The sequence below is a fragment of the Kitasatospora sp. NPDC096204 genome, assembly GCF_044763205.1.
In the GTDB taxonomy this organism is placed as follows: Bacteria; Actinomycetota; Actinomycetes; order Streptomycetales; family Streptomycetaceae; genus Kitasatospora.
Map to the genome: position 1 here is coordinate 1 of NZ_JBIWFT010000009.1, position 227,492 is coordinate 227,492.

Genomic DNA, 227,492 nt, shown 5'->3' on the forward strand with positions numbered 1-227,492 from the left:
CCACGAACGGCAGCCGCCTGATAGCCACACCCAGCACCCCTGGGTGGTCCAACCCTACGAATGACCAGACCAACCCGGCTCAGAAGGTAGAGCCGTCTGAGCGCTCACCTCCGGCGGGAACCCACCGTGGGAGGCGACTACCCGAGGAAGGTGCCGATCCGCTCCCGCAGCGACGGGGCGTCCAGGCCGTAGGCGGCCAGGTGCTCCTCGATCGAGCCGTAGTGCCGGTGCTCCTCGCGCGGCACGCCCAGACCCAGCACCCGGTGCGGGCGGTCGGCGAGCGCCGCGTGCGCCTCGCCGGCGGAGGTGCCCTCCAGGTACGGCTCGACCAGCACCACGTCCGCCCGGTCGCCGAGCGCCGCACGCAGCCCGGCGGCGTCGAAAGGGCGCACCGTCGCCGCGTACAGCACGGAGACGTCCAGGCCCTCGGTGGCCGCGAGCACCGCGTCCAGCATCGGCCCGACGGCGAGCACCGCGCCGCGCGAGCCCGTCCGGACGGTGGTGAAGCGGCCCGGTTCGACCGGCAGCGCGGCCGCGTTCTGCTGCACCGAGAGCCGGACGTACACGTTGCGGTCGCCGTCCGCGTAGGCGTGGCGCAGCAGTTGCTCGGCCTCGTCCGGGTGGCCGGGGACGTGGACCGTCCAGCCCGGCAGGGTGTCCAGCAGGGCGACGTCCCCCGGGGACATGTGGGTGCGGCCGCCGGCCGGCCAGTCGTACGAGCCCGCCGCGCTCACCAGCACGGCGCCGACGCCCTGGTGGACGAGGTCCAGCTTGACCTGTTCGAAGGGCCGCTCGATCAGGAAGCTGGCGAAGGTGTGGGCGATCGGGCGCATCCCGGTGAGCGCCAGGCCGCCGGCCGCGCTCACCAGCAGCTGCTCGCGGATGCCCACGTTGACCACCCGGTCGGGGTGGAGTTCCTGGGCCGGGGCGAAGGCGGCCGCCGTGATGTCGGCGAGCACCAGGGCCAGCCGGGGGTCCTCGTCCAGCAGGCGGGTGGTCACGGCCACGAAGCGGTCGCGCATGGTGTCCATCGGTGAAGGTCCTTTCGTCGCCGGGAGGTCGGCGGTGCTCGGCGTGCTCAGGAGTGCTCGGGGTGCCCAGGAGTGCTCTGGGTGCTCAGGAGCGCTCGGGGTGCCCAGGAGTGCTCGGGGTGCTCAGGAGAACTTGGGCTCGACCCGGGCGACCACCACGTGCGGGCGGCCCGGGTGCTCGGCGATGTAGGCGCGGTACAGCGCCTCGTGGTCGCGGCCGTCCACCGTCGCGGTCGACCAGCCCTCGGCCGCGAACCGCTGGGCGATGCCGCCCCGCCAGCCGTGGGTGGCGGAGGAGTTGTCGATCACCACCACGTGCAGCCGCTCCAGCCCGTAGGCCCCGGCGAAGGCCACCGCCTCGGCGTTGGAGCCCTCGTCGAACTCCGCGTCACCGACCAGCACCCAGACCGCCGGGTCGGTCAGGCCCTGGGCCCGCAGCCCGAGCGCGGTGCCGACGGCCAGCGGCAGACCGTGGCCGAGCGACCCGGAGGCGATCTCCACGCCGGGGACCAGCGTGCGGTCCGGGTGGTGGCCGAGCGGCGAGTCGTAGCCGCCGAAGCTCGGCAGCACCTGCGGGTCGAGGAAGCCCTTGGCCGCCAGCACGGCGTAGTACGCCATCGGGCCGTGGCCCTTGGAGAGCAGGAAGCGGTCACGGTCCTGCGCGTCGGCGGTCTCCGGGGCCACCCGCAGCACCCGGTCGTAGAGCACCCAGAGCGCGTCCAGGGTGGAGGTGGCGGCGGGGCCGTGCTTCTCGTCGCCGGTCATCAGGCTCATCAGGGCGGGCAGGTCCTCGAAACGGGTACCGGTCCCGGCCTCGGCCGTCGCGTTCGTCGTCATGCCCCCGATCGTGCAACTTAAAGCCGACTTGAGGTCAAACGGCTAGAGTGGATCCCCGTGACCGCCCGACCCGAAGCCCGCCCCGAAGCCCGCCCCGAAGCCCGCCACGCCCCCGGCCCGCACCACAGCGACCTGCTCACGATCGGCCAACTCGCCCGGCGCAGCGGCCTCGCCCCCTCCGCGCTGCGCTACTACGAGAGCCTCGGCCTGATCCACGCCACCCGCACCACCGGCGGCCAGCGCCGCTACACCCGCGGCACGCTGCGCCGGATCGCCTTCGTCCGCGCCGCCCAGCGGGTCGGCCTCTCGCTGGACGAGGCGAAGGTCGCCCTCGACCGCCTCCCCGACCGCCCGGCCCCCAGCCGCGCCGAGTGGGACCGGGTGGCCGAGTCCTGGCAGAGCCGGATCGACGAGCAGATCGCCGAACTGCGGCGGCTCAAGGAGAAGCTCACCGGCTGCATCGGCTGCGGGTGCCTCTCGCTGTCGCGCTGCGCCCTCTACAACGCCGCGGACCGCGCGGGCGAGGCCGGGCCCGGCGCCCGCTACCTGCTCACCCGCGACCCGTCCACCCCGGAGCCGGTCTCCCCGGACGCCGACGCCTGCGGCAGCCGCCGGGACGTGGACCGCAGCCCGGCGGCGAGGGACGGGGCCACGGACCAGCGCTGACGGACCGGCGCTGACGGACCGGCGCCGCGGAATCCCGTTGCGCCGAGGCCGCCCGCCTGCCTAGCGTGCTGCCCATGCCGCCCCTGCTGCCCCCGGTGCTGACGGACGAGGAGTGGGACGCGGTCGTCCCCGACGAGACGGTGATGCGCCCCGGCGCCGAGGCGCTCTGCGCCCGGCTGGGCGTCGGGGGTCTGCCCCTGGAACGCTTCGCGGAGGGCTCCGTCCCGGTGTACGCGGTCGGCGACGCGCTCGTGCTCAAGCTGTTCCCGGCCGCCGGCGCCCAGGACGGCATCGTCGAGGAGCGGGTGCTCACCCGGCTGGACGGCGCACTGCCGATCCCCACCCCGTCCGTCCACCGGGCCGGCGAGGACGCCAACGGCTGGCGCTACGTGCTGATGTCCCGGCTGCCCGGCGAGGGCCTCGCCCCGGCCTGGCCGCGCATCCCGCAGCCCGACCGGGAGCGGATCGCCCGCGACTGCGGCGAGGCGCTCGCCGCCCTGCACGCCCTCGACCCCGGACCGCTCGCCGACACCCTCGGGCCCGGTGACTGGCCGGCCTTCCTGGCGCGCCAGCGGGCGGGCGCGGTGGCCCGCCAGCGCGAGCGCGGACTGGCCGAGGAGTGGCTGGAGCAGATCCCGGACTTCCTCGCCGCCGCCCCGCTCCCCACGGCTTCCCCCGGGCGCGCCCTGCTGCACACCGAGTTCATGCGCGAGCACCTGCTCACCGACCCGGCCGACGGCTGGCGCCTGACCGGCCTGCTCGACTTCGAGCCCGCGATGATCGGCGACCCGGCCTACGACCTGGTCGCCGTCGGCCTGTTCACCACCCGGGCAGACCCGCGGCTGCTCGGACACCTGCTGGACGCCTACGGGCGCCGCGTCGATCCCCGCCTGCTGATGGCGTACACGCTGCTCCACGTGTACAGCAACCTGCCGTGGTACCTGCGGGAGTTGAAGCCCTCGGCGCGGACCCTGGACGCCCTCGCCGAGGAGTGGTTCGGGGTCCAGGTCCGCTAGGGCCTGCCAGAGCCGGTCAGGGCAGGTCAGGGCCGCGGGTCGGTGCGCAGCAGGCTGTACCGCACGACGTCGCGCCACTCGCCGCCGCGGAAGGTCACCGCGCGCTGCACACCCTCCCTGGTGAAGCCGAGCTTCTCCAGGACGCGCTGCTCGGCCAGGTTGCCGGCCTCGGTGTCCGCCTCCAGCCGCATCACCGGCGAGTGCGCGAACAGGTAGTCCACCAGCAGCCGTTGGGCCCGGGTGCCGATCCCGCGCCCGCGCACCTGGGGCCGCAGCTGCACGCCGATGCTCCAGTACGGGGCGGACGGCCGCACCCCGCTCCGGTTGGCGGCGACGAAGCCGCCGAACCCGCCCCCGACGACGACCGCCAGCATCCACTGCCGGTCGTCCAGCAGCCCGCCCTCCGCCCACTGGCGGCGGAACCGCTGCGGGTCCCGCCAGCCGTACCACTGGAACTCCCCCAGGGCTTCCGGGTCGTTCACCATCTCCTCGATCACGGCCAGGTCCGCCTCGGCGATCGGGCGCAGGGACACCGGCTCATCGGATCTCTCGTCACTCATGCAGGCGCCAACGCGGGTCCGTTCGTGACGGTTCCTCGATTCCGCGAGAAATTCCGGGCGGATGTCCGAGGGCCCGCGATCCACTGCACCGGAGGGCCTTCTACCGCGCCCGGCCCGTCCTTCACCGCGCCCGCCTTCACCCGGCGATCGAGCGCGCGAGCCGGAATCCCACGTCGTCGATCCGCAGCGTCGGGTGGCTGCGGCGGCGGACGGAGGCGCGGCAGCTCCAGTGCTCGTCGAACCAGCCGCCGCCGCGCAGCACGCGGTAACCGCCGTACACCTCGGGGTCGTAGCGGTCCCAGCACCACTCCCAGACGTTGCCGAGCAGGTCGTACAGCCCGTAGGCGTTCGGGCGCAGTCCGCCCACCTCGTGCGGCCGTTCGCCCGAGTTGCCGCGGTGCCAGGCGATCTCGTCCAGCTGGCCGTAGCGCGGGCCGTCCGTGCCGGCGCGGCAGGCGTGCTCCCATTCGGCCTCGGTGGGCAGCCGGTAGCCGTCGGCGGCGCGGTCCCAGGAGACCTCCTCGCCGTCCACCGCGTAGGCGGGTACGAGGCCTTCGCGGTGGGAGAGTTCGTTGCAGTGGCGGACGGCGTCGAGCCAGGAGACACTGTGCGCGGGGCGGTGGTCGCCGGTCTCGCCCTCGTACTGCTCGCGGGTCACCGGGCAGGCCGCCAGCCGGTACGAGGCCACGTCGACGGCCCAACTGCGCTGGGTGCGGCGGTCGGAGAGGGTGACCCGGCCGGCCGGAACGGTGATCATCCGCCGGTTCCGGGCCGTTGCGGCCGGGGGTGGTTCCCGTCCGGCTTCCAGTCCCGGTCCAGCAGCCCGAGCACCACCTGGTCCACGAACTCGCCCATCACCCAGACCGCGGAGCGCAGCACGCCCTCGCGGACGAAGCCGTTGCGCTCGGCGGAGCGCAGCATCCCGGCGTTGTCCGCCAGCGTCTCGATCTGCAGCCGGTGCAGGCCGCGCACGACGAAGCCGTAGTGGCAGAGCACCGCGACCACGTCGGTGCCGTAGCCCTTGCCGCGGCAGGAGGGCAGCATTCCGAGGCCGATGTGCGCGGACCGGTGGTGGGTGTCGATGCCCCACAGCGTCGCGGTGCCGACCAGCGCGCCGCCGTCCAACTCCACGACGGAGAAGGGGACGTGGGTCGGTACGGTGTCGTCCACCACGAGCCGGCGGTCCTTCGAGCCGGGCGAGATCGGCCGCCACGGGGCGCCCTCGGACCGCGTGGAGGTGACCACGTCGTCGAAGAGTTCGGTCCGCAGGACCGGGATGTCTTCCTCGTGCCGGGCCCTGAGCCCGACCTTGCGTCCCCTGAGCATACGAGTTTCCTATCCGACCGGGCCGTGGGGCGGCAATCCGATTACCCTCTCGGGGTCCGTCACTCAGGCCATCGCGAGACCGGCGAGGTAGCCCCAGCCGGTCACCGTGATCGCCGTGGCCGCCCAGGCGACCGTGACCGCCCGTTGACCGCTCTCGCGGCCCTTGGCCCGCTGGAAGCCGGCGATCAGTGCGGCGATCGCGGTGACCGGCAGGGCGAGGAAGGCGAGGTAGAGCAGCCAGCCCCAGCCCGGCACGGCCACCGCGAACAGGAGACCGAGGACCCCCGGCGGAGCCGACACCGCCGCCACCGTCATCCCGGCGGCCGCACAGGCGATCCGGAAACGGTCCCGGCGGCGGAAGAACGACGGCACGGCGCAGACCGCGACACACAACAGCGCAGGCAGGTAGAACACCGGCGCCGACGTCCCGCGACCCGCCGCCATGGCGGGCATCGGCAGCAGGAACGCCACGATCCCCAGCCCGGTCAGCCACCGGGCGCTCACCGGCACCGCCACCATGCTTCCCCCCGCGCACACCGGTCCGTTCGAATGCGCGCGAACCTAGCACACGGGCGGCGCGGGCCGTCACGGTCCCACCGGGGCCACATCGGCGTCATGTCCGGCCCCCGTGCACCGATTCGACCGGTCCCGCGCACCCTTCGACTCCTCGCCCGGAATGTTCCCGGAGGAATTTCCCGAGCACTCCCCGGGGCGCCTCTCCCCGCCCCGCGGAAAGGGCCCCTCCCGGCTCCGGGCGGGGGCGCCGCCACCCGCCGGCCCCGACCCCGGACACCCGTCCCGGCCTGGCCACCGGCAGCCCCAACAGTCGCCCGTGCGGCGGTCCTTGAGCCCCGCGCGCCCGTCCGGCGAACCACCTAGGCTCGGCCGCATGAACCGTACGATCCGCACCACCGAGGACGTCCTCGCGCTCCTCGACGGCCTCTTCCCGCCGGCCGAACCGTTCTGGGACCGGTTCTACGCGGACCGCTCCGCCGGGCGCCCGTTCTTCGCTCCCAAGCCGGACGAGAACCTGGCCCACCACCTCGACCGCGGGCTGCTCGCCCCCGGCCGGGCGCTGGACCTCGGCTGCGGCAACGGGCGCAACGCGATCCACCTGGCCTCCCTCGGCTTCGAGGTGGACGCCGTCGACCTCTCCGCCACCGCCATCGCCTGGGCCGAGGAACGCGCCCGCGAGGCGGGCCTCGGCAACGACACCGGCACCGGCACAGGCACAGGCACGGGCACGGGCACGGGCACGGGCACCGGCCTGAGGTTCCACCGGGCGAGCATCTTCGAGGCCGAACTCCCGCACGCCCGCTACGACCTGGTCTACGACTCCGGCTGCCTGCACCACCTCCCGCCGCACCGCCGGGTCAGCTACCTGGCCCTGCTGGACCGGGTCCTGGCGCCGGGCGGGCACTTCGCCCTCACCGCCTTCGCGGCCGGCGCGATGGGGTCCGAGCGGCCCGACGAGGAGCTCTACCGGCTCGGCGCGCTGGAGGGCGGCCTGGCCTACTCCCCGGACGAACTCCGCTCGCTGTTCCGAGGGTTCACCCCGCTGGAGATCCGCCCGATGGCCGCCCAGGGGCCCGACTCGGCGCTGTTCGGCGTGCCTTTCCTCCTCACAGCGCTCTTCCAGCGAACCGTCAGCCTCTAACCGGCCTCTCATCCGCCGCGCCTAGCCTCCGGCCGTATGAACGTCTCCCTGCTCGACGGCTGGTTCCCGTGGACGGTCCGGGCCACGACCCTCGCGCTGCTCCTGGTCACCGCGAGCCGGCGGGACCTGCCGTGGCTGCGCAGGCGGGGGCCGCTCGCGCTCGGGACGGCGTCGGCCCTCACCGGGGTCGCCGCCTTCGCCGTGCCGGCGCTGAGCGGGATCACCGACCCGATCCCGCTCGGGGTGTGGCTGTGGGGCGGGGTGGCCGTCGCGGCGCTGTGCGTGCTCGGGTTCGGCTGGCGCGGCGCGCGGTGGTGGCGGCGGGCGCTGGTGGCGCCGACCGTGCTGCTGGCGCTGTTCTCCGCGGCGAACAGCCTGAACATCGCCACCGGCTACTACCCGACCCTGGGCGACGCGATCGGCGAGCTCGGCGGACAGCCGCTACCGGACCAGATCACCCTGGCCGAGCTCGGGTCGATCCACGGCAGGAGCGGCACCGGCCGCATCGTCCAGGTCGACGTACCGGACACCGCCAGCGGCTTCGCCCACCGCCAGGAGCTGGTCTACCTGCCGCCCGCCTGGTTCCGCAGCCGGTCCCGGCCCAAGCTGCCGGTGCTGGAGATGATCGGCGGCGAGTTCGCGGCGCCGGACAACTGGATCCGCTCCGGCGACGCCGTCAAGACCGCCGACGCCTTCGCCGCCAAGCACAACGGCTTCGCGCCGATCCTGGTCTTCGTGGACGCCACCGGCGGCTTCCGGGTGGACACCGAGTGCGTCGACGGCCCGCACGGCCACGCCGAGAGCCACCTGCTGAGGGACGTCCCGCCGTTCGTCCAGAAGACCTTCAACGCCGCCACCGACCCGCACAGGTGGGGCGTGGCCGGCTGGTCGATGGGTGGCACCTGCGCGTTCGACCTCACCGTCGAGCACCCGGACGTCTTCACCCACTTCGGCGACTTCTCCGGCGACAAGGGCCCCTACATCGGCGACCGGGACCACACCGTCCAGGAGCTGTACGGCGGCGACGCGGCGGCCTGGGCCGCCCACGACCCGCTGACCGTGCTCGCCCAACACCCCCGCTACCAGGGCGTGTCCGGCTACTTCGCCCAGGGCGACGAGGAGCACGGCCAGATCGAGTCCGCCAGGGCCCTGGACGCGGCGGCCAGGAAGGACGGCATCAGGACGGTGAACGTGGTCGGCTCCGGCAAGCACACCTGGCAGACCGGTTCCGCCTCCTTCGCCCGGGCCCTCCCCTGGCTCGCCCAGCAGCTCGGCGTCCCCGGCGCCCGCGGGTAGCGTCCCGCGCCCCGGCCGCCGACCCCGTGTCCCGGCCGCCGTACCGCGCCACCCCTGCCGTCAGTCCCGCTCCCGCCCCACCGCCGCCTCGTACGCCAGCAGCGTGTCCACCACCAGGCGCCGCTGCGCCGCACCGAGCGGTCCGAGGGCCGTGCGCCAGGCGGCGGCCCCGGGGGCGAGCCAGGCCTCGATGGCGGGCAGCCGGTCGGGGGCGATCGCGACGATGCGCCGCCGCCGGTCGGCCTCGTCCTCCCGCCGCTCGAGGACGCCCTGCCGGCTGAGGTCCCCGACCATCAGGCTGACCGTGGTGGGGGCGACCTCCAGCCGGGTGGCGAGCTCGTTGACGCCCATCGGCCCGTCCAGCAGCAGGCAGGCCAGCAGGGAGAGGTGCCGGGGCGCCAGGGCGAGGCCGCTGAGCGCTTCGGGGACGGGGATCCGCTTGGCCCGTCCGACCAGCCGGGGCATCAGCAGCAGCATCGACCGCACGGCGTCGTCGAGCCCCTCCCCGCCCGTCGCCGCCGCGTTCCGCGGTTCTCCCTCGGGCGTTGACATCGCCCACCTCTCCCCAGTTATCTTTGACATCAAAGCTGTTTTACGTGCAAAGCGAACTCGTCAGCCCATGGTACGAACCGAGCCGAACGGAGCTCCACCATGCCGCACCTGAGCCTGCACATCCGCGAGGAGTCCCTCACCCCCGACGTCGAGCCGACGCTCATCGCCGGCCTCACCGACGCCGTCACCTCGGTCTTCGGCGAGCAGTTCCGCCCCCGGGTCGCGGTCGAGCTGATCGGGGTCCCGCAGCGCCGCCGGGGCATCGGCGGAGTGCCGACCGACGAGGCCGCCCCCGTGGTCACGCTGAGCATGCGGGAGGCGGCGTACCACCTGCCGCAGTTCCCGGACGCGCCCGCCCGGCTGGTCGCGGCGGCGGCCGGGGCGATCGCCGCCGTGTTCGGCGAGGCCGTCGGCCGGCAGACCGTGGTCACCCTCGACGGCGTTCCGGCGGGCCGCTCCGGCATCGGCGGCCTGGTCGCCTGACCAGGCCGGACGCGTCCCCGGCCGGGGCCCGCGCCACCCCGGCCGGGCCCTTCGCGCGGGGCGGTCACCCGCCCCGAGGGCCGCCCCAAGCCCCGCCCACGGCTCCCGCCGCATCCGATCACACCCACCACACAGGCCCAATCAGCACCATCGACCACAAAAGGGAATCCGGGCGTCCGGCCCGGAACCCGGCTTTGCGACCGACGGTCCGTTGGCATAGGTTTTCGATCGCCGTCGATGCGCATCGGCCCTGACCACCCCTCAATCCCGGGGCGGAGGGCGGGGCAAGGAGCCAGGCGGCCCCGATCACAGGGGGAGGAGCCGCCATGCCGCACGCCCGTGACCACGGGTCGACCGGGCGGCGAGGACGGACGGACGGCGCCGCGCACCAGCGGCCCACGGCCGGCGCGTGCCCGACCCCGACCAATGCCACCGGACATCCGAGGAACCGTCAGTTGCGCACCACCAGAGTCGTCACCGCCACCGCCGCTGCCCTCTTCTGCCTGGGCGCGCTCAGCGCCTGCGGGCCGGACAACGGCCAGGACGGCGGCACGATCGCCGCCCCGGCCGGGGCCACCACCCCCGCCACCAACCCCACCAAGCCCACCGGAAGCGACAAGGGCATCCCGGACAAGGCCTGGATGGACACCAAGAGCATCCCGATGGACGAGAGTTACCACTACACGCCGCTGGCGGCCAACGCCAAGCCGGTCTCCGGCGCCACCCAGTTCAAGGGCATGGAGCTGTGCCACGCCGCGATCGCCAAGGACGACGAGGTGCTGTTCACCGGCACCGCCGCCGCGAAGTCCGAGGTCGGCTTCGGCGGGGACCGCTGGGCGGCCCAGCAGACCCTGCTGTTCCACGGTGACCCGACCCACAGCAGCGGCGCCAAGCAGTCCACCAACCTGGCCCAGGCCCGCCTGACGGAGGCGGTCAAGTCCTGTGCCAAGACCGCGCCCGGCGCCACCGTGAAGGTCGACAGCGCCCCGGAGGCGCCCTACTTCGCGGCCGTCCTGACCGTCCCGCAGGCCGACGGCGGCACCGTCACGCTGCACGAGTACGTGGTCAGCGACGGCGGCGTGGTCAGCGAGCTGGCCGTCTGGGCCACCACCAAGGCCGGCGCCCAGCCGAAGGACGCCTGGAAGGCGCCCGAGGACAAGTACGTCGGCAGCGGCATGGCCGCGCCGATGTGCGAGGCCCTCCCTGGCTGCGACGGGCGCTGACCCCCGGCGGGCACCCGCCCGCACGGCAGGGCGGAACCGCACGGCACAGCGGAACCGCACAGCACGGAAGGCCGCCCGGCCCGTCCGCCCCCTGGGGACCGGACGGGCCGGGCGGCCCCTTCACGTCCGCTCCCGGGGCGCCGGCCTCACAGCCCCAGGACGCCGAGGGCGGTGGTCCAGTCGTTCGCGATCGCCGCGCGGGCGTCGTCGAGGCCGACCCGGCCGCCGCAGACCGCGTTCTTGAGCTTGGTCTCGACGGAGTCCTTGCTCTGCGCCGGCTGGCTGCCGTAGCGCGGCTCGGGCCACAGGTTGGCCGGGTCGCGCGGGGCTCCGCCGAGCTCCAGCGGCACGAGGTGGTCCTCCTCGTAGTCCGCCGTGCTGGTGTCCGCGTAGCCGTACGCCGCTATCTGCTGCACCTTCAGCGCATTGGTGTAGCTGGTCGACGGGCGGACGGTGGCGGTCCAGCCGGAGACGCAGATGGTCTGCCCGATGGTCGCCTGGGTGACGTCCGGGTTGTACGCGCCGGGGGTGCAGTACGGGTCGGGCAGCGGCAGGTACGCCTGCGAGCAGCTCGCCGCGAGCGCACGGGACCCGACGGTGGCCGCCGGGGCCGGGGCGGCGGCCCGCGCGGTGCCGGCGGCGAGCCCGGCGGCGGCGAGGGCGGCCGTCGAGGCGACGACGGTGAGACGGTGACGGAGCATCATGGGGGGAAGCACTCCTGGGCCGGCCCGACCCTTCGCCGGGCGACTGTGCTCATGACAGCACCTCGCGGCCGACCACCGTCAGGCCCGGGGCGTGAACGCCTGGTGCCCGAGTCTCCACAACCGACCGCCCCCGCCCCCGGTCAGCCCCGGAGCACCGCCAGCTCGATCTCCCGGCCGGACCCGTCGCCGGGCACCGGCAACGCCACGCCGGAGGGCTCGAAGCCGGCCTTGCGGTACATCGCCTCGGCCCGGGGGTTGTCCTCGTGGACGAACAGCCGCACCCGCTCGATCCTCGGCTCGGTGAGCGACCACGCCCAGTCCTGGACGGCCCGGATCAGGTCCCGCGCCAGCCCGGTGCCGCGCGCCTCCGGCCGGACGTAGACCCCGACCACGTGCACCTGGTCGACCTCGATGACGTCGCCTTCCAGGGCCCCGTCCCCGCCGCGCCGCTCGACCACCCCGGTCATGGAGCCGAGCAGGCGCCCGTCCCGGGTCTGCGCGACGAGCTGCGCCACGTCCGGGCTGGTCGCGGCCCGGGTCACGCGGTCCTGCCAGAACTCGTCGGGCTTGGTGACGGCCAGCTCGTACGTCTCCAGGAAGGCCACGGCCGCGACCGGGTCCTGCAGCGCTTCCAGGCGGAGGTCCCTGAGCGACTGCCACTCCTCGGCCCGCACCCGTCTGATGATGATTCCGGTACTCATCGCGTGATCATTTCATCGGGGCCGATGCCGCTCGCAACCGAATTCGGCGCCGCCGACCGGTCCCGACCGCCCCGGGATCCCTCCAGCAGTCGCACCAGCAGCGCCGCCGGGCCCTCCGGCAGACTGCCGTGGACGAGTTCGGTGCGGTGCGCCAGCCGGGGCACCGCGATCGGCGCGGACCCGACCCCGGGCGCCCGCGCGAGCACCGGCTCGGGCAGCAGGGTGAGCCCGTGCCCGGCCGCCACCAGCGCGAGCAGTCCGTGCAGGTCGGTGCCCCGGTAGCGGACGGCGGGCCGGAAGCCGTCGACGCCCGCGGCCGCGCGCAGCCGGGCCGCCGTCGGGGTGAGGTCGGGCGCGTCCAGCCAGCGGGCGGCGGAGAGGTCGGCGAGCGCGAGGCCGCGGTGGCCGGCCAGCGGGTGGCCGACGGGCAGGGCGACGGCGACCGGCCGCTCGGCCACCGCGACGGTGCGCAGCGGGCCGACGTCGGGCAGCGCCAGCGGGTCACTGGGCGCGGCCAGTCCGTCGATCAGGGCGAGGTCGACCTCTCCGGTGGCGACCTGGGCGGGCAGCGCGTCCTGGGCGAGCACCCGGACCACCGGCTCCACCCCGGGATGGACCCGGCGCACCTCGCCGAGCGCGCGCCCCAGGGTCGCCCCGACCGCCAGCGGGGTGGCCCCGATCACCAGCCGGGCGCCCGGTGCGCCCGCCAGGCGCGCTACGTCGGCGCGCGCCGCTTCCAGCCGGACCAGCAGCGGCGCGGCGTGTTCCAGCAGCCGCCGTCCGGCGCCGGTCGGCCCGACCGGACGGCGGAGCAGCAGCGCCGCCCCGAGGTCCGCCTCCAGCGCGGCGATCTGCTGGGAGACCGCGGACTGGGTGTAGCCGAGCTCCCGCGCGGCCTCCGAGAAGGAGGCCAGGCGGGCGACGGTCACGAAGGTGCGCAGCTGCTGCGGGTCCACGGCGGCCATCAACCGATCTGATCGAAGCTTAAGAAATCATCGTTGGCACTGATCTCGGGTGCGGGGTCAGGATAGCCCCATGACCTACCTGACCCCGCGGGTCGCCCTGGTCGGCGACCGCTCTCCCGCCGTCCGCTCGCACGCCCGGATCCCGGGCCTGCTGGACGCCCTCGCCGAGCACGACCACCTCGTCCTGGACGCCTACTGGATCCCGACCGGGGACGCCGCCGCGCCCGGCGCCCTGGCCGGCTTCGACGCGGTCTGGCTGCTGCCCGGCAGCCCGTATCGCAGCGAGGCGGGCGCGCTGGCCGCCGTCCGGACCGCCCGCGAGCGCGGCATCCCCTTCCTCGGCACCTGCGCCGGGTTCCAGCACGCGGTGCTGGAGTACGCCCGGAACGTCTGCGGCCTGACGGACTCCGTCCACGGCGAGGCGCACCCGGACGCCGAACAGCAGGTGATCGCGCCGCTGGCCTGCTCGCTGGTCGGCCACGAAGGGTCCGTCACGGTCACCCCCGGGAGCCTCGCCGAGCGGGTCCTCGGCGCCACCCGCACCCTGGAGCGCTACCACTGCGCGTACGGCCTCGACGGCGCCTACCTGGACCGGCTGTCCGCGCACGGCCTGCGGTTCAGCGGCGCGGACGGGTCGGGCGAGGCGCGCATCCTGGAGCTGCCCGGCCACCCGTTCTTCCTGGCCTCGCTGTTCCAGCCGGAACTGTCCGGCGACGGCACCCGGGCGCACCCCATGATCCGCGCCCTGGCCGGCGCCGCCGTGGCGCACGCGGACGCGGGCGCGGGCGCGGGCGCCCCGGCCACGACGGCCTGACCCCGGCCCGGAGCGGCCGGCCTCCTCGCCACAACGGCCCGCGCCCAGCCGGGCCCGAGCCGCACCCCGGGACGGCCCGGAGCGGCCCGGGCGCGCCTCACATCGGCAGCGAGCGCAGCCGTACCGGGCCCTCCGGCCATCCGGCCCCGGCGGCCAGCGGCGCCCACATGGTGCGCAGCGGCATCTCCGCCAGCCGTCCCTCCGGCTGTTCCACCGTCACCCCCCGCACCACCTCCCGGAACCCGAGCCCCCGGTAGAACGCGGACAGCGGCGGGCGGCAGAACAGCAGCGCGTACCGGTGGCCGAGGGTGCGCGCGTGGTCGAGGGCGGCCCCGACCACGGCCTGCGCGAGGCCACCGTTCCGCCGGTCGGGGGCGACGCAGACCCCGCCGACGCCCATCACCGTCAGGTCGGTGCCGCCCGCGGTGAGCGGCAGCGGGACCAGCCCGGTGTGGGCGACGAGCCGGCCGTCCGCGGCCCGGATGCCGAAGTGGATCTCCTTGGGCCGGAAGGTCAGCCCGGTGTACGCGACGCCGTACGGGTCGTCGCCGGGGCCGAGGACCTCCTCCTGCTCGGCGCGGCCGTACCGCGCGAGCCGTTCGACCACCGGCGCCCCGGCGAGGGCCGGCTCGGGCGAGAAACGATCATCCATCCCGCCATGCTCCCCTCCGGTCAGGGCCTTTCACCAGTCCCTTCCCGGCCACTCGGTCCGACGACCGTCCCGGCGCCGCGCCGGTGTGGAAGCATGCCCCTCATGCAGCAGCCCACCGACCGGCCGGCCACCGGCGAGTCGGCCACCGGGCCGTCAGGCGCCGGCTTGTCAGGCGTCGGTCCGTCAGGCGTCGGTCCACCGGGCGAGGACCTCGCCGCGCCGCTGCCCGGCCCGCCGCCGCACCTGCCCCGCCCGGTCCGGGCGCTCGCGCCGACCGCCCTGGTGCTGCTGCTCCTCGTCCCGCTCGCCGCCGGCGACCCGGACTTCGGCCCGACCGCCTCACCGGAGACCAACGCGGGCCTGATCGCGGTCGGCGCGCTCGCCCTGGCCCTGCGCCGCCGCCACCCGGCCGCGGTCACCGTGGCCACCCTGGTGAGCGGCCAACTCCCGCTGGCCGTCGCGCTCTACGGGCTGGCCGCGCGGCGCGGCCGCACCGTGCCGGTGTCCGTCCTGGCGGCGCTGGCCCTGCTGCGGCTGCTCGTGCCGTTCGACCTCGGGGACGTCGGCAACCCGTCCGAACTCGCCAACCTGGTCGAGGACCCTCTGGTCTTCGGCGCCGTGCCGCTCACCCTCGGGCTGACCGCGCACCAGCGTGCCCGCACCGTCCGCGTGCTGGCCGAACGCAACCGACTGCTCGGCGAGCGCAACCGGCTGCTGGAGGAGGCCCGCCGGCACGCCGAGGAGCGCGCGGTGGCCGCCGAACGCGCCAGGCTCGCCCGGGAGATGCACGACGTGGTGTCCAACCGGGTCTCGCTGATCGCCCTGCACGCGGGCGCCGGGCAGGTCGCCCTGGCCGAGGACCCGGCCGCCGTCCGGGAGACGCTCGGCCTGATCCGCGCCCTCGGCCTCCAGGCGCTCACCGAACTGCGCGCCCTGCTCGGCGTGTTGACCACCCCGGCCGCGCAGGTGCCGCCGTCGCTGCACGGGCTGCCCGCCCTGGTCGAGGAGTCCCGGCAGGCCGGGCTGGCGGTCGGGCTGACCGTCAGCGGCCCGGCCGAGGGCCTGCCCGACCCGGGGCCCGCCGTGCAGTACGCGGCCTACCGGATCGTGCAGGAGGCGCTGACCAACGCCCACAAACACGCCCCGGCCGCCGAGGTGGCCGTCACCGTCGAGGTCGCACCGGACGGGCTGAGCCTGGCCGTGGTCAACTCCCCCGCCGCCGGCCCTCCGGAGATCGGCGCCGCCGGAGCCACCGACGGGCGGGCCGAGCACCCCGAACTGCCCTCCGGCGGCCACGGCCTGCGCGGCATGCACACCCGGGCCGGGGACCTCGGCGGCACCCTGCACGCCGGGCCGACCCCGGAGGGCGGCTTCGCCGTCCGGGCCCGGCTGCCGCTCGACACCGCCCGAACCGCCCGAACCGCCCGAACCGCCGCACCGAACCCCGCCGTCGAACCCCGGCCCCCGTATCCGCGGCCCGTATCCGCGGGCCCGGCCCTCAGCCGAAGCCCGGGCTCAGGCCGCCGCGCGCCGGGCCAGCTCCGCCCAGACCTCGTCCACCCGCGCCTCCAGCTCCGCCAGGCCGGCGCTGTTGTCGATCACCAGGTCCGCGATCGCCAGCCGGTCGTCCCGGGAGGCCTGCGCGGCCATCCGGGCCCGGGCCTCCTCCTCGGCCATCCCGCGCAGCCGCACCAGCCGGTCCACCCGCACCTCGTCGGCCGCGTCCACCACCGCGACCAGGTCGTACAGCGGCGCCAGGCCGTTCTCGGCCAGCAGCGGCACATCGTGCACCACGACCGCGTCCGGCGCGGCCGCCGCCTCCAGCTCGGCGGCGCGGTCCCGCACCAGCGGGTGGACGATCGCGTTGAGCGCCTTCAGCCGCTCCGGGTCGGCGAACACGACCGCCCCGAGCGCGGGACGGTCCAGTGCGCCGTCCTCGCGCAGCACCTGCGGTCCGAACTCGGCGACCACGGCCGCCAGACCGTCCGTCCCGGGGGCGACCACCTCGCGGGCGATCACGTCGGAGTCCACGATCACCGCGCCGCGCGCGGCGAACAGCCGGGACACCTCGCTCTTGCCCGCGCCGATGCCGCCCGTCAGTCCGATCTTCAGCATGGCGTCAGGCTACCGGCGCGGTGCCGGGCCCGTCAGCACGGGCCACCCCCGGAGCCCCCTCAGTCCAGCTCCAGGCTCTCGCCCTCCCCCAGCACCGTCAGCTCCGCCCCCGTCCCCGGCCCCTGCGGCCCGACCAGCCGGGTCTGCACGGCGAACCCGATCGGGCTGAGCACCGCCTCGTGCACCGGCACCGCCCGGCGCGGGCCGGCCTCCCTGACGTAGTCGATCACCTCGGAGGCCTTGCTCCACGGCGCCGCGAGCGGCAGCAGCAGCGTCTCCACGGCGTGCGGCGGCACGGTGAACGCGTCGCCGGGGTGGAACAGCCGGCCGTCGAAGAGGAAGCCGATGTTGTGCACCCGCGGGATGTCCGGGTGGATCACCGCGTGCCACTCGCCGTGCACCGAGACGCCGAGCCCGCCGATCTCGAAGGCGTCGCCCTCGCCGACCACGGTGACCCGCCGCGCCACGCCGTCCAGCTGTGCGGCGACGGCCCGGTTGGTCCACACCCGCAGCGCCGGGTCGGCCTCCAGCGCGGCGCGCAGCCCGGGCTCCTCGAAGTGGTCCATGTGCTCGTGGGTGATCAGGACGGCGTCCGCGCCGGCCAGCGCGGCGGCGGAGTCGGTGAACGCCCCGGGATCGACGACGACGGTGGTGTCGCCGTGCTCGACGCGTACGCAGGCATGTCCGAACTTGGTGATTCGCATGCGGGAACCATACAGCAAAGCTGTACAGCGATGCTGTAGATATTCCCGGTAGACTCATCCCATGAGCAGCGAAGCCCCGCACCCGCACCCGCACCCGCACCCGCACCCGGACGCCCTGGAACTCGCCGCCGATCTGCGCGCCGCTCTCGGCAGCCTGGTCCGCTCCCTGCGCGACGGCGACGAGCTGCCGCAGAACCAGGCCGGCGTCCTCGGCCTGCTGGTCCGCGACGGGCGCACCTGCACGGTCGCCGAGCTCGCCGCGCTCCAGCGGGTCCGCCACCAGTCGATGGCCCGCACCGTCGCGCTGATGACCGAGGCCGGACTGGTCACCCAGCAGCCCCACCCCACCGACGGCCGCAAGCTGCTGATCACCGCCACCGAGGCCGGCCGCACCGCCCTGTTCGACCAGCGCGCCCGCCGCGAGCACCGGATCGCCACCGCCATCGAGGCGCGGCTCACCCCCGAGGAGCAGCACCGGCTGCGCGCGGCGGTCGACCTGCTACGCCGACTGGGCTGAGCCCACCAGGTCCTTGCCCGCCGGGCCTTCTCCCACCGGGCCTTCTCCCACCGGCTCCGTCACCGGTCGCGGCGCCGGGACCGCAGCCGCCGGCCGGATCTCCGGCAGGTCGACGTGCTCGCTCAGCCCGAACCGCCGGTGCAGTCGCCGCAGCGGAGCGGGCGCCCACCAGTTGAACTCGCCGAACAGGCTCATCGCGGCGGGCACCAGCAGGCAGCGCACCAGGGTGGCGTCCACCGCGACGGCGACGGCCAGCGCGATGCCCATCTGCTTGACCATCAGCATGTCCCCGAGCGCGAACCCGGCGAAGACGATCACCATCAGCAGCGCCGCCGAGGTGATGATCCGACCGCTGCGCTGCACGCCCAGCTCCACCGCCCGGACGCAGTCGTGCCCGCGCAGGGTCAGCTCCCTGATCCGGGAGAGCAGGAACACCTCGTAGTCCATCGACAGCCCGAAGGCGAAGGCGAAGACCAGCACCGGGATGAAGGTCTCCAGCCCGCCGGTCGGGCTGAACCCGAGCAGCCCGCTGAACCAGCCGTCCTGGAACACCAGGGTGAGCGCGCCGAGCGAGGCACCCAGCGAGAGCAGGTTCATCAGCAGCGCCTTGACCGGCATCACCACCGATCCCGTCATCAGGAACAGCAGCACCAGGGTGCCGACCGCCACCAGGCCCAGCGCCCACGGCCCGCGTGAGAGCAGCTCGTCCTGGAAGTCCACCACCGAGGCCGCGCCGCCGGTGACGTAGGTGGTCAGCCCGCCGCGGTCGGCCCGCAGCTCCTCCACCACCTGCTTGGCCTGTGCGCCCTGGGGGTCCCCGTGCACCAGCACGTCGATCGTGGAGACCGTGTCGCCCACCGGCGACACCGCTCGCACCCCGCTCACCCCGGGCAGCTTGGCGATCACGTCGTCCGCGTACGCCTGGGCCACCGACGCCCCGCCCTCGACCACCACCGTGATCGGCGCGGCCGAGACCTGCGGGAAGCGCTGGTCGATCGTCTCGGCGACCTGCCGCCCGGCCGAGGAGGCGGGCAGCACCGCGGCGCCGGAGTTGCGCATGTCGGCATGGAGGAACGGCACCCCGGCCGCCATCAGCAGCGCGACGGAGGCGAGCGTGACCGCCACCGCCCGCTTGCGCACCCGGCGCACGGTCCGACTGAAGAACCCCTCGTCCGCGACGGGCGCGGTGGGCGTCTTGATCCGCGCGCCGGCGAAGCCGAGCAGCGCGGGGATCAGGGTGAGCGCCGCGGCGACGGCGATCACCACCACGCTCACTCCGGCCGCCGCGACCGCGCCGAGCACCGGGCTGGTGAAGACGAACAGGCCGGAGAGCGCGACGGCCACGGTCAGCCCGGAGAAGGCCACGGTGCGTCCGGCAGTCGCCGCGGTCCGCTCCACGGCGGCGGCGATGCCCGCGCCGTGGCCGCGTTCCTCGCGGAAACGATTCACCATGAGCAGCGCGTAGTCGATCGAGAGGCCGAGCCCCAGCACCGTGGCGATCGGCAGCACGCTGGTGTCGATGTCCATGATCCGGCTGAAACCGAACATGGCCAGCAGCGCGCCGCCCACCGAGGCGACCGCCCCGATCACCGGCAGCGAGGCCGCCGCCAGCCCGCCGAAGACCAGCACCATGACGATCAGCGTGAGCGGCAGCGTCACCAGCTCACCGAACCGGGTGTCCTTCTCGGTCTGCTGCTTGACCTCCTGCTGGAGCACCAGGTCCCCGCCGACCGTGACGTGGGCGCCGCCCACTCCGTCCAGCGCGGCCAGCCGCGCGGTGACGGCGTCGGTCTGGGCGGTGCTCGCGGTGTCGGCCATCCGTACGGTGACCAGGCTCGCCGTCCCGTCGGCGGAGCTCAGCGCGGCCGCCTCCGGGCCGGTGCCGTACGCGTCGAGCGAGGAGGAGACCCCGGGCAGGGCGGCGATCTCGGCGGTGGCCCGCTCCACGGCGGCCTTCACCGCCGGATCGCCCACCGGCCTGCCGTCCACCACGGCGGTCACGGTGCCCTTGGCCGGGTCGGCCGCGGCGACCACCGCGCTCCCCCGGTCGGCCTCGGCACTGGCGGAGGACGCCCCGGCCACCGAGCCCTCGAAGACCCGGCCCCCGATCAGGACGCCGACCACCAGGACGACGGCCCACAGGCCGAGTACCCAGCGACGGTGACGGAAGCAGAACCGGCCGATGGCCGCGAGCCGGCCGCCGACCACGGCAGTGGAGGCGACGGAGGAGGTATTGCGCATGAGAAGCCTTTCGGGCAGCTCCCCTCAATCTAGGTGGAACCCGAACCAAGGCCTATAGACGGGCAATGAGCCTCATCTCACACTTTTCTTCACATCAGCTTCACATAAGTCAAATCAATATAAGTCATCGCGAAAAACGAAATGGGCCCCACCCGGAAATTCCGGGTGGGGCCCACCGTCTAGCTATCGGCTAGCGGGAAGCGAGAGCCTCAGCTCTGGCCACCGGCCAGCTTCTCGCGCAGGGCGGCCAGGGCCTCGTCGGAGGCCAGGGCGCCCGAGCCCTCGTCGCTGCTGGACGAGTAGGAGCCACCGGCGGCAGCGGCGACGGCGTCGCCACCCTCCTCGGCAGCCTGGGCGTCGGCCTCGCGGCTCTTGATGACCTGGGCCTGGTGCTGCTCGAAGCGGGCCTGCGCCTCGGCGTACTGGCGCTCCCACTCCTCGCGCTGCTTCTCGAAGCCGGGCAGCCAGTCGTTCGCCTCGGGGTCGAAGCCCTCCGGGTAGATGTAGTTGCCCTGGTCGTCGTACGAGGCGGCCATGCCGTACAGGGTCGGGTCGAACTCGACCTCGGCCGGGTTGGCACCCAGGGCCTCGTTGGCCTGCTTGAGCGACAGGCTGATGCGACGACGCTCGAGGTCGATGTCGATGACCTTGACGAAGATCTCGTCGCCGACCTGGACGACCTGCTCCGGGATCTCGACGTGGCGCTCGGCCAGCTCGGAGATGTGGACCAGACCCTCGATGCCCTCGTCCACGCGGACGAACGCACCGAACGGAACCAGCTTGGTGACCTTACCCGGAACGACCTGGCCGATCTGGTGGGTACGGGCGAACTGCTGCCACGGGTCCTCCTGGGTCGCCTTCAGCGACAGGGAGACGCGCTCGCGGTCCATGTCAACGTCGAGAACCTCGACGGTGACCTCCTGGCCGACCTCGACAACCTCGGACGGGTGGTCGATGTGCTTCCAGGACAGCTCGGAGACGTGAACCAGGCCGTCGACGCCACCCAGGTCCACGAAGGCACCGAAGTTGACGATCGAGGAGACGACGCCGGAGCGCACCTGGCCCTTCTGCAGGGTGGTGAGGAAGGTCTGGCGGACCTCGCTCTGGGTCTGCTCCAGCCAGGCACGGCGGGACAGGACCACGTTGTTGCGGTTCTTGTCCAGCTCGATGATCTTGGCCTCGAGCTCCTTGCCCACGTAGGGCTGGAGGTCACGGACACGACGCATCTCGACGAGCGAGGCCGGGAGGAAGCCACGGAGGCCGATGTCGAGGATGAGACCACCCTTGACGACCTCGATGACGGTACCGGTGACGATGCCGTCCTCTTCCTTGATCTTCTCGATCGTGCCCCAGGCACGCTCGTACTGAGCGCGCTTCTTGGACAGGATGAGACGACCCTCCTTGTCCTCCTTCTGGAGAACCAGGGCCTCGATGTTGTCACCGACGGCGACGACCTCGTGCGGGTCAACGTCGTGCTTGATCGAGAGCTCGCGGGACGGGATGACGCCCTCGGTCTTGTAACCGATGTCGAGGAGGACCTCGTCACGGTCGACCTTCACGATGACGCCCTCGACGATGTCGCCATCGTTGAAGTACTTGATGGTCTCGTCGATCGCGGCGAGGAACGCCTCCGCGTCGCCGATGTCGTTGACCGCGACCTGCGGGGTGGTGCTGAGGGAGGAGTCGGTGGGGCTCGTCATTAGGAAAAGGGCTCCGGTACGGACATGAAAGTCGTAGGTAATGCCACGCGGAGGGCCTGTATCGCTCCCACCGAAAGCCGGACAGCCAAGAACACGGCACACCGGGGCTCCCGTACAACGAGAAACCGGCGTCCGTCTTGCGACCGTGGGGTCTTCGACAGATGCGAGCGCGACCTGCTCCGTCCGAGGCGCGCAGGCCCGCAGCGCAACTTGTAGCATACGGGGACGGCCAGGCACGGTCAATGCCGAAGGACGGCAAGACGGTGGAGCCCGGTACGGATCAGGCCATATCCTCCGAATGCGCGCCTCGCGGCGGCGCCCGAAGGGGCCCTGTCCCCGGATGCCACCGCCAGGATCCGGACCCTCACGGGCCGGTTCGCGGCAGCGGCGCTTCCGCATTTCCATACCCTACGCGATGGGCATTGTCACCGTGGCCACCACCCCCCAGTCAGACCTGCACGATCTTGACGCCTCCCCCGCTCGGGTCGAGGAGGAGGACGGCGACGAGGCCACCCGCCGGGAGGCCGGCACCGGGGAGAGCAGCCGGGCCAGCCGGCACTGGTGGGACCGCAACGCCGACGAGTACCAGGACGAGCACGGCGAGTTCCTCGGCGACGACCGCTTCACCTGGTGCCCCGAGGGCCTGGACGAGGCCGACGCCCACCTGCTCGGCGAGGTGGCCGGCCGGGACGTCCTGGAGATCGGCGCCGGCGCCGCCCAGTGCTCCCGCTGGCTGGCCGCCCAGGGAGCCCGACCGGTCGCCCTCGACATCTCCTACCGCCAGCTCCAGCACTCCCGCCGGATCGACCTCGGCCGCGGCACCACACCCGTCGCGGTCGTCCAGGCCGACGCCGCCGTGCTGCCCTTCGCCGACGCGTCCTTCGACCTCGTCTGCTCCGCCTACGGCGCCGTCCCGTTCAGCGCCGACACCGCCGCCCTGATGCGCGAGGTGCACCGGGTGCTGCGGCCCGGCGGGCGCTGGGTGTTCTCGGTGACCCACCCGATCCGCTGGGCCTTCCCCGACGAGCCGGGCGTCGAGGGCCTCACCGCGATGTCCTCCTATTTCGACCGCACCCCGTACGTCGAACAGGACGAGCAGGGCCGCGCCACCTACGTCGAGCACCACCGCACCATCGGCGACCGGGTCCGCGAACTCGTCACCGCCGGCTTCCGCCTGGTGGACCTGGTCGAGCCCGAGTGGCCGGCCGGCCTGGAGCAGGAGTGGGGCGGCTGGTCCCCGCTGCGCGGGCGGCTGATCCCCGGCACGGCGATCTTCGTCACCGAGCGGGGCTGAGTGCCCTGATGAACCCGGCCTGGCGCGACCTGCCCGTCCGCACCGCCCTGCCCGCCCTGCTCGGCGCGCTGGACGAGCACGGCACCGCCGTCCTCGCCGCACCGCCCGGCACCGGCAAGACGACACTGGTGCCGCTCGCCCTGGCGGGGCTGCTCTCCTCCGAGGGCCCGGTACGGCGGGTACTGGTCGCCGAACCGCGCCGGCTCGCCGTACGGGCCGCCGCCCGGCGGATGGCCTGGCTGCTCGGCGAGACCGTCGGCGGCCGGGTCGGGTACACCGTGCGCGGCGACCGCCGGGTCGGGCCGGAGACGGTCGTCGAGGTGGTCACCACCGGAGTGCTGCTGCAGCGGCTCCAGCGCGACCAGGAACTCCCCGGCGTGGACGTGGTCGTGCTGGACGAGTGCCACGAACGGCACCTGGACGCCGACACCGCGCTCGCCTTCCTGCTCGACGTCCGGGCGGCGCTGCGGCCCGAACTCCGGCTGGTCTGCGCCTCGGCCACCTCCGACACCCAGGCCTGGGCCGAACTCCTCGGCGGCGCACCCGTGGTGGAGGCGCACGGCGTCTCCCACCCGGTCTCTGTGCTCTGGGCACCGCCACCGCGCGCCGTCCGGCCCGCCCACGGCACCCGGGTCGACCCGGCGCTGCTCGACCACGTCGCCTCGGTGGTGCGGCGGGCCCTCGCCGAGCAGGACGGGGACGTGCTCTGCTTCCTGCCCGGCGTCGGCGAGATCGCCCGGGTGGCCGGGGCACTGGGCGGCGTGGGCCTCGACGTCCTGCAACTCCACGGCCGCGCCCCGCAGACCGTCCAGGACGCGGCCCTCTCCCGTGGGGAGAGCCGCCGGGTCGTGCTGGCCACCGCCGTCGCCGAGTCCTCGCTCACCGTGCCCGGCGTACGGGTCGTCGTGGACGCCGGGCTCGCCCGCGAGCCGCGCACCGACCACGCCCGCGGCCTCGCCGGGCTCGTCACCGTCCGGGCCTCCCTCGCCGCCGCGCGCCAGCGGGCCGGCCGTGCGGGGCGCGAGGCGCCCGGCACCGTGTACCGCTGCTGGAACGAGGCCGAGGACGCCCTCGCGGCGCGCTTCCCCACCCCGGAGATCGCGCTCGCGGACCTCACGTCGTTCGCTCTCCAGGCCGCCTGCTGGGGAGACCCGGACGCCACCGGCCTCGCCCTGCCCGACGCGCCCCCGGCGGGGGCGATGGCCGCCGCCCGGCAGACCCTCCAGGCACTGGGCGCGGTCTCCTCCGACGGGCGGGCGACGAAGCGCGGCATGCGCCTCGCCCGCACGGGGCTGCACCCCCGGCTGGGCCGCGCCCTGGTCGACGGGGCGGCGGCGGTCGGGGCTCGGCGGGCGGCCGAAGTGGTCGCGTTGCTGTCGGAGGAACCGCCGCGGGCCCTGGGGGACGACCTCGGCGCGGTGTGGCGGGCTGTCCGCTCCTCCCGGGATCCCTACGCGGGCCGCTGGCGCGACGAAGTCCGCCGCCTGCTGCGCGCCACCTCCGACGAGCCCGCCACCGACCTGCCCGACTCGACGGCCGCCGGGCTGGTCGTCGCCCTCGCCTTCCCCGAGCGGATCGCCCGCGCCCGGGTCGAGCGGCCCGCGCCGGGCGAGCGCAGCCCGTACCTGATGGCGAGCGGGACCGCCGCCGAACTCGCCCCGGGCACGGCACTCGGCGCGCTGCCCTGGCTCGCCGTCGCGGTCGCCGACCGCCCGGCCGGCTCGCACTCCGCACGGGTGCTGCACGCTGCGGCACTGGACGAGGACACCGCGCTGGCCGCCGGAGCGGCGCTGGTCACCGCACGCGAGGAGGTCCACTGGGACAGCCGGCGAGGCGAGGTCGTCTCCCGCCGGGTCGAGTCACTGGGCGCCATCGAACTCGCCGAGAAGCCCCTCAACCGCCCTGACCCTTCGCTTGTCCGCGCCGCCCTCCTCGAAGGCCTGGCCCGCGAGGGCGTCAGCACGCTCCTCACGTTCCCGTCCAACCTCCGCGAGCGCCTGGCCTTCCTCCACACCGCCATCGGGGAACCCTGGCCCGACGTCTCTGATTCCGCCCTTCTCGAACGCGCCGACGAGTGGCTGGAACCCGAACTCTCCCGCGCCCGCCGCCGATCCGACCTCGCCAGGATCGACACGACGTCCGCCCTCCAGCGCCTGCTGCCGTGGGCCACCGGCGAGGCGGGCCGCCTGGACGAACTCGCCCCCGAGCGCATCACCGTGCCGTCCGGCTCGAAGATACGCGTCGACTACACCACCGAACGCCCGGTGCTGGCCGTCAAGTTGCAGGAACTCTTCGGCTGGAAAGCTGCCCCGGCGCTGGCCGGAGGACGCGTCCCGCTGACCATCCACCTGCTCTCCCCCGCCGGCCGCCCCGCCGCCGTCACCGGTGATCTGGAGTCCTTCTGGCGCGAGGGCTACCGAGCCGTCCGAGCGGATCTCAGGGGCCGCTACCCCCGCCACCCCTGGCCCGAAGACCCGACCACGGCGGAACCCACCCGCCGCACCAACGCCCGGAAGTAGCCGGCGCGACAACCCGCTTGGCGGACCACGGCAACCGCTGCTACCTTTCCGGAGGCCGTGTGAGAGAACAAGGAGGTGGTACCCGTGAACGCAGTATCGACATGGGTGCTCCCCTCCGGGGTCACGGTCGGGCGATAGGTCGTCGTCCGGGAGCGCCATCTCTGAGCACTCCCGAAAGGCACGACCATGCACTTCACTTCTGAGCAGCGTTTCGACGACGGTGTCGTCGAGCGCGAGTTCACTCTCGGCGAGATCCCCGGCATCCTGTGGACGCCCGCGTCCGCCTCCGCGTCCGCGCCGGTACCGCTGATCCTGATCTGTCCCCCGCCGCTCGGACTGGGCAAGATGTACCCCCGGCTGGCGGGTCGGGCCCGGTACTACGCGGCGGAGTACGGCTTCGCCTCGGCCACCATCGAACTTCCCGGGAGCGGCGACCGTCCCCGCTGGGCCGCCGCCGACCAGGCCCGCGCCGACCTGCGCCGAGCCATGGAGGCGGGGGAGCCGGTCAGCGGCGAGATCATCGACGCCCTGATCCTCCCGCTGGTTGAGAAGTCCGTCCCGGAATGGCAGGCAGCGCTCGACGACCTCCTCGCGCTGCCCGAGATCGCCGGCCCGGTCGGGTACGAGGGGGGAATCATCTCCATCGGCGTCCGGCTGGCGGTGGTCGAGCCGCGCATCGCGGCCGCCGGCCTCTTCGCCGGAAGTCTCGTGCCCGCCGCCATCTTCGAGGATGCCCGGCAGGTCACCATCCCGCTGCAGGTCCTGCTGCAGTGGGACGACGAGGGGAACCCCCGGCAGGCAGCCCTGGACCTGTTCGACGCCTTCGGCTCCAAGGAGAAGACCCTGCACGCCAACATGGGCGGACACACCGGCGTCCCGCAGTACGAGGTCGACGCCGGGGCCCGCTTCTTCGCCCGGCACCTGAAGTGAGTCCGGGCCGTCAGGCCGGCGGCAGGCGGTAAGGGCGCCGCCTACCGAGGACCAGCCCAGCGCTCTACACCGTGGGCCCCTGCCAAACTGGCAGGGGCCCACGGTGCCCACGCGTTCGGGCCGCTGCACCGGCGAACGGTGGACTTCGGCGCCGGCCGGGAGTTCCCGATCGTCGACTACATCGACCTCAAGCTGGGCTCGGGCACTCCGTGGCGCCCGAGCCCGGCCGAGGAACGTCAGTGCGCCGCGGCCTCCCAGTTGGGGCCGACGCCGACGGAGACGTCCAGCGGGGCGCGCAGCGGGTAGGCACCCGCCATCTGCTCGCGGACGACGGCCTCGACCTGCTCGCGCTCGCCGGGGGCCAGCTCCAGCACGATTTCGTCGTGCACCTGGAGCAGCATCCGGGAGGTGAGGCCGGCGGCGCGCAGCGCCTCATCCACCCGGAGCATGGCGATCTTGACGATGTCGGCGGCCGAGCCCTGGATCGGGGCGTTGAGGGCCATCCGCTCGGCCATCTCACGGCGCTGGCGGTTGTCACTGTTGAGGTCGGGCAGGTAGCGGCGGCGGCCGAGCAGGGTCTCGGTGTAGCCGGTGGCGCGGGCCTCGTCGACGACCCGGCGCAGATAGTCCCGCACGCCGCCGAAGCGCTCGAAGTAGGTGTCCATCAGGCCCTGGGCCTCGGCCGGCTTGATGCCGAGCTGCTGCGAGAGCCCGTACGCGGACAGCCCGTACGCCAGGCCGTAGGACATCGCCTTGATCTTGCGGCGCATCTCGGCGTCCACCGCGGCGCGCGGCACCTCGAAGACCTGGGAGGCGACGGTGTTGTGGAGGTCCTCGCCGGAGGCGAAGGCCTCGATCAGCGCCTCGTCCTCGGACAGGTGCGCCATGATCCGCAGTTCGATCTGCGAGTAGTCGGCGGTGAGCAGCGACTCGTAGCCCTGGCCGACGACGAAGGCGCGGCGGATCGCCCGTCCCTCCTCGGTGCGGACGGGGATGTTCTGCAGGTTCGGGTCCTGCGAGGAGAGCCGGCCGGTGGCGGCGACCATCTGGTTGAAGGTGGTGTGGATCCGGCCCTTGGGCGAGACGGTCTTGAGCAGGCCCTCGACGGTGGTGCGCAGCTTGGCCTGGTCGCGGTGGCGCAGCAGGATGACCGGCAGCTCGTTGTCGGTCTGGGTGGCCAGCCAGGTGAGCGCGTCGGCGTCGGTGGTGTAGCCGGTCTTGATCTTCTTGGTCTTGGGGAGCGCGAGCTCGCCGAAGAGGATCTCCTGGAGCTGCTTGGGCGAGCCGAGGTTGAACTCGTGCCCGGCGGCGGCGTGCGCCTCCTCCACCACGCGCTGGATCTCGGCGGCGAACTGGGCCTCCAGGCCGGTGAGCCACTCGCGGTCGGCGGCGATGCCGTAGCGCTCCATGCGGGCCAGCAGGGCGGCGATGGGCAGTTCCATGTCGTGCATCAGCCCGGCGGCGCCGACCTCGGCGAGGCGGGTGTCGAAGAGCGCGGCGAGGTCGAGCACGGCGCGGGCCTGGAGCATCAGCGACTGGGCGTGCGCCGTCGGGTCCTCCTCCGGTGCGTCGAAGGCGAGTTGGCCGCTCTCGGTGGCGGGGGCCGGGGTGAGCGAGCGGGCCAGGTACTCCTCGGCGAGCACCTCGAGGGTGAAGGTGCGGCGGCCGGGCTTCTCCAGGTAGGCGGCGAGCGCGGTGTCGGCGACGACGCCCTCGATCGTCCAGCCGCGCTCGGCGAAGGCGCGCATGACCTGCTTGGCGATGTGCAGGGCCTTGGGGGCGGTGGCGTCGGCGAGCCAGGCGGCGAAGGCCCGCTCGTCCTCCTCGGCGAGCAGCGCCGGGTCGAACCAGGCGGCCGTCTCCCCGGTGGCGAGGGCGACTTCGGTGACCTCGCCGGCGCCGAGCGCCCACTGGTAGACGGCGGCGAGCGCGACGGTGGTCTTGCCGTCGGCGGCGTGCTCGGCGAGCCAGGCGGCGAGGGTGCCCGGGTCGGTGAGGAGTTCGCCGTCGACCTCGACGCCAGGGGCGAGTTCGGCTTCCGCCGAGTCCTCGCCGGCGGACGGGTCGATGCCGTAGACGCGGTCGCGGAAGTTGGCGTTGCGGAACTCCAGCGACTCCATCAGGGTGCCGACGGCGTCCCGGTCGAACGGCTTGCGGTCCAGCTCGGCGACGCCGAGCGGGAGTTCGACGTCGCGGACCAGCTCGGTGAGCACCCGGTTGCGCTTGACCGAGTCGAGGTGGTCGCGCAGCTTCTCGCCGATCTTGCCCTTCACCTCGTCGGCGCGGGTGACGAGTTCGTCGAAGGAGCCGAACTGGTTGACCCACTTGGCGGCGGTCTTCTCGCCGACGCCGGGGATGCCGGGCAGGTTGTCGGACGGGTCCCCGCGCAGCGCGGCGAGGTCCGGGTACTGGCGCGGGGTGACGCCGTACTTCTCGGTGACCTTCTCCGGGGTGAAGCGGGTGAGTTCGGAGACGCCCTTGGTCGGGTAGAGCACGGTGACGTGGTCGGTGACCAGCTGCAGCGAGTCGCGGTCGCCGGTGACGATGTCGACGTCGAAGCCGGCCGCCTCGGCGGCGGTGGCCAGGGTGGCGATGATGTCGTCGGCCTCGAAGCCCTCGACCGTCAGCCGGGGGATGTTCATGGCGTCGAGCAGTTCGCCGATCAGGCCGACCTGGCTGCGGAACTCGTCAGGGGTCTTGGCGCGGTTGGCCTTGTAGTCGGGGAACTCGACGGAGCGGAAGGTCTGCCGGGAGACGTCGAAGGCGACGGCGAGGTGGGTGGGCCGTTCGTCGCGGACGGTGTTGGCGAGCATCGAGGCGAAGCCGTAGACCGCGTTGGTGGGCTGGCCGGTGGAGGTGTTGAAGTTCTCCACGGGCAGGGCGTAGAAGGCCCGGTAGGCCATCGAGTGCCCGTCGAGCAGCATCAGCCGGGGCCGCGGGCCGGCCCCGCCGCCACCCGTCGCGCCCTTGTCCGTACTCTGCGTAGCCACGTCAACGTCCGTTCCTGCCGATTCCACTACCGGCCACCGATCCTATGGCCCGGCACCGACAAAAAGGGCGCCGCGCCGGTCCGGCCGCAGCTGCTACCTACGAGTAGGACGGTCGTACGATCACAGGCGGCACACGCCCGAACATCCCCGACGATCCCCGAACATCCCCGACGTCCCCCGGGCGACACCCGGCACCCCCGAGCAACCCCGGCACTCCCCGAGCGGCCCCGACATCCCCCAGCGACAGGAGCACCCCATGACCGACACCGCCCCCGACACCGCCCCCGACACGGCCCCCGACACCGAGCCCGTCCTGAACGTCCCGCAGGACGTGCTGGACCACTTCGCCAAGCTCGGCGTGAGCCCGCAGACCTTCTCCGGCGGCCACCTCGGCGAGAAGATGGGCATCCGGATCGTCGAGGCCTCCCCCGACCGCGTGGTCGGCACCATGCCAGTGGAGGGCAACCAGCAGCCGTACGGGCTGCTGCACGGCGGCGCGTCGGCGGCGCTGGCCGAGACGCTGGGCTCGATCGGGGCGATGCTGCACGCCGGCCCCGGCCGGTACGCGGTCGGCGTGGACCTCAACGCCACCCACCACCGCTCGGCCACCTCCGGGCTGGTGACCGGGGTGGCGACCGCCGTGTTCAAGGGCCGCACCGCCGCCACGTACGAGATCGCGATCACCGACGACACCGGCCGGCGGATCACCAGCTGCCGACTGACCTGCATGCTGCGCGACCTCTGACCGGCCGCGCCCGAAAGCTCCCGACAACGTCCGTACGACGTCGGCGAGTTCACTCCGGGCAACATCAAGTCCCTTTTCCGCCCCCTTGTTTGACCATCCGCCGGCCTGGGCAGGCGTTGATCTGGACAAGGGGGCGTTCGCATGTCCGGGCGCGGTGGGCGCGGATCCCGCACCTGTAACGCTGCGTAACAAGTAGGAAATCCGATCAATTGCCGGTTCCGGGGCTTTCAGTCGCCCCGGAGCGACTCGGCCGAGCCCTTCTTGTCCGTAATACGGACGCTCAAGGTCGGAAGCAGGGCATCGGACACGAGCGTCCGATAGTCGACGCTGCCAGCTGCAACCCGCATTTCTGGGCCTTACATCGCCCTAGCAGCGCGTAAACGCCCACCATCGCGGGATCGATCGAGCCGGAACGACCACATCGTGAGACACATACTCCGTGTGCTCATAACAAGAGAATCACAGCCTGCTCCCAGCACTGCCCGAGCCGCCCAACGGCATCTAGAGTCACGGCCAGTCACCGCGCCATTCGATTGGGCCAGGCCCTCCGCGCACTCCGGCTCCCGCCACTCCGGCGCGGGCGCCTCCCGAACCGAAGGGGACCCTCGTGCGTCATCGTTCAGCAGTTGTCGTGAGCATTGCCGTGATCGGCGCCCTCAGCCTCAGTGCCTGCGGCTCCCGCGGAGAGAAGAGCAGCGGCAACGGCGGCGGCGACTCCGCCTCCACCACCGTCGTGATCGGGGTCGACGCCCCGCTCACCGGCGACCTCTCCGCCCTCGGCCTCGGCATCCGCAACTCCGTCGACCTCGCGATCAAGAAGGCCAACGAGGCCAACGAGGTCCCCGGCGTCAAGTTCGAGATCAAGGCGCTGGACGACACCGGCAAGCCCGCCCCCGGCCAGCAGAACGCCACCCAGCTGGTCGGTGACTCCAAGGTCCTCGGCGTCGTCGGCCCGCTCAACTCCAGTGTGGCGCAGTCGATGCAGCAGATCTTCGACGACAAGAACCTGGTCGAGGTCTCCCCCGCCAACACCGGCGTCGCCCTCAGCCAGGGCGAGAAGTGGGCCAGCGGCGAGAAGAAGCGCCCCTTCAAGTCCTACTTCCGCACCGCCACCACCGACGCCGTCCAGGGCCCGTTCGCCGCCCAGTTCCTCTACAACGACGCCAAGAAGACCAAGGTCTTCCTCATCGACGACCAGAAGACCTACGGTGCCGGCCTGGCCGGCACCTTCAAGGGCGAGTTCACCAAGCTCGGCGGCACCCTCGTCGGCGAGGAGCACGTCAACCCCGACGACCGCGACTTCGCCGCCATCGTCACCAAGGTCAAGAGCTCCGGCGCCGAAGCCGTCTACTACGGCGGCGAGTACCCCGCGGCCGGCCCGCTCTCCCTCCAGCTCAAGGAGGCCGGCGTCACCATCCCGCTGATGGGCGGCGACGGCATCCAGAGCGCCGACTTCATCAAGCTCAACCCCAAGAGCCAGGGCGACTACGCCACCGCCGTCGGCCTGCCCGTCGAAAGCCTCGACACCGCCAAGAAGTTCATCGCCGACTACAAGACCGCCGGCTACAAGGACGCCTACGAGACCTACGGCGGCTACTCCTACGACAGCGCCTGGGCCATCATCCAGGGCGTCAAGGCCGCGAAGGCCGCCGGCAAGACCCTCACCCGCGAGACCGTCCGCGACGCCGTCCAGAACGTCACCTTCGACGGCGTCACCGGCAAGGTCTCCTTCGACGAGTTCGGCGACACCACCAACAAGCAGCTCACCGTCTACACCGTCAAGGACGGCAAGTGGGCCGTGGAGAAGTCCGGCACCTTCAAGGGCTGACGCAGGCCCGCACAGGCCGACGCGGGCCCACCCGGACCGGACACCGGCCCACTCGGGCCGACACGGGACGGAGCAGCCTGACGCACCGTCATCACCCGCACCGCCAGCGCCACTTCACCACCACCGCGCGCGGGGGCGCCACCAGTGCCCCCGCGCGCACCCACATCCACCACCCACGCGGACAACCCCCGAACGCACTACGGAGGCCCAGCGGTGCACGACCTACCGCAGCAGCTGGCCAACGGCCTGATCCTCGGCGCCCTCTACGGGCTCGTCGCGATCGGCTACACGATGGTCTACGGCATCGTCCAGCTCATCAACTTCGCCCACGGCGAGATCGTCATGGTCGGCGGCTTCGGCGCCCTGACCGCCTACCTCGCCCTCCCCGGCGGCACCACCCTGTGGCTGGCCCTGCCGCTCATGCTGATCGCCGGCATCCTGGTCTCCACCCTCACCGCCGTCGCCGCCGAGCGCTTCGCCTACCGCCCCCTGCGCAACGCCCCCCGGCTCGCCCCGCTGATCACCGCGATCGGGCTGTCCATCTTCCTCCAGCAACTCGTCTTCTCCTTCTACCCGGACGCCAAGAAGGCCCGCGTCTTCCCCAAGCTCCCCGGCGACCCCTTCAGCCTCGGCTCCGTCACCATCCAGCGCAGCGACCTCTTCCTGATCATCGCCGCCCCGCTGTGCATGCTCGCCCTCGGCTGGTTCGTCACCCGCACCCGCTCCGGACGCGCCATGCAGGCCACCAGCCAGGACCCGGACACCGCCAAGCTGATGGGCATCGACACCGACCGCATCATCGTCATGGCCTTCGCCATCGGCGCCGCGTTCGCCGCCGTCGCCGCCGTCGCCTACGGACTGCGCAGCGGCCAGGTCGACTTCCGGATGGGCTTCATCCTCGGCCTCAAGGCCTTCACCGCCGCCGTCCTCGGCGGCATCGGCAACATCTACGGCGCCATGCTCGGCGGCCTCGCCCTCGGCCTCGCCGAAGCCCTCGCCACCGGCTACATCCAGCACCTGCCCGGCATGCACCTCTTCGGAGGCGGCGCCTGGAAGGACGTCTGGGCGTTCGTTCTCCTCATCCTCGTACTCCTGATCAGGCCCCAGGGCCTGCTCGGCGAGCGCGTCGCGGACAGGGCGTGACCACCATGACCACCACCCACACCGAAACCACCCCGGTCATCCCGCTGCCCACCCGCGCCGCCGCTGCCGCCACCGGACTCGGCGCCCTCGCCACCACGGCCTCCGCCGCCATGTCCTGGACCTGGACCCCCGACTTCCCCGGCGACCTCACCTACTACGGCTCCCCCGCCGGACTCCAGTGGCTCGCCCTCGCCGCCGGCCTCCTCACCCTCGTCCTTCTGCTCGCCTGCCAGGGCGTCCCCGGCCTGCGCTGGGCCGCCCCCACCCGCAGCAACAACGCCGTCCTGTACGCCGCCACCGGCGCCCTCGCCGTCGCCGTCTACGCGGTGTCCGCCATCTCCGCCGAGCTCGGCGGCCTCGCCAACCTCGAACCCGGCGGCTGGGTACTCGCCGCGGGCGGCCTGATCGGCGTCCTCGGCGCCCTCGGCCTGCCCCTCGACCGCCGCACCGCCGTCCCGCTGCGGATCCTCGACAAGCGCCTCTTCCTGCTCGTCCCGATCGCCCCCGCCGCCTGGTTCGGCGCCCACGCCGTCCCCACGGACCAGCCCGTCGCCCCCGTCCTCACCGCCCTGACCGGCGGCCTCGCCATCGCGGCCGGCGTCGTCCTGCTGCTCCAGCTCGGCCACCTCGCCAACAGCGGACTGCGCCTCGGCCGGGCCGAGCGCCCCCTGGCCGCGCCGCGCGCCCTCCCCTCCTGGATCGAGGTGCTGCTGATCGTCCTCGCCTTCGGGCTCGGACTGTTCGCCATCACCTTCGGCATCGACACCGAGTACGGCGAACTCTTCACCTGCTACCTGCTGTTCGTCGCCCTCGCCGTTCCCGCCCTCACCAGGTCCGGCCTGATCGCCCGGCTGCGCGCGCTGACCGTCAAGCACCGCCCCGTCACCACCGGCGCCGCCTTCGCCGCCGCCGCCAGCTTCCCGTTCACCCAGACCAGCGACCAGTACACCTCCGTCGCCACCAACATCCTGATCTTCGCCACCGTCGCCCTCGGCCTCAACATCGTCGTCGGCCTGGCCGGACTGCTCGACCTCGGGTACGTCGCCTTCCTCGGCGTCGGCGCCTACGCCGCCGCCCTGGTCTCCGGCTCCCCCGCCTCGCCCATCCACGTCCAGTTCCCGTTCTGGGCCGCGATGCTCACCGGCGCCGTCGTCTCCATGGTCTTCGGCGTCCTCATCGGCGCCCCCACCCTGCGACTGCGCGGCGACTACCTCGCCATCGTCACCCTCGGGTTCGGCGAGATCTTCCGCATCACCATGCTCAACCTCAACGGCACCACCGGCCCCAAGGTCACCAACGGCTCCAACGGCATCCCCCGCATCCCGGACCTGGAGATCCTCGGCTTCGACCTCGGCAAACCGCACACCGTCGCCGGCATCGAACTCGGCCGCTTCTCCAACTACTACCTGCTGATGCTGCTGGTCACCGCCCTCGTCGTGCTGGTCTTCGCCCGCGTCGGCAACTCCCGCATCGGCCGCGCCTGGGTCGCCATCCGCGAGGACGAGACCGCCGCCGAGGCCATGGGCATCAACGGCTTCCGCCTCAAACTGCTCGCCTTCGCCCTCGGCGCCCTGCTCGCCGGCCTGGCCGGCACCGTCCAGGCCCACGTCAGCTACACCGTCACCCCCGACCAGTACACCTTCGCCGAGGCCCTCCCGCCGAACTCCGCCTTCCTGCTCGCCGCCGTCATCCTCGGCGGCATGGGCACCATCAGCGGCCCGCTGGCCGGCGCCACCCTGCTCTTCCTCATCCCGAAGAAGCTCGAGTTCCTCGCCGACTACCAGCTCCTCGCCTTCGGCGCCGCCCTCATCGTCCTGATGCGGGTCCGCCCCGAGGGCCTCATCCCCAACCGGCGCCGCCAGCTGGAGTTCCACGAGACCGCCCTCCCGGCCCAGACCGCCGGCGAGCCGACCGCACTCACCAAGGCAGGGGCGTGACCGACCCGATGACCACCACCGCCGCACCCCTGCTCGAAGTCACCGGCGTCACCATGCGCTTCGGCGGCCTCACCGCCGTCAACGACGTCTCCCTGACCGTCGGCGAAGGCGAGATCATCGGTCTCATCGGCCCCAACGGCGCCGGCAAGACCACCTTCTTCAACTGCCTCACCGGCCTCTACGTCCCCACCGAGGGCGCCGTCCGCTTCCGCGACACCCTGCTGCCGCCCAAGCCCCATCTGGTCACCCAGGCCGGCATCGCCCGCACCTTCCAGAACATCCGGCTCTTCGCCAACATGACCGTCCTGGAGAACGTCCTGGTCGGCCGGCACACCCGCACCAAGGAAGGCATCTTCTCCGCCATCCTGCGCGGACCCGGCTACCACCGCGCCGAGGCCGAGAGCCGCGCGAAGGCCATGGAACTCCTGCAGTTCACCGGCCTCGCCGAGAAGGCCGACCACCTCGCCCGCAACCTCCCCTACGGCGAACAGCGCAAACTGGAGATCGCCCGCGCCCTCGCCTCCGAACCCGGCCTGCTGCTCCTCGACGAACCCACCGCCGGCATGAACCCCCAGGAGACCCGGGCCGCCGAGGAACTCGTCTTCGCGATCCGCGACAAGGGGATCTCCGTCCTCGTCATCGAGCACGACATGCGGTTCATCTTCAACCTCTGCGACCGCACCGCCGTACTCGTCCAGGGCCAGAAGATCGTCGAGGGCGACCGCGAGACCGTCCAGAACGACGAACGCGTCATCACCGCCTACCTGGGCGCCCCGCTCGAAGGCACCGACCCGGCTGCCCCGGCTGCCCCGGCTGCCCCGGAGAACGTTACGGAGTCCGACCAGTGACCGCACTTCTCGAGGTCCAGGACCTCCGCGTCGCCTACGGCAAGATCGAAGCCGTCAAGGGCATCAGCTTCACCGTCGAGCAGGGCGAGGTCACCACCCTCATCGGCACCAACGGCGCCGGCAAGACCACCACCCTGCGCACCCTGTCCGGCCTGCTCAAGCCCACCGCCGGACGGATCACCTTCGACGGCCAGGACCTCTCCACCGTCCCCGCCCACCGGATCGTCGCCCTCGGCCTCGCCCATTCCCCCGAGGGCCGGCACATCTTCCCCCGGATGACCATCGAGGAGAACCTCCTCCTCGGCGCCTTCCTGCGCACCGACGCGGCCGGCATCGCCGCGGACGTCGAGCGGGCCTACGGCCTGTTCCCGATCCTCGGCGAACGGCGCCGCCAGGCCGCCGGGACGCTCTCCGGCGGCGAGCAGCAGATGCTCGCGATGGGGCGGGCGCTGATGTCCCAGCCCAAGCTGCTCATGCTGGACGAGCCCTCGATGGGACTCTCCCCGCTGATGATGCAGAAGATCATGTCCACCATCGTGGAACTGAAGTCGTCCGGCACGACCATCCTCCTGGTCGAGCAGAACGCCCAGGCGGCCCTCTCCCTCTCCGACCGCGGCTACGTCATGGAGACCGGCCGCATCGTCCTCTCCGGCACGGGCGCCGACCTCCTGCACGACGAGTCCGTGCGGAAGGCCTACCTCGGCGAGGACTGATCCCTCCGCGTACGCGAAGGGCCCGGCAGAAACGTTCTGCCGGGCCCTTCGCACGCGCGTTACTCGGACTTGCCCTCTTCCGCCTTCTTGCGGTCCTGGGCCTCGCCCTCCTCGATGACCGCCTCGGCCACCGCCGCCATCGTCATCCGACGGTCCATCGACGTCTTCTGGATCCACCGGAAGGCCGCCGGCTCGTTCAGCCCGAACTTGGTCTGCAGCACGCCCTTCGCCCGGTCCACCAGCTTGCGCGTCTCCAGCCGCTGGCTGAGATCCCCGATCTCCTTCTCCAGAGCCCGCATCTCCGCGTACCGGGACACCGCCATCTCGATCGCCGGCACCAGGTCCGACTTCGAGAACGGCTTGACGATGTACGCCATCGCCCCGGCATCCCGCGCCCGGTCCACCAGCTCCCGCTGCGAGAACGCCGTCAGCATCAGCACCGGCGCCAGGTGCTTCTCGTGGATCTGCTCGGCAGCCGAGAGCCCGTCGAGGATCGGCATCTTCACGTCGAAGATCGCCAGGTCCGGCTTCAGCTCCTCCACGAGCCGCACCGCCGTCTCCCCGTCGCCGGCCTCACCGACGACGGTGTACCCCTCCTCCTCGAGCATCTCCTTGAGGTCGAGGCGGATCAGCGCCTCGTCCTCGGCGATCACAATCCGCGTGATCTGGGGCGTATCGGTCTCAAGCGGCTGCGCCTGCTCGTCGGCGGTGCTCACGGGGCTCCTAGTTCCGGCGGGGTACTGCATGCACGAGGGTACCCAGACACGGTATGTTTGAGACCAGCGGGTCCGAAGTTCAACCTTCGAATCCATGGGCGCCCCGGTAGCCCAGCGGGAGAGGCGATGGTCTCAAACACCATACAGCGTGGGTTCGAATCCCACTCGGGGCACTTATCCTTCGATTCGTAAGCCACTTAGGCCAGCCTAACCGTTTGCGATCTTCATCAATGCGGATGAAAATCGCCGCATTCACCGGATCCACCCGTGCGATTCGCGCACGCTCGGCCGTGTGTACGACATGGCCGCACGCCGGCGAGCACTCGATCTGCGCGCCTCCGGGCTGACCTTCAGCCAGGTGGGTCGTGCGACCGGGATCTCCCGCTTCTCGATCCGTCAGTGGGCATCCGGCGCAGTGCCCGGCCCACGCATGACCGCCGAATGCCCGGTCCGCAACGATCGACTCGATCCCTCAAGGCCACGCCCCCAGTACTCCTACCTGCTCGGCCTCTACCTGGGCGACGGCTGCATCAGCGAGGGCCGCCGCCAGGTCCACGCCCTCCGTATCGCATGCTGCGACACCTGGCCGGGCCTCGTCCTCGAGTGCGAGCGGGCCGTCGCCGCCGTCATGGCGCACAACAAGGTCAACCGGGTCCAGGCGCCCGGCTGTACCAGCGTCGTCAGCACCAGCAAGCACTGGCCCTGCCTCTTCCCCCAGCACGGCCCCGGCCCGAAGCACCTGCGGCCGATCGTCCTCACACCGTGGCAGCAGGAGATCGTCGATGCCCACCCCTGGGAGTTCCTCCGTGGCCTGATCCACTCCGACGGCTGCCGCATCACCAACTGGACGACCCGCACCGTGCGCGGTGTCACGAAGCGCTACGAGTACCCGCGTTACTTCTTCACCAACACCTCGACCGACATCATCGGCCTCTTCACCGCCACCCTCGACGCCGTCGGCGTCCACTGGAAGGCCGCTTCGCGCCCCACCGGCGCCACGAACGTTTCCATCGCCCGCAAGGACTCCGTCGCCCTCATGGACGCCCACGTCGGCCCCAAGTACTGACAGCGGCGCGGCCCCCGGAAGGGCCGCGCCGCCGATCGAATCCCGCTCAGGCGTCCAGGGTTCCCACGTGGTGGACGCGGACGAGGTTGGTGGAGCCGGCCAGGCCGGGGGGCGAGCCGGCGGTGATGACGACGATGTCGCCCTTCTGGCAGCGGCCGAGCGAGAGCAGGGCCGCGTCGACCTGCTCGACCATCTGGTCCGTCGTCGGGGCGAACGGGCCGAGGAAGGTCTCCACGCCCCAGGTGAGGGCGAGTTGGGAGCGGACGGCGGGCTCGTAGGTGAAGGCGAGCACCGGGATGGGCGAGCGGGAGCGGGTGAGCCTGCGGGCGGTGTCGCCGGACTGGGTGAAGGCGATCAGGTACTTGGCGTGCAGGAAGTCGCCGATCTCGGCGGCCGCGCGGGCGACGGCGCCGCCCTGGGTCCGCGGCTTGCTGCCGGTGGTCAGAGGCGGCAGCCCGGCCGCGAGGATGTCGGTCTCGGCGGCCTCGACGATCCGGGCCATGGTCTTGACCGTCTCGACCGGGTACTTGCCGACCGAGGTCTCCCCGGAGAGCATCACGGCGTCCGTGCCGTCCAGGACGGCGTTGGCGACGTCGGAGGCCTCCGCGCGGGTGGGCCGGGAGGCGTTGATCATCGAGTCGAGCATCTGGGTCGCGACGATGACGGGCTTGGCGTTGCGGCGGGCGAGCTTGATGGCGCGCTTCTGGACCAGCGGGACCTGTTCGAGGGGCATCTCCACGCCCAGGTCACCGCGGGCCACCATGATCCCGTCGAAGGCGTCGACGACGGATTCCAGGTTCTCCACTGCCTGCGGCTTCTCGATCTTGGCGATGACCGGGACGCGGCGCCCCTCCTCCGCCATGATCCGGTGGACGTCCTCGACGTCCCGCCCGCTGCGGACGAAGGAGAGCGCGACGAGGTCGGCCCCGGTCCGCAGGGCCCACCGCAGGTCGGCGACGTCCTTGTCGCTGAGCGCGGGGACGGAGACGGCGACGCCGGGGAGGTTGAGGCCCTTGTGGTCGGAGACCAGCCCGCCCTCGATGACGAGGCACCGCACGTGCGGCCCGTCGACGGCGACGACCTCCAGGGTGACCCGGCCGTCGTCGACCAGGACGCGCTCGCCGCGGCTGACGTCGGCGGCGAGCCCGGAGTAGGTGGTTCCGCAGCGGTCCTTGTCTCCCACGACGCCCTTGTCGGTGGAGATGGTGAACTCGTCGCCGCGTTCGAGGAGTACGGGTCCGTGGGCGAAGGTGTCGAGCCGGATCTTCGGGCCTTGAAGGTCGACGAGAATGCCGACGCTGCGGCCGGTCTCGTCGGCGGCCTTGCGGACGCGGCGGTAGCGTTCCTCGTGCTCGGCGTGCGAGCCGTGACTGAGGTTCAGTCGGGCGATGTCCATCCCGGCGTCGACCAGGGACTTGATCTGGTCGTACGAGTCGGTGGCGGGCCCGAGGGTGCAGACGATTTTTGCTCGGCGCATGGTGCTGAGACTAGGCATTACCGGCGCGTAACCGCGACGCGGGTCCGGACTGCGGGATGACCGTTTCTGTAAGGCGAGTTGAACAATCTGACACATCTTCGGGCCGCAGTGCGGACACCCTTCGCCGCGCGCCCTCCGCACGCCCTGCGCGCCCCCGTCGCACCGCCCTTCGATGCGATTCCGTGAAGGGGTGTTCACCCCTGGTTCACCACCGATTCCGCTCCCGCTCCCCGCCCGGCGGGACGCTCGTCACCCCCGGGTGGCTGCCCGGGCGCCCCGGGTCACCACCCGGACGAAGTAGCGGACGAGGGGGAGGCGTTCGGTATGCGACGCGCACTGGGGGTGGTTGCGGCCCTGGCGCTGCTGGGCGGGGTCGCCTTCGCGCTGGTCCCCCACGACGATCCGGAGAAGGACGTCAAGACGGTCACCGTCACCGGCCTGATCGGCTCGGAGAAGCGCGCCTTCTTCGAGAACGACGACGTCAAGGCCGAGTTGGCGAAGCAGGGCCTGGAGGTCCGGGCGGACTCGACCGGCTCCTGGACGATGAGCGACCAGGCGGACAAGACCCCTGGGCTCGACTTCGCCTTCCCGGCGAGCGCGGCACCGGCCCAGGAGATCCAGCGCATCTGGAAGTTGAAGGACTCCCCGCCGGTGCCGTTCTACTCGCCGCTGGTGATCGTGGCCCACGGGCCGGTGGCCGACGTCCTGAAGCAGAACAAGCTGGCCGACAAGGACTCCACCGGCGTCTGGACGTTCCGGATGGACGAGTACGTCAACGCACTACGGAGCAACCGCAGATGGGAGGACCTGGCGGGCGCCCGCGAGCACCCGGAGCTGTCCGGCCAGCTCTTCGTGACCACCACCGACCCGGAGAGCTCGTCCTCCGGGGCGATGTACCTCGCGCTGCTCTCGTACATCGCGAACAACCACCAGGTGGTGTCGGACGACGCCGGCGTCGCCGCCGTCAAGGACGTCCTGCACACCGCGAACGCGCTGCAGGGCATCCAGAAGAGCAGCAGCGACGAGCCGTTCCGGGACTTCGGCGCGGGGATCGGCAGCCCGCTGATCTTCGCGTACGAGTCGCAGGCCGCCGCCCTGTCGCTGCAGGGCAAGCCCACCGGCGACATGGTCGTGCTGTACCCGGACACCACGGTCTACTCGGACCACACCGTCGTGGCCCACACCGACAACGGCCGCAGGCTCGCCGACGTCCTCCAGAACGACGAGGTGCTGCGCGGCCTGGAGGCCAGGTTCGGCCTGCGGCCGCAGGCCAAGCCGGAGGCCTTCGCGAACCTGATGCGGGACAGGAAACCGACCTTCGCCCCCGATCTGAACGCCGCCAGGATCAAGCAGGCGACCCTGCCCTCGCTGGACAACCTGATCAAGCTGACCGCCGCGGCGAAGGGGACCAAGTGACCATCCCGAAGAAGCGGCGCGGCCGGCTCGTGGCCGCGCTGGCCGCCGTGCTCGTCGCGGCGACCGCCTGCACCTCCGGCGGCTCCGGCTCCGGGCCGGGCCCCGACCCCAGCGGCCCGCCCGCCGAGACGGCCCGCCCCGGAGTGCTGCGCGTCCTGGCGGGCAGTGAACTCCAGGACCTGGCACCGGTCCTGGAGGAGGCCCGCAAGGCCACCGGGGTGACCGTGCAGTTCTCCTGGACGGGCACCCTGGACGGCGCGGACACCGTCGCCTCGGGCCGGGCCGACGGCAAGTACGACGCCGTGTGGTTCCCGTCCGACCAGTACCTGCGGCTCGATCCGGCCGGCCGGTCCAAGGTGGTCTCCGAGATCCCGGTGATGGTCTCGCCCGTGGCGATCGGGGTGCGTTCCTCGACGCTCGGCGACCTCGGCTGGGGCGACGGCTCGAAGGTCACCTGGGCGCAGGTCGGGGACGCGGCCGCGGCCGGCAGGCTGGCGTACGGGATGGCCGACCCGTCCCGTTCCAACTCGGGCTTCTCCACGCTCGTCGCGGTGGCCTCGGCCTTCTCCGGCGCGGGCGCGGCGCTGACCGACGCGGACGTGCAGAAGGCCTCGCCGCAGCTGAAGCAGTTCTTCAAGGGCCAGAAGCTGACCTCCGGTTCCTCCGGCTGGCTGGCGCAGGCGTACACCCGGGCCGAGTCGGGCACGGTGGGCGCGCTGGTGAACTACGAGTCGGTGCTGCTGTCGCTGAACCGGACGCTGCCGCCGCAGCAGCAGCTGACCGTGGTGCGGCCGCTGGACGGCGTGGTGTCGGCGGACTACCCGCTCGGGCTGATGTCCTCGGCCGCGCCGGAGCAGCGCGACTCCTTCCAGCGGCTGACGGCGTACCTGCTCAAGGAGGACGTGCAGAAACGCATCTCCGAGACGACGCTGCGCCGCCCGGTGACGGCGGGCGTGACCCCGGCGGCCGGGCTGCCCTCGGACCGCCGCAAGGAGCTGCCGTTCCCGGGCACCAGGGCGGTCGCGGACGGCCTGCTGGCCGCGTACCAGAACGAGCTGCGCCGCCCGTCCAGGACGGTGTACGTGCTGGACACCTCGGGTTCGATGGAGGGCTCGCGGATCGCGGCGCTGAAGAGCGCACTGGGCCGGCTGACCGGGGCGGACGACACCCGCGGGGTGCGCCGCTTCCGGGACCGCGAGGAGATCACGCTGCTCTCCTTCGCCTCCGAGGTGAAGTGGACCAGGACCCACGTGGTGCCGGCCACCGGGAGCCAGCCGGGCCCGCAGGCGGAGTTGGCGTCGATCCAGGCGGACGTGCAGTCGCTGGAGGCCGCGGGCGGGACGGCGGTGTACTCCTCGCTGGAGGAGGCGTACCGGGTGATCGAGCGTCAGCAGGCGGCGGCCGGTGACGACCGGTTCACCTCGATCGTGCTGATGACGGACGGGGAGAGCAACGCCGGTGCGACGGACGGCGACTTCAAGCGCTTCCACGACGCGCTGCCGGCCGGGGAGAGGTCGATCCCGGTGTTCCCGATCAAGTTCGGGGAGGCGGCGGTGGGCCAGCTCCAGGGGATCGCGGACCTGAGCGGCGGCAAGCTGTTCGACGGGACGGGTTCGCTGGACGGGGCGTTCGAGGAGATCCGTGGCTACCAGTGACGGGTTCGGCCCCCGGGTGCTGCGCTACCTGGAGTCGGCCAGGAACCTGGTCGGCTGCGCGGGTGGCGCGGTCGGCCTGGGGCTGCACTTCGCTGGGCTGGGCGGGGCCTGGTGGCCGGGGGTCGTGGCGGGGCTGTACGGGGTGGGCGCGCTGCTGACGCCCGGCCCGGGGCCCCGCCCGGGCCCGGGGCCGGATCCCGGTGACCCCGAGCTGCCCGGAGCGCGGGTGCCGGGGCTCGAGGAGCCGCGGCCTCCGAGGCCCGAGCCGGAGCCCGAGCCGGCCCCCGCGCCCGATCCGGAGCTGGTGGCGCTGGCCGCCTATCTGGACACGGTGCCGCTGCCGCCCTCGGCCGGGGTGGACGGCCTGCTGGCGGCGCTGCGGGCGGCAGGCCCGGGGCCGGTGGCGGAGCGGATCGTCCGGCACCGGCTGCCGGTGGCGGTGGCCGGCTACCTGCGGGCGCGGACCTGGCAGCCCTGGGCGGGGCCGGGTGATCCGGATCCGGCGGTCCAGCTGGGCCGCGAGGTCGACCGGCTCACGGCCGAACTGTCCTGACCGACCGTCCGCCCCGGGATGGCGGCGGCCTCCCGCCCGCCCCGGGGCCGCGCCTTGGAAGCCGACGTTCGCCCTGCCCCGGGGACGCCCCTCAGAAGCCGACGTTCGCCCCCGGGAGCCCGACGTTCGCCCCCGCCCCGGGGTCGGTCTCCGGAAGTCCGCCCTCCGCCCTACCACCCGGTACCTCCCCCGTCCCGTCACGAACGAGTCGTTAAGATCTCACCTCCTGGACAGGTCCGGGGGCTATCCAGCGCCCCGGCCTGCACGGCACACTTCTACGCGCGTCCTTCTACGCGCGTCGACGCGTACACGCACACCTGCCAACGAACACCAGTTGACGGTCCATCCGCCGTCGGTCCCACTCGGGAGAGTCGTCCATGCCCCTGAACCGCCGTGACTTCGTCACCCGGTCCGCCGCCACCGCCGCCGGCGCCGCCCTGGCCGGCGGTGCCACCCTGGCCGCCGCCCCCTCCGCCGCGGCCGCCCAGCCGGACACGGCGGCCGCCAAGGGCCGGCCCCAGCCGCACAAGCAGGCCTTCACCGTCATGGGCACCACCGACCTGCACGGCCGGGTGCTCAACTGGGACTACTTCACCGACGCCGAGTACACCGACAAGGGCCACAACGCGGTCGGCCTCGCCAAGATCTCCACCCTGGCCAACCAGGTGCGCGAGGAGAAGGGCTGGGACCGCTGCCTGCTGATCGACTCCGGTGACACCATCCAGGGCACCCAGCTGTCCTACTACTACGCCCGGATCGAGTCGATCGACACCGAGGCGAACACCGTGCCGGACCACCCGATGGCCGTCGCCATGAACCTCATGGAGTACGACGCCGCCGCGCTCGGCAACCACGAGTTCAACTACGGCATCCCGCTCCTGAAGGCCTACCAGGACCAGCTGGAGTTCCCGCTGCTCGGCGCCAACGCGCTGAACGCCAAGAACGAGAAGCCGGCCTTCAAGCCGTACGTGATCAAGGAGCTGCGCCTGGGCGGCGGCCGTCCGGTGCGGGTCGGCATCCTCGGCCTCACCAACCCGGGCATCGCGATCTGGGACAAGGCCAACGTCAGCGGCAAGATGGTCTTCCCCGGCATCGTCGAGACCGCCGCCACCTGGGTGCCGAAGATGAAGGCCGCGGGCGCGGACGTCATCGTGGTCTCCGCGCACTCGGGCTGCGACGAGGCGACCACCTGGGGCGACCAGCTGCCCTGGGCCGAGAACGTCTCGGTGGCCCTGGCGGAGACCGTCCCCGACATCGACGCGGTGCTGGTGGGCCACGCCCACAAGGAGGTCGCGCAGCGCCTGGTCGTCAACAAGAAGACCGGCCGGACGGTCGTGCTCTCCGAGCCGCTCTGCTACGGCCAGCGGCTGACCTGCTTCGACTTCGAGGTCGAGTTCGCGGCCGGTGCCTGGAAGGTCACCTCGGTCTCCTCCCGGCTGCTGAACTCCAACACGGTGCCGGAGAACCCGGAGATCACCAACGCGATCGCCGAGCAGCACAAGAAGGTCGTCGCGTACGTCAACCAGAACATCGGCACCAGCAAGATCGCGCTCTCGATCGCCGAGGCGCCGTTCAAGGCCACCCCGATCATCGACCTGATCGGCCGGGTCCAGGCCGACGCCGTCAAGGCCGCGCTGGCGGGCGGGCAGTACGCCAACCTCCCGGTGCTCGCCCAGGCCGCCCCGTTCAACCGCACCGCCCTGATCCCGTCCGGTCAGGTCAAGCTGCGCGACGCCGCGGGCCTCTACATCTACGAGAACACCCTGGAGGCCCGCATCATGACGGGCGCCCAGCTCAAGGACTACCTCGAGTACTCGGTCAAGTACTACAACCAGCTCGCCCCGGGCGCCCCGGTCGACAAGGACAAGCTGACCGGCGCCGAGGCCACCCCGGACTACAACTACGACTCGCTCTACGGCCTGAGCTACGACATCGACATCGCCCAGCCGAAGGGCCGGCGGATCGTCAACCTGTCCTTCCAGGGCAAGCCGATCGACCCGGCCGCCGAGTTCGTCCTCGCCGTCAACAACTACCGCGCCAACGGCGGCGGCAACTTCCCGCACGTCGCCAAGGCCAAGGTGGTCTGGGCGAACTCCGACGAGATCCGCAACACCATGATCGCCTGGGTGAAGGCCAAGGGCACCATCGACCCCGCGGACTTCTTCACCGACTCCTGGCGCCTGGTCCGCGCCGGCCAGCCGGTCTTCTGACCCGCACGACCCACCGGAAGGCCGTCGCCCCGCAGGCGACGGCCTTCCGGCCCGTCCGGTGAAAGAATGGCGCCATGAGCGAGTTCCAGATCCCGGAGCGCCACGCGCGGCTGCTGGCCTACGCGCAGAGCCTCACGCCTCCGGCCGGTTGGAAGATCGAGATCTCCGGTGACGAGATCATCATGATGGCCGGTCCGTCGGTGATCCACCAACGCAACCTGCTGCTCGTACGCGAGCAGTTCGACGCCCACCGCCCCGCCGACACGATGCCCAGCGAGAACACCGACCTCGCTTCCCCGAACGTCGGCAAGCTGCGCAACCCCGACCTGACCTACATCCCTCTCTCGGCACTCGAGGAGGGCGGCAACCAGGTCCCCGCCGAACAGGCGGCCATCGCCGTGGAGATCGTCTCCCCGTCGAACCCGGAGAACGACCTGGTCGGCAAGGTTCGCGACTACCCGCTCATGGCCATCCCGCTCTACCTGGTGATCGATCCGCGCGAGGGCGATCTGACGCTCTACTCCGAGCCCTCCGGCAGCGGCTACCACCGCCAGTGGAACGGCAAGTTCGGCGACCCGGTCCCGATCCCGGCCCCCTTCGGCTTCACGCTCGCCACCGACGGCCTGCTCCGCTACCAGGTCTGAACGGTCATGCGTTCCGGGCCTCCTGGCGGCTGTCGCCAGGAGGCCCTGACCGTTCGGCGGCCCGTGGTCAGAACGGGAAGACCGCGCGCTCGTGCTGGACGGAGATCCACTTCACGGTGGTGAAGGCGTCCACCGTGGACTCGCCGTTGAGGCGGCCGACGCCGGAGTTCTTCTCGCCGCCGAAGGGCACGCCCGGCTCGTCGGCGATGGTGCCGCCGTTGACGTGGATCATGCCGGTCTCGATCCGCTGGGCGAGCCGCACGCCGCGCTCGACGTTCGCGGTGTGCACCGCGCCGCTGAGCCCGAACGGGGTGTCGTTGGCGAGCCGCACGGCCTCGTCCTCGCCGTCGAAGGGCACCAGCAGCACGACCGGGCCGAAGAGCTCGTTGCGCAGGATCGGAGCGTCCTGCGCCAGGCCGGTGAGCACGGTCGGCGACATCAGGCTGCCGACCGTGCCGCCGCGCAGCAGCGCGGTGGCGCCGGCCGCGACCGCCTGGTCGACCTGGGCGAGGAGGTTGTCGGCCTGGACGGGGTTGATCAGCGGGCCGATGTGGGTGGCCGGGTCCTTGGGGTCGCCGACGGTGAGCGAGGCGACCTTGGCGACGAACTTCTCGGTGAACTCGGCCTCGACGCTCCGGTCCACCAGCACCCGGTTGGCGGCCATGCAGACCTGCCCCTGGTGGACGAAGCGGCTGAACACGGCGGCGTCCACGGCGTGGTCCACGTCGGCGTCGTCCAGCACGATCAGCGCGCTGTTGCCGCCGAGCTCCAGGACCGTCCGCTTGAAGTGTGCGGCGGCGACGGTGGCGACGTGCCGGCCGACCTTGTCGGAGCCGGTGAAGGAGATCACCTTGGGCACCGGGTGCTCCAGGAAGCTGTCGCCGATCTCGGCGATGTCGGTGACCACCACGTTCAGCAGGCCGGGCGGCAGCCCCGCGTCCTCGAAGAGCTTGGCGATCAGCCCGCCGCCGACCACCGGGGTCTCCTGGTGCGGCTTGAGGACGACGCCGTTGCCGAGCGCGAGCGCCGGGGCGACGGCCTTGAGCGCCAGGAACAGCGGGAAGTTGAACGGGCTGATCACCCCGACGACGCCGACCGGCAGCCGGTAGAGCCGGTTCTCCCGGCCGTGGGCGGGCGAGGCCAGCAGCCGGCCCTCGGCGGCCACCGACAGGTGCAGGCACTCCCGCAGCACGTCCTTGACGAGCGACAGTTCGAAGCCCGCCTTCAGCGCGGTGCCGCCGAGTTCGAGCATGATCGCCTGGACGATCTCCGGCTCGCGCTCCTCCAGCAGCCGCAGCGCGCGCTCGAAGACCAGCCGCCGCTGGTACGGGTTGGCGGCGGCCCACGCCTTCTGGGCGCGCTCGGCGGCGCGGTAGGCCCGGTCGACCTCGGCGACGGTGGCGACGGTGATGGTGGCGAGCTTGTCACCGGTGTAGGGGTCGACGTCGACGATGTCCCAGGAGCCGCTGCCGCTGCGCCACTCGCCATCGATGTACTGCAGCGCCAACTCGGAGAAGTACGACATCTGTTCCCTCTCATGCACCGACCTGATGGGAAATCATCGTACTGACGGATCAGAGCTCTTGGCGCACCGCGTGCAGCAGGTCGCGGGTCCGCTCCGGGCTCAGGCTGTCGGCGAGCAGGTCGTCCATGGCCTTGCGGTACTCGGCGACCTCGGCGGGCTTGTCGAGGTAGAGCGCGGTGGTGAACTGCTCCAGGTACACCACGTCCGCCAACTCGGCCTCGGAGAAGCCGAGGACGGTGAAGGCGCCGCTCTCCGCGCTGAGCCCGGCGTTGCCCAGCGGCAGCACCTGGATCCGGACGTTGGGCAGTTCGCCGGCCTCCAGCAGCCGGTCCAGCTGGCCGCGCATCAGCTCCGGTCCGCCCCAGGGGCGGCGCAGCGCGGCCTCGTCCAGGACGGCGACCAGGTGCGGTGCCCGCTCGCCGGTCAGTACCGCCTGCCGCTGGAGCCGTACGTCGACCCGGCGCTCGATCTCCTCCGGCCCGGTGGCGTGGCAGCCGGCGGTGACCACGGCGCGGGCGTAGTCGGCGGTCTGGAGCAGCCCGTGGACGAACTGGACCTCGTAGCTGCGGATCTCGGCCGCGGCTTCCTCCAGGCCGAGGTAGTTCTGGAACCAGCCGGGGAGCACGTCTCCGTACTCGTGCCACCAGGAGCTGGCGTTGGCGTCGCGCAGCAGGCCGAGGACGGTGGCGCGTTCCTGTTCGGCCTCGACTCCGTAGAGGGTCAGCAGGTCGGCGACGTCCCGTTCCTTGAAGCCGACCCGGCCGAGTTCCATCCGGCTGATCTTGGATTCGGAGGCCCGGATCGAGTATCCGGCTTCCTCCCTGCTGACGCCTCTGGCCTCGCGGAGCTTGCGCAGCTGGGTGCCGAGCTGCAGACGCCGTACAGTGGCGCCCCCGCCTGCCTGAGTCGTGCCCATCGAAGTCGTCCTCCGCACTCGCCCAGCCCCCCGGCCGTCGGCCGCAGTCTGCCACCTGGCACCGACGAACAACAGCCCGCTGCCTTGCGAACCGTGGGGGTTGCGGTCGGCTCCGGCCGGGATCCGGGAGACGGGCCCGGGGTGTCCTCGGGGTTGTCGCGGCCGCGGGGTCCGGGCCCCGGGAAACGCGACGGCGCCCGCCCTCCAACTGGTCGGGGAAGAGGGCAGGCGCCAGGAGACCGCGTTGGCCCGGCGACGCTGGCGGGGGCAGCGGGTTGAGCTCCCGGCGATGCGGCGCCGGGGGTTCGGTGGGGGCCGGTCGGAGACCGTCCGCCTGTCAGACCACCAGGGGGCGGTCGGTGGGCCGGATCGGGGCGGGAAGCGGGGTCTTGCCGCCCAGGTACCCGTCCACCGCGGCTGCGGCCGAACGGCCTTCCGCGATGGCCCAGACGATCAGCGACTGGCCACGGCCGGCGTCTCCGCAGACGTACACGCCATCGACATTGGTGGCGAACCGGCCATCACGGGCAATGTTACCGCGCGCGTCGAGGTCCGCTCCCAGCTGCTCGACCAGCCCGTTGCGCACGTCCGTCCCGGTGAAGCCCATGGCCAGGGTGACGAGCTGCGCGGGGATGGCCCGCTCGGTGCCGGGCACCGGCTCGAACCGGCCGTCCCTGAACTCCACCTCGACGAGGTGCAGTTCCTGGACGTTGCCGTCCTCGTCGCCGGTGAAGCGGGTGGTGTTGACGGAGTAGACCCGCTCGCCGCCCTCCTCGTGGGCGGAGGTGACCTTGTACGTCATCGGCATGGTCGGCCACGGCTGGTGCCCGGGCCGGTCCTCGCCGGGTCGGGGCATGATCTCCAGCTGGGTGACGGAGGCCGCCCCCTGCCGGTGCGCGGTGCCGACGCAGTCCGCGCCGGTGTCGCCGCCGCCGATCACGACGACGTGCTTGCCCTTGGCGCTGATCGGCGACTCCACGAAGTCGCCCTCCTGCACCTTGTTGGCCAGCGGCAGGTACTCCATGGCCTGGTGGACGCCCTTGAGCTCGCGTCCGGGCACCGGCAGGTCGCGGGCGGTGGTGGCGCCGGCCGCGAGGACCACGGCGTCGAAGCGCTCGCGCAGCTGCTGTCCGGTGATGTCCTCGCCGACGTGGACGCCGGTGCGGAACCGGGTGCCCTCGGCCCGCATCTGCTCGATGCGGCGGTTGATGTGGCGCTTCTCCATCTTGAACTCGGGGATGCCGTAGCGCAGCAGTCCGCCGATCCGGTCGGCGCGCTCGTACACGACGACGGTGTGCCCGGCCCGGGTGAGCTGCTGGGCGGCGGCGAGGCCGGCCGGTCCCGAGCCCACGACGGCGACGGTCTTGCCGGAGAGCCGCTCGGGCACCTGCGGGGTGACCCCGCCGCGGTCCCAGGCCTTGTCGATGATGGTGACCTCGACGTTCTTGATGGTCACCGCGTCCTGGTTGATGCCGAGGACGCACGCGGACTCGCACGGGGCCGGGCAGAGGCGGCCGGTGAACTCCGGGAAGTTGTTGGTGGCGTGGAGCCGCTCGATGGCGCCGACGAAGTCGTCCCGGTAGGCGAGGTCGTTCCACTCGGGGATGAGGTTGCCGAGCGGGCAGCCGTTGTGGCAGAAGGGGATGCCGCAGTCCATGCAGCGGCCGGCCTGCTTGGTGATGATCGGCAGGAGGCTGCGTTCGACGTAGACCTCGTTCCAGTCCTTGATCCGGACGTCGACCGGGCGGCGCTCCGCCAGCTGCTTGGGCGTGGTCAGGAAGCCCTTGGGGTCAGCCATTAGCCGCCTCCATCATCTTCGCGGTGGTCTCGGCCTCGGAGAGGCCGTCGCGCTCAGCGGCGTCCTTGGCGGCGAGCACTGCCTTGTAGTCGGTCGGCATGATCTTGGAGAAGCGGGAGACCCCGCTGCCCCAGTCCGCCAGGAGCTCGGCGGCGACGGTGGAGCCGGTCTCCTCGTAGTGCTGCTGCACGGTCTCGCGCAGCCAGTCGCGGTCGGCGGCGGTGGGGGCCTCGATGCCCACCATGCCGTCGTTGACGTTGGCGGGGCGCAGGTCCAGGACGTACGCGATGCCGCCGGACATGCCCGCCGCGAGGTTGCGTCCGGTCTCGCCGAGGACGACGACCCGGCCGCCGGTCATGTACTCCAGGCCGTGGTCGCCCACGCCCTCGACGACGAGGGTGGCCCCGGAGTTGCGGACGGCGAAGCGTTCGCCGGCCTTGCCGCGCAGGTGGACGCGGCCGGAGGTGGCGCCGTAGCCGATGGTGTTGCCGGCGATGACGTGGTTCTGCGCGTCGTTGCCGATGGCGGCCGCCTCGCGGGCCGGGCGGACGACGACGACGCCGCCGGAGAGGCCCTTGCCGACGTAGTCGTTGGCGTCGCCCTCCAGTCGAAGGGTCACGCCGCGCGGCAGGAACGCGCCGAAGGACTGCCCGGCGGAGCCGGTGAAGGTGACGTCGATGGTCCCCTCGGGCAGGCCCTCACCGCGGTACCGCTTGGTGACCTCGTGGCCGAGCATGGTGCCGACCGTGCGGTTGACGTTGCGGATCGGCAGCTCGATGCGGACGGTCTCGCCGCGCTCCAGGGCGTCCTGGGCGAGCTCGATGAGCTGGTTGTCCAGGGCCTTGTCGAGCGCGTGGTCCTGGGCGGTGGTGCGGTGGCGGGCGGCCCCTTCGGGCAGGTCCGGCACGTGGAACAGCGGGGCGAGGTCGAGCCCGGCGGCCTTCCAGTGGTCGATCGCGGCGCGGGCGTCGATGTGCTCGGCGTGGCCGACGGCCTCCTCGATCGAGCGCAGGCCCAGCGAGGCCAGGATCTCCCGGACCTCCTCGGCGATGAACTCGAAGAAGTTGACGACGAACTCGGGCTTGCCGGAGAACCGTTCGCGCAGCACCGGGTTCTGGGTGGCGACGCCGACCGGGCAGGTGTCCAGGTGGCAGACGCGCATCATGATGCAGCCGGAGACGACCAGCGGGGCGGTCGCGAAGCCGAACTCCTCGGCGCCGAGCAGCGCGGCGATCACCACGTCGCGGCCGGTCTTCAGCTGGCCGTCGGTCTGGACGACGATGCGGTCGCGCAGGCCGTTGAGCAGCAGGGTCTGCTGGGTCTCGGCGAGTCCGAGTTCCCAGGGGCCGCCGGCGTGCTTGAGCGAGGTGAGCGGCGAGGCGCCGGTGCCGCCGTCGTGTCCGGAGACCAGGACCACGTCGGCGTGGGCCTTGGAGACGCCCGCCGCGACCGTGCCGACGCCGACTTCGGAGACCAGCTTCACGTGGATGCGGGCCGCCGGGTTGGCGTTCTTGAGGTCGTGGATCAGCTGGGCGAGGTCCTCGATCGAGTAGATGTCGTGGTGCGGGGGCGGGGAGATCAGGCCGACGCCGGGGGTGGAGTGCCTGGTCCTGGCGACCCACGGGTAGACCTTGTGGCCGGGCAGCTGGCCGCCCTCGCCGGGCTTGGCGCCCTGGGCCATCTTGATCTGGATGTCGTCGGCGTTGACCAGGTACTCGGAGGTGACGCCGAAGCGGCCGGAGGCGACCTGCTTGATCGCGGAGCGGCGCTCCGGGTCGTACAGGCGGTCCGGGTCCTCGCCGCCCTCGCCGGTGTTGGACTTGCCGCCGAGGCGGTTCATCGCGATGGCCAGGGTCTCGTGGGCCTCGCGCGAGATCGAGCCGTAGGACATGGCGCCGGTGGAGAAGCGCTTGACGATCTCGGAGACGGGCTCGACCTCCTCGACCGGGATCGGCTCCCGGTCGAGGCCGTCCAGCCGGAACAGGCCGCGCAGGGTCATCAGCCGCTCGGACTGCTCGTTCACCCGGTCCGTGTACTGCTTGAAGATGTCGTACCGGCGGTTGCGGGTGGCGTGCTGGAGGCGGAAGACGGTGTCCGGGTCGAACAGGTGCGGCTCGCCCTCGCGGCGCCACTGGTACTCGCCGCCGATCTCCAGGGCGCGGTGCGCGGCCGGGATGCCGGAGGCCGGGTACGCCTTGGCGTGGCGGGCGGCGGTCTCGCGGGCGATCTCCTCCAGGCCGATGCCGCCGAGCTTGGTGGTGGTGCCGGCGAAGTAGCCGTCGACGAGGTCCTGGGCGAGGCCGATGGCCTCGAAGACCTGGGCGCCGCGGTAGGAGGCGACGGTCGAGATGCCCATCTTGGACATGACCTTGAGGACGCCCTTGCCGAGTGCCTTGATCAGGTTCCTGATGGCCTTCTCGGCCTCGAGGCCCTGGATGAAGACGCCCTGGGCGACGAGGTCCTCGACCGTCTCCATCGCCAGGTACGGGTTGACCGCCCCGGCGCCGTAGCCGATCAGCAGGGCGACGTGGTGCACCTCGCGGACGTCGCCGGCCTCGACCAGCAGGGACACCTGGGTGCGCTGCTTGGTGCGGATCAGGTGGTGGTGGACGGCCGAGGTGAGCAGCAGCGAGGGGATCGGGGCGTGCTCGGCGTCGGAGTGCCGGTCGGAGAGCACGATGATCCGGGCGCCGTCGGCGATCGCCGCGTCGGCCTCGGCGGCGATCTCGGCGAGGCGGGCGGCGAGGCCCTCGCCGCCGGAGGCGACCTTGTAGAGGCCGGAGAGCGTGACGGCCTTGAGGCCGGGCTGGTCGCCGTCGGCGTTGATGTGGACGAGCTTGGCCAGTTCGTCGTTGTCGATCACCGGAAAGGTGATGCCGACCGAGCGGCAGGACGCGGCCTCGGCGGTCAGCAGGTTGCCCTCGGGGCCGAGGTTGGAGAGCAGCGAGGTGACGAGTTCCTCGCGGATGGCGTCCAGCGGCGGGTTGGTGACCTGCGCGAAGAGCTGCACGAAGTAGTCGAACAGCAGACGGGGCTTCTCGCTCAGCGCGGCGATGGGCGAGTCGGTGCCCATCGAGCCGAGCGCCTCGGCGCCGGTGCGCGCCATCGGGGCGAGGATGACGCGCAGTTCCTCCTCGGTGTAGCCGAAGGTCTGCTGGCGGCGGGTGACGGAGGCGTGGGTGTGGGCGATGTGCTCGCGCTCGGGGAGCTTGGCGAGCTGGATCTGTCCGCCTTCGACCCACTCCTCGTAGGGGTGCTCGGCGGCGAGGGCGGACTTGATCTCGTCGTCCTCGACGATGCGGCCCTCGGTGGTGTCCACCAGGAACATCCGGCCGGGCTGGAGGCGGCCCTTCTTGGTGACCTTCTCCTGGTCGATGTCGAGCACGCCGACCTCGGAGGAGAGGACGACCAGGCCGTCCTCGGTGATCCAGTACCGGGCGGGGCGCAGGCCGTTGCGGTCGAGCACGGCGCCGATCCGGGTGCCGTCGGTGAAGGTGACGCAGGCCGGGCCGTCCCAGGGCTCCATCAGGTTGGAGTGGTACTGGTAGAAGGCGCGGCGGTCGGGGCTCATGGTGGCGTGGTTCTCCCACGCCTCCGGGATCATCATCAGCACCGCGTGCGGCAGGGAGCGGCCGCCGAGGTGGAGCAGTTCCAGGACCTCGTCGAAGGAGGCGGAGTCGGAGTGCTCGGGGGTGCAGATCGGGAAGATCCGCTCGAGACCCCGCCCGTTCCTGTCGGCCGGGATGAGGTCGGTGGCGAGCTGCGACTCGCGGGCCCGCATCCAGTTGCGGTTGCCCTTGACGGTGTTGATCTCGCCGTTGTGCGCGACGAAGCGGTACGGGTGGGCGAGCGGCCAGCTCGGGAAGGTGTTGGTGGAGAACCGGGAGTGCACCAGGCCGATCGCGGAGGCGTAGGTGCGGTCCGACAGGTCGGGGAAGAAGGGCTCGAGCTGGCCGGTGGTCAGCATGCCCTTGTAGACGATGGTGCGCGCGGACAGCGACGGGAAGTACAGCCCTGCTTCGCGCTCGGCGCGCTTGCGGACCACGAAGGCGATCCGGTCCAGCTCGATGCCGGCCAGGCCGTCCTTCGCCAGGAAGAGCTGCCGGAAGCGCGGCATCACGCCGCGTGCGGTGGCGCCGAGCAGGTCCGGGGTGACGGGGACGTCGCGCCAGCCGAGGACGGTCAGGTCCTCCTCGGCCGCGATGGCCTCGACGTGCGCGGCGGCGGCGTCGGCGGCGGCGTCCTCGTCCGGCAGGAAGGCGATGCCGACGGCGTAGGCGCCGGCGGCCGGGAGGTCAAAGTCGACCTTCCCGCGCAGGAAGGCGTCCGGGACCTGGGTCAGGATGCCCGCACCGTCGCCGGAGTCGGGCTCGGCGCCGGTGGCGCCGCGGTGCTCCAGGTTGCGCAGGACGTTCAGCGCCTGCTCGACGATGGTGTGGTCGGCGATGCCGGTCAGCGTGGCGACGAAACCGACGCCACAGGCGTCGTGCTCGTTCCGCGGGTCGTACAGGCCCTGAGCAGCAGGTCGCGCATCCGGCACGAGCGCGTAGGGCCGGCGGGCGGTGCCGGCCTGGAGCTCGTTGGCGGAGTGCATGGATGCAGACAGCATCGGCTCTCCCGTCGTCGTCTTTCGGCAAGTTGGTGCAAGTAGGGACGACGTTGGCCCTGATGCGATGGTGTGCGGTGTCGTGCAAGTTACATGATGCCCGTGATCCCGAGAAGCGGAAATATCCCGTCCAGATGGCGGGACGACGCGCAGGTCAGGGGGGTGCGAGAGGACGCGCCACAGTGCACGTCCCGACGATTGTGCCCAACCGTCCACGGCCTGAAACAGTGGCGAAACCGGCTGGTCACGGAAGCCGATCATGGGTGCCTGGGATTCCATTCCGGGAGCCCGTCCGCGGATGCGAATCCGCGGCTCGGGGGCCCGAATGATGAGACACTGCCAGGCGCCGCCCGGCGCTCATGTGTGAAACGTCACGCACTCGTCAGCATAGTCATGCACTGCCGCGCTCAGCCCACGTGGCCGCCGATCAGCCACCCGAGCAGGTAGGTCACCCCGGCGGCCGCGCCGCCCAGCACCAGCTGCCGCAGCCCGCTGAACCACCAGCTGCGGGCCGTCACCCGGGCCACCACCACGCCGCACAGGAACAGTCCGGCCCCCGCCAGCAGCAGGGCGGGCAGCAGCGCGGTCGCCCCCAGCAGGTACGGCAGCAGCGGCAGCAGCGCGCCGAGCGCGAAGCACAGGAACGACGAGCCGGCCGCCACCAGCGGCGAGGGCAGGTCGGTCGGGTCGACGCCCAGCTCCTCGCGGGCGTGCACCTCCAGGGCCAGCTCCGGGTCCGCGGACAGCTGCCGGGCCACCTCGTGGGCCAGTTCCGGGTCCACCCCGCGCGAGACGTACAGCTGGGCCAGCTCGGCCAGCTCGCCGTGCGGGTTGCGGCTCAGCTCCAGCCGCTCGACCTCGATCTCGGCCTGCACCAGCTCCCGCTGCGAGGCCACCGAGGTGTACTCCCCCGCCGCCATCGAGCAGGCGCCGGCCGCCAGGCCCGCCAGTCCGGTGAGGATCACCGTCCCGTTGGACGCCGCACCGCCGACCACGCCGGTCATCAGCGCGAAGTTGGACACCAGTCCGTCCACCGCGCCGAACACGGCCGGCCGCAGCCAGCCGCCGTTGACATCCCGGTGGTGGTCGGCCGCGGGTATCCGCGGCTGGTGTCCGGCGTCGGCCTCCACAGCGGTCGCACTCATCGTCTCTTCCCCTCCGTCGTCGTTCCTCGGCCCTGACCGTAGCCCGCCTGACCTGGGCATTTCCAGCAAAGTAAGGCTGTCCGAACACCACTGAGGCCACCCTTCGCGGCGTTCGCGAAGGGTGGCCTCAGTCGGGGGGAAACCCCTGGTCAGATCGGGTTCTTGGCGTCCTTGCCGGCCGTCCCGGCGGCCGGTTCACCGTCCACGGGCCCGGCCGGCTCGCGCAGCAACGGCTTTCCGTCGGCCTTCTCCACGGCCTTGTCCGCGGTCTTCCCGTCGACCTTCCCCTCGGCCTTCTCCCCGGCGCTCTTCCCGCCCTGGTCGCCGGGTTCGGCGTCCTCCGCCAGGTGCGCGGCCGGGTCGATGCTCGCCGGGTCCTCCCGCCCGGGCCGCGTCCGGCCCACGATCACGAAGTACGCCACCGCGCCCGCGAACACCGCGATGGACACCCAGTCGTTCAGCCGCAGGCCGAAGTAGACGTGGGCGTCGTCGATCCGCAGCCACTCGATCCAGAACCGGCCCACCGTGTACGCGGCCACGTACAGCGCGAACACCCGGCCGTGGCCCAGCGTGAAGCGGCGGTCCGCCCAGATCACCAGCAGCGCGACACCGACGCACCACAGCGACTCGTACAGGAAGGTCGGGTGGTAGACGCCCTTCACGACCTCGCCGTTCGCCAGCGTCTTGTCGATCTCCAGGCCCCACGGCAGGGTCGTCGACCGGCCGTACAGCTCCTGGTTGAAGTAGTTGCCCCAGCGGCCCAGCGCCTGCGCGAGCGCGATGCCCGGCGCGATGGCGTCGGCGTACGCGGGCAGCGGCACGCCGCGGCGACGGGCACCGATCCAGGCGCCGACCGCGCCCAGCGCGACCGCGCCCCAGATGCCGAGGCCACCTTCCCAGATCTTGAGGGCGTCCCAGGGGTTCTTCCCCTCGGCGAAGTACAGTCGGCCACCGTCGGTGATCACGTGGTAGAGGCGGCCGCCGACCAGGCCGAACGGCACGGCCCACACGGCGATGTCGCCGACGGTGTGCTTGGCACCGCCCCGGGCGACCCAGCGCTTGCTGCCGAGCCAGACGGCGACGACGACACCGAGGATGATGCAGAAGGCGTAGGCGCGCAGCGGGATCGGTCCGAGGTACAGGACGCCCCGCGACGGGCTGGGAATGTAGGCGATATCCATGGCAGTTCCGACGCTACAGGGTCCGGCCGCCCGCTCGGACACCCCTGGGGTCACAGAAACCGAACAACGGACGGCGCCGCCCCCTCCGGACGGGGAGGGGGCGGCACGGTGGAACGGGCTCAGCCGGCCGTCGGCGACGGGTTGTTGGCCTCCGAAGCGACGCTGGTCGGCGCCGGGCTCTGCCCGTGCGAACCCGCCGTGCCCAGCTGCTTGCCCTGGTTCGCGGCGTCCACCCACTTCGCCAGGTTGGCGGGGGTGATCTCCTCGCTGCCGTTCTTCGGGTAGATCGGCTGGCCGTTGAGCAGCACCGTCGGGGTGGACTTGAAGCTGGACTTGTCGAAGTCCTGCTGCACCGCGGCCACCCACCCGCCGAACTTGTTGTCGTTGACGCAGGCCTGGAACTCGGGCGTGTCCAGGCCGTTGACCTGCTTGGCGAGGCCGAGCAGCACGTTCTTGTCGCCGAAGGCGTCGTTGGTCTCGTCCGGCTGGTTGCGGTACAGCACGTCGTGGAAGTCCCGGAAGTGCCCGGCGTCCTGGGCGCAGCCGAGCGCGTTGGCGGCGGTCTTGGAGCCCTTGCCGCCCACGGCCCGGTCGATGAACGACACGATGTGGTAGTTGGTGTAGATCTTCCCGGCGTCCTCCATCTGGTCGATGGTGGACGAGAACTCGCGCTCGAAGGTGCCGCAGGCGGGGCAGCGCGGGTCCTCGTAGACCGTGAGGACGGAGGGCGCGTCGGCGGCGCCGACGGGGACGACCAGGTTCTTGTCGCCGATCGTCCCGGCCGGGGCGGCGGCGGGCGTCTCCGGCTTGGAGCGCTGGTTCTGCACCACGACGCCGGTGATCACCGCGGCGGCGATCACCGCGAGCACGGAGCCGCCGACGATCAGCTTCTTCCTGCGCTTGGAGGTGGCCTCGTCGGCCGCCCGCTGCTCCAGCATCCGCTCGCGGGCGGTGCGCTTGCCTTCTTGGTTCTTCTCGCTCATTGCGTTGACGTCCACGGTCGGGGGCCTTCGTCGGGGTGCGGGGTGTGGGGGCGGGGTCGTGGGGGCGGGTGGGGTCAGCTCGCCAGCCAGCCGTCCACCGACAGCCGGGTGCGGGGCCGCCAGAGCAGCCATCCGGCCATCAGCAGGAACCCGGTGTCGCGCAGGATCTCCTGGAGGTACTTCGTCTGGGACTCGTCGACGTGGCCGCCGCCGCCGAAGCAGCCGCAGTCGATCGAGATGCCGCGCGCCCAGGCGGAGGCGATCCCGGCGATGAAGACCAGCAGCAGCACGGCGGAGATCCCGGCCACCAATCGGACACCGAGGCCCACCAGCAGCAGCACGGCCAGCGCCAGCTCCAGGAACGGCAGGGCGTAGCCGATCGGCTTGACCAGCCCTTCGGGGAGGATCTCGTAGGCGCGGACGGCCTGCGCGGCCTCCGCCGGATCGGAGACCTTCGCCAGCCCGGCCCACCCCCAGACCACCGCGAGCCCGATCCGGACGACCGTGCCGAGCCACTCGCTCCAGGCCGGCACGGGCCGGCGCGCCGTCGGCGTGGGCGCGGAGCCCTCGGGCTGCGCGGTCATCAGGGAAACCCCCTCGGGAAGCTCGTTCACTCCCTGATGAACCGTGAGGGATGAAGAGTGGTTCCTCCGCATTCAGGAATTAAGCCGGATGAGTGACGCTCTGTCCGGATGTGACGAACATCCGTGCGTCAGCGGCACCCCGCCGGCCACCCCGCCTCGAACAGGTCGGGGTGCCGGGCCGCCTCCGCGCACGCCACCGCCTCCCGCTCCGCCCGCTCGGCCCCCCGTCTGGCCAGCGCGTGCCCCACCTGGACGTGCACCCCGACGGCGCCGCCGAGCACCAACACGGCCGTCGCCGCCCGCAGCAGGACGGCCCGCTGGAGACTCCGCACCGGCTCACCCCTTCCGCTCGACCGCGAAACCGTTCGTGCACTCGTCCCTCCTCTCAACGTCCGTCAACCCCGGCTGATGCGTGTCCCCACCCCTTGTTCACCCGTTCGGGTCCGCGAGCCCGGCCGGGAGCGCGGAGCGGAGCCGCGCGCCCGTGCCCGCGCCCCGCAGCGGACCGGCGAGGCCGGATGGAACGCCGACGGCCCCCCACTCCCGGTGGAGTGGGGGGCCGTCGGCCGGATGTCCCTACCGCGCGTCAGTGCCTGCGCACGCCCTCGGCCAGTTCCCCGGCCAGGGCCCGCACCGCGTCCAGCGCGGCGGTCTCGTCCTCGCCGGCGGCCAGGATCCGCTTGACGAACGCCGACCCGACGATCACCCCGTCCGCGAACCGGGCGACCTCCGCCGCCTGCACCGCGTCCGAGACCCCGAGCCCGACGCAGACCGGCAGGTCCGTCGTCGCCCTGGTCCGGGCGACCAGGTCCTCGGCCATCGACCCGACGGCGGACCGCGTCCCGGTCACGCCCATCACCGCGGCCGCGTACACGAAGCCGCTGCCGGCCGCCGTGACCTCCGCCAGCCGGGCGTCCTTGCTGCTGGGGGCGACCACGAACACGGTGTCGAGACCGTGCTCGTCCGCCGCCTTGCGCCACTCCTCGGACTCCTCCACCGGCAGGTCCGGCAGGATGCACCCGGCACCGCCCGCGGCCGCCAGGTCGGCCGCGAAGCGTGCCACGCCGTAGCGGTCGACCGGGTTCCAGTACGTCATCACGAGCACCGCGGCCTCGGGGTGCGCCGCGGCGACCTCCCGGACGGTCCGCAGCACGTCCTTGATCCGCACGCCGCCGCGCAGGGCGATGTCGTCGGCGGTCTGGATGACCGCGCCGTCCAGCACCGGGTCGGAGTGCGGCAGCCCGACCTCGACCACGTCGCAGCCGCCCTCGATGAGCGCGTTGATCGCCCGGATGCCGCCGTCCACGGTCGGGAACCCGGCCGGCAGGTACCCGATCAGCGCGGCCCGGTCCTCGGCCTTGGCGGCCGCCAGCCGGCCGCTCAGCTTGCCGGTGCTCAGCTTGGAAGTCATGGTCACTTACCCCCCTCGGCGGAGGCGTCGCCCGAGCCGCCGGCCTGCTCGTCGTACAGTCCGAAGTACTGGGCCGCGGTGTGCATGTCCTTGTCCCCGCGTCCCGACAGCGAGACCAGGATGGTCGCCTCCGGCCCGAGCTCACGCCCCAGCTCCAGCGCCCCGGCGAGCGCGTGGGCGCTCTCGATGGCCGGGATGATCCCCTCGGTGCGGGACAGCAGCCGCAGCGCCTGCATCGCGGCGGCGTCGGTGACCGGCCGGTACTCCGCCCGCCCGGTGTCCTTCAGCCAGGCGTGCTCCGGGCCGACGCCCGGGTAGTCCAGGCCCGCCGAGATCGAGTGCGACTCGATGGTCTGCCCGTCCTCGTCCTGCAGGACGTACGTCCGGGAGCCGTGCAGCACCCCCGGGTCGCCCTTGGTGAGGGTGGCCGCGTGCCGGGGCGTCTCGGCGCCCTCGCCCGCCGCCTCGCAGCCGACCAGCCGCACCCCGGCGTCCGGGATGAACTCGTGGAAGATCCCCATCGCGTTGGAGCCGCCGCCGACGCAGGCCACGACCGCGTCGGGCAGCCGGCCGGTCCGGTCGAGCACCTGCTGCCGCGCCTCGACCCCGATGATCCGGTGGAAGTCCCGGACCATCATCGGGAACGGGTGCGGCCCGGCGACGGTGCCGAACAGGTAGTGGGTGGAGTCGACGTTGGCGACCCAGTCCCGGAACGCCTCGTTGATGGCGTCCTTGAGCGTCCGGCTGCCGGACTTGACGGCCACCACCTCGGCGCCGAGCATCCGCATCCGGGCGACGTTGAGCGCCTGGCGCTCGGTGTCGACCTCGCCCATGTAGATGGTGCAGTCGAAGCCGAACAGCGCGCAGGCGGTCGCGGTGGCCACGCCGTGCTGGCCGGCGCCGGTCTCGGCGATGATCCGGGTCTTGCCCATCCGCTTGGTGAGCAGCGCCTGGCCCAGCACGTTGTTGATCTTGTGCGAGCCGGTGTGGTTGAGGTCCTCGCGCTTGAGCAGGATGCGCGCGCCGCCCGCCTCGGCGGAGAAGCGGTGCACGTCGGTCAGCGGGCTCGGGCGCCCGGTGTAGTCCTTGAGCAGCGCGTCGAGCTCGGCGGCGAAGGCCGGGTCGGCCTTGGCCTTCTCGTACTCCTCGGCGACCTGCTCGACCGCGGCGACCAGCGCCTCGGGGATGAAGCGGCCGCCGTACGCGCCGAAGTAGCCGCGCGCGTCCGGCACCTGGGCACCGGGCAGGTAGTCCTTCTCGGACATGGTGGTTTCCCTTGAACGGAGATGAACGACGATGACGTCTTCTCGGCCGTCCCGGCTGGTGGGCCGGTCAGCCGGACGTCACGCGCCATCGCCGTCCCGGCACCTGTCCGGGCTCGCACCCGATGACGTACCGCACCCGACGCCCCAGCACCCGGCGTGCGGGTGCGCGGCAGCCGCGCGGGCGGCAACCGGGGGCGAGTCGGGCGGCGATCTTCATCGGGCGGCGTCAGTCCTTGTGCCGGACGGCGGGGTGGGCCCCGGCGGCGACCAGGTCGGCGACCGCGGCGCGCGGGTCCTTGCCGGTCACCAGGGTCTCGCCGACCAGCACCGCGTCGGCGCCCAGGTTGGCGTAGTTGATCACGTCCAGCGGGCCGCGCACGCCGGACTCGGCGACCTTGACGATGCCGTCCGGGATGGCGTGGACGACGTTCTCGAAGGTGTTGCGGTCCACTTCGAGCGTCTTGAGGTTGCGGGCGTTGACGCCGATGATCCGGGCGCCGGCGTCCACCGCGCGCTTGATCTCCTCCTCGTCGTGCACCTCCACCAGCGGGGTGAGGCCGATCGACTCGGCGCGCTCGATCAGCGACACCAGGGCCGGCTGGTCGAGGGCGGCGACGATCAGCAGCGCGAGGTCGGCGCCGTGCGCGCGGGCCTCCCACAGCTGGTAGGCGGTGACCATGAAGTCCTTGCGCAGGACCGGGGTGTCCACCGCGGCGCGGACGGCGTCGAGGTCGGCCAGCGAGCCGCCGAAGCGGCGCCGCTCGGTCAGCACGCTGATCGCGGCCGCACCGCCGGCCGCGTAGTCGACCGCCAGGGCGGCCGGGTCGGCGATCGAGGCCAGGGCGCCCTTGGACGGGCTGGAGCGCTTCACCTCGCAGATCACCCGGACCCCGTCGCCCCTGAGGGCGGCGACGCCGTCCTTGGCCTCCGGGGCCCTGGCGGCGAGCTCCTTGAGCTCGTCCAGGGAGACCCGGGCCTGCCGCTCGGCGAGGTCCTCGCGGACCCCTTCGATGATCGAGTCGAGCACACTCACTCAGGAGCCCCCATCTTTTCTGCCAGTTGGTCGGCGTGAGCCGGCGGGCGACAGCCCACCGGCTCTTCGATGGTATCGGCACCCGGCGGCGGGGGGCGCATCGGTTCGAGCCGCGTCTCGCGGACCGGACGTCCGCGGCAACGGCCCCGAGCTGCGGCTTCACCGACCCCGCACCGGTTTTCGGCCGGTCTTCGCACTGGTTTCCGGCCGCTCTTCGAGCCCGGCGACGGCGGTCCGGGAGGGGCGGCGGTCCGGTGGCCGGAATCCGGTGGCCGGAAGGGGCGCCCGCGTGGCCGGATCAGACCAGCGGCGGTGCCAGCCCGGCACCGATCGACGAGTTCCGCACCACGGTGAACACCAGCACCAGCAGGGCGATCAGCGCCCAGCGCCGGGCCCCGACGGTGACCCTCGGCGGCGGACCGCCGGTCAGCGCGGCCCAGCCCCAGCGCAGCCAGAGCACCGCCAGCACCCCGGACAGCAGGACCAGGACGGCGTTGTCGTGCAGGGCCCCGGTGAGGTCCCCGTGGGTCAGCGCGTGGACGCAGCGCAGCCCCCCGCAGCCCGGGCACCACCAGCCGGTGGCGGTCAGGAACGGGCAGTCGGGGTAGTGCCCGGGGGTGTTCGGGTCCACCACGGCGACGTACGCGGCGGGGACGGCCACCGCCGCCAGCGCGGTCAGCGGCGGGCTCAGCCGGCGCAGCACGGGCGGCGGGGCGGAGGCGGTGGGGGCGGAGGTCACGCCCCGATTCTGCCCGGGTCGGGCCCGGACACGACGAAACGGCGGGCGTGGCGCGCCCGCCGTTCCGATGTACGACAAACGTGTGGTGCGACGAGCCGTTCGTCAGGCGGCGACGGCGGCGCGGGCCTCACGGGCCGCGATCTGCTCCTCGGCCGACTTGTACACGTTGCTGCTGGCCTGCTTGCCCATGCCCGCGAGGGACATGGCCTTGCCGACCACGCCGCCGGCCAGGACGACCGCCAGGCCGACCCAGACGAGCAGCACCGACGGCAGGATCATCGCGACGCCCGCGACGCCGAAGCCGACGAAGGAGATGACGACGCCGGTCCAGGCGGCGGGGGTGTGGCCGTGTGCTGCTGCTGCCATCTGAGTGGTGCTCCTTGGCTCTCGGGGCCCGGCCGGGCCTGCGGGGCCGCCGGCGGGTTGACGGGTTCCATTGTGCCGGGCCACACACCGGTGGCCCAAAGCGGGTGGCGGGTCTATCGCGTCACATGCCCGCGGCTCACACCGCGGTCGGGTCCTCGCCCCGGTCCAGCGCCTTCCACAGGTCGCCCGGCGTGTCGGACTTCACCGGGGCCTTGCGGGTCGGCGCCTCGTAGCGGCTGCCCATGGCCGGCCAGCCCCGGCCGTACCGCAGGGTGAGCACTCCGGCCAGGGCCAGCAGCAGCCCGCCGACCAGCGCGACCCACGGCCAGGCGGTGTGCGCGACCTCGGTGGCCGTCGACCCGGTCAGCGCCAGCTTGCGGGCGGCCTCGGCGTCCAGCGCGGCGGTGTCGCCCGCCCCGGCCACCGAGGCGGCGGCCGCGCCGAGCCCGGCCAGCAGGGTCAGCGCACCGACCGCCAGCCGTCCGACGCCGCGCACCGCGAACACCGCGACGGCCGCGGCGAGGCCCACCAGGGCCAGCCCGCCGGGCAGTTCGGAGATCTTGCCGCCGGTGACGGACACGTCCAGGGTGCCGGCCCGGCCCTCGGCCCAGGTCCGCCCGGCCGCGGTCAGCACCAGGACGGCGCTCAGCACGGTCAGCAGCAGCATCACGCCGAGGGTGCGGCGGCTGGGGGCGGCGGGGGCGGGAGTCTGCTCTGCGGTCACCCGTCCACTATCCCCCGGCCGACGCCCGGGTCCGTACCCGGGGTGGGGAACGGGACGGGGTGCGGGGCGGTGCGCGGGGCGGCGGACGAGGCGGGTGACGGCGTCGGGAACTCGTCCGTCCGCAGCACCGCCGTGCGGCCGCCGAGCGCCAGGAACAGGTCGTTGCCGAAGGGCACCCGCTCGGCCTCCCGGTACACGCCCTCGGGGGACGGCGCGGTGTGCAGGGTGCAGACCGCCGCCGCCGGATCGACCACCAGGTACAGCGGCACGCCGCCGCGCGCGTACGCCCCCGCCGCCTCCGCCAGCCCGGGCCGGGCCACCTCCAGCACCGCCTCGACCCCGGCCGCGCCGAACCGGCCCCGCCCGCCGCGCAAGGCGTCCCGGGCGAGCACGGCCAGGTCGGGAGCGAGCACCACCGGGTCCGGCCCGCCGGGCGCCGCCGGGAAGTCGATCGCCACCCCCGACAGCACCCGCCCGTGCCCGGCCGGCTGCTCGCCGAGCTGTCCGGCGGCGCCGAGCACGACCGCCCAGCGCAGCTCGTCGTACGGCACCTCGGGCATCCCGGCCGCCTCCTCGCGCCTCAGGACAGTTCCGGCCTCCGCAGCGTATTGGCGGTGGCGACGGCCCGCAGCACGGCGGCCGCCTTGTTGCGGCACTCGGTGTCCTCGCCGTGCGGGTCGGAGTCGGCGACCACGCCGGCACCGGCCTGCACGTACGCAGTGCCGTCGCGCAGCACCGCGGTGCGGATCGCGATCGCGGTGTCCGAGTCCCCGGCGAAGTCCAGGTAGCCGACGCAGCCGCCGTACAGGCCGCGGCGGGTGGGCTCCAGCTCCTCGATGATCCGCATCGCCCGCGGCTTGGGCGCGCCGGACAGGGTGCCCGCCGGGAAGCAGGCGGTCAGCACGTCGAAGGCGGTGCGCCCGGGCGCCACCTTGCCGGTGACGGTCGACACGATGTGCATCACGTGGCTGTAGCGCTCGATCTGCATGAAGTCGACCACCTCGACGCTGCCCGGCTCGCAGACCCGGCCGAGGTCGTTGCGGCCGAGGTCCACCAGCATCAGGTGCTCGGCCCGCTCCTTGGGGTCGGCGAGCAGCTCGGCTGCCAGCTCCGCGTCCTCGTGCGGGGTGGCCCCGCGGTGCCGGGTCCCGGCGATCGGGTGCAGCATCGCCTCGCCGTCGGTGACCTTCACCAGCGCCTCCGGGCTGGAGCCGACCACGTCGAAGCCGCCCTCGGCGGCGCCGTCCGGCCCGGGGAAGCGGAACAGGTACATGTACGGGCTGGGGTTGGTGGTGCGCAGCACCCGGTAGACGTCCAGCGCGGAGGCCGGGCAGGGCGCCTCGAAGCGCTGCGAGGGCACCACCTGGAAGGCCTCGCCGGCCCTGATCCGCTCCTTGACCTCCTCCACCGCGGCCCGGTACGGCGCGCCGCCGAACGGCGAGTGGACCTCGCCGGGGCCGGCCGGGGTGAAGGTGGCCAGGCCCGGGTCGACCGGCTTGGACAGCTCGGCCTCCATGGCGTCCAGCCGGGCCACCGCGTCGGCCCAGGCCTCGTCGACGCCGCTCGCCAGGTCGTTGTGGTTGACGGCGTTGGCGATCAGCAGCACCGTGCCGTCGACGTGGTCGAGCACGGCGAGGTCGGTGGCGAGCAGCATGGTCAGCTCGGGCAGGCCGAGGTCGTCCGGGTTGAGGTCGGGGAGCTTCTCCAGCCGGCGGACGATGTCGTAGCCGAGGTAGCCGACCAGGCCGCCGGTGAGCGGCGGCAGCCCGTCGTCCTCCAGGCGCGGGGTGTGCAGCGCCTGGAGGGTGGCGCGCAGTACCTCCAGCGGGTCGCCGTCGGTGGGGATGCCGACCGGCGGGGTGCCGAGCCAGCGGGCCCCGCCGTCCGGGCCGACGGTGAGCGCGGCGGCGCTGCGCACCCCGACGAAGGAGTAGCGCGACCAGCTGCGGCCCTGCTCGGCGGACTCCAGCAGGAAGGTGCCGGGCCGCTCCTCGGCGAGGCTGCGGTAGAGGCCGATCGGGGTGAGGCCGTCCGCGAGGAGCCTGCGGGTGACCGGGATGACCCGGGTGTCGACGGCGAGCTTGCGGAAGGCTTCGAGATCCATGACGGGCGGCACCTTCTGGAGTTGTGGACGGGGTGGGGTCAGGACAGCGGGAGCACGTCGGCGTCGAAGCAGGTGCGGTCGCCGGTGTGGCAGGCCGCGCCGCTCTGGTCGACCCTGACCAGCAGGGTGTCGCCGTCGCAGTCCAGGGCCACCGACTTGACCGCCTGGACGTGGCCGGAGGTGTCGCCCTTCACCCAGTACTCACGGCGGCTGCGGCTCCAGTAGGTGCAGCGGCCGGTGGTGAGGGTGCGGTGCAGCGCCTCGTCGTCCATCCAGCCGAGCATCAGCACCTCGCCGGTGTCGTACTGCTGGGCGATGGCCGGGATCAGCCCGTCCTCGGTGCGCTTGAGCCGCGCGGCGATCTCGGGGGCGAGGGCGGTGCTGCCGGGAGTGGCGGGTGTGGTGGACATGAGCCCCATTGTGTCAGCCCGCCCCGCCGCCCCCGCGTGCCCCGCCCCGCTCCCCCGCGGGGGCACGGATCGCCCCGCGGGGGAACCGCTGGGAACCGGGGACCGCTAGGAGTGCAGTTGCCCGGTGAGCTTGGGGCCGCCCTGCTTGTTGCTGACGGCCAGGGTGCAGGTGTAGTCGCGCCAGCCCTGCTGGTAGTTGGCCATCGCCGGGCCGAACTGGCGGCCGTAGTAGGTCCGTCCGTCGGTCTGGTGGGCCCTGGCGGCGGCTTCGACGTCCTTGCACCCCTCCCGCATGGCGAGGGCGACCTGGATCTCACCGGTCAGGCCGTCGGCGAGCCTGAGGTCGGCGATCACCTCGCCGTCGTGCTCGCCGGCGCAGGGCCGCTCCTCGGGCTTGGTGATCACCGGGCTCAGCTGCGGGTGGTCGAAGCAGGCGCCGACCGGGAAGAAGGCGTACGGCGGCTGCGGCTTGGCCGGCGTGGGCGTCGGGGTGGGTGTCGGCGTCGGGGTCTCCGTGGCCGTGGGGGTGGGCGGGGGCGGCGCGGCGGCCGGCTTCCTGTCGTCCGGCCACAGCACCGCGGTGGCCACCACCGCGAGCAGGACGACCAGCACGGCGGCGACGGTGAGGACCAGGGCCCGGGACGGACGGGAGCCGGCTGCGGGCGGCGGCTGCTCGGAGGTCATGGCCAAGAGAATGGCCCACCCGCCCCGTCCCCGGCAGGCGGTTCGCCGAACTCGCCCCGTCCGGGCGGCGGCGCCGGGGGTCGAACGGTCGCTCTCGAGGGCGGACGGGGGTTCGGGTGACGCGCCTTCGGCCGGGTGAATGGGGGTGGTCGCGGCGGCCCGGCTGCGAGGGTGGCGCCGCGGTGCGGCCGGGCGGGGCGGGTGGCCGTGCCGCGCACCCCGGCCACCGGGTCGTCGAGCCGCCCCGGAAGAGGGTGCCGAGTACATGCAGAGGTCACAGGCGCGGGGCGGCTGGCAGGTGGACGAGCGGTGCGTGAACTGCGACGTCGCACGGCAGATGGCGCCCGGGCTGATCGAGGAGGCCGACGGGCGTTCGGTGGTGGTGCGCCAGCCGCGGAACGCGGCGGAGGAGCTGCTGCTGCTGCGGGCGGCCCATGCCTGCCCCACCCGGTCGGTCCGGCCGCCGTCGGGCCGGCTCGATCCGGCCGGGGACCCGTACCCGCTGCCGCTGGACGCGTGGGTGCACCTGTGCGGGCACAACGCGCGGAAGACCGCGGGCGCGACCTCGTACCTGCTGCGCCGGCCCGACGGCGGTGCGGTCATGGTGGACACGCCGCGGTGGAGTGCGGCCCTGGCCGAGCGGCTGGCGGCGCTCGGGGCGGTCACCGACGTGCTGCTCACCCATCGCGACCACGCCGCGCACGGCCGGCAGTGGGCCGACCGGTTCGGGGCCCGGCTGTGGATCCACGCGGGCGACCGGGAGGCGGCGCCGGACGCCGACCGGGTGCTGACCGGGCTCGACCCGGTGACCGTCGTCCCGGGGGTGACGGCGCTGCCGTTCCCGGGACACACCCGGGGCAGCGTGCTGTACCTGGCGGACGACCGGTACTGCTTCAGCGGGGACAGCTTCTACTGGTCCCGCGCCACGGCGGACCTGGCGGTGGCCGACAGCGTCACCTGGTACTCGATCGAGGAGCTGGCCCGGTCGCTGGCGCGGGCGGTCGGCCGGCTGCGGTTCGAGTGGCTGCTGCCCGGTCACGGCGAGCGGTGCCGGCTCGACGCCGACGAGATGGCGCTGCGGCTGCGCGGGCTGGCCGAGCGGACCGGGAGGCTCGCGCCGCGGCCGGTGGACTTCTCCGCGGTCCGCTGGTGAGGCGCCCCGCAGCCGGGCGCCGCCCCGGACGAGGGTCCGGTCCGCGGAGACCGGGACGAAGCTCAGCCAGGCGATCGTCTCCCCGAACGTCGCCACGCTCGCGCACGGGAAGACCTAGAAGCTGGAGAGGACTTGACATACCGTCGTCGACGACTGCGACCGCCGCGGCGTCCAGCGCCGGCACTGGCTCGGCATGGTCGACGTCGAGTCCGGCGACGAGGACGAACTGCGGGTCAGCAGCTACGCGTTGGTGCTGGAGATCCCGCGCGGCGGCACGCCGGCGATCCGTTCCAGCAGCACCTGCGACGACGTCCTGGTGCGGCGGGACGGCGTCTGGCTGGTGAAGGACCGCCGGATCAAGCGCGACGACCTGCCGAGGTAGCGGGCTCCCCCACCCGTCGGCCCCGGTGCTCCCGGACGCCGCCGGGGCGGGGCCGTCTCCACGAGAGAGGGACAACCCGGCCCCGGCGACGATCCGCAGCCGCGAGTCCGAGGGCAGGCCCTAGGCTGACGCCATGTCGAACCACGCCCTCGCCGAACGCCACCGCCTCGCCCGGCTGCTCACCGCCGCCGGCCCGGACGCCCCCACCCTCTGCGCCGGCTGGACCACCCGGGACCTGGCCGCCCACCTGGTGATCCGGGAGCGCCGCCCCGACGCGGCGGCCGGCATCCGGGTCGGCGCCCTCGCCGGGTGGACGCGGCGGGTGCAGGACGAGTACGCCGAGCGGCCGTACGAGGAGCTGGTGCGGCTGTTCCGGGCCGGTCCGCCGGTCTACTCCCCGTTCGCGCTGCCCGGCGCCGACGAGGCGGCGAACACCATCGAGTACTACGTCCACGCCGAGGACGTCCTGCGCGCGGCCGAGGACTGGACCCCGCAGCCCGTCCCGCCGGGCCGCGCCGAGGCCCTCTGGCGCCGCCTGCCCCTCATCGCCCGCATGGAGGCGGGCCGCCGGTCCCCCGTCCGCCTGGCCCTCACCCACCCCGACGGCCGCTCCCTCACCGTCGGCCCCGCGGGCTCCCCCACCGTCCGCCTCGCTGGCGAACCCGCCGAGCTCGTCCTCTTCACCTACGGCCGCGGCGCCCGGACCACCCTCACCGTCGACGGCGCCCCGGACGCCGTCGAGGCCCTGCGCCACGTGCTGCCGCTGCCGCTGCCGCCGCGGTAGCGGCCCGGGCCGTCCGGCGCGGACGGCCTCCGGCTGCGGATGTCCGGGCCCGGGTGCAGACTCGCAGGTGGCCGGGGTGGCGCGTGGGCGCGCCCGATGGAACCGTCCCGGTCCCTCCGCGTCGAAGGAGCACCCCGCAATGCTCACCACCGACTTCCCCATCGGCTCGCCCTGCTGGATCGACCTGGGCAGCCCGGACATCCCCGCCACCGCCGCGTTCTACGGCAAGGTGTTCGGCTGGACCTTCCAGGAGATCCCCGAGGCCGGCGGCTACGGGTTCCTCCACTTGGACGGCAGGACCGTCGGAGCCATCGGCAACCTCGACCCGGGCGCGCGGTCCGCCTGGACGACGTACTTCCGCACCCGGGACGCGGACGCCACCGTGAAGGCCGCCGAGCAGGCCGGCGCGACCGTCCGGGTGCCGCCGATGGACGTCATGCAGGAGGGCCGGTTCGCCGCCCTCACCGATCCCCAGGGCGCCGAGTTCGCCCTCTGGCAGTCCGGCGGCACCACCGGGCTGGGCGCCGTCTCCGAGGAGGGCGCCCTGGTCTGGTCCGAGCTGCACACCTCCGCCCCGGACGTCGCCCTCGCCTTCTACGAGAAGCTCTTCGGCTGGCGGATGCAGAAGTTCGAGCCGTCGCCGGGCATGAACTACCGGGTGCTCTCCGCCGCCGAGGGCGACCAGGAGGCGACCAGCTTCGGCGGCATCGCCCCGACCATGTCCCCGGAGCAGCCCTCCGCCTGGACGCCGTACTTCGCCGCCGAGGACGTGGACGCGCGGGTGGCCGCCGCGACGGCGGCCGGCGGCTCGGTGCTGATGCCGGCCTCGGACGTGGAGAACGTCGGCCGGATCGCCTGGCTGGCGGACCCGAACGGCGCCCCGTTCGCCCTGATCCACGGCGAACCGCAGGAGTCCTGAACACCCGGGGCTCCCGCGCACACGGGAGTCCTGAACACGCGGGAGTCCCGCGCACACGGCGAGGGCCCGCGGTTCCCGGAATTCCCGGAACCGCGGGCCCTCGTCACGCGCGGAGCGTCACCGCACCGGGTGCCCGGCCTCCCGCAGCGCGCCCTTGACCTCGCCGATCCGCAGGTCCCCGAAGTGGAACACGCTGGCGGCCAGCACGGCGTCCGCGCCCGCATCGACGGCCGGCGCGAAGTCCGCGAGCTTGCCGGCCCCGCCGGAGGCGATCACCGGCACCGAGACGGCCTTGCGCACGGCCCGGATCATCTCCAGGTCGTAGCCGTCCTTGGTGCCGTCCGCGTCCATCGAGTTGAGCAGGATCTCGCCCGCGCCCAACTCGGCGGCGCGGCCCGCCCATTCGACGGCGTCCAGGCCGGTGCCCCGCCGCCCGCCGTGGGTGGTGACCTCGAAGCCGGACGGCGTCTCGGTGCCCTCGGGGCAGCGCCGGGCGTCCACCGAGAGCACCAGGACCTGCCGCCCGAACCGCTGGGCGATCTCGCGGACCAGCTCCGGCCGGGCGATGGCCGCGGTGTTGACGCCGACCTTGTCGGCGCCGGCCCGCAGCAGCTTGTCGACGTCCTCGACGGCGCGGATGCCGCCGCCGACCGTCAGCGGGATGAAGACCTGCTCGGCGGTGCGGCGGACCACGTCGTAGGTGGTCTCCCGGTCGCCGGAGGAGGCGGTGATGTCGAGGAAGGTCAGCTCGTCGGCGCCCTCGGCGTCGTAGAGCTTGGCCATCTCGACCGGGTCGCCCGCGTCGCGCAGGTTCTGGAAGTTGACGCCCTTGACCACCCGCCCGGCGTCGACGTCCAGGCAGGGGATGACACGTACTGCGAGGGTCACGGCTGTTTGCCTTCCAGGGGTTCCGGGGATTCCAGGGGCTTCGGGGGCTCCTGGGTTTCCAGGATCCTTGCCAGCCCGGACCGGTACGCGTCGAGTTCGACCTCGACCAGCATCCGGGAGTCGATCAGTCCCTCGACGACCACCATGGTGGCCGCCGGGCGGGCGGCGTCGAAGAGTTCGCGGTGGGCCCGGCCCACCTCCTCGGCGTCGCGGACGTGGGTGATGTACATCCGGGTGCGCACCACGTCCTGCGCGGTCAGACCGTACGCGGCCAGGGCCTCGAGCCCGACGCCGAACGCGGCGAGGGTCTGCCGGTACGGGTCCCCCTCGTGCTCGATCCGGCCGCCCACCCAGGCGGTGGAGCCGGCCACGTGCACGTGGTCACCCGCGGCGACCGCCCGGGCGTAGCCGAACTCGTCCTCCCAGGGGGAGAATCCACCGACCCTGCCGCGTACGATCCGACCGTCCGTCATCCGGAAACCGCCTCCAGCGCCTCTTCGAGGGTGAACTTCTGCTCGTAGAGTGCCTTGCCCACGATGGCGCCCTCGACACCCTCGGCGACGAGCGAGGCGATCGCCCGCAGGTCGTCGAGCGAGGAGACGCCGCCGGAGGCGACGACGGGCTTGTCGGTCGCGGCGCAGACGTCGCGCAGCAGCTGGAGGTTGGGGCCGGTCAGGGTGCCGTCGCGGTTGACGTCGGTGACGACGTAGCGGGCGCAGCCCTCCCGGTCGAGGCGCTCCAGCACCTCGAAGAGCTGGCCGCCGTCGCGGGTCCAGCCGCGGCCGCGCAGGGTGGTGCCGACCACGTCCAGGCCGACGGCGATCTTGTCGCCGTGCTCCGAGATGGCCTTGGCGACCCACTCCGGGGCCTCCAGGGCGGCGGTGCCGAGGTTGACCCGGGTGCAGCCGGTGGCGAGCGCGCGGGCGAGCGACTCGTCGTCGCGGATGCCGCCGGACAGCTCGACCTTGACGTCCAGCTGTGCGGTGACCTCGCGCAGCAGCTCGTAGTTCGAGCCGGTGCCGAAGGCGGCGTCCAGGTCGACCAGGTGCAGCCACTCGGCGCCGGCGTTCTGCCAGGCGAGGGCGGCGGCGAGCGGCTCGCCGAAGGAGGTCTCGGTGCCGGAGGCGCCCTTGACCAGGCGGACGGCCTGACCGTCGCGGACGTCGACGGCGGGCAGCAGTTCGAGGCTCATCAGAGATCCAACTCTCAGAAAGTCAGAGGGTGTTGACCCAGTTGGTCAGCAGGGCGGCGCCGGCGTCGCCGGACTTCTCGGGGTGGAACTGGGTGGCCCAGAGCGGGCCGTTCTCGACGGCCGCGACGAACGGCTGCCCATGGGTGGCCCAGGTGACCAGCGGCGCGTTGATCCGCGCGCTGTGGGCCTCCAGCTCCCAGTGCCGCACCCCGTAGGAGTGCACGAAGTAGAAGCGGGTCTCGGGGTCGAGGCCGGCGAACATCCGGCTGCCCTCGGGGGCGTCCACGGTGTTCCAGCCCATGTGCGGGACGACGGGGGCCTCCAGCGGCTCCACGGTGCCCGGCCACTCGTCGCAGCCGGCCGTCTCCACGCCGTGCTCGACCCCCTTCTCGAAGAGGATCTGCATGCCGACGCAGATGCCCATGACCGGTCGGCCCCCGGCGAGCCGGCGGCCGATGATCCAGTCCCCGCGGACGGACCTGAGTCCGCGCATGCAGGCCTCGAAGGCCCCCACGCCGGGGACGAGCAGGCCGTCCGCGGCCATCGCGGTGTCGTAGTCGGAGCTGACGGTGACGTCCGCTCCGGTCCGCTCCAGGGCGCGCTGCGCGGAGCGGAGGTTGCCGGAACCGTAGTCGAGGACGACGACGTTCTTGCCCATGTTCAGGTGTCCAGTCTCTCTGCGGCGGGCGGCGGGTCTACAGGCGCATGAGGCCGGAGGCCAGGCACATCACGGCGCCGAAGGCGAGCACCAGGATGACGCCCTTCGACTGCTTCTGCTTCCAGAAGGAGATGACTCCGCCGGCCAGGAAGAGGCCGACGAAGATGAGGATCATCGCGGTGTTGCTCACAGCGCACCCTTGGTCGACGGGAGGATTCCGGCCGCGCGCGGGTCGCGCTCGGCGGCGTAGCGCAGCGCCCGGGCCAGCGCCTTGAACTGGCACTCCACGATGTGGTGCGCGTTGCGCCCGTACGGCACGTGGACGTGCAGCGCGATCTGCGCCTGGGCCACGAAGGACTCCAGGATGTGCCGGGTCATGGTGGTGTCGTACGAGCCGATCATCGGCGCGATGCCCTCGGGCTCGGTGTGCACCAGGTACGGCCGGCCGGAGAGGTCCACGGTGACCTGGGCGAGCGACTCGTCCAGCGGCACCGTGCAGTTGCCGAAGCGGTAGATGCCCACCTTGTCGCCGAGCGCCTGCTTGAAGGCGGCGCCGAGCGCGAGGGCGGTGTCCTCGATGGTGTGGTGGGTGTCGATGTGCAGGTCGCCGTCGGTCTTGACGGTGAGGTCGAACAGGCCGTGCCGGCCGAGCTGGTCGAGCATGTGGTCGTAGAAGCCGACGCCCGTGGAGATGTCGGTCCTCCCGGTGCCGTCGAGGTCTATCTCGACCAGGACCGAGGTCTCCTTGGTGGTGCGCTCGACGCGTCCGATGCGGGACATGAGGGGTTACAGCTCCTGACTGGCAGCGCGCGCGGAGCGTGCTCGATCAAGGGTGGGGGTGGGCGACGGGAGGGCAAGACGGACGGCGTCCAGGAAGGCGTCGTTCTCGGCGGGCGTGCCGGCGGTGACGCGCAGCCACCCGGGGACGCCGTTGTCGCGGACCAGGACGCCCTGGTCGAGGATCGCCTGCCACACCGCGTGGGTGTCGGCGAAGCGGCCGAACTGGACGAAGTTGGCGTCCGAGTCGGTGACCTCCAGGCCCATCCCGCGCAGCGCGTCGACCAGCCGGTCGCGCTCCTCCTTGAGCCTCCCGACGTACCCGAGCAGGGTGTCGGTGTGCTCCAGGCAGGCCAGCGCGGTGGCCTGGGTGACGGCGGACAGGTGGTACGGCAGGCGCACCAGCTGCACCGCGTCCACCACGGCCGGGTCGGCGGCCAGGTAGCCCAGGCGCAGCCCGGCCGCGCCGAAGGCCTTGGACATGGTGCGGCTGACCACCAGGTTGGGCCGGCCCTCGATCAGCGGCAGCAGCGAGGCGCGGTGCGAGAACTCGACGTACGCCTCGTCCACCACGACCAGGCTGGGCCGGGCGGCCTGCGCGGCCTCGTACAGCCGCAGCACGGTGTCGGCGTCCACGGCGGTGCCGGTCGGGTTGTTGGGCGAGCAGACGAACACCACGTTGGGCCGGTGCTCCGCGATGGCGGCGACGGCGGCGTCCACGTCGATGGTGAAGTCGTCGTTGCGCGGCCCGGAGATCCAGGCGGTGCCGGTGCCCCGGGAGATCAGCGCGTGCATCGAGTACGAGGGCTCGAAGCCGAGCGCGCTGCGGCCGGGGCCGCCGAAGGTCTGCAGCAGCTGCTGGAGCACCTCGTTGGAGCCGTTGGCGGCCCACACCTGCGCCCGGCCGACGGGGAAGCCCGTGGTCCCGGTGAGGTACGCGGCGAGGCCCTCGCGCAGCTCGACCGCGTCCCGGTCGGGGTAGCGGTTCAGCCCGCGGGCGGCCTCGGCGACGCGCTCGGCGATCCGGGCCACCAGCTCCTCGGGCAGCGGGTACGGGTTCTCGTTGGTGTTCAGCTGGACGGGCACGTCCAGCTGCGGCGCGCCGTACGGGGACTGGCCGCGCAGCTCGTCCCGGACGGGGAGGTCGTCGATGCGAGTGATACGAGTCACGATCCCGGCACCGTCCAGTCGAAGCGGGCCTTGATCGCGTCCCCGTGCCCCGGCAGGTCCTCGGCGTTCGCCAGGTTGACCACGTGGGCGGCGACGTCCGCCAGCGCGTCCCGGTCGTACTCGACGACCTGGACGCCGCGCAGGAAGGTCTGCACCGACAGTCCGGAGGAGTGGCAGGCGCAGCCGCCGGTCGGCAGCACGTGGTTGGAGCCGGCCGCGTAGTCGCCCAGCGAGACCGGGGTCCAGCGGCCGATGAAGATCGCGCCGGCGTTGACCACCCGGGCCGCCACCGCGTGCGCGTCACGGGTCTGGATCTCCAGGTGCTCGGCCGCGTACGCGTTGACCACGGCGAGGCCCTGATCCAGGTCGTCGACCAGGATGATGCCGGACTGCTTGCCGCCCAGCGCCTCGGCCACCCGCCCGGAGTGCTTGGTCCGCGCGACCTGCCCGGCCAGCTCGGCCTCGACCGCGTCGGCGAGCGCCGGGGAGTCGGTGACCAGCACCGAGCCGGAGGTCGGGCCGTGCTCGGCCTGGCTGATCAGGTCGGCGGCGACGTCGGACGCCACCGCGCTGTCGTCGGCGAGGACGGCGATCTCGGTCGGCCCGGCCTCGGAGTCGATGCCGATCCGGCCGGCGAAGTAGCGCTTGGCGGCGGCCACGTAGATGTTGCCCGGGCCGGTGACCACGTTGACCGGCGCGCACTCCTCGGTGCCGAGGGCGAACATCGCGACCGCCTGGGCGCCGCCGACGGCGTAGACCTCGTCCACGCCGAGCAGCGCGCAGGCCGCCAGGATGGTCGGGTGGACGCGGCCGCCGAACTCCTTCTGCGGCGGCGAGGTGACCGCGATGCCCTTGACGCCCGCCTCCTGGGCCGGCACCACGCTCATCACCACGGAGGACGGGTAGACCGCCAGCCCGCCCGGCACGTACATGCCGACCCGCTCGACCGGCACCCAGCGCTGGGTGACCGTGCCGCCCGGCACCACCTGGGTGGTGTGCCCGGTGCGGCGCTGGTCCGCGTGCACGGCGCGGGCCCGGCGGATCGACTCCTCCAGCGCGGCCCGCACCTTCGGGTCCAGCGTCTCCAGCGCGGCGGTGAGCTGCTCGGCCGGGACACGGGTCGACTCCAGCCGGACGCCGTCGAAGCGCTCGGTGATCTCGATCAGCGCCGCGACCCCGCGATGGCGTACGTCCTCGGCGATCGGCCGCACCTTCTCCAGGGCGGCCGCGACGTCGAACTCGGCACGGGGCAGCAGGTCACGCGGGTCGTCCAGCGAGCCGCGGAGGTCGATTCGAGAGATCACGCCACCCAGTGTAAGGAGTGGCCGGAACCGCTGGTCCCGCATTTCAGTCCGTGATACGAAAGGCGAGACGACCGGGGGACGGGGGAAACCATGGCGGAGCGTGCTCCGGAGGGCTGGAGCGGGGTCGAGCAGCGGCTCTGGGAGGCGTACCGCCAGGGTGTGATCCTGGACCTGCGAACGGGCGACGCGGACGCCGACGACCCCTTCGGCGACGCCGACTGGGGCCCCGAGCGCACCGTCCGCGCCGAGGTGCTCGCCCACCTGCTGCTGGCCGGCCCGCGGCCCGCCCCCGGGCGGGTCGCCTCGCTGCGGTTCAGCGGCGTGCTGGTCACCGGCGCGCTCAACCTGGCCGGCGCCGCCATAGACCGCTACATCGAGGTCCACGAGTGCCGCTTCGAGCACAAGATCCTGCTCTCCGAGGCCTCGGCCCCGACGCTGCGCTTCGTGAACTGCCTGATCCCCCGGCTGGAGGCCTCCCGGCTCTCCACCACCGGCGACCTCCACCTGGCCCGCTGCCGCCTCCCCGACGGCATCCGGCTCACCGACGCCAAGATCGGCACCGACCTGCTGCTCAACCAGGCCCGGATCGGCGGCGACCGCTACGGCCGGGCCGTCTCCGCCGACGGGATCACCGTCAACCAGGACTTCGAAGCCGAACGCCTGGAGACCCGGGGCGAGTTGAGCATACGCACGGCCCGGATAGGCGGCCGGCTGTCGCTGCGCGGCGCCCAGCTGCACGCCGACCGCCGGCACAACCGCACCTGCCTCAACGCCGTCCGGGTCACCATCGGCCACACCCTCTACCTGACCGGCTCCGCCGACCTCGGCTGGACCGGCTCCCGCGGCTACTACGGCTCCGGCTACGGCCAGGTCCCGCCGCCCGACGGCCCCGTCACCCCGTTCCGGGCCTTCGGCCGGGTCCGGCTGTCCGACTCCCGCTTCGAGGGCGCCTGCCTGATCTCCGGCGAGTTCCACCTGGAGGACGACGACGAGCTCTCGCTGCGCCGCATCCAGACCCCCGAGCTGCGCTTCTCCTGCGACTTCCGCCCCACCGGCACCGTCTCGCTCTCCCGCGCCCGGGTCGGCAACCTGGTCGACCGGCCGCACGCCTGGCCGCTCGGCAAGCACCTGGGCCTCACCGGCTTCGTCTACGACAACCTGCGCCCGATCAGCACGTTCACCGTCCAGCAGCGGATCGCCTGGCTGGAGGGCTCCTCGGTGGACTTCCAGCCCGAGTCCTACGAGCAGCTGGCCGCCGCCCTGCGCCGCGACGGCGCCGACGACGACGCCCGCGAGGTGCTCTACGCCAAGCAGCGCCGGCGCCGCCGGACCCTGCCGCTGCCCGCCCGCGTCTGGGGCGCGGTCCAGGACGCCACCGTCGGCTACGGCTACCGGCCGGGCCGGGCGGGCCTGTGGCTGCTGCTCGCCTGGATCCTCGGCAGCCTCTGGTTCGCCACCCACCCGCCGGAGCCGCTCAAGGCCGACGAGCGCCCGCACTGGAACGCGGTGCTGTTCACCCTGAACCAGCTGCTGCCGATCGTGGACCTCAACCAGGGCGGCTGGAACCCCGGCGGCCTCTCCCAGTGGATCTCCGCCGGGCTGGTCGTCATCGGCTGGTTGCTCGCCTCCACGGTCGTCGCCGGCGCCACGCGGATGCTCCAGCGTGGCTGAGCCGGGCAGCGGCGGGGGCCGCCGACCGGGTGACCTCGTCATCCGTGCGGCAAGGCCCCCGTCCGGGGAACTACGCTGTCCGCCGTGACAGAACGGCTGCCGCTCTTCCCGCTGAACACCGTGCTCTACCCGGGCCTGGTGCTGCCCCTGAACGTCTTCGAGGAGCGCTACCGCCGTCTCGTCGCCGATCTGCTCGAACGCTCCGAGGACGCCCCCCGGCGGTTCGGCGTGCTCGCGATCAGGGACGGCCGGGAGGTCGCACCGGTCAGGCCGGACGAGGGGCCGGCCGGCCCGCTGGACGGCCTCGGCACCGCCACCGGGGACCCGCTGGAGGCGCTGTTCCACATCGGGTGCGTCGCCGACGTCGCCTCCGTCGAGCACCAGCCGGACGGCCGCTACGAGTTGCTGGTCACCGGCACCACCCGGTTCCGGCTGCGCTCGGCGGACGTCTCCGGCCCGTACCTGACCGGCGAGATCGAGCCGATCGAGGAGCTCCCCGGCGAGGGCTCCGGCGCCCTGGCCTCCGAGGTCGAGCGGGCGTTCCGGGTCTACCAGAAGCGCCTGGCCGGCGCCCGCGAGGCCAGCACCGTCGGCCGCCAGGAGCTCCCGGACGACCCCCAGGTGCTCTCCTACCTGGTCGCCGCCGCCTCGGTGTTCGAGACCCCGGTCAAGCAGCGGCTGCTCGCCTGCCCGGACACCGCCCAGCGGCTGCGCGCCGAGCTCGACCTGCTGCGCCGCGAGACCGCCGTCCTCAGCTGGCTGCCCTCGCTGCCCGCCGCCGACCTCACCCGCCAGCGCTTCAGCCCCAACTGACCGAGGAGCCCGAGGACCCCGCATGGCCAAGAAGAGCAGGAAGGGCGGGCAGGGCACCCCCGCCACCGTCGCCCTGGAAGCCGCCGCCGTCCCGTTCACCGTGCACGCCTACGACCACGACCCGGCCGCCGCCTCCTACGGCGGCGAGGCCGCCGAGGCCCTCGGCGTCACGCCCGAGCGGGTCTTCAAGACCCTCGTCGCCGACGTGGACGGCACCCTCACCGTCGGCGTGGTCCCGGTCGCCGGCCAGCTCGACCTCAAGGCCCTGGCGGCGGCCGTCGGCGGCAAGCGCGCCGCGATGGCCGACCCGGCCGCCGCCGAGCGCAGCAGCGGCTACGTCCGCGGCGGCATCTCCCCGCTGGGCCAGCGCCGCCCGCTGCGCACCGTCGTCGACGCCAGCGCGCTCGGCCACCCCACCGTCTACGTCTCGGCCGGCCGCCGTGGCCTCGAAGTGGAACTCGCCCCCACCGACCTGGTCGCCCTCACCAGGGCCCACACCGCCGCCATCGCCCGCTGAACCCGCCGAACCCGCCGCACCGGGCCCGCTGAGCCCACCCCGCGCCCGGTTGGGCCGCGGTCAGCGCTCCGGGCCGCTCCCCGTACCCGGCCCGGCCCACTGCCCCGTCGGCGTGCCCGTCGGAGACCCCGTCGGCGTGTCCGTAGGCGTGTCCGTAGGCGGCACCCCCAGCGGAGCCTGCGCGACCGGCGCCCAGTACGGCGGCGGGTCCTCCTCACGCTTCCCGAACGCGGCCGAGAGCAGGAGCAGCACCACCATCGCCGTCATCGGCCAGACCAGCAGCGCCCCCAGCGACCCCAGGTCGATGCTCGCGTCGAAGTGGCCGCCGTCGCCGACCCGCCGGGCCTGGCCGATCAGGTCGCCGCTCGGCCCGAGCCACCGCCCGATCCGCCAGGCCCCGATCGATCCGAGCAGCCCGCCGAAGGTCAGCCCCACCGCGACCGCGATGCCGCCGCCGCGCCGCCGGGTCGCCAGGAAGGCCCCGAGCGCGGTCAGGACCCCGGCCCCCAGGGCGATGAGCACGAACACCGCGTCGGCCCCGGCCCGCTGCTCGCCCTCGGGGTCGGCGTAGAGGATGCGGTCCCCGTCCACCAGCAGCGGCACCTTCGGCGCCAGCCAGGCCCACAGCCCGGCCACCACCAGTGCGACCACCAGACAGGCGACCACGACACCGGCGCCGACCCGCACCTCCGGCAGCAGCCGCTTCCCCGGCGCAGTCGCGCCCTCCCCGAAGGCGGTGGCGCCGTGCGCCGGCGGCGCGAACGGGTCGGGCGCTGCGTCCGGCTCCGCCTGCGCATCGGCGGGGGCGGGATCCGGAGGTGTGTTCGGTACGGTCACAGGCCCCATCGTTTCACGACGGCCACTCGAACGACCCACCACCGTACCCACGGAACCGGGACGCTCCCGCCCGGGACGCCCTACCGCGAGACCGCCCGCCGGTACGCCCAGGTGGCGACGGCCAGCGACACCACACCCACCCCCGCGCAGACCGCGAGGTCCCCGAGCACCAGCGCCCAGTCCGGATCCGGCGCGAAGGTCCGCGCGAAGGCGTCCACCCCGTACGTGGACGGCAGCAGGTCCCGCAGCCACTGCACCGGCTGCGGCAGGTGGTCCGCCGGCAGCACGCCCAGCAGCAGGGCGGCCGACATCCCGAGCTGCCCGAGCATCGTCGCGATCTCCTGCCGCGGCGCCAGCAGCCCGCAGGCCGCCCCCAGCCCCGACAGCGCGGCCCCGGCCAGCGGCACGACCGCCAGCAGCACCCACAGCTGCCCGAGCGGCAGCCCGAACGTCACCGCCCCGAACGCCGCCGTGGCGAGCGTCCCGGGCAGGGTGAAGGAGGCGTACGCGGCAGCCGTCCCCAGCACCACCGAGGCGGCCGGCACCGGCAGCGTCGCGTAGTGGTCGAGCCCGCCGGTGGCCCGCAGCTTCCCGAAGTACTGGGCGAGCAGGTTCAGCGCGACGAAGGCCACCACCAGCACGCTCGAACCGGCGACCACCGACCGCGCCTCCGAGGACTGCCCGGCGTCCACCACGCCCCGCATCATCACCAGGATGCCGACGGACTGGAAGGTGGCCACGAACAGCAGCGGGATGCGCGCCACCCGCGCCCGGGCGAGCTGCGCCCGGTACACGGCCGCGAGCGCGGGCAGCAGCCCGGCCGCGGGGGCGAGCGGAGCGGGGGCGGCCGTGGACCGGCGGGTCTCCGGCGGCACCGAGAGCAGTGTCACTTGGCCAGTCCTCCGTGGCGGCCGCCGAGCTTGAGGTAGGCGTCCTCGAGGCTCGGGGTGGCGAGGGTGAAGTCGTCGAGCGCGGCGAAGGCCGGGCCGGTGGTGACGGCGGCGACCAGTTCGCGGGCCTGCTCGGGGGTGGTGCGGACGGTCCAGCGGCGCCCGGTGCACTCGGCCCGTTCGCGCAGCGCGGCGACGGCGGGCACGCCGACCGGCGCCTCGTCCCGCCAGACCAGGTCCAGCCGGACGTCGCCGTCCACCAGCGCCTTGAGCCCGCCGGGCGTGTCGCAGGCGATCACCCGGCCGTCGTCCACCACGGCGACCCGGTCGAGCACCGTCTCCGCCTCGATCACGTTGTGGGTGACCAGCAGCACCGTCGTCCCGTGCTCGGCGCGCCGCCGGTCCACGGCGCTCCACACGGCCCGCCGGGCGACGGGGTCCATGCCGGTGGTGGGCTCGTCCAGGACGAGCAGCGGCCGCTCCCCCACCAGGGTGGCGGCGAAGCAGGCGAGCCGCCGCTGTCCGCCGGACAGCTTGGCGAGCGGCCTGGTGGCGATCGGCTCCAGCCCGAGCTCGGCCAGCACGTCCGCGGCCGCGCCGCGGGCCTGCGCCCGGGTGAGTCCGCGCAGCCGTCCGGTGGTCTCGGCGGCGAGCGTCACCGTCAGCTCGTCCAGCGCGGTGGATTCCTGCCCTAGGTAGCCGAGCAGCCGGGCGGCCCGCTCGGGGTGCCGCACGATGTCGTGGCCGAGGAGTTCGACGGATCCCGAGTCGGGGCGCAGCAGTCCGGTGAGCTGGCGCACCAGCGTCGACTTCCCCGCCCCGTTCGGCCCGAGCAGCCCGAAGATCTCGCCCTGGCGGACGGTGAGGCTGATGCCGTCGTTGGCCCGGATCTCGGTGGCGGCCGCGCCGCGTCCGCTGCGGTAGGTCCTGACCAGGTCGCGTACGGCCACGCACGGCTGGGGTTCCTCGGGTGCTCGCCCGGCCGTCTCGTTCACGACCGACGACTCTACGCGCTCATACGGGCGAACCGGACAAGGGGGCCCTCGGGCCGGTCGGGTCGGCTCAGTCCTCGACGACCATCGACCCGCCCGGCACCCGCGCCGCCAGTTCCTTCCAGAACCCGGCCCGGATGGCGTAGCGGTCGTGTTCGTCGATCTGGTCGTCCTTGTGCGCCAGCAGTCCGAAGCGGGCGGCGTAGCGCAGCAGCTCGCCGTCCACCCGGTGCGGGATGCGCGGGTAGTCGGGCCAGAGCACGGTGAGTCTCTCGTTGTCGCCGAGGCGTTCGCTCCAGCGGCGGGCGAAGACCTGCCCGACCTCGTGGGCGTCGCCGCCGATGGAGGTGATGTCCTCCTCGCGGTCGGCCCAGCGCTGCTCGGCGGTGGTGAGCTGGGCGAGGGTGGGCAGGCTGTCGCCGGCGGTGACGGCGGGCTCAGGGGCGGGCCGGTCGACCCAGCCCCGGTCGGAGGACCAGCGCAGCACCGGCCCGCCCTGCGCGGCCGCGTGCCCGTTGGCGGCGTGGCCGTTGGTGCCGCTCGCCACCGGGGTGACCGGGCTGACGGAGGGGGCGCGCCCGGCCAGGTCCTTCGGTGTCGGTACGACCCTGAGCGCGGCCGCGGCCGGCTGCGGCCGTCCGTCGGTGGCGGGGGCGGCGCTCTCCGGGGCCTCGGCCCCGGCTGCCGCCGCGGCGGCGGGACGGACCACCGGCGGCACCACGGTGGGCAGCGTGGCGGGCGGGGCGGCGAGGATCTTGGCGATCTCCTGCCGGGCGCCCGGGGCCGGGAACAGGCTGGAGTGCTCGCGCAGCGAGAAGGACCCCTCGATCCACTCCCGGTCCAGCACCCGCCGCTCGTCCGCCTCGCCGACCAGGTCCTCGGACTGGTTGAAGTCGCCGTCGGCGGCCTGCAGGGCCCACAGGTGGACGGCCACCCCGTGTTCCTTGGCGGTCATCATGCCGGGCAGCAGGTCCCCGTCACCGGTGATCAGCACGACGTCGGCGCAGGCCCGGTTGCGGGCGAGCTCGGAGAGTTCGGCGTGCATCGCGGCGTCCACGCCCTTCTGCACCCAGCGCCCCTCGGCCCGGGTGAGCGCGCCCAGCCGTACGGTGACCCGGGGCAGCACCCGCAGCCGCCGGTGCTCGGGCATCGGGCGCCGGTCGGGCGCGGCGTCGAACCAGTAGATCCGCAGCAGCGGCAGCCCGGTCTCGGCCTCGGCACGCTCGCGCAGTGCGGTGATCAGGGCCGTGTGGTTCACGGTGACCTTGGAACGGGACGGATCCCCGGCGAGCAGGCTGGCGGCGGCGCCCAGCAGATATCCGGCGTCCACCAGGACGACACAGCGGTCCATCGCGCACCTCTTTTCGCTCGCCCTCGGAATCAGTCGGGTGGGTCGATTCGGGAACGGGCCGGCCGGCCCGTCGTCCGGACGTGCCGAGGTGAGGGGCCCCCGTCGCCGCCCGATCGTTGGGTCACCTTTTACCCCCGGTTCGCCCGCCGAACCTCGCCGCTTGTCCCGGTACCGCGACAGCCGCCCAGGCCGGGAGCGAACAGCAGCGAGGGCGGGCCCCGTACAACGACGGGGCCCGCCCTGGGTCACGCGGCGGTGTTCCGGACGGTGGACACCGGTGGTCCGGCCGGTGCGGCTCGGCCGGGGGCGCTCAGCCCCTGAGCTCGGCGGCGACCAGCTCGGCCAGCTGAACGGCGTTCAGCGCGGCACCCTTGCGCAGGTTGTCGTTCGAGACGAACAGCGACAGGCCGTTGTCCACCGTCTCGTCCGCCCGGACGCGGCCGACGTAGCTCGGGTCCCGGCCGGCGGCCTGGAGCGGGGTGGGGATGTCGGACAGCTCGACGCCGGGGGCGGCGCCGAGCAGCTCGACGGCGCGCTCGGGGCTGATCGGGCGCTCGAAGCGGGCGTTGATCTGCAGCGAGTGGCCGGAGAAGACCGGCACGCGCACGCAGGTGCCGGAGACCTTCAGCTCGGGGATGCCGAGGATCTTGCGGCTCTCGTGGCGGAGCTTCTGCTCCTCGTCGGTCTCGTTGGAGCCGTCGTCCACGAGGGAGCCGGCCAGCGGCACCACGTTGAAGGCGATCGGCCGCGCGTAGACCCTGGGCTCGGGGAACTCGACGGCACCGCCGTCGTGGGCGAGCGCGGCGGCGCCCTCCACGACCTTGGCGGCCTGGTCCTGCAGCTCGGCGACGCCGGCCACACCGCTGCCGGAGACGGCCTGGTAGGTGGAGACGACGAGCGCGGCCAGGCCGGCCTCCTCGTGCAGCGGGCGCAGCACGGGCATGGCGGCCATGGTGGTGCAGTTCGGGTTGGCGATGATGCCCTTGGGGCGGTCCGCGATGGCCTCCGGGTTGACCTCGGAGACGACCAGGGGGACCTCGGGGTCGCGGCGCCAGGCGGAGGAGTTGTCGATCACGACGGCACCGGCCGCGGCGACCTTGGGGGCCAGGGCCTTGGAGGTCGAGCCGCCGGCCGAGAAGATCACGATGTCGAGGCCGGTGTAGTCGGCCGTGGCCGCGTCCTCGACGGTGACCTCCGTGCCCTGCCAGGGCAGCGTGCGGCCGGCCGAGCGGGCCGAGGCGAACAGCCGCAGCCGCTCCACCGGAAAGTTGCGCTCCGCCAGGATCTCGCGGACCACGCCGCCGACCTGGCCGGTGGCACCGACAATGCCGATCTTCATCTCCGACTACTCCTCTGAATGGTGCTGTTCACAGCCGCACTCCGTCCATCATGCCTTGTCACCCGGGTGGGACGGCCTCGCGTTCCACGGTGTGAGAGGCCGCCCGGACGGCCCTAGGGCCTGTCGTCAAACTCCCGTCGTCCGCCCGGAGGGCGGGCGGGGCGGCGTTGGGGTGCGTGCATCGCAAGGCGGAGGAGGGAGCCACTGCGGAGCATTGGCGACCGACGACAACGCGGCGAGGTGCGTGCCCCGGCGTCGCCCCGCAGACGCGAGTTTGACGATAGGCCCTAGTGGTCCAGACCACTGGCGAGGGCCAGCGCGGCGCGGACCTCCGCCTCCCCGGCCGGCAGCAGCGGCAGCCGCACGTCGGGGGTCGGGATGCGGCCCTGGGCGTGCAGCACGCCCTTGGTCACCGTCGGGTTCGGCGCGGTGAAGGCGGACAGCGCCAGCCCGGTCAGCCGGTGCCCGAGCGCCCGCGCCCGCGCCACGTCCCCGGCCTGCCAGGCCTCGACCAGCTCGACGAACCGGCCGGTCGCCAGGTGGGCGGAGGCGAGGATGCCGCCGGCCGCGCCGAGCGCCAGCATCGGCGAGAGGTACGCGTCCTCGCCGGTGAGGAACGCGAACCCGGCGGGGGCGTCGGCGAGCAGCTCGGCGGCCGTCTGGTCCAGCCCGCCGGTCGCGTACTTGACGCCCACCACGCCCTCGATCGCGGCGAGTTCGCGCAGCGCGGCGGTGGAGAGCTGCTGCCCGGTGCGGTACGGGATGTGGTAGACGACCAGCGGCAGCGGGCTGCTCGCGGCCAGCGCCCGGAAGTGCGCGACCGTCCCGGCCTCGCCGGCCCGGACGAAGGACGGCGTGGTGACCAGCGCCGCGGCCTGCGGCACCCGCGCGCCGAGCGCGGCCAGCGCCTCGCCGACGGCCCGGGTGTCGCCGCCGGAGGCGCCGACGGTCAGCTGCGCCCCGCGGGCGGCGCAGGCGGCCGCGGCGACGTCCACCACCGCGTCCCGCTCCCCGGCGGTCAGCGCGGCCGGCTCGCCGGTGGTGCCGAGGGCGACCAGCCCGGCCGCGCCGGCGTCCAGGAGCTCGTACGAGAGCTTCTCCAGCGCGTCGAGGGCGACGGAGCCGTCGGCGGCGAAGGGGGTGATCAGGGGGACGTGGATGCCCTTGAGTTCCATGTCCACGATCCTGCGGCGCGCCGATCGCCCGGGTCCAGTTCACATTTCCGACGCTACTCGTAAGCTGAGCCGATGCTCGGGCCGGTGTCCGGGCCGGTGCCCGACTAGGCTGGACCGATGCTGGACGTCCGACGCCTGCGCCTGCTGCGCGAACTCGCCCACCTCGGCACCATCGCGGCCGTCGCCGAGGCGCTCTCCTTCAGCCCCTCGGCCGTGTCCCAGCAGCTGTCCGTCCTGGAGAAGGAGGCGGGCGTCCCGCTGCTGGAGCGCACCGGGCGGCGGGTCACCCTCACCCCGACCGGGCGCAACCTGGTCCGGCACGCCGAGGCCGTGCTCGCCCTGCTGGAGCAGGCCGGCGCCGAACTCGCCCACGCCAAGCGGGGGTTGGCCGGTCCGCTGCGGATCGGCACCTACCCCTCGGCGGCCCGGGCGATCATCCCGGGGGTGCTCGCCGAACTGGCGAGCTGGCACCCGGGGCTGGAGCCGATGGTCACCGAGGTGGACCCTGCGGCCGTCGGCGCCGCGCTGCGGGCGGGCGAGCTGGACGTGGCGCTGGTGCACGAGTACGACCTCGTCCCGACCGACCCGGAGCCCGGTCTCGCGGTGACCCGCCCGGTCTTCACCGAGCCCATGTACCTGGCCGCCCGCGTCCCTGGCACCGTCGCCGAGCAGCGCGCCGCGCCGTGGATCATGGCCCCGCCCGACACGCTCTGCCACACCATGGCCGTCCGCGCCTGCGAGGCGGCGGGCTTCGCACCCCGGATCCGGCACCAGATCGACGACTTCACCACCGTGCTGGCCCTGGTGGCGGCCGGTCAGGGCGTCGCCCTGGTGCCCCACCTGGGCACGGCCGGACTCCCGCCCGGCGTCGTCCTCACCCGCCTGCCGATGTACCGCCGCACCCGCGCCGCCTTCCGCGCCGGCGCCGGCTCCCACCCCGCCGTCTCCGCCTTCGTCTCGGCCCTGCACACGGCCGTCCCGCCCGGCCTCGGCAGCGGCACCTGACACCCCGCCCCCTCCCGACGCCCCCCCGAAAAAACAGAGGTTCCCCGCGCCCGAAGGGGCGCGGGGAACCACGCGAAGCGGAAGGCCGCCACCCGCACTCAAGCACCGGCGGCCGCTCCCGACCGCCCGGCCTCACCGCCGAGGCGGCCCGGTCTCACCCCGCCAGACAGCTCGGCCCGAGCAGCTGCTTCAGGTCCCCGAACAGCGCCGGGTCCGACTTCACCCGGTGCCGGTCCAGCCGCAGCACCGTGGTCTTGTCGCGGCTCTCCAGCCGCACCCGCACCTCGGTGGTGCCGCGGTGGCTCCCGAGCACCTCGCCGAGCCGGGCCACCAGCGGCGGGGTGACCTTCCCGCTCGGGATGTTGATGACGATCGGCGCCTCGGCGTGGGCGTTCGACAGGTCGGGGACGGACAGCTCCATCCCCATCAGCCGCGGCACGTCCTCCCGCTTGTCCAGCTTGCCGCGCACGAACACCACGGCGTCCTCGACCAGTTGCGAGGACACCAGCTGGTAGCTCGCCGGGAAGAACATGCAGTCGATGGACCCCGCGAGGTCCTCCACCGTCGCGATCGCCCACGCGTTGCCCTGCTTGGTCATCTTCCGCTGGAGGCCCGAGATGATGCCGCCGATGGTGATGATCGTCCCGTCCGGCCGCTCCGCGAGGTCGGCCACCGCGCAGTCCGCCTTGTCGGCGAGCACGTGCTCGATGCCGTGCAGCGGGTGCGAGGAGACGTACAGGCCGAGCATCTCCCGCTCCTGGGCGAGCAGGAAGGACTTCTCCCACTCCTCCTCGGAGAAGACGACGTCCAGCCCGAAGCTCGGCTCGTCCGTGGTGGTGTCGCCGCCGAAGAGGTCGAACTGCCCCTCGGCCTCCTTGCGCTTCACGCCGACGACGTTGTCGATCATCGGCTCGAACTGCGCGCTCAGGCCCTTGCGGGTGTGCCCGAGCGAGTCGAACGCACCGGCCTTGATCAGCGATTCGACGGTCCGCTTGTTGCAGACCACCGATTCCACCTTGTCCAGGAAGTCGGGGAAGGACGCGAACTTCCCCTTCGCCTTGCGGGTCCGGATCATCGAGTCGACCACCGGCCCACCGACGTTGCGGATGGCGGTCAGGCCGAAGCGGACCAGGGTGTCACCGTGCGGGGTGAAGTCCGAGTCCGACTCGTTGACGTCCGGCGGCAGCACCTGGATGCCCATCTTGCGGCACTCGTTGAGGTAGACCGCGGACTTGTCCTTGTCGTCCTTGACGGAGGTGAGCAGGCCGGACATGTACTCGGCCGGGTAGTTGGCCTTGAGGTAGGCGGTCCAGTACGAGACCAGCCCGTAGCCGGCGGTGTGCGCTTTGTTGAACGCGTAGCCGGAGAACGGGACGAGGACGTCCCACACGGCCTGGATGGCCGCGTCGGAGTAGCCGCGCTCGCGGCAGCCCTTCTGGAAGGGGACGAACTCCGCCTCCAGGATCTCCTTCTTCTTCTTGCCCATCGCCCGGCGCAGCAGGTCGGCCTGGCCGAGCGAGTAGCCGGCCAGGATCTGGGCGGCCTTCTGCACCTGCTCCTGGTAGACGATCAGGCCGTACGTCGGCCGGAGCACCTCCTCCAGGGGCTTCTCCAGCTCCGGGTGGATCGGGGTGATCTCCTGCTGCCCGTTCTTGCGCAACGCGTAGTTCGTATGGGAGTTGACGCCCATCGGGCCCGGGCGGTACAGCGCCAGGACGGCGGAGATGTCCTCGAAGTTGTCGGGCTTCATCAGGCGCAGCAGCGAGCGCATCGGCCCGCCGTCGAGCTGGAAGACGCCGAGCGTGTCGCCACGGGCGAGGAGTTCGTAGGTCGGCTTGTCGTCCAGGGGCAGATCAAGCAGGTTGATCTTGATGCCCTTGTTCTTCTCGATCGCCTTGACGGCGTCGTCCATGATCGTCAGGTTGCGCAGGCCGAGGAAGTCCATCTTGAGGAGGCCGAGGCCCTCACAAGTGGGGTAGTCGAACTGCGTGATGGTGACGCCGTCGGTGTGCCGGGTCCAGACCGGGATGTGGTCGGTCAGCGGCTCGGCGGACATGATGACGCCGGCGGCGTGCACGCCGGGCTGGCGGATCAGGCCCTCGATGCCGCGCGCGGTGTCGATGACCTTCCGGACGTCCGGGTCGGTCTCGTACAGCCCGCGGATCTCCCCGGCCTCGCTGTAGCGCGGGTGCGAGGGGTCGGTGATGCCAGACAGCGGGATGCCCTTGCCCATGACGTCCGGCGGCATCGCCTTGGTGATCCGGTCCCCCATCGCGTACGGGTAGCCGAGGACGCGCGAGGAGTCCTTGATGGCGGCCTTCGCCTTGATGGTGCCGTACGTGACGATCATGGCGACCTTGTCGGATCCCCACTTCTCGGTCACGTAGCGGATCACGTCACCGCGCCGGCGCTCGTCGAAGTCGATGTCGACGTCGGGCATGGAGATGCGCTCGGGGTTGAGGAAGCGCTCGAAGATCAGGCCGTGCGGGATCGGGTCGAGGTCGGTGATGCCCATCGCGTACGCGACCAGCGAGCCGGCCGCCGAACCACGGCCGGGGCCCACCGCGATGCCCTGGCTCTTGGCCCACATGATGAAGTCGGCGACCACGAGGAAGTACGCCGGGAACCCCATCTGGATGATGGTGTCCATCTCGTACTCGGCGAGCTTCTTGTGCTCCTCGTCGTACCCGTTCGGGAAGCGCCAGTCCATGCCCTCCCAGACCTTGGACTTGAAGAAGTCCGCCTCGGACTCGAAGCCCTCCGGGATGGGGAAGCGGGGCATCAGGTTCTTGAACTTGAACATGCCCTCGGTGTCGACCCGGGAGGCGACGAGCAGCTGGCTGTTGCGGCAGCCCTCCTGCCAGGCGTCGGAGGAGTCGAGGGCGTACATCTCGGCCGCGGACTTGATGTAGTAGCCGGTGCCGTCGAAGCGGAAGCGGTCCGGGTCCGAGAGGTTCTTGCCGGTCTGGACGCAGAGCAGCAGGTCGTGCGCGCCGGCGTCGGCCTCGGTGGTGTAGTGCGAGTCGTTGGTGACGACCGGGGGGATGCCCAGCTTCCTGCTGATCTCCAGCAGCCCGTCGCGGACCCGCTTCTCGATGTCGAGGCCGTGGTCCATCAGCTCCAGGAAGTAGTTCTCCTTGCCGAAGATGTCCTGGTAGTCGGCGGCCGACTTGAGGGCCTCGTCGAACTGGCCGAGGCGCAGCCGGGTCTGCACCTCGCCGGAGGGGCAGCCGGTGGTGGCCATCAGGCCGCCGGAGAGCTCGGAGATCAGCTCCTTGTCCATCCGGGGCCACTTCACCAGCCAGCCCTCGGCGTAGGAGCGCGAGGTCAGCTTGAAGAGGTTGTGCAGGCCCTCCTTGTTGCGGGCCCAGATGGTCTTGTGGGTGTACGCGCCGGACGCGGAGACGTCGTCCCGCTTCTGGTGCGGCTGGCCCCACAGGATGCGCTTGGTGTTGGAGCGGGACTCCGGGGCGACGTACGCCTCGATGCCGATGACGGGGGTGATGCCGGCGTCGGTGGCCTGCCGGTGGAACTCGGCGGCGCCGTACATGTTGCCGTGGTCGGTCATCGCCACGTGGGTCTGGCCGAGGCGCTCGACCTCCTTGAACATCTGCTTCAGCCGGGCGGCACCGTCCAGCATCGAGTACTCGGTGTGGACGTGCAGATGCGCGAACGGCTGGTCGCTCAAGGCGGGGCCTCCGGAGGATCTGGTGCTGGTCTGGTGGGCCGGCGAACGTGCGGGTCACAGGGGATGCCCTGGAAATGGATGTGGCCCGGAGCGCCTCTCGGGGCCCGGACCACCACTCACACGTTCACGCGTCTACTCTAGCCCCCTCGAACAGCTGACGACCCAGCCCCGAGAGCCGCGCCGCGGCGGCCTCGCGGACCTCCGGCGCCTCCAGCGGGTCGTCCCGCAGACGGCCGATGCGGTCCCGCACGGCGGGCCGGTCGGGGGCGTGACGGACGGCGAGGAGCCGGGCCCGCGGTTCGCAGTCGTCCAGCGACTCGACGTACACCTCGGGCATGCCGGCGGCCCCCATCGCCGCCAGCGCCTCCAGGTAGGCGGGGCGCTCGGAGGAGTGCGGGGTCGAGAGCCAGAAGCGGCGCAGCAGGGAGACGGCGTCGGCGGCCTGCGGGCCGAAGCGGGCCAGGCCGCGGGCGAGCGCGGCGGGGCCGCACCAGGCCCGCGCCACCCAGCACCGCTCCAGCTCCGCGACCAGGGCCGGTATGTCGCGCTCGTCGCCATGGCCCACCGGCGGGCCCGGGTCGTCGCGGTCCGGGTGGGCGTCCTTCGCGGGGTGGTGCGGGGTCGGGCCGTCCTGCGCCGGGACGGGGTCCGGCAGTGCCGCCCGGGCCTGCTCCGAGCCGCCGAGCGCGAGCAGTTCCAGGACGCGGGTGGCCCGGTGCCGGGTGCCCTCGTCGCCGGTCAGGAGCTCCACCACCGGCGCGAGCGACAGCCCCAAGTCCCGGATCAGGCGGGCGAGGTAGCGGTCCCGGTCGTCGGCCGTCGGGTCCCACCGCCAGTCCCAGCGGACGCAGCCGTACACCAGCTCGGCGACCGACGGGCCGTCCTCGGCGGCGATCAGCGCGCCCTGGCCGCGGCCGCGCTGCAGGAGCCCGGGCAGGGTGGTCGTCGGCGCGTAGTGGTCGCTGTGCATGGGGTCCATCGTGCCGCAGCCCCCGGGGCGCGGGCGGCGGGGCCGGCGGTGGAGCGGCGGTCGGACGGCGGGCAAGGGGGCGTAGCTCGTTCAGGTGATGACACGCCGAGGCCCCCTCCCCGGCTTCCTCCGAACACGTACAACTGTCCTGCACCTCGCCCACACCGCGAAGGAATGACAGCCATGGCCCAGCTGGAGTCCGGCCTCTACACCATCCAGAACGGCGACGCCAAGATCGGCCGAGCCCGTCACGAGGCCCTGGACCTCGCCCCCAAAGCCGTCTTCGCCAACACCGACGACCAGGACGCGGTCTGGGTCGTCGAGGCTTTCCCCAACAACCACTACCGGCTCTACGCCAAGGGCGCCCCGACCGCCGTGGAGGACCTCAAGCCCGCCGGCCCACTGGTCTCCCTCCTCCTCGACCAGGGCGACGCCACCGAGTGGGAGCTGATCCCGGTGTCCGGCGCCCCGGACACCTACCGGATCAAGTCCCCGCACGGTTCGTCGTGGACCGTCCTCGAACCGGGCAGGCAGAGCCAGATCGAGGTCATCCCCGTCCTCGAAGGGTCCACCGCCTTCACCTTCGAGAAGATCGACCTGTAACCCCCACCCCCGAGCCGCGGCCCCTCGCCCAGCCCCCCCGCGCGGGGCCGCACCCTCCCGGTCGCCGCCACCGCCGCCGGAGGGCGAGCGGCCCCGGCGGCCCGCCCGACCGGCACGAGTGGCGAACCGCCGTGAGCGAGGAGATGGTGGCCGGGAGAGACCCCTCGCCAGAAAGGGCGATCATGCCCGAGGTCACCTCCCCCTACGCGACCGGCACCCCGTGCTGGGTCGATCTGATGGCCAAGGACCAGCAGGCCGCGCTGGACTTCTACCGCGACCTCTTCGGCTGGCAGGGCCAGGCCGGCAGGAAGGAGTTCGGCGGCTACGCCGTCTGCGAGCTCGACGGCAAGGCCGTGGCCGGCATCGGCGCGGCGATGTCCCCCGACGGGGCCCCGGAGCCGCCGACCGTCTGGACCGGCTACCTGGCCACCACCGACGCCCAGGCCACCCAGGACGCGATCGTCTCCGCCGGCGGCACCCTGCTCGCGCCGGCGATGGACGTCGGCACCCTGGGCCGGATGCTGATCGCCGCCGACCCGCAGGGCGCGGTGTTCGGCGCGTGGCAGCCGGGTGAGTTCTCCGGCGCCAAGGTCGTCAACCAGGCCGGTGCGCTGACCTGGAACGAGCTGCACACCAGTGACATCCCGGCCGCCACCGCCTTCTACGGCGAGGCTTTCGGCATCGAGATCGAGCCGATGGAGGGCGCGGACTCGTACTGGGAGCTACGCGTCGGCGGCCGCCCGGTGGGCGGTGCCACCCTGCTCGCCAACGACCCGCCCGGCACGCCGGCCCACTGGCTGACGTACTTCTCGGTCGACGACGTCGACTCCACCGTGGACGCCCTGATCAGGAGCGGCGGCACCGTCTTCGTTCCGCCCTTCGACATGGTGGCCGGCCGGATGACCGTGGTCGCCGACCCCCAGGGCGCCCCCTTCGCGATGATCACGCCCCAGCCGCTCTGACCCCGGCACCCGCCCGCCCGGACCCCGGTCCTGGCGGGCGCTCCGCCTTCGGGCCGCGGCCTGCGCACTGGGCGCCGTCCGTCTCGGCGCCGGCTCTCGGTCACGGCGCGGGGTTCCGTCACGGCGCCGGCTCTCGGCCTAGACGTCAGCCGTCCAGCTCCGCCAGGAAGTCCAGCGACGCCGCCCAGGCGCGCTCGGCCGCCTCCTCGTCCCAGTCCGGCAGCTCCGGGTCGGTGAACAGGTGCCCGGCGCCCCGGTAGCGGTGCACCTCCACCTCGGCCCCGGCCCGCCGCATCCGCAGGTACCAGGCGTTCAGCCAGTCCTCCGGCTCGAACGGGTCCGGCTCCGCGATGTGCAGCTGCACCGGGATCTCGGTGGCCGCGTCCTCCCGCAGGTCCGAGGTGCCGTGCAGCAGCAGCAGTCCGCGCGCCTTCTCGTCGGCCAGCGCCAGGTTCTGCGCCACCGCGCCGCCGAGCGAGAAGCCGGCGTACACCAACCCGCCCTCGGACACCGGCGCGGCCGCCGTCACCGCCCGCCGCAGCAGCTCGTCGCGGCCGCCGAGCTCCTCCTGGAACTCCTGTGCCTCCTCGACGGAATCGAAGGTCCGCCCGTCGAACAGGTCCGGCGTGTGCACGGTGTGTCCGGCGGCGCGCAGCCGCGCGGCGGCGGCGTGCACGGCCGGGCGCAGCCCGTAGGCGGAGTGGAAGAGGATGATCTGGGCCACGGTCGGGGTCCTTCGCCAGGGAGGTCAGCTACCCACCCATGATCGCGCATCCCCGGCCGGGCCCCGCGAACGCACGTCCGGCCGGGGCCCGGCGGTCGTTCAGGACACCACGTCCTTGCGCGCGAAACCGCGGAAGGCCAGCGCCAGCAGCACCACCGCGTACGAGAGCGACAGCGAGACGCCCTGCACCATGCCGCCCCACTCCAGCTGCGGCTGCAGGGCGTCCGCCCAGGAGTACTGCCAGTGCGCCGGCAGCCACTCCCGCAGGTCGCCCAGCGCGGTGACGGCGTCCAGCACCCCGGTGATGATCGAGGCGAACACGGCGCCGCCGACCGCGCCCAGCGGCGCGTCCGTCGCGGTGGAGAGCCAGAACGCGAGCGCGGCGATCACGATCTCACTCAGGAACACGAAGGCCACCGCGATGGCGATCCGGGGCAGCGCCTGTCCGGCCGGCAGGCTGACCCCGGCGGGCAGTTTGAGGTCTCCCCAGCCGTACGCCGCCGTGCCGACGACCAGTCCGATCGCGGGCAGCATCGCCACCGCCACCGCCGAGAACGCCAGCCCGACCGCGAACTTGCGGGCCAGCAGCCGGGCCCGGGGCACCGGCGCGGCCAGCAGGTAGCGCAGCGAGGACCAGCTGGCCTCGGAGGCGACGGTGTCCCCGCAGAACAGCGCGACCGGGATCACCAGCATGAAGCCGGTGCCGACGAACAGCATGGTGACCGCGAAGTTGGCCCCCGAGGCGGTGGCCAGCTCGATGAAGGTGGTGCGGCCCGGACGGCCGGGGGTGCCGCCGATCCGGAACGCGGCCAGGATGACGAACGGCATGGCGGCCAGCACCCCGCCGATCACCATGGTGCGGCGCCGGCGCAGCTGCCGCATCGCCTCCACCCGCAGCGGCAGCGTCCGGCTCGCCCGGTACCCCTCGGCGTGGTCCGTCGACGACCCGGCGCGGTTCATCGACCCGGCACGGTCCTTCGACTCGGCGCGGTCCTCGGGAACGACGCTCACGCTCCACCTCCGATCAACGACAGGAACGCGTCCTCCAGCCGCCGCTGCGGCCCGGCGCTCTCCACCGGCACCTCCAGCCGCACCAGTTCGGCCAGCAGCGCACTGGCCGCCAGTCCGTCCAGGCGCACCAGCAGTCCGCCCTCGACGGCCTCCACCGAACCGACCCCGGCCAGCGCGCCCACCTTCTCGACCACCGGCACCGGGTCGTACGGCCCGGCGATGCCGATCATCAGCAGCTCGCCGGCGCCCACGATGTCCGCGACCGGGCCTGCCGTGACCAGCTGCCCGCGGTCCATCACCACCAGGTCCGTACAGCTCTGCTCGACCTCGGACAGCAGGTGGCTGGAGACGATCACGGTCCGCCCGCCGGCCGCGTACCGGATCATCACCTCGCGCATCTCGCGGATCTGCGGCGGGTCCAGCCCGTTCGTCGGCTCGTCCAGGATCAGCAGGTCCGGCATCCCGAGCATCGCCTGGGCGATCGCCAGCCGCTGCCGCATGCCCTGGGAGTACGTGCGCACCGCGCGGTCCAGCGCCTCGCCGAGCCCGGCGATGGCCAGCGCCTCGTCGAAGCGCGCGTCGGCCTCCGGCCGTCCGGTCGCCTGCCAGTACAGCCGCAGGTTGGCCCGCCCGGTGAGGTGCGGCAGGAAGCCCGCACCCTCCACGAACGCCCCGACCCGCGACAGCACCGGCGCGCCGGGCCGCACCAGGTGCCCGAAGATCCGGATCCCCCCGGCGTCCGGCCGGATCAGCCCCATCAGCATCCGCAGCGTGGTGGTCTTGCCCGCACCGTTCGGCCCGAGCAGCCCGAGCACCTGCCCCTGCTCCACCCGGAAGCTCAACTCCCGTACGGCGTAGCGGTCCTGGGCGCCCTTGTAGCGCTTGCTCAGCCCGTTGATCCACAACGGCACCGCGGCCAGCTCCGGGTCGAAGGCGGGGCCGGCGGCGGTCCGGCGGCGCCGCAGCCGCGGCGCCGCCAGCAGGGCCGCGGCCGCCAGCACGGCGATCACCGGCAGCACCCAGGTGCGCGAGGGCAGCGGCGCCGCCTCGGTGACGAGCTCCTCGACGGTCGGCACGGTGAGCGCCCCGGCCGGCGCCACCCGGTAGGTGGCCGGCTCGACCGGTGAGGCGTACGCGAGGTCGGTGCTCGCCAGCACCAGCCGCACCCGGTGCCCGGCCGGGAAGGTGTGGTCCACGGTCGGCAGCGCCACCGTGACGGTCTGCCCGGCGTCGGCGCCGGTGACCCGCAGCGGGGCGGCGAGCTGCTGCGGCAGCACCGCCTTGCCGTCCGGCCCGACGTCGTACAGCTTCGCGAACAGCACGGCGTCCGGCCGGTCCGCCGTCACCCGTACCGGGACGGTCGGCTGCCCGGTCAGGTGCAGCGGCGAGTCCAGCGGCGCCGAGTCGAAGGCGGCGTTCTGCCCGGGGAAGTCCAGTGAGAGCCCGGCGCCCAGCGAGGCCGCCTGGCTGAGCGCGCCGACGCCCGGCAGCGTCGAGATCCCGGGCGGCGCGCCGCCGGGCGGGTTGGCGAGGGTCCGCTCGCCGCCCGTCAGCTCGACGGTCCGCGAGCCGGTGCCGCCGAGCCCCGGGTACCGGTCGGCGGTGGCCCCGCGCAGCACGGCCTGGAAGCCGGTCGAGTCGACCCCGCCGGTGCGGGTGACCCGGAACGCGGCGCCGGTGTCGTTGCCGCGCCCCCGCAGGTAGTGATCGAACCAGGCCGTCACCCGGTCGTCGACCCGGGCGCTGGTGTCCGTCCCCCCGTCGTGGCCGCCGGCGAACCAGTCCACCGCCACCGGTGCGCCGTTGGCGGCCACCGCCCGGGCGATGCGGTCCCCCTGGTCCAGCGGGAACAGCGAGTCCTGCTGCCCCTGCACCACCAGCGTGGGCGCCTTGAGCTGCGCCGCCACCGAGGACGGGCTGGAGCGCTCCAGCAGCGCGACGGCCTCCGGATCGGCGTGCCCGGCGGTGGCGACCCGGTCGTACATCCGGCAGAGCGACTCCAGGAACCGCCCGCAGCCGACCGGCCCGTCCGTCCTCGGCTCCGCGCCGCCGCTCTCCCGCGGCGCCTCGCCGGAGGGACCGAGGTCCCCGGCCGCGCCGGTGGTGAAGAAGATCCCGGCCCACAGCTTCTTGAACACGCCGTCCGCCGCGCCCGAGCCCTGCACGCCCTGCGGGAACAGCGCGTCGGCCAGGTTCCACCAGGTGATCTGGGTGGCCACCGCGTCGATCCGGTGGTCGTAAGCGGAGGCCAGCAGCGACACCGCCCCGCCGTACGAGGCGCCGGTGATGCCGACCTTCGGGTCGCCGGGCGCGTCCAGCAGCACCTCGGGCCGCTGGGCCAGCCAGTCCACCAGGTGCCTGACGTCCTCGACCTCGCGGTCCGGGGCGTTCAGCCCGATCCGGCCGCCCGAGTGCCCGAAGCCGCGCGCCGACCAGGTCAGCACCGCGTACCCCTGCCGGGCCAGCTGCTCGGCGCGCTCGCGCTGGCCCTCCTTGGAGCCGCCGAAGCCGTGCGCCAACAGCACCGCCGGGCGCGGACCGCCGCCCGCGGTGGTGAAGAACGAGGTGTCCAGCTGGACCTGCTCCGCGCCGCCGGGGGTCTCCGGCATACCGAGGAAACGGTCCTCCCGATGGACCGCCTGCTCACCGCCGGACGCCACCGTCGCGGTACCCGCCGCGGCCACCGCCACCAGGGCCACCGCCCCGGCCAGCAGCCTGCGTCTGACCGCTGTTCCCCGGGCGCGCCAGCGACGCCATGCCCCACCGAACTCCATGGGCGCTGATCGTATCGGCCATCCGGGTAGGCGCCCGATAAGGCCACCACGCCATTTCGCCCGTTTCACCCCACTGTGCCCGAGTATCGTACGGCCCATGCCCTGGCTGCTGATCTCGCTCCTCGCCACCGTCGCCGCCACCCTGGCGGTCGGCTGGATCGTCGACCAGGCCCTCCAGCGGACCGCCGCCCGCCACCCCTCGGCCCCGGTCTGGCCACTGCTCCGCAGATGCCGGATCCCGCTCCAACTCACCGTGGTGTCAGCCCTGTTGCTCGCCACCAAGCCGCTCCAGCGGATCCTCCGCACGGCGAGCGACGACGGCGCGCACCACCTGCTCCTGCTGCTCCTGATCGCCTCCCTGGGCTGGCTCACCGTCCGCGTGGTGGCCGCCGCCATGGAAGCCCTGCTCAACCGCTACGAGACCCGCGTCGACGACCCGGCCCGGGTCCAGCGGGTGCACACCCAGATCGGCATGCTGCGCCGCGTGGTCAGCGCGCTGATCGTCGTGGTCACGGTGGCCGTGATGCTGCTGACCTTCTCCGCCATGCGCACCGTCGGCGCCAGCCTGCTCGCCTCGGCCGGCCTCATCGGCATCGTGGCCGGCATCGCCGCCCAGAGCACCCTGGGCAACTTCTTCGCCGGTCTCCAGATCGCCTTCAGCGACACCGTCCGGATCGGCGACACCGTGGTGGTGGACGGCCAGCAGGGCACCGTCGAGGAGATCACCCTCACCTACCTGGTCGTCCGGCTCTGGGACTACCGCCGGCTGGTCGTCCCGGTCTCGTACTTCGTCAACAAGCCCTTCGAGAACTGGACCCGCCGCGACCCCGGCCTACTGGCCGCCGTCCTGCTCCACCTCGACCACACCACTCCGGTGGACGAGCTGCGCGCCACCCTGCGCGCCCGCCTCGACCGGCACCCGCTCTGGGACGGCGCCGAATGGGCCCTCCAGGTCACCGACACCACGCCCAGCACCATCGTCGTCCGCGCCACCATGACCGCCCGCACGCCCGACGACGCCGCCCAGCTCCGCTTCGACATCCGCGAACAGCTCATCGCCCACCTACGCGACGAACACCCCCGCGCCCTCCCCCGCCTCCGCACCACCGACACCTGACCCGGAAGACGAAGCTCCCCGCACCGCTGCCCCTCCTCCCCGAAAAGCAAAGCTCCCCGCGCCCCGTCAGGGGCGCGGGGAGCCGCGCGAAGCGGAAGGCGACCACCGGAAACCCGCCCCGGAGGTCCGGCCCCACCCGCCCCGATCGCCTCAGAGCAGCCGCGTCATCGTCCGGTGCGCGATCCCCGCGTCGTCGTACACCGGCCCCTGGGCCACGTACCCCAGCCGCTCGTAGAACCCGAGCGCCCGCACCTGGGCGTGCAACTCGACCTCCGCACCCCCGTGCTCGGCCCCCGCGGCCTCGACCGCCCGGACGAGCTCCGCGCCCAGCCCCGTCCCCCGGGCCGCCGCGACGACCGCGAGCCGCCCCAGCAGCACCCGCCCGTCGACACCGCCCGTCAGCTTCCGCGCCGGCTCGCCGTGGATCAGCCGCGCCGTCCCCAGCGCGGCCCCGTCGGCCCCGACGGCCAGCAGGTGCACCGAGGTCGCGTCGTACTCGTCGTACTCCAGCTCCTCCGGCACGTTCTGCTCGACGACGAAGACCTCGTGCCGGACGGCGCGCACCAGCTCCAGGTCCGCCTCCCCCTCGGCGACCCGGATCACGGCGGCCGTCACCTCAGCTCTCCGCCGCGATGATGTCCAGCGCCTTCCGCAGGTCCTCCGGGTACTCGCTGGAGAACTCGACCCACTGCCCGTCCGACGGGTGCTCGAAGCCGAGCGACACCGCGTGCAGCCACTGCCGGGTCAGCCCGAGCCGCTTGGCCAGCGTCGGGTCGGCGCCGTACGTCAGGTCACCCACGCAGGGGTGGCGCAGCGCGGACATGTGGACGCGGATCTGGTGGGTGCGTCCGGTCTCCAGCTTGATCGCCAGCAGCGACGCGGCCCGGTACGCCTCGATCAGGTCGTAGTGGGTGACGGACGGCTTGCCCTCCCGGGTGACGGCCCACTTCCAGTCCGAGCTGGGGTGCCGCCCGATCGGCGCGTCCACCGTCCCGCTCATCGGGTCCGGGTGGCCCTGCACCAGCGTGTGGTAGCGCTTCTCGGTGATCCGGTCGTGGAACTGCCGCTTGAGGTCGGTGTAGGCGCGCTCGGACTTGGCGACCACCATCAGCCCCGAGGTGCCGACGTCCAGCCGGTGCACGATGCCCTGGCGCTCGGCGGCGCCCGAGGTGGAGATCCGGTACCCGGCCGCGGCCAGTCCGCCGATCACGGTGGGGCCGGTCCAGCCCGGGCTGGGGTGCGCGGCGACGCCGACCGGCTTGTCCACCAGCACGATGTCCTCGTCGTCGTGGACGATCCGCATGCCCTCGACGTGCTCGGCGACGACCTGCACGGGGGCGGCCGGCGCGGGGATCTCGACCTCCAGCCAGGAACCGGCGGTGACCCGGTCCGACTTGCCGGCCACGGCGCCGTCGAGCGTGACCTTGCCGTCGGCGGCCAGCTCGGCGGCCTTGGTCCGGGAGAAGCCGAACATCCGGGCCAGGGCGGCGTCGAGGCGCTCGCCCTCCAGGCCGTCGGGTACGGGGAGGCTTCGGTTCTGCGCTGCGGTACTCACCCGTACGAGTATGCCGGAAACGCGGCCCGCCCCCGCCCGCCGGTGGCCCGGCCCACTGCTCGGCCTACTTCTCGGCCTGCTCCGTCTTCTCGGCCTTCTCGGTCGGCTGGTGGACGGTCCCGTCCGGGTTGCTGCCCCGGAAGGAGAGCAGGACCACCAGGATCCCGCCGCAGACGATCGCCGAGTCCGCGAGGTTGAAGACCGCGAAGTGCTGGACGGAGATGAAGTCCACCACGTGCCCGCGGAACACGCCGGGCGCGCGGAACAGCCGGTCGGTGAGGTTGCCGAGCGCCCCGCCGAGCAGCAGCCCGAGCGCGATCGCCCAGGGCAGGCTGTACAGCCGGCGGGCGATCCGCCAGATCACCACGATGACGGCGGAGGCGATCATCGTGAAGACGACGGTCAGCGCCTGCCCCATCCCGAAGGCCGCGCCCGAGTTGCGGATCACCTGGAAGGTGACGACGTCCCCGATCACCTTGATCGCCGCGTGGTTCTCCAGCCGGGCGACGACCAGCAGCTTGCTGCCGAGGTCGATCAGGAAGGCGAGTACGGCGACGACCAGCAGCACGCCGACCCGGCGCGGCCCCTTGGGCTTCTCGGCCGTGGCGGCGTCCGCGGACGCCCCGGTCGGCTCGGCCACGGGCACCTCCACGGCATCGGCGGGGGACGGGACGGCGTCGTCCCGGGTCTGGGGGGAACCTTGCGTACTGATGATCCGCTCCGCTGCCGATGGAGCTCCCCCGGTCCGCTGGAGGGGGAGGGTGGTGGGCCCGTGCCGGCCTGCCCGCGTTCACGAACGCGTCAGGCGACGTTATTCAGGCGACGTTACGGGGTCGAGCGTACGGCAAGCCCGACCCCCCTCGTCGCTCCGGGCGCCCGGTTCAGCGGCGTTCCTGCTTGGCCTTGCACTGCACGCAGAGCGTCGCCCTGGGGAAGGCCTGCATCCGGGCCTTGCCGATGGCCTGGCCGCAGGACTCGCAGGTGCCGAAGCCGACGCCCTCCAGTCGTTCCAGCGCGCGTTCGGTCTGGGCCAGGCTGTCCCGCGCGTTGTTGGCGAGCGCCAGCTCGCTCTCCCGCGAGATGTTCTTCGTACCGGCGTCCACCTGGTCGTCGCCGGCCCCGTCGTTGGAGTCGCGCATCAGGCCGGAGATGGCCGTCTCGGCGGCGTCGATCTCGTTCCGGAGCCGGTCCAGCTCGCTGATCAGCTCGTCGTGCAGCTCGTGGACCTCCTCGGTGGTCCACGGGTCCTCGCCGGGCCGGACCGGCAGCGTGGCCGGGTCCACCGACTCGGCGCCGCGCGACGCGGTGACGGTGTCGGTGCTGCTCTTCGGTGCGGTAGTGGTCACGGTCCCCTCCCCTGGGTCGACCGCCACGGCCTTGCGTGCCCGCTTGGTGGCGGTACCCGCGCCGGTTCCCTTCTCAGCCATGGCTTTCGACCCCATCTACGAACGAATCGAGCCGCCGGTTCCCGGCGGCCCCCAGTGCCGGAACGATAATCCCGATCAAAACCGGTCACAACATGACATACCGGCGCCTCATAACGTTCCCACCCAGGCAGCCGCCCCAATCGTCACGGCCCGTGTGCTCAGAGATTTGTGCCCAGATCGACTCCGGCTAACCTCCGTCGCCGCACGCCCTCGCAGTGCTCCGGGAGCGCCCCGGACGTGCTCCCCGAGCGCCCCGGGGAGCACTCCCACCCGCCCGCCGGAAACGGTTTGGACAAACCGACTCGCCCGGCCGATACACTGGCCGTGCAAGGCGCAGATGGGACGAGTACCGACGTACGCAGCCACCAGCGACCCGGGGACGGTGTGAGCCCGGGGGTGTGCACGGCGGGAAGATCACCCCGGAGCCGCCGGAAGAACGGCCGCCGCGATCACCGCGGTGGCCCACTAGACCCGGCAGCAAGCCCAAACAAGAGGGCCGCGAACGCATCACCGCGGCCAAGGAGGGTGGTACCGCGGGGCGGCACGTCCGTCTCGTCCCTCCGGAGGATCCAGTCCCAGCATCCGCCGGAGGTAGACGCCCGCGATGAGCTCCTACAACCCCGTTCCCGCGCAGGTGGATCTTCCTGCCCTGGAGCACCAGATCCTGTCCTTCTGGCAGGACAACAAGATCTTCCAGCGCAGCCTGGAGCAGTCCGAGGGCCGCCCCGAGTGGGTGTTCTACGAGGGCCCGCCCACTGCCAACGGCATGCCCGGCGCCCACCACATCGAGGCCCGCGTCTTCAAGGACGTCTTCCCGCGCTACCGGACCATGAAGGGCTACCACGTCGCCCGCAAGGCCGGCTGGGACTGCCACGGCCTGCCGGTCGAGCTCGCCGTCGAGAAGGAGCTGGGCTTCTCCGGCAAGCAGGACATCGAGGCGTACGGCATCGCCGAGTTCAACGCCAGGTGCCGCGAGTCGGTGACCCGCCACACCGACGCCTTCACCGAGCTGACCACCCGGATGGGGTACTGGGTCGACCTCGACGAGGCCTACCGGACGATGGACCCGTCGTACGTCCAGTCCGTCTGGTGGTCGCTCAAGCAGATCTTCGACAAGGGCCTGCTGGTCCAGGACCACCGGGTCGCCCCCTGGTGCCCGCGCTGCGGCACCGGCCTCTCGGACCACGAGCTGGCCCAGGGCTACGAGACCGTGGTCGACCCCTCGGTCTTCGTCCGCTTCCCGCTGACCAGCGGCCCGCTGGCCGGCCAGGCCGCCCTGCTGGTCTGGACGACCACCCCGTGGACCCTGGTCTCCAACACCGCCGCCGCCGTCCACCCGGAGGTCACCTACGTGGTGGCCACCGACGGCACCGAGAAGCTCGTCGTCGCCGAGCCGCTGGTCGCCAAGGCGCTCGGCGAGGGCTGGGAGACCACCGGCGAGTCCTTCACCGGCGCCGAGATGGAGCGGTGGAACTACCGCCGCCCCTTCGACCTGGTCGAGATCGAGAACGCCCACTACGTCCTCACCGCCGACTACGTCACCACCGAGGACGGCACCGGCATCGTCCACCAGTCGCCCGCCTTCGGCGCGGACGACCTCGCGACCTGCCGCCGCTACGGCCTGCCGGTGGTCAACCCGGTGCTCGGCGACGGCACCTTCGCCCCCGAGGTCCCGCTGGTCGGCGGCCAGTTCTTCAAGAAGGCCGACGAGGCCCTGGTCGCGGACCTCAAGGAGCGCGGCCTGCTCTTCCGCCACCTGCCGTACGAGCACAGCTACCCGCACTGCTGGCGCTGCCACACCGCGCTGCTCTACTACGCGCAGCCGTCCTGGTACATCCGGACCACCGCCGTCAAGGACGCGATGATCCGCGAGAACGAGGCCACCAACTGGTTCCCGGAGACGGTCAAGCACGGCCGCTTCGGCGACTGGCTGAACAACAACATCGACTGGGCGCTCAGCCGCAACCGCTACTGGGGCACCCCGCTGCCGATCTGGCGCTGCGAGGAGGGCCACCTCACCTGCGTCGGCTCCCTGGCCGAGCTGTCCGAGCTCACCGGCACCGACCAGAGCGGCCTCGACCCGCACCGCCCGTACATCGACGCGGTGACCTTCGCCTGCCGCGACTGCGGCGGCACCGCCACCCGCGTGCCCGAGGTCATCGACGCCTGGTACGACTCGGGCTCGATGCCCTTCGCCCAGTACGGCTACCCGTACCGGAACAAGGAGCTGTTCGAGAAGCGCTACCCGGCGCAGTTCATCTCCGAGGCGATCGACCAGACCCGCGGCTGGTTCTACACGCTGATGGCCGTCGGCACCCTGGTGTTCGACAAGAGCAGCTACGAGAACGTCGTCTGCCTGGGCCACATCCTGGCCGAGGACGGCCGCAAGATGTCCAAGCACCTGGGCAACATCCTCCAGCCGATCCCGCTGATGGACCAGCACGGCGCCGACGCCGTCCGCTGGTTCATGGCGGCCGGCGGCTCGCCCTGGTCGGCCCGCCGGGTCGGTCACGGCACCATCCAGGAGGTGGTCCGCAAGACCCTCCTCACCTACTGGAACACCGTCGCCTTCCAGGCCCTGTACGCCCGCACCGCGAACTGGGCGCCCTCGGCGAACGACCCGGCCCCGGCCGACCGTCCGCAGCTGGACCGCTGGGTGCTCTCCGAGCTGAACACCCTGGTCCGCGAGGTCGACACCGCCTTCGAGGCGTACGACACCCAGCGCGCCGGCAAGCTGCTCTCCGGCTTCGTCGACGACCTGTCCAACTGGTACGTCCGCCGCGGCCGCCGCCGCTTCTGGCAGGGCGACGCCGCCGCGCTCGCCACCCTGCACGAGGCCCTGGAGACGGTCACCCGTCTGATGGCCCCGCTCACCCCGTTCATCACCGAGCGGGTCTGGCAGGACCTGGTCGTCCCGGTCGCCCCGGAGGCCCCGGCCTCGGTGCACCTGGCGAGCTGGCCGACCGCCGACGAGTCGCTGATCGACACCGAGCTCTCCCGGCACATGGCGCTGGTCCGCCGCCTGGTCGAGCTGGGCCGGGCCACCCGCGCCGAGTCCGGCGTGAAGACCCGTCAGCCGCTCTCCCGCGCACTGGTCGCCGCCCAGGGCTGGGAGGAGCTGCCCACCGACCTGCGCGCGCAGATCGCCGAGGAGCTCAACGTCTCCACCCTGGAGTCGCTGGCCGAGGTCGGCGGCTCCCTGGTCGACACCAGTGCCAAGGCCAACTTCCGCGCGCTGGGCAAGCGCTTCGGCAAGGGCGTCCAGGACGTCGCCAAGGCGGTCGCCGCCACCGACGCCGCCCGCCTGGCCGCCGAACTGCGTGCCGGCGGCGAGACCTCGGTCGAGCTGGACGGCGAGACGGTCACCCTCTCCCCGGACGAGGTGATCATCACCGAGACCCCGCGCGAGGGCTGGGCCGTCGCCAACGAGTCCGGCGCCACCGTGGCGCTCGACCTGGCCATCACCCCGGAGCTCAAGCGCCTCGGCATCGCCCGCGACGCCATCCGCCAGATCCAGGAGGCCCGCAAGAACTCCGGTCTGGACGTCGCCGACCGGATCGTCCTGCGCTGGCGCGCCACCTCGGAGGAGACCGCCGAGGCCGTCGCCGAGCACGGCCCCCTCGTCGCCGAGGAGGTCCTGGCCACGGACTTCGCCGCCGGTGCGGCCGACTGGGAGTCCGAGACCTTCACCGACGAGTCCCTCGGCCTGGCCTTCCAGCTCCGCAAGGCCTGACGCCCCACCACGAAGCCGCCGTCATCCCCGGGGTGACGGCGGCTTCGCCGTACCCACCCACGCCCAACGCCCCCAACTCCCGCACGCCCCTCCGAGTTCCCCACGCCCGCGCCCCGTACCCCCAGCGCGCCCCCGCCTCCTCGCGCACGCCCCCCACGCACGCCAAAGGGCGCCCCCTCCCCGACCCGTGGGTCGGACAGGAGGCGCCCTCAGAGGGCCCTGCTACAACCTCAGTTGTCGCCGTCCTCGTCGATCAGGAAGCCCCGCATCGGCGCCGGAGCCTGCTGCATCGGCTGCGGCGGCTGCGGACGGACGGCCGCCATCGGCTGGGTCATCCCGGCCGGCTGCATCTGCGGAGCACCGCTGTTGCCACCGGTCGACTGACCGCCGAAGCTCGGCGCGGAGGAGCTGCCGCCGAAGGAGCTGTTCCCGCCGAAGGACGGCGAGTTGCCCCCGAAGGACGGCTGGTTGCCACCGAAGCTCGGCGCGCCACTGCTCATCGCACCGGCACCGGCCGGAGCCATCGACGAGGCCGCCGGCGGCAGCGACGCGGTGGCGGGGATCCGCGGCGGAGCGAGCGAGTCGTCGGCCTGCGACTCCAGCTGACGCAGCTGGGTCTCCAGGTACGACTTCAGACGCGTGCGGTACTCACGCTCGAACGCCCGCAGGTCCTCGACCTTGCGCTCCAGCGTGGCCCGCGCCGACTCCAGCGAACCCATCGCGACGCGGTGCTTCTCCTGCGCGTCCCGCTCCAGCGCGTCGGCCTTGGCACGGGCGTCGCGCTCCAGGCCCTCGGCCCGGCTGCGCGCCTCGCCGACGATCTTGTTGGCCTCGGAACGGGCCTCCGAGATCGCCTGGTCGGCGGTCTGCTGAGCGAGCGCCAGCACGCGGGCGGCGCTGTCGCCACCGGGGCCCTGCTGCTGCATCGGGGCGCCCATCGGCTGCATCTGCTGCTGGCCGCCCATGGGGCCGCCCATCGGCTGCATCTGCTGCTGGCCCATGCCCTGGCCCATCGGGTTGCCCATCTGCTGCGGGCCACCGGGGCCGCCCATGGGCTGGAGCATCTGACCGCCCATCGGCTGGACCAGCTGCTGCTGGCCGCCCATGGTCTGGTTCATCTGCTGCTGCGGGCCGCCGGCAGCGGGAAGCTGCGGGGCGGAGCCGGCGGGCAGGCCGAGGGGCTGGTTGCCCATCTGCTGCTGCGGGCCGCCGGGGCCCATCTGCTGGGGACCACCCGGGCCCATCTGCTGCGGGCCGCCGGGGCCCATCTGCTGGGGGCCGCCCGGACCCTGCTGGCCGGGGACCGGCGGGCCGGATATGGCGGCGGGCACCGGAGCGCCGCCCTGTCGGGGGGCGTCCTGCTGCGGCTCCTTGCGCAGGTTGGCCTGGTTCTGCGCGGCGGCACGAGTCGCGGCGGCCAGCTTGGCGCGCAGGTCCTCGTTCTCCCGGAGGAGGCGGGTCAGCTCCGCCTCGACCTCGTCGAGGAAGGCATCGACCTCGTCCTCGTCATAGCCTTCACGCAGGCGGACGGTCGTGAACTGCTTGTTCCGAACGTCCTCGGGGGTCAATGGCATCTCTTCACCTCAACGTGATCGTCGGCACACCGGCATCCTGTCGCATCGCTCACCTACGACTAGGGGTGCACAAGCGAGATCAGGACATACACAATGATCATCAGTACGAAGAAGGACAGGTCGAGCGCCACGCCCCCGAAACGCAACGGCGGAATGAGCCGCCGAAGAAGCTTGAGCGGCGGATCCGTGACAGTGTACGTGGCCTCCAGGACCAGGACCATGGCCTTGCCGGGCCGCCACGAACGCGCGAACTGGAAGACCCAGTCCATGACCAGTCGTACGAGCAGGAACACCAGGAAGACGGTCAGGGCGTAGTAGAGCACCGCCCACACGATGTCCATCGCGTTTCCCTCTCCCCGGTCCCGATCCCTCGGGCCTGCCGCTCGTCACCTGTCGCTAACCCACTGTTGATCAGATCCACACGTAAAGTCGTGGCCGGGTCAGCTCTGGTTGAAGAACCCACCCTCGGCGATCCGAGCCTTGTCCTCCGCCGTGACATCGACGTTAGCAGGCGACAGCAGGAACACCTTCTGTGTCACGCGCTCGATACTGCCGTGCAGACCGAAGACGAGTCCAGCGGCGAAGTCTACGAGTCGCTTCGCGTCGGTGTCGTCCATCTCGGTCAGATTCATGATCACGGGGGTCCCGCCGCGGAACTGTTCCCCGATCGTACGGGCCTCGTTGTAGGTTCGGGGGTGCAGCGTGGTGATGCGGTAGGGCTCTCGTTCGTTCACGACCTTGGGCATGATCACCGGTGCGCTCTTCTCCAGGTTGTGGCGACGTTCGGGTGTGATGGACGACACGGGGGCCATCCTCGGGGTCTCCTGCCGGATCGGCACCGCCGCGGGCACCGGCTGCGGGGTGATCGAGGAGACCGGGGCGGGCGCGGCGGCCGCGGGGGCCGGAGCCGGCCGGGGGATGTCCTCGGTCCGCTGGCCCGTCCGGATCGGTTCGGGATCCGCGTCGTAGTCGTCGTCGGGGTCGTACCCCTGGCCGTCGTACGTCTCGTCCTCCACGAGGCCGAGGTAGACCGCCATCTTGCGCATTGCGCCGGCCATGCTCCTGTCTCCTCCGCTCATAGCCGCCTCGCTGACGCTCGGCGGCAGCTTCGCGACGCGCGCACCTTCTGACGGTCGCCCGCTTCGCTCGCTCCGTGCGGACCGGCGCTCCGTCCCGGCAGCCCGGGCTCGTGACGGCCCCGCCTGCGGATTCCGCGGTCCCTCCACGACGGCGTGTCAGCCCGACGGCCGGTCAGATGCGTGGAGCGGGGGCCGCGGAGCTGCGATCCACGGTTCGCTAGCACTCCGAAGAGCTGCTAGATTCTGTCCTATTTTGTCCTGCTGTCTGATCTACTTACCCGGTGACGTTACCTGAGGGGTGACCTCACTCCGAGTACCGCCGTTCCGACGCGCACATGTGTCGCTCCGGCCGCGATCGCCTGCTCAAGGTCGCCGCTCATTCCTGCGGAGACCATGGTGGCAGCCGGATGGTCCGCCCGTACGGCGCTTGCGATTTCCGCCAGTCGATCGAAGGCGCGGGCCGGATCTCCGGCCAGCGGGCCGGCCAGCGGAGCGACGGTCATCACACCGTCCAGTCGCAGCCCGGGCGTGTCGGCGATGGCGTCGGCCAGTCGCGCGACGTCCTCCGGCGCGACCCCCGCCCGGTGCTCGCCCTCCCCGTGCGCCTTGTCCAGCGCCACCTGCACCAGACAACCCAGCTCCGGGCGCTCCGACTTGAGCACCGCCGCGGAGAGCGACTCGACCAGCCGGAGCCGGTCCACCGAGTGCACGTGGTTCGCGTACCGGACGACCGAGCGGACCTTGTTGGTCTGCAGCTGGCCGACGAAGTGCCAGTCAAGAGGAAGGTTTCTGCACTGCTCCGCCTTGGGAGCGGCGTCCTGGTCGCGGTTCTCGGCGACATCCGTCACACCGAGTCCGGCCAGCAGCGCGGTGTCCTCGGCGGGGTAGGTCTTGGTGACGACGACCAGGGTGACCTCGTCCCGGGCGCGCCCGGCGGCCGCACAGGCGTCCACGATCCGGCGCTCGACCACCTCGAGGTTGGTGCCGAGTTCCTCGTACCGGGCCCGCTGGCCCTCCGTCAGCGCCGCCACGAACTCGGTGCTTCCCGGGAACGGTCCGTAGATGTCGTTCGTCATCAGTGATCAGAGCCCAACCAGACGTAGCTCGCGAGCCTGCCGGTGCGCTGCTCGCGGCGATAGGAGTAGTGATCGGCGGATTCGAGGGTGCAGACCGGTGACCGCACCAGCTCCTTGACCCCCGCCGCGGCCAGCTGGGCCGCGACTCCCTCCGGAACGTCCAGGGCCGGAGTCCCCCAGGAGGTCTCGGCGAAGGCCTCCGGCACCACCGCGGCGACCTCGTCGCGCAGCCCGGCCGGCACCTCGTAGCAGCGGCCGCAGACCGCGGGCCCGGTGGCGGCGGTGATCCGCGAGGGCTCCGCGCCCAGTTCGACCATCGCCCGGACGACCGCGGGCACCACCCCGGCCGCCAGCCCGGGCCGGCCCGCGTGGGCCGCGCCCACCACGCCCGCCACCGGATCGGCCAGCAGCACCGGGGTGCAGTCGGCGGTCAGCACCGCCAGCGCGAGCGGCCGGTCGGAGACCACCGCGTCCACCGTCGGGGCCTGCCCGAGCTGCTGGCGCTCGGTCACCACGGCGACCTCGGCGCCGTGCACCTGGTTCATCCACACCACGTCGGCCGGGTCGAGCCCCAGCCGCCGGGCGGCCAGCGCCCGGTTCTCCCGCACGGCCCGCGGGTCGTCCCCCACGGCGCCGCCGAGGTTGAGCTCCCCGTACGGCGAAGTGCTCACCCCGCCCCACCGGGAGGTGAAGGCGAAGTGAGCACCCGCGCGGATCGCGTGATCGATCACTTAAGGAAGTCCGGGACGTCGAGCTCCTCGGCCGGGCTCTCCACGAACGGCTGCCGGGCCGGCTGCACCTGCGGCGGCACCGGGGCCGCGGCGGTCGCGGTGGCCTGGGTCTCGGCGGTCCGGCTCGACCCGGAGGTCGAGGACTCGCCCTCCGAACGGGACGTCACCGAGCCGATGCTCCCGTACGGGCGGCCGGCCGGGCGCTCCGGGGCGGCCGGCGGGGTGGCCGGACGCTCCGGGGTGGTGGACTTGACCACCGGGTCGCGGACGATCGCCGGCGGCTGCCCGCCGTCGAAGCCGGCCGCGATGACGGTGACCCGGACCTCGTCGCCGAGCGCGTCGTCGATGACCGCACCGAAGATGATGTTCGCCTCGGGGTGGGCCGCCTCGCTGACCAGCTGGGCCGACTCGTTGATCTCGAACAGACCGAGGTCGGAGCCGCCCGAGATGGACAGCAGCACGCCGCGGGCGCCGTCGATCGAGGCCTCCAGCAGCGGCGAGGAGATCGCCATCACGGCGGCGGCCTTGGCGCGGTCCTCGCCGCGGGCCGAGCCGATGCCCATGAGCGCCGAACCGGCGTCCGACATGACGGACTTGACGTCGGCGAAGTCGAGGTTGATCAGACCCGGGGTGGTGATCAGGTCGGTGATGCCCTGGACACCGGAGAGCAGGACCTGGTCGGCCGAGCGGAAAGCGTCGAGCACACTGACCTGGCGGTCCGAAATGGACAGCAGCCGGTCGTTGGGGATCACGATGAGGGTGTCGACCTCTTCGCGCAGGGCGGCGATGCCGTCCTCGGCCTGGTTGGCCCGGCGGCGGCCCTCGAAGGTGAACGGGCGGGTGACCACGCCGATGGTCAGGGCGCCCAGCGAGCGCGCGATGTTGGCGACGACGGGAGCGCCGCCCGTGCCCGTGCCACCGCCCTCGCCGGCGGTCACGAAGACCATGTCGGCCCCCTTGAGGACCTCCTCGATCTCCTCGCGGTGGTCCTCGGCGGCCTTGCGGCCGACCTCGGGGTTGGCGCCGGCGCCGAGGCCCCGGGTGAGTTCACGGCCCACATCGAGCTTGACGTCGGCGTCGCTCATCAGGAGGGCCTGCGCATCGGTGTTGATCGCGATGAACTCGACGCCCTTGAGACCGACCTCGATCATCCGGTTGATGGCGTTGACACCACCGCCGCCGATTCCGACGACCTTGATGACTGCGAGGTAGTTCTGCGGTGCTGCCACGTCGAAGGCCTCTCGCCTCGAATTTCCGGGTCGGCCCGACCCGGGGCGGGGCCGTACCGACGGATGTCGATGGGTAGGGAGCCTGGTTTCTGACTGAATGTCCGAAATGCCGACCGCCGACCCCAACCCTAAACTTGACCTTTAGGGTTAGTTCTGTGCCTCCGTCACATCACCAGGAAACACAGTCTGGTGACACAGGACACTAGGTGGCTCCAGGCACGTGTTTCAACGAACACGCCGAGCTTCCCTTTTTCTTTTGAGCCTATGTGATCATCGGCCGGCTTAGGAAACCGGGGTGACCACCAAGAGTCGGGCCGACACTTCGAGGCGTCAACCCCACCCTCAGGCAGAGAACCTACCGGATCATCCCGACACCGCCGGCGCCTCCGGCGCCGTCACGTCGAAGTTCGTGCCCTTCTGGTTCATCAGCGCGACCAGCACCCGGGCCTTGCGGTCGATCTGCTCCGGACTCCCCCAGCGCACCGTCGCACCCCCGCTGAGCTGCAACTCGATGTCGTCGTACGAGTGCACCAGCACCGATCCCGCCCGCTTGGCGACCTCCGGCGGCAGCCCGGCGGCCACCGCCACCGCGCCCTGCACCAACTGCGAACGGGAGATCACCCCGTCCGCGTCGTTCGCCTGCTGACTGAGCCGCAGCTCGACCACCGGAAGGCCCTCCGGCGGGGCCGGTTCGGTGGCGAAGCTCACGCCCCCGGCATCCACCTGGGTGAACTGGCCGTCATCCCCCTTGACCGCGGCCACCGCCTTGCGTTCGACGACCTTCACCCGCAGGGTGTGCGGCCAGCCCCGCCACACCTCGGCCCCGGCCACCCGGGGGATCGACTCCACCCGGTGGCGGACGTCGTCCAGGTCCACGCGCGCCAGCGGGCCGTCGCCGAGCCCCCCGATCGTCGCGCGGACCTGGTCCGCCGTCAGCTTGCCGTCGCTCGTCCCCTGCACGGCGACGTCGCGCACGTCCAGGACCGAGGAGAAGAACACCAGCCAGGCCAGCACGCCGAACACCGCGGCGCCGAGCGCGCCCAGCACCACGATGCCCCGCCGGGAGAGCCGGAGGCGGGGAGCGGACTCCTCCTCCTCCAGCTCCTCCTCCAACGGGTCGGCGAGCCGGCCGTCAGCCACGGCGGCGGCCGCCGCGGTGGGCCTGGATCGCCTCGTAGACCATGCCGACCAGCAGGTCGTCGGCGTCCCGGCGGCCGAACTCGGCGGCCGCCCGGCTCATGTCCCACAGCCGCTGCGGGTCGGTGAGCACCGGCAGCACGTTCTGCAGCACCCAGTCCGGGGTCAGCTCGGCGTCGTCCACCAGCAGACCGCCGCCGGCCTTGACCATCGGCTGGGCGTTCAGCCGCTGCTCGCCGTTGCCGATCGGCAGCGGGACGAAGGCGGCGGGCAGGCCGACGGCCGCCAGCTCGGCCACCGTCATGGCGCCGGCCCGGCAGAGCATCATGTCGGCGGCCGCGTAGGCGAGGTCCATCCGGTCCAGGTACGGAACCGGGCGGTACGGCGGCATCCCGGGGACGTCCGCCACCTGCGGCAGCTCGTTCTTCGGGCCGACCGCGTGCAGGATCTGCACGCCGTACTGCTGGAGCCGCGGGGCGATCGCGGTGATCGTCTCGTTGAGCCGGCGCGCGCCCTGGGAGCCGCCGGAGACCAGCAGGGTGGGCAGCCGCTGGTCGAGGCCGAAGTACTGGCGGGCCTCGGGGCGGGCGGCGCCGCGGTCCAGGGTGGCGATGGTCCGGCGCAGCGGGATCCCGATGTACCGGGAGTCGCGCAGCTTGCTGTCCGGCGTGGAGACCGCCACGAAGTCGCTGTAGCGGGCGCCGATCTTGTTGGCCAGGCCCGGGCGGGCGTTCGCCTCGTGCACCACGATCGGCACCCCGGCCCGCTTGGCGGCCAGGTAGGCGGGCATCGCGACGTAGCCGCCGAAGCCGACCACGGCGTCCGCGTTGACCCGCTCGATGATCTCCTGGGCGGCCCGGACGGTGCCGCGCAGCCGGCCGGGGACGGTGATCAGCTCCGGGGTGGGCTTGCGGGGCAGCGGGACGGCCGGGATGAGCTCCAGCTGGTAGCCGCGCTCGGGTACCAGCCGGGTCTCCAGTCCGCGCTCGGTGCCCAGGGCGGTGATCCCGACGGACGGGTCGTGCCTGCGGAGGGCATCCGCGAGGGCCATGGCCGGCTCGATGTGACCGGCGGTCCCCCCGCCGGCGAGTACGACATGCACCGAAATTCACCGCTCCCTGCGTGCCGGCCCCGGGGCCGGGCGCGCTGTGGTTCGTCGTCGTGGCAGCACCCGGGCCAGTTGTCTCCTGATCCGGGAGTTCTTGGTCCGGGCGGCCAGGGCCGCCTTCGCGCCGGAGGAGCTGCGCGCCAGGCACAGCAGCACTCCGATCGCGGACATGGTCGACAGCATGGCGGAACCGCCGTAGGAGAACAGCGGGAGCGGGACGCCCGCGATGGGCAGCAGTCCCAGTGCCGACCCCAGGTTGATCATGGCCTGCGCCATGATCCAGGTGGTGGCGGCTCCCGCGGCGTACCTGACGAAGGGGTCCTTCGTGCCGATGGCCACACGGATACCCGCGTAGCCTAGTGCCGCGAAGAGACCGAGGACCGACAGCGTCCCCACCAGACCGAGTTCCTCGCCGGTCGCGGCGAAGATGAAGTCGGTGTGCGCCTCGGGCAGCTGGCCCCATTTCTCCACGCCGGCGCCGAGGCCGGTGCCGAAGCCGCCGCCGTTGGCGAACGCGAAGGCGCCGTGCAGGGCCTGGAAGCAGGCGCCCTCCGGGTCGATCTTGGTGACGCCGATGCAGCTCAGCCGCTCGGCCCGGTGCGGCACGGTGACCACCAGGGCGGTGCAGACCACCACCGCCACCCCGAGGGTGGCCACGAACAGCCGCAGCGGCGCGCCGACCATCCAGAGCAGCGCGAACACCATCGCCACCAGGATCATCGAGGTGCCCATGTCGCCGCCGAACATGATCAGCGCGAGCAGCAGCAGGGCCCCCGGCACCAGCGGCACCAGCAGGTGCTTCCACGAGGTGAGGGTGCCGGCCTTCTGCTTGCGGGCGAGCAGGTCGGCGCCCCAGAGCACCAGCGCGAGCTTGGCGAACTCCGAGGGCTGGAACTGGAAGAAGCCGAAATCCAGCCAGTTCTGGTTGCCGTTGATCCGCACCCCGATGCCGGGGATGGCGACCAGGGTGAGGGCGCCGATCACCCCGATCATGACCGGGTAGACGATCACCCGCAGCACCGCCAACGGGACGGAGGCGAAGCCGATCAGCAGGACCAGGCCGAGGATGGCCGCGATCAGCTGCTTGAGGAAGTAGTACTGCGCCGTGTGGTGCTGGTTCAGGGCGAGGATCTGCGAGGCCGAGAAGACCATCATCAGACCGAGCACGACCAGCAGCAGGGTGCTGCCGACGATCAGCAGGTACGGGGTGAGCGGCCGGTCCAGCCAGTACCGCACCCGGGCCCGGAGGGCCTGGACACGGGCCAGCGGACCGGCCGACTTGTACTTGGTCGTGGTGGCGGAGATCACTCTCATCGACTCGGCGGCATCCCGCTTCACGACGCCGGAATCCGCTCTGCCCTGCCCCGCCACCGCTCCCCGCTCACTCTCTTCCGTCCGACGCTCCGCGCCGGCCCGCCTACTCGCCCGCCAGCTCCCGGACGGCCGCCGCGAAGAGGTCGCCGCGCTCGCCGTAGTTGGTGAACATGTCCATCGAGGCACAGGCCGGTGCCAGCAGCACCGTGTCACCCGATCGGGCGAGCGACGAGGCCGTTCGAACGACCTCGGCCATCGCCACCGCGCCAGTCTGGCCCTCGGCCGCCTCGATCACCGGCACATCCGGAGCGTGTCGCTCCAGTGCCTCGCGGATCACCGCCCGGTCCTGGCCGATCAGCACCACCGCGCGCAGCCGCTCGGCCGAGCCCTGCACCAGGTCGTCGAAGGTCGCGCCCTTGGCCAGGCCCCCGGCGATCCAGACGATCGGCCGGTAGGCGGCCAGCGAGGCGGCCGCCGCGTGGGTGTTGGTGGCCTTGGAGTCGTCGATGTACGTGACCTCGCGGACCGTGCCGACCTCGGCGATCCGGTGGGCGTCCGGGCGGAAGGCCCGCAGGCCCTCCCGGACGGCCTTCGGCTCGACGCCGTACGCCCGGGCCAGCGCCGCGGCGGCGAGCGCGTTGGCGATGTTGTGCGGGGCCGGCGGGTTCACGTCCTCGACGGCGCCCAGCTCGGCCGCGTTCTTGGCCCGGTCCTCGACGAAGGCGCGGTCCACCAGCAGCCCGTCCACCACGCCGAAGTTCGACGGGCCGGGCGCGCCGAGGCCGAAGCCGATCGCCCGGCAGCCCTCCTCGACGTCGGCCTCGCGGACCAGCGCCTCGGTGGCCGGGTCGGCCAGGTTGTACACGCAGGCGACCACGTTGCCCTCGTAGATCCGGCCCTTGTCGGCGGCGTACGCCTCCATCGAGCCGTGCCAGTCGAGGTGGTCGGGCGCCAGGTTGAGCACCGCAGCCGAGTACGGGCGCAGCGAGGGCGCCCAGTGCAGCTGGTAGCTGGAGAGCTCGACGGCGAGCACGTCGTACGGCTCCTCGGCGAGCACCGCGTCCAGCACCGAGACCCCGACGTTGCCGACCGCGGCGGTGCGCTTGCCGGCGGCGGTGAGGATCGAGGCGAGCATCTGGACGGTGGTGGTCTTGCCGTTGGTGCCGGTGACGGCCAGCCAGGGGGCGGGCTCGCCGGTGCCGGGCAGCGGCTTGCGCAGCCGCCAGGCCAGCTCGACGTCGCCCCAGACCGGCACCCCGGCCGCCTCGGCGGCGGCGAACAGCGGGCTGTCCGGCGCCCAGCCGGGCGAGGTGACGATCAGCTCGGTGCCCTCGGGCAGGCTCGCGCCGTCGCCGAGCCGCACGGTGACGCCCAGCGCCTCCAGCTCGGCGGCCCGGGCGGCCAGGCCGGGCCCGCTGCCGCCGTCCACCACGGTGACCCGGGAGCCGAGGCCGCGCAGGACGCGCGCGGCGCTGATGCCCGAGACGCCGAGCCCGGCGACGACGACCGGCAGGCCCTGGAAGTCGGGGTTGGTCATCCGGTCACCCATCCCGCGTAGAACAGGCCGAGGCCGACCGCGACGCACAGGCCCTGGATGATCCAGAACCGGACGACGATCAGGACCTCGGTCCAGCCCTTGAGTTCGAAGTGGTGCTGCAGTGGCGCCATCTTGAAGACGCGCTTGCCGGTCATCCGGAAGGAGCCGACCTGGATGATCACCGAGAGGGTGATGATCACGTAGAGGCCGCCGAGCAGGGCGAGCAGCAGCTCGGTGCGGGAGCAGATCGCCAGACCGGCCAGGGCGCCGCCGAGGGCGAGCGAGCCGGTGTCGCCCATGAAGATCTTGGCGGGCGAGGTGTTCCACCACAGGAAGCCGAAGCAGGATCCCATCAGGGCGGAGGCCACGACGGCGAGATCCAGCGGGTCGCGGATGTCGTAGCAGTTGGCGGTCGCGGTGATGGCGTAGGCGCAGCTCTGGGTGTGCTCCCAGATGCCGATGAAGGTGTAGGCGCCGAAGACCATCACCGAGGCACCGGTGGCGAGGCCGTCCAGACCGTCCGTCAGGTTCACGCCGTTCGACATCGCGGCGATCATGAAGTACGCGAAGATGACGAACAGGACGGGGCCGATCGCCCACTTGAAGTCCCGGACGAAGGACAGGCTCTGGGACGCCGGGTTGAGCCCGCGGTCGTCCGGGAACTGCATCGCCAGGACGGCGAACCCGAGGCCGACGATCGACTGGCCGGCCAGCTTCGCCTTGGCCCGCAGGCCCAGCGAGCGGCGCTTGACCACCTTGATGTAGTCGTCCAGGAAGCCGACCAGGCCGAGGCCCGCGGTCAGGAAGAGCACCAGCAGCCCGGAGGCGGTCGGGCTCTCGCCCGTTATCGCCTTCGTGGCGAAGTACGCGATCAGGGTCGCCAGGATGAAGGCGATGCCGCCCATGGTGGGCGTGCCCTTCTTGCTGTGGTGCGCCTTGGGGCCGTCGTCACGGATGTACTGGCCGTAGCCGTGCTTCGCGAGCACCTTGATCAGCGCCGGGGTGCCGAGCAGCGACAGGATGAGACCGATCATCCCGGAGAAAAGGATCTGCTTCATTATTCGGCCACACCGTCCGCCAGGAGGGCCTCGGCCACCTTCTCCAGCCCCACCGAACGGGAAGCCTTCACCAGGACCACATCCCCCGGCCGAAGCTGACTGCGCAGCAGCTCGACCGCCGCGTCCGCGTCGGACACCAGCACCGACTCCTCACCCCACGAACCTTCGTTCCTCGCGCCGAGTTCCATGCAGGCCGCCTCGCGTCCGCCGACCGCCACCAGCTTGGTGACGTCCAGCCGGACGGCGAGCCGCCCGATGGCGTCGTGCTCGGCCAGGCTCTCCTCGCCGAGCTCCCGCATCTCGCCGAGCACCGCCCAGGTGCGGCGGCGCTCCGGGCCCCGGCCCCCCATCGAGACGAGCGCCCGCAGCGCGGCCCGCATCGAGTCGGGGTTCGCGTTGTAGGCGTCGTTCACGACGGTGACACCGTCGGCCCGGTCGACGACCTCCATGCGCCAGCGGGACAGCGCACCCGCTTCGCCCAGGGCTGCCGCGGTGTCGTCGACGGACATCCCGAGCTCCACCGCCACCGCGGCGGCGGCGAGGGCGTTCGAGACGTGGTGCTCACCGTACAGGCGCAGCTGCACGGGCGCGGAACCGGCCGGGGTGGTGAGCGTGAACGATGGCCGCCCGGTGGCGTCCAGGCGAACGTCGGTGGCCCGTACGTGGGCGTCCGGGGATTCCCCGAACAGGACCACCTTCGCCCTGGTACGGGAGGCCATCGCGCGCACCAGCCGGTCGTCCGCGTTGAGGATCGCGACGCCGTCGGCGGGCAGCGACTCGACCAGTTCGCCCTTGGCCTCGGCGATCGCCTCCTGGGAGCCGAACTCGCCGACGTGGGCGGTGCCGACGTTGAGGACCAGGCCGATCCGCGGCGGGGTGATCGAGGTGAGGTACTCGATGTCGCCCTTGTGCCGGGCGCCCATCTCCATGACCAGGTGCCGGGTGCCGGCCTCGACCCGCAGCGCGGTCATCGGGTGGCCGATCTCGTTGTTGAGCGAACCGGGCGGGAAGACGGTCTCGCCGCGGCGCTGGAGCAGCTGGGCGATCAGGTCCTTGGTGCTGGTCTTGCCGGCCGAGCCGGTCAGCGCGACCACGGCGGTGCCCTCGGCGCGGGCGACCACCGTGCGGGCCAGCCTGCCGAGCGCCTCCACCACACTGTCCACCAGGACGGCGGGCACGCCGACCGGGCGGGAGGCCAGCACCGCGACGGCGCCGTCCTCGACCGCCTTGGCCGCGTAGTCGTGGCCGTCCACGTGCTCGCCGACGAAGGCCACGAACAGGCCGCCCGGGCCCACCTTCCGCGAGTCGACCTCGACCGGGCCGGTGACCAGGGCGTCCGGGTCGGCGCCGTCCAGCGTGCCTCCGACGGCGGCGGCCACCTCGGCGAGGGTCAGTGCGATCACTGCTGCTCTACTCCTCGGTCGCCCCGTGCGGCCGTGGTCCGCGCGATGGATTCGCGCAGCACCTCCCGGTCGTCGAAGGGGCGGATCTCGTCTCGTACGTACTGGCCGAGCTCGTGGCCCTTGCCGGCCACCAGCACGGTGTCCCCCGCCTGGGCACGGGCGACGGCGAGGCCGATCGCCTCGGCCCGGTCGGGGACGACCAGGACGGCGCCGCGCTCGGCCTCGGGCACCGTGGCGGCGCCGGTCAGCATGCTGGCGAGGATCGCCAGCGGGTCCTCGCTGCGCGGGTTGTCGCTGGTCAGCAGGGCGGTGTCGGCGAGACGGGCGGCGATGGCGCCCATCGGGCCGCGCTTGTGCGGGTCGCGGTCGCCGCCGCAGCCGACCACGACGTGCAGCCGGCCCTCGGTGACCTCGCGCAGCGAGGCGAGGACGGCCTTGAGGGCGTCCGGCTTGTGCGCGTAGTCGACGACGGCGACGAACGGCTGTCCGGCGTCCACCCGCTCCAGCCGGCCCGGGACGCCGGGGACGGCGGCGACGCCGGCCACGGCCCGGTCCAGCGGCAGTCCGGCGGCGACCAGCGTGGTGATCGCGGCGAGCGCGTTGGCGACGTTGAACGGGCCGGGCAGCGGGACGGAGGCCTCGGCCTCGGCGCCGTCCGGGCCCAGCACCCGGAAGGTGGAGCCGACCGGCCCCAGCCGGACGTCCACGGCCCGCCAGTCGGCCTCGGCGGTGCCGGTGGCCGAGAAGGTGGTCACCGGGATCTTGGCCTCGGCGGCGAGCCGGCGGCCGTACTCGTCGTCCAGGTTGACCACGCCGTGGCGGGACTTGCCGGGCTGGAACAGCCGGGCCTTCGCCTGGAAGTAGTCCTCCATGTCCGGGTGGAAGTCGAGGTGCTCGGGGGTCAGGTTGTTGAACAGCGCGACGTCGTACGCCACCCCGTCGGTGCGGCCGAAGACCAGGGCGTGGCTGGAGACCTCCATGGTCACCGCGTCGGCGCCGCGCTCGGCCATCACACCGAGGATCGCGTGCAGGTCGGTGGCCTCGGGGGTGGTGCGCTCGCTCTTGATCCGCTCCTCGCCGACCCGCATCTCGACGGTGCCGATGACGCCCGGGCTGCGCCCGGCGCCGCGCAGGCCGCCCTCGACCAGGTAGGAGGTGGTGGTCTTGCCGTTGGTGCCGGTCAGCCCGATCATCAGCAGCCGCCGGGAGGGACGGCCGTAGACGATCGCGGCCAGCTCGCCCATGACGGCCCGCGGCCGGTCGACGACCAGCAGCGGCAGGCCGGTGCCGGCCGCGATCTCGGCGCCGGCCGGGTCGGTGAGCACCGCCACGGCACCGGCCTGGGCGGCCTTGGCGGCGAAGGCCGCGCCGTGGTGGTTGGCGCCCGGGAAGGCCACGTACACGTCGCCCGGCCGGACCGCGCGGGAGTCGTGGGTGACGCCGCCGACGGCGCCGCCCTCGACGGGCGCGAGGCCCAGTTCGGCGGCCAGCTCGGCGAGCGGAAGAGCGGTGGTCCCGGTCGGGCGGGGCGGACTCACGGTGGTTTGATCGGGTTTCGGCACGGCGGGAAGGCTATCCGCCGAAGGGTGTCCAGGGCCAAACCGGCCCTCCGCCGCGCCGCGCTCCGGCCCGGTCCGTTCGTTGCTCATCGCTCGCTCACGGCTTCCAGTCGACGGTGAGGTTGGGCGCCTGACTGCCGCTCGGCGGGACCTGCATGGTCTTCAGGGTGAACTCCATCACCTGCTTGAACACCGGGCCGCAGAGCTGGCCGCCGAAGTGGCCGTTGACCGGGCCCTGGAGGGTGCAGGAGACGGTGTACCGGGGTGCGTCGGCGGGGGCGAAGCCGATGAAGGAGGCGGTGTAGCCGTCGTAGCCGACGCCGTTGGCGGCGCCCCGGTTGGCGGTTCCGGTCTTGCCCGCGACCCGGTAGCCGGGGATGGCGGCCTTGCCGCCGGTGCCCTGCTCGTCGTCGACGACCGACTCCAGCATCGAGGTGAGGGTCTTGGCCGTCTCCGGGCTGACCACCCTGGTCTGCTCCCCCGGCGCGCTCGGCTTGTACGTGCCGTTCGGGTCGGTGACGCCCTGGACGATGCTGGGCGCGACCCGCACCCCCCCGTTGGCGATGGTCGAGTAGACCGAGGTGGCCTGCAGCGCGTTCATCTGCATCGGGCCCTGGCCGAAGGAGATGTTGTACTTCTCCGAGGCGACCAGGTCCTCCGGCTTCTTGAGCATCCCGGGGGTCTCCCCGGGGAAGCCCAGGCCGGTCGGCGCGGCCACGCCGAACTTGCGCATGTAACCGTCCAGCGTCTGGTTGGCCTTCAGCTGGTCGCCGTCGCCGAGGGTCTCGACCGCCTCGATGGTGCCGATGTTGGAGGACTTGGCCAGCACCCCGGCCAGGGTCAGGTACCAGGTGTCGTGGTCGACGTCGTCCTTGAACTGCTGCCCGGCGCGGACCAGCCGGTTGGGCACGGTGACCTTGGTGTCCCAGGTGGCCTTGCCGGAGTCCAGCACCGCGGCCATGCTCATCAGCTTGGCGGTGCTGCCCGGCTCGTACGCGTCGCCCAGGGCGGGGTTGCCCAGCTGGGCCTGCTTGGACAGGCTCAGGTCGTTCGGGTTGAAGCCGGGGGCGGAGGCCATCGCGAGGACCTGGCCGGTCTTCACGTCCTGGACGACCACGTAGCCCTTCTCCGCACCGGAGTTGGCCACCTGGTCGGTGATCGCCCGCTGGGCGGCCCACTGGATGTCCCGGTTGACGGTCAGCTTCACGTCGCTGCCCGACACGGCCGGCTCCATCGAGCCCCCGGCGGTGGGCACCAGCCGCCCGCCCGACTGGGCGTAGCTGCTGTGGCCGTCCTTGCCGGCCAGCAGCTTCTGGTACTGGAGTTCCAGGCCGCCGGCGCCCTCGCCCTCGGCGTTGACGAAGCCGACCAGGTTGGCGGCCAGCCCGTCCGCCGGGTAGATCCGCTTCTGGGTCTCCCGGTTGAACACCCCGGCCAGCGGGTTGGCGCACTCGTTGTCCACCCGGGTGCGCCCGCCCTGGTCGGCGGGCTTGCCGAGCAGCTTCTTCTGGGCCTGGCAGGCCCGCGATCCGGCCTGCTTCTCCAGGCCCGACTTGAGGTCGCTGATCTGCTTCTTGGCGGCCGGGGTCTGCTGGGCCGCGAGCCGCTTGTAGCGGCTCTTGGGGGTGTGCAGGTCGGCGGCGATCTTCTCCTTGGGCACGCCGAGGATCGGCGACAGCAGCGCGGCCGCCTGCTCCGGCGCGTCCGGGATGCCGGTCGCCTCGGGGGTGAACATCGCCGGGTCGGCAGTGATGTCGTACGCGTCCACGGTGGCCGCCAGGGCGACGCCGTCGGAGGACGTTATCGAGCCGCGCTCGGCGGTGATCGGGATGTTCAGGTAGCGGTTGGTGTTGGCGTCGGCGGCCAGCGCGTCGGCGTCCACCAGCTGGAGCTGCACCAGGCGGCCCGCGAAGACGGAGAACACCAGCGACAGCACCACGGTGATCACCCGCAGCCGGCGCTTCGGCTCGGCCAGCTTGAGCGCCTTGGGGCGCAGCGGCGGGCGGGCCTTCGGGCGCACCGCCGCCTGGCTGCGGGCCGGCGGGCGGCCCTCGGGGCGGCGCTGCTGGGGCGCCCGCGGGGTACGGCCGACGGACGCCGACCTGGCGGGCTGGGCCTTGGCCGACTGGCCCCTGGCGGGCTGGGCCTTCGCGGGCTGGCTGCGGCCGGAGGCGGGCTGCGCGCTGCCCCGGGGGACCGGACGGCGGCCGTTGCCGCTGCCGGAACCGGATCCGGAGGGCTGACGTGGAGGAGTCATCGGCCGGCACCCCCGCTCGGCTTCGCGGCCGCGGTGGGCGAGACCGGGTTGAGCTGGATCACCGAGTCACCGGCGGAGGCCGCCGGGGTCGGCGCGGGCGGCGGGGCGGCCGGCGAGGGAGCTGCCGGTGAAGGGGCCCCGCCCGGCTGAGGCGCGGTCGGCGAAGGCCCGGCGGCGGGCTGGGCCGCGCCGGACTGGGCCCTGGTCGGCCAGGGCTCGGCCGTGGAGCGCTTGACCGGCGGGCTGTCCTGCGCCGCGCCGGGGGTGCCGGCCACCTTGCCTCCGTTCGGGACGTCCAGGAAGGCCATCCCGCCGGCCGGGACCAGGCCCAGCTCGGCGGCGCGCCTGGCCAGCGCGTCCGGGGCCGAGCTCTTGTCGATCTCGTGCTGGAGACTCTGCTGCTCGTCGGTCGCCGCGGTGGTCTGCTTCTGCAGCCGGGACAGCTCGAAGGAGCCCTCGTTGAGCGCGGTGTTCAGCGCGAGCAGGCCGAGCAGCCCGGCCGCCAGCAACACCACGATGAGCACCGCGAACGGCGTACGCCGCCGTACCGGACGCCTGCCCGGCCGGACCGTGATCCGCGCCCTGCCCTGCCCGGGGAGTCCACCCCGCCCCGCCCGGACCTCACCGGCCACCGGCCCCACCGCTTTCCTCCGCCCTTCGGGCCCCGCCGGGGCCGGTTCGTCAGCCCCGCTTGCTTCGGTCCCTGATCCTCTCCGCCACCCGCAGCCGTACGGGCGCGGCGCGCCGGTTCTCCTCGATCTCCTCCTCGGTGGCCAGCTCGGCACCGCGAGTGATCAACTTGAGCCAGGGCTGGTGCTCCTCCGGGATGAACGGCAGCCCCGGCGGGGCGGTGCTGGTGGCACCGGCGGCGAAGTACTGCTTGACCAGCCGGTCCTCCAGCGACTGGTAGGACATCACGACGATCCGGCCGCCGACCGCGAGGGCGTCCAGCGCGCCGGGGATGGCCCGGTCCAGGACCTCCAGCTCGCCGTTGACCTCGATCCGCAGCGCCTGGAACGTCCGCTTGGCCGGGTTCCCGCCGGTCCGGCGGGTCGCCGCCGGGATGGCGTTGCGCACCAACTCGACCAGACGCGCGCTGTTGGTGAACGGTTCCTTCTCCCGCTCCCGCAGGATCACCGCGGCGATCTTCCCGGCGAACCGCTCCTCGCCGTACACCTTGAGGATCCGGGCCAGGTCGCCGTGGCTGTAGGTGTTCAGCACCTCCGCGGCGCTGATCCCCCGGGTCTGGTCCATCCGCATGTCCAGCGGCGCGTCCTGCGCGTACGCGAAGCCGCGCTCCGCCTCGTCCAGCTGCATCGAGGAGACGCCGAGGTCGAACAGGACGCCGTCGACCCGGTCGATGCCCAGGCGCTCCAGCACCTCGGGGATCTCGTCGTAGACGGCGTGCACCAGGGTGGCCCGGTCGCCGAACGGGGCCAGCCGCTCGCCGGACAGCTTCAGCGCCACCGGGTCGCGGTCCACCGCGACCAGCCGGACGTCGGGGAACTGGGTGAGCAGCGCCTCGCTGTGCCCGCCGAGGCCGAGGGTGGCGTCCACCACGACGGCGCCGGGCCGGGAGATCGCCGGGGCCAGCGCGTCCATGCACCGCTGGAGCATCACCGGAACGTGCTTGGGGCCCGGTTCGTTGGTGGTCATGCGCGGTGGCGCCCTTCCTCGGTGCGGAGCAGCCCGACGTCCGGGAGCTGCGACCATTCTCGCCCACCGCGCCCCGGCACGACGAAGCGGCCCGTGGTCCCCGCCCGCTCGAGGGGAAGATCGTGACCGCCCGGCGCCGGGGAAGGTGCGCCAGGTGGGCACGGAGCGGGAGGAGGCCACGGGCCGCGTCGACCGGGCCGCACCGGCCGGGAGGACCCCGTTGACGGGCCCCGGCGGGTGTGCTCCACTGCGCCGCAAACTCTATCGCGCGGGTCCTGCCAGTCAATGGCCCGCTCCGGCGCACCACCCGGGCGGCGGTACGGATCACCGCAGGTCGCAGCCGTCGGGGCGGCCCGGCGACGGTGCGGACTGGGGGCCTTCGGCGGCGGGCGCGCGCCCCCTGTCCGCCACCGCGTGCGGGCACTGTGGGACCAGCCCGGACAAACCCTCCGGTTGTGGCTATGCGCTCGATCACAGCGCCAGGTTCTGTCGCCACTCTCCCCACCGCGCGGGCCCGATCCGCACTAACGTCGCCACCATGACAGTGACACCTGACCGGCCCTCGCCGAACGCCGCTGCCGCCCCTGCCAGACCCACCGTACCCACCGTCATCGACCGCTTCGTCACGGCCAACCGCGGCTACGCGGTGACCTTCCAGGACGGCGGCATGGACGCCCGTCCCGTGCAGAAGATCGCCGTGGTCGCCTGCATGGACGCCCGCCTCGACCTGTTCGCGGCGCTCGGCCTCGAACTGGGCGACGCGCACGTCATCCGCAACGCCGGCGGCGTCGTCACCGACGACACCATCCGGTCCCTGACCATCAGCCAGCGCGCCCTCGGCACCCGTTCGATCGCGCTGATCCACCACACCGGCTGCGGCCTGCTCGGGCTCACCGAGGACTTCCGCCGCGAGCTGGAACTGGAGGTCGGCCAGCGCCCGCAGTGGGCGGTGGAGGCCTTCGTCGACCTGGACGGCGACGTCCGCCAGTCCATGCAGCGCGTCCGCACCTCTCCCTTCCTGCTCCACACCGACGACGTCCGCGGCTTCGTCTTCGACGTCCACACCGGCCTGCTCCGCGAGATCGACTGACCCGCTCCGCCCGACCCGGCCCGGCCGACGATGTCCGGGCGCTCGGGCATTCGGGCGTCTCCGAATGGTGACTTCCGTCCATCCCGCGGGGGAGAATGCGCCTGCCGGTCGGACCCCGAACCACCTGGGGCGGCCAGGCCGCAGGCCGCCTTCCCGGCGCCGGATCCCTCGTTCGGAACCGCCCCCGGGACGGCCGCGTCAAGCATGGGGTGGGGTCCGGCCTCGGGACGGGGCGGGCACAGGGTGCCAGGGAGCGTAAACGGGTGACGAGCTACAACGATCAGGCTGGTCTCGGCAGTCCTGCGGGGGACGAGAAGCAGAGGGCGAACGGGTACCGGCAGGTCGGGCTCCCCGAGCTCGCCGCGGTCGTCGACCGCGTCCGCGCCAACGTCGAGAGCGTGATCGAGGGCAAGCCGGAGGCCGTCCGGATCGCCCTGACCGTCCTGCTCGCCGAGGGCCACCTGCTGCTGGAGGACGTGCCCGGCGTCGGCAAGACCATGCTGGCCAAGGCGCTCGCCCGCTCGCTCGACTGCACCGTGCGCCGCATCCAGTTCACGCCCGACCTGCTGCCGTCGGACGTCACCGGCACCAACATCTACGACCAGCAGCGGCACGACTTCGAGTTCCGCCCGGGCGCGATCTTCGCCCAGGTCGTGGTCGGCGACGAGATCAACCGCGCCTCGCCCAAGACCCAGTCCGCGCTGCTGGAGTCCATGGAGGAGCGCCAGGTCACCATCGACGGCACCAGCTACGAACTGCCCTCGCCGTTCATGGTCGTGGCCACCCAGAACCCGGTCGAGATGGAGGGCACCTACCCGCTGCCGGAGGCCCAGCGCGACCGCTTCATGGCCCGGATCTCGATCGGCTACCCCAGCCCCGAGGCCGAGCTCGCGATGCTGGACGTGCACGCCGGCGCCAGCCCGCTGGAGGACCTCCAGCCGGTCGCGCACGCCTCCGACATCCTCAAGCTGATCGACCTGGTCCGCGGGGTGCACATCGCCGACCCGGTCCGCCGCTACGCCGTCGACCTGGTCGGCGCCACCCGCACCAGCCCCGAGCTGCGCCTGGGCGCCTCGCCCCGCGCCACCCTGCACCTGGTCCGGGCCGCGCGCGCCGCCGCCGCGCTGGACGGGCGCGACTACGTCACCCCGGACGACATCCAGCGCCTCGCCGTCCCGGTCCTGGCGCACCGTCTGATGCCGACCGCCGAGACCCAGCTCAGCCGCCGCACCTCCGAGCAGATCGTGGTCGACCTGGTCTCCCGGCTGCCGCTGCCGCGCCCGCAGGGCGGCCCGGCCGTCCGGAGGGGCTGAGGTGGCCCAGTCCGACTCGGCTTCGGGACTGCGGGCCGGGTTCCGCGGTCTCACCACCCGGGGGCGGTCCTTCCTCGCCGCCGGGGTCACCGCGGTGGTCTGCGCGTACCTGCTCGACCAGGACGCCCTGCTGCGCGTCGGCGTCCTGCTCGCCGCGCTGCCGCTGGCCGCCGTGGTGGTGGTCGCCAACACCCGCTACCGGGTGGCCAGCGGACGCCGGCTCAGCCCGCGCCGGGCGGTCGCCGGCCAGGAGGCCCGGGTCCACCTGCGGGTCGACAACGTCTCCCGGGTGCCCACCGGCGTGCTGCTGCTGGAGGACAAGGTCCCGTACGTGCTCGGGCCGCGCCCGCGCTTCGTGCTGGACCGGGTCGAGCCGCGCGGCCACCGCGAGGTCTCCTACCGGGTCCGCTCCGACCTGCGCGGCCGCTACCCGCTCGGGCCGCTGCAGCTGCGGCTGTCCGACCCGTTCGGGATGTGCGAGGTGACCCGCGCCTTCACCGCCTCCGACGTCCTCACCGTCGTCCCCCAGGTGCAGGCCCTGCCGTCGGTACGGCTCAGCGGCGAGTGGATCGGCCAGGGCGAGAGCCACAGCCGCACCCTGGCGCTGGCCGGCGACGACGACGTGATCCTGCGCGAGTACCGGCCCGGCGACGACCTGCGCCGGGTGCACTGGCGCTCCACCGCCCGGTACGGCGAGCTGATGGTGCGCCGCGAGGAGCAGCCCCAGCAGGCCCGGGCCACCGTGGTGCTGGACACCCGGGAGATCGCCCACCGGGGCAGCGGCCCCGCCTCCTCCTTCGAGTGGGCGATCAGCTGCGCCGCCTCCGTCGCCGTGCACCTGTTGGAGCGCGGCTACCAGACCCGGCTGCTCACCGACACCGGGCAGTCCGTGCCCGGGCCGGGCGCGGGCGGCAGCCACAGCACCGCCGACACCTCCGGGCTGGTCCTGGACGCCCTCGCGGTCGCCGACCTGTCCGACGGCGGCACCCTCTCCCGCGCCGAGGACCCGCTGCGGGCCGGCGGCGAGGGCCTGCTGGTCGCCGTCCTCGGCGAGCTGGACGAGGCCCAGGCCACCCGGCTGGGCCGGCTGCGCAGCCGGGCCGGCGGCGCGATCGCCTTCCTGCTGGACACCGGCACCTGGGCCGGCCTGCGGATGCTCGCCCCGCACACCGGCGGCGACGACTTCGAGGCCAGGGTCCGGCAGCTGCGGGAGTCCGGCTGGACGGTCCTCCCGGTGCGCGCCGGGGACTCCGTACCGGACCTGTGGCGGGCCGCCGACGGCAGCAGGACGACCGCCCCCTACCGAGAAGAGGCCGGCGCGTGACCACCCGGGCCAAACTGACCGCGTACTCGGCGCTGGCCACCGCCCTCGCCGCGCTGTGCATGATGCCGCTGCTCACCACCCGCAGCTGGCTCACCCACGCCTTCCTGGTGGTCGCCGTGATCGCCGCGGTCGGCGCGGGCCTGCGCCGCGCCCCGCTGTACCGCTGGACCGTGCCGCTCGGGCAGCTGCTGGTGCTGTTCCTGCTGATGCTGCTCGGCTTCGCCGGCGCCGGCGGGGTGCTGCCGGGGCCGGCCACGATGCGGGCACTGGGCCAGGTCTTCAGCGCCGGCCTGGACGACATACAGCAGTACGCCATCCCGGCTCCGCCCAGCGCCGGACTGCGGCTGATCCTGGTCTCGGCGATCGGTCTGATCGCCGTCGCGGTGGACACCGTCGCGGTGACCTACCGGCGCTCGGCGCTGGCCGGACTGCCGCTGCTGGCGCTGTACTCGGTCGGCAACGGCCTGGCCGGGGAGCACAGCAGCTGGGTCTGGTTCGCCGCCGCCGCGGCCGGCTACCTGCTGCTGCTGTTCGCCGAGGGCCAGGACCGGGTCTCCCGCTGGGGCCGGGTCTTCTACGGCGGCGCGCGCGGCGCCACGGAGTCCGGCAAGGTCAACCCGGGCGGCCGCCAGGTCGGCGTGCTGGCCCTGGCGGTGGCGCTGCTGCTGCCCGTCGTCCTGCCGAACTGGAGCTCCGGACTGCTGGACTCCGGCTCCGGCGGATCGAACGGCAAGCGCGCCGGCGGAAGCCTGTCGACCAGCCTCGATCCGCTGGTCAGCCTGGAGGCCGCGATCACCAAGCCGACCGACGGGGAACTGCTCACCTACACCCTGGACAGCCCGCTGGCCGACCAGATCTACCTGCGGACCGGCTCGCTCGACCAGTTCGACGGCACCAACTGGAAGCTCGGCAGCACCGCGGTCACCGACCTCCCGGCGACCCTGCCCACGCCCGAGGGCCTGCGCAACGCCCAGGTCCCGCGGATCGAGGGCGACTTCAAGGTCGACGAGCGGCTGGCGGGCAGCTGGCTGCCGATGCCCTACCCGGCCGCCACCGTCCAGGTCCCCAACCGCGGCGACTGGAAGCTCGACCCGCTGACCCGCACCGTCCTGCCGACCAACGACAAGGCGATCCGCGGCCTGCAGTACCACGTCAGCGCCCTGGACCTGCGGCCCACCGCCACCGAGCTGCGCCTCGCGGCCTCCGCGCCGTCCGACATCAGGGAGCACTACACCGCCCTCCCGGCCGACCTGCCGCCGGTGGTCGCCGAGAAGGCCAGGGCCGTCACGGCCGGCGCGCAGAACGACTACGACCGGGCGACGGCGCTGGTCAACTGGTTCACCGGGCCGGACTTCAGGTACGACACCTCGGTCAACGGCGGCACCGGCAACAACGCCATCGCCGTCTTCCTGCAGGACCGCCGGGGCTTCTGCGTGCACTTCGCCTCCACCATGGCGGCGATGGCCCGGGTCCTCAAGATCCCGGCCCGGGTGGCCGTGGGCTTCACCCCCGGGGACAGCAAGGGCGGCGACAGATACTCGGTGACCGGCCGGATGTACCACGCCTGGCCGGAGCTGTACTTCGCGGGCTACGGCTGGCTGCGCTTCGAGCCGACCCCGAGCCGCGGCGTCCCGGCCCGCTACACCGACACGTCCAGCACCCCGACCACCGCGCCGACCCAGCAGGCGACCGCCGCCCCGCAGACCGCGTCGGCCGCCCCGGCGCCGACCTCCAGCTCGGACTGCACCCCCAAGCAGCGCCAGCTGGGCGAGTGCGGCACCAAGGACAAGGCCGTCTCCACGGCCGCCGGGGAGTCCTGGCTGCTCTCCGGCCAGGTGCTCGGCACCCTGGCCGCGGTGCTCGCGCTGATCGCCCTGCTGCTCGTCCCGATGGTCTGGCGCACCGCCCTGCGCCGCCGCCGGCTGGGCGGCGGCGGGCGGCGCGGGCCCGGCGGCGGACCGGCGGAGCTGACCGACGCCCAGGTGCTGGCCGCCTGGGACGAGCTGATCGACTCCGCCTGGGACCTCGGAATTCCCCCGGACGAGTCACGCACCCCGCGCTCGGCGGCCCGCCGGATCACCGAGCACGCGAAGCTGGACGCGGACTCGGCGGCGGCCACCGGCCGGCTGGCACTGGCCACCGAGCGGGCGCTCTACGCCCCGCCCGGGCAGGCCGCCACGGAGCCGCTGGCCGCCGACGTCCGCACGGTACGGCGGGGGATGCTGGCGACGGCCGGCCGGGCCGGGCGGACCAGGGCGCTGCTGCTGCCGCCGTCCTCGGCGCAGCTGTGGTGGCGGATCTCCGACGCGGTGCGGGCGGCCCGGACGGCGGTCGGCACCGCGGTCGAGCGGATGGTCGAGACGCTCTCCGCGCCGGCGCGACGGCTGCGCGCCCGGCGCAAGCGGTCCACTCCGGAGTCCTGACACCGGCGTCCCGGTCCCGGTACGAGGGTCCGGACACGAAGCCGGGGCGGGCAGTCGATCGACTGCCCGCCCCGGCTTCACACGTATCGGCCGGGCGGCTCAGAAGCCCCCGGTCTGCTCGTCCCGGCGGCGCTGCCAGCGCTGCTCCACCCGGTCCATCATCCCGGCCTTGCGGCGCGGGGCGGCGGCCGGACGGGCCCCGGCCCCCTGGCCGGCGGGCCCACGGCGCCAGCCGGTCACGGCGAACACCGCACACCCGAGCATCACCAGGAAGCCCACGACGCTGACCCAGATCTGGTCCGGCACGACCATGCCGCCCATCAGCAGGCCGATGCCCACCACGAAGCCGGCGACGGCCAGGTAGACCCGCCGGCGGGTGTAGGTGCGCAGCCCGGTTCCCTCAAGCGCAGACGCGAATTTGGGATCTTCGGCATACAGCGCTCGCTCCATCTGGTCGAGCAGTCGCTGCTCGTGCTCCGAGAGCGGCACGGAGTCCTCCTACTCGTCGGTCGCGGGTGCGACCGGTCCGCCCACCCCGGTCGGGGAGGCAAGTCCAATCAGCCTTGGGGCACTCGGTCGGACGCCCGTGTGGGGGACCCGGCCCGTGTCGTCCATATGCCCCACGCGTCCGGCTGTCATGCTTTCCGGCTTTACCCAGATCATACGGTCCGTGGACCCGTTACGGAGTGGTCGGCGCCGCGTGGGACGGGCCACTTCGTGCGGGGACGGCCGCACCGGTGCCAACGCACCACGCCCCGGACAAGTGCCCGATCGGATGGAATCGTCCCGGACCTGGGCAGGTTCGCCGCCGGGCGCCGCGGCACGGCCGGAACCGGGCGGCGCGGGACGGGGACACGGCCGGGAGAACCGGCGGCTTCCGGGTCCTGAACCGCCGCCGTACGGCGTGCGAAAAGGCCGTACGGCGGCGGGAGGGTCGGTGAAGGGGCGCGCGGGCCCGGAGGGGCGCCTCAGCCCAGGGTGGCCAGCAGGTGCAGCTGGGTCGCCACGGCGTGGAAGGCGGGCTGCGCGGCGGCGGCCTCCTCCAGCTTCAGCAGCGCGTCCAGCGCGCCCGGCTCGGTGTCCACCAGCACGCCGGGGACGAGGTCGGAGAAGACCCGTACGCCGTGCACCGACTCCACCCGCAGGCCCGCGGCCTCGGCCAGCCGGCCCAGCGCCTCGCCGGTGAAGCGGCGCGGCATCGGGTCCTGCTCGCCCCAGCGGCCGTCGGCGGCGGTGAGCACGGTACGGGCCTCGTTGAAGTGGCCGGCCAGCGCGCGGGCCAGCACGGCGCCGTTGCGGTTGGCCGCCAGCAGGCTGACCACGCCGCCCTCGCGCAGGGTGCCCGCGAGGCTGCCGAGCGCCTCGGCCGGGTCGTCCACCACCTCCAGCACGCCGTGGCAGAGCACCGCGTCGACGCTGCCGGCGGCGACCAGCTCGGGCAGGGTCTGGGTGTCGCCCTGGACGGCCCGCACCAGGTCCGTCACACCGGCCTCGGCGGCCCGGCGCTCCAGGGCGAACAGGGCGTCCGGGCTCGGGTCGACCACGGTGACCCGGTGGCCGAGCTTGGCGACCGGCACGGCGAAGTTCCCGGTGCCGCCGCCGGTGTCGACCACGTCGAGCACCGGCTGGTCCAGCTCGGCGGACCGCTTCTCCAGGGCCGCCCGGACCACCTCCCACACCACGGCGGTACGCAGGGCACTGCGGGGACGCGTCGGGTACAAGGTGGGACTCCTTGGCACGTGCAGTTCGATCAGGATGCCTCCACCTTAGACCGGCCCGGCGGGGACCCCGCTCACGAGACCGGCCAGGTGGGGACCCCGCTCCCGCCCGGCGGCTCGCCGCCGTCCGGCGGCAGCCGGGGCGGCGGCGGGGCGGCGTGCAGGCCGAGCAGGCGCTCGACCAGGCGCAGGAACAGCGCGGAGTTGCGGATCAGGTCGTCGGCGTCGCGGGCCGAGGCGGCGCCCCTGATCCCGGCCTCGGCGGCGGCCCGGCGGCGGGCGCCCGCGCCGTAGTAGAGCGCCCACTCGGCGAGCTCGGGGGCCACCTCGGGCAGCACCTCCCAGGCGCTGCGGATGGCCTTGCGGCGGCGCGGGCTCTTCTCCGGGCGGCCGCGCACCGCCAGGACGGCGGCCACCGTGCGCAGCGCGGCCAGGTGGGCGGTGGCGTAGCGCTCCAGCGGGTCCTCCAGGGCGCGGGCCCGGGCGAGGGTGCGGTGGGCGTCGGCGAGCAGGTCGAGGGCGGCCGGCGGCGCGGAGACCCGGCGCAGCACGGGGTGGACGTCCGCCGCGGCGGGGCGTCCGGCGGACGGGCCAGGGAAGAGCGGCAGGGCGGCGGAGTGGAGGCGGGCGGTGACGGGCTCAGGACGGCTGATGGTCATGGTCTCCCCCGTTCCGAGGCAGCGCGCGGACCGGGTGGTCCGTGCGTCTCCATCGTGAACGGCGGCACTGACAATCCGGGCCCCCGGTGAGCCGGAAGCGGGCAAGGCCGGCCGGAAAGGCGCCGGAAACGGCGTAAGGCGGCGGGCGCGGTCCTCCCCCGGTTCCGCGCCGCCGCCATGCCGTCGCTCCGCCGATCCCACAGTCGGCGGTGCGACTCCCCCGTACGGCCGGTCTCCCCCCGGCCCGCTCCGCCGCCCCGTGTCGGCGGTGCGAGGACCGTGACCAGCCCCGTGGCGGTCCGTCCGCCGCCTCCCCCTGGCGTTTCGCTTCCGGGGGACGGACGGATCCGCCGACCGGGTGGGCCAGGCGCCCGACGCGCCGCCCTCCCGGGTGCCTCCACTCTCCCGTCTGCGCAGGTCGGCGGCCATCCGCTGAGGTACTCAACCGTGGATCTGAGTATCCGTACTCAGTCCGCCCCGGCCCGCCGGCCGCCGGAACCGGGAGGTGCGCCCACCGCGTCCCGGCTGCCGGTACGGTACGGCGGAGCCGGGCGCGGACCGGCCCCACCGGAAGACGAGGGGACGCGATGACGAGGAGGGGGACGCGATGACGGTCCTGCCGCTGATCTTCACCAGCGGGCTGGCCAGCGGTGTCAACGCCTACGCGGTGGTGCTGCTGCTCGGCCTGCTGGGCAGGTTCGCCGACGCGGACTCGGTGCCGCGGGCGCTGGAGCGCACGGACGTGCTGATCGTGGCCGGCGCGCTGTTCGCGCTGGAGGCGGTGGCCGACAAGATCCCGTACGTGGACAGCGTCTGGGACACCGTGCACACGGTGATCCGGCCGGTCGCCGGCGCCACCGTCGGCGTGCTGATCGCGAGCAACGACCCCGGCTCGCTGAGCGAGGTCGCGGCCGGCGCGATGGGCGGCACCTCGGCGCTGGTCAGCCACCTGGTGAAGGCCTCGCTGCGGATGGCCGTCAACACCTCCCCCGAGCCGGCCAGCAACATCGTGGTCAGCCTGGCGGAGGACCTCTCGGTGGCCGGCCTGATCACCCTGGCGATCTTCCACCCCTGGCTGGCCGCCACCGCGGCCGCCGTGGTCCTGGCCGTCGGGCTGCTGCTGGTCTGGCTGGCGGTCAGCAGGATCCGCGCCTTCCGGGCCCGCCGCCGCGAGCGCCGGGCCGCCCGGGCGGCGGGGGTCGCGCAAGGGTCGTCCTAGGATCTGGTGCCATGGCACGGATCGTCATCATCGGCGCAGGAATGAGCGGGCTCGCGGCGGCCTCACGGCTGGCGACCATCGGCCACCGGGTGACGGTCTGCGAGGCGGGCGGCACCCACGGGGGCATGGTCGGGCGGTACGAGCGCGAGGGCTTCGCCTTCGACACCGGGCCCGGCCTGCTCGCCCTCCCCGCGGTCTACCGCGACCTCGCGCTGAAGACCGGCAAGGAGCCGCTGGAGCGGCTGGTCGAGCTGGCCCCGGTCGATCCGGAGAGCCGGCACCTGTTCGCCGACGGCACCGTCGTCACCCTGCCGAACGCGTCCCGCGGCGGTGTCAGCCAGGCCCTGGACGCCGCCTTCGGCGCGGGCTCCGGCGCCCGCTGGAGCGCGGTGATGAACCACGGCCGGACGGTCTGGGAGGCCACCCGCCGCCCGCTGCTGGAGGAGCCGCTGCCGGCCGAGCGCGGCGTGCTGTCCGCGGCCGACCGGGCCCTGCTGGGCACCGATCCGTACCCCGTCCCGCCGCGCACCGGCCTGGCCCGGCTGCGCCGCGCGCAGCCGTGGTCGCTGGAGCACGTGGCCGCGCGCGAGCTCGGCGGCCACCCGGGCCTGACCGCCCTGCTGTTCGAGCCGGCCGTCCGGTACGGCTTCCACCCGTCCGAGGCGCCCGCCGGGGCCACCGTGCTGCCGTACATGGAGCAGTCCTTCGGCGTCTGGTACGTCCGGGGCGGTCTGCGGGCGCTCGCGGACGCGGTGTTCCGCCGCTGCGAGCTGCGCGGGGTCGGGTTCCGCTTCGACACCCCGGTCACCCGGGTGGTCGTCGAGGGCGGCCGGGCGCGCGGGGTCGAGACGGCGGGCGGCCGGATCGACGCGGACCTGGTGATCTCGGCGATGGACACCGCCGCCCTGTACCGCCACGGCCTCTCCGAGTGGCCGGGGGTGCCGGCCGAGGACTGGGAGCCGCAGGAGGTGCCCGGCCGGTTCAGCGTGCTGCTCGCGCTGCGCGGGCCCCGCCCGGAGGGCACCGCGCACCGCACGGTGGTGCACGCGGCCGATCCGGCCGCCGAGGCGAACGCCCTCACCCTCTCCGTCCCGCCCTGCGAGCGCCCCACCGTCCAGGTGTTGCGCCCGGACGACCCGGCGCTGCGGCCCGACGACGACCACGAGAGCGTGGTGCTGACCGCGACCGTCCCGGCCCAGGGCGAATTCGACTGGACGGCGCCGGGCGTCGCCGACCGCTACGCCGACCGCCTGCTCGCCCATGTGGACGCGGCCGGCCTGGGCCTGCGCGAGCGGGTGCTGTGGCGGGTCGTGCGCACCCCGGAGGACACCCGCCGGGAGACCGGAGCCCTCGGCGGCGCGGTCGCCCGCCCGGCCCTGGCCGGCTCCGCGGGCTCCTGGCTGAAGGCCGCCAACGACTCCCCCGTCCCCGGCCTCTACCTGGTCGGCGGCAACGCCCACCCCGGCGGCGGCCTCGCCCGTGTCGGCATGTCGGCCTGCATCACCGCCGGGCTGATCGGCCCGGCCTAGGCGCTCACGGGGGCGCTCAGGGGCCGCTGGCCCGGGGTCAGCCCTGGTGCCAGGTGTGCTGCTGCTGGTAGCCGTGGTTCTGGTCGTACGTCGGCTGCTGCGGGATGCCCTGGACGTTCGGGTCGGGCTGGGGCTGCCACTGCTGCTGGGGCTGCTGCTGGGGCTGGGCGTTCTGGTCCCAGGCCTGCTGGTGCTGCGGCTGCTGGTAGCCCGCGTACGGGTCCTGCTGCGGGTAGCCGCCGTACGGGTCCTGCTGCTGGGGGTAGCCGCCGTAGGACTGCTGGTCGTAGGACGGCTGCTCGTAGGGCTGCTGGTCGTAGCCGAAGGCGGGCTGCTGCTGGGTCTGCCACTGCTGCTGGTCGTAGCCGGCCTGGTAGGTGCCGGCGTACGGGTCCTGGGGCTGCTGCTGGACCTGCGGCTGCTGCTGCTCGTAGTACGCGGAGGCGTAGACGCCGTCCTGGGCGAGTTCCTGCATCTCGAAGGCGGCGGTCTGCTCGACCTCCGGCACCTCGTCGGGCACCGGCAGGGGCTCCGGGGTCTCCTCGACGGCGCTGACCTCGCCGACCCGCTTCCGGGTGGCCGCGGCGGCCGCCATCGCGGCGGCGCCGCCGGTGAGGGCGCCGAGCAGCGGCACCTTGGCGAGCGGCCCCGGCAGGCTGCCGTCGGGCTTCCGCAGGGACCAGCCGGCCTGGTAACCGCGCTTGACCGAGAGGGTGACGAAGGTCTGGCCGACCGCGAACAGCGCGGCGCCGGCGCCGATCACCACGACCGAGCCGAGGCTCATCCCGACGGCCACGCCCAGGAAGCCGACCAGGGCCAGGACCCGCCAGTGCACCGGGGCCCGGTTCTGCAGCAGCACCTCCGCGACCAGCCAGAGCGCCACCACCGCCAACGCGGCGTACAGCAGCAGGTATCCGATGCCCATCCGCCCGCTACCTCCAGTCGCGTACCCGCGCGTGTGCGCCGCGCGTGTGCGGCGACTGTACCGGTTCAACGGCCGGGGTACCGCATCGCGTTCCCCGGGCCCCCGGACACCGGCCGCACACGACCGAGCCCGCCACCCCCGGTACGGTGACGGGCTCGTGAACACCGGGCGTCAGCGCTGGTGCAGCCCCAGGTTCTGGTAGATCTCCAGCGTCGCCGTCGAGTGGTTCAGCGTGATGAAGTGCAGACCGGGCGCGCCCTCGGCGAGGAGGCGCTCGGCCATCGCCGTGGCGTGCTCCATGCCGATGGCCCGCAGGGCCGCCGGGTCGTCGACGGCCGCCCGCAGCCGGGCCTCCAGGTCGGCCGGGAAGGCCGAGCCGCTGAGCTGCGGGAAGCGCTCCAGCTGCTTGGCGTTGGTGACCGGCATGATCTCCGGGATGATCGGCGCCTCGCAGCCGGCGGCCGTCACCCGGTCGCGCAGCCGCAGGTAGTCGTCCACCTCGAAGAACATCTGGGTGATCGCGTAGTCGGCCCCGGAGCGGATCTTCGCGACGAAGTGACGGATGTCCTCGTCCCAGTCGGTGGAGCGCGGGTGCATGTTCGGCGAGGCCGCGACGCCGACGCAGAAGTCGCCGATGCCCTTGATCAGCTCCACCAGCTCGTACGCGTAGGTGACGCCGTCGGGGTGGCTCACCCACTCGCCCATCGGGTCCCCGGGCGGGTCGCCCCGGACCGCGAGGACGTTGCGCACGCCCTGGTCGGCGTACTGGCCGATGATGTTGCGCAGCTCGGCGATCGAGTGGTCCACCGCGGTGAGGTGGGCGACCGGGGTCAGGGTGGTCTCGGTGGCGATCCGGCCGACCATGTTGACGGTGCGCTCGCGCGAGGAGCCGCCGGCGCCGTACGTCATGCAGACGAAGTTGGGGTCGAGGGGCTCGAGCCGGCGGATGGCGTCCCAGAGCCTCTGCTCGCCGACCTCGGTGCGCGGCGGCATGAACTCGAAGGAGAAGGAGCGCTTGCCGGCCGCCAGGAGTTCGCGCACGGTCAGTGCGCGATCCGTTCTCGTGGAAGCGATGCCGAGTGCCATGCTGGCAGGCTATCCGGCGGCCGGAGGGGCCGGACATCGGATTCCATCTATTGAGACAACTGATGGACCGCGCTCCGGTTCACCCCGGAAGGGCTCCGCGGCACCTCCCACGCGCCCCCGGCGGGGCCGCTCGCACGCCCGTTCCCAGCCGCCCCGCTACGCTTGCTGCACCCCAGAGAACCAGCGGAGCCCCATCGTGACCTCGTCCAGCACCCGGCCGGCCAACCCCGGTTCGGCCATCAGTGCGGCCAGCAGTGCGGCCAATCCCATTGACGTGGAGGACGTCCGCACCCGCGTCAACGCGGCGCTCGCCGCGTTCATGGACGGCCAGTCCGTGCTGCTCGACAAGATCTCGCCCCAGCTGGCCCCCGCCGCCGACGCGCTGCGCGACTTCCTGCTGGACGGCGGCAAGCGGCTGCGCCCGGCGTTCTGCTACTGGGGCTGGCGCGGCGCCGGCGGCCCGGCCGGAGGCGCCACCGGCGAGGCGATCGCCAACGCGGCCGCCGCCCTGGAGCTGCTCCAGGCGAGCGCCCTGGTCCACGACGACCTGATGGACCGCAGCGACACCCGCCGCGGCCTGCCCTCGGTCCACCGCCGCTTCGAGGCGCTGCACCGCGACAACGGCTGGCGCGGCGACCGCGAGCAGTACGGCACCTCGGCCGCGGTGCTGCTCGGCGACCTGCTGCTGATCTGGTGCGACGAGCTCTTCCTGCGCTCCGGCCTGGAGCCCGCCGCCGTCCTGGCCGCCAAGCCGGTGTTCGACCTGATGCGCACCGAGGTCATGCTCGGCCAGTACCTGGACGTGCTGGAGCCGGTGGCCGGCGACTCGACCGACGAGGGCGCGCTGGACCGCGCGCAGACCGTGCTGCACTACAAGTCCGCGAAGTACACCATCGAGCGGCCGCTCCAGGTGGGAGCGCTGCTGGCCGGCGCCGGCCCCGAGCTGGTCGAGGCGTACGGGGCGTTCGGGCTGCCGCTGGGCGAGGCCTTCCAGCTGCGCGACGACCTGCTCGGCGTCTTCGGGGACCCCGCCGTCACCGGCAAGCCGGCCGGGGACGACCTGCGCGAGGGCAAGCGCACCCTGCTGGTCGCCCACGCGATGCGGGGCCTGTCGGCCGCCGACGCCCGACACCTGGACGAGCGGCTCGGCGCGCCGGACCTGGCCGCCCCCGAGGTCGCCGAACTGCGCGCGCTGGTCGCCCGCAGCGGCGCGCCGGAGCTGGTGGAGCGCCGGATCGAGGAGCTGATGCGGCAGTCGCTGGCCGCGCTGGAGGCGGCGCCGCTCGCCGACGGGCGGGCCCGTACGGTGCTGCTGGCACTGGCCGAGGCCGCCACCGTCCGCAAGTACTGACGGACGGCGACGGCCTCGGGTCCTACCGGTTCGGAGCGGGGCCCCACGGATCCGGGCGGATCCGGCGGATCCGGCGGGTTTCGCGGATCCGGGCGGTCAGAGCGCGGCGCGCACCCGGCGGGACAGCTCGGCGGCCGCCGCCCCCGGGTCCGCCGCGGCGGTGATCGCCCGCACCACGACGATCCGGCGGGCGCCGGCGGCCAGCACCTCGTCCAGGTTGCCGAGGTCGATCCCGCCGATCGCGAACCACGGCCGGTCGGTGGCCTGCTTCGCCGCGTACGAGACCAGGCCGAGGCCCGGGGCCGGGCGGCCCGGCTTGGTCGGGGTCGGCCAGACCGGGCCGGTGCAGAAGTAGTCCACGCCGGGCTCGGCGATCGCCGCGTCCACCTCGGACTCGGCGTGGCAGGAGCGGCCGATCAGCACGTCCTCGCCGAGGATCGCCCGGGCGGCCGGTACCGGCAGGTCGTCCTGGCCGAGGTGTAGCACGTCCGGCCGGGCCGCGTGGGCGACGTCGGCGCGGTCGTTGACGGCCAGCAGCTTGCCGTGCCGGCGGCAGGCGTCCGCGAAGACCTCCAGGGCCGCCAGCTCCTGCCTGGCCTCCAGGCCCTTGTCGCGCAGCTGGACGACGTCCACCCCGCCCGCCAGCGCCGCGTCCAGGAACTCGGCGAGGTCGCCCTGCTCCCGACGGGCGTCGGTGCACAGGTAGAGCCGGGCGTCGGCCAGCCGGGTACGCAGCGTGTCCGCCGCCATCAGATCAGCATCGCCTGGGCGCGGCGCTTCACCTCGGTGCCGCGGTTCTCCCGCAGCGCCTGGATGGGGCTGCCGGGCAGCGACGGGTCCTCGGTGAAGAGCCACTCCAGGATCTCCACGTCGTCGTACCCGCAGTCCCGCAGGACGGTCAGGGTGCCGGACAGGTGCTTGACCAGGCCCGGACCGTCGATGAACGCCGCCGGGACCTGCAGCGACTTGTTCGGCCCGCGCCGGACGGCGATCAGGCCGCCGTTCTTGACCAGGTCACGCACCTCGGTGACCCGGACCCCCCACTGCTCCGAGATGTCGGGCAGGTACATCCAGTCGGTGACCAGGGCTTCAATCTTGCTTTCGATCTCACTCACGTCACCAGACTGCCACCTCCACGGCCCACCGCGCACCAGGCACTACCCCGCGACGGTCGCCTTCAGCGGCACCGCCGGGTCGCCCGCCCGGGCCGGGTCCAGGGCCGTGCCGCGCTCGATCAGCTTCCGCCCCTGGGCGAGGTCGCGCGGCCGGTCCACGGCCAGCAGCGCGCTCGGCACGCCGTCGCGCAGCCAGAGCACCGACCAGTCGGCGTCCCCGGGGGCGCCGCGCCACAGCACCTCGTCGCCCTCGGCGTGCCGGCCGGCGTACTGGACCATCCGCCCGAACTGCTCCGACCAGAAGTACGGCACCGGGTCGTAGTCCGGCGCGTCCGCGCCCAGGACGGCGGCCGCCACCGCCTCACCGGACCGCAGGGCGTGGTCCCAGTGCTGGACGGCCAGCCGGGCACCGGCCCGGGCCGACGGGTAGCTGACGCAGTCGCCGGCCGCGAAGACGCCGGGCACCGAGGTGCGCAGCCGCCCGTCCACGACGACGGCGCCGGTCGCGTCCAGCTCGATCCCGGAGCCGGCCAGCCAGCCGGTCGCGGGGCGGGCCCCGATGCCGACCACCACCTCGTCGGCGGGCAGGTGCGAGCCGTCCGCCAGCAGCACCGCGCCGGGCTCCACGGCGGCCACGCCGACGCCGCAGCGCAGCTCGACCCCGGCCGCGGCGTACCAGGCGGCCATCGCCGAGCCGATCTCCGTCGGCAGCGCGCCGGGCAGCGGCGCCGGACCGGCCTCGACCACCGTCACCTCGCAGCCGGCCGCGCGGGCCGCGGTGGACACCTCGGCGCCGATCCAGCCCGCGCCGACCAGCACCAGCCGCAGCCCGGGGCGCAGCAGCGCGCGCAGCGCCAGGGCGTCGTCCAGGGTGTGCAGCAGGTGCGCCCGCTCGGCACCGGGCAGGGCGCGCGGCACGGCGCCGGTGGCGATCACCAGCGAGCCGTACGGGAGGTCGCCGCCGTCGGTGTGCAGCACGCCGGGGGTGAGGCCGGTGGCGCGGCGGCCGGTGAGCAGCTCGATGTCGAGCTGCCCGTAGTCGATGCCCAGGGCGGTGGAGTCGGCCTTGCCGAGCAGCACGTCCTTGGAGAGCGGCGGCCGGTCGTACGGCGCGTGCGGCTCCTCGCCGACCAGCACGATCCGCCCCTGCCACCCGCCCTGCCGCAGCTTGAGGGCGCACTGCGCCCCGGCCAGCCCGGCTCCGACGACGACCACCTGATCCGTTCCACTCAGCTCTGCCACGCCCGTCACTGTACTCAGCGGCCGACCGGCGGCCGCGGGGCCGGGGGTGGGCAAGCGGCCGCGGGGCCGGTCGGCAAGGGGCCGGGGGCGGTCCCACCCCCTGGTACGGGCCTTCGGCCGGGCCGACCCCCGGCGTTAAGGTGGGGGCACCACACGGGAGCCCGGCGGACCGGGCTGAGAGGCGGGCTGACACGGCCTGCGACCGTCCGAACCTGATCCGGGTCATACCGGCGAAGGGAGAAGAGCAGCTTTGTCACGCTTGCCATCACCCGCCCACGCCGACGTGCTGGTGATCGGCGGGGGCATCATCGGCCTCGCCGTCGCCTGGCGCGCCGCCCAGCGCGGCCTGCGGAACGTGACCGTGGTCGACCCCTCCCCCGGCGGCGGCGCGGCCCGGGTCGCGGCCGGCATGCTCGCCCCGGTCACCGAGCTGCAGTACGGCGAGGAGCCGCTGCTGCGCCTCGGCATGGCCTCGAACGAGCGGTACGCGGACTTCGCCGCCGAGCTCACCGAGGCCAGCGGCGGCCGGGACACCGGCTACCGCCGCTGCGGCACGCTCGCCGTCGCACTGGACTCCGACGACCGCGAGGAACTGCGCGAACTGCACGCCTTCCACCGGCGGCTCGGCCTGGACTCCGACTGGCTGACCGGCCGGGAGGCCCGCAAGCTGGAGCCGATGCTCGCCCCCGGGGTGCGCGGCGGGCTGCGCGTGGCCGAGGACCACCAGGTGGACGGCCGCCGGCTGCTGGACGCCCTGGTCTTCGCCTGTGAAGGCGCCGGGGTCCTGTTCCACCGGGCCGAGGCCGTCGAGCTACTGGTCGGGAACGGCCGGGCGACCGGCGCCCGCCTGAGCACCCGGGAGACGGTGAGCGCCGAGCAGGTCGTCCTCGCCGCCGGCCCGCACAGCCACCGGCTGCCCGGCCTGCCCGAGGGCGTGCTGCCCGCGATCCGCCCGGTGAAGGGGCAGGTGCTGCGGCTGCGCGTCCCGGACGCCTACCGCCCGTTCCTGTCCCGCAACGTCCGTGCCGTCGTCCGCGGCCGGCACCTGTACCTGGTGCCGCGCGAGAACGGCGAGCTGGTGGTAGGCGCGACCACCGAGGAGCAGGGCTACGACACCACCGTCACCGCCGGCGGGGTGTACGAACTCCTGCGCGACGCCCACGACTTGGTACCGGGGATCACCGAACTCCCGCTGCTGGAGACCTCGGCCGGGCTGCGCCCGGGATCACCGGACAACGCCCCGCTGCTGGGCCCGACCTCGCTGCCCGGGCTGGTCGCCGCCACCGGCCACCACCGCAACGGCGTGCTGCTCACCCCGGTGACCGCCGACCTGGTCTCCGAGTACCTGGCCACCGGCGAAGTCCCCGAGCTCGCAAGGCCGTTCACGTCCCTGCGCTTCTCCCCCGACCGCTCCACGACGAAGGCCTCCGCATGACCGAGATCGCCCTGACCGTCAACGGCGAGCCCCGCCGACTGCCCGCCGGGACCACCCTCGCCGAGGTGGTGGCCTCCGTCAGCGCCGCCAACACCGGCGTCGCCGCCGCGCTCAACGAGGCCGTGGTGCCGCGCGGTTCGTGGCCCGCGACGGCGCTGGACACCGGCGACCGGATCGAGATCCTCACCGCCGTCCAGGGAGGCTGAACCATGGCCGACGACCTTCTGACCATCGCCGGGACGTCCTTCTCCTCCCGGCTGATCATGGGCACCGGCGGCGCCCCCAGCCTGGAGGTCCTGGAGCGCGCGCTGCTCGCCTCCGGCACCGAGCTGACCACGGTCGCGATGCGCCGGGTCGACGCCGGCACCCAGGGCTCCGTCCTGGACGTGCTGACCCGCAACGGCATCCGGGTGCTGCCCAACACGGCCGGCTGCTTCACCGCCGGCGAGGCCGTGCTGACCGCGCGGCTGGCCCGCGAGGCGCTCGGCACCGACTGGGTCAAGCTGGAGGTGATCGCCGACGAGCGCACCCTGCTGCCCGACCCGATCGAACTGCTGGACGCCGCCGAGACGCTCGTCGACGACGGCTTCACCGTCCTGCCGTACACCAATGACGACCCGGTGCTGGCGCGCAAGCTGGAGGACGTCGGCTGCGCGGCCATCATGCCGCTGGGCTCGCCGATCGGTTCGGGTCTGGGCATCCGCAACCCGCACAACTTCCAGCTGATCGTGGAGGGCGCCGGCGTCCCGGTGATCCTGGACGCGGGCGCCGGCACCGCCTCCGACGTGGCGCTGGCGATGGAGCTGGGCTGCGCCGCGGTGATGCTCGCCTCCGCGGTGACCAGGGCTCAGGACCCGGTGCTGATGGCCGAGGCGATGCGGCACGCCGCCGAGGCGGGCCGGCTCGCCCACCGGGCCGGCCGCATCCCGCGCCGCTTCCACGCCGAGGCCTCCTCCGCGATGGCGGGCCGGGCCGACCTGGACACCCGCGAGCGCCCCGCGTTCTGAGCGTCCGGCGTGCCCACGGCCGTGTCACAAGCCGGGCACGGCCGGGCCCGGAGGCGGTGTCCTCCGGGCCCGGCCACGCCCGGCGGCACTAGACTCACCGGGTGGACATGGCACTGCACGACCCCCTGATCGGTACCCTGCTCGACAACCGGTACCGGGTCGAGCAGCGCATCGCGACCGGCGGGATGTCCACCGTCTACCGGGGCACCGACACCCGCCTGGACCGGGTGGTCGCACTCAAGGTGATGCACCCCTCGCTGGCCGGGGACGAGGGCTTCACCGCCCGCTTCATCCGCGAGGCCAAGGCGGTCGCCAAGCTCACCCACCCCAACGTGGTCAACGTCTTCGACCAGGGCGCGGACGGCGGCCACGTCTTCCTCGCCATGGAGTACGTGCCCGGCCGCACCCTGCGCGACCTGCTGCGCGACCGCGGCGCGCTGTCCGTCCGGGCCGCGCTGGACGTGCTGGAGCCGGTGCTGGCCGCGCTCGGCGCAGCCCACCGGGCCGGGCTGGTCCACCGCGACGTCAAGCCCGAGAACGTGCTGATCACCGAGGGCGGCCTGGTCAAGGTCGCCGACTTCGGCCTGGTCCGGGTGCTCGGCACCGCCGACGGCGCGCCCACCTCGACCACCACCGCCACCGGCGGCACCGTCCTGGGCACCGTCTCCTACCTGGCTCCCGAGCAGATCCTCCCGGACGCCCCCACCGACCAGCGGGTGGACGTCTACGCGGCCGGCATCCTGCTGTACGAGATGCTCACCGGCCACCGCCCGCACACCGGTGACAACCCCGTCCAGGTCATGTACAAGCACCTGCACGAGGACGTCCCGGCCCCCTCGCTGGTCGCCCCCGCCGTGGGCCCCGAGCTGGACGCGATAGTGGCCGGCGCCTGCGCCCGGTCCGCCGACGCCCGCCCGTACGACGCGGTCGAGCTGCTCGCCGCCCTCCAGCGGGTCCGCCGCACCCTCGACCCGGCCGAGCTGGACGCCGAGCCGCCGGCCTCCACCCGGCCCAGCCCGCGCTACCCGACCAGCGAGCCGACCTCGGTGATCCAGCCGCTGCCGCGGCCCGCCGACGCCCCGCCGACGGAGCGCACCAGCGTGCTGGACATGCCGCCGGAGCTGATGGACGAGCTGCTCGCCGAGCCGCGCCCGTACGACGAGCCGACCCCGGTGCACCGGCGCCGGCCGGGGCGGCCGCGCCGCCGCCTGCCCCGCAAGCCGCTGATCTGGACGGCCGCGGCGGTCGCCCTGGCAGTGGCGATCGGCGGCGCCACCTACGGGATCTCCGAGGGGCTGTACGGCTCGGTGCCGGGCGTGCTCGGCAAGGACCGGGCCGAGGCGCAGCGGGTCCTGGACAGGGAGGGCCTGCACGGGAAGTTCGTCGAGGTGTTCAGCGAGTCCGTCCCGTCCGGGCAGGTGATCTCCACCGACCCCGGGGTGGGCGCGCGCACCCGCAAGAGCGACAGCGTCACCGTCACCCTGTCCAAGGGCCCCAAGCGGATCGCGGTGCCGGACCTCGCCGGAAAGAGCGCCGCCGACGCCGCCTCGGCGCTGACCGGCGCCCAGCTGACCAGGGGCACCGTGACCGAGACCTACGACGACACGGTGCCGGAGGGCTCGGTGATCAGCAGCTCGCCGGCGGCCGGGCAGCTGCTGCAGGAGAACTCCGCGGTCTCGCTGGTGGTCAGCAAGGGCATGGTGCCGGTCCCGAACGTCACCGGGATGAGCAAGGACGAGGCGCAGAAGGCGCTCCAGGCGGCGGGCTTCACCATGCAGACCAGCGGCTGGGACGTGTTCGGCGCGGTCACGTCGTCCGGCCAGAGCCCGGCCGCGGGCGAGCGGCGCCCGCAGCGCAGCACCGTGACGGTCAGGTTCTCGCTGTTCTAGCCCGTTCCAGCCCGGCCCGCGAAGGGCATTCAGCGCAGCGGCCCGTCGCCGGGCTCCTCCTGGTAGGAGTAGCGCTGCTCCCGCCAGGGGTCGGCGAGGTTGTGGTAGCCGCGCTCCTCCCAGAAGCCGCGCCGGTCGGCCCGCATGTACTCCACCGCGCGCACCCACTTGGGGCCCTTCCAGGCGTACAGCCGGGGCACCACCAGTCGGACCGGGAAGCCGTGTTCGGCGGTGAGCGCCTCGCCGTTGCGGTGGGTGGCGAGCAGGGTGTCCGGGTCGGCGAAGTCGGCCAGCCGCAGGTTGGCGCTGTAGCCGTACTCGGCCCAGACCATGACGTGGGTGACGCCGGGAGCGGGGGGCACCAGGTCGAGCACGGCGGCGGCCGACACGCCCGTCCACTCGTTGCCGAGCACCGAGAACTTGGTCACGCAGTGCATGTCCCCGACGACGGTGGTGCGCGGCAGGGCGTTGAAGGCGTCGAAGTCCCAGCTGTGCTTCTCCGCCGAGGCGGTGGCCCCGAACACCTGGAGATCCCAGGTCAGCGGCTTGAAGCGGGGCACCGGCCCGTAGTGGAGGGCGGGCCAGCCGCGCTGCGCGCGCTGTCCCGGGGGGAGCCTCGGGTCAGACGGCGGAAGTGGTTCGTGTTTCGACTGACCCATGGATCCATGGTGACAGACGGCGGACAAGCCTCGGCGCGCGCCCCTTTGCGCTGATCCGCGCCCCCGCCCGCACGGACCGGCGGTCGCCCGCCCACCAGCACGTTTCGTCATGAATCGGATATTCCGCCACATGTCCTAGTGAGTGTGAACTTACTGGAATTTCCTCCCAAAGCGGTGCCAGGATGCGCAGCACACCGGCAGCACGAGCGCAGGAGGCATCACCATGCAGGGCGATCCCGAGGTCATCGAGTTCCTCAACGAGCAGCTCACCGCCGAGCTGACCGCGATCAACCAGTACTTCCTGCACGCCAAGATGCAGGAGAACTTCGGCTGGACGAAGCTCGCCAAGTACACCCGGCACGAGTCCTTCGACGAGATGAAGCACGCCGAGACGCTCACCGACCGGATCCTGTTCCTGGAGGGGCTGCCCAACTACCAGCGGCTGTTCCACGTCCGGATCGGCCAGACGGTCAAGGAGATGTTCGAGGCGGACCGCCAGGTCGAGGTCGAGGCGATCGACCGGCTCAAGCGCGGGATCGTGGTGATGCGGGCCAAGAACGACGTCACCTCGGCGAACATCTTCGAGGACATCCTGGCCGACGAGGAACACCACATCGACTACCTCGACACCCAGCTGGAGCTGCTGGAGAAGCTCGGCGAGGCGCTCTACATCGCCCAGGTCATCGAGCAGCCGGAGTCCTGAGGACGCACGGCCCCGGGCTCAGGCCGCCCGCAGCGGGACCACCGGGGCGATCCCGGGGGCCGGCGCCGGCACGGTCGGCCCCGCCGCCGGGGCCTCCGGGTCCGCGAGACCGAGCTTCGCGGCCAGCCGGGCGGTCGGGCAGGGGCGGGCGCCGTGCTCGCCGAGCAGCGCCTGGATGCGGCGCACGCAGGACCCGCAGTCGGTGCCGGCCCGGCAGCCCTTCGCGATCTGGCGCGGGGTGCCGGCGCCGCCGTCGATCGCCTTCTTCACCTGGTCCTCGGTGACCGCATGGCACATGCACACGTACATCGCGGTGTCTCCCGGGGGTGTGAAGCGGAGTGGATCTTGACTAAGGTCAGCCTTAGCTCACTGAGGCTTACCTTACCCGGCGAAACCGGTACGAAAAAGCCCCTCCGGGCTCGGGAACACCGAATCCGGAGGGGCCTTCGTCACATCCGACGGGCACCGGGCCTACTGGCCGCGGTACATCTCCGCCACCAGGAACGCCAGGTCCAGCGACTGGCTGCGGTTGAGGCGCGGGTCGCAGGCCGTCTCGTAGCGCTGGTGCAGGTCGTCCACCAGGACCTCGTCGCCGCCGCCGACACACTCGGTGACGTCGTCGCCGGTCAGCTCCACGTGGATGCCGCCCGGGTGGGTGCCGAGCGCGCGGTGCACCTCGAAGAAGCCCTTGACCTCGTCCAGGACGTCGTCGAAGCGGCGGGTCTTGTGCCCGCTGGAGGCCTCGAAGGTGTTGCCGTGCATCGGGTCGCAGATCCACACCGGCCTGGCGCCGGAGGCGGTGACCTTCTCCAGCAGGGTGGGCAGGTGGTCGCGGACCTTGCCCGCGCCCATCCGGGTGATGAAGGTCAGGCGGCCGGGCTCGCGCTCCGGGTCCAGCTTCTCGATCAGGGCGAGCGCGTCGTCCACCGAGGTGGTCGGGCCGAGCTTGACGCCGATCGGGTTGCGGATCTTGGAGGCGAACTCGATGTGCGCGTGGTCCAGCTGCCGGGTGCGCTCACCGATCCACACCATGTGGCCGGAGACGTCGTACAGCTCGCCGGTGCGCGAGTCCACGCGGGTCAGCGCGGTCTCGTAGTCGAGGACCAGCGCCTCGTGCGAGGAGAAGAACTCGACCGCCTTGAACTCCTCCGGCACCACGCCACAGGCGCTCATGAACGCCAGGGCGTTGTCGATCTCCCGGGCGAGCTGCTCGTAGCGCTGGCCGGCCGGCGAGTTGCGGACGAAGTCCTGGTTCCAGGCGTGCACCTGGCGCAGGTCGGCGTAACCACCGGTGGTGAACGCGCGCACCAGGTTGAGCGTCGCGGCGGACGCGTTGTACATCCGCTTCAGGCGCTCCGGGTCCGGGATGCGGGACTCGGGGGTGAACTCGAAGCCGTTCACCGAGTCGCCGCGGTAGACCGGCAGGGTCACGCCGTCGCGGGTCTCGGTCGACTTGGAGCGCGGCTTGGAGTACTGGCCGGCGATGCGGCCGACCTTCACCACCGGCACCGAGGCCGCGTACGTCAGCACGGCGGCCATCTGCAGCAGGGTCTTCAGCTTGTTGCGGATGTGCTCCGCCGAGACACCGTCGAAGGCCTCGGCGCAGTCACCGCCCTGGAGGAGGAAGGCCTCCCCGCGCGCCACGGCTCCGAGCCGGGCGCGCAGCTGGTCACACTCGCCGGCGAAGACGAGCGGCGGATACGAGGCGAGCTCGGCAAGGGTCTTGCGCAGAGCCTCTTGGTCCGGCCATTCAGGCTGCTGCGCCGCGGGCAGGGACTGCCAGGAGTGGGCAGCCCTCGAAGTGTCAGTCGTAGCGGTCACACCGCAAGGCTACGGGGTGACAGGAGTGACTTGTGACTATTGCCCGAAGGATGAGACACATCTCGGACAAACGCGTGATCCCCCTCACCCGTCCCGGTGAATCCGCTAGTCTCGACCCATGCACGCGCCCCACACCCACTCCTGGTGGTGGGCCTCCCCCAAGGGTGGCCCACAGACGACGCGTTCCTAGACGAACACGACGGCCGCCCCTCGGGGCGGCCGTCGGCGTCTGCGCAGACGGCCCTCCGGGAGCGGACCTTGCACCGCCTCTCACCCAGTCCACCCGGAAGGACGCCGTTCCCGTGACCACCGCCGTCGACCTGCTCTCCCGCCTCACCGGCCCGGACGCCCCCGCGTTCGCCCTGCTGCACCGCCGCACCCCCCGGCTCAGCCCGGACACCGTCGAGGTGCTGGTCGGCACCGTCGACAACTACGAGCACCTCGCCGACCTGCCCGTGCGCAGCGGTGTGCCGGCCGGCGGCGGCCCGGTGCACGACCTGCTCGCGCTCGTCCCGTACCGCCAGATCCGCGAGCGCGGCTTCGAGGCGCACGACGACGGCACCCCGCTGCAGGCCCTCTCGGTGGCCGAGCAGCACACCCTCCCGTTGGCCGAATTCACCCACGCCCTGCCGAACTTGCCGGTCTCACTTGCCGGTGGCGGGTTCGACGTGGACGACGACGCGTACGCGTCGATCGTCCGCCGGGTGATCCGCGACGAGATCGGCAACGGCGAGGGCGCCAACTTCGTGATCCGGCGCGACTTCCACGCGACGCTGGAGGACTTCGGGCCCGAGCTCGCGCTGACGCTCTTCCGCCGGCTGCTGGAGCAGGAGCGCGGCGCGTACTGGACCTTCCTGGTGTTCACCGGCGAGCGGGTGCTGGTCGGCGCCTCCCCCGAGGTGCACGTCCGGCAGAGCGGCGGCACCGTCGTGATGAACCCGATCTCCGGCACCTACCGCTACCCCACCGGTGGCTCCGACCTCGACTCGCTGCTCCGCTTCCTGCACGACCCCAAGGAGCTGGAGGAGCTCACCATGGTCGTGGACGAGGAGCTCAAGATGATGTGCACGGTCGGCGACCTCGGCGGCCAGGTGCTCGGGCCCCGGCTCAAGGAGATGGCCCACCTCGCCCACACCGAGTACGAGCTGCGCGGGCGCACCTCGATGGACGTCCGCGAGGTGCTCCGCGAGACGATGTTCGCCGCGACCGTCACGGGCAGCCCGGTCGAGAACGCCACCCGCGTGATCAAGCGCTACGAGCCCACCGGGCGCGGCTACTACTCCGGCGCGCTCGCCCTGATCGGCCGCTCCGCCAGCGGCGGGCAGCTGCTGGACTCGCCGATCTGCATCCGCACCGCCGACATCGACCCGGCCACCGGCCGGCTGGTCGTCCGGGTCGGCGCCACCCTGGTCCGCCACTCCGTCCCGGAGTCCGAGGTCGCCGAGACCCACGCCAAGGCCGCCGGGGTGCTCACCGCGATCGGCGCCCGGCCCGCGCCCGCCCGGCTCCCCCACCCGGCCGGGCCCCGGCTCGCCGACGACCACCGGGTGCAGGCCGCCCTGGACGCCCGCCGGGCCGACCTCGCGCCGTTCTGGCTGCGGATGCAGCAGCCGGCCGAGGTCACCGAGGCCGAGCCGACCCTGGTCGTGGACGGCGAGGACACCTTCACGTCGATGCTCTCCCACCTGCTCGGCTCGCTCGGCCACCGGGTGACGGTGGCCCGGTACGACGAGCCGGGGCTGCGCGAGCGGGTCGCGGCGCACCGGGGCGCGCTGGTGCTCGGCCCCGGCCCGGGCGACCCGGCGCTCGCGGACGACCCCAAGATGGCGGTGCTGCGGCCGATCGTCGCGGACGCGCTGACCGCCGTCCGCTCCGGCGCCCGCACCGCGCCGCTGCTCGCGGTCTGCCTGAGCCACCAGCTGCTGGCCGCCGAGCTCGGGCTCGCGCTGGGCCGCAAGGCCGTCCCGTACCAGGGGGCGCAGGAGCGCATCGACCTGTTCGGCGGCAAGCACACGGTCGGCTTCTACAACACCTTCACCGCGCGCTGCTCGGAGGCCGACGCGGCGCGGCTCGCCGCCGAGGGCGTCGAGGTCTCCCGGGACGCCCTCACCGGCGACGTGCACGCGCTGCGCGGGCACGGCTTCGCGGGGCTGCAGTTCCACCCCGAGTCGGTGCTCACCCGCGACGGGGTCGACATCGTGGCGGGCCTGCTGCGCGAGGCGACGGCCGCGCTGCGCTGAGCCGACGGGTGTGGCCGGGGGCGGATCCCCCGGCCACACCCCGGCCGGGTGCCAGGGCCACCCTTCGGACGGTCCTCAGATCTCGTCGTCCAGGCCCTGCTCGATGGCGTACCGGACCAGCTCCACCCGGTTGTGCAGCTGCAGCTTCCCGAGCGTGTTCTGCACGTGGTTCTGCACCGTCCGGTGCGACAGCACCAGCCGGTCGGCGATCTGCCGGTAGGACAGCCCCTTGGCCACCAGCCGCAGCACCTCGGTCTCCCGGGCGGTCAGCTGCGGGGCGGCCGGCGCCGAGGCCGGGGCCGGCTCGGCGGCCAGCCGGCGGAACTCGCCGAGCACCAGGCCGGCCAGGCCCGGGGTGAACACCGCGTCGCCGACGGCCGTACGGCGCACCGCGTCCAGCAGCTCCTCCCGCCCGGCCGACTTCACCAGGTAGCCGGTCGCACCGGACTTCACCGCCTCCAGCACGTCCTGGTGCTCGCCGCTGGCCGACAGCACCAGCACCCGGACCGCCGGGTCGTGCGCGACCACCTGGCGGCACACCTCGGCGCCGGGCAGGCCGGGCAGGTTGAGGTCCAGCACGACCACCTGCGGCGTGCAGGCGCGGGCCCGGCGGACGGCCTCCTCGCCGTCGCCCGCGGTGGCCACCACGTCCAGTCCGGCCTCGGCGAGGTCGCGCGAGACGGCGTCCCGCCACATCGGGTGGTCGTCCACCACCATCACCCGCACCGGCCGGTCGGCGGTCGGCTGATCGGTCATCGGCTGGTCGATCATGGAGTGGCCTTCCTCGGGACGCGCAGTTCGATCTCGACGCCCTCCCCGGGCGCCGAGTACAGCTCCGCCGTGCCGCCGAGGTCCAGCAGCCGGCCGCGGATGGACTGGGAGACGCCGAGCCGGCCGGCCCGCTCCGCCTCGCCGAGCCGCCCGGGGGCGAACCCGGGGCCGTCGTCCCGGATGCCGACCGTGACGGCCTCCGGCTCGTCCTCGACCAGGATCCAGGCCCGGGCCCGCTCCCCCGCGTGCTTGCGCACGTTGTCGACGGCGGCGCCGACCGCCGCCGCGAGCTCGCCCGCCGCCAGGCCGGGCAGCAGCACCGGGGTGCCGGGGGCGGAGAGGGTGATCCGCTCGTCCGCGTACGGGCGCAGCAGCGCGGTGAGGTCGCACGGCGCGTCCGGGTCCGCCGGCCCGGCGGCGTCGGCCAGCGGTGAGCGCTGGGACGGCAGCGGACCGCCCGTCATCAGGGCGCGCAGCGCGCGCTCCTGTTCGCCGGCCAGCCGGCCGAGCTCGGCGAAGCCCGCGCCGGGGCCCGGTCCGTCGCCCGACTCCGTGGCGCGGCGCTGGACCAGGGCGAGCACCTGGAGCACGCCGTCGTGGATGTCCCGGGAGAGCCGCTCGCGCTCCCGGGTGGCCGCCTCGACCTGGAGCGCCCGGGTAAGGGTGGCCTCGCTGGCCCGGGCCAGCTCGATCACGTAGCCGATCGCGCAGCCGGCCACCATCAGCAGCACGATGTTGTGGATGTTGTCGCCGGTCGGACCGCCGTGGCCGAGGATGTTGGCGACGCCGATCACCGAGCCCGAGGCCGCCGCCGGGCGCCAGCCGCCCTTCGCGGCGAAGCCGAGCACCGTGCCGGCCGCCCAGATGGTCGGCAGGGTCGGCGCGCCGTGGCTGATCCTGGCCGGGGAGTCGGTCATCCCGCTCATCACGATGCCGGTGACGGCGAGGGTGAGGTCGGCGCCCAGGACGTACCAGGTGCAGCGCTGCGGGTTGCCGAAGGCCCGGGTGCTGGCCAGGGTCCACAGGGTCAGCGCGCCGAGGAAGATCCAGCCGGCCACCGGGTGCAGGAAGTGCAGGTACGAGTTGAAGTACCGCAGCAGCGCGTAGCACAGGGCCAGCACCCGGAAGTAGGAGATCGCCCGCCACAGCGGGAGTTCGACGGACATGCCGCCGGCCGCCACCGTGCCGCCGACCGCGCCGGCTCTGCCGCCGTCGTCCGTCATCCGCCCCTCCCCTGGGCCCGTCCGGGTGGCACCGCGGCCACCCGGGCGCCTGCTCCGGCTACTGCGGCTTCTCCGAGCCGCCCGCCTCGGCGGCCTTCTCGGCCTTCTCCGCCTTCTCGGCTTCGGCGGCCTCCGCCTTCTCCGCCTTGGCGGCGGCCCGGCGCTCGGCGTCGGCCTTCTTCTTCTCCTCGGAGATCTGCCGCTTGGCGGCGGTCGCGTAGATGTCCACGTACTCCTGGCCGGACAGCCGCATGATCTCGTACATCACCTCGTCCGTCACCGAACGGAGGATGAAGCGGTCGTTCTCCATGCCGTGGTAGCGCGAGAAGTCCAGCGGGCGGCCGATCCGGATGCCGGGACGGATACCGAAGTTGGGGACGACCTGGCCGGGCGGCTGCACCTTCTCGGTGTCGATCATGGCGACCGGGATCACCGGGGCGCCGGTGGCCAGCGCGACGCGGGCCAGACCGCCGACCTTGCCGCGGTACAGCTTGCCGTCGGGCGAACGGGTGCCCTCCGGGTAGACGCCGAACAGCTCGCCGCGGTCCAGCACGGCGATGGCGCTGCGGATCGCGGCCTCACCGGCGCCGCGCACGCCCGAGCGGTCCACCGGCAGCTGGCCGACGCCCTTGAAGAACGCGGCGGTCAGCCGGCCCTTGAGGCCCGGGGTGTTGAAGTACTCGGCCTTCGCGATGAAGGTGACCCGACGCCTGATCAGCGCGGGGAAGAAGAACGAGTCCGAGAAGGAGAGGTGGTTGCTCGCGATGATCGCCGCACCCTCGGCGGGGATGTTCTCCTCGCCCTCGATCCAGGGCCGGAAGAAGATCCGAAGCAATGGCGCGACGATCATCTTCATCAGTCGGTAGAACAACCCGGGCCTCCTGTTATGCGGACCGGTCGATCCTAATGCCCCGCGGCCGTCCGCCGCGCCCGGCCCCGCCGTGGGGCCGGTGCCCGGGCCCGCCCGTAGGGGGTGTACGACCCGGCGCGGCGCGTGGGACGATGCGGTTCCGCAGCACCTCCCCTCCAGCGTCCCTCCCCCAGCGCCACCCGCCCGCGAAGGAGTCCGCCATGCCGTTGCTGCCCGGTGCCGAGCCGTACCGCCACCGTGGCGGACCGGTGGGAGTGCTGCTCTGCCACGGCTTCACCGGGTCACCGCAGTCGCTGCGGCCGTGGGCCGAGGAGCTGGCGGCGGCCGGCCACACCGTCTCGCTGCCGCTGCTGCCCGGGCACGGGACCCGCTGGCAGGACATGCAGGTCACCCGCTGGCAGGACTGGTACGCGGAGGTCGAGCGCGAGCTGCTGGCGCTCGCCGAGGAGTGCGAGCAGGTCTTCGTCTGCGCGCTGTCGATGGGCGGCGGGCTGGCGCTGCGGCTCGCGGCGCTGCACGGGCCGACCGTCTCCGGCCTGGTGCTGGTCAACCCGTCGGTGCGCTCGGACACCCCCGCGAGTGTGCTGCTGCCGGTGCTGCGCCACCTGGTCCCCAGCCTGCCCGGGGTCGCGGGCGACATCGCCCGGGCGGGCGCGGCCGAGGTCGGCTACGACCGCACCCCGCTGCACGCCGCCTGGTCGCTGAGCCGGCTGTGGCGGGATGTCCAGCGGCTGCTGCCGGAGGTGACCCAGCCGGTGCTGCTCTTCCACAGCCCGCAGGACCACGTCGTCTCGCCGGCCAACTCTGAACTGGTGCTGGCCCGGATATCCTCGACGGACGTGACGGAGCGGCTGTGCCAGCGCAGCTTCCACGTCGCGACGCTGGACCACGACGCGGCGGAAATATTCGCGGCCAGCCAGGACTTCATCCGACGGCTGGCTCCCGCGCACGCGGCGGGCGTCACCCGGGTTGAATCCGACGATCACCATGGCTGAAGGGCCGGAAGTGCACGAGAGCAGCACGGCGGGCGGCGGGGACGAGACTCCCCGCGAGGACGGCGCGACCAAGGACGGCGGGACGAACGCCGCTGCCCCGGGCGGTGTGCCGGCGGACCGTACCGGAGCGGACGGCGGCTCCCCGACGCCCCCGCCCGTCCGGGACGCCGTCAGGGACGCCACCGAGGGCTCCGCGCAGGACGCCACCGAGCCCGCGGCCCCCGCCGAGCGCCGTCCGCGCCGCGCGCCCGAGCGCAGCCAGGCCGAGCAGGACGAGATCTTCGCCGCCCTGGTCGCCCAGTTCGACGACCCGGTCGACCTCAACAACCCGAACTGGCCCGAGATCGAGAACCTCCGGGCGCAGAACGAGCTCAAGGGTGGCTACAAGGACGGCGGCAGCGGCGACCAGGACGACCTCTCCGACCTCGCCCCCAAGCCCCGCCCCCGCTCCGGCCGGCCGGTGATGCCGGCGGGCGGCGCGGGCCCGCGGGACTTCGAGCTGGCCGAGGAGACCGACGAGGGCCACTTCGTCCCGCCGGAGCCCCCGCCGCTGCCGACCGCCGATGTGACGGCCAAGTTCGCCTGGCTGGCGGTGCTCGGCGGCCCGGCCCTGCTGCTGGTCGACGCGGTGGTCTGGCGGGAGATCTCCGGCTGGCCGGCCTGGGTGGGGATCACCGCCTTCCTCGGCGGCTTCGTCACCCTGGTCGCGCGGATGAAGGACCGCGACGAGGACGAGCCGGAGGACCCGGACCACGGCGCGGTCGTCTAGCGCCGGCCGCCCTGACCGCTCGGCTCGCCGCTCGGCAGTTCGAGGACGGCGAGCACCGGCAGGTGGTCGGTCGCGGCCCGCAGGTCCGCCTCGGTGACACCGGGCAGACCGTGCGGCACCCCGCAGCCGAGGACGGTGATCCCGGGTGTGGCGAAGACGGCGTCGATCCGCTGGTAGGGGCGCTCCGGTACGGAGGTGAACTCGCCTCCCCAGGGCGCGGTCGGGTACCCGTCCTGGAGCCGGGAGGCCAGCAGCCGCCAGCCCGGCCCGTCCGGGTGCTCGTTGAAGTCCCCTGCCACGACACCGAGTTCGGCGATGCCGAGCTGGTCGAGCAGCAGCTCGAACTGCCCGTACCGCTCCTCCTGGTCCAGGCTGAGGTGGCAGCTGGTGACGGTGAACGGCGCCGTGCCGGGCAGTCGCAGCAGCGCGCCGGCGAAGCCCCTGGCGTGCAGGCCGCGGGTCTTGGGCAGCAGCCGGTCGTGCACCTCCAGCAGCTCCACCGCGCCGGGCCGGGCGAGCAGCAGCGGACCGGCGGCGGTGCGGCCGCCGCCGGCCAGCACGGCCGTCCCGGTACTCCGGGCCAGCCAGGCGGCCTGACCCTCGGGCCGCCAGTAGCGCGGGGCCTCCTGGACGCAGACCAGGTCCGGCTCACAGGCCCTGATCACCCGGGCCAGCGCCCGCCGGTCGTCGCGCAGCGAGCGGATGTTGTAGCTGAGCAGGCGCAGCCGGCCCGGGCCGGGCGGCGGCAGCGGTGCGGGCCTCGCGGCGGCCTCGGCCGCGGGGGCGTCCGCGCTCGGGCCGGCGTTCTCGGTCGAGGCGTTCACGGTCGGGCGTTCGTGGTCGAGGCGTTCGTGGTCGCGGCGCTCATGGTCCTCCCCTGGGCGGTCACCGGATCGATCCGACCGTACGCGGCCGGGCCGGGACGTGCGACGGCGGCGGTGCGTCCGGGATCGGTCGGGGCCCGGTCGCACCGCCGCCGGCGGGCTCAAGGAGTTCTCCCCCGCGGCCGAAGGCGCAAGGGGGAGGCTGCGGTTACGGGACGCGGGCGAGGTCCGCCGCGCCGACGATGCCGGCGGCGGAGCCCATCGAGGCCAGCACGACCTCGGCGCGCGGGCGGTGCACCCCGCCGGTCAGGTAGTGCTCGAAGGCCTTGGCGACCGGGTCGAGCAGCAGTCGGCCGGAGTCGGAGACGCCACCGCCGAGCACGAAGACGCCCGGGTCGAACAGCGCGGCGAGGTCGGCCATGCCGCGGCCCAGCCAGTCGGCCAGCTCGGCGTAGCACTCCAGGGCGAGCGGGTCGCCCTCCTCGGCGGCCTGGGTGATGTGGATGCCGCGGATGGTCTCGGCCACGCCGTCGTTGAGCTCCAGCATCCGGTGGCCGCGCTGCGGGTCGGCGGCCGTCTTCTCCCGGCCGTAGCGGCGCAGCGCGCGCCCGGAGCCGTACTGCTCCCAGCAGCCCTTGCCGCCGCAGCCGCAGAGCAGGCCGTCGGGGACCATGTTGAGGTGGCCGATCTCGCCGGCCACGCCGAAGCGGCCGCGGTGCAGCCGGCTGTCCAGGACGATGCCACCGCCGATGCCGGTGCCGACGGTGATCAGCACCATGTCGCGGTGGTCGGCGGCCGCGCCGAAGCGGAACTCGGCCCAGGCCGCGCAGTTGGCGTCGTTCTCGACGACGGTGGACAGGCCGGTGAGCTCCTCGATCCGCCCGCGCAGCGGCTCGTTCTCCCAGTCGATGTTGGGGGCGAAGATCACCGTGGAACGGTTGCTGTCGACGAAACCGGGGGCTCCGACGCCCACCGCCGTGACGTCGGGGTGCTCCTCCTTGAGCTCGCGCACGGCCTGCGCGATGGCGTCGACCGCCCACTGCGGATCGGCCGGGGTGGGCACCCTCGTCCGGGCCAGGATCGCGCCCGCGTCGTCGACCACGCCTGCCGCGATCTTGGTCCCGCCGACATCGACGCCGATGGTCAGAGCCATGTGTCCCTCAGCTATTCACTCGTTCCGCTGGACGGAACGCTACCGCCCAACCCGGCCCCCGTACACAGCCTCGCATACATTATCCGAAGACATTCTGGGGGAAACCGGGCCGCGAAGCTTCAAAAGTCGTATCTAATCTCCTCCTTCGTGACGTACGAGAGCAGCGCGATCACCCTCCGAAAGTTACGGTTTCACTGCTTGGCGGACGGCCCGTCAGCCTCGTCAAAGCCGGCGCCACGGGCCGCGCCGAGGTCGGCGTCAGCGTCGGCGTCGGCGTCGAGGTCGAGGTCGAGGTCGATCTTCTCGGTCGGCGCGCCCGGCCCGGCGGTCCAGCGGCTCTCGTGCCCGGCCACGGCGGCGCGGTAGGCGGCCAGCAGTTCGGAGCCCGCGGCGGCGAGCCCGGTGCCGGCGGCGGCGAGGTGGGAGTAGACCTCCGGCTGCTGGGTGCGCAGCCGGTCGGCCAGCCCGGAGAGGGTGATCAGGGTGGTGGCGCTCGCCTCCTGGGCCTTCTCGCCGAGCGCCCCGGCGAACCGGCGCACCTCGTCCACCAGCGGGCCCAGCTCCGGCCCGAACGGATGCCCCTGGCCGCCGTGCCCGCCGTCCTGCCCGGCGCCGGGCTCGGTGCGGTCGTCGACGGGCTCGGTGCGGTCGTCGGTGCTGGTCATCGCGGGCGCCTCCTCAGCCGTGGCCGCACCCCGCGGCCCTCCGGCCCGACGCTACCCGACCGGCCGGGCGGCCCGAAAAGCCGCCGGACGCCCACCGGACGCCCACCGAGAGCCCCGTCGAACGCCGGCCGCCCCCGGCCGAGCCCCCGTCAGCCCCGGGGCCAGAGCGCCGGGTCGGGCGCGAACCGCACCGAGAGCACCCCTTCCTGCAGCCCCGCCCCGGCCACCGTGCAGCGGCGCAGCGCGGACGGCAGGGTGAGCACCCGGCGGTGGGTGCCGAGTCCGACCACCAGTTCGTCGCCCCGGCGGACGAGGTCCAGCTCGGAGCGGTCGGCGCCGGGCAGGTCGAGGTGCCAGACCAGCAGGCCCTCCTCGGCGAGCCGGTCCTCGACCGGCCAGGGCTCGGGCGCGAGCCGCTCGGGCCCGTCCCCGTCCCCGTAGAGCCGGTCGGCGACGGCCTCCAGGGTGGCCTCGGCCAGGCCGGTGACCAGCACCGGGGCGTCGGTCTCGGCGGCGAGCCCGGTCAGCTCCTCCTGCCGGCGGCGGGCCAGGGCGGCCAGCCAGGGGTCGGGCGAGGCGGCGGCGGCCTCGGGCAGCGCGCCGTGCACCACCACGGCGTCCGGCCGGTGCCCGTGCAGCGCGAGCCCGGCCCTGATCCGGCGCAGCTCCCGGTACGGGTGGGCGTCGGCCGGGACGACCAGCCGGACGCTGGTGCCGGGGTCGGTGATCGCGGCACGGGACTCGGCGAGGGCCGCGGCGGCCTTGGTGCGCCCCTCGTACAGCCAGTCGGCGGGCATCGGGACGCCGGCCAGCCCGGCCAGCAGCGGGCGCAGGGCCCGGGCGGCCTGGCGCTGCTCGGGGACGAGCCGGTCGAGGTAGCGGGCGAGCTGCTCGGGCAGGGCGAGGGTGGCGATCAGCTCGGCGGGTGGCGGGGCGAGCACCACCAGGACGTCCTGGTCGGCGGCGGGCAGGGCGCGCAGCAGGGCGAGCCGGGCGATGCCGGGGAGGGCGGTGAGCTCCTCGGGGTCGAGCTGTTCGGCGCCGAGCAGGTCGAGGGCGGGCTTGAGCCGGCCGGTGAGCTCGCCGACGGCGTAGCGGAAGGCGGCCTGCTCGTCGATCCGGGAGACGGTCAGGCCCGGGGCGTACAGCAGCGGTTCGGGCTCCAGCCGGGTGCCGAGGGCGGAGTCCAGGGCATGGTGCGGGTCGTCGGCGGCCAGCAGCCAGGTGCGGTGGCCGCGCCGGGCGGCGTGCAGCGCGGTGGCGGCGGCCACCGTGGGCGCGCCGGCGTCGCCGCTGACCAGGATGGTGCGTGTCGCCGTCATGCCGTGCTCCCCCGTTCGGTGGTGTCAGCTCTGGGCGGGCTTCTTGCCGCCGGCGTCCTCGACGCGCTTCTTCAGGCCGGCCAGGGCGCGGTCGATGATGACCTTCTCGGCCTTGCGCTTGATCATGCCGAGCATCGGGATCTTGACGTCCACGGCGAGCTGGTAGGTCACCTCGGTGCGGCCGCCGGCCAGCGGGGCGAGGGTGTAGGAGCCGTCCAGCGAGCGGAGCATCTGGCTGCGGACGAGCGTCCAGGAGACCTCGCGGTCGCCGTCCCAGGTGTAGGCGAGGACGTGCTCGTCGCGGATGGCGCCGGCGTCGAGCAGCAGCCGGACCTCGGCGGCGCGGCCGTCCTCACCGGTCTTCAGGACCTCGATCTCCTTGACCTCGCCGGTCCAGGCCGGGTAGGCGGCGAAGTCGGCGATCACGGCCATGACCGTGGCCGGGGTCGCGTCGATGGTGATGCTCGACCTGGTGTGCTCCGCCATGGAATGGCCCTCCGCCTCGTCCCTCTGCCTGCCGGTCCGGCCGGGGCGCGCTCGGCCCGGGTCCGCCCGGAGCAGGCTATCGCGACCGGTGCGCGGCCCGGCGGCGCGGGCCTCGCTCCGCGAGCGGCCGTGGCACGGGCGGGCGCCGGGCGGGCGGGCATGTTACCGGCCGGTCGGGCCACGCTGCCGTAGGGTGCCATTCGAACGACCCGGTCACGGCCTGGTCGGACCCGGCCGGGTGTGACACTTCGAACACCGGGGCCGACCCCTCTGGTCGAAGCTGCCTACCGGGCAGTAACGTCCTGCCGTCCCGCAGCGTCGCGAACGAGGAGCAGTCTTGCTCGACTTCAGCCTTCCGGCCCTCTACCAGGTACCGAGCGGCGGCAACCTCGCCGACCCGGTGCACCGGAACGCCGAGGAGCACCCGGACCTCGCCGTGCTCAGCCGCAAGGTGGACGGCCGGTGGCAGGACCTGACGTCGGTCCAGTTCCTGGCCGAGGTGCACGCCACCGCCAAGGGCCTGATCGCCTCGGGCGTCGAGCCGGGCGACCGGGTGGCCGTCATGTCCCGCACCCGGTACGAGTGGACGCTGCTGGACTTCGCGATCTGGACGGCCGGCGCCATCACCGTGCCGGTGTACGAGACCTCCTCCGCCGAGCAGGTCGAGTGGATCCTCGGCGACTCCGGCGCCGTCGCCGTGATCACCGAGACCGACCAGCACGTCCGGGTGGTCGACGAGGTCCGCGACCGGCTGCCGGAGCTCGGGCACACCTGGCAGATCGAGGGCGGGGCGATCGCCGCGCTGGCCGCGGCCGGTCAGGGTGTCCCGGACGCGACGATCCACGAACGCCGCCGGATCGCCGGCCCCGACGACATCGCCACCATCGTCTACACCTCGGGCACCACCGGCCGCCCGAAGGGCTGTCAGCTGACGCACGGCAACTTCCTGGCCGAGTGCGGCAACGTCGTCGAGCGCCTGGCCCCGCTGTTCCGCCTCGGCGAGAGCTCCGTCCTGCTCTTCCTGCCGCTGGCCCACGTGTTCGCCCGGATCGTCGAGATCGCCCCGGCGATGGCCCCGATCAAGCTCGGCCACGTCTCCGACGTCCGGAACGTCACCGCCGAACTGGCCTCCTTCAAGCCGACCCTGGTCCTGGGCGTGCCCAGAGTGTTCGAGAAGGTCTACAACACCGCCCGCGCCAAGGCCCAGGCCGACGGCAAGGGCAAGATCTTCGACAAGGCCGCCGACACCGCGATCGCCTACAGCCGGGCGCTGGACGCCGGCGGCGCCGGGCTGGTGCTGCGGCTCAAGCACGCCGTCTTCGACAAGCTCGTCTACAGCAAGCTGCGCGCCGCCCTCGGCGGCCGGGCCACCCACGCCATCTCCGGCGGCGCCCCGCTCGGCGAGCGTCTGGGCCACTTCTACCGGGGCATCGGCTTCACCGTCCTGGAGGGCTACGGCCTGACGGAGACCTGCGCGGCCACCACCTTCAACCCCTGGGACAAGCAGAAGATCGGTACGGTCGGCCAGCCGGTGCCCGGCGCCTCCGTGCGGATCGCCGAGGACGGCGAGGTCTTCTTCAAGGGCCCGCACGTCTTCACCGGCTACTGGAACAACCCCGAGGCCACCGCCGACGCCCTCAAGGACGGCTGGATCGCCACCGGCGACATCGGCTCGCTGGACTCCGACGGCTACCTGACCATCACCGGCCGCAAGAAGGAGATCATCGTCACGGCCGGCGGCAAGAACGTCGCCCCGGCCGTCATCGAGGACCGGATCCGGGCCCACGCCCTGGTCGGCGAGGTCATGGTGGTCGGCGACCGCAAGCCCTTCATCTCCTGCCTGATCACCGTCGACCAGGACTTCTTCCCGAAGTGGAAGGAGCTCAACGGCAAGCCGGCCGACGCCACCGTCGCCGACCTCGCCGAGGACCCGGACCTGCTGGCCGCCCTCCAGAGCGCGGTGGACGACGGCAACGCGGCCGTCTCGCACGCCGAGGCGGTCAAGAAGTTCCGACTGCTGGACACCGAGTTCTCCGAGGAGAGCGGCCACCTGACGCCCTCGCTCAAGCTCAAGCGCAACGTCGTGCTGAAGGACTACGCCGCCGACATCGAGGCGATCTACAAGAAGTAGTCGCGGGTGCGGCGAAGGGCCTCGGGGGCGCCCCCGAGGCCCTTCGCCGCACCGGCTACGCCGCCAGCAGCGAGGTCAGCCGCCCAGCCAGCAGGTCCCAGCGCCAGGAGCGCTCCACCCAGCGCCGCCCGGCCTCGCCCATCCGCCGCCGCAGTTCCTCGTCGCGCAGCAGCCGCACGATCCGCTCGGCCGCCGCCGAGGCCGAGCCGCCGGGCACCACGTACCCGGTCTCGCCCTCCAGCACCGCGTCCGGCGCCCCGCCGGAGTCCCCCGCGACCACCGGCAGGCCCGTCGCCGAGGCCTCCAGGTAGACGATGCCCAGGCCCTCGACGTCCAGGCCCCCGCGCCGGGTCCGGCAGGGCATCGCGAAGACGTCCCCGGCGCCGTAGTGGGCCGGCAGCTCCTCCCACGGCACCGAGCCGGTGAACCGCACCGAGTCCCGTACGCCGGTGGCGTCCGCGAGCTTCTCCAGGTCCGCCCGGTACGGGCCGCCGCCGACGATCAGCAGCACCGCGTCCGGCACGTCGGCGAGGATCTGCGGCATCGCCTCGATCAGGGTGTCCTGGCCCTTGCGCGGCACCAGCCGGGAGACGCAGACCACCACCGGCCGGTCCGCCAGCCCGAGCCGGCGGCGCACCTCGGCGCCCCCGGAGTCCGGGTGGAAGGTCGTCTCGTCCACGCCCGGCGGCAGCTGGACCATCCGGGCCGCGGCCTGCGGCCCGACCGCGGCGGCGATCCGGGAACGGGTGTACTCGCCCAGGTACGTGAGCACGTCGGTGCCCGCGCCGATCCGCCGCAGCAGCTGCCGGGAGACCGGAAGCTGGGCCCAGGCGGCCTCGTGCCCGTGGGTCATGCCGAGCAGCCGGCCCGCCCCGGCCCGGCGCAGCGTGGGCGCCATCAGCCCGAGCGGGGCGGCGGCACCGAACCAGACCGCGTCGCACTTCTCCGCCCGCAGGATCTCGGCGGCCCGCCGGGTGACCCGCGGTGTGGGAACCATCACCTTCGTCCGGTCCCGGATCACCGGGAACGGCTGCTCCGCGTCGAAGCGGGCCACCTCGCTGCCGTCCCGCCACGTGGAGGCGTAGACCACCACGCTGCCTGCGGGCTGACGGACGGCCATGTTGTGCACGAACGCCTGGATGCCGCCGGGGCGGGGCGGGAAGTCATTGGTGACGATCAAGGTTCTGTGCATCAGGCCATGGCTCGCTCGGTCGGGGGGTGCGCGGTGTACCGCTGGGTGATCCGTACGATAGGTCAACACCATGACCCGCCGGGAACGGAACCGCACACGGCAACCGTTTGACCCCTGGGTCAGTCCTAGTACCTAGGCCGTCGTCCAGGACGCGGCCCGGGCGTCCGTCGGTACGACGCCTCCGGTGGGGACGTCCGAGACGAACGAGGGAGCGCAGTGGAATTGGCCCCGGCCACCGAGCCCGGTTCTTCGCGCGGCCGCCTCGGCCGCCCGCTCGGGGCGCTCGCCGCGCTCGGTGCCACCTGGGTCGCCACCCGCACCCTGCTGGTGCTGCTGGCGACGGGCGTGCTGAAGGCGCCCGGCGGCGACGTCACCGCGGACGTCTGGATGATCTACCACGCCTGGTACGGCGTGCTCCAGACCGGCACCTTCCCGTTTGACGACGTGACCTGGCAGTACCCGCCGGGCGCTGCCCTGGTGATCCTGCTGCCGGGCCTGCTGCCCTGGTCGTACCTGGTCTCGTTCTGGGTGATCTGCGGGATCGCCGACGCCGCCGCGGCCGCGCTGCTGGTGCGCACCGGCCTGCGCCGGGGCCGGGCGCTGACCGGCGCCTGGATGTGGGTGGTGGGCGTCCCGCTGCTCGGCCCGATGATCTACAACCGCTTCGACGTCATCGTCACCGCGGTCGCCCTGGCCGGCCTGCTGGCGCTGATCCGCCGCCCGGCGGTGGGCGGACTGCTGCTGGGCCTGGGCGGCATCGTCAAGATCTGGCCGCTGCTCGGCCTGATCGGCACCCCCTCCGGCCGCCGCACCCGCCGCTCCTGGACGCTGGCGGGGGCCACCGCCGTCTCGATCGGCTTCCTGCTGACGGCCGGGATGAACGGCGCCTTCGAGTTCCTGGCCTTCCAGAAGGACCGCGGCATCGAGGTCGAGTCCCTCGGCGCGCTGCCGCTGCACTTCGCCCGGCTCGCCGGTGCCTGGGACGGCAAGGTCACCATGAACTACGGCTCCCCGGAGATGCTCGGGCCGTGGGTCAGCGTGATCAGCAAGGTGATGCTGGCCGGCACCCTGCTGGGCTTCGCCTGGCTGCTGCTGTGGCGCTACACCTCCAAGCGTCGCAGCGCGGCCACCATGTACGACGCGGCGCTGTGCGCGCTGCTGATCTTCGTGGTGACCAGCCGGGTGATCAGCCCCCAGTACCTGGTCTGGCTGGTCGGCGTCGCGGCGGTCTGCCTGACCGTGCGCAACAGCAGCCAGCGGCCGGTGGCGCTGCTGATCCTGCTCGCCTGCCCGCTCACCCTGGTCGAGTTCCCGACCGTGTTCACCCAGGTCCTGGCCAGCGAGCCCGCGGCGGTCGCCGTACTGGCCGCGCGCAACCTGCTGCTGCTGGCCGCGGCCGTGCTCTCCTGCGTCCGGCTCTGGCGCTCCACCCGCGGCGAGGCGCCGCTGCCGCCCACCGTGGTGCTGGACCGCGAGCCCGCCGCGCTGCCGGCCGCCGGCTACCCGGTGCGCCCCGGCATCGCCTACGAGCAGGACCTGCTGGACGGCATCGACCACCCGGGCGCCCCCGCCCGGCAGCACCGCTGAGCCGGGCGCCCGTCAGCCCTTCAGCGCCGCCACCCGCTCCAGCCAGAGCCGGGTGAACTCCGCCAGCCCGACGCCCAGCTCGCGGCGCATCAGCCGGTCCGTCCGGCGCTCCCGGTCCTCGCCCTGCCCGTCGGCCGCGCCGACGGCCCGGTAGAAGGCGACCAGCCGCTGCGGCCCGTGGGTTCGGGCGATCAGCTCGCAGGCCAGCCAGGACTGCTCGTAGGCCTGGGCGATGCCGTCCGCCCCGGCGGCGAAGTCCCGGTCGACGGGCAGCGCGGCGGGCTGTTTCCCGGCGGCGACGTCCCTGGCCAGCTCGGGGGCGATCTGCTGCGGGCCGCGGCCCGAGTCGCGGTAGGCCGTCCAGTCGGCGACGCCCTCGGAGAGCCACAGCGGGGTCCAGGCCCGGGTGTCGGCCCTGGTGGCGACGTGGGTGGCCTCGTGGGTGATCACCACCTGGCGACCGAAGTCGCTGAGCCGCCCGTACGCCTCCGGGTTGACCAGCACCCGGTCCGCCGGGGTGTGCCAGGGCGCGCCGGGGGCGGCCACGGTGACCGCCGCCATGCCCGTCCAGCCGTCCGGGTCGCCCTCCAGCAGCCGGGCGAACTGCTCCTCGGTGGCGGGCCGCTCCAGCAGCAGCCGCTGCGGCCAGGCGCCGCCCCACACCTCGGTGACGGCGGGCACCGCCCGGTCCGCCACCGCGACCAGCTCGGCCGGGTCGGGGCCGGCGGCCGGCCCGAGCACCAGGCAGTACTCGCCCGGCGCCGACCGCGGCGGCCCGAAGTCCCAGGGCGCGGGCGGTCCGCCCGCACCCTCCTCGCGCTCCACCCGCCAGCCGTCCCCGGCCGGGACCAACTCGATCCGGCGCGGGTACACCACCGGGTACTCGTCGTACCCGGCGATCCGCACCGTCAGGTCGGCGGCCGCGGTCAGCCGTTCCGGCCCGCCGGAGGCGGCGAGCACCAGGTTGCGGTACGCCGCCTCGGCCACCGGCAGCCCGGCCCACGGCGGGGCCGACCGGGCCCGCTCCGCCAGTGCGGCGGCCACCTCGCCGCGCCGGTCCGCCGGGCGCGCCGCGGGCGGCGCCGCCGGGGCGGCCGGGGGCAGTGACAGCTGGGCCAGCCCGCCGGCCGCGAGCAGCAGCGCGCCCCGCCGGGACAGCGCACGGCGGGGACGGGGTATCTCGGCGGGGTCCGCGGGGTCGCCGGAACCGGGCGTCGGGGCGTTCAGAGCCGGACCACCCCGGAGACCGGCATGGCGGTGACGCTCTCGTAGCGGACCTTGGCGCCCGGGCGGGGGGCGTGCACGATCACGCCGCCGCCGGCGTACATGCCGACGTGGTGCATGTCCCGGTAGAAGATCACCAGGTCTCCCGGTCGCGCTTCGGACAGGCTGATCCGCTGCCCGGCGTACGCCTGGGCCTGCGAGGTGCGCGGCAGGGTCACTCCGGCCTGCCGCCAGCTGTAGTACATCAGACCGGAGCAGTCGAAGGCGTGCGGTCCGGTGGCCCCGTAGACGTACGGGGAGCCGATCATCCGCACCGCGGCGGCCAGCGCGGCCGCCCCGCGCTCGGAGGCGGGCGGGGCGGTGCCGAGGTCCAGCCGGTCGGTGCCCCGGGTGGCGCGCTGCTCGGCCTCCCGGGCGTCCTGGGCCGTCATCCGGGCCCGCTCGGCGGCACCCAGGCCGTTCAGCAGCTTCTGCGCCCTGGCGAGCCGCTGCTGGATCTGCTGCTTGGTGTCGGCGAGCGTGCGGCGGGTCTGGTCCAGCTCGGCGAGCTTGCCGGCCGCCTCGGAGCGGCGCTGGTCGAGCCGGCGCTGGCGGGTGACCAGCTCGTGCAGGGTCTCCTGCTGGCGCGCGGCGGCCTGGCCCAGGGTGCGGGCGCGGACCAGGTAGCCCTCCGGGTCGGGCGAGAGGAACAGCTGGGCGGTCTGGGCCAACCCGCCGCCGCGGTACTCGGCCCCGGCCACCGTCGCCAGGTCACCGCGCAGCTCGTTGAGCTGGTCCTGGGCGACGGCGATCTCGCCCTGGAGGATCGTGGTCTCGCCCTGGAGCCGCCGCTGGGCCTCCTGCGCCGCGTTCGCCTTCTCCGAGGCCTGCTCGGCCTCGTCGTACAGCTGCTCGACCTGCGTCCTGACGTCCTGACGGTCGCCCGGGTCCGGGCTGTCCGGCGCGGCCTGGGCGCGGCCTCCGGCGGCCACGCCCAGCGCGGTGGCGGCGGCCGCGGTCAGCACCAGCGCCCGGGTGAGCAGTTGGGAACGACGGTGCACGGGCATGGCGGCAGCGGCTCCAATCCTGCGGCGCGGCCCCGCCGCCGCACCGGGACGGGCGGCCGTAGAGCGGGAGTCCGGTGGCAGACGTTAGCGAGTCCGGGCAAGCGAGTCCAAACCCCTCCCAACCCGAATATTCGACCCCTAATCGGACATCAGCTCGACCCGCCGGAAAAGCCGCAGGCCCGGCCTTCCCTGGGGAAGGCCGGGCCCGGAGGCGTCCGAGCGGGGATCAGACCCGCACGATGCCCGTCAGCGGCATGTTGGTGACGGCCTCGTAGCGCACCGACGCACCCGGCTTGGGGGCGTGCAGCACCTGGCCGTTGCCGGCGTAGATGCCGACGTGGTGGGCGTCGCTGTAGAAGATCAGCAGGTCGCCGGGCTGGGCCTTGGAGAGGTCCGTACCGAGCCGGGTGCCGGCCCCCGCCTGCGCCTGCGAGGTGCGCGGCAGCGACACGCCCGCCTGGTTGAACGCCCAGACCATCAGACCGGAGCAGTCGAAGGAGCCCGGGCCGGTGGCGCCCCAGACGTACGGGCTGCCGACCTTGGACGCGGCGTACGAGAGGGCGGCGGCACCGCGCGAGCTGCCCGCGGCCACGTTCACCGGAGCGGTGGTGGTGGGGGCCGCCAGGTTGCCGCGGCTGTTGTCGCGCGAGGCGCGGTCGGCCTGCTGCTGCTGCGCCTGGGCGGCGTCGGCCTTGGCCCTGGCGTCGGCCGCGGCCTTCTCCTCGGCCTGGCGCAGCGCCTGACGGTCCTGCTCGGTCAGGGTGTTGAGCAGGTCCTGGGCCGCCTTCAGCTTGCCCTGGACCTCGTCCTTGGAGGCCTTCAGCTGCTGGGTGGTCGACTCCAGCTCGGCGAGCTTGCCCTGGGCCTCGTTGCGGTCCTGGTCGAGCTTGCGCTGCTGCTCCTGGAGTTCCTTCAGCTGCCCCTTCTGGGTGCTGCCGGCCTGGTTCAGCGTGCCGGCCTGGCTGAGGAAGGTGTCCGGGCTGGAGGAGAACATCAGCTGGACGGTCGGGGATATGCCCCCGTTGCGGTACTGCTCGCCGGCGATCTCGGCGAGGCCGCCCTGGAGCTCGGTGACCTGGGCCTGCTGACGGGCCACCTGGTCCTGCAGGCCGGAGACCTGCTTCTCCAGCTCCTGCTGCTTGGCCTGGGCGGCGTTGTAGTTCTCGGTCGCGACCTCGGCCTGCTCGTTGAGCTGGTCGACCTGCCCCTTGACCTGTTCCTTGGTCGGCTGCGGGTCCGCGTGGGCACCCTGCGCGGAGAGGACGACGGCCGCCGCGGCGACACCCGTCAGGATCGAGACGCGAGCGCGACCGGCGGGCTTGGGACGACGATGGGACGCCACGAAGGCGGACTCCTTCTTCCTACGTCCGCCTACCGGGTGAGCTGACGGGTTCGGGCCGGAAGCATGCCCTACGACGCCTCACGGCCGTTTCACCGGCCGACCTGGCGCCGATTCACCCCGGAGGAACATGGTTCCCCGGCTCCGCTCCGCAGCGCCCCCGAACACTGGGCTCCCCTGTCGGGCAGTCGCTTCGACCTGCCCCGCTGCCTCGCGAACTCGGCGGTAACCACCGCCGACACCCTGGCTGGGCGATCGACAGTGCGGTGGTTCGGAGCATGACCCTAGTAACTGAACCGTGATCCGTTCAAATCCTTGTCAGAAAAAAGACAGAAGATTACCCAAGTTCTTTTGTGAAAATGACCGATGGTGACCACTGGCACACAGAAGGCTGATCGGTTCTCAGCATGTGGTCACGAAAGGGCGGGAAAGCCGAACGCCACCCCCACGGGGAGGGTGGCGCTTTTCACAGGCCCCCGAGGAGCCCGCGGGCGTGTCGGGCCGTCAGACCCGGCGGATGGTGTTGATCGGCATCGCGTCGGCCTTCATCACCTTCACCACGTCACCGGTGTGCGGCGCGTGGACCACCATGCCGTTGCCGATGTACATCCCGACGTGGTGCATGTCGGAGCCGTAGATCACCAGGTCTCCCGGCTGGGCCTGGTCCAGCGAGGGCACCCGGGTGCCGTAGTGGCCCTGCTCCTGCGAGGTGCGCGGCAGCGAGACGCCCGCCTGCCCGTACGACCAGACCATCAGGCCCGAGCAGTCGAAGGTGGTCGAGCCGGTGGCGCCCCACACGTACGGCGAGCCCTGCTTGCTCATCGCCTTGGCCATCGCCACGGCCGCGTAGCCGCTGGCCGGCGGCAGGCTGCCGAGGTCGACCCGCTCGCTGCCGCGCGAGGCGCGGTCGTCCTGCGCCTGCTGGGCCTTCAGCGCGGCGCGGTCGGCGGCGCTGAGCGAGTTCAGCAGGTCCTGGGCGGTCTTCAGCTTGGTGTTGACGTCCGCCTTGGCCTGGTTGAGGTCCTTGGTGGTGGTGTCCAGCGAGGCCAGCACGGCGGCCGCCTCGGCCTTCTCCTGGTCCAGCCGGCGCTGCTGCTCCAGCAGCCCCTTGAGCGCCTCGGCCTGGCTAGTGCTGGCCTGCTGGACGGTCGAGGCCTTCTCCAGGTAGCCGGACGGGTCGGAGGAGAGCATCAGCTGGACGGACGGGTCGATGCCGCCGGAGCGGTACTGATCCCCCGCCACCTCGGCCAGGCCGCCCTGGAGCTGGGTCATCTGCTCCTGGCTGCGGGCCACCTGGTCCTGCAGCTGGTCGGCCTGCTTGCGCAGCTGGTCGGCCCGCTCCTTGGCGCCGTTGTACTTCTCCGCCGCCTGCTCCTGCTCCTCCTGGAGCTGGTCGATCTGCGCCTTGACGTCCGCCTTGTTCGGCTGCGGCGCGGCGTGCGCGGCCACCTGGGCGGAGAGGGCGACCGCGGTCGCAGCGGCAGCGGTGAGCACGGAGATCCGTGCGCGGCTCGGCTGCTTGGGACGGCGGTGGGAGGCCAAGGGACCGGCTCCTTCTTCCATCGGACTCACCTGATGGGATGAGATTCCCGAAAATAGGTTTGACGCCAGACCTTAGTGAAGATCTATCCGTTGTGCCACTCCCCCGATGGCATGAACTCGGCCACCCCACGCTGACTCCACGGCCCCCTCACCATGCCCCGACACCGCCCCTGACCAGGAATCACACGGAATCGGCCGAGGTCAGGGCCGGGCCAGCCGGTTCAGCAGCAGCACCGACGCCACGGGGCGCGCGCCCGCCTTCCGCACGCCCTCCGCGACCTCCCGGTCGGTGGACACCACCACCACCGGACGGCCCTGCGGCTCGGCCCGCACCAGACGGCGGATCAGCTCGTCGGCCGTCTCCCCGGTCCGGCTGAACCGCACCCGGACCCCGCGCGGTGGCGCCATGATCACCGGGACGTCCAGGTCCTGCCCGTCGAACACACAGGTGACCTCCGCCTGGGTGCGCTGGGCCAGCATCGCCAGCCCGCCCAGCAGCCGGATCCGCTGCTGCTCCAGCGGCAGCGCCGGATAGCCGGTCTTGGTCACGTTGTAGCCGTCCACCACCAGGTGCACCTGGGGGATCGCCAGCAGCTGGTCCAGCAGCGCCGGATCGTCCTCGGCCAGCCCGCGCCGGGCCACGTCGTGCGGCGAGGCCGCCCCCGGCACCACCGCCTCCACCAGGTCCGCCGGGCGGATCTGGGAGACCGGCAGCGCCAGCTCCCGCTGCAGCCCCTGCGCAGACTGCAGCACGGTGTCCAGCAGCAGCCGCAGCCGCATGTCCTCGACGCCGCGCCCCTCGCGGGCCGACCGGCGGCCCTGCTCGGCCGCGGTCTCCAGTTCGGAGAGCCGGTGCCGGAGCCTGCGCGCCTCGGTCTCGGCGGCGCCGCGCTCGGCCGCGGCCTGCGCCTTCAGGGCCTCCAGCTCACCGCTCACCCGGCGGGTCTCGGCCTGCGCCCGGCGGGTGTCGCTCTCCAGCGACCGCACCTTCTTGCGCAGCGACTCGGCCTCCTTGCGGACACCGTCGGACTCGGCGCGCTGCCGGTCCAGGTCCGCCCGGGCGGCGGCCCGCACCTCGGCCAGCTCGGCCTGCAGCTTCTCCACCAGCCGGGCCGCCTCCGCGGCCGCGTCCTCGGCACCGGCCCGCTCGGCCTCCTCGCCGGCCTCGGCCACCAGCCGGCTCCAGCCCACCGAACGCACCAGGTAGGCGGCGGCCGCGACGTCCATCGGATCGGCGGCGCTCGGGACGGTGCCGGACTCCAGCGCCCTCACCAGGTCCGGCTGCCCGAGGCGCAGCCGCTCAGCTATCCGCACCCGGAAGGCCGGCTCCGCCTCCAGCGCCGCCGCCAACGCCGTGGCCGCGTACTTGGCCCGCCGCGCCGGCGTGAACTTGACGTACTGGCGCAGGCTCTGCGGGAGCTCGGCCGGCGGCAGCCCGCCGAGCGCGTCCGAGGCCAGCCCGACCACGCGCCGACGCACCCCCTCGGGCAGCGGACGGTCGAGCTTCTCGACCACGCGCTCCGCCGCGGGCCCGGAGGAGTCGTCCGCCGTCCCGGCCGCCTCGGCCTGGGCCTCGGCCGCAGCGGGCTGAAGCCCCTGGGCTTCGCCGGGCTCCTTCGCTGCGTCCACCACGTCCTCGGCTCCGATCCTGGTCCAGCGGGGCACGGCCGCGGCCGCCCCTGTCGTCACGCTCCGTGCGTCTTGTTCTGTATTGTCCCGTGCGGCGCGGGCGGGTGCTCCGCGCACCCGCCCGCCGCGGCGGCGGGGGTCAGCCCTGCTCGGTGGGGGCCTGCTCCCCTTCGGCACCCGGGCGGGCCACCAGCTCGACCTGGTCCACCGCGTTGCACCAGCGGCAGCGCACCGACTCGATCGTCTCGCTGAGCACCTCGGTCTCCTCGACCTTGGACTCGCCGGCCAGGTCGAAGTGCAGGAACTCGGTCACCCGCGCGGTGCGGGTCACGTCGAAGCGGGTGAGGTTGCCGCACAGGGTGCAGCGCCAGCGCGTCTCGGCGGTCAGGGCGGGGACGGTCATCGGGGGTCCTCTCGGGTGGTCCCTGCGTGGGCTAGGCGCTCCCCCCGGAGCCCCGGCATCGGCGGCGGGAGGCGGGAATGCCCGCCCCAAGCCTATTGCCTGGGGCAACCACCGCGGCCACCGGTCGTCCGAACTCCCCGGCTAGTCCACCTGCCCTAAACCACCGTGTCACCTGCGGCGCCCGGAGGGATGCTTGGCCGCATGGCGCTCGCGGTCCCCGACCACACCGCCGCCCGGGGCGGCCGCCCGGCGGTGCCCGTCCCGGTGGTCAGCTACGCCCTGATCGCGCTCAACACCCTGGTCTTCCTGCTCGGCCCCGCCGCCGGGCTCAACCCGCTGTACGGCACCGGCCAGGCCCGGGTCTGCGCGGAGCAGCGGTACGAGCAGCGCTGGGGCGCCGTCCCGGCCGAGGTGCTGGCCGGCCGGCCGCTGACCGCCGAACAGCTGGCCGAGGCCCCCGACCCGGTCCCCGGCTGCCCGGCCGCCCCGACCCCGGGCAAGCACCCGGCCCTGTCCGTCCTCACCGGGCTGTTCCTGCACGCCGGCTGGCTGCACCTGCTGGGGAACCTGCTCTTCCTCCAGGTCTTCGGCCCCACCGTGGAACGGCGGCTCGGCCGGGCCCGGTACGCCCTCTTCTACCTGGCCGCCGGCAGCCTGACCACGTACGGCTTCGCGCTCGCCGAGGCGCACTCGCCGAACTCCACCCGGGTGCTCATCGGGGCCTCCGGGGCGATCGCGGCCGTCCTCGGCGCCTATCTGCGCCTCCACCCCCGGGCCCGGGTGACCACCCTCGTCCCGCTGCTGCTCTTCCTGCCGCTGCGATTCCCCGCCTGGCTGGTGCTCGGCCTCTGGTTCGCCCTGCAGTGGTGGTCGGTGCACTCGGCCGGCCCCGGGGTGGCCTACCTGGTCCACGTGATCGGCTTCTCGGCCGGGTTCCTCTACGCCTGCACCGTGGTCCGCCACCCCCCGCGACGGCCGGGCCGACGCCCGATACGCTGGCGGCACCCCACAAAGGAGCCCGAACTGTGATCACCGCCATCGTCCTGATCAAGACCAGTGTCGACCGCATCCCGGAGATCGCCGAGTCCATCGCCGCCATCGAGGGCGTCAGCGAGGTCTACTCGGTGACCGGCGGCTACAACCTGGTGGCGATGGTGCGGGTGCGTCGGCACGACGACCTGGCCGAGGTCATCCCGGGCCGGCTCAACAAGGTCCCGGGCGTGGCCCACACCGAGACCCAGATCGCCTTCCGCACCTACTCCCAGCACGACCTGGAGGCCGCCTTCGCCCTCGGTCTGGACGAGTAGCGGTCAGCCCTCGCGCCGAGAGTCCGCGACGCAACGCCCGCCCTCGTTGCGGTAGTTCCACGCCGCACCGTCCGTGACCAGCTCCCGGACGGCGGTCAGGAAGCGGTCGACGTGCTCGTCCGGCGTCCCGGCGCCGAAGCTCACCCGGATCGCGTTCAGGCTGCGCTCGCCCGGCAGCGAGGGCTCGGGCGCCCCGCACTCGGACGGCGCGACGTCCTCGTCCCCGAGCAGCGTGCGCACCAGCGGGTGGGCGCAGAACAGGCCGTCGCGCACCCCGATGCCGTACTCGGCCGAGAGCGCGGCCGAGAAGTGCGAGCTGTTCCAGCCCCGGACGACGAAGGACAGCACGCCCACCCGGGCGGAGTCGGCCCCGAACAGGTTCAGCACCTTGACCTGCGGGATCTCGGCCAGCCCGGCCGTCAGCCGGGCGACCAGCTGCCGCTCACGGGCCTCCAGCGCGTCGAAGCCGGCCTCGGTCAGCGCCCGGCAGGCCGAGGCGATCGCGTAGGCGCCGATGACGTTCGGCGAGCCGGCCTCGTGCCGGGCCGGGCCGGTGTGCCACTGCACGGCCACCGAGCCGTCGGCCTCCCGGGCCACCGTCCGGGTCGCCCCGCCGCCGGCCAGGTACGGCTCGGCCTCGTCCAGCCAGTCCGCCCGGCCGGCCAGCACCCCGGCGCCGAACGGCGCGTAGATCTTGTGGCCGGAGAAGGCGATCCAGTCGACGTCCAGTTCGCGTACCGAGACCCGGTGGTGCGGCGCCAGCTGGGCGGCGTCCAGCACCACCCGGGCGCCGTGCCGGTGCGCGGTCCCGGTCAGCTCGGCGACCGGCCACAGCTCGCCGGTCACGTTGGAGGCGCCGGTGACGCAGAGCAGCTTGGGGCCCTCGGGCGCCTCGGCGAGCGCGGCGTCCAGCGCGGCCACCGCCTCGGCCCGCGAGCGCGGCGCCCGCAGGTAGGTGACGTCCAGTCCGGCGTGCGCCCAGGGCAGCAGCGAGGCGTGGTGCTCGGTCTCGAAGGCGAACACCCGGGTGCCGGCCGGAACGGCGGCGGCCAGCAGGTTGAGCGAGTCGGTGGTGGCCCGGGTGAAGACCACCTGGTCGCCCTCGCGCAGGTCGAGGAACTCGCCGACGGTGCGGCGGCTCTGCTCGAACAGGTCGGTGGACAGCTGGGAGAGGTACCCGGCCCCGCGGTGGACGCTGCCGTAGTACGGCGCGTAGGCGGCGACGTCGTCCCACACCCGCTGGAGCGCCGGCGAGCTGGCCGCGTAGTCGAGTGCCGCGTAGCCGACCTTCTCACCGCTGGCGAGCGGGACCTGGACGTCGGTGCCGAGGACGGCGAGCGGGGCGGCGCAGATGTCGGTGGCGATGGGGGACATGAGGATGCACTCCTTCACGGGGCAAGGGACCCCGGGAGTGTCATTCGTCCGGCGTCCGCGCTTGTCGCACGGACGGCTTGCCGTGACGACCCGGTCCTCACCCAGGGCACCCCGCCACGGACGGAGGGTTGCCGGACAGCAAGCTGGGGCTTCGCGCTGTCACTCATGACCTGGCGAAGACTCTAGGCCGCGCCCATCGGGCGGTCAAACGGGCGTCCGGCATCCGGACAGCGCGAGGGGCCCGCGGGAGGAATTCCCACAGGCCCCTCAACTGCCGTGTCAGCTCCGGCTGGTGGCCTCCGACCAACGCCGCAGCAGGTCCTGGGCCGCGCCGGAGTCGATCGCCCTGGCGGCCCGCTCCATGCCGGCCGCCAGCTGCTCGGTGAGCGGTGCGTCGCTCAGGTCGAGCGCGACCAGCGCCGCCGCCGTGTTCAGCAGGACGGCGTCCCGGACCGGCCCGTGCTCCCCCGCCAGCAGTCGCCGCGCGACCTCCGCGTTGTACGAGGCGTCGGCCCCGCGCAGCGCCTCGATGCCGACCAGCTCGATGCCGACGTCCCGCGGGTCGAAGGCGGTCCGGGTGACCACCCCGTCGCGCACCAGCCAGACCTGCGAGGTGGTGGTGATGGTCAGCTCGTCCAGCCCGTCGTCGCCGCGGAAGACCAGCGCCGTCGCACCCCGCTCGGCCAGCACCCCGGCGATCAGTCCGGCCAGCCGGGTGTCGAAGCAGCCGATGGCGTGCGCGGTGACCTTGGCCGGGTTGGTCAGCGGGCCGAGGATGTTGAAGGAGGTCGGCACCCCGAGGTCGCGCCGCGCGGTGGCGGCGTGCCGCATCGAGGGGTGGAACTTCGCCGCGAAGCAGAAGGTGAGCCCGACCTCCTCGGCCACCTCGGCGACCCGCCGGGCGGAGAGGTCCAGCGCCACCCCGAGCTTCTCCAGCACGTCCGAGGAGCCGCTGCTCGAGGAGGCCGACCGGTTGCCGTGCTTGACCACCTTGGCGCCGGCGGCCGCCGCGACGATCGCGGACATGGTGGAGATGTTGACGGTCTTCGCCCGGTCGCCGCCGGTGCCGACGATGTCCACCGCCGGGCCGGGGATGTCCAGCGGCTCGGCGTGCGCGTACATCGCGTCGACCAGGCCGCCGATCTCCTCGACCGACTCGCCCTTGGCCCGCAGCGCGATCATGAACCCGGCCACCTGTACGGGGGACGCCTCGCCGCTCATGATCCGGTCCATCGCCCACGCGGTGGACGAGCGGTCGAGGTCCTGCCCCTGCAACAGTGCCGCCAGGAGGTCCGGCCAGGTGCGGACCACCTGCGCGGGGTCGCTACCGCCGTTCGCAGGGTTCACGTTCACCATGGCTGACTCCAGCTGTTGTCGGTTCCCCACTCCGGGGGGACGTCCGTACGGATGGAGCCAGCCTATCGAGCGGAGCCTGCGCTTCTACCCCTGTCTTTTCCAGTTGCCGGGGCCGCCCTCAGCGGACGGCCGGAGTCCGCTTGGCCAGTCGTGCCCGCAGCAGGGTGGCCGCCGCCTCGGCCAGCGCCACCGGCTCCACCGGGTGGGAGATGGCCGCGTCGGCCCGGCTCCAGGCGGCGAGCCAGGAGTCCTGCGGCCGGCCGATCAGCACCAGCACCGGCGGGCAGCCGTAGATCTCGTCCTTGAGCTGGCGCGCGAGGCCCAGCCCCCCCGCCGGAACGGCCTCACCGTCCAGCACGCAGAGGTCCACTCCCCCCTTCTCCAGTGCCTTGAGCACCGCGGGGGTGGTCGCGCACTCCAGGTAGGTCAGTTCCGGAAGGTCCTCGGCGGGCCGGCGGCCGAGCGCCGTCAGCACCTGCTCACGGGTGTTGCGGTCGTCGCTGTAGACGAGGACGGTGAGCATCTCATCGGTCGTGTACGCCATGGGCCCTGCTCCCTCAAGTGTGATCCGGACCACGTTCGCCTGATCCGGATGCTACTCCCGATCACCGCCCGCCGAGTCCTCCTCGCGCACCTTCCCGGCCAAGCGGGCCGCACCCCGGCCCACCCACCCGGAGGACGGCCCGTCACCCGATCCCGTCCGGTCCACCCGTACGGCCGACCCCGGGCCCCGTCCCCTACCTCCCGAGGTTGCTCCGGCCGTGCAACGACGCGCTGGGCAACGGGGTCGCGGGCCCCTCCGAGGAACCATCAGAAAAGGGACACGCCGCTGCTCAGCCCGCGTCCGACCCCCGCGCCGCCCCCCAAGCGGGCATACCGCACGCACCGGACACTCCGAGGGACACCCCCCGACGTGAAGACGGAATAAGGGACCGACATAATGTCCGTCGTGGCGACAGCAACAGCAGTAGAAACCGGGCACGCGCACGGATCGGTCAACCGGCCGAACATGGTCAGCGTCGGAACGATCGTCTGGCTCAGTTCCGAGTTGATGTTCTTCGCGGCCCTCTTCGCGATGTACTTCACGCTCCGCTCCGTCAAGGGGCCGGAGTTCTGGACCGAGAAGGCCCACGCCCTCAACGTGCCCTTCTCCTCGGTCAACACCACGATCCTGGTGCTCTCCTCGCTCACCTGCCAGCTCGGTGTGTTCGCCGCCGAGCGTGGTGACGTGAAGAAGCTCCGGGCGTGGTTCATCCTCACGTTCGCCATGGGCGCGGTCTTCATCGGCGGCCAGGTCTTCGAGTACACCGAGCTGGTCAAGAAGGACGGCCTCTCGCTGTCCTCCGACCCGTACGGCACGGTGTTCTACCTGACCACCGGCTTCCACGGGCTGCACGTGACGGGTGGTCTGATCGCCTTCCTGCTGGTCCTGGGACGGACGTACGCAGCCAAGCGCTTCACGCACGAGCAGGCCACCGCCGCGATCGTCGTGTCGTACTACTGGCACTTCGTCGACGTCGTGTGGATCGGCCTGTTCGCGACCATCTACCTGATCAAGTAACCAGCTGATCAGGTCGCTGGCCACCGGCTGCGGCCCCCGCCCTCACCGGCGACGGGCCGCTTCTGCCGGTGCCGACGCTCCCACCGACCGACCGCGCGCGCAGCCCTAGACAGGCAGCCTCGTGCCGGCCAGACCGGCCGCCGGGTGCACCCACCAGTCGACCAGATCCTGACACCGGGGTTATTCCGTGAAAAAGCTCTCCGCACGACGGCGCCACCCATTGGCGGCGCTGGTCGTCCTACTTCTCGCCCTGGCGGCAACCGGGGGGCTGTACGCCGCGTTCGCGCCCGCCGACAAGGCGCAGGCCGACGTCGCCGCGCAGTCGCTCGCGATCGATGAGGGCAAGAAGCTCTTCGCCGTGGGCTGCTCCTCCTGTCACGGCCTGAACGGCCAGGGCAGCAGTGACGGTCCGAGCCTGGTCGGCGTCGGCTCCGCCGCCGTCGACTTCCAGGTCGGCACCGGCCGCATGCCCGCCCAGCAGCCCGGCGCGCAGGTCCCGCGCAAGAAGAACATCTACACGCAGGCCGAGATCGACCAGCTCGCCGCCTACGTCGCCTCCCTCGGCCCCGGCCCGGTGACCCCGACGGAGGAGCAGTTCACCTCGACCAACCCCGAGGACATCTCCAAGGGTGGCGAGCTGTTCCGCACCAACTGCGCCCAGTGCCACAACTTCGCCGGCCAGGGTGGTGCCCTGACCAAGGGCAAGTACGCCCCGTCGCTTGAGGGCGTGGACGCCAAGCACATCTACGAGGCCATGCAGACCGGCCCGCAGAACATGCCGTCGTTCCCGGACACCACCATGCCCGAGGAGCAGAAGAAGCAGATCGTGGCCTTCGTCCGCCACACCACCAACGATGAGCCCAACCCCGGCGGTCTCACCCTGGGCAGCCTCGGTCCGGTGACCGAGGGTCTGTTCGGCTGGATCTTCGGCCTCGGCACGCTCATCGCGGTCGCGATCTGGGTCGCCGCCCACACCACCAAGGCCAAGAAGTCATGAGCCACGACATGTCAGAAGAGAAGCTCCCGGAGCCGCACGGCTCCGCCGGCGAGGTGGCCGACCACGGCAGCCCGTTCGCCGACCCGGGCCTGCCGGCCCACGAGCCCCGTCGCACCGACATCGACGAGCGGGCCGCCAAGCGCGCCGAGCGCCAGGTCTCGCTGATGTTCGTGATCTCGATGCTCGCCACCGTCGGCTTCATCGCCTCGTACGTGGCCATCGACCCGGACAAGATCGTCTACATCTTCCCGCTCGGTCACGTCAGCGCGCTGAACTTCGCGCTCGGTCTGACCCTGGGCGTGGCGCTGTTCATGATCGGCGCGGGCGCGGTCCACTGGGCCCGCACCCTGATGTCGGACGTCGAGATGCCGGCCGAGCGTCACCCGATCGAGGCCTCCGACGAGGTCCGCGCGGACGTCATCGAGCAGTTCAAGACCGGTGCCGCCGAGTCGGGCTTCGGCCGCCGCAAGATGATCCGCAACACCCTGATCGGCTCCATGGCGCTGGTCCCGCTCTCCGGCGTGGTCCTGCTCCGTGACCTCGGCCCGCTTCCCGAGAAGAAGCTCAAGGAGACCGGTTGGAAGGAGGCGACCGAGACCAAGCCGCTGGCGCTCATCAACATGAACACCATGCAGCCGATGAAGCCCGAGGACATCGTCGTCGGCTCGCTCACCTTCGCCATGCCCCAGGGCCTGTCCACGCACGACGAGGACTTCCAGCAGCGGATCGCCAAGGACGCCCTGATGCTGGTCCGGATCGCGCCCGAGGACATCAAGGACGAGAAGTCCAAGGACCTCGGCTTCGAGGGCATCCTGGCCTACTCCAAGATCTGCACCCACGTCGGCTGCCCGATCAGCCTGTACGAGCAGCAGACCCACCACGCGCTCTGCCCCTGCCACCAGTCGACCTTCGACCTGGCGGACGGCGCCCGCGTCATCTTCGGCCCGGCCGGTCACCCGCTGCCGCAGCTGAAGATCATCACTGACGAGAAGGGCAACCTGGTCGCCACCGGCGACTTCGATGAGCCCGTCGGCCCGAGCTACTGGGAGCGTGCTCGATGAGTAGCGCGAGCAGCACCACGACCGGTGCCGCCAAGCCCTCCAGCACGCGTGAGAAGCCCGCCAACAAGTGGGAAGCCGCGGCTGACTGGACTGACGGCCGGCTGGGGATCTACTCCCTCGCCAAGGCCAACCTGCGGAAGATCTTCCCGGACCACTGGTCCTTCATGCTGGGCGAGATCTGCCTCTACACGTTCGTCATCATCATCCTGACCGGTGTCTACCTGACGCTGTTCTTCAAGCCCTCGATGGCCGAGGTCGTCTACGAGGGCTCGTACGTGCCCCTCAAGGGCATCCCGATGTCGGAGGCCTACGCCTCCACGGTGGACATCAGCTTCGAGGTCCGCGGCGGTCTTCTGATCCGTCAGATCCACCACTGGGCCGCCCTGGTCTTCGTGGCCGCGATGCTCGTCCACATGATGCGCGTGTTCTTCACCGGCGCCTTCCGCAAGCCGCGTGAGATCAACTGGGTCTTCGGCTTCCTGCTGCTGGTCCTGGGCATGTTCGACGGCTTCTTCGGCTACTCCCTGCCGGACGACCTGCTGTCGGGCACCGGTATCCGCTTCATGGAAGGCGCGATCCTCGCCGTCCCGCTGATCGGCACCTACGTCCAGATGTTCCTGTTCGGGGGCGAGTTCCCCGGCCACGACATCGTGCCGCGGTTCTTCACCATCCACGTGCTGCTGATCCCGGGCATCATGCTCGGCCTGCTGGTGGCGCACCTGATCCTGGTCTTCTACCACAAGCACACCCAGTGGGCGGGCCCGGGCAAGACCGAGAAGAACGTCGTCGGCATGCCGCTGATGCCGGTCTACATGGCCAAGGCCGGTGGCTTCTTCTTCCTGGTGTTCGGCCTCATCGCCGTCATCTCGGCGATCGCCACGATCAACCCGATCTGGGCGTACGGCCCGTACCGTCCGGACCAGGTCTCCACGGACGCCCAGCCCGACTGGTACATGGGCTTCTCCGAGGGTCTGATCCGTGTCATGCCGGGCTGGGAGATCAGCGTCTGGGGCGGCCACACCCTCAACCTGGGTGTCATGGTCCCGCTGGCGATCTTCCCGCTGGTCCTGGTCTCGATCGCGGCCTACCCGTTCATCGAGGGCTGGATCACCGGCGACAAGCGCGAGCACCACATCCTGGACCGCCCGCGCAACGCCCCGGTCCGCACCGCCCTGGGTGCCGCCTGGATCAGCCTCTACCTGATCCTGCTGATGGCCGGTGGCAACGACCTGTTCGCCACCCACCTGCACCTGTCGATCAACTCGGTCACCTACTTCGTCCGCGTCGGCTTCTTCGTCGTCCCGGTCGTGGTCTTCATCGTGACCAAGCGCTGGTGCCTCGGCCTCCAGCGCCGCGACAAGGAGAAGGTGCTGCACGGCCGCGAGACCGGCGTCATCAAGCGCCTGCCGCACGGCGAGTTCATCGAGGTGCACGCCCAGCTGCCGCAGCAGGACCTGTACAAGCTCACCGCGCACGACCAGATCCAGCCGGTCGAGCTGCCGGCCCAGACGGACGAGAACGGCGTGGCCCGCAAGGCCGGCGTCCTCACCCGCACCCGGGCCAAGCTCTCCCGCGGCTTCTACGGCGAGGGCAGCCAGATCCCCAAGCCGACCGCCGAGGAGCACCACGAGATCACCAGCGGCCACGGCCACCACTGATCCCGTAGGCACCACCGAGTCACCCCGAGGGCCGCTGACCAGAGTTCTTCTGGTCGGCGGCCCTCGGCCCTTTTCCGAACCAGCCGGCCCCGTACCCGCTCGCGCCACCAGGAGCCCCCGTGCAGCTCTCCGTCGACCCCGTCTCGGCCACTCCCCCGTACGAGCAGATCCGCGCCCAGATCGCCGAGCGGGCCCGCTCCGGCGAGCTGCCGACCGGGCTGCGGCTGCCCACCGTCCGGGCCCTGGCCGAGGAACTGGGTCTGGCCGCCGGGACGGTCGCCCGGGCCTACCGCGAGCTGGAGGCGGACGGCGTGGTGGAGACCCACGGCCGGCGCGGCACGCTGATCGCCGCCACCGGGGACGCCGCCCACCGGCTGGCCGCCGAGGCCGCCGCCGAGTACGCCGCCCGCGCGCACCGCCTGGGCGTCTCCCACGCGGACGCCCTGGCCGCCGTGGACACCGCGCTGCGGCTGGCCTACCCGGAGCTCTGACGGGCCCGTCAGAGCTCCGGACGGATCATCCCCGCGGCGGGGGCCTGGGAGACCGGTGCGGTGGTGTTGACCGGCTGTCCGGCGGCGCTGTGCCTGACCCACTCCGTCCAGGCGACGTTCCAGTCCCCGAAGCCGTTGCCGAAGGGCTCCATCGCGCCGCCGCGGCTGTTCACCACCGTCACCAGGTCCCCCACCCTGGTGTGCTGGTAGAACCACTCGGCGTTGTCGGTGCTCATGCCGGTACAGCCGTGACTGACGTTCTCGATGCCCTGCGAGCCGACCGACCAGGGCGCGGCGTGGACGTACTCGCCGCTCCAGGTCACCCGGGTGGCCCACTTCACGTCGAGGTCGTACGACTCCGCGCTGCCCGCCGCTATGCCGATGGTCTCGCCGTTCATCCGGACCGAGCGCTCCTGGCCGAGCACCACCTTGACGCCGTTGCGGGTGTCGAAGCCGGGCTTGCCGGTGGTGACCGGGATGGTCCGCAGCACCTCGCCGTTGCGCGTCAGGGTGAGCGCGTGGGTCCCCGCGTCGATCACCGACTCCACCCGCTCGCCGATCCGCAGCTTCAGCGAGCTGCGGTCACCGCCGTAGAGGCCGTCGGAGATCCGGCTGCCGGTGCCGTCGAAGGCCAGCGAGACGGTCGTCCCGGCCGGCCAGTAGGTCTCCGGGCGGAAGTGCAGGTTCTTGTCGTCCACCCAGTACCAGGCTCCGGTGACGGCGGGCTGGGAGCCGACGGTCAGCGCGTGCTCGACCTCCAGGCGGGCCTGCGGGTCCGTCACGGCCTCGGAGAGCTGCACGGTGAGCGGCTGGCCGACCCCGTAGACGCCGCTGCCGGAGGAGTCCGGGCCGAGCTTGGCGGTGAGCACGCGCTGGCCGGCGAGGGTGCTGAAGTTCGCCGTGGTGTCGCCGCGGCCACCCTTGCCGTCGTCGGCGGAGATCCGCACCGTGTACGCGGTGGCGGCCTTCAGCCGGCCGGTGGTCTGCCAGCTGCGCTGGTCCTCGGCGAGCTTCCCGGCGACCACCCGGCCGTCCGGGCCGACCACGGTGACGTCGGTGAGCCGGCTGTCCTTGACGGCGGTCACGGTGACCGGCTGGGACGGGTCGGCCTTGTCCTCCGCGGAGACGTGGACCAGCGGGGCCGCGTCGACCCGGTGCGGTCCGACGGGCTCCTCCTCCCCGGCCGTGCAGGCGGCCAGGGGGGCCAGCACCGCGAGGGCCAGCGAGATGCCGCCGAGAGTTGCGACTCCGCGCCTGTCGGCCATGACCGCCTCCGAAGGTTCGCCCGATTGATCAGATCGTAGGAACGCCACCTGGTGAAGCGACATCCGAGGGACTACCGGTTCACCCATCGGAGTGAGTCCGTCCCCCCGGAAGATGCAGCAGGGCCGGTCCTCCCGTGCGGGAGGACCGGCCCTGGTGCTGGGAACGGGAACCCTACTGGTTCTGGTTCTCGCCCCGGTAGAACTCGAAGACCCATCCGAAGATGCCGATCATGATGATCGGGGCGGCCCAGAACATCAGCCACCAGCCGAAGATCACGCCCAGGAAGGCGAGCGCGCCACCGAGCGCCAGCGAGAGCGGCTGCCAGCTGTGCGGGGCGAAGAAGCCCAGCTCGCCGGAGTCGTCCGCGACCTCGGCCTCGGGGTTGTCACCCGCGCCGCTGTCCACCCGGCGGGCGGTGAAGGCGAGGTAGTACCCGATGAACGCGCAGAGGCCGAAGGCCAGGAACAGCGCGGTGGTGCCGGCGGCCTCGATGCCGAGGTCCGAGTGGTTGGTCCACAGACCGTAGGTCAGGGCCATCGCCAGCACGAAGACCGACAGGCCCAGGAAGATCTTTCCCTGTTCCTTCATCAGGCGTCGCCCTCCTTGTTGCCCTTGTCCAGCTTCGGGGCGTCGTACTTCGCCGGGGTCACGCCGGCGAGGTGCTTGGCCGGCTCACCGTGGTTCTCCAGGTAGTCCAGCGCGGCGATCTCCGGGTGGTGGAGGTCGAAGGCCGGGGATTCGGAGCGGATCCGCGGGAGGGTGAGGAAGTTGTGCCGCGGCGGCGGGCAGGAGGTCGCCCACTCCAGCGAGCGGCCGAAGCCCCACGGGTCGTCCACGGTGATCTTCTCGCCGTACTTGGCGGTCTTCCAGACGTTGTAGAGGAACGGCAGGATCGACAGGCCGAGCACGAAGGAGCCGATGGTCGAGACGGTGTTCAGGGTGGTGAAGCCGTCCGAGGCCAGGTAGTCGGCGTAGCGGCGGGGCATGCCCTCCGCGCCGAGCCAGTGCTGCACCAGGAAGGTGGTGTGGAAGCCGAAGAACAGCGTCCAGAAGGTGATCTTGCCGAGGCGCTCGTCCAGCATCTTGCCGGTCATCTTCGGCCACCAGAAGTGGAAGCCGGCGAACATCGCGAAGACGACGGTGCCGAAGACCACGTAGTGGAAGTGGGCGACGACGAAGTACGAGTCCGAGACGTGGAAGTCGATCGGCGGGGAGGCCAGCAGAACACCGGTCAGACCACCGAAGAGGAAGGTGACCAGGAAGCCGACCGTCCAGAGCATCGGGGTCTCGAAGCTCAGCGAGCCCTTCCACATGGTGCCGACCCAGTTGAAGAACTTCACCCCGGTCGGGACCGCGATCAGGAAGGTCATGAACGAGAAGAACGGCAGTAGGACCTGCCCGGTGACGTACATGTGGTGCGCCCACACCGTCACGGACAGACCGGCGATCGCGATGGTGGCCGCGATCAGGCCGGAGTAGCCGAACATCGGCTTGCGGCTGAAGACCGGGATGATCTCGGACACGATGCCGAAGAACGGCAGCGCGATGATGTACACCTCGGGGTGGCCGAAGAACCAGAACAGGTGCTGCCAGAGCATCGCCCCGCCGTTGGCCGGGTCGAAGACGTGGGCTCCGAACTTGCGGTCCGCCTCCAGGGCGAACAGCGCGGCGGCCAGCACCGGGAAGGCCAGCAGGATCAGCACCGAGGTCAGCAGGACGTTCCAGACGAAGATCGACATCCGGAACATCGTCATGCCGGGAGCGCGCATGCAGATGATCGTGGTGATGAAGTTGACCGCACCGAGGATCGTGCCGAAGCCGGAGAAGGCCAGACCCATGATCCACATGTCGCCGCCGATGCCGGGCGAGTGCACGGCATCGGACAGCGGGGAGTAGGCGAACCAGCCGAAGTCGGCGGCGCCGTTCGGGGTGACGAAGCCCGCCACCGCGATGGTCGAGCCGAAGAGGTACAGCCAGTACGCGAACATGTTCAGACGCGGGAACGCCACGTCCGGGGCGCCGATCTGGAGCGGCATGATCCAGTTCGCGAAGCCGGCGAAGAGCGGCGTCGCGAACATCAGCAGCATGATCGTGCCGTGCATCGTGAACGCCTGGTTGAACTGCTCGTTCGACAGGATCTGGGTCCCGGGACGAGCCAGCTCGGCGCGCATGACCAGGGCGAGGATGCCACCGATCAGGAAGAAGGCGAACGACGTGGCCAGGTACAGCGTGCCGATCGTCTTGTGGTCAGTGGTGGTCATCCACTTGATGATGGTCGAACCCGGCTTCCGGGTCCGCTGCGCCCCGACCGTGACGGCCTCGGCGCCCCCGCCGGCCGCGGCGGGCTCGTTGAGGATTGTCACTTCTCTTCACTTCCCATGGTGATCAGGCCGGAGGGCACCGCACCGTTCTGGCCCTTGGCGCGAAGCTCGGCCAGGTGCTTGTCGTAGTCGGCGCGGTCGACGACCTTGACGTTGAACAGCATGCGCGAGTGGTCGACGCCGCAGAGCTCGGCACACTTGCCCATGTACTCGCCCTTGACGGTCGGCGTGACCTCGAACTTGTTCACCACGCCCGGCACGACGTCCATCTTCATCATGAAGTTGACGGGCCAGAAGTCATGGATGACATCACGCGAGGTGAGGCGGAACTGCACCTTCTCGTTGACCGGCAGCCAGAGCGTCGGAGCGTCCTTGGGCGTACCGACCTCGTACGCGGCGTCCTTGTTGGCCGGGTCGGGGGTCTCGGTGTTCTCGTAGTTGAACGCCCAGCTCCACTGGAAGCCGACCACGTTGACGTAGTGCTGCGGCTTCTCGGAGACCTGCGTCAGCTTCGACTCGTCGCGGGCGACGAAGTAGAAGAGGACCGAGACGATGATGATGGGGACCGCGGTGTAGAGCGCCTCGATGGGCACGTTGTACCGGGTCTGCGGGGGGATCTCCACGCCGGTGCGCTTGCGCCGGTGGAAGATCACGCTCCAGATGATCAGACCCCACATCAGTACGCCGACCACCAGCGCCGCGATCCAGGAGCCCTGCCACATCCGGAGGACCATGGGCCCTTCCTCGGTGACGGGGCTCGGGAGGCCAAGCCTGGGGAGGTCGTTGGCCGAGCAGCCGGTGGCGGTCGCGATGACGAGGCCCAGTGCCAGCGCCTGAGGCAGCTTCCGCCGCATCGTGCGCCGCGGCGAGCGGTCGGAGCCGTTGGGACTCACGTAGCGCCTTCCCGAAGTCTCGCCCGCCTTCGCGTCGCCCCGGGGAGGAGTGTGAGCCTCCCCGGCGACCCGTCCACGGGCACGGTTTGAATGCTTATGCGGGCCAAACCCTACTCCAGCCTTATGCGCTCCTGACGGGCAGCCCCCGGTAACGCGCCGCCTGCTAGCCCGATCAGGCCCGGCAGGGGCTGCGCCGCAGGTCATCGCAGGCATTCGAGGTCCGTACGCCCGATCGGGGGATGACCTCGGACGACATCCGTGACGGCCCGTCGGGCACGGACGAAGCGGACATTCGGGATGATCGACTGACGGCGGGTGAGTCGCGCGATCGGACCGGGTCGCGGACCGGGTGTGTCGTTAAATGTGACCGTGTACTTCGACGCGGCCTCGACGGCCCCCCTGCACCCCGTCGCGCGGCAGGCCCTGACCGCCGCCCTGGACGAAGGCTGGGCCGACCCGGCCCGGCTGTACCGCTCCGGCCGGCAGGCCCGGATGCTGCTGGACGCCGCCCGCGAGACGGTCGCCGCGGTGCTGGGCGCGCGGGCCGACGAGATCGCCTTCACCGCGAGCGGCACCCAGGCCGTCCAACTGGGCCTGCTGGGCGCCCTGGCCGGGAACCGGCGGCGCGGCGGCCACTTCGTGCACTCCGCGGTGGAGCACTCCAGCGTGCTGCACGTCGCCGAGCGCCAGTCGGCGGGCGGGGGCGAGGTCTCGGTGGCGCCGGTGGACCGGGGCGGCCGGGTCGACCCGGCGGCGTTCGGCGCGCTGCTGCGCCCGGACACCGCGCTGGCCGCGGTGCAGAGCGCCAACCACGAGGTCGGGACGGTCCAGCCGGTCGGCGAGGTCGCCGCGCTGTGCGCCGAGGCCGGCGTCCCGCTGCTGGTGGACGCGGCGCAGAGCGCCGGACGGCTGGACGTCCCGGCGGGCTGGTCGCTGCTGACGGCGAGCGCCCACAAGTGGGGCGGCCCGCCCGGGGTCGGGGTGCTGGCGGTGCGCAAGGGCGTCCGGTACGCCTCGCCGCTGCCGGCCGACGAGCGCGAGGGCGGCCGGGTGCCCGGCTACGTCAACGTCCCGGCGATCGTGGCCGCGGCCGCCTCGCTGCGCGCCGTACGGGCCGAGGCCGATCGGGAGAACGCCCGGCTGCACGCGCTGGTCGAGCGGATCCGCACCCGGGTGCCGCAGCTGGTGCCCGAGGTCGAGGTGGTCGGCGACCCGGTGCGGCGGCTGCCGCACATCGTCACCTTCTCCTGCCTGTACGTGGACGGGGAGGTGCTGCTGACCGAGCTGGACCGGGCGGGCTTCGCGGTCTCCTCCGGCTCCTCCTGCACCTCGTCCACGCTGACGCCCAGCCATGTGCTGGCGGCGATGGGGGTGCTCACCGAGGGGAACGTGCGGGTCTCGCTGCCCTACGGGACGGCCGAGGCCGACGTGGAGCGCTTCCTCGCGGTGCTGCCGGACCTGGTGGCCGGCGTCCGGGCGCCGCTCGGGCTGGACCTGCCGGCGCCGGTGGCGCCCGTGGAGGTCACCGGCCCCGAGCGCCCGGAGGCGAGCGGGCGAGCCACCCCGCCCCGAGCCGAAGGACGCGCCGGTGCCGAAAGTGAGGAGCGACAAGCGACCGACGAAGGAGGGAGTGCCGGAGCGACGAGTGTCGGCACCGACTCCGAGCACCCGGAGGCGAGCGGGCGAGTCACCCCGCCCCGAGCCGAAGGACGCGCCGGTGCCGAAAGTGAGGAGCGACAAGCGACCGACGAAGGAGGGAGTGCCGGAGCGACGAGTGTCGGCACCGACTCCGAGCACCCGGAGGCGAGCGGGCGAGTCACCCCGCCCCGAGCCGAAGGACGCGCCGGTGCCGAAAGTGAGGAGCGACAAGCGACCGACGAAGGAGGGAGTGCCGGAGCGACGAGTGTCGGCGCCGGGTCCGAGCGTCCGGAGGCGAGCGGGCGAGTCACAGTCATCGACGCGCTGGGCAAGCGCTGCCCGCTGCCGGTGATCGAGCTGGCGAAGCGGATCAACGAGGTGCCGCCGGGCGGCACGGTCGCCGTGCTGGCGGACGACGACGCGGCCCGGCTGGACATCCCGGCCTGGTGCGGGATGCGCGGGCAGGAGTACGCGGGCGAGGCCCCGGCCGCCGAGTACGGCGGCGACCGGGGCTCGGCCTACCTGGTGGTGCGCCGCTCCTGAGCGGGGCGGACTACTTGACGAGGCGCGCGGCGATCTCGCCGGCCGCCTCGGCGCCGTAGGCCTCCTCGAAGCGCTTCAGGAAGGTGGCCGGGCGCAGCTCGTACTCCTGGGTGCCGACGGTCTCGATCACCAGGGTGGCGAGCATGCAGCCGAGCTGGGCGGAGCGCTCCAGGTCGAGGTCCCAGGACAGGCCGGCCAGGAAGCCGGCGCGGAAGGCGTCGCCGACGCCGGTCGGGTCGACCTTGGCCTCCTCCTTGGCGCAGCCGACCAGGATCGGCGCCTCGCCCTTGCGCTCGATCCGCACGCCCTTGCTGCCCAGGGTGGTGACCCGGGTGCCGACGCGGGTGAGCAGCTCCTCGGCGCCCCAGCCGGTCTTGCTCTCGATCAGCGCGGCCTCGTACTCGTTGGTGAAGAGGTACGCGGCGCCGTCCACGATCTCGCGGATGTCGTCGCCCTCCAGGCGGGCCAGCTGCTGGGAGGGGTCGGCGGCGAAGGCGTAGCCGCGGGTGCGGCACTCCTGGGTGTGGCGGACCATGCCCTGCGGGTCGTCGGCGCCGATCAGGACGAGGTCCAGGCCGCCGACGCGGTCGGCGATCGGCTTCAGCTCGATGTTGCGGGCCTCGGCCATGGCGCCGGTGTAGAACGAGGCGATCTGGTTGTGGTCCTCGTCCGTGGTGCACATGAAGCGCGCGGTGTGGCGGGTCTCGGAGATGTGGACGGAGTCGCAGTCCACACCGTTGCGCTCGAGCCAGCTGCGGTACTCGGCGAAGTCCGCGCCGGCGGCGCCGACCAGGACGGGGCGCAGGCCGAGGACCCCCATGCCGAAGGCGATGTTCGGCGCGACGCCGCCGCGGCGGATGTCCAGGGCGTCGACCAGGAAGGACAGCGACACGGTGTGCAGCTGCTCGGCGACGAGCTGGTCGGCGAACCGACCCGGGAACGTCATCAGGTGGTCGGTGGCGATCGAGCCGGCGACGGCGATACGCACGGAAGGTCTCCTCAGGGTGGCTGCTGGGCCAGCGGGCAGGCGGGGATGAACCCACCCACGGTACCCGGCCCCGGGGAGCGCCCAGGCAGGAGTGCCGCAAGTTGCCGCCTGTACGGCCATGGTGGCACCCGTTGCCCCCCGACGTGTACTACCTCCCGGTAGCACTGGTGGGCGGCCGGACCGCTGCCTAGGGTCGGCCGTGGAGGGCCCGTCGTGCGGGCCCCGTCGAAGACCGTGGCAGCGTGGCCACGGCCCTGGATCGGAGCGATACCGATGACGACCGACCCCTGCGCCCTGCCCGTCCTGCGGACCGAGGACGGCGAGACGCTCGACGCCCTGGTGGACTCCTCCCGGCGGCTGCGCCGGTTCTGGCCCGAGGTCGCGGCCGGCCCGGAGCCCGCCGCTCCCTCACCGACCGGCTTCCGGGTGCCCTCCGGCGCGCGGCGGGTGGTCGCCGGGATGGCCGAGTACGGGTTCTGAGCCCGCCGGCCGGGCTGATCGGAACGGGTCGGAACCGGAACGGAACCGGATCCGACCGGAGCACGTCACATCCGCGCGGAGCGGCGAGGAGGCGGCACCGCTGAGCCCTCGGGAGGATGTGCAGATGGATCTGGAGACGATGCCCCGGCGCGGTCGGCGGGCGGTGGCCCTGGCCGCTCTGGCACTGGCGGCGGTGGTGACGGTGGCCGGCTGTGACGGGGGCGGCAAGTCCGCCTCGGACTCGGCGGCGAGCGGCGCGGGCGCCGCCTCCGCCTCGGCGAGTGCCTCCGCGCAGGCCCCGGCGGACTCCGCGAGCCCGTCCTCGGCGGACGCGACCGGGCCTGCTTCCGGTGCCGCCCAGCCGCCCGCCGGCCAGACGGCCACGGCGGCCGCGCCCGCGCCGGGGCAGCCGGCCCCGGCCACTCCCCCGGGCAACGGGATCGCGGTGGGCGAGCCGAACCCGAACGGGTCCGGCTCGCCGGTGCGCCCGCCGGTCGGCTACCGGGTGGACGGCACCACCAAGCTGACCGTCTACTTCTTCGGCGGGGTCTGCACCACGTACGCGCTGAAGGCGGACGAGTCGCAGCCGGGCCGGGTGGACGTGCTGGTCGTGCCGGGACCGCCCACCGTCCAGCCGGGTCAGGTGTGCAACGCCCTGGCCAAGCGGCAGTCGGTGTCGGCCGACCTGCGCTCGCCGCTGGCGGGGCGGACCGTGGTGGACCGGACCAGCGGCCAGGAGGTGCCGCTGGAGGGCGACCCGCACATCGGGCCGGACCCGGTCGGCCCGGACGTCGCCGGGCGGTAGCCGCGGCCGGAGAAACGAGAAGGCGGCCCCGGGGTGATCCCGGGGCCGCCTTCCGCAGCGGGCTTAGCTGAACGAGTCGCCGCAGGCGCAGGAGCCGGTGGCGTTCGGGTTGTCGATGGTGAAGCCCTGCTTCTCGATGGTGTCGACGAAGTCGACGGTGGCGCCGCCCAGGTACGGGGCGCTCATCCGGTCGGTGACGACCTTGACACCGTTGAAGTCCTTGATCACGTCGCCGTCGAGCGAGCGCTCGTCGAAGAACAGCTGGTAACGCAGGCCGGAGCAGCCACCGGGCTGGACGGCGACGCGCAGCGCGAGGTCCTCGCGGCCTTCCTGCTCCAGCAGGGCCTTGACCTTGGCCGCGGCGGCATCGGTGAGGAGGATGCCACTCTCGACGGTGGTCTCGTCCTGGACGGTCATCTGCTTTCTCCCGGTCTTGACGACGGTCTGCCGCCAGTGCCAACCAACCGCCGTCCGGTTTCATTTCCCGGGTGGGCGATGAATTGTGCGGCCTTGTTCGCGGCTGGATATCCGTGGGCCGGGTGTACCACCCGCGTCCCCTACGCTCCCCATGCTCGCACACCGCCGGACGGCGGGTCACCGTCGAGCGGTCCCGAGGTCGTGGATCCGGGTGAACCGACCCCGCGGCGGGCCGCCGGACGCCAGGATGGTCCTCATGATCATTCGCCCGGTCAGGGACACCGCCGCGGACGCGGAGGTCGTCCGGGAGCTCGCCGACGCCGCGTTCGCCGACACCTCCCCGGCCGGAGCGGAGCCGGGGCCGACGCCCCTGCGGCTGGCCCGGACCAGACACCTGGCGCGCACCGATCCCGGGGGCTGCTGGCTGGCCGAGAGCGGCGGCGAGCCGGTCGGCGCGGTGCTGTCGATCCGTCGGGAGGGCCTGTGGGCGCCCTCGCTGTTCGCCGTCCGGCCGTCCGCCCAGGGCAAGGGCGTCGGGCGGCTGCTGCTGGAACGGGCCGCGGCGCACTCCCGGGGCTGCCTGCGCGGGATGGTCTGCGCCGCGGACTCCCCGGCCGCGGCCCGCCGCTACCGGCTGGCCGGGTTCACCCTGCATCCGGCGATGCGGCTGGCCGGACGGGTGGACCGGGACGGGCTGCTCGACCCCGGGGACATCCCGGTGCACCGCGGCAACGCGACCCACCTGCACCTGCTGGACTCGGTGGACCGGCGGCTGCGCGGCTCCGCGCACGGGCCGGACCACGAGCTGATGCTGGGCCACTTCGAGGAGCTGCTGATCGCCGACGCGCTGGCCGGCAGCGGCTACTGCTACCGGGACGGCGGCGTGGTGCGGCTGCTCGCGGCCACCAGCAAGCGGATCGCCGCCCGGCTGCTGCGCGAGGCGCTGGCCCGGGTGCCGGACGGCGTCGAGGCGCGGGTGGAGCACCTGACCGCGGAGCAGGAGTGGGCGCTGGACGTCGGGCTGGAGGTGGGGCTGACGCCGCGGGCCGGCGGCTTCGTCGGGGTGCGCGGGATGCGGCCGCCGACGCCGTACCTGCCGAGCGGGGCGTTCCTGTAGGCACGCGTACGGCCCCGCCGGCATGCCGGCGGGGCCGTGGACGTCAGGGGACTCAGACCATGGTGTCCAGGATCTCCCGGACCATCTCCATGGTGGTGCCGGGGTGCAGGAAGGCGAAGCGGGCGACCGTCTCGCCGTCCCAGCCGGTGGGGGTGACGAAGCCGATCTGGTCCGCGAGCAGCTGCTGCGACCAGCGGTAGTAGTCGTCGTTGGTCCAGCCCACGCGCTTGAAGCAGACCGCCGAGAGCTGCGGGTCGAACAGCAGCTCCAGGTGCTCGGTCTCGCGGATCAGCTGGGCGGTCTCCCGGGCCAGGGTGAGGCCGGCCTCGATGGCGTCGGTGTAGGCCTGGACGCCGTGCACCGCCAGCGAGAACCAGAGCGGCAGGCCGCGGGCGCGCCGGGTCAGGTGGTAGGCGTAGTCGGTGGGGTTCCACTCGTCGCCCTCGGTGTGCAGGACGTCCAGGTAGGAGGCGTCCTGGGTGTGCACGGCGCGGGCGAGCTGCGGGTTGCGGTAGATCAGCGCGGCGCAGTCGAAGGGGGCGAACAGCCACTTGTGCGGGTCGACCACGAAGGAGTCGGCGTGCTCGATGCCGTCGTAGCGCTCGCGCACCGAGGGGGCGAACAGGCCGGCGCCGCCGTAGGCGCCGTCCACGTGGAACCAGAGGTCGCGCTCGCGGGCGACCTCGGCCAGGCCCTTGAGGTCGTCGACGATGCCCTCGTTGGTGGTGCCGGCGGTGCCGACGACGGCGATCACCGTCTCCGGGGCGGGGTCGGCGGCCAGCGCGGCCCGCAGTGCCTCGCCGGTGAACCGCCGGTCGACGGTCGGGACCTTGAAGGCCTCGACGCCGATGATGTTGAAGGTGTTCTTGACCGAGGAGTGCACCTGGTCGGCGACGGCGATCCGCAGCCGCGCCTCCGGCCCGACGCCCAGCCGGCGGCGGGCGGTGTCGCGGGCGACCACCAGGGCGGAGAGGTTGCCGGCCGAGCCGCCGGAGACGAAGGTGCCGCCGGCCGACTGGGGCAGGCCCGCGCGGTCGGCGATCAGGCGCAGCACCTGGTTCTCGGCGGCGATCGCGCCGGCCGCCTCCAGCCAGGAGATGCCCTGCAGGGAGGCGCAGGAGACGACCATGTCGAACAGCAGCGCGGCCTTGGTCGGGGCGCACGGGATGAAGGACAGGTAGCGCGGGCTGTCGGCGGAGATGACCGCCCGGGACAGCTCGTGGTCGTACAGCTTGAGCACGTCGACCGGGTTGTTGCCGTGCTGGTTGAGCACGCCGGCCAGCTGGGCGCGCAGGTGCTCGCCGTCACCGGGGTGGTCGAGCGGGACGGGGTCGTACTGCAGCCGCTCCCGCATGTAGTCGAAAACCAGGTCGACCAGTTCGTTGTCGGGCCGGTGCATGCGGTCGGGTGCTGCGGACACGGCTGTCCCTCTCGGCGTGGGGTGTCGGGGGGCGCCCGGGCGGCGGGACGCTTCACCGCGACGACCGGACGTGATCAGCGTAGGCAGCGCGGGCGCCCCGCCGCGCGTCGGAACGCGGCTGGTCAGGCAGGTTTCGGGCGTCTTCGGGCAGGTCCGCGCAGGATTCCTGCGTACGGCCCGCGGGCGCTACCCGATGAGCTGGGAGAGGACCACCGAGGAGCGGCTGCGCTGCACGCCGGGCTCGCGCCGGATGCGCTCGATGACGGCTTCCAGGTGGCGCATGTCGGCGGCCCGCAGGTGGACCAGGGCGTCCGGGTCGCCGGTGACCGTCCAGGCGGCGACCACCTCGGGGAACTGCCGCAGGCTGGCGAGGATCTCCTCGGGGGCGGTGCGCTCGCGGCAGTAGACCTCGACGAAGGCCTCGGTCTGCCAGCCCAGCACGGACGGGTCGAGCACCACGGTGAAGCCCCGCACCACGCCGCGCGCCCGCAGCCGGTCGATCCGCCGGCGCACGGCGGTGGCGGAGAGGTTCACCTGCAGGCCGATCTCGGCGTACGAGGCGCGGCCGTCGCTGCCGAGCCGGGCGAGCAGGAGCCGGTCGGTCTCGTCCAGGTCGGCCCCGACCACCTCGTGCGCTCGGCTGCTGGTCATGGGTACGGGGCTCCACGGGTCGTACGGGGGGCGGCGGGGTCGCTCCGGGCGGCGGACTGCCACTGCCGAAACGGTTCGTCACCATTCTGGCGGATGACCTGGACGAGTTCACCGCCGCCGGGCGACGGGCGGGAGGCCGTCACGGGACGACGGGAGGCCGTCGCGGGACGACGGGAGGCCGTCACGGGACGAGCAGCACGATCTTCCCCCGGGTGCGGCCCTCGGCGCTGAGCGCCTGGGCGGAGGCGGCCTGGGCCAGCGGGAAGGTGGAGGCGACGGTGACGGTCAGCCGCCCGTCGTCGGCGAGCGCGGCCAGCTCGGCGAGGCCGCCGGCGTCCGGGCGCACCCAGACGTACCGGCCGCCGATCGCCCTGACCCCGAAGTCGGCGACCGAGGCGATCCGGCCCGGGTCCGCCACCAGCTCGGCCGAGAGCCGGACCGCGCCGTGGCCCACCAGGTCGAGCGCCGCGTCCACCCCGTCGGGGGCGAGGGCGCGGACCCGGTCGGCCAGGCCCTCGCCGTAGCGCACCGGATCGGCGCCGAGGCCGCGCAGGAAGTCGTGGTTGCGCTCGGCCGCGGTGCCGATCACCCGGGCGCCGACGGCCCTGGCCAGCTGCACCGCCAGATGGCCGACCCCGCCGGCGGCGGCGTGCACCAGGACGGTCTCCCCCTCGGCCAGGCGCAGCGCCCGCAGGCTCTGGAGGGCGGTGAGCCCGGCCAGCGGCAGGCCGCCGGACTGCGCCCAGTCCAGCGCGGCCGGCTTGCGGGCCAGGGTGCGGACGGGGGCGGAGACCAGCTCGGCGTAGGTGCCGTGTTCGACGGCGTCCTTGCGGACGTAGCCGAACACCTCGTCGCCCGGGGCGAACTCGGTGACCCCGCCGCCGACCGCGCGGACCACGCCGGCCACGTCCCAGCCCATGACCAGCGGGAAGTGCGCGTCGAGGATGCCGTCCAGGGCGCCGTCCCTGACCTTCCAGTCCACCGGGTTCACCCCGGCCGCCCGGACCTCGACCAGCACGGAGTCGGGGCCGACCTTGGGGTCGGGCAGGTCGGTGTACTCGACCACCTCGGGACCGCCGTAGCGGTTGATCGCGATTGCTTTCATGGGCTCAGCCATACCCGCGGGCTTGGAAATATCGATTCGGCCCCCGACGGAAGCATCCGTTTCGACGAGCGGTTCTCGTCACATCGACAGGATGGCCATCGTCACTCTGACGCTAAGAGGTTAGAATAGATTGCGTCAGTTAGACGAAAAGGCCCCACCGCTAGCTCGGCCGCACAGAAGGGCACCCGCCCGTGACCACCACCATCACCGAGACCCACGGCGTCGACCCCACTCCGACCCCGCTCGCTCTGCTGCTGCTCGGCCGCGAGGCCGACCCGAACAGCGAGCGCGGCGTCGAATGCCCCGGTGACCTCCCCCCGGCCTCCGACCCGAACCTCGTCGAGCGCGCCCGCGCGGCCAAGGCCGCGCTCGGCGACCGCGTGTTCATCCTCGGCCACCACTACCAGCGCGACGAGGTGATCGAGTTCGCCGACGTCACCGGCGACTCCTTCAAGCTCGCCCGCGACGCGGCGGCCCGCCCCGAGGCCGAGTACATCGTCTTCTGCGGCGTGCACTTCATGGCCGAGTCCGCGGACATCCTCACCAGCGACCGGCAGCAGGTCGTCCTGCCGGACCTCGCGGCCGGCTGCTCGATGGCCGACATGGCCACCGCCGAGCAGGTCGCCGAGTGCTGGGACGTGCTGACCGACGCCGGCATAGCCGACGTGACCGTCCCGGTCTCGTACATGAACTCCTCCGCCGACATCAAGGCCTTCACCGGCCGGCACGGCGGCCTCATCTGCACCTCCTCCAACGCCAAGCGCGCCCTGGAGTGGGCCTTCGAGCAGGGCCAGAAGGTGCTGTTCCTGCCCGACCAGCACCTCGGCCGCAACACCGCGGTGCGGGACATGGGCTTCTCGCTGGACGACTGCGTGGTCTACAACCCGCACCGGCCGAACGGCGGCCTGACCGCCGAGCAGCTGCGGAACGCGAAGATGATCCTCTGGCGCGGCCACTGCTCGGTGCACGGCCGGTTCAGCCTGGACTCGGTGAACGACGTGCGCGAGCGGATCCCCGGCGTGACCGTCCTGGTGCACCCCGAGTGCAAGCACGAGGTCGTCGCGGCCGCCGACATGGTGGGCTCGACCGAGTACATCATCAAGGCGCTGGACGCCGCCGAGCCCGGCTCCAAGTGGGCCATCGGCACCGAGCTGAACCTGGTCCGCCGCCTGGCCAAGGCGCACCCGGACAAGGAGATCGTCTTCCTGGACCGCGCGGTCTGCTTCTGCTCGACCATGAACCGGATCGACCTGCCGCACCTGGTCTGGGCGCTGGAGTCGCTGGTCGAGGGCCGGGTGCCGAACGTGATCACCGTCGACCCGGAGACCGAGAAGTACGCCAAGGCGGCGCTGGACCGGATGCTGGCCCTGCCGTAGTCCGCGGCCCCGGGCCACGGGCCCGGGAACCCGCGGCCGTACGCACGAAGGGCGGGCCCCCTCCCACCGGAGGGGGCCCGCCCTTTCGTCTGGCAGCAGCCGCAGGCGCTACTCGGGGAAGCCCGGGATCACGCCCTCGCCGTCGGCCATGAGCAGTTCGCGGACCTCGTCGATCGTCGCGTCGGCACTCGGCAGGATCAGCTCGGACGGCTCCAGCGAATCCAGCGGCACCGGGGTGCCGAACTGCTTCACCGCGTCGATGAGCTTGCCGTAGGCCTGGCGGAAGAGCGTCTCGTCCCCCGACTCCACTGCGGTGACGAGCTCCGCGTCGAGCTCGTTGAGCAGGTTCAGGTGGTCATCGCCCACCTCGTACTGCCCTTCACCCATGACCCTCATGATCATGCCGTGCGTCTCCCTGGTTCGTGGGGTCGAGCTCGGATCACTTGTTGTAGTTGATGCGCGGGGTGTCCTGCTGCGGCTGCGGCTGGGCGCCCGGCTGCTTGCCCTGCTCGATCGCGGCGGGACCGGCCGAGGACGGGCCGGACAGCTCGGCCTTCATCCGGGCCAGCTCCAGCTCGACGTCGGAACCGCCGGCCACGCGCTCCAGCTCGGCCTCGATGTCGTCCTTGCGGCCGAGACCGCTCGCGTCGTCGAGCGCGCCGGAGGCGAGCAGCTCGTCGATGGCACCGGCGCGGGCCTGCATCTGGGCGGTCTTGTCCTCGGCACGCTGGATCGCCAGGCCGACGTCGCCCATCTCCTCCGAGATGCCGGAGAAGGACTCGGCGATGCGGGTCTGCGCCTGGGCGGCCGTGTACGTCGCCTTGATGGTCTCCTTCTTGGTGCGGAAGGCGTCCACCTTGGCCTGAAGTCGCTGGGAGGCGAGCGTGAGCTTCTCCTCCTCGGCCTGGAGCTGCTGGTACTGCGTCTCCAGGTCGGTGATCTGCGACTGCATGTTGGCCTTGCGGGTCAGGGCCTCGCGGGCGAGGTCCTCGCGTCCGAGCGACAGCGCCTTGCGGCCCTGGTCCTCGTACTTGGCCGACTGCTGCTGGAGCTGGGTCAGCTGGAGCTCGAGCCGCTTGCGCGAGGTCGCGACGTCCGCGACACCGCGCCGTACCTTCTGCAGCAACTCGAGCTGCTTCTGGTACGAGTAGTCGAGCGTCTCACGCGGATCCTCCGCCCGATCCAAGGCCTTGTTCGCCTTGGAGCGGAAGATCAGCCCCATACGCTTCATGATTCCGTCGCTCATGGGCCTCGGGTGCCCCCTTCTCCGGCCTGCGGTCTCTATCTCGTTACCAGACACGACGAGTGTATGTGCAGCGAGCCCGTCGCCGCAGTGCACCTGCCTGCAACAAGACTGCTACAGCGACCGGAGGCGTTTCCTCCTCCCCCGGGTGGATCCGCCCCTCATACCTCCCATCGTCCATCCGACTGATCCCCTACGGGAAGGCCCCCGGAAACCCGGCCCGCACGCCGCCCCTGCGGTATCGATATGCGTTTGGGTCCGAGGGCACCCGTGGAAGCCGCCCGGCACCCCGTACGCTGGTGGTGTGTTCCGACGCCGTTCAGATGATGCCGCCGCCTCCGCCACCGTGCTGGAGAAGCAGGACGAGACGACCCAGGCCCGCGACCCGCAGGCCAAGAAGGGCCGCCCCACCCCCAAGCGCAGTGAGGCCGAGGCCAACCGGCGTACCCGGGTGACCGTGCCCAAGGACCGCAAGGAGGCCGCCCGACAGGGGCGCGAGCGGATGCGCTCCGAGCGCGAGAAGCAGCGCCAGGCCCTGATGAACGGCGACGAGCGCCACCTGCCGGCCCGTGACAAGGGCCCGGTGCGCAAGTTCGCGCGCGACTACGTGGACTCCCGCTGGTCGCTCGCCGAGTTCTTCCTGCCGGCCGCCGTGGTCATCCTGGTGCTCAGCATCGTCAAGGTGCCGACCCTCCAGCTGCTCTCCACGCTGCTGTTCCTGCTGTTCTTCGTGTTCGTCGTGCTGGACTTCGTCCGCCTCGGCCTCGGCCTGCGCAAGCAGCTGGCCGAGCGCTTCGCCGGGCAGAACACCCGCGGCGCCGTCGCGTACGGCATCATGCGCACCCTCCAGATGCGCCGGCTGCGTCTGCCCAAGCCGCAGGTGCGGCGCGGGGAGAAGCCCTGACCGCCGAACCGGTCGACTCCGGCTGGGCCCCGCCCTCCTGGGAGGGGCCCGGCCTCTACGCGGTTCCCGGGCAGGGGGGCACGCTTCCGGGGCAGGGCGAGGGCGGCCACGACCGGATCGCGCAGGAGCGCCGGCTGCCCTCGCGCAGCGGTTCCTTCGCGGGCGGCACCACCGCCTGGCCGACCCGGCCCGGCGGACTGCGCAACTTCGTCCGCCAGGAGCTCGTCGCCCGCCAGCTCGCTGAACAGCTGTCCGGCCGCAGCGCGCAGCGCGTCCTCGACATCGGCTGCGGCCAGGGCACCCAGGCGCTGCGGCTGGCCCGGGCCGGCCACTACGTCACCGGGATCGACTCCGACCCGGTCGCGCTCGGCGTCGCCCAGGCGGCGCTCGCCGAGGAACCGCCGGAGGTCCGCGGCCGGATGCAGCTGCTCAGCGGCGACGGCCACCAGTGCGGACGCTGGTTCGGCCCGCGCAGCTTCGACGTGGTGCTCTGCCACGGCGTGCTGATGTACCTGCCCGACCCGGACCCGATGATCGCCTCGCTGGCCCGGCTGCTGGCGCCCGGCGGACTGCTCTCGCTGCTCGTCCGCAACCGCGACTCGCTCGCCCTTCGGCCGGCCGCCGCCGGGGACTGGCGGGCCGCCCTGCACGCCTTCGAGAGCGACCGGTACTACAACCGGGTCGGACTGGCCGCACGGGCCGACCGGCTCTCCGACCTCACCGTCACCCTCTCCGAGGTGTCGGTGCCGCTGCGGCACTGGTACGGCGTGCGGGTCTTCACCGACAACGCCGCGGACGACGCGGCCCCGCCGGTGGACGGGCGGCAGCTGGCCCAGCTCCTGGAAGCCGAGGACCGGGCCGGCCGCACCGACCCGTACCGGCAGGTCGCCGCGCTCCTGCACGTGATCGGGGCGAAGTAGCCCCGCGCGGCCGGCCCCGGGCTCAGCCCTCGTGCAGGCTCATCGCGTAGACCTTGGTGCCGTCCTCCAGCAGGACCGCGGTGTCCACGCCCTCCTCGGCGAGCTGCTTCCAGGTCTCCCCGATCCAGGTCTCGGCGTCCCCCTGGCCGGCGAACTCCTCCTGGCCGCCGCCGGGCGTCACCGCGCTGCCGTCCGCCTTCTCGTACCGCCACGTCCAGACCATGCCCGGCTCCTCCCACTGACGCTGCCTGTGTGCTGCGCACCATAGCCTGCCCGACCCGACCCGCCGTATACCTCTCGGGCAGGATGGCGGCATGGCGACCCCACCCGAGCCCACCCGTCCCCCGCTGCCCCGCACGCTGCTGCTCGGCGGCGCCCGCTCCGGCAAGTCCACCCGCGCCGAACAGTTGCTGGCCGACCACCCGGACGTCCTGTACGTGGCCACCGGCGGCACCCGGGACGGCGACGCCGAGTGGGCCCAGCGGGTCGCGCTGCACCGGGAGCGCCGGCCGGGGAGCTGGCGCACCGCCGAGACCTGCGACCTGGAGGCCGTGCTCGCCGACCCGGCCGACCCGGCACCGGTGCTGATCGACTGCCTCGCCCTGTGGCTGACCGCCGTGATGGACGAGTGCGGCGCCTGGGACGACGCGGTCTGGGCGGACGGCGGCGAGGCCGCCGTCCGGCGCCGCTGCGACGCGCTGGCCGGCGCCTGGTCCGCCACCGGACGGACGGCCGTCGCGGTGAGCAACGAGGTCGGCATGGGAGTCGTCCCGGCCACCCCTGTGGGCCGCCGCTTCCGCGACACCCTGGGCCGGCTCAACATGGCCGTGGCGGACGCCTCGGAGCGCGTCCTGCTGGTGGTGGCCGGACAGGCGCTCACCATCAAGCCGGACGTCAAGGCAGCCTCAAACTGAACACCTTCGGCGTGTAGCCTTCCGGACGATGGACACGACCGTGGATCTCGATACGTTCTCCTCGCTCGTCGAGCGCCCCGACGAGAGCGCCCGGCGGGCCGCCGAGGAACGCTGGCAGGCGGCCGACCGGCCGCGCGGCGGGCTCGGCCGGCTGGAGGAGCTGGGCAGCTGGCTGGCCTCCGTACAGGGGCGCTCGCCGGTGCTGCCGGTCTCCGCCCCCAAGGTGCTGCTGTTCGCCGCCGACCACGGCGTGGCGGCGCTCGGGGTCTCCCGGATGCCCGCCAAGGGCGGCACCGCGGCCCGGGTGCGGGCCGTGCTCGACGGCAGCGCGCCGGTGTCCCGGCTGGCCGCGCGCTACGGCGCCCAGGTGCGGGTCGTCGACGTCGCGGTGGACGCCGACCCGCACGACTTCCCGGACGAGGTGGTCGCCCACCGGATCCGGCGCGGCTCAGGGCGGATCGACGTCGAGGACGCGCTCACCGCGCAGGAGACCGTCCGGGCCTTCCGGGCCGGCATGGCCGTCGCCGACGAGGAGGCCGACGCCGGCACCGACCTGGTGCTGCTCGGCGACCTCGGGGTCGGCGCCACCACGGTGGCAGGCGTGCTGGTCGGCGCGCTCTGCGGGACGGACGCGGCGGCGGTGACCGGGCGCGGCTCCGGCATCGACGACCGCGTGTGGATGGTCAAGTGCGCCGCCATCCGGGACTCGCTGCGGCGGGCCCGGCCGGTGCTCGGCGACCAGCTGGCGCTGCTCGGCGCCACCGGCGGGGCCGACTTCGCGGCGATCACCGGCTTCCTGCTCCAGGCGGCCGTCCGGCGGCTGCCGGTGGTGCTGGACGGCGTGGTCTCGGCGGCCTGCGCGCTGGTCGCGCAGCGGATCGCCTTCCGGGCCCCGGAGTGGTGGCGGGCCGGGCAGTCCAGCGGCGAGCCGGCCCAGGCGAAGGCGTACGACCGGCTGACCCTGACGCCACTGCAGGACCAGGGCATCACCATGGGCGAGGGCCTCGGCGCGCTGCTGGCGCTGCCGCTGCTCCAGGCCGCGGGCGACGTGCTCGCCGACGAGACGCCGAAGCCGTTCGTACCGGCCGCGCCGAGCGCGCCGAGGGAGCAGCCCAAGCTGCCCTCGGCGGCGGACCTGCTGCGGAAGCTGTAGCGGCACCGCTCGGCTGACTGCCCGACACCCCACAAGAACGCCCCTGGTCAGGGGCGTTCTTGTTTGTGAGAGGAACGCGATTCATGGCGAACGGCGGCGATCGGGCCGGCTGGGCCGACGGCCTGCGGTTCGGCTTCGGGACGCTGTCCGTCCTGCGGGTGCGGGTGGAGCGGTGGGACCGGGCCGCGGCGGCCCGGGCGATGCTGACGGCCCCGCTGGTCGGACTGGTGCTGGGGGCCCTGGCGGCCGCGGCCGGGGCGCTGGTGGCCTGGCGGGCGGGCGGGCTGCTCGGCGCGGTGACCGCGGTGGGGGTGCTCGCCGGGCTGACCCGCGGGCTGCACCTCGACGGTCTGGCGGACGTCGCCGACGGGCTGGGCAGCGGGAAGCCGGCCGAGGACGCGCTGCGCATCATGAAGCAGTCCGACATCGGTCCGTTCGGCGTACTGACCCTGGTCCTCGTGCTGCTCGCCCAGGTGGCCGCGCTGGCCGGGCAGTTCGACCACTCCCCGCTGCGCGGCGCGCTCGCGGTGCTCGCCTCGGCGACGGCCGCCCGGTGCGCGCTCTCCTGGGGCTGCCTGCGGTCGGTGCCGGCCGCCCGGCCCGGCGGGCTGGGGGCGATGGTGGCGGGCACCGTGCCGCCCGCCGGGGCCGCCGCCGGGACGGCCGCCGCGGCGCTCGCCCTGGCCGCCGCGGGACTGTTCGACGGATGGTCAACTCTCTTTCTCCCACTGGCCGTTGTACTCGGCACCGGCTGTGCCCGGCTGCTGCTCGGCCGGTGTGTGCGGCGGTTCGGCGGGATCACCGGCGACGTGCTCGGCGCGATGGCCGAAACCGCCGCGACCGCCTCGCTGTTCGCCCTGGCTTTGCTCGGCTGATACCGGGCGGCGCGTGATCCCAGCATGCGGACTACCATGCGTGGAGCACCGCAGCCCTGCACCGTGGCAGGTCCTGCCCGCCCGGCGCGCACCGAGGAGCCGGGGCCTCTGGTGCGCGCGGCCGCGCGGACGGCCGCGCGCACCAGGGGGCCCGGACCCGCGGAGGCCCGCCGGCGGACGGCCTGCGACGGCGGGCTGCGCCGGTGCGGCAGCCTCGCCGTGGCCGGCCGTGGACCGCGAAAGAACAGGACGCATTACGTGACTGCATTGTCTGTGAGCACCTCCTCCGCCGCCTCGCTGCGCGCGGACGCCCTGGTGATCGGTGTCGCGAAGGGCCCCAAGGGCATCGTGCTGGCCCCCGGCGCCGAGGCCGTCAACGAGGCGTTCGAGGGCAAGCTGACCGAGGTCCTCAGCACCCTGGGCGCGACCGGCGCCGAGGGCGAGGCCGTCAAGGTCCCCTCCCCCGCCGGCCTGAAGGCCGCGCTCGTGCTCGCGGTCGGCCTGGGCGAGGCCGCCGAGGGCGCCTACGAGCTGGAGACGCTGCGCCGCGCCGCCGGTGTCGCCGCCCGCACCCTGGCCGGTGCCAAGAAGGCCGCGCTGGCCCTGCCGGCCGAGTCCGCCGAGGAGATCGAGGCGGTCGCGCTGGGCGGCCTGCTCGGCTCGTACGCCTTCGGCACGTACAAGGGCGACGGCAACGGCAAGGAGCCGGTCGGCGAGCTGGTCCTGCTGACCGCCCGCAAGGGCAGCAAGGACGCCAAGGCCGCCGTGGAGCGCGCCGCCGCGATCGGCGAGGAGATGAACCGGGCCCGCGACCTGGTCAACACCGCGCCGAACGACCTGAACCCGAAGAGCTTCGCCGCGATCGCCCAGGCCGCCGGCAAGGAGCACGGCCTCAAGGTCGAGGTGCTGGACGAGAAGGCGCTGACCAAGGGCGGCTTCGGCGGCCTGCTGGGCGTCGGCGGCGGCTCGGAGAACCCGCCCCGCCTGGTGAAGCTGGCCTACACCCACCCGAAGGCCAAGGCCACCCTCGCCTTCGTCGGCAAGGGCATCACCTACGACTCGGGCGGCATCTCGCTGAAGCCGGCCGGCCACAACGAGACCATGAAGTGCGACATGGCCGGCGCCGCCGCCGTGTTCGCCGCCGTGGTGGCCGCCAAGCGCCTGGGCCTGGTCGTCAACGTGACCGCCTGGCTGGCGCTGGCCGAGAACATGCCGTCCGGCTCCGCCACCCGCCCGGGCGACGTGCTGAAGATGTACGGCGGCAAGACCGTCGAGGTCCTGAACACGGACGCCGAGGGCCGCCTGGTGCTGGCCGACGCGATCGTGCGGGCCGGCGAGGAGAACCCGGACGTCATCGTCGACGTGGCCACCCTGACCGGTGCCATGGTGCTGGCCCTGGGCAACCGCACCTTCGGCGTGATGGCCAACGACGACGAGCTGCGCGAGGAGCTGCACGTCCTGGCCGGCGAGGCGGGCGAGCAGTCCTGGCCGATGCCGCTGCCGGCCGACCTGCGCAAGGGCTTCACCGAGTCGACCATCGCCGACCTGGCCAACATGGGCGAGCGGATGGGCGGCGGCCTGGTGGCCGGCCTGTTCCTGAAGGAGTTCGTGGCCGAGGGCACCGACTGGGCGCACCTGGACATCGCCGGCCCGGCGTTCCACGAGGGCGCGCCGTACGGCTACACCCCGAAGGGCGGCACCGCGAGCGCGGTGCGCACCCTGGTCCGCTTCGCCGAGCAGAAGGCGAACGGCAAGGCCTGATCCGGCGAGGCCGAACCGGCGAAGCCTGGTCCGGGACCCCGATCGAGGGGGCTCCTGGTCGAGGACCCGCTGCGACGGGGCCCGGCGCGTGTGCGCCGGGCCCCGTCGGCTTTCCGGCCGGGCGTTCCGGCCGGGCGTTCCGGCCGGGTTACCTGCGAGTAGGTCGGGGCGACGGGGCGCACCCCTGTTCGCTGCGGGCGAAACTTTGTTCCGCACTGCGGAAGAAGTGGCGGCGGGCGGCGTGGAAGACGCCCGACCGGCGGCTGTCAACACGTCGCTGAGCTGCGATGATGCCCTTCCGTCGGGGGTATTCCCGCCCCGGTGACCGCTCCGCGGGACACCCCTGGCTCGGGCCCGGACATCAGCCACCGTGAACAAGTGCGAAGATGTATTTCCGGCACGACTGGGCGCCCCACAAAGGCTTCCGACCCACCGGACCGCGACCGGCCCGGCGACCTACCCCATGCATGGAGGACGTGACGTGGCGAACGACGCCAGCACCGTTTTCGACGTAGTCATTCTCGGAGGCGGAAGCGGCGGTTACGCCGCGGCGCTCCGCGCCGCTCAGCTGGGCCTGAGCGTTGCCCTGGTCGAGAAGGGTGAGCTGGGCGGCACCTGCCTGCACCGCGGCTGCATCCCGACCAAGGCTCTCCTGCACGCCGCGGAGATCGCGGACGAGACGAAGGAGGCCGCCGAGTTCGGCGTGCTGGCCACCTTCCAGGGCATCGACATCAACGGCGTCCACAAGTACAAGGACGACGTCATCGCCGGCCTGTACAAGGGCCTCCAGGGCCTGGTGGCGTCCCGCAAGGTCACCTTCATCCAGGGCGAGGGCAAGCTCTCCTCGCAGACCTCGGTTGACGTCAACGGCCAGCGCATCGAAGGCCGGCACATCGTCCTGGCCACCGGTTCCGTGCCGCGCTCGATCCCGGGCCTGGAGATCGACGGCAACCGCGTGATCTCCTCGGACCACGCCCTCAAGCTCGACCGCATCCCGAAGTCGGCCGTCATCCTCGGCGGCGGCGTGATCGGCGTCGAGTTCGCCTCGGTCTGGAAGTCCTTCGGCGTCGAGGTCACCATCGTCGAGGCGCTGCCGCACCTCGTCCCGCTGGAGGACGAGAACTCCTCCAAGCTGCTGGAGCGCGCGTTCCGCAAGCGCGGCATCAAGTTCGAGCTGAAGGCGCGCTTCTCGGGCGTCGAGTACACCGAGACCGGTGTCCGCGTCTCCACCGAGAACGGCAAGCAGATCGACGCCGACCTGCTGCTCGTCGCCATCGGCCGCGGCCCGGTCTCGGCCGGTCTCGGCTACGAGGAGAACGGCGTCGCGATGGACCGCGGCTACGTCCTGGTCGACGAGTACATGCGCACCAACGTGCCCACCATCTCCGCCGTCGGTGACCTCGCCCCGACCCTGCAGCTGGCCCACGTCGGCTTCGCCGAGGGCATCCTGGTGGCCGAGCGCCTGGCCGGCCTCAAGCCGATGCCGATCGACTACGACGGCGTCCCGCGCGTGACCTACTCCAACCCCGAGGTCGCCTCCGTCGGCATCTCCGAGGCCAAGGCCGTCGAGCTGTACGGCAAGGAGAAGGTCGTCACCCTCAAGTACAACCTGGCCGGCAACGGCAAGAGCAAGATCCTGAAGACCGCCGGCGAGATCAAGCTCGTCCAGGTCAAGGACGGCGCCGTGGTCGGCGTCCACATGGTCGGCGCCCGCATGGGCGAGCAGGTCGGCGAAGCCCAGCTGATCTACAACTGGGAGGCCCTGCCGGCCGAGGTCGCGCAGCTCATCCACGCGCACCCGACCCAGTCCGAGGCCCTGGGCGAGGCGCACCTGGCGCTGGCCGGCAAGCCGCTGCACGCGCACGACTGATCACGCCCCACCCCCTTTCCCGGTACTTCCCGTACGCAAGTACTTCCCGTACGCAAGACTTGATAGGAGTCGCTGAAACCATGGCGGTCTCAGTAACACTGCCCGCGCTGGGCGAGAGCGTTTCCGAGGGCACCGTCACCCGCTGGCTGAAGGCCGAGGGTGAGCGTGTCGAGGTCGACGAGCCGCTGCTCGAGGTGTCGACCGACAAGGTCGACACCGAGATCCCGGCCCCGGCTTCCGGCATCCTGGCCTCCATCAAGGTCGCCGAGGACGAGACCGTCGAGGTGGGCGCCGAGCTGGCGGTCATCGACGACGGTTCGGGTGCCCCGGTCGCCGCCGCGGCCCCGGTCGCCGAGGCCGCGCCCGCCGCCGCTCCGGCCCCGGTTGCCGCTCCGGCTCCGGTTGCCGCCCCGGCTCCGGCTCCGGCTCCGGTCGCCGCTCCGGCCCCCGCCGCCGCTCCGGCCGCCGACGCCACCCCGGTGCTGCTGCCGGCGCTGGGCGAGTCGGTCACCGAGGGCACCGTCACCCGCTGGCTGAAGGCCGAGGGTGACACCGTCGAGATCGACGAGCCGCTGCTCGAGGTCTCCACCGACAAGGTCGACACCGAGATCCCGTCGCCGGTCGCCGGCACCCTGGTGAAGATCCTGGTCGGCGAGGACGAGACCGCCGAGGTCGGCGCCCAGCTCGCGCTGATCGGTGCCGCCGGTGCCGTCGCCGCCGCTCCGGCTCCGGTCGCCGCCCCGGCTCCGGCTCCGGTTGCCCCGGCCGCTCCGGCCCCGGTTGCCGCTCCGGCTCCGGTTGCCCCGGCCGCTCCGGCCCCGGTCGCTGCCCCGGCTCCGGTTGCCCCGGCCGCTCCGGCCCCGGTTGCCGCTCCGGCTCCGGTCGCCCCGGCTGCTCCGGCCCCGGTTGCCGCCCCGGCCGCTCCGGTGGCCGACAACGGTGACGCCTACGTCACCCCGCTGGTGCGCAAGCTCGCCGCCGAGCACGGCGTCGTGCTGTCCTCCGTCGCCGGCACCGGCGTCGGCGGCCGCATCCGCAAGCAGGACGTCATCGCCGCCGCGGAGGCCGCCAAGGCCGCTCCGGCCCCCGTCGCCGCTGCCGCCCCGGCCGCCGCGCCGAAGGCCGCCGCCGCGCCGTCCGCCCTGCGCGGCCAGACCGTCAAGATGACCCGCATGCGCAAGGTCATCGGCGACAACATGATGAAGGCGCTGCACGAGCAGGCCCAGCTGACCAGCGTGGTCGAGGTGGACGTCACCAAGATCATGTCGCTGCGCGCGAAGGCCAAGGAGGGCTTCCTGGCCCGCGAGGGCGTCAAGCTCTCCCCGATGCCGTTCTTCGTCAAGGCCGCCGCCCAGGCGCTGAAGGTCCACGCGGTCGTCAACGCCCGGATCAACGACGCCGAGGGCACGGTCACCTACTTCGACACCGAGAACATCGGTATCGCGGTGGACTCCGAGAAGGGCCTGATGACCCCGGTCATCAAGGGCGCGGGCGACCTCAACATCGCCGGCATCTCGAAGAAGACCGCCGAGCTGGCCACCAAGGTCCGCGACAGCAAGATCACCCCGGACGAGCTGTCCGGCGCCACCTTCACCATCAGCAACACCGGCTCGCGCGGTGCGCTGTTCGACACCGTGATCGTGCCGCCGAACCAGGTCGCCATCCTGGGCATCGGCGCCACCGTCAAGCGCCCGGTGGTCATCGAGGCCGACGGCGGCACCGCCATCGGCATCCGTGACATGACCTACCTGTCGCTCTCCTACGACCACCGCCTGGTGGACGGCGCCGACGCCGCCCGCTACCTGGTCGCGGTCAAGGAGATCCTCGAGGCCGGCGAGTTCGAGGTCGAGCTCGGCCTCTGACCCCACCAGGTCCCCGCGGAACCCCGCGTACGGAACCCCGCGTCGTCCCCGGACGGCGCGGGGTTCCGCCGTTCCCGGCCCCCCTGACGGACCGACTCCTGAACGCACGCCGAGTCGCGGCATGCGCGGACGCGGCCGAACGGGGATGCTGGAGCGGTGATGGACGAGACGGACTTCTGGCAGATCATCGACGAGACCCGGGACGCCGCCGAGGGCGACCCCGACGAGCAGGCAGACCTACTGGTGGAACGGCTCCTCCAGCTGACCCCGGACGATGTGATCGACTTCGCCCGGCTGTTCCAGGCGCGGTTCCACCGGGCCTACCGCCACGACCTGTGGGGCGCGGCCTACCTGCTGCTCGACGGCGCCTCCGACGACACCTTCGACTACTTCCGGTCCTGGCTGATCGGCCAGGGCCGGGAGGTCTTCGAGGGCGGGCTGGCCGAGCCGGACGACCTGGCGGACCTGCTGCCCGAGTTCGACGAGGAGGAGGACGGCGAGGCCGAGGACCTCGGCTACGCCGCCGACGAGGCGTACGAGCAGCTGACCGGGCTGCCACTGCCCGAGGTGGGCGGGCGGCCGCCCGCCCGGCCGTCCGGGGCGGCGCTGGACTTCGACGACCCGGACGTCATGGCGAAGCGCTTCCCCAAGCTCTGGGAGCGGTACGGGGACTAGGTGTCGGTCCTCAGACGCTGCTGCCGGCGGTGCCGTCCTGCTTGATGCCCCTGAGGATCCGGTCCAGCGCCGCGAACTCCGGCGCCGCCGGGTTGTCGTCCACGCCGCCCTCCATGACCACGTAGCCGCCGCCCTTGGCCGGGAGGGCGGCCACCAGGACGTAGCCCTGGGTGCCGTCCGTGGTGCGGATGTGCCAGCGGGTGGCGTAGCCGAGCACCCCGGCCACGCTGACGTACCCGGAGCCGGCGTCGGTGTGCGAGCTGACCCCGGAGAAGATCTGCCCGGCGTAGACGGGCATCTGGGTGTCGGCGGCCGCCTTCGGCGTGGTGCCCTGGACGGTGTCCTTCTCGACCGAGAACTGGCCGCGGATGCAGGAACTGCCGTCCGGGCAGGTGTAGCGGCCGGTGCCGAGGTAGACCGTCGAGTGCGGCGGGTTCGCGGACACGTCCCAGCCGTCGAAGACCGGCACGGTGATCGCGTGCTGGGGGTCGGGGACGGTGCTCTTGACCGCGGGCAGGGGCTTGGGCGCGACGGGGCTGCCGGTGGGCACGGTCGGGCTGGGGCTCGGCGAGGAGCTGCTGCTCTCGGTCACGGTGACGGTCGGGGCCGGGTCCGCCTTCGGGTCGCCGCCGCCGCTGAGCGCGACCCCGGCGACGATCCCGACCACGGCCAGCACGGCGACCGCGATGCCGATGACCGGGCCGGTCCTTGACCTGGCCTTCGGGGACGGCGGGTAGCCCGGGCCCGGGTAGCCGTAGCCGTAGCCGGGATCCTGGGGCGGGTAGCCGGCCTGGGGCGGGTAGCCGGCCTGGGCCGGGGCCTGGTAGCCGGCCTGGGCCGGGTCCTGGTAGCCGAGCGGGGGCTGGGCCTGGTAGGCCTCCTGGCCCGGGTAGCCGTAGGCCGGTGCCGCCTGGCCGCCCGGGTGGCCGTGGCCGGGCGGCTGCCGGTCGGAGGGCGGCGAGGTCTGGGTGGGGGCGTCGGCGAGCCCGCCCGCGACGCCGCCCCGGAGCGGTCGGACCTCGCTGGTCCAGGCGTTGCCGTCCCACCAGCGCTCGTGACCGGGGGCGCCGTCCGCACCCGGGACCGGGTACCACCCGGGAGGCGTCGAGTTGCTCACGGCCGTACGGTACCCGGCGCGGCGGCGGTCCGGACAGGGCGGAACCGTCACGACTCCGCACCACTCGCGGGCGGTGAACCGCCTTCTGCGGCAAGCCTGTTCGAGTGGTCGGCCGTCTGTCCGGACAGGGTGCCGACGAGTCCCGGGCAGGGCCACGGCGAGGCCCGGGCAGGCCTCCCGGCGGCTCAGTCGGTCAGGCCGCGGGCCATCCAGATGTCGTCCACGTACCGGCCGTCGATCAGGAACTCCTCGGCCAGCGAGCCCTCGACGACGAAGCCGCAGCTCTCGTAGAGGCGGCGGGCTGGGGCGTTCCAGCCGAGCACCCGCAGGGTCATCCTGCGGGCGCCCTCCGCCCGGGCCGCCGCGCAGGCCGCCTCGACCAGCCGGCGGCCGACGCCCCGGCCGCGGACGGTGTCGTCGACGGCGAGGCCCTGGATCTGCCGTACGTGCCGGTTGCTCGCCAGCGGGGTGGGCGGGACCTGGCGGACGTAGCCGACGATCCGGCCGTCCAGCACGGCCAGCAGGTAGTGCTCGGGGGCGTGCCGCTCGTCGAAGATCGGGTCCTCGACGACCGGTTGCGGGGAGACGTCGGACAGGACGGACCAGGCCGCGTGGTTGAGGACGGCGAGCTCGCGCTCGTCCTCGCTCCGCGCCGTACGGATGATCAGATCGTCGTCAGGCATGCGCGCCATGGTAAGCGAGGTGCGTGCGGGGTGTGACGGGCCGTCGGGGAACCCGGGAACTGCGAGGATGGGTGCATGCGCATCGCTGTCACGGGTTCCACGGGTTTGATCGGTTCGGCTCTCGTCCGCTCCCTGCTGGCGGACGGCCACGAGGTGGTCCGGCTGGTCCGGCACCGTTCGAAGACCGGCCCACGGCCGGACGGCAGCACGGCGATCGGCTGGAACCCGCTGGGCGGCGAGGTCCAGCGGGGCGGGCTGGACGGGGTCCAGGCCGTGGTGCACCTGGCCGGCGCCGGGGTCGGCGACCGCCGCTGGTCGGACTCCTACAAGCGGGAGATCCGGGAGAGCCGGGTGTACGGCACCGAGACGCTGGCCGTCGCCCTGGCCGCGCTCAAGGAGCCGCCGCAGGTCCTGGTGAGCGCCTCCGCGGTCGGCTGGTACGGGCAGACCGGCGACCGGGTGATCGACGAGGACTCCCCCGCCGGCGACGACTTCCTGGCCGAGGTCTGCCGGGAGTGGGAGGACGCCGCCAGGCCGGCCGAGCGGGCCGGGATCCGGGTCGTCCACCCCCGCACCGGGATGGTGCTCTCCTCGGCCGGCGGGGCCGGCGCACGGCTGTTCCCGCTGTTCAGGCTGGGCCTCGGCGGGCGGCTCGGCAACGGGCGGCAGTACTGGAGCTTCATCTCGCTGCACGACGAGGTGGCCGCGCTGCGGTTCCTGATCGACCACGACAACCTCTCCGGTGCCTTCAACCTCACCGCGCCGAACCCGGCGACCAACGCCGAGCTGACGGCCGCGCTCGGCCGGGCGCTGCGGCGGCCCACGCCGTTCCCGGTGCCGGAGGCGGTGCTCAAGGCGGTGCTGGGCGAGCTGGCGGTCGAGGTGGTCGGCAGCCACCGGGTGGTGCCGCGGCGGCTGCTGGACGCGGGCTTCCGCTTCGCCCACCCGGAGGTGTACTCGGCGGTGCTCGCGGCGATGTGACGGGCGGGCAGGGCGCCGAGGGGCGGCGGGCAGGTCGGGCAGCAGGCGGCCTCGGCGGGATGGGTGCCCGGCCGGCGGGGCGCGCGGGGTGGCTGCGCGCGCTGGGCGGTCGGCGCGCGTGCGGGTCGCGCGGACCCGTGCGTACTCCGACTACGGTATCCGCCCTGGCCAGCGGCATATGCCGGGCGGATTCCGAGGGGGCCCGAGGAGGGGGCGCACGGGAGCACACGGCGGGCGCGTCGCACGCCCCCGGTGACCGTGCGCGCCCGCCGACCCCCGAACCCGGCCGCCACGGCGCACTGTCCGTGACCGCGCCCCCGCCCGGTGCCGCACCACCCTCCCCGCCCCTCGGATCCGGTCGGATGTGACTGTCTGACGCTCACACTGACGGGGCATCACCCTCCACGGACCGTGTCCCGGCACCCCGCTGCCTGCGTCGGCCGGAGCCCCGGGACCAGGGAGGGAGCACCCCAGTGCCCACGTACGACTTCACCCGCCGCGCCCGCCGGCCGTCCGACCCGGACGTCGTCGTGGTCGGCGCCGGACTCGCGGGCCTGGCCGCCGCCCGCGCGCTCACCGGCCACGGCCTCACCGTTCAGGTCCTGGAGACCACCGACCGGATCGGCGGCCGGATGGCCACCCGCGAGCAGGACGGCTTCCGGCTCGACGACGGCAGTCACCTGCTGAACACCGCCTTCCCGGAGCTGCGCCGCACGCTCGACCTCGACCGCCTCGACCTGCGCCCGCTCGCGCCCGGCGTACTGGTGCACAGCGCCGGACGCCGGTACCGCGCCGGGGACCCCCAGCTCACCGTCGCCCGGCAGGCCGCCGCCCGGGCCCCGCTCGGCAGCCCGCTGGACAAGGCCCGGCTGGCCGGCCGGCTCGGCCGACTCGCCACCACCCCGGTCGGCCGCCTCCAGGCCCGGCCGGAGACCACCGCCGCCCGCGCGCTGGCCGGCCACGGCCTCGCCCAGCGCACCGTGGACGGCTTCCTGCGCCCGCTGCTCAGCGCCCTGCTCTCCGATCCGGCCCTCGGCACCAGCAGCCGGATCGCCGACCTGGTGCTGCGCTCGTACGCGCGCGGGCGCCTGTGTCTGCCCGCCGACGGGATCGCGGCGGTACCGGCCCAGCTGGCCGCCGCCCTGCCCGCCGGCACCGTACGCACCGGCGTGCGGGTCACCTCGGTCGCCGCGGACGGCGTGGAGACCGTCGCGCACGGGCGGATCGGCGCCCAGGCCGTCGTCGTCGCCACCGACGCCCGCTCCGCCGCCGAACTGCTGCCCGGGCTACGGCTGCCGGCCTTCCACCCCGTCACGACCTTCTTCCACGCGGCCGACGCCGCCCCGCTGGGCGAGGCCGTCCTGCTGCTCGACGGCGACCGGCCGAACGGGCAGCCACCACTGGTCTCGCACTCACTGGTGCTCAGCGAACTGCACCCGTCCTACGCCCCGGCCGGTCAGGCGCTGATCGCCACCACCGTGCTCGGGCGGCGCGCCTTCGACGTGGGCGGCCCGGCCGGGCTGGAGCCGGCCGTCCGGGCCCGGCTGGCCGAGCTGTACGGCGGCCCGACGTCGGGCTGGCAGTTCCTCGGCGTGCGGCACGTCCCGGACGCGCTGCCCGCGATGCCGCCGCCGCACAACCCCCGCCGCCCGGTGCGGCTGCTGGCCGGGCTGTACGTCGCCGGGGACCACCGGGACACCAGCACCGTGCAGGGCGCGCTGGTCTCCGGGCGGCGGGCGGCGCGGGCGGTGCTGAGCGACCTCGGCGTCCCGGCCGAGGCCCCGGAGGCGGAGGCGGCGGCCTGACGGGCGGGGCTCCTTCCGGCCCCGCCGCCCCGCGCGCGCACTTCACGGCGCCGGGACACAGCAGCGGTCTGCCGGGGTGACAGACCGACGGCGTGCCGGTGCCCCGGTCCACGCGGAGGCACGGAGGCCGGGCCCGGCCTCCGTGCGCCGGGTGCGTGGGGACGGCCCCACGCACCCGGTCCGCCGGTGGTCGCCTCGCTCCCGCCGGCCGGTCAGATCACCCCCGCCTGCCGGGCCGTCTCCTCGAAGGCGCGGGCCACCGGGCTGCCGCGGTACGGGGTGAGGCGGCGGTGGAAGTCCCGGACGTACTCCAGCGAGCGGGCCGAGCGCATCTCCCCCGCCGCCCGCAGCGCGTCGGTGGCCATGGTGCAGGCCTCGTCGAGGTCCCCCATGCCGAGCCGGGCGGTGGCCAGCACCAGGCGGCAGAAGATCCGGCTGCGGGCGTAGGCGGGCGAGCGCAGCCGCAGCGACTTCTCGGCGTGCTGCGCGGCCGTCCGCCACTGCTGGAGGTCGCGGTAGCAGTGGGCGAACTCGTCGGAGAGCTGGGCCTCGTCGAAGTACCGCGCCCAGGAGGGCAGTTCGTCACCGGTCCGGGCCGCGGCCAGCGAGCGCTCGGCGCGCACCAGGGCGGTGGTGCAGGACCGGACGTCGCCGAGCAGGCCGTGTCCGCGCGCCTCGGCGGCGTGCATCAGCGACTGGACGACCGGCGGCACGGCGGTGCCCACGCCCTGCTGGGCGACCCGGGCGAGCTGGACGGCCTCCCGGCCGTGGCCCAGGTGGACGGCCTGCTGGCTCATCGTCACCAGCACGTACCCGCCGAGCGCGCGGTCCCCGGCGGCCTGGGAGAGCCGCAGCGCCTGGACGAAGTAGCGCTGGGCGAGGCCGTGCGCGGCGATGTCGAAGGACGTCCAGCCGGCCAGCCTGGTGAGGTCGGCGACCGCACCGAACAGGGCCCGGCCGATCTGCTCGCCGTAGCGGCCGCGCAGCATCGGCTCGGCCTCGCTCTCCAGGTAGCGGACCAGCGCCTGGCGGGCGTGGCCGCCGCCGTAGGCGTGGTCGAGCGCACGGAAGAGGTCGCCGACGGCCCGGATGGCGGCGATGTCGCCCCGGCCGACCCGCAGGGTGGGGCGGGACTCGCGGGCCGGGTCGGTGTACGGCGGCTCGACGGCGACCGGCGGCCGGCGGCTCTGGATCGGCACCCGGCCGATGGTGGGGGCGGTGCCGGTCGTCCCGGCCGTGCTGCGGGCGGTGGGGGCGCCGGGCGCCGGGCCGCGCGCCGGGCTCCCGGGGGACGCGCCCAGCGCCGGGGCGCCGGTGATGGCCGCGGAGGTGGCGCTGCCGGCGGGCGGGCCGGCGGTGTCCGGCCGGGCCAGCGTGGAGCCGTCCCGGGCGACCCGCTCGTCGGTGCGGCCGATCAGCCAGTCCCGGCTGGGGACGACCAGGCCGGCCGGGGTGAAGGCGATCCGGCGCAGCTCGGACTGCGGGCCGTTGTCCTTGCGCCACATGCTCGCCACGATGTCCACCGCCTCCTGCGGCGTCTCGGCGAACTCCAGGCCCGCGTAGACCGGGGCGCAGGCGTCCAGACCGAGGTCCTGGGCGGTGAGCCGGCGGCCGAGCCGGCGGGTGAAGACCTCGGCGATCAGCGCCGGGGTGGCCCCGCGCGGCTGCTGGCCGCGCAGCCAGCGGGTCACCGAGGTCTTGTCGTAGCGCAGGTCGAGGCCGTGCTCCAGGCCGAGCTGGTCGACCCGGCGGGCGAGGCCGGCGTGCGAGAAGCCGGCCTCCTCGATCAGCGCCGCGAGCTGGCCGTTCTGCGGGGCCGGGCCGGAGTGGCCGGGGCCGCGGGCCGGGGCGGGCGCGACCGGGTTCTCGTGCCGGTCGGGTGTGGCCTGCACCGGCAGCCGAAGGTCCTCGGCATCCGGGGCGTCGGCGGGCAGCGTCTCGGCGGTCAGGGCGTCGGGGGCGTCCGGAAGGGTCCGGCCGACCGGCCCTCGGCGCTGGCCGAGCGGGTCGAGCGGTCCGTACGCCGGGCTGTCGGTTGCAGGCCGTTGGGGCATGTCTGTCAACACCTCTCGGACGTCGCACCGGGCTTCACCAGCACTTCGGCGGCCTGGGGCGGCGCCCCCTGTCGGGAATCGGCGTGAATGTAGCGAGCATTCGGGCGCTATGGGTGGATCTGACCGAGCAATCCACCGAACGGGTGAAGCAAGCGCGCCCATTGTGGGGAAGCGGGCTCGGGATGGGTTTGGTCGTCCGGGGTCGAACCTTCGGTCGTCCCGGGGGCTTTCCCGAGGGCTTCCGCGGGGGTCGATCCGCCGTTCGGACCTCGCTCCGGTGTCATGGCGGACAGCACCACAGGCCGGCCCTGTGCTGTGGGGGCCTGCCACATGGGAGCGGGGCCGTCGGATTCCTACCGTTCTCGGCCATGGACACCTCTACTGCCCGCCCGCTCGCCGGCCGCACGGCCATGGTCACCGGGGCCGCCTCGGGCATCGGCCGGGCCTGTGCCGAGGCCTTCGCCGGGGCCGGAGCCCGGGTCTACGTCGTCGACCTCGCGGCCGGCCCGGCCGAGGAGCTCGCCGAGCGGATCGGCGGACGCGCGATCGTCGCCGACCTCGCCGACCCCGGAGCCGTGGACGCCCTGCCGGACGACGCCGACATCGTCGTCAACAACGCCGGTCTCCAGCACGTCGCGCCCGTGCACGAGTTCCCGCCGGACCGCTTCACGCTCATCCAGCGCGTCATGGTCGAGGCCCCGTTCCGCATCCTGCGCCGCACCCTGCCGCACATGTACGAGCAGGGGTGGGGCCGGATCGTCAACGTCTCCTCCGTCCACGGCCTGCGCGCCAGCGCCTTCAAGTCCGCGTACGTCACCGCGAAGCACGCCCTGGAGGGCCTGAGCAAGACCGTCGCCCTGGAGGGCGCGCCGCACGGCGTCACCAGCAACTGCATCAACCCTGGCTACGTCCGGACCCCCCTCGTGGAGAAGCAGATCGCCGCCCAGGCGCTCGCCCACGGCATCCCCGAGGACGAGGTGGTCGAGCGGATCATGCTCGACCGCACCGCCGTGAAGCGCCTCATCGAACCCGACGAGGTCGCCCAACTCGCCCTCTGGCTCTGCTCCTCCTCCGCCTCCTACATCACCGGCGCCAGCCTCCCCGTCGACGGCGGCTGGACGGCGCACTGAGCGGGCCGCTCCGCGCGCCCGCCGCCCGCTCATAGGGCAGAGCGGCACATTCGACCCCGGGACTGTGTGGACCACCCACATAGTCCCGGGGTCGGGCGCTTCCTACCTTGTGGCGACATCGACTCCCCCTGGTTCTGGAAGTGGTGGCCATGAACACCTCCGCACGAGGTACGGCGGCGAGCAGCTCACTCCCGAAAGTGGTCGCTGCGAGCCTGATCGGCACGACGATCGAGTGGTACGACTACTTCCTGTACGGGACGGCGGCGGCGCTGGTGTTCGGGAAGCTGTTCTTCCCGCACAGCGATCCGCTGACCGGGACGCTGCTGTCCTTCCTGACCTATGCGATCGGGTTCGCGGCGCGACCGCTCGGGGCGCTGGTGTTCGGTCACTTCGGGGACCGGGTGGGGCGCAAGAAGCTGCTGGTGGTGAGCCTGCTGCTGATGGGCGGGTCGACCACGGCGATCGGGCTGCTGCCGACCTACGACTCGATCGGGGCCGCGGCGCCGGTGCTGCTGACGGCACTGCGGCTGGTGCAGGGCTTCGCGCTCGGCGGTGAGTGGGGCGGCGCCGTGCTGCTGGTGTCGGAGCACGGGGACCAGCGGCGGCGGGGGTTCTGGGCGTCCTGGCCGCAGGGCGGGGCGCCGGCCGGGAACCTGCTGGCGGCCGGGGTGCTGTCGCTGATGACGGCGGTGCAGTCGGACGCGGCGTTCCTGGCGTGGGGCTGGCGGGTGCCGTTCCTGCTGTCGGCGGTGCTGGTCGCGGTCGGGATGTGGATCCGGCTCGCGGTGGACGAGTCGCCGCTGTTCAAGCAGGCGCTGGCGGCCCAGCAGCAGCGGCAGGCGGAGCGGCGGACGGCCGAACGGCTGCCGCTGGTCGAGGTGTTGCGCAACCACTGGCGGGAGGTGCTGGTGGCCATGGGCGCGCGGATGGCGGAGAACATCTCCTACTACGTGATGACGACCTTCGTGCTCACCTACGCCGTCACCCACGCCCACTTCTCCAAGCAGACCGCGCTGAACGCCGTCCTGATCGCCTCCGCGATCCAGTTCGCGCTGATCCCGCTGTTCGGCGCGCTGTCCGACCGGATCGGGCGCAAGCCGGTCTACCTGGTGGGCGCGGTCGGGGTGGGCGCCTGGGCCTTCGTCTTCTTCGGCATGGTCGACACCAGGTCCTTCGGCTCGCTGGTCACCGCCGTCACCGTCGGCCTGGTCTTCCACAGCGCCATGTACGCGCCCCAGGCCGCCTTCTTCTCCGAGCTGTTCGCGACCCGGATGCGGTACTCGGGCGCCTCGATCGGGGCCCAGTTCTCCTCGGTGGCGGCCGGCGCCCCCGCGCCGCTGATCGCCACCGCGCTGCTCAAGGACTACGGCAGCCCCACCCCCATCGCCGTCTACGTCGCCATCGCGGCGGTGATCACCGTCCTGGCGGTGCTCTGCGGCCGGGAGACCAGGGGCCAGGACCTCACGGAGGCCGACGGGGAGGGCGAGGACGGCGCTCAGGCCGGGCCCCAGGGCCGGGAGGCCGGTGCCGGCGACCACGGGAAGCCCGCCGTCGCCTGAGGAGCGAGCCGATACGATCGCGCTTTCTCGGAACCGACGGAACCGACGCCGATTGGCAGCACGCACCATGAACCACCCTCACGAAAGCGCCGCACCCGCGCTGCGGCGGCTGCTCGACCTGCTCGCCTCCGGCGCCGCCACCGAGGACTTCGCCGACGTGCTGGCCGACGCCCGCCGCCGCGGGGCGCCGGCCGCCGTCCTCGCCGAGATCGACGACGCCACCTGGCAGGCCCTGCGGGTCCACCGCACCCTGCGTCAACACCGGCGCCGCGAAGCCGAGTTGACCGCCCTGTTCGACACCGCCGGAGACCTCGCCGCCTCCCGGGACCTGGACTCGGTGCTCCAGGCGATCGTCCGCCGGGCCCGAATGCTGCTCGGCACCGACACCGCCTACCTGACCCTGCCGGACGAGGCCGCCGGCGACACCTACATGCGGGTCACCGACGGCTCGGTCTCCGTCCTGTTCCAGACCCTGCGGCTCAGCCTCGGCGACGGCCTGGGCGGGCTGGTCGCGCAGACCGCCCGCCCGTACGCCACCCCCGACTACCGCAACGACGAGCGCTTCCACCACACCGGCACGATCGACGCGGGCGTGCTGGACGAGGGCCTGGTGGCGATCATCGGGGTGCCGCTGCTGATCGGCGGGCAGGTCATCGGCGTCCTGTTCGCCGCCGACCGCACGCCGCGCGCCTTCTCCCCCGACGAGGTCGCGCTGCTCTGCTCGCTGGCCGCGCACGCCGCGATCGCCCTGGACACCGCCAAGTCGCTGGCCGACACCCGTGCCGCGCTCGCCGAGCTGAACGCCGCCAACGAGCTGGTCCGGGCCCACTCCGCCGCCGTGCAGCGCGCCGAGCAGGCGCACGACCGGCTCACCGACCTGGTGCTGCGCGGCGCCGAGGTGCCGGACGTCGCCGCCGCCGTCGCCGCCCTGCTGGGCGGGGAGATAGCGGTCCTGGACGCCGAGGGCGAGCCGCTGGCCGGACGCTCCGCACCCGCCGCCGAACTGGCCGAGGCGGTCGCCGCCTCCCGCACCGAGGGCCGGTCCGTACGGCACGGCGAGCTGTGGGTCTGCGCGGTGCTGGCCGGGCACGACGCGCTCGGCACCATGGTGCTGCGCGGCCGGCCCGACCTCGACGACGCCGACCGGCGGCTGTTCGAGCGGGCCAGCGTGGTCACCGCGCTGCTCCTGCTGCTGCGCCGCTCGGTCGCCGAGACCGAGAACCGGATCCGCGGCGAACTGCTCACCGACCTGCTGACCGCCCCCGAGCGCGACCCGGCCGGACTCACCGCGCGCGGCCGCCGGCTCGGCGTCGACCTCGCCCGGCCGCACCTGGTGCTGGTCGCGGAACCGGCCGACGGCAAGGGCGACGACCGGGGACGGCTGGCCGGCGCGGCCCGGCGCTACCTGTTCGGCTCCCGCGGCGTCAGCGCCGAGCACGCCGAGACGGTGGTGCTGCTGGTGCCCGTCGAGACCGGCGGTGCCGACCCCGAGGAGACCGCCCGGCAGGCCGCCGAGCGGCTGGCCCGGCTGGCCGGGTTCCCGGTCACCGTCGGCGCGGGCCGCCCGGCCGCCGGGCCGTCCGCGGTGGCCGCCTCGTACGGCGAGGGCCTGCGCTGCCTGCGGGCGCTGCGGGTGCTCGGCCGCGCCGGGGAGGGCGCCTCCGCCCGGGCGCTCGGCTTCCTCGGCGTGCTGCTCGGCGACGGCCACGACGTGGACGGCTTCGTCGGCGCGACGCTCGGCCCGCTGCTCGCGTACGACGCCCGGCGCGGCACCGAGCTGGTCCGCACCCTGCGCGCCTACTTCGACTGCGGCGGCAGCCTGACCAGGGCCAAGGACGAGCTGCACGTCCACGTGAACACGGTGGTCCAGCGGCTGGACCGGGTCGAGGCGCTGCTCGGGCGGGACTGGAACCAGCCGGAGCGGTCGCTGGAGCTGCAGCTCGCGCTGCGGTTGCAGCTGCTCGCCCCGAGTTGAGCGGGCGGGCGGACTGCTCACGGCAAGTCGAGCGAGCGGGGAGGGAGCGCGGCGAGGGAGCGGGTACGGCGAGGGAGCGGGTGCCGCGTGGCGGCGGCTCACGGGCGGCTGAGGGGTCCGCGCGGGCGGGGCGTACAGTGGCGAGGTTGGTCTCGAACGCCTGGCAAGGAGCGGTAGCGGTGAGCGAGAACGTGCGTTTTGTTCACATGGGCATCGGTGAACGGACCGTGCCCTACCAGGAGGCCTGGGAGGAGCAGCAGCGGCTGCACGCCCTGCGGGTCGCCGACGAGATCCCCGACACCGTCCTGCTCCTGGAGCACCAGTCGGTGTACACCATGGGCAAGCGCACCAACCCCGCCGACCTGCCGCTGGACGGCACCCCGGTGGTCGAGGTCAACCGGGGCGGGGAGATCACCTGGCACGGCCCCGGCCAGCTGGTCGGCTACCCGATCGTCAAGCTGCCCGACCCGATCGACGTCATCGCCTACGTCCGCCGGCTGGAGGAGGCGCTGATCCGCACCGCCGGGGAGTTCGGCATCGACTCCACCCGGGTCGAGGGCCGCAGCGGGGTCTGGGTGCTGGGCGACTCCATCCCGGACGCCGTGGTGGACCCGGCGCAGGTGGTGGACATCGGCAAGCTGACCCTGCGGATGGGCCTGCCGCTGGGCATCGACCCTCGGCTGGCGGGCCCCGAGTACGCGCCCTCCAACGCCGGCCAGCGCGGTGACGACCGCAAGCTCGCCGCGATCGGCGTGCGGGTCGCCCGCGGGGTGACGATGCACGGCTTCGCGCTCAACTGCGACCCGGACATGACCTGGTTCGACAAGATCGTGCCGTGCGGCATCCGGGACGCGGGCGTGGCCTCGCTCAGCGGCGAGCTGAAGCGCGGACTGAGCGCCGCCGAGGCGGCGCCGGCCGTCGAACGGCACCTGGCGGCCGTCCTCGCCGAGCTGCCGGAACCGGCGCTCAGCCGCTGAACCCTCCGCCCCGCCGGGGATCCGGCGAGATTCCCGGCGGCCGCGGGAATCTACCGGCCGGTAGCCATGTTGCCCTGCGATTGCAGGGCGGCAGGCCCAGCGAAGGCCGTACAACCACAGGCGTACCCTGGGGGTACCCCGTCTAGTTCTAGGAGTCGCACGTGTCCGCTGTCGCGCCCGACGGCAGGAAGCTTCTCCGCCTGGAGGTCCGCAACAGCGAGACCCCCATCGAGCGGAAGCCCGAGTGGATCAAGACCCGCGCGAAGATGGGCCCGGAGTACAACGCCCTCCAGTCGCTGGTGAAGAAGGAGGGGCTGCACACGGTCTGCCAGGAGGCCGGCTGCCCCAACATCTTCGAGTGCTGGGAGGACCGCGAGGCGACCTTCCTCATCGGCGGTGACCAGTGCACCCGCCGCTGCGACTTCTGCCAGATCGACACCGGCAAGCCCGCCGAGTTCGACCGCGACGAGCCGCGCCGGGTCGCCGAGTCCATCGTCACCATGGACCTCAACTACGCCACCATCACCGGCGTCGCCCGCGACGACCTGGAGGACGGCGGCGCCTGGCTGTACGCGGAGACCGTGCGCCAGGTGCACGCGATGACCGCCGGCCGCGAGGCCGGCCGCACCGGCGTCGAACTGCTCATCCCCGACTTCAACGCGGTGCCCGAGCAGCTGGCCGAGGTCTTCTCCTCCCGCCCCGAGGTGCTCGCGCACAACGTCGAGACGGTGCCGCGGATCTTCAAGCGGATCCGCCCGGCGTTCCGCTACGAGCGCTCGCTGGACGTCATCACCCAGGCCCGCGCGGCCGGGCTGGTCACCAAGTCCAACCTGATCCTGGGCATGGGCGAGACCCGCGAGGAGGTCAGCCAGGCACTGGCCGACCTGGTCGGCGCCGGCTGCGAGCTGATCACCATCACCCAGTACCTGCGCCCCTCGCTGCGCCACCACCCGGTCGAGCGCTGGGTGAAGCCGCAGGAGTTCGTCGAGCTCCAGGAGGAGGCCGAGGAGCTGGGCTTCGCGGGCGTCATGTCGGGCCCGCTGGTGCGGTCCTCGTACCGGGCGGGCCGGCTGTACCGGCAGGCGCTGGAGCGGCGCGAGCAGGCCGCGGTCTGACCGAGCGCTGACGCCGGTCCGACCGCGCGCTGACGCCGGCCTCGCGGTCCACCGACCGGTTCGAGCCATGGGAAGGGCGGAGCTTCGGCTCCGCCCTTTCGCCTTCACCACGCTTTGACGGCCTGGTCACGAGCTGGTAACACAGGGTGGGGACGCTGGACGCCTGGTAGGCGTTCGATTCTTCTCAGCCACGGGAGGAGCTGTTCGGCATGCGGGTGCGGATGCGGATCCGGTCGGTGGGGATGGCGCTGCGGTTCGCCGAGAGCGTCCTGCTGGCCCCCGGCCAGCGGCACGCGCGCCGCAACGCGTGGGCGGCGGTGTGCGAGGACCGCCGGCACGCGGCGGACCGCCGGCACGACCACGCGGCGACGACGACGGTGCCGACACGACCCGTTCGGCGGTAACGCTCCGGCACCGCCGGGGCCGCCTTCCCCGCTTCGGCGTCGCTCTGCGCGACGGCGTGTGGGCGCGCGGGTCACGGTTGGGGCGAACGGGTACCCGGGCTTGGATATCCCGTACCCGTGCCACGTACCATGAGCGTTATGGCGAGGGAAACATCCGAGAACCCCGGGCGGCTGAAGCAGATCCGTCTGGCGTACACCATGACCAAGAAGGTCGACACCAAGATCGGCCTGATCATCGCCGGCGTCGGCCTGCTGACCTTCGGCGTGTTCCTCGCCATCGGCTTCGCGATCGAGCATCCCGTCTACCTGGGCATCCTGGGCTTCATCGTGGCCGTGCTGGCCATGGCGATCGTCTTCGGGCGCCGGGCCGAGCGCGCCGCGTTCGGTCAGATGGAGGGGCAGCCGGGCGCCGTCGCCGCGGTGCTGAACAACATCCGGCGCGGCTGGAGCTCCAACACCACCCCGGTCGCGGTCACCCGCAACCAGGACGCGGTCTACCGCGCGGTGGGCCGGGCCGGCATCGCGCTGATCGGCGAGGGCAACCCGAACCGGGTCCGCCAGCTGCTGGCCTCCGAGAAGAAGAAGATGGCCCGCGTGGTCGGCGACGTGCCGGTGCACGACATCGTGGTGGGCAACGGCGAGGGCGAGATCCCGCTGAAGAAGCTCCAGATCCACCTGATGCGCCTGCCCCGCGCCATCACCGCCGCCCAGGTCACCGAGACCAACGACCGCCTGCGCGCGCTGGGCGACCTGCTCTCCAAGGCGCCGATCCCCAAGGGCCCGATGCCGAAGGGCGCCCGGATGCCCAAGGGCGGCCAGGTCCGCTGACCCTCCCCCTCCCCTGACGACACGAGAACGGCCCCGCCGCGGAAGCTCCGCGGCGGGGCCGTTCCGACGTTCGTACGGCGCGCTAGATCCGGACCTCGACGGTGCCGACCGCCTTGTCGTGCAGGCCGCGGGTGTCGCGGTCCCAGACCAGCGGCGGCACCACCAGGCAGAGCAGCAGGGTGCGCAGCAGGACCTGCGGGATGGTCGCGCGGCGGCCGTCCAGGCGGACCACCCGGAGGCCGAACAGCCGCTTGCCGAGCGTCGTGCCCGTGGTGGACAGCAGCAGGGACACGACCAGGAAGTACAGCGGGCTGGTCCACAGGTTGGCCTCGGCCTGGTCGCCGCGGGCGAGCAGCCCGTACGCGATCAGGGAGACCAGCCAGCCGTCCACGAACAGGGCCCCGATCCGGCGGCCGGGGCCGGCGATCGAGCCGGAGCCCTCCTTGGGCAGCCCGAGGCGCTCGCCGCGGTAGCCGAAGTCGGCGCCCATCTTCTCGGCGGCCGCCCGGGGGCCGTCGATCCACGATCCCAACGCTTCTCTGGTGTCCACGAATCCACACTAACCGGGCTGACGGCCCGCTCCGCCACCGGCTCCCCTCCCCGGCGGGCATCACCCCCGACCGGGTGAATCGTCGTTCCGGGGCTTTCCGGGCAGTTTCCGAGTGGTCCAGACCACTTGCGGAAGGGTGCCCAGCTGGGCGGGGTGGTTTGTACCGTCCCGTACGCCTTTGCCATGCGCCCGGCGACCGTGGTTAACATTTAGGAAACGAGCGGGTCACCGAGTGGAAACGGCCCATTCCTATGGTGAGCCCAATTCGCACGCCGAGGAGGATGGATGTTCAACAACGCCGCCGAAGTGAAGCAGTTCATCCAGGACAACGACGTGAAGTTCGTCGACGTCCGCTTCTGTGACCTGCCGGGCGTCTTGCAGCACTTCTCCGTACCTGCGGCGACCTTCGACCCGTCCGAGATCCTGATGTTCGACGGCTCGTCGATCCGCGGCTTCCAGGCCATCCACGAGTCCGACATGGCCCTCGTCCCGGACCTCGCCACGGCCCGCCTCGACCCCTTCCGGGCCGAGAAGCACCTCAACATCAACTTCTTCATCCAGGACCCGGTCACCGGCGAGGCGTACAGCCGCGACCCGCGCAACGTCGCCAGGAAGGCCGAGGCCTACCTCGCCTCCTCCGGCATCGCCGACACCGCCTACTTCGGGCCCGAGGCCGAGTTCTACGTCTTCGACTCGGTCCGCTTCGAGACCAGCGCCAACGCGTCCTTCTACCACATCGACTCGGAGGCCGGCGCCTGGAACAGCGGCGCCGCCGAGGGCGACGTACGCGGCTACAAGGTCAAGTACAAGGGCGGGTACTTCCCCGTCCCGCCGGTCGACCACTTCGCCGACCTGCGCGCCGAGATGTCGCTGGAACTCGCCAAGGCCGGACTGGAGGTCGAGCGCCAGCACCACGAGGTCGGCACCGCCGGCCAGGCCGAGATCAACTACAAGTTCAACACCCTGCTGCACGCCGCCGACGACCTGATGCTGTTCAAGTACATCATCAAGAACGTCGCCTGGCGGAACGGCAAGACCGCCACCTTCATGCCGAAGCCGATCTTCGGCGACAACGGCTCGGGCATGCACGTCCACCAGTCCCTGTGGAGCGAGGGCACGCCGCTCTTCTACGACGAGCAGGGCTACGCCGGGCTCTCCGACACCGCCCGCTACTACATCGGCGGCCTGCTGCGGCACGCCCCCTCGCTGCTGGCCTTCACCAACCCCTCGGTGAACTCCTACCACCGCCTGGTGCCGGGCTTCGAGGCGCCGGTCAACCTGGTCTACTCCCAGCGCAACCGCTCCGCCGCGATCCGCATCCCGATCACCGGCTCCAACGCCAAGGCCAAGCGCATCGAGTTCCGCGCCCCCGACCCGGCCTCCAACCCCTACCTGGCCTTCGCCGCCATGCTGATGGCCGGCCTCGACGGCATCCGCAACAAGATCGAGCCCCTGGAGCCGGTCGACAAGGACCTCTACGAGCTGGCGCCCGAGGAACACGCCAACGTCCCCCAGGTGCCCTCCTCCCTCCCCGCCGTCCTGGAGGCCCTCGAAGCCGACCACGAGTACCTCCTCGCCGGCAACGTCTTCACCCCGGACCTCATCGAGACCTGGATCGACTACAAGCGCACCAACGAGATCGCCCCGATCGCGCTGCGCCCCCACCCGCACGAGTTCGAGCTGTACTACGACCTGTAAGGAGCCGCGGGGCTGACAGGTGTACCGGGCGGCCGGTCCGACGGAGGTCGGGCCGGCCGCCCGGTGCATGCTGTGGCCGTCGGCGCGGGTGGGACGAGGTCAGCGGGAGTCGGGGGCGGGCTGCTGTGGGGGGTGGGTGTCCCGGGGGGTGAAGGAGGTGGCCCAGGGGGTGGTGACGGTCTCCGGGATTCCGCGGGGCCGGGTGGCGGGCTGCGGGAGGGGTTCGGCGGCGCGGAGTTGGTCGATGCTCTTCGTCATGCCGACCTTGAGGCGGGGTGTCAGGGGCCTCTCGATGAGCCGGTGGGCCAGCCAGGAGGCGACGAGCATGCCGGCGGTGACGATGGCGACCGCCGTCCAGGGCTTGGTGCCGTGGTCGTAGAGGGCGCGCAGGGCGGTCCAGCCCATGGTCTCGTGGAGGAGGTAGAGGGGGTAGGTGAGGGCTCCGGCGAAGGTCAGCCAGCGCCACTGGATCCGGGAGCCCCAGCCCAGGGCGACCCCGATCATGACGAGATAGGAGAGGCTGGTCAGCAGGACGGCGGGCCAGGTCGGCAGGTCGACGCGGCCGAGGAAGCGGCTCACGTTCACCTGGTGCTGGAGAGTGTAGAGGACCGAGACGATCCAGCTGATCCCGACGATGCCGAAGAGCATCAGGTTGGGACCGTGCCGGTGGACCAGGT

Annotated in this window: 204 protein-coding genes, 1 tRNA gene, 3 pseudogenes and 3 riboswitches (1 of these 211 running past the window's edge); of the genes and pseudogenes, 85 read left to right on the forward strand and 123 right to left on the reverse strand. The window is 73.1% G+C overall.

The window, feature by feature from the left end; all coding sequences use genetic code 11:
* Positions 1-137: 137 nt before the first annotated feature.
* The gene (locus tag ACIQ87_RS11840; protein ID WP_402405154.1) at positions 138-1,031 is read right to left on the reverse strand and encodes a transketolase family protein; all 894 of its coding nucleotides are present in this window, start codon (positions 1,029-1,031) and stop codon (positions 138-140) included.
* Between the two features lie 123 nt (positions 1,032-1,154).
* Positions 1,155-1,868, reverse strand: a complete 714-nt coding sequence (locus ACIQ87_RS11845; protein ID WP_402405156.1) for a thiamine pyrophosphate-dependent enzyme — start codon at positions 1,866-1,868, stop codon at positions 1,155-1,157.
* 57 nt (positions 1,869-1,925) lie between these two features.
* On the opposite strand from ACIQ87_RS11845, the gene soxR reads away from it, so the two are divergent.
* Positions 1,926-2,534, forward strand: coding sequence for a redox-sensitive transcriptional activator SoxR (gene soxR / locus ACIQ87_RS11850; protein WP_402405158.1), 609 nt, complete (start codon positions 1,926-1,928; stop codon positions 2,532-2,534).
* A gap of 74 nt (positions 2,535-2,608) precedes the next feature.
* On the forward strand, positions 2,609-3,550 hold the full coding sequence (locus ACIQ87_RS11855; protein WP_402405160.1) for a phosphotransferase family protein: 942 nt from the start codon (positions 2,609-2,611) through the stop codon (positions 3,548-3,550).
* Positions 3,551-3,576: 26 nt separating this feature from the next.
* Here ACIQ87_RS11855 and ACIQ87_RS11860 read toward each other — a convergent pair whose 3' ends face one another.
* The 4 genes from ACIQ87_RS11860 to ACIQ87_RS11875 all read right to left on the reverse strand — a co-directional run bounded on the left by ACIQ87_RS11860 (position 3,577) and on the right by ACIQ87_RS11875 (position 5,946).
* Positions 3,577-4,083, reverse strand: coding sequence for a GNAT family N-acetyltransferase (locus ACIQ87_RS11860; protein WP_402405162.1), 507 nt, complete (start codon positions 4,081-4,083; stop codon positions 3,577-3,579).
* 163 nt (positions 4,084-4,246) lie between these two features.
* Positions 4,247-4,867 (reverse strand): formylglycine-generating enzyme family protein, encoded by a 621-nt coding sequence (locus ACIQ87_RS11865; protein ID WP_402405164.1) that lies wholly within the window; start codon positions 4,865-4,867, stop codon positions 4,247-4,249.
* Positions 4,864-5,436, reverse strand: coding sequence for a GNAT family N-acetyltransferase (locus tag ACIQ87_RS11870; protein ID WP_402405166.1), 573 nt, complete (start codon positions 5,434-5,436; stop codon positions 4,864-4,866). The genes ACIQ87_RS11865 and ACIQ87_RS11870 overlap by 4 nt, the downstream gene beginning before the upstream one ends.
* Positions 5,437-5,499: 63 nt before the next feature.
* Positions 5,500-5,946, reverse strand: a complete 447-nt coding sequence (locus tag ACIQ87_RS11875) for a hypothetical protein (RefSeq protein ID WP_402405168.1) — start codon at positions 5,944-5,946, stop codon at positions 5,500-5,502.
* Positions 5,947-6,325: 379 nt separating this feature from the next.
* Here ACIQ87_RS11875 and ACIQ87_RS11880 point away from each other — a divergent pair, with 379 nt between their 5' ends.
* Both ACIQ87_RS11880 and ACIQ87_RS11885 read left to right on the forward strand, forming a co-directional pair.
* On the forward strand, positions 6,326-7,093 hold the full coding sequence (locus ACIQ87_RS11880) for a class I SAM-dependent methyltransferase (RefSeq protein ID WP_402405169.1): 768 nt from the start codon (positions 6,326-6,328) through the stop codon (positions 7,091-7,093).
* A gap of 36 nt (positions 7,094-7,129) precedes the next feature.
* Entirely contained in the window at positions 7,130-8,389 is a 1,260-nt protein-coding gene (locus tag ACIQ87_RS11885; protein WP_402405171.1) for an alpha/beta hydrolase-fold protein, read from the forward strand.
* Positions 8,390-8,449: 60 nt separating this feature from the next.
* Here the strand turns inward: ACIQ87_RS11885 and ACIQ87_RS11890 are convergent, their stop codons facing one another.
* The gene (locus ACIQ87_RS11890; protein WP_402405173.1) at positions 8,450-8,941 is read right to left on the reverse strand and encodes a MarR family transcriptional regulator; all 492 of its coding nucleotides are present in this window, start codon (positions 8,939-8,941) and stop codon (positions 8,450-8,452) included.
* 99 nt (positions 8,942-9,040) lie between these two features.
* On the opposite strand from ACIQ87_RS11890, the gene ACIQ87_RS11895 reads away from it, so the two are divergent.
* Complete coding sequence (locus ACIQ87_RS11895) at positions 9,041-9,424, forward strand: hypothetical protein (protein WP_402405175.1); 384 nt, start codon at positions 9,041-9,043, stop codon at positions 9,422-9,424.
* A gap of 455 nt (positions 9,425-9,879) precedes the next feature.
* Entirely contained in the window at positions 9,880-10,647 is a 768-nt protein-coding gene (locus ACIQ87_RS11900) for a hypothetical protein (protein ID WP_402405176.1), read from the forward strand.
* Positions 10,648-10,793: 146 nt separating this feature from the next.
* Here ACIQ87_RS11900 and ACIQ87_RS11905 read toward each other — a convergent pair whose 3' ends face one another.
* From ACIQ87_RS11905 to ACIQ87_RS11915, 3 genes are all read right to left on the reverse strand, one after another.
* Positions 10,794-11,351 (reverse strand): hypothetical protein, encoded by a 558-nt coding sequence (locus ACIQ87_RS11905; protein WP_402405178.1) that lies wholly within the window; start codon positions 11,349-11,351, stop codon positions 10,794-10,796.
* 140 nt (positions 11,352-11,491) lie between these two features.
* On the reverse strand, positions 11,492-12,052 hold the full coding sequence (locus ACIQ87_RS11910; protein ID WP_402405180.1) for a GNAT family N-acetyltransferase: 561 nt from the start codon (positions 12,050-12,052) through the stop codon (positions 11,492-11,494).
* Entirely contained in the window at positions 12,049-13,017 is a 969-nt protein-coding gene (locus ACIQ87_RS11915) for a LysR family transcriptional regulator (protein WP_402405182.1), read from the reverse strand. The genes ACIQ87_RS11910 and ACIQ87_RS11915 overlap by 4 nt, the downstream gene beginning before the upstream one ends.
* 70 nt (positions 13,018-13,087) lie before the next feature.
* Between ACIQ87_RS11915 and ACIQ87_RS11920 the strand changes: the two genes are divergently transcribed.
* On the forward strand, positions 13,088-13,831 hold the full coding sequence (locus ACIQ87_RS11920; protein ID WP_402405184.1) for a hypothetical protein: 744 nt from the start codon (positions 13,088-13,090) through the stop codon (positions 13,829-13,831).
* A gap of 97 nt (positions 13,832-13,928) precedes the next feature.
* Here ACIQ87_RS11920 and ACIQ87_RS11925 read toward each other — a convergent pair whose 3' ends face one another.
* A complete protein-coding gene (locus tag ACIQ87_RS11925) occupies positions 13,929-14,483 on the reverse strand; it encodes a GNAT family N-acetyltransferase (protein ID WP_402405186.1) in 555 nt (184 codons plus the stop codon).
* Positions 14,484-14,585: 102 nt separating this feature from the next.
* On the opposite strand from ACIQ87_RS11925, the pseudogene ACIQ87_RS11930 reads away from it, so the two are divergent.
* Positions 14,586-15,872 (forward strand): annotated as a pseudogene (locus ACIQ87_RS11930) (sensor histidine kinase); the annotation flags it as partial.
* A 126-nt stretch (positions 15,873-15,998) separates the two neighbouring features.
* Here the strand turns inward: ACIQ87_RS11930 and coaE are convergent.
* Positions 15,999-16,598 (reverse strand): dephospho-CoA kinase, encoded by a 600-nt coding sequence (gene coaE, locus ACIQ87_RS11935; protein ID WP_402405462.1) that lies wholly within the window; start codon positions 16,596-16,598, stop codon positions 15,999-16,001.
* Positions 16,599-16,657: 59 nt separating this feature from the next.
* Positions 16,658-17,302 (reverse strand): MBL fold metallo-hydrolase, encoded by a 645-nt coding sequence (locus tag ACIQ87_RS11940; protein WP_402405188.1) that lies wholly within the window; start codon positions 17,300-17,302, stop codon positions 16,658-16,660.
* Between the two features lie 61 nt (positions 17,303-17,363).
* Between ACIQ87_RS11940 and ACIQ87_RS11945 the strand changes: the two genes are divergently transcribed.
* Positions 17,364-17,819, forward strand: coding sequence for a MarR family winged helix-turn-helix transcriptional regulator (locus ACIQ87_RS11945; protein ID WP_402405190.1), 456 nt, complete (start codon positions 17,364-17,366; stop codon positions 17,817-17,819).
* On the opposite strand, the gene ACIQ87_RS11950 is transcribed toward ACIQ87_RS11945, so the two are convergent.
* Entirely contained in the window at positions 17,802-20,060 is a 2,259-nt protein-coding gene (locus tag ACIQ87_RS11950; RefSeq protein WP_402405192.1) for an MMPL family transporter, read from the reverse strand. The two genes, ACIQ87_RS11945 and ACIQ87_RS11950, sit on opposite strands and share 18 nt — an antisense overlap.
* A gap of 209 nt (positions 20,061-20,269) precedes the next feature.
* Positions 20,270-21,760: a 30S ribosomal protein S1 gene (rpsA, locus tag ACIQ87_RS11955; RefSeq protein WP_030061640.1), complete on the reverse strand. Its 1,491-nt coding sequence runs from the start codon at positions 21,758-21,760 to the stop codon at positions 20,270-20,272.
* A gap of 415 nt (positions 21,761-22,175) precedes the next feature.
* On the opposite strand from rpsA, the gene ACIQ87_RS11960 reads away from it, so the two are divergent.
* The 3 genes from ACIQ87_RS11960 (at position 22,176) to ACIQ87_RS11970 (ending at position 26,503) form a co-directional block, all read left to right on the forward strand.
* On the forward strand, positions 22,176-23,054 hold the full coding sequence (locus ACIQ87_RS11960) for a class I SAM-dependent methyltransferase (protein ID WP_402405194.1): 879 nt from the start codon (positions 22,176-22,178) through the stop codon (positions 23,052-23,054).
* An 8-nt stretch (positions 23,055-23,062) separates the two neighbouring features.
* On the forward strand, positions 23,063-25,573 hold the full coding sequence (gene hrpB, locus ACIQ87_RS11965; RefSeq protein ID WP_402405196.1) for an ATP-dependent helicase HrpB: 2,511 nt from the start codon (positions 23,063-23,065) through the stop codon (positions 25,571-25,573).
* A 186-nt stretch (positions 25,574-25,759) separates the two neighbouring features.
* Positions 25,760-26,503 (forward strand): alpha/beta hydrolase, encoded by a 744-nt coding sequence (locus tag ACIQ87_RS11970; protein ID WP_402405198.1) that lies wholly within the window; start codon positions 25,760-25,762, stop codon positions 26,501-26,503.
* Between the two features lie 236 nt (positions 26,504-26,739).
* On the opposite strand, the gene polA is transcribed toward ACIQ87_RS11970, so the two are convergent.
* Positions 26,740-29,427, reverse strand: a complete 2,688-nt coding sequence (gene polA / locus ACIQ87_RS11975; RefSeq protein ID WP_402405464.1) for a DNA polymerase I — start codon at positions 29,425-29,427, stop codon at positions 26,740-26,742.
* A gap of 322 nt (positions 29,428-29,749) precedes the next feature.
* Here polA and ACIQ87_RS11980 point away from each other — a divergent pair, with 322 nt between their 5' ends.
* The 6 genes from ACIQ87_RS11980 (at position 29,750) to ACIQ87_RS12005 (ending at position 36,707) form a co-directional block, all read left to right on the forward strand.
* Entirely contained in the window at positions 29,750-30,238 is a 489-nt protein-coding gene (locus ACIQ87_RS11980; RefSeq protein WP_402405200.1) for a PaaI family thioesterase, read from the forward strand.
* Between the two features lie 607 nt (positions 30,239-30,845).
* A complete protein-coding gene (locus tag ACIQ87_RS11985; RefSeq protein WP_402405202.1) occupies positions 30,846-32,066 on the forward strand; it encodes a branched-chain amino acid ABC transporter substrate-binding protein in 1,221 nt (406 codons plus the stop codon).
* Positions 32,067-32,279: 213 nt separating this feature from the next.
* On the forward strand, positions 32,280-33,209 hold the full coding sequence (locus tag ACIQ87_RS11990) for a branched-chain amino acid ABC transporter permease (RefSeq protein WP_359819021.1): 930 nt from the start codon (positions 32,280-32,282) through the stop codon (positions 33,207-33,209).
* 5 nt (positions 33,210-33,214) lie between these two features.
* On the forward strand, positions 33,215-35,146 hold the full coding sequence (locus tag ACIQ87_RS11995) for a branched-chain amino acid ABC transporter permease (RefSeq protein WP_402405466.1): 1,932 nt from the start codon (positions 33,215-33,217) through the stop codon (positions 35,144-35,146).
* A gap of 8 nt (positions 35,147-35,154) precedes the next feature.
* Positions 35,155-35,994, forward strand: a complete 840-nt coding sequence (locus ACIQ87_RS12000; RefSeq protein WP_402405467.1) for an ABC transporter ATP-binding protein — start codon at positions 35,155-35,157, stop codon at positions 35,992-35,994.
* On the forward strand, positions 35,991-36,707 hold the full coding sequence (locus tag ACIQ87_RS12005) for an ABC transporter ATP-binding protein (RefSeq protein ID WP_392869202.1): 717 nt from the start codon (positions 35,991-35,993) through the stop codon (positions 36,705-36,707). The genes ACIQ87_RS12000 and ACIQ87_RS12005 overlap by 4 nt, the downstream gene beginning before the upstream one ends.
* A gap of 59 nt (positions 36,708-36,766) precedes the next feature.
* On the opposite strand, the gene ACIQ87_RS12010 is transcribed toward ACIQ87_RS12005, so the two are convergent.
* Positions 36,767-37,423 (reverse strand): ANTAR domain-containing response regulator, encoded by a 657-nt coding sequence (locus tag ACIQ87_RS12010; protein ID WP_402405204.1) that lies wholly within the window; start codon positions 37,421-37,423, stop codon positions 36,767-36,769.
* Between the two features lie 100 nt (positions 37,424-37,523).
* On the opposite strand from ACIQ87_RS12010, the gene ACIQ87_RS12015 reads away from it, so the two are divergent.
* Together ACIQ87_RS12015 and ACIQ87_RS12020 are read left to right on the forward strand one after the other, a co-directional pair.
* Positions 37,524-37,596: transfer RNA gene (locus tag ACIQ87_RS12015), tRNA-Leu, on the forward strand.
* Positions 37,597-37,853: 257 nt separating this feature from the next.
* A complete protein-coding gene (locus ACIQ87_RS12020; protein ID WP_402405206.1) occupies positions 37,854-38,489 on the forward strand; it encodes a hypothetical protein in 636 nt (211 codons plus the stop codon).
* A gap of 46 nt (positions 38,490-38,535) precedes the next feature.
* Here the strand turns inward: ACIQ87_RS12020 and pyk are convergent, their stop codons facing one another.
* Positions 38,536-39,966 carry a pyruvate kinase gene (gene pyk / locus ACIQ87_RS12025; RefSeq protein WP_402405208.1) on the reverse strand — a complete coding sequence of 477 codons (1,431 nt, stop codon included), beginning with the start codon at positions 39,964-39,966 and terminating at the stop codon, positions 38,536-38,538.
* A gap of 324 nt (positions 39,967-40,290) precedes the next feature.
* Here pyk and ACIQ87_RS12030 point away from each other — a divergent pair, with 324 nt between their 5' ends.
* The 5 genes from ACIQ87_RS12030 to ACIQ87_RS12050 all read left to right on the forward strand — a co-directional run bounded on the left by ACIQ87_RS12030 (position 40,291) and on the right by ACIQ87_RS12050 (position 46,444).
* The gene (locus tag ACIQ87_RS12030; RefSeq protein ID WP_402405210.1) at positions 40,291-41,382 is read left to right on the forward strand and encodes a hypothetical protein; all 1,092 of its coding nucleotides are present in this window, start codon (positions 40,291-40,293) and stop codon (positions 41,380-41,382) included.
* Complete coding sequence (locus ACIQ87_RS12035; protein WP_402405212.1) at positions 41,379-43,037, forward strand: VWA domain-containing protein; 1,659 nt, start codon at positions 41,379-41,381, stop codon at positions 43,035-43,037. Before ACIQ87_RS12030 ends, ACIQ87_RS12035 begins: the two co-directional genes overlap by 4 nt.
* Positions 43,024-43,590 (forward strand): hypothetical protein, encoded by a 567-nt coding sequence (locus ACIQ87_RS12040; protein ID WP_402405214.1) that lies wholly within the window; start codon positions 43,024-43,026, stop codon positions 43,588-43,590. The genes ACIQ87_RS12035 and ACIQ87_RS12040 overlap by 14 nt, the downstream gene beginning before the upstream one ends.
* Before the next feature lie 377 nt (positions 43,591-43,967).
* Positions 43,968-45,800 carry a bifunctional metallophosphatase/5'-nucleotidase gene (locus ACIQ87_RS12045; protein ID WP_402405216.1) on the forward strand — a complete coding sequence of 611 codons (1,833 nt, stop codon included), beginning with the start codon at positions 43,968-43,970 and terminating at the stop codon, positions 45,798-45,800.
* Positions 45,801-45,874: 74 nt separating this feature from the next.
* Positions 45,875-46,444 (forward strand): Uma2 family endonuclease, encoded by a 570-nt coding sequence (locus ACIQ87_RS12050; protein WP_402405217.1) that lies wholly within the window; start codon positions 45,875-45,877, stop codon positions 46,442-46,444.
* A gap of 67 nt (positions 46,445-46,511) precedes the next feature.
* Here ACIQ87_RS12050 and ACIQ87_RS12055 read toward each other — a convergent pair whose 3' ends face one another.
* From ACIQ87_RS12055 to ACIQ87_RS12150, 20 genes are all read right to left on the reverse strand, one after another.
* Complete coding sequence (locus ACIQ87_RS12055) at positions 46,512-47,969, reverse strand: aldehyde dehydrogenase family protein (protein WP_402405469.1); 1,458 nt, start codon at positions 47,967-47,969, stop codon at positions 46,512-46,514.
* A 49-nt stretch (positions 47,970-48,018) separates the two neighbouring features.
* Entirely contained in the window at positions 48,019-48,885 is an 867-nt protein-coding gene (locus ACIQ87_RS12060) for a helix-turn-helix domain-containing protein (protein WP_402405219.1), read from the reverse strand.
* Positions 48,886-49,222: 337 nt separating this feature from the next.
* Positions 49,223-50,683: a glutamate synthase subunit beta gene (locus tag ACIQ87_RS12065; protein WP_402405220.1), complete on the reverse strand. Its 1,461-nt coding sequence runs from the start codon at positions 50,681-50,683 to the stop codon at positions 49,223-49,225.
* A complete protein-coding gene (gene gltB, locus ACIQ87_RS12070; RefSeq protein WP_402405471.1) occupies positions 50,676-55,277 on the reverse strand; it encodes a glutamate synthase large subunit in 4,602 nt (1,533 codons plus the stop codon). The genes ACIQ87_RS12065 and gltB overlap by 8 nt, the downstream gene beginning before the upstream one ends.
* Before the next feature lie 419 nt (positions 55,278-55,696).
* A complete protein-coding gene (locus ACIQ87_RS12075; RefSeq protein WP_402405222.1) occupies positions 55,697-56,434 on the reverse strand; it encodes a VIT1/CCC1 transporter family protein in 738 nt (245 codons plus the stop codon).
* A gap of 149 nt (positions 56,435-56,583) precedes the next feature.
* Positions 56,584-57,615: a prolipoprotein diacylglyceryl transferase gene (lgt, locus tag ACIQ87_RS12080; RefSeq protein ID WP_402405224.1), complete on the reverse strand. Its 1,032-nt coding sequence runs from the start codon at positions 57,613-57,615 to the stop codon at positions 56,584-56,586.
* 119 nt (positions 57,616-57,734) lie between these two features.
* Positions 57,735-58,598 carry a DsbA family protein gene (locus ACIQ87_RS12085; protein WP_402405225.1) on the reverse strand — a complete coding sequence of 288 codons (864 nt, stop codon included), beginning with the start codon at positions 58,596-58,598 and terminating at the stop codon, positions 57,735-57,737.
* Between the two features lie 74 nt (positions 58,599-58,672).
* Positions 58,673-59,182 carry a MauE/DoxX family redox-associated membrane protein gene (locus ACIQ87_RS12090; protein ID WP_402405227.1) on the reverse strand — a complete coding sequence of 170 codons (510 nt, stop codon included), beginning with the start codon at positions 59,180-59,182 and terminating at the stop codon, positions 58,673-58,675.
* 128 nt (positions 59,183-59,310) lie between these two features.
* Positions 59,311-59,514 carry a hypothetical protein gene (locus ACIQ87_RS12095; RefSeq protein ID WP_402405229.1) on the reverse strand — a complete coding sequence of 68 codons (204 nt, stop codon included), beginning with the start codon at positions 59,512-59,514 and terminating at the stop codon, positions 59,311-59,313.
* A gap of 254 nt (positions 59,515-59,768) precedes the next feature.
* A complete protein-coding gene (trpA, locus tag ACIQ87_RS12100; RefSeq protein ID WP_402405230.1) occupies positions 59,769-60,593 on the reverse strand; it encodes a tryptophan synthase subunit alpha in 825 nt (274 codons plus the stop codon).
* A gap of 2 nt (positions 60,594-60,595) precedes the next feature.
* A complete protein-coding gene (gene trpB / locus ACIQ87_RS12105; protein WP_402405231.1) occupies positions 60,596-61,858 on the reverse strand; it encodes a tryptophan synthase subunit beta in 1,263 nt (420 codons plus the stop codon).
* 67 nt (positions 61,859-61,925) lie between these two features.
* A complete protein-coding gene (gene trpM, locus ACIQ87_RS12110) occupies positions 61,926-62,075 on the reverse strand; it encodes a tryptophan biosynthesis modulator TrpM (RefSeq protein WP_188296911.1) in 150 nt (49 codons plus the stop codon).
* A gap of 9 nt (positions 62,076-62,084) precedes the next feature.
* On the reverse strand, positions 62,085-62,891 hold the full coding sequence (gene trpC / locus ACIQ87_RS12115; protein WP_392918146.1) for an indole-3-glycerol phosphate synthase TrpC: 807 nt from the start codon (positions 62,889-62,891) through the stop codon (positions 62,085-62,087).
* A 298-nt stretch (positions 62,892-63,189) separates the two neighbouring features.
* Positions 63,190-63,630 (reverse strand): DUF2752 domain-containing protein, encoded by a 441-nt coding sequence (locus ACIQ87_RS12120; protein WP_402405234.1) that lies wholly within the window; start codon positions 63,628-63,630, stop codon positions 63,190-63,192.
* Between the two features lie 102 nt (positions 63,631-63,732).
* Positions 63,733-63,996 carry an HGxxPAAW family protein gene (locus tag ACIQ87_RS12125; protein ID WP_402405235.1) on the reverse strand — a complete coding sequence of 88 codons (264 nt, stop codon included), beginning with the start codon at positions 63,994-63,996 and terminating at the stop codon, positions 63,733-63,735.
* A gap of 136 nt (positions 63,997-64,132) precedes the next feature.
* Positions 64,133-64,663, reverse strand: coding sequence for a TIGR02234 family membrane protein (locus ACIQ87_RS12130; protein WP_402405472.1), 531 nt, complete (start codon positions 64,661-64,663; stop codon positions 64,133-64,135).
* A 53-nt stretch (positions 64,664-64,716) separates the two neighbouring features.
* Positions 64,717-65,280 (reverse strand): Uma2 family endonuclease, encoded by a 564-nt coding sequence (locus ACIQ87_RS12135; protein WP_402405237.1) that lies wholly within the window; start codon positions 65,278-65,280, stop codon positions 64,717-64,719.
* A 20-nt stretch (positions 65,281-65,300) separates the two neighbouring features.
* On the reverse strand, positions 65,301-66,824 hold the full coding sequence (locus ACIQ87_RS12140; protein WP_402405239.1) for an anthranilate synthase component I: 1,524 nt from the start codon (positions 66,822-66,824) through the stop codon (positions 65,301-65,303).
* Between the two features lie 38 nt (positions 66,825-66,862).
* A complete protein-coding gene (gene hisI / locus ACIQ87_RS12145; RefSeq protein ID WP_392869245.1) occupies positions 66,863-67,234 on the reverse strand; it encodes a phosphoribosyl-AMP cyclohydrolase in 372 nt (123 codons plus the stop codon).
* Between the two features lie 105 nt (positions 67,235-67,339).
* A complete protein-coding gene (locus ACIQ87_RS12150) occupies positions 67,340-67,918 on the reverse strand; it encodes a hypothetical protein (RefSeq protein WP_402405240.1) in 579 nt (192 codons plus the stop codon).
* A gap of 265 nt (positions 67,919-68,183) precedes the next feature.
* Between ACIQ87_RS12150 and ACIQ87_RS12155 the strand changes: the two genes are divergently transcribed.
* The 4 genes and pseudogenes from ACIQ87_RS12155 (at position 68,184) to ACIQ87_RS12170 (ending at position 71,156) form a co-directional block, all read left to right on the forward strand.
* The gene (locus ACIQ87_RS12155; RefSeq protein ID WP_402405242.1) at positions 68,184-69,071 is read left to right on the forward strand and encodes a 4Fe-4S domain-containing protein; all 888 of its coding nucleotides are present in this window, start codon (positions 68,184-68,186) and stop codon (positions 69,069-69,071) included.
* A gap of 178 nt (positions 69,072-69,249) precedes the next feature.
* Positions 69,250-69,453 (forward strand): annotated as a pseudogene (locus ACIQ87_RS12160) (nuclear transport factor 2 family protein); the annotation flags it as partial.
* A gap of 133 nt (positions 69,454-69,586) precedes the next feature.
* Positions 69,587-70,237: a TIGR03085 family metal-binding protein gene (locus ACIQ87_RS12165; RefSeq protein WP_402405244.1), complete on the forward strand. Its 651-nt coding sequence runs from the start codon at positions 69,587-69,589 to the stop codon at positions 70,235-70,237.
* Positions 70,238-70,376: 139 nt separating this feature from the next.
* Complete coding sequence (locus tag ACIQ87_RS12170; protein ID WP_402405245.1) at positions 70,377-71,156, forward strand: VOC family protein; 780 nt, start codon at positions 70,377-70,379, stop codon at positions 71,154-71,156.
* Between the two features lie 117 nt (positions 71,157-71,273).
* Here the strand turns inward: ACIQ87_RS12170 and hisF are convergent, their stop codons facing one another.
* The 8 genes from hisF to hisD are packed head-to-tail and all read right to left on the reverse strand — an operon-like array spanning position 71,274 to position 77,145.
* Complete coding sequence (gene hisF / locus ACIQ87_RS12175) at positions 71,274-72,044, reverse strand: imidazole glycerol phosphate synthase subunit HisF (RefSeq protein ID WP_402405247.1); 771 nt, start codon at positions 72,042-72,044, stop codon at positions 71,274-71,276.
* On the reverse strand, positions 72,041-72,517 hold the full coding sequence (locus ACIQ87_RS12180) for a RidA family protein (RefSeq protein ID WP_402405249.1): 477 nt from the start codon (positions 72,515-72,517) through the stop codon (positions 72,041-72,043). Before ACIQ87_RS12180 ends, hisF begins: the two co-directional genes overlap by 4 nt.
* Positions 72,514-73,236 (reverse strand): bifunctional 1-(5-phosphoribosyl)-5-((5-phosphoribosylamino)methylideneamino)imidazole-4-carboxamide isomerase/phosphoribosylanthranilate isomerase PriA, encoded by a 723-nt coding sequence (priA, locus tag ACIQ87_RS12185; RefSeq protein WP_402405251.1) that lies wholly within the window; start codon positions 73,234-73,236, stop codon positions 72,514-72,516. The genes ACIQ87_RS12180 and priA overlap by 4 nt, the downstream gene beginning before the upstream one ends.
* A 22-nt stretch (positions 73,237-73,258) precedes the next feature.
* Positions 73,259-73,894: an imidazole glycerol phosphate synthase subunit HisH gene (gene hisH / locus ACIQ87_RS12190; RefSeq protein WP_402405252.1), complete on the reverse strand. Its 636-nt coding sequence runs from the start codon at positions 73,892-73,894 to the stop codon at positions 73,259-73,261.
* Between the two features lie 37 nt (positions 73,895-73,931).
* Positions 73,932-74,084: a hypothetical protein gene (locus ACIQ87_RS12195; RefSeq protein WP_402405489.1), complete on the reverse strand. Its 153-nt coding sequence runs from the start codon at positions 74,082-74,084 to the stop codon at positions 73,932-73,934.
* Positions 74,081-74,674, reverse strand: coding sequence for an imidazoleglycerol-phosphate dehydratase HisB (gene hisB, locus ACIQ87_RS12200; RefSeq protein WP_049650368.1), 594 nt, complete (start codon positions 74,672-74,674; stop codon positions 74,081-74,083). Before hisB ends, ACIQ87_RS12195 begins: the two co-directional genes overlap by 4 nt.
* Before the next feature lie 6 nt (positions 74,675-74,680).
* Positions 74,681-75,832, reverse strand: a complete 1,152-nt coding sequence (locus tag ACIQ87_RS12205) for a histidinol-phosphate transaminase (protein WP_402405474.1) — start codon at positions 75,830-75,832, stop codon at positions 74,681-74,683.
* A 5-nt stretch (positions 75,833-75,837) separates the two neighbouring features.
* Complete coding sequence (gene hisD, locus ACIQ87_RS12210; protein WP_402405254.1) at positions 75,838-77,145, reverse strand: histidinol dehydrogenase; 1,308 nt, start codon at positions 77,143-77,145, stop codon at positions 75,838-75,840.
* Positions 77,146-77,235: 90 nt separating this feature from the next.
* Here hisD and ACIQ87_RS12215 point away from each other — a divergent pair, with 90 nt between their 5' ends.
* The 3 genes from ACIQ87_RS12215 (at position 77,236) to ybaK (ending at position 80,146) form a co-directional block, all read left to right on the forward strand.
* A complete protein-coding gene (locus tag ACIQ87_RS12215) occupies positions 77,236-78,816 on the forward strand; it encodes an oxidoreductase (RefSeq protein ID WP_402405256.1) in 1,581 nt (526 codons plus the stop codon).
* A gap of 84 nt (positions 78,817-78,900) precedes the next feature.
* The gene (locus tag ACIQ87_RS12220) at positions 78,901-79,629 is read left to right on the forward strand and encodes an LON peptidase substrate-binding domain-containing protein (protein ID WP_402405258.1); all 729 of its coding nucleotides are present in this window, start codon (positions 78,901-78,903) and stop codon (positions 79,627-79,629) included.
* A 22-nt stretch (positions 79,630-79,651) separates the two neighbouring features.
* Positions 79,652-80,146, forward strand: a complete 495-nt coding sequence (gene ybaK / locus ACIQ87_RS12225) for a Cys-tRNA(Pro) deacylase (RefSeq protein ID WP_402405260.1) — start codon at positions 79,652-79,654, stop codon at positions 80,144-80,146.
* A gap of 60 nt (positions 80,147-80,206) precedes the next feature.
* On the opposite strand, the gene ACIQ87_RS12230 is transcribed toward ybaK, so the two are convergent.
* The 6 genes from ACIQ87_RS12230 to ACIQ87_RS12255 form a co-directional block, all read right to left on the reverse strand.
* Entirely contained in the window at positions 80,207-80,983 is a 777-nt protein-coding gene (locus tag ACIQ87_RS12230) for a hypothetical protein (protein ID WP_402405261.1), read from the reverse strand.
* An 80-nt stretch (positions 80,984-81,063) separates the two neighbouring features.
* Positions 81,064-81,873 (reverse strand): ABC transporter permease, encoded by an 810-nt coding sequence (locus tag ACIQ87_RS12235; RefSeq protein WP_402405262.1) that lies wholly within the window; start codon positions 81,871-81,873, stop codon positions 81,064-81,066.
* The gene (locus tag ACIQ87_RS12240; RefSeq protein WP_402405264.1) at positions 81,870-82,868 is read right to left on the reverse strand and encodes an ABC transporter ATP-binding protein; all 999 of its coding nucleotides are present in this window, start codon (positions 82,866-82,868) and stop codon (positions 81,870-81,872) included. The genes ACIQ87_RS12235 and ACIQ87_RS12240 overlap by 4 nt, the downstream gene beginning before the upstream one ends.
* 67 nt (positions 82,869-82,935) lie before the next feature.
* Positions 82,936-84,216, reverse strand: a complete 1,281-nt coding sequence (locus tag ACIQ87_RS12245) for an NYN domain-containing protein (RefSeq protein ID WP_402405266.1) — start codon at positions 84,214-84,216, stop codon at positions 82,936-82,938.
* Positions 84,217-84,526: 310 nt separating this feature from the next.
* Positions 84,527-85,555: an aspartate-semialdehyde dehydrogenase gene (locus ACIQ87_RS12250; RefSeq protein ID WP_402405268.1), complete on the reverse strand. Its 1,029-nt coding sequence runs from the start codon at positions 85,553-85,555 to the stop codon at positions 84,527-84,529.
* 287 nt (positions 85,556-85,842) lie between these two features.
* Positions 85,843-86,730, reverse strand: coding sequence for a dihydrodipicolinate synthase family protein (locus ACIQ87_RS12255; RefSeq protein WP_402405270.1), 888 nt, complete (start codon positions 86,728-86,730; stop codon positions 85,843-85,845).
* A gap of 117 nt (positions 86,731-86,847) precedes the next feature.
* On the opposite strand from ACIQ87_RS12255, the gene ACIQ87_RS12260 reads away from it, so the two are divergent.
* On the forward strand, positions 86,848-87,735 hold the full coding sequence (locus ACIQ87_RS12260) for a LysR family transcriptional regulator (RefSeq protein WP_402405272.1): 888 nt from the start codon (positions 86,848-86,850) through the stop codon (positions 87,733-87,735).
* Positions 87,736-87,889: 154 nt separating this feature from the next.
* On the opposite strand, the gene dnaE is transcribed toward ACIQ87_RS12260, so the two are convergent.
* On the reverse strand, positions 87,890-91,423 hold the full coding sequence (gene dnaE / locus ACIQ87_RS12265; RefSeq protein ID WP_402405274.1) for a DNA polymerase III subunit alpha: 3,534 nt from the start codon (positions 91,421-91,423) through the stop codon (positions 87,890-87,892).
* A 124-nt stretch (positions 91,424-91,547) separates the two neighbouring features.
* Positions 91,548-92,393: a hypothetical protein gene (locus ACIQ87_RS12270; RefSeq protein ID WP_402405276.1), complete on the reverse strand. Its 846-nt coding sequence runs from the start codon at positions 92,391-92,393 to the stop codon at positions 91,548-91,550.
* 183 nt (positions 92,394-92,576) lie between these two features.
* On the opposite strand from ACIQ87_RS12270, the gene ACIQ87_RS12275 reads away from it, so the two are divergent.
* Together ACIQ87_RS12275 and ACIQ87_RS12280 are read left to right on the forward strand one after the other, a co-directional pair.
* Positions 92,577-92,996 carry an I66 family serine proteinase inhibitor gene (locus ACIQ87_RS12275; RefSeq protein ID WP_402405278.1) on the forward strand — a complete coding sequence of 140 codons (420 nt, stop codon included), beginning with the start codon at positions 92,577-92,579 and terminating at the stop codon, positions 92,994-92,996.
* Positions 92,997-93,178: 182 nt separating this feature from the next.
* Positions 93,179-93,958 carry a VOC family protein gene (locus ACIQ87_RS12280; protein ID WP_402405280.1) on the forward strand — a complete coding sequence of 260 codons (780 nt, stop codon included), beginning with the start codon at positions 93,179-93,181 and terminating at the stop codon, positions 93,956-93,958.
* Between the two features lie 145 nt (positions 93,959-94,103).
* Here the strand turns inward: ACIQ87_RS12280 and ACIQ87_RS12285 are convergent, their stop codons facing one another.
* The 3 genes from ACIQ87_RS12285 to ACIQ87_RS12295 all read right to left on the reverse strand — a co-directional run bounded on the left by ACIQ87_RS12285 (position 94,104) and on the right by ACIQ87_RS12295 (position 98,467).
* On the reverse strand, positions 94,104-94,682 hold the full coding sequence (locus ACIQ87_RS12285) for a dienelactone hydrolase family protein (protein WP_402405281.1): 579 nt from the start codon (positions 94,680-94,682) through the stop codon (positions 94,104-94,106).
* Positions 94,683-94,781: 99 nt separating this feature from the next.
* A complete protein-coding gene (locus tag ACIQ87_RS12290; RefSeq protein WP_402405475.1) occupies positions 94,782-95,642 on the reverse strand; it encodes an ABC transporter permease in 861 nt (286 codons plus the stop codon).
* A gap of 47 nt (positions 95,643-95,689) precedes the next feature.
* The gene (locus ACIQ87_RS12295; RefSeq protein WP_402405283.1) at positions 95,690-98,467 is read right to left on the reverse strand and encodes an alpha/beta fold hydrolase; all 2,778 of its coding nucleotides are present in this window, start codon (positions 98,465-98,467) and stop codon (positions 95,690-95,692) included.
* Positions 98,468-98,564: 97 nt separating this feature from the next.
* Between ACIQ87_RS12295 and ACIQ87_RS12300 the strand changes: the two genes are divergently transcribed.
* On the forward strand, positions 98,565-99,584 hold the full coding sequence (locus ACIQ87_RS12300) for a mechanosensitive ion channel family protein (RefSeq protein ID WP_402405285.1): 1,020 nt from the start codon (positions 98,565-98,567) through the stop codon (positions 99,582-99,584).
* A gap of 150 nt (positions 99,585-99,734) precedes the next feature.
* Here ACIQ87_RS12300 and ACIQ87_RS12305 read toward each other — a convergent pair whose 3' ends face one another.
* The 4 genes from ACIQ87_RS12305 to ACIQ87_RS12320 form a co-directional block, all read right to left on the reverse strand.
* On the reverse strand, positions 99,735-100,199 hold the full coding sequence (locus ACIQ87_RS12305; RefSeq protein WP_402405286.1) for a GNAT family N-acetyltransferase: 465 nt from the start codon (positions 100,197-100,199) through the stop codon (positions 99,735-99,737).
* 1 nt (position 100,200) lies between these two features.
* Entirely contained in the window at positions 100,201-101,139 is a 939-nt protein-coding gene (locus tag ACIQ87_RS12310) for an RluA family pseudouridine synthase (RefSeq protein WP_402405288.1), read from the reverse strand.
* A 64-nt stretch (positions 101,140-101,203) separates the two neighbouring features.
* A complete protein-coding gene (lspA, locus tag ACIQ87_RS12315; RefSeq protein ID WP_392869307.1) occupies positions 101,204-101,779 on the reverse strand; it encodes a signal peptidase II in 576 nt (191 codons plus the stop codon).
* Positions 101,780-102,020: 241 nt separating this feature from the next.
* Positions 102,021-102,485 (reverse strand): TraR/DksA family transcriptional regulator, encoded by a 465-nt coding sequence (locus ACIQ87_RS12320; RefSeq protein ID WP_402405290.1) that lies wholly within the window; start codon positions 102,483-102,485, stop codon positions 102,021-102,023.
* 685 nt (positions 102,486-103,170) lie between these two features.
* Here ACIQ87_RS12320 and ileS point away from each other — a divergent pair.
* A complete protein-coding gene (gene ileS, locus ACIQ87_RS12325; RefSeq protein WP_402405292.1) occupies positions 103,171-106,299 on the forward strand; it encodes an isoleucine--tRNA ligase in 3,129 nt (1,042 codons plus the stop codon).
* Between the two features lie 230 nt (positions 106,300-106,529).
* Here the strand turns inward: ileS and ACIQ87_RS12330 are convergent, their stop codons facing one another.
* The 16 genes from ACIQ87_RS12330 to rsmH form a co-directional block, all read right to left on the reverse strand.
* Positions 106,530-107,873 carry a DivIVA domain-containing protein gene (locus tag ACIQ87_RS12330; protein WP_402405294.1) on the reverse strand — a complete coding sequence of 448 codons (1,344 nt, stop codon included), beginning with the start codon at positions 107,871-107,873 and terminating at the stop codon, positions 106,530-106,532.
* A 59-nt stretch (positions 107,874-107,932) separates the two neighbouring features.
* Positions 107,933-108,214, reverse strand: a complete 282-nt coding sequence (locus ACIQ87_RS12335; protein ID WP_030060143.1) for a YggT family protein — start codon at positions 108,212-108,214, stop codon at positions 107,933-107,935.
* A 99-nt stretch (positions 108,215-108,313) separates the two neighbouring features.
* Positions 108,314-108,931, reverse strand: a complete 618-nt coding sequence (locus ACIQ87_RS12340) for a cell division protein SepF (RefSeq protein ID WP_224276937.1) — start codon at positions 108,929-108,931, stop codon at positions 108,314-108,316.
* A 308-nt stretch (positions 108,932-109,239) separates the two neighbouring features.
* The gene (locus ACIQ87_RS12345) at positions 109,240-110,028 is read right to left on the reverse strand and encodes a YggS family pyridoxal phosphate-dependent enzyme (RefSeq protein WP_402405296.1); all 789 of its coding nucleotides are present in this window, start codon (positions 110,026-110,028) and stop codon (positions 109,240-109,242) included.
* Positions 110,028-110,759 carry a peptidoglycan editing factor PgeF gene (gene pgeF / locus ACIQ87_RS12350; protein WP_402405298.1) on the reverse strand — a complete coding sequence of 244 codons (732 nt, stop codon included), beginning with the start codon at positions 110,757-110,759 and terminating at the stop codon, positions 110,028-110,030. The genes ACIQ87_RS12345 and pgeF overlap by 1 nt, the downstream gene beginning before the upstream one ends.
* Positions 110,756-111,988, reverse strand: a complete 1,233-nt coding sequence (ftsZ, locus tag ACIQ87_RS12355) for a cell division protein FtsZ (RefSeq protein ID WP_402405300.1) — start codon at positions 111,986-111,988, stop codon at positions 110,756-110,758. Before ftsZ ends, pgeF begins: the two co-directional genes overlap by 4 nt.
* A gap of 363 nt (positions 111,989-112,351) precedes the next feature.
* Positions 112,352-113,128, reverse strand: coding sequence for a cell division protein FtsQ/DivIB (locus ACIQ87_RS12360; RefSeq protein WP_402405302.1), 777 nt, complete (start codon positions 113,126-113,128; stop codon positions 112,352-112,354).
* Positions 113,121-114,227, reverse strand: a complete 1,107-nt coding sequence (gene murG, locus ACIQ87_RS12365; protein ID WP_392869323.1) for an undecaprenyldiphospho-muramoylpentapeptide beta-N-acetylglucosaminyltransferase — start codon at positions 114,225-114,227, stop codon at positions 113,121-113,123. Before murG ends, ACIQ87_RS12360 begins: the two co-directional genes overlap by 8 nt.
* A 6-nt stretch (positions 114,228-114,233) precedes the next feature.
* Positions 114,234-115,547, reverse strand: a complete 1,314-nt coding sequence (gene ftsW, locus ACIQ87_RS12370) for a putative lipid II flippase FtsW (RefSeq protein ID WP_402405304.1) — start codon at positions 115,545-115,547, stop codon at positions 114,234-114,236.
* Between the two features lie 103 nt (positions 115,548-115,650).
* Positions 115,651-117,084 carry a UDP-N-acetylmuramoyl-L-alanine--D-glutamate ligase gene (murD, locus tag ACIQ87_RS12375; protein ID WP_402405306.1) on the reverse strand — a complete coding sequence of 478 codons (1,434 nt, stop codon included), beginning with the start codon at positions 117,082-117,084 and terminating at the stop codon, positions 115,651-115,653.
* A complete protein-coding gene (gene mraY / locus ACIQ87_RS12380) occupies positions 117,081-118,142 on the reverse strand; it encodes a phospho-N-acetylmuramoyl-pentapeptide-transferase (RefSeq protein ID WP_359827635.1) in 1,062 nt (353 codons plus the stop codon). Before mraY ends, murD begins: the two co-directional genes overlap by 4 nt.
* Positions 118,142-119,545, reverse strand: coding sequence for a UDP-N-acetylmuramoyl-tripeptide--D-alanyl-D-alanine ligase (gene murF, locus ACIQ87_RS12385; RefSeq protein ID WP_402405308.1), 1,404 nt, complete (start codon positions 119,543-119,545; stop codon positions 118,142-118,144). The genes mraY and murF overlap by 1 nt, the downstream gene beginning before the upstream one ends.
* Positions 119,542-121,107 carry a UDP-N-acetylmuramoyl-L-alanyl-D-glutamate--2,6-diaminopimelate ligase gene (locus ACIQ87_RS12390; protein WP_402405309.1) on the reverse strand — a complete coding sequence of 522 codons (1,566 nt, stop codon included), beginning with the start codon at positions 121,105-121,107 and terminating at the stop codon, positions 119,542-119,544. The genes murF and ACIQ87_RS12390 overlap by 4 nt, the downstream gene beginning before the upstream one ends.
* A gap of 94 nt (positions 121,108-121,201) precedes the next feature.
* Entirely contained in the window at positions 121,202-123,361 is a 2,160-nt protein-coding gene (locus ACIQ87_RS12395; RefSeq protein WP_402405311.1) for a penicillin-binding transpeptidase domain-containing protein, read from the reverse strand.
* Positions 123,358-123,885: a hypothetical protein gene (locus ACIQ87_RS12400; RefSeq protein WP_402405313.1), complete on the reverse strand. Its 528-nt coding sequence runs from the start codon at positions 123,883-123,885 to the stop codon at positions 123,358-123,360. Before ACIQ87_RS12400 ends, ACIQ87_RS12395 begins: the two co-directional genes overlap by 4 nt.
* Positions 123,886-124,042: 157 nt before the next feature.
* The gene (gene rsmH, locus ACIQ87_RS12405) at positions 124,043-125,017 is read right to left on the reverse strand and encodes a 16S rRNA (cytosine(1402)-N(4))-methyltransferase RsmH (protein WP_402405315.1); all 975 of its coding nucleotides are present in this window, start codon (positions 125,015-125,017) and stop codon (positions 124,043-124,045) included.
* 538 nt (positions 125,018-125,555) lie between these two features.
* On the opposite strand from rsmH, the gene ACIQ87_RS12410 reads away from it, so the two are divergent.
* The 4 genes from ACIQ87_RS12410 to ACIQ87_RS12425 all read left to right on the forward strand — a co-directional run bounded on the left by ACIQ87_RS12410 (position 125,556) and on the right by ACIQ87_RS12425 (position 131,167).
* Positions 125,556-126,107: a beta-class carbonic anhydrase gene (locus ACIQ87_RS12410; RefSeq protein ID WP_402405317.1), complete on the forward strand. Its 552-nt coding sequence runs from the start codon at positions 125,556-125,558 to the stop codon at positions 126,105-126,107.
* Positions 126,108-126,505: 398 nt separating this feature from the next.
* A complete protein-coding gene (locus ACIQ87_RS12415; protein WP_402405477.1) occupies positions 126,506-127,420 on the forward strand; it encodes an AAA family ATPase in 915 nt (304 codons plus the stop codon).
* Between the two features lies 1 nt (position 127,421).
* A complete protein-coding gene (locus tag ACIQ87_RS12420) occupies positions 127,422-128,744 on the forward strand; it encodes a DUF58 domain-containing protein (protein WP_402405319.1) in 1,323 nt (440 codons plus the stop codon).
* On the forward strand, positions 128,741-131,167 hold the full coding sequence (locus ACIQ87_RS12425; RefSeq protein WP_402405320.1) for a DUF3488 and DUF4129 domain-containing transglutaminase family protein: 2,427 nt from the start codon (positions 128,741-128,743) through the stop codon (positions 131,165-131,167). The genes ACIQ87_RS12420 and ACIQ87_RS12425 overlap by 4 nt, the downstream gene beginning before the upstream one ends.
* Positions 131,168-131,266: 99 nt before the next feature.
* Here the strand turns inward: ACIQ87_RS12425 and ACIQ87_RS12430 are convergent, their stop codons facing one another.
* The 3 genes from ACIQ87_RS12430 to ACIQ87_RS12440 form a co-directional block, all read right to left on the reverse strand.
* On the reverse strand, positions 131,267-131,656 hold the full coding sequence (locus tag ACIQ87_RS12430; protein WP_074000911.1) for a DUF3040 domain-containing protein: 390 nt from the start codon (positions 131,654-131,656) through the stop codon (positions 131,267-131,269).
* Between the two features lie 479 nt (positions 131,657-132,135).
* Positions 132,136-132,888, reverse strand: coding sequence for a methyltransferase domain-containing protein (locus tag ACIQ87_RS12435; protein WP_402405323.1), 753 nt, complete (start codon positions 132,886-132,888; stop codon positions 132,136-132,138).
* 71 nt (positions 132,889-132,959) lie between these two features.
* Complete coding sequence (locus tag ACIQ87_RS12440) at positions 132,960-133,538, reverse strand: SAV_6107 family HEPN domain-containing protein (protein ID WP_402405479.1); 579 nt, start codon at positions 133,536-133,538, stop codon at positions 132,960-132,962.
* Between the two features lie 613 nt (positions 133,539-134,151).
* Here ACIQ87_RS12440 and ACIQ87_RS12445 point away from each other — a divergent pair.
* Together ACIQ87_RS12445 and ACIQ87_RS12450 are read left to right on the forward strand one after the other, a co-directional pair.
* The gene (locus ACIQ87_RS12445; RefSeq protein WP_402405325.1) at positions 134,152-134,763 is read left to right on the forward strand and encodes a DUF4126 domain-containing protein; all 612 of its coding nucleotides are present in this window, start codon (positions 134,152-134,154) and stop codon (positions 134,761-134,763) included.
* An 11-nt stretch (positions 134,764-134,774) separates the two neighbouring features.
* Positions 134,775-136,292 carry a phytoene desaturase family protein gene (locus tag ACIQ87_RS12450; protein ID WP_402405327.1) on the forward strand — a complete coding sequence of 506 codons (1,518 nt, stop codon included), beginning with the start codon at positions 134,775-134,777 and terminating at the stop codon, positions 136,290-136,292.
* Positions 136,293-136,329: 37 nt separating this feature from the next.
* Here the strand turns inward: ACIQ87_RS12450 and ACIQ87_RS12455 are convergent, their stop codons facing one another.
* Together ACIQ87_RS12455 and metF are read right to left on the reverse strand one after the other, a co-directional pair.
* The gene (locus tag ACIQ87_RS12455; protein ID WP_402405329.1) at positions 136,330-137,217 is read right to left on the reverse strand and encodes a hypothetical protein; all 888 of its coding nucleotides are present in this window, start codon (positions 137,215-137,217) and stop codon (positions 136,330-136,332) included.
* A 171-nt stretch (positions 137,218-137,388) separates the two neighbouring features.
* A complete protein-coding gene (gene metF / locus ACIQ87_RS12460; RefSeq protein WP_402405331.1) occupies positions 137,389-138,303 on the reverse strand; it encodes a methylenetetrahydrofolate reductase [NAD(P)H] in 915 nt (304 codons plus the stop codon).
* Positions 138,304-138,499: 196 nt separating this feature from the next.
* On the opposite strand from metF, the gene ACIQ87_RS12465 reads away from it, so the two are divergent.
* A complete protein-coding gene (locus ACIQ87_RS12465) occupies positions 138,500-139,654 on the forward strand; it encodes a polyprenyl synthetase family protein (RefSeq protein WP_402405332.1) in 1,155 nt (384 codons plus the stop codon).
* Positions 139,655-139,750: 96 nt separating this feature from the next.
* Here ACIQ87_RS12465 and thiE read toward each other — a convergent pair whose 3' ends face one another.
* The 3 genes from thiE to ACIQ87_RS12480 are packed head-to-tail and all read right to left on the reverse strand — an operon-like array spanning position 139,751 to position 142,020.
* A complete protein-coding gene (gene thiE / locus ACIQ87_RS12470; RefSeq protein WP_402405334.1) occupies positions 139,751-140,404 on the reverse strand; it encodes a thiamine phosphate synthase in 654 nt (217 codons plus the stop codon).
* On the reverse strand, positions 140,404-140,769 hold the full coding sequence (locus tag ACIQ87_RS12475) for an Rv2175c family DNA-binding protein (RefSeq protein ID WP_188295425.1): 366 nt from the start codon (positions 140,767-140,769) through the stop codon (positions 140,404-140,406). Before ACIQ87_RS12475 ends, thiE begins: the two co-directional genes overlap by 1 nt.
* A 42-nt stretch (positions 140,770-140,811) precedes the next feature.
* Positions 140,812-142,020 carry an NAD(P)/FAD-dependent oxidoreductase gene (locus ACIQ87_RS12480; protein WP_402405336.1) on the reverse strand — a complete coding sequence of 403 codons (1,209 nt, stop codon included), beginning with the start codon at positions 142,018-142,020 and terminating at the stop codon, positions 140,812-140,814.
* A gap of 134 nt (positions 142,021-142,154) precedes the next feature.
* A riboswitch (TPP riboswitch) is annotated at positions 142,155-142,267 on the forward strand.
* Positions 142,268-142,270: 3 nt separating this feature from the next.
* On the opposite strand from ACIQ87_RS12480, the gene thiO reads away from it, so the two are divergent.
* From thiO to pknB, 4 genes are all read left to right on the forward strand, one after another.
* Positions 142,271-143,446 (forward strand): glycine oxidase ThiO, encoded by a 1,176-nt coding sequence (gene thiO / locus ACIQ87_RS12485; RefSeq protein ID WP_402405338.1) that lies wholly within the window; start codon positions 142,271-142,273, stop codon positions 143,444-143,446.
* Positions 143,443-143,652 carry a sulfur carrier protein ThiS gene (thiS, locus tag ACIQ87_RS12490; protein WP_402405340.1) on the forward strand — a complete coding sequence of 70 codons (210 nt, stop codon included), beginning with the start codon at positions 143,443-143,445 and terminating at the stop codon, positions 143,650-143,652. The genes thiO and thiS overlap by 4 nt, the downstream gene beginning before the upstream one ends.
* A 3-nt stretch (positions 143,653-143,655) precedes the next feature.
* Positions 143,656-144,453 (forward strand): thiazole synthase, encoded by a 798-nt coding sequence (locus tag ACIQ87_RS12495; protein ID WP_402405341.1) that lies wholly within the window; start codon positions 143,656-143,658, stop codon positions 144,451-144,453.
* Positions 144,454-144,560: 107 nt separating this feature from the next.
* The gene (gene pknB / locus ACIQ87_RS12500) at positions 144,561-146,342 is read left to right on the forward strand and encodes a Stk1 family PASTA domain-containing Ser/Thr kinase (protein ID WP_402405481.1); all 1,782 of its coding nucleotides are present in this window, start codon (positions 144,561-144,563) and stop codon (positions 146,340-146,342) included.
* Positions 146,343-146,371: 29 nt separating this feature from the next.
* Here pknB and ACIQ87_RS12505 read toward each other — a convergent pair whose 3' ends face one another.
* Positions 146,372-147,001 carry a sulfite oxidase-like oxidoreductase gene (locus ACIQ87_RS12505; protein WP_402405342.1) on the reverse strand — a complete coding sequence of 210 codons (630 nt, stop codon included), beginning with the start codon at positions 146,999-147,001 and terminating at the stop codon, positions 146,372-146,374.
* A 223-nt stretch (positions 147,002-147,224) separates the two neighbouring features.
* Between ACIQ87_RS12505 and bfr the strand changes: the two genes are divergently transcribed.
* Complete coding sequence (gene bfr / locus ACIQ87_RS12510) at positions 147,225-147,704, forward strand: bacterioferritin (protein WP_402405344.1); 480 nt, start codon at positions 147,225-147,227, stop codon at positions 147,702-147,704.
* Positions 147,705-147,722: 18 nt separating this feature from the next.
* Here the strand turns inward: bfr and ACIQ87_RS12515 are convergent, their stop codons facing one another.
* Complete coding sequence (locus ACIQ87_RS12515; protein ID WP_402405345.1) at positions 147,723-148,013, reverse strand: bacterioferritin-associated ferredoxin; 291 nt, start codon at positions 148,011-148,013, stop codon at positions 147,723-147,725.
* Between the two features lie 162 nt (positions 148,014-148,175).
* Complete coding sequence (locus ACIQ87_RS12520; RefSeq protein ID WP_402405347.1) at positions 148,176-149,525, reverse strand: class II 3-deoxy-7-phosphoheptulonate synthase; 1,350 nt, start codon at positions 149,523-149,525, stop codon at positions 148,176-148,178.
* 302 nt (positions 149,526-149,827) lie between these two features.
* On the opposite strand from ACIQ87_RS12520, the gene ACIQ87_RS12525 reads away from it, so the two are divergent.
* A complete protein-coding gene (locus ACIQ87_RS12525; RefSeq protein ID WP_402405349.1) occupies positions 149,828-151,765 on the forward strand; it encodes an anthranilate synthase family protein in 1,938 nt (645 codons plus the stop codon).
* A gap of 75 nt (positions 151,766-151,840) precedes the next feature.
* Here the strand turns inward: ACIQ87_RS12525 and ACIQ87_RS12530 are convergent, their stop codons facing one another.
* The 3 genes from ACIQ87_RS12530 to ACIQ87_RS12540 are packed head-to-tail and all read right to left on the reverse strand — an operon-like array spanning position 151,841 to position 154,630.
* Positions 151,841-152,536, reverse strand: coding sequence for a response regulator (locus ACIQ87_RS12530; RefSeq protein ID WP_402405351.1), 696 nt, complete (start codon positions 152,534-152,536; stop codon positions 151,841-151,843).
* Positions 152,533-153,759 (reverse strand): MacS family sensor histidine kinase, encoded by a 1,227-nt coding sequence (gene macS / locus ACIQ87_RS12535; protein ID WP_402405353.1) that lies wholly within the window; start codon positions 153,757-153,759, stop codon positions 152,533-152,535. Before macS ends, ACIQ87_RS12530 begins: the two co-directional genes overlap by 4 nt.
* Positions 153,760-153,817: 58 nt before the next feature.
* Positions 153,818-154,630, reverse strand: a complete 813-nt coding sequence (locus ACIQ87_RS12540; protein WP_402405355.1) for a lysophospholipid acyltransferase family protein — start codon at positions 154,628-154,630, stop codon at positions 153,818-153,820.
* Positions 154,631-154,830: 200 nt separating this feature from the next.
* Between ACIQ87_RS12540 and ACIQ87_RS12545 the strand changes: the two genes are divergently transcribed.
* Both ACIQ87_RS12545 and ACIQ87_RS12550 read left to right on the forward strand, forming a co-directional pair.
* Positions 154,831-155,625, forward strand: coding sequence for an alpha/beta hydrolase (locus ACIQ87_RS12545; RefSeq protein WP_402405356.1), 795 nt, complete (start codon positions 154,831-154,833; stop codon positions 155,623-155,625).
* Positions 155,626-155,635: 10 nt separating this feature from the next.
* On the forward strand, positions 155,636-156,394 hold the full coding sequence (locus ACIQ87_RS12550; RefSeq protein WP_402405358.1) for a hypothetical protein: 759 nt from the start codon (positions 155,636-155,638) through the stop codon (positions 156,392-156,394).
* Here the strand turns inward: ACIQ87_RS12550 and ACIQ87_RS12555 are convergent.
* The 5 genes from ACIQ87_RS12555 to ACIQ87_RS12575 all read right to left on the reverse strand — a co-directional run bounded on the left by ACIQ87_RS12555 (position 156,391) and on the right by ACIQ87_RS12575 (position 160,844).
* Positions 156,391-157,218, reverse strand: a complete 828-nt coding sequence (locus ACIQ87_RS12555; RefSeq protein ID WP_402405360.1) for an endonuclease/exonuclease/phosphatase family protein — start codon at positions 157,216-157,218, stop codon at positions 156,391-156,393. The genes ACIQ87_RS12550 and ACIQ87_RS12555 overlap by 4 nt on opposite strands.
* A 208-nt stretch (positions 157,219-157,426) precedes the next feature.
* Positions 157,427-158,371 (reverse strand): ROK family glucokinase, encoded by a 945-nt coding sequence (locus tag ACIQ87_RS12560; RefSeq protein ID WP_392869385.1) that lies wholly within the window; start codon positions 158,369-158,371, stop codon positions 157,427-157,429.
* Between the two features lie 191 nt (positions 158,372-158,562).
* The gene (locus ACIQ87_RS12565; RefSeq protein WP_402405362.1) at positions 158,563-159,036 is read right to left on the reverse strand and encodes a DUF5304 family protein; all 474 of its coding nucleotides are present in this window, start codon (positions 159,034-159,036) and stop codon (positions 158,563-158,565) included.
* Between the two features lie 149 nt (positions 159,037-159,185).
* Positions 159,186-160,358 carry an ArsA family ATPase gene (locus ACIQ87_RS12570; RefSeq protein ID WP_402405363.1) on the reverse strand — a complete coding sequence of 391 codons (1,173 nt, stop codon included), beginning with the start codon at positions 160,356-160,358 and terminating at the stop codon, positions 159,186-159,188.
* Between the two features lie 24 nt (positions 160,359-160,382).
* On the reverse strand, positions 160,383-160,844 hold the full coding sequence (locus tag ACIQ87_RS12575; RefSeq protein WP_402405364.1) for an SRPBCC family protein: 462 nt from the start codon (positions 160,842-160,844) through the stop codon (positions 160,383-160,385).
* A 337-nt stretch (positions 160,845-161,181) separates the two neighbouring features.
* On the opposite strand from ACIQ87_RS12575, the gene ACIQ87_RS12580 reads away from it, so the two are divergent.
* Positions 161,182-162,975 (forward strand): AMP-dependent synthetase/ligase, encoded by a 1,794-nt coding sequence (locus ACIQ87_RS12580; RefSeq protein WP_402405366.1) that lies wholly within the window; start codon positions 161,182-161,184, stop codon positions 162,973-162,975.
* A 55-nt stretch (positions 162,976-163,030) separates the two neighbouring features.
* Here ACIQ87_RS12580 and ACIQ87_RS12585 read toward each other — a convergent pair whose 3' ends face one another.
* Complete coding sequence (locus tag ACIQ87_RS12585; RefSeq protein ID WP_402405368.1) at positions 163,031-164,167, reverse strand: glycosyltransferase family 4 protein; 1,137 nt, start codon at positions 164,165-164,167, stop codon at positions 163,031-163,033.
* A gap of 216 nt (positions 164,168-164,383) precedes the next feature.
* On the opposite strand from ACIQ87_RS12585, the gene ACIQ87_RS12590 reads away from it, so the two are divergent.
* Complete coding sequence (locus ACIQ87_RS12590; RefSeq protein ID WP_402405370.1) at positions 164,384-165,754, forward strand: glycosyltransferase 87 family protein; 1,371 nt, start codon at positions 164,384-164,386, stop codon at positions 165,752-165,754.
* A gap of 12 nt (positions 165,755-165,766) precedes the next feature.
* Here ACIQ87_RS12590 and ACIQ87_RS12595 read toward each other — a convergent pair whose 3' ends face one another.
* From ACIQ87_RS12595 to ACIQ87_RS12620, 6 genes are all read right to left on the reverse strand, one after another.
* Complete coding sequence (locus ACIQ87_RS12595) at positions 165,767-166,798, reverse strand: hypothetical protein (protein WP_402405371.1); 1,032 nt, start codon at positions 166,796-166,798, stop codon at positions 165,767-165,769.
* Between the two features lie 179 nt (positions 166,799-166,977).
* Positions 166,978-168,024, reverse strand: a complete 1,047-nt coding sequence (locus tag ACIQ87_RS12600; protein WP_402405373.1) for an NlpC/P60 family protein — start codon at positions 168,022-168,024, stop codon at positions 166,978-166,980.
* Positions 168,025-168,250: 226 nt separating this feature from the next.
* Complete coding sequence (locus tag ACIQ87_RS12605; RefSeq protein ID WP_402405374.1) at positions 168,251-169,366, reverse strand: NlpC/P60 family protein; 1,116 nt, start codon at positions 169,364-169,366, stop codon at positions 168,251-168,253.
* A 10-nt stretch (positions 169,367-169,376) separates the two neighbouring features.
* A riboswitch (cyclic di-AMP (ydaO/yuaA leader) is annotated at positions 169,377-169,530 on the reverse strand.
* Between the two features lie 337 nt (positions 169,531-169,867).
* Positions 169,868-170,905, reverse strand: coding sequence for an NlpC/P60 family protein (locus tag ACIQ87_RS12610; RefSeq protein WP_402405376.1), 1,038 nt, complete (start codon positions 170,903-170,905; stop codon positions 169,868-169,870).
* A 201-nt stretch (positions 170,906-171,106) separates the two neighbouring features.
* Positions 171,107-172,420, reverse strand: coding sequence for an NYN domain-containing protein (locus ACIQ87_RS12615; protein ID WP_402405483.1), 1,314 nt, complete (start codon positions 172,418-172,420; stop codon positions 171,107-171,109).
* Between the two features lie 253 nt (positions 172,421-172,673).
* Entirely contained in the window at positions 172,674-172,937 is a 264-nt protein-coding gene (locus ACIQ87_RS12620) for a hypothetical protein (protein ID WP_402405377.1), read from the reverse strand.
* 201 nt (positions 172,938-173,138) lie between these two features.
* Here ACIQ87_RS12620 and ACIQ87_RS12625 point away from each other — a divergent pair, with 201 nt between their 5' ends.
* Both ACIQ87_RS12625 and ACIQ87_RS12630 read left to right on the forward strand, forming a co-directional pair.
* On the forward strand, positions 173,139-173,966 hold the full coding sequence (locus tag ACIQ87_RS12625) for a rhomboid family intramembrane serine protease (protein WP_402405379.1): 828 nt from the start codon (positions 173,139-173,141) through the stop codon (positions 173,964-173,966).
* Positions 173,963-174,244, forward strand: coding sequence for an Lrp/AsnC family transcriptional regulator (locus ACIQ87_RS12630; RefSeq protein WP_224278336.1), 282 nt, complete (start codon positions 173,963-173,965; stop codon positions 174,242-174,244). Before ACIQ87_RS12625 ends, ACIQ87_RS12630 begins: the two co-directional genes overlap by 4 nt.
* Before the next feature lie 3 nt (positions 174,245-174,247).
* Here the strand turns inward: ACIQ87_RS12630 and ACIQ87_RS12635 are convergent, their stop codons facing one another.
* The 3 genes from ACIQ87_RS12635 to ACIQ87_RS12645 form a co-directional block, all read right to left on the reverse strand.
* On the reverse strand, positions 174,248-175,618 hold the full coding sequence (locus ACIQ87_RS12635) for an aminotransferase class V-fold PLP-dependent enzyme (protein WP_402405381.1): 1,371 nt from the start codon (positions 175,616-175,618) through the stop codon (positions 174,248-174,250).
* A 52-nt stretch (positions 175,619-175,670) separates the two neighbouring features.
* A riboswitch (SAM riboswitch) is annotated at positions 175,671-175,789 on the reverse strand.
* Between the two features lie 108 nt (positions 175,790-175,897).
* Positions 175,898-176,974 (reverse strand): anthranilate phosphoribosyltransferase, encoded by a 1,077-nt coding sequence (trpD, locus tag ACIQ87_RS12640; RefSeq protein ID WP_402405383.1) that lies wholly within the window; start codon positions 176,972-176,974, stop codon positions 175,898-175,900.
* A gap of 118 nt (positions 176,975-177,092) precedes the next feature.
* Complete coding sequence (locus ACIQ87_RS12645; protein WP_402405385.1) at positions 177,093-177,518, reverse strand: hypothetical protein; 426 nt, start codon at positions 177,516-177,518, stop codon at positions 177,093-177,095.
* 396 nt (positions 177,519-177,914) lie between these two features.
* On the opposite strand from ACIQ87_RS12645, the gene ACIQ87_RS12650 reads away from it, so the two are divergent.
* The 5 genes from ACIQ87_RS12650 (at position 177,915) to ACIQ87_RS12670 (ending at position 182,742) form a co-directional block, all read left to right on the forward strand.
* Positions 177,915-178,535: a heme-copper oxidase subunit III gene (locus ACIQ87_RS12650; RefSeq protein ID WP_049651835.1), complete on the forward strand. Its 621-nt coding sequence runs from the start codon at positions 177,915-177,917 to the stop codon at positions 178,533-178,535.
* Positions 178,536-178,722: 187 nt separating this feature from the next.
* Positions 178,723-179,532: a c-type cytochrome gene (locus ACIQ87_RS12655; protein ID WP_360353819.1), complete on the forward strand. Its 810-nt coding sequence runs from the start codon at positions 178,723-178,725 to the stop codon at positions 179,530-179,532.
* 8 nt (positions 179,533-179,540) lie between these two features.
* Positions 179,541-180,593 carry a Rieske 2Fe-2S domain-containing protein gene (locus tag ACIQ87_RS12660; RefSeq protein WP_402405386.1) on the forward strand — a complete coding sequence of 351 codons (1,053 nt, stop codon included), beginning with the start codon at positions 179,541-179,543 and terminating at the stop codon, positions 180,591-180,593.
* Positions 180,590-182,251 (forward strand): cytochrome bc complex cytochrome b subunit, encoded by a 1,662-nt coding sequence (locus tag ACIQ87_RS12665; RefSeq protein WP_402405388.1) that lies wholly within the window; start codon positions 180,590-180,592, stop codon positions 182,249-182,251. The genes ACIQ87_RS12660 and ACIQ87_RS12665 overlap by 4 nt, the downstream gene beginning before the upstream one ends.
* A gap of 119 nt (positions 182,252-182,370) precedes the next feature.
* Complete coding sequence (locus tag ACIQ87_RS12670; RefSeq protein WP_402405390.1) at positions 182,371-182,742, forward strand: GntR family transcriptional regulator; 372 nt, start codon at positions 182,371-182,373, stop codon at positions 182,740-182,742.
* Positions 182,743-182,750: 8 nt separating this feature from the next.
* Here ACIQ87_RS12670 and ACIQ87_RS12675 read toward each other — a convergent pair whose 3' ends face one another.
* The 4 genes from ACIQ87_RS12675 to coxB form a co-directional block, all read right to left on the reverse strand.
* Entirely contained in the window at positions 182,751-184,007 is a 1,257-nt protein-coding gene (locus ACIQ87_RS12675; protein WP_402405392.1) for an Ig-like domain-containing protein, read from the reverse strand.
* Positions 184,008-184,179: 172 nt separating this feature from the next.
* On the reverse strand, positions 184,180-184,596 hold the full coding sequence (locus tag ACIQ87_RS12680; protein WP_392869420.1) for a cytochrome c oxidase subunit 4: 417 nt from the start codon (positions 184,594-184,596) through the stop codon (positions 184,180-184,182).
* The gene (ctaD, locus tag ACIQ87_RS12685) at positions 184,596-186,371 is read right to left on the reverse strand and encodes a cytochrome c oxidase subunit I (RefSeq protein WP_402405394.1); all 1,776 of its coding nucleotides are present in this window, start codon (positions 186,369-186,371) and stop codon (positions 184,596-184,598) included. Before ctaD ends, ACIQ87_RS12680 begins: the two co-directional genes overlap by 1 nt.
* Positions 186,368-187,222: a cytochrome c oxidase subunit II gene (gene coxB, locus ACIQ87_RS12690; RefSeq protein WP_392869423.1), complete on the reverse strand. Its 855-nt coding sequence runs from the start codon at positions 187,220-187,222 to the stop codon at positions 186,368-186,370. The genes ctaD and coxB overlap by 4 nt, the downstream gene beginning before the upstream one ends.
* A gap of 369 nt (positions 187,223-187,591) precedes the next feature.
* Here coxB and ACIQ87_RS12695 point away from each other — a divergent pair, with 369 nt between their 5' ends.
* The gene (locus tag ACIQ87_RS12695) at positions 187,592-189,403 is read left to right on the forward strand and encodes an aminotransferase class V-fold PLP-dependent enzyme (protein ID WP_402405396.1); all 1,812 of its coding nucleotides are present in this window, start codon (positions 187,592-187,594) and stop codon (positions 189,401-189,403) included.
* Between the two features lie 10 nt (positions 189,404-189,413).
* On the opposite strand, the gene ACIQ87_RS12700 is transcribed toward ACIQ87_RS12695, so the two are convergent.
* Positions 189,414-190,391: a carbohydrate kinase family protein gene (locus tag ACIQ87_RS12700; protein WP_402405398.1), complete on the reverse strand. Its 978-nt coding sequence runs from the start codon at positions 190,389-190,391 to the stop codon at positions 189,414-189,416.
* Between the two features lie 273 nt (positions 190,392-190,664).
* On the opposite strand from ACIQ87_RS12700, the gene ACIQ87_RS12705 reads away from it, so the two are divergent.
* Both ACIQ87_RS12705 and ACIQ87_RS12710 read left to right on the forward strand, forming a co-directional pair.
* Positions 190,665-190,871: a hypothetical protein gene (locus tag ACIQ87_RS12705; protein WP_402405400.1), complete on the forward strand. Its 207-nt coding sequence runs from the start codon at positions 190,665-190,667 to the stop codon at positions 190,869-190,871.
* A 124-nt stretch (positions 190,872-190,995) separates the two neighbouring features.
* On the forward strand, positions 190,996-191,676 hold the full coding sequence (locus ACIQ87_RS12710; RefSeq protein ID WP_402405402.1) for a hypothetical protein: 681 nt from the start codon (positions 190,996-190,998) through the stop codon (positions 191,674-191,676).
* Positions 191,677-191,739: 63 nt separating this feature from the next.
* Here the strand turns inward: ACIQ87_RS12710 and erpA are convergent, their stop codons facing one another.
* On the reverse strand, positions 191,740-192,093 hold the full coding sequence (gene erpA, locus ACIQ87_RS12715) for an iron-sulfur cluster insertion protein ErpA (protein ID WP_316520866.1): 354 nt from the start codon (positions 192,091-192,093) through the stop codon (positions 191,740-191,742).
* Between the two features lie 256 nt (positions 192,094-192,349).
* On the opposite strand from erpA, the gene ACIQ87_RS12720 reads away from it, so the two are divergent.
* Entirely contained in the window at positions 192,350-193,210 is an 861-nt protein-coding gene (locus ACIQ87_RS12720; protein ID WP_402405403.1) for a GNAT family N-acetyltransferase, read from the forward strand.
* Positions 193,211-193,262: 52 nt separating this feature from the next.
* Here the strand turns inward: ACIQ87_RS12720 and ACIQ87_RS12725 are convergent, their stop codons facing one another.
* The 3 genes from ACIQ87_RS12725 to ACIQ87_RS12735 form a co-directional block, all read right to left on the reverse strand.
* Positions 193,263-194,630, reverse strand: coding sequence for a pyridoxal phosphate-dependent decarboxylase family protein (locus tag ACIQ87_RS12725; protein ID WP_402405405.1), 1,368 nt, complete (start codon positions 194,628-194,630; stop codon positions 193,263-193,265).
* A 186-nt stretch (positions 194,631-194,816) separates the two neighbouring features.
* Positions 194,817-195,281 (reverse strand): Lrp/AsnC family transcriptional regulator, encoded by a 465-nt coding sequence (locus ACIQ87_RS12730; RefSeq protein ID WP_049651848.1) that lies wholly within the window; start codon positions 195,279-195,281, stop codon positions 194,817-194,819.
* Between the two features lie 181 nt (positions 195,282-195,462).
* Complete coding sequence (locus tag ACIQ87_RS12735; RefSeq protein ID WP_402405408.1) at positions 195,463-196,386, reverse strand: NADP-dependent oxidoreductase; 924 nt, start codon at positions 196,384-196,386, stop codon at positions 195,463-195,465.
* A 191-nt stretch (positions 196,387-196,577) separates the two neighbouring features.
* Here ACIQ87_RS12735 and nadA point away from each other — a divergent pair, with 191 nt between their 5' ends.
* Positions 196,578-197,762: a quinolinate synthase NadA gene (gene nadA, locus ACIQ87_RS12740; RefSeq protein ID WP_392869438.1), complete on the forward strand. Its 1,185-nt coding sequence runs from the start codon at positions 196,578-196,580 to the stop codon at positions 197,760-197,762.
* 108 nt (positions 197,763-197,870) lie between these two features.
* Here the strand turns inward: nadA and ACIQ87_RS12745 are convergent, their stop codons facing one another.
* The gene (locus ACIQ87_RS12745; protein WP_402405410.1) at positions 197,871-198,164 is read right to left on the reverse strand and encodes a hypothetical protein; all 294 of its coding nucleotides are present in this window, start codon (positions 198,162-198,164) and stop codon (positions 197,871-197,873) included.
* A 37-nt stretch (positions 198,165-198,201) separates the two neighbouring features.
* On the reverse strand, positions 198,202-199,008 hold the full coding sequence (locus ACIQ87_RS12750; protein WP_392869442.1) for a PspA/IM30 family protein: 807 nt from the start codon (positions 199,006-199,008) through the stop codon (positions 198,202-198,204).
* Positions 199,009-199,309: 301 nt separating this feature from the next.
* Here ACIQ87_RS12750 and ACIQ87_RS12755 point away from each other — a divergent pair, with 301 nt between their 5' ends.
* Positions 199,310-199,909: a DUF3043 domain-containing protein gene (locus tag ACIQ87_RS12755; RefSeq protein WP_392869443.1), complete on the forward strand. Its 600-nt coding sequence runs from the start codon at positions 199,310-199,312 to the stop codon at positions 199,907-199,909.
* A gap of 197 nt (positions 199,910-200,106) precedes the next feature.
* A complete protein-coding gene (locus tag ACIQ87_RS12760; RefSeq protein ID WP_402405485.1) occupies positions 200,107-200,829 on the forward strand; it encodes a class I SAM-dependent methyltransferase in 723 nt (240 codons plus the stop codon).
* Between the two features lie 22 nt (positions 200,830-200,851).
* On the opposite strand, the gene ACIQ87_RS12765 is transcribed toward ACIQ87_RS12760, so the two are convergent.
* Entirely contained in the window at positions 200,852-201,052 is a 201-nt protein-coding gene (locus ACIQ87_RS12765; RefSeq protein ID WP_402405412.1) for a hypothetical protein, read from the reverse strand.
* A 37-nt stretch (positions 201,053-201,089) separates the two neighbouring features.
* Here ACIQ87_RS12765 and cobU point away from each other — a divergent pair.
* From cobU to ACIQ87_RS12800, 7 genes and pseudogenes are all read left to right on the forward strand, one after another.
* A pseudogene (gene cobU, locus ACIQ87_RS12770) lies at positions 201,090-201,743 on the forward strand (bifunctional adenosylcobinamide kinase/adenosylcobinamide-phosphate guanylyltransferase); the annotation flags it as partial.
* A 28-nt stretch (positions 201,744-201,771) separates the two neighbouring features.
* Positions 201,772-202,896, forward strand: coding sequence for a nicotinate-nucleotide--dimethylbenzimidazole phosphoribosyltransferase (locus tag ACIQ87_RS12775; protein ID WP_402405414.1), 1,125 nt, complete (start codon positions 201,772-201,774; stop codon positions 202,894-202,896).
* 83 nt (positions 202,897-202,979) lie between these two features.
* A complete protein-coding gene (locus ACIQ87_RS12780; RefSeq protein ID WP_402405416.1) occupies positions 202,980-203,771 on the forward strand; it encodes an adenosylcobinamide-GDP ribazoletransferase in 792 nt (263 codons plus the stop codon).
* 258 nt (positions 203,772-204,029) lie between these two features.
* The gene (locus ACIQ87_RS12785; protein ID WP_402405417.1) at positions 204,030-205,532 is read left to right on the forward strand and encodes a leucyl aminopeptidase; all 1,503 of its coding nucleotides are present in this window, start codon (positions 204,030-204,032) and stop codon (positions 205,530-205,532) included.
* 463 nt (positions 205,533-205,995) lie between these two features.
* A complete protein-coding gene (gene lpdA, locus ACIQ87_RS12790) occupies positions 205,996-207,402 on the forward strand; it encodes a dihydrolipoyl dehydrogenase (protein WP_263455757.1) in 1,407 nt (468 codons plus the stop codon).
* Positions 207,403-207,482: 80 nt separating this feature from the next.
* Complete coding sequence (gene sucB / locus ACIQ87_RS12795) at positions 207,483-209,264, forward strand: 2-oxoglutarate dehydrogenase, E2 component, dihydrolipoamide succinyltransferase (RefSeq protein ID WP_402405418.1); 1,782 nt, start codon at positions 207,483-207,485, stop codon at positions 209,262-209,264.
* A 159-nt stretch (positions 209,265-209,423) separates the two neighbouring features.
* On the forward strand, positions 209,424-209,939 hold the full coding sequence (locus ACIQ87_RS12800) for a DUF4240 domain-containing protein (protein WP_402405420.1): 516 nt from the start codon (positions 209,424-209,426) through the stop codon (positions 209,937-209,939).
* Positions 209,940-209,949: 10 nt separating this feature from the next.
* On the opposite strand, the gene ACIQ87_RS12805 is transcribed toward ACIQ87_RS12800, so the two are convergent.
* Complete coding sequence (locus ACIQ87_RS12805) at positions 209,950-211,056, reverse strand: DUF2510 domain-containing protein (protein WP_402405421.1); 1,107 nt, start codon at positions 211,054-211,056, stop codon at positions 209,950-209,952.
* A gap of 185 nt (positions 211,057-211,241) precedes the next feature.
* The gene (locus tag ACIQ87_RS12810; protein ID WP_402405423.1) at positions 211,242-211,748 is read right to left on the reverse strand and encodes a GNAT family N-acetyltransferase; all 507 of its coding nucleotides are present in this window, start codon (positions 211,746-211,748) and stop codon (positions 211,242-211,244) included.
* Between the two features lie 66 nt (positions 211,749-211,814).
* Here ACIQ87_RS12810 and ACIQ87_RS12815 point away from each other — a divergent pair, with 66 nt between their 5' ends.
* Positions 211,815-212,720 (forward strand): TIGR01777 family oxidoreductase, encoded by a 906-nt coding sequence (locus ACIQ87_RS12815; protein WP_402405425.1) that lies wholly within the window; start codon positions 211,815-211,817, stop codon positions 212,718-212,720.
* Positions 212,721-213,193: 473 nt separating this feature from the next.
* Positions 213,194-214,525 (forward strand): FAD-dependent oxidoreductase, encoded by a 1,332-nt coding sequence (locus tag ACIQ87_RS12820; protein ID WP_402405427.1) that lies wholly within the window; start codon positions 213,194-213,196, stop codon positions 214,523-214,525.
* Positions 214,526-214,737: 212 nt separating this feature from the next.
* Here ACIQ87_RS12820 and ACIQ87_RS12825 read toward each other — a convergent pair whose 3' ends face one another.
* Positions 214,738-216,579 carry a regulator gene (locus tag ACIQ87_RS12825; RefSeq protein WP_402405429.1) on the reverse strand — a complete coding sequence of 614 codons (1,842 nt, stop codon included), beginning with the start codon at positions 216,577-216,579 and terminating at the stop codon, positions 214,738-214,740.
* Between the two features lie 368 nt (positions 216,580-216,947).
* Here ACIQ87_RS12825 and ACIQ87_RS12830 point away from each other — a divergent pair, with 368 nt between their 5' ends.
* From ACIQ87_RS12830 to ACIQ87_RS12860, 7 genes are all read left to right on the forward strand, one after another.
* Positions 216,948-217,709 (forward strand): 3-hydroxybutyrate dehydrogenase, encoded by a 762-nt coding sequence (locus ACIQ87_RS12830; RefSeq protein WP_402405431.1) that lies wholly within the window; start codon positions 216,948-216,950, stop codon positions 217,707-217,709.
* Between the two features lie 149 nt (positions 217,710-217,858).
* Entirely contained in the window at positions 217,859-219,268 is a 1,410-nt protein-coding gene (locus tag ACIQ87_RS12835) for an MFS transporter (protein ID WP_402405433.1), read from the forward strand.
* A 67-nt stretch (positions 219,269-219,335) separates the two neighbouring features.
* Positions 219,336-221,243 (forward strand): helix-turn-helix domain-containing protein, encoded by a 1,908-nt coding sequence (locus ACIQ87_RS12840; protein ID WP_402405435.1) that lies wholly within the window; start codon positions 219,336-219,338, stop codon positions 221,241-221,243.
* 206 nt (positions 221,244-221,449) lie between these two features.
* Entirely contained in the window at positions 221,450-222,220 is a 771-nt protein-coding gene (lipB, locus tag ACIQ87_RS12845) for a lipoyl(octanoyl) transferase LipB (protein WP_402405487.1), read from the forward strand.
* A 161-nt stretch (positions 222,221-222,381) separates the two neighbouring features.
* Complete coding sequence (gene lipA, locus ACIQ87_RS12850; protein ID WP_360349931.1) at positions 222,382-223,335, forward strand: lipoyl synthase; 954 nt, start codon at positions 222,382-222,384, stop codon at positions 223,333-223,335.
* 209 nt (positions 223,336-223,544) lie between these two features.
* Positions 223,545-223,739, forward strand: coding sequence for a hypothetical protein (locus ACIQ87_RS12855; protein ID WP_402405437.1), 195 nt, complete (start codon positions 223,545-223,547; stop codon positions 223,737-223,739).
* A gap of 129 nt (positions 223,740-223,868) precedes the next feature.
* The gene (locus tag ACIQ87_RS12860) at positions 223,869-224,567 is read left to right on the forward strand and encodes a DUF4191 domain-containing protein (RefSeq protein ID WP_373560514.1); all 699 of its coding nucleotides are present in this window, start codon (positions 223,869-223,871) and stop codon (positions 224,565-224,567) included.
* 82 nt (positions 224,568-224,649) lie between these two features.
* On the opposite strand, the gene ACIQ87_RS12865 is transcribed toward ACIQ87_RS12860, so the two are convergent.
* The gene (locus ACIQ87_RS12865; protein WP_402405439.1) at positions 224,650-225,117 is read right to left on the reverse strand and encodes an RDD family protein; all 468 of its coding nucleotides are present in this window, start codon (positions 225,115-225,117) and stop codon (positions 224,650-224,652) included.
* 285 nt (positions 225,118-225,402) lie between these two features.
* Here ACIQ87_RS12865 and glnA point away from each other — a divergent pair, with 285 nt between their 5' ends.
* A complete protein-coding gene (gene glnA / locus ACIQ87_RS12870) occupies positions 225,403-226,815 on the forward strand; it encodes a type I glutamate--ammonia ligase (RefSeq protein WP_402405441.1) in 1,413 nt (470 codons plus the stop codon).
* A gap of 99 nt (positions 226,816-226,914) precedes the next feature.
* Here the strand turns inward: glnA and ACIQ87_RS12875 are convergent, their stop codons facing one another.
* Positions 226,915-227,492, reverse strand: partial view of an acyltransferase family protein gene (locus ACIQ87_RS12875; protein ID WP_402405443.1) — the 3' end only. 676 nt of this gene lie beyond the right edge of the window; the window shows 578 of its 1,254 coding nt (coding positions 677-1,254); its start codon lies off the right edge, out of view; it ends in the stop codon at positions 226,915-226,917.

Bases quoted from the DNA above. Each gene is read 5' to 3' on its own strand.
- ACIQ87_RS12155 (WP_402405242.1), top strand. From the start codon at position 68,184: ATGCAGAGGTCACAGGCGCGGGGCGGCTGGCAGGTGGACGAGCGGTGC.
- mraY (WP_359827635.1), bottom strand. From the start codon at position 118,142: ATGAAGCAGATCCTTTTCTCCGGGATGATCGGTCTCATCCTGTCGCTG.
- lipB (WP_402405487.1), top strand. From the start codon at position 221,450: ATGGGCATCGGTGAACGGACCGTGCCCTACCAGGAGGCCTGGGAGGAG.
- ACIQ87_RS12660 (WP_402405386.1), top strand. From the start codon at position 179,541: ATGTCAGAAGAGAAGCTCCCGGAGCCGCACGGCTCCGCCGGCGAGGTG.
- rpsA (WP_030061640.1), bottom strand. From the start codon at position 21,760: ATGACGAGCCCCACCGACTCCTCCCTCAGCACCACCCCGCAGGTCGCG.
- ACIQ87_RS12860 (WP_373560514.1), top strand. From the start codon at position 223,869: ATGAGCGTTATGGCGAGGGAAACATCCGAGAACCCCGGGCGGCTGAAG.
- ACIQ87_RS11895 (WP_402405175.1), top strand. From the start codon at position 9,041: ATGCCGCACCTGAGCCTGCACATCCGCGAGGAGTCCCTCACCCCCGAC.
- ACIQ87_RS12170 (WP_402405245.1), top strand. From the start codon at position 70,377: ATGCTCACCACCGACTTCCCCATCGGCTCGCCCTGCTGGATCGACCTG.
- ACIQ87_RS12060 (WP_402405219.1), bottom strand. From the start codon at position 48,885: ATGGGCACGACTCAGGCAGGCGGGGGCGCCACTGTACGGCGTCTGCAG.
- ACIQ87_RS12135 (WP_402405237.1), bottom strand. From the start codon at position 65,280: ATGCCCGAGGTGCCGTACGACGAGCTGCGCTGGGCGGTCGTGCTCGGC.
- ACIQ87_RS11925 (WP_402405186.1), bottom strand. From the start codon at position 14,483: ATGGATGATCGTTTCTCGCCCGAGCCGGCCCTCGCCGGGGCGCCGGTG.
- ACIQ87_RS12575 (WP_402405364.1), bottom strand. From the start codon at position 160,844: ATGGCGGAGCACACCAGGTCGAGCATCACCATCGACGCGACCCCGGCC.
- ACIQ87_RS12055 (WP_402405469.1), bottom strand. From the start codon at position 47,969: ATGTCGTACTTCTCCGAGTTGGCGCTGCAGTACATCGATGGCGAGTGG.
- ACIQ87_RS12335 (WP_030060143.1), bottom strand. From the start codon at position 108,214: ATGGACATCGTGTGGGCGGTGCTCTACTACGCCCTGACCGTCTTCCTG.
- ACIQ87_RS12635 (WP_402405381.1), bottom strand. From the start codon at position 175,618: ATGTCCCCCATCGCCACCGACATCTGCGCCGCCCCGCTCGCCGTCCTC.
- ACIQ87_RS12645 (WP_402405385.1), bottom strand. From the start codon at position 177,518: ATGGCGTACACGACCGATGAGATGCTCACCGTCCTCGTCTACAGCGAC.
- ACIQ87_RS12090 (WP_402405227.1), bottom strand. From the start codon at position 59,182: ATGACCGCGCAGCCCGAGGGCTCCGCGCCCACGCCGACGGCGCGCCGG.
- pyk (WP_402405208.1), bottom strand. From the start codon at position 39,966: ATGCGCCGAGCAAAAATCGTCTGCACCCTCGGGCCCGCCACCGACTCG.
- hisB (WP_049650368.1), bottom strand. From the start codon at position 74,674: ATGTCCCGCATCGGACGCGTCGAGCGCACCACCAAGGAGACCTCGGTC.
- ACIQ87_RS12730 (WP_049651848.1), bottom strand. From the start codon at position 195,281: ATGACCAGCAGCCGAGCGCACGAGGTGGTCGGGGCCGACCTGGACGAG.
- macS (WP_402405353.1), bottom strand. From the start codon at position 153,759: ATGACGGACGACGGCGGCAGAGCCGGCGCGGTCGGCGGCACGGTGGCG.
- ACIQ87_RS12340 (WP_224276937.1), bottom strand. From the start codon at position 108,931: ATGGCCGGCGCAATGCGCAAGATGGCGGTCTACCTCGGCCTCGTGGAG.
- ACIQ87_RS11970 (WP_402405198.1), top strand. From the start codon at position 25,760: ATGCACTTCACTTCTGAGCAGCGTTTCGACGACGGTGTCGTCGAGCGC.
- trpA (WP_402405230.1), bottom strand. From the start codon at position 60,593: ATGACTTCCAAGCTGAGCACCGGCAAGCTGAGCGGCCGGCTGGCGGCC.
- ACIQ87_RS12445 (WP_402405325.1), top strand. From the start codon at position 134,152: ATGACGGTCCTGCCGCTGATCTTCACCAGCGGGCTGGCCAGCGGTGTC.
- ACIQ87_RS12085 (WP_402405225.1), bottom strand. From the start codon at position 58,598: ATGAGCGAGAAGAACCAAGAAGGCAAGCGCACCGCCCGCGAGCGGATG.
- metF (WP_402405331.1), bottom strand. From the start codon at position 138,303: ATGGCACTCGGCATCGCTTCCACGAGAACGGATCGCGCACTGACCGTG.
- ftsW (WP_402405304.1), bottom strand. From the start codon at position 115,547: ATGAGAGTGATCTCCGCCACCACGACCAAGTACAAGTCGGCCGGTCCG.
- ACIQ87_RS11960 (WP_402405194.1), top strand. From the start codon at position 22,176: ATGGGCATTGTCACCGTGGCCACCACCCCCCAGTCAGACCTGCACGAT.
- ACIQ87_RS12530 (WP_402405351.1), bottom strand. From the start codon at position 152,536: ATGATCGACCAGCCGATGACCGATCAGCCGACCGCCGACCGGCCGGTG.
- ACIQ87_RS11880 (WP_402405169.1), top strand. From the start codon at position 6,326: ATGAACCGTACGATCCGCACCACCGAGGACGTCCTCGCGCTCCTCGAC.
- ACIQ87_RS12075 (WP_402405222.1), bottom strand. From the start codon at position 56,434: ATGAGTGCGACCGCTGTGGAGGCCGACGCCGGACACCAGCCGCGGATA.
- ACIQ87_RS12710 (WP_402405402.1), top strand. From the start codon at position 190,996: ATGGATCTGGAGACGATGCCCCGGCGCGGTCGGCGGGCGGTGGCCCTG.
- ACIQ87_RS12250 (WP_402405268.1), bottom strand. From the start codon at position 85,555: ATGAAGATCGGCATTGTCGGTGCCACCGGCCAGGTCGGCGGCGTGGTC.
- ACIQ87_RS12775 (WP_402405414.1), top strand. From the start codon at position 201,772: ATGGACACGACCGTGGATCTCGATACGTTCTCCTCGCTCGTCGAGCGC.
- ACIQ87_RS12565 (WP_402405362.1), bottom strand. From the start codon at position 159,036: ATGACCAGCACCGACGACCGCACCGAGCCCGTCGACGACCGCACCGAG.
- ACIQ87_RS12295 (WP_402405283.1), bottom strand. From the start codon at position 98,467: ATGGAGTTCGGTGGGGCATGGCGTCGCTGGCGCGCCCGGGGAACAGCG.
- ACIQ87_RS12065 (WP_402405220.1), bottom strand. From the start codon at position 50,683: ATGGCTGACCCCAAGGGCTTCCTGACCACGCCCAAGCAGCTGGCGGAG.
- lgt (WP_402405224.1), bottom strand. From the start codon at position 57,615: ATGGATATCGCCTACATTCCCAGCCCGTCGCGGGGCGTCCTGTACCTC.
- hisI (WP_392869245.1), bottom strand. From the start codon at position 67,234: ATGTCCACCACACCCGCCACTCCCGGCAGCACCGCCCTCGCCCCCGAG.
- ACIQ87_RS12140 (WP_402405239.1), bottom strand. From the start codon at position 66,824: ATGGATCTCGAAGCCTTCCGCAAGCTCGCCGTCGACACCCGGGTCATC.
- ACIQ87_RS11840 (WP_402405154.1), bottom strand. From the start codon at position 1,031: ATGGACACCATGCGCGACCGCTTCGTGGCCGTGACCACCCGCCTGCTG.
- ACIQ87_RS12545 (WP_402405356.1), top strand. From the start codon at position 154,831: ATGCCGTTGCTGCCCGGTGCCGAGCCGTACCGCCACCGTGGCGGACCG.
- ACIQ87_RS12030 (WP_402405210.1), top strand. From the start codon at position 40,291: ATGCGACGCGCACTGGGGGTGGTTGCGGCCCTGGCGCTGCTGGGCGGG.
- ACIQ87_RS11950 (WP_402405192.1), bottom strand. From the start codon at position 20,060: ATGCGCAATACCTCCTCCGTCGCCTCCACTGCCGTGGTCGGCGGCCGG.
- ACIQ87_RS12840 (WP_402405435.1), top strand. From the start codon at position 219,336: ATGAACCACCCTCACGAAAGCGCCGCACCCGCGCTGCGGCGGCTGCTC.
- ACIQ87_RS12345 (WP_402405296.1), bottom strand. From the start codon at position 110,028: ATGACGAACGACATCTACGGACCGTTCCCGGGAAGCACCGAGTTCGTG.
- ACIQ87_RS12260 (WP_402405272.1), top strand. From the start codon at position 86,848: ATGCTGGACGTCCGACGCCTGCGCCTGCTGCGCGAACTCGCCCACCTC.
- ACIQ87_RS12665 (WP_402405388.1), top strand. From the start codon at position 180,590: ATGAGTAGCGCGAGCAGCACCACGACCGGTGCCGCCAAGCCCTCCAGC.
- ACIQ87_RS12815 (WP_402405425.1), top strand. From the start codon at position 211,815: ATGCGCATCGCTGTCACGGGTTCCACGGGTTTGATCGGTTCGGCTCTC.
- ACIQ87_RS12560 (WP_392869385.1), bottom strand. From the start codon at position 158,371: ATGGCTCTGACCATCGGCGTCGATGTCGGCGGGACCAAGATCGCGGCA.
- ACIQ87_RS11845 (WP_402405156.1), bottom strand. From the start codon at position 1,868: ATGACGACGAACGCGACGGCCGAGGCCGGGACCGGTACCCGTTTCGAG.
- ACIQ87_RS12515 (WP_402405345.1), bottom strand. From the start codon at position 148,013: ATGTACGTGTGCATGTGCCATGCGGTCACCGAGGACCAGGTGAAGAAG.
- ACIQ87_RS12620 (WP_402405377.1), bottom strand. From the start codon at position 172,937: ATGACCGTCCCCGCCCTGACCGCCGAGACGCGCTGGCGCTGCACCCTG.
- ACIQ87_RS12280 (WP_402405280.1), top strand. From the start codon at position 93,179: ATGCCCGAGGTCACCTCCCCCTACGCGACCGGCACCCCGTGCTGGGTC.
- trpB (WP_402405231.1), bottom strand. From the start codon at position 61,858: ATGTCCGAGAAGGACTACCTGCCCGGTGCCCAGGTGCCGGACGCGCGC.
- ACIQ87_RS11890 (WP_402405173.1), bottom strand. From the start codon at position 8,941: ATGTCAACGCCCGAGGGAGAACCGCGGAACGCGGCGGCGACGGGCGGG.
- ACIQ87_RS12020 (WP_402405206.1), top strand. From the start codon at position 37,854: ATGACCGCCGAATGCCCGGTCCGCAACGATCGACTCGATCCCTCAAGG.
- trpD (WP_402405383.1), bottom strand. From the start codon at position 176,974: ATGGTGAACGTGAACCCTGCGAACGGCGGTAGCGACCCCGCGCAGGTG.
- ACIQ87_RS12125 (WP_402405235.1), bottom strand. From the start codon at position 63,996: ATGGCAGCAGCAGCACACGGCCACACCCCCGCCGCCTGGACCGGCGTC.
- ACIQ87_RS12810 (WP_402405423.1), bottom strand. From the start codon at position 211,748: ATGGCGCGCATGCCTGACGACGATCTGATCATCCGTACGGCGCGGAGC.
- ACIQ87_RS12855 (WP_402405437.1), top strand. From the start codon at position 223,545: ATGCGGGTGCGGATGCGGATCCGGTCGGTGGGGATGGCGCTGCGGTTC.
- ACIQ87_RS12255 (WP_402405270.1), bottom strand. From the start codon at position 86,730: ATGGAACTCAAGGGCATCCACGTCCCCCTGATCACCCCCTTCGCCGCC.
- ACIQ87_RS12300 (WP_402405285.1), top strand. From the start codon at position 98,565: ATGCCCTGGCTGCTGATCTCGCTCCTCGCCACCGTCGCCGCCACCCTG.
- rsmH (WP_402405315.1), bottom strand. From the start codon at position 125,017: ATGACCACCAACGAACCGGGCCCCAAGCACGTTCCGGTGATGCTCCAG.
- ACIQ87_RS12150 (WP_402405240.1), bottom strand. From the start codon at position 67,918: ATGACCTCCGAGCAGCCGCCGCCCGCAGCCGGCTCCCGTCCGTCCCGG.
- glnA (WP_402405441.1), top strand. From the start codon at position 225,403: ATGTTCAACAACGCCGCCGAAGTGAAGCAGTTCATCCAGGACAACGAC.
- ACIQ87_RS12450 (WP_402405327.1), top strand. From the start codon at position 134,775: ATGGCACGGATCGTCATCATCGGCGCAGGAATGAGCGGGCTCGCGGCG.
- ACIQ87_RS12680 (WP_392869420.1), bottom strand. From the start codon at position 184,596: ATGAAGGAACAGGGAAAGATCTTCCTGGGCCTGTCGGTCTTCGTGCTG.
- coaE (WP_402405462.1), bottom strand. From the start codon at position 16,598: ATGCTGAAGATCGGACTGACGGGCGGCATCGGCGCGGGCAAGAGCGAG.
- ybaK (WP_402405260.1), top strand. From the start codon at position 79,652: ATGGCCAAGAAGAGCAGGAAGGGCGGGCAGGGCACCCCCGCCACCGTC.
- murD (WP_402405306.1), bottom strand. From the start codon at position 117,084: ATGACCAACCCCGACTTCCAGGGCCTGCCGGTCGTCGTCGCCGGGCTC.
- erpA (WP_316520866.1), bottom strand. From the start codon at position 192,093: ATGACCGTCCAGGACGAGACCACCGTCGAGAGTGGCATCCTCCTCACC.
- ACIQ87_RS11905 (WP_402405178.1), bottom strand. From the start codon at position 11,351: ATGATGCTCCGTCACCGTCTCACCGTCGTCGCCTCGACGGCCGCCCTC.
- ACIQ87_RS12245 (WP_402405266.1), bottom strand. From the start codon at position 84,216: ATGGACCGCTGTGTCGTCCTGGTGGACGCCGGATATCTGCTGGGCGCC.
- ACIQ87_RS11915 (WP_402405182.1), bottom strand. From the start codon at position 13,017: ATGGCCGCCGTGGACCCGCAGCAGCTGCGCACCTTCGTGACCGTCGCC.
- ACIQ87_RS12045 (WP_402405216.1), top strand. From the start codon at position 43,968: ATGCCCCTGAACCGCCGTGACTTCGTCACCCGGTCCGCCGCCACCGCC.
- ACIQ87_RS12330 (WP_402405294.1), bottom strand. From the start codon at position 107,873: ATGCCATTGACCCCCGAGGACGTTCGGAACAAGCAGTTCACGACCGTC.
- ACIQ87_RS12705 (WP_402405400.1), top strand. From the start codon at position 190,665: ATGACGACCGACCCCTGCGCCCTGCCCGTCCTGCGGACCGAGGACGGC.
- trpM (WP_188296911.1), bottom strand. From the start codon at position 62,075: ATGAAGATCGCCGCCCGACTCGCCCCCGGTTGCCGCCCGCGCGGCTGC.
- ACIQ87_RS12830 (WP_402405431.1), top strand. From the start codon at position 216,948: ATGGACACCTCTACTGCCCGCCCGCTCGCCGGCCGCACGGCCATGGTC.
- lpdA (WP_263455757.1), top strand. From the start codon at position 205,996: ATGCATGGAGGACGTGACGTGGCGAACGACGCCAGCACCGTTTTCGAC.
- ACIQ87_RS12570 (WP_402405363.1), bottom strand. From the start codon at position 160,358: ATGACGGCGACACGCACCATCCTGGTCAGCGGCGACGCCGGCGCGCCC.
- ACIQ87_RS12835 (WP_402405433.1), top strand. From the start codon at position 217,859: ATGAACACCTCCGCACGAGGTACGGCGGCGAGCAGCTCACTCCCGAAA.
- thiS (WP_402405340.1), top strand. From the start codon at position 143,443: ATGACCGAGATCGCCCTGACCGTCAACGGCGAGCCCCGCCGACTGCCC.
- ACIQ87_RS12180 (WP_402405249.1), bottom strand. From the start codon at position 72,517: ATGACGGACGGTCGGATCGTACGCGGCAGGGTCGGTGGATTCTCCCCC.
- ACIQ87_RS12410 (WP_402405317.1), top strand. From the start codon at position 125,556: ATGACAGTGACACCTGACCGGCCCTCGCCGAACGCCGCTGCCGCCCCT.
- ACIQ87_RS12800 (WP_402405420.1), top strand. From the start codon at position 209,424: ATGGACGAGACGGACTTCTGGCAGATCATCGACGAGACCCGGGACGCC.
- ACIQ87_RS12825 (WP_402405429.1), bottom strand. From the start codon at position 216,579: ATGCCCCAACGGCCTGCAACCGACAGCCCGGCGTACGGACCGCTCGAC.
- ACIQ87_RS11910 (WP_402405180.1), bottom strand. From the start codon at position 12,052: ATGAGTACCGGAATCATCATCAGACGGGTGCGGGCCGAGGAGTGGCAG.
- ileS (WP_402405292.1), top strand. From the start codon at position 103,171: ATGAGCTCCTACAACCCCGTTCCCGCGCAGGTGGATCTTCCTGCCCTG.
- ACIQ87_RS11855 (WP_402405160.1), top strand. From the start codon at position 2,609: ATGCCGCCCCTGCTGCCCCCGGTGCTGACGGACGAGGAGTGGGACGCG.
- ACIQ87_RS12780 (WP_402405416.1), top strand. From the start codon at position 202,980: ATGGCGAACGGCGGCGATCGGGCCGGCTGGGCCGACGGCCTGCGGTTC.
- pknB (WP_402405481.1), top strand. From the start codon at position 144,561: ATGGCACTGCACGACCCCCTGATCGGTACCCTGCTCGACAACCGGTAC.
- ACIQ87_RS12270 (WP_402405276.1), bottom strand. From the start codon at position 92,393: ATGCACAGCGACCACTACGCGCCGACGACCACCCTGCCCGGGCTCCTG.
- hisH (WP_402405252.1), bottom strand. From the start codon at position 73,894: ATGGGCAAGAACGTCGTCGTCCTCGACTACGGTTCCGGCAACCTCCGC.
- ACIQ87_RS12765 (WP_402405412.1), bottom strand. From the start codon at position 201,052: ATGGTCTGGACGTGGCGGTACGAGAAGGCGGACGGCAGCGCGGTGACG.
- ACIQ87_RS11885 (WP_402405171.1), top strand. From the start codon at position 7,130: ATGAACGTCTCCCTGCTCGACGGCTGGTTCCCGTGGACGGTCCGGGCC.
- ACIQ87_RS12290 (WP_402405475.1), bottom strand. From the start codon at position 95,642: ATGAACCGCGCCGGGTCGTCGACGGACCACGCCGAGGGGTACCGGGCG.
- ACIQ87_RS11940 (WP_402405188.1), bottom strand. From the start codon at position 17,302: ATGCGAATCACCAAGTTCGGACATGCCTGCGTACGCGTCGAGCACGGC.
- ACIQ87_RS12275 (WP_402405278.1), top strand. From the start codon at position 92,577: ATGGCCCAGCTGGAGTCCGGCCTCTACACCATCCAGAACGGCGACGCC.
- gltB (WP_402405471.1), bottom strand. From the start codon at position 55,277: ATGCACTCCGCCAACGAGCTCCAGGCCGGCACCGCCCGCCGGCCCTAC.
- ACIQ87_RS11920 (WP_402405184.1), top strand. From the start codon at position 13,088: ATGACCTACCTGACCCCGCGGGTCGCCCTGGTCGGCGACCGCTCTCCC.
- ACIQ87_RS11945 (WP_402405190.1), top strand. From the start codon at position 17,364: ATGAGCAGCGAAGCCCCGCACCCGCACCCGCACCCGCACCCGCACCCG.
- ACIQ87_RS12495 (WP_402405341.1), top strand. From the start codon at position 143,656: ATGGCCGACGACCTTCTGACCATCGCCGGGACGTCCTTCTCCTCCCGG.
- ACIQ87_RS12625 (WP_402405379.1), top strand. From the start codon at position 173,139: ATGGCGCTCGCGGTCCCCGACCACACCGCCGCCCGGGGCGGCCGCCCG.
- ACIQ87_RS12215 (WP_402405256.1), top strand. From the start codon at position 77,236: ATGGCGGAGCGTGCTCCGGAGGGCTGGAGCGGGGTCGAGCAGCGGCTC.
- ACIQ87_RS11865 (WP_402405164.1), bottom strand. From the start codon at position 4,867: ATGATCACCGTTCCGGCCGGCCGGGTCACCCTCTCCGACCGCCGCACC.
- bfr (WP_402405344.1), top strand. From the start codon at position 147,225: ATGCAGGGCGATCCCGAGGTCATCGAGTTCCTCAACGAGCAGCTCACC.
- ACIQ87_RS12650 (WP_049651835.1), top strand. From the start codon at position 177,915: ATGTCCGTCGTGGCGACAGCAACAGCAGTAGAAACCGGGCACGCGCAC.
- ACIQ87_RS12395 (WP_402405311.1), bottom strand. From the start codon at position 123,361: ATGACTCCTCCACGTCAGCCCTCCGGATCCGGTTCCGGCAGCGGCAAC.
- ACIQ87_RS12130 (WP_402405472.1), bottom strand. From the start codon at position 64,663: ATGCTGCTGCTGACCGTGCTGAGCGCCGTCCTGGTGCTGACCGCGGCC.
- thiE (WP_402405334.1), bottom strand. From the start codon at position 140,404: ATGGCGGCGGACACGCTGCGTACCCGGCTGGCCGACGCCCGGCTCTAC.
- polA (WP_402405464.1), bottom strand. From the start codon at position 29,427: ATGCTGCTCGACGGGCACTCGATGGCCTACCGGGCCTTCTACGCCCTG.
- ACIQ87_RS12000 (WP_402405467.1), top strand. From the start codon at position 35,155: ATGACCACCACCGCCGCACCCCTGCTCGAAGTCACCGGCGTCACCATG.
- ACIQ87_RS11980 (WP_402405200.1), top strand. From the start codon at position 29,750: ATGACCGACACCGCCCCCGACACCGCCCCCGACACGGCCCCCGACACC.
- ACIQ87_RS12745 (WP_402405410.1), bottom strand. From the start codon at position 198,164: ATGATCATGAGGGTCATGGGTGAAGGGCAGTACGAGGTGGGCGATGAC.
- ACIQ87_RS12455 (WP_402405329.1), bottom strand. From the start codon at position 137,217: ATGGGCATCGGATACCTGCTGCTGTACGCCGCGTTGGCGGTGGTGGCG.
- ACIQ87_RS12600 (WP_402405373.1), bottom strand. From the start codon at position 168,024: ATGCCCGTGCACCGTCGTTCCCAACTGCTCACCCGGGCGCTGGTGCTG.
- ACIQ87_RS12735 (WP_402405408.1), bottom strand. From the start codon at position 196,386: ATGAAAGCAATCGCGATCAACCGCTACGGCGGTCCCGAGGTGGTCGAG.
- ACIQ87_RS12165 (WP_402405244.1), top strand. From the start codon at position 69,587: ATGTCGAACCACGCCCTCGCCGAACGCCACCGCCTCGCCCGGCTGCTC.
- ACIQ87_RS11870 (WP_402405166.1), bottom strand. From the start codon at position 5,436: ATGCTCAGGGGACGCAAGGTCGGGCTCAGGGCCCGGCACGAGGAAGAC.
- ACIQ87_RS12675 (WP_402405392.1), bottom strand. From the start codon at position 184,007: ATGGCCGACAGGCGCGGAGTCGCAACTCTCGGCGGCATCTCGCTGGCC.
- ACIQ87_RS12750 (WP_392869442.1), bottom strand. From the start codon at position 199,008: ATGAGCGACGGAATCATGAAGCGTATGGGGCTGATCTTCCGCTCCAAG.
- priA (WP_402405251.1), bottom strand. From the start codon at position 73,236: ATGAGCCTCGAACTGCTGCCCGCCGTCGACGTCCGCGACGGTCAGGCC.
- sucB (WP_402405418.1), top strand. From the start codon at position 207,483: ATGGCGGTCTCAGTAACACTGCCCGCGCTGGGCGAGAGCGTTTCCGAG.
- ACIQ87_RS12585 (WP_402405368.1), bottom strand. From the start codon at position 164,167: ATGCACAGAACCTTGATCGTCACCAATGACTTCCCGCCCCGCCCCGGC.
- ACIQ87_RS12050 (WP_402405217.1), top strand. From the start codon at position 45,875: ATGAGCGAGTTCCAGATCCCGGAGCGCCACGCGCGGCTGCTGGCCTAC.
- ACIQ87_RS12720 (WP_402405403.1), top strand. From the start codon at position 192,350: ATGATCATTCGCCCGGTCAGGGACACCGCCGCGGACGCGGAGGTCGTC.
- hrpB (WP_402405196.1), top strand. From the start codon at position 23,063: ATGAACCCGGCCTGGCGCGACCTGCCCGTCCGCACCGCCCTGCCCGCC.
- ACIQ87_RS11995 (WP_402405466.1), top strand. From the start codon at position 33,215: ATGACCACCACCCACACCGAAACCACCCCGGTCATCCCGCTGCCCACC.
- ACIQ87_RS12505 (WP_402405342.1), bottom strand. From the start codon at position 147,001: ATGGGTCAGTCGAAACACGAACCACTTCCGCCGTCTGACCCGAGGCTC.